Consider the following 230686-nt stretch of genomic DNA (forward strand, 5'->3'; position numbering starts at 1 on the left):
GAAATAGCTGGTGACCTCGGCGTTGGCGGCATATTTGACCGGCTCGCCCTTGAAGCCGCTCTCGCGCACGTGCAGGCAGACGAACCAGTCGCCCTGCTTCAGGCCGGCCCGCGCCAGCATCTCCCAGCCGCGGAGGTAGTCTCGGGGCTTGAGGGCGATGAGCGGCGGGCGCGCTTGCTCGTCCCAGGCCTTCTGCACCTCGGCCATCAGATGCTGGCACCACACCCGCCTGCCATTGGCTTCGACCATGGTCACGATCTTCGGATCGAGCACCTCGGCGTGCCCGGAGAGTTCCTGGATCTTCTGCGGATCTTCCACCAGCGTCAGATAGCGCCGCCAGTAGCTCAGGAACTCCCGGTTGAACGGACGGTCGCTCTCGGCCAGCACCAGGAGCTTGCGCTCGCGGCGCCAGCCCAATTTGTGCAGCTTGATGAAGTAGTCGAGAAAGCCGACATGCCCGATGCTGAAAAGCAGGCCGGTCAGCACGATCTCGAAGTCGGAATTGTCAGCGCCCATCGCCTGCCTACGCCGCTCCTGGGCATCCACCATGGCCGAATAGATCCGGTGCGCATCCTCGAAGCGGCCGACATCGCCCAAGGACACGCCGATCTGGAAAAGCAGGTCGACGTCGTGGCGGGCGATCGCGAGCGCCCGCAGGCCCACTTGCAGAAAACCGTGCAGGAACCCCAATGCGCCGTAGGCGCTCTCGAACTGGTAGTGCAGGCCGCGGAGCACGCGCGCGAGCTGTTCCAAGGCGCGGGCATCGGCCGGCGCGTCGATCAATGTGCGCACGAGGTAGGGAATGACGATGACCGCGCCGCCCTCGCTCTTGAGATGGGCTGCGACACGCGCAAGTGCTGCACCGATACGCGGTTCGATCGGTGAATCGAGGTCGCCGGTCCAGGCTTGGCCGTCGCCTTTGGCGTCGAACTTGATCGTCCCGTGTATGAATTCGCGCAGGCCCGAGGCGAGCAGCGGCGGCATCGCGCCGCGGGCCGCAGCTCTGAGAGCCGCCTGCACGCCCTCGATCCGCCCGATGGCACGATCTAAGGGGCTGTCCGCCTCGACCGACCGACCGAGTTCCCGAAGCGCCTCGCCATTCTCGAAAGGCGGCTCGCCGACCGCCATCATGCCACGGACGATCCCTGGCCAGGGCGGGGGCCCGAGGATGCCGTCGACCTCGGTCAGCAGCTCACTGGAATCCTGAGGTGTTTCCGTCATCGCAGAGAAGGTGAGGGGCTACCCGCCATGCACCGCGACATCGGGCAGCGGCACGATGAACTTGCCGCCGCCGGCGAGATAGCGCGAATGCTTGGCCATGATCGGGTCTGCATAGCGCCAGGCGAAGATCACGACCGCGCCCGTCTTCTCAAGATCGAGCTCGCTCGGCCGGCGGATCGGCAGCCGGTATCCCGGCCCGATGAGGTGATCCCCCCGCCGCGGATCGTCGTCCATAAGGAAATCGATCTTTGCCGCAAGATCGAACTGCGCGATGAGCGTCGTCGTGCCGACGGAGACGCCGTATCCGGCGATGCCGCGTCCACGTTGGCGCTCTGCCTCGACCAGCTCGCCCAGTCTCGCCCTGAGCGAGGCCACGTGCTCGACCAGCGGTCGGTAGAAGGCCGGCTGGTCCATGCCTAGGCGGATTTCATCGGCGACCAACCTCGCAACCGACGATGCCACGCGCCGAGGGCCGCCGGCATGCTGGACGCCGAGGCGGATCGAACCGCCCTTGGTCCAGATGTTTTGGACGTCGATGAGCTCGAGCCCTGACGCAGCGAAGAAACGCTGCAGCGGCCGCACCATGAAATAGGAGAGGTGCTCGTGATAGACGGTGTCCAGCAGCGTCTTCGTGATCACATCGGCGCCGTATTGGGTCTCCATCACAAAGACGCCGTCGGAAGCCAGCAGCTCCTTCAGGCCGCTGACGAGATCGCTGAGGTCATCGATGTTGGCGAATACGTTGTTGGCGATAATGATCTGGGCAGGACCGTATTTCGCCCGGACCTCGCGGCCGAGCGCGCCGTTAAAGAAGCGCGGCCAGGTCTCGACCCCGCTTGCCGTGGCGCTCCGGGCGATCTCCTCGGCCGGATCGATGCCAAGCACGAGGTGGCCCGCTTCGGCAAAGCAGCGCAGGAGCGTGCCGTCATTCGAACCGATCTCGACAACGAGCGCCCCAGTCGCCGGTTTGACCGATTCCCGCACCTCCCCGGCATAGCGGGCGAAGTGCTCGGCCAGGCCGAGCGAGCCGGATGTACGATAAACGTAGTTGCGATAGGTGAGCTCAGGGCTGACGATGACGCTGACCTGCAGCATGCCGCAGTCGCGGCAAAGATCGAGCCCGAGGGGTATCGCTTCGGTGAAGGCGGGGTGGTTCTGGTCGGCACCGGGCACAGCGAAGGTCGGCGTGGCGGCCGGGATGGCGCTGAGCGGCACCACGGTCTCCAAGCGCCTGGAACGGCACAAACGGCAATCCACTCGAGTCGCGAAGAGCGGCCGCATCCGTGAGCTAACCCCTTGATCCCGGAGCCTAGAACGCCGGCGAAGCTAGCATGGAGAGCCGTCGCGTGATAGGTTAGTTCAATCTGCCGAGTGTGGTTTCCTGGAACGACAAGTGGCTGATTCGACGGGCTTTATAACGCCGCTGCGCGACATCCCGTGGTGGCGAACAGAGGTCGGCGAGGAGGAGGTCGCGCGGCTGCTAGCGGCCGTGCGCGGCGAGCGGATCAGCGCGGGCGCGCTCACCCTTGAGTTCGAGTCGGCGCTGGCGCTGGAGCTGGGCGTCGCCCATGCGGTTTGCACCACCAGCGGCACCAGCGCGCTCCTGCTCTCCCTGATGGCGATCGGCGTCGGCCGCGGCGACGAAGTCATCGTGCCTGCCCGCACCTTCATCGCGACCGCGCATGCCGCCTACTGGCTCGGTGCGGAGGTGGTGCTGGCGGACTGCCTCCTGGACAGCCCCAATCTCGACACCGAAGCGCTGGACCGCCTGGTGACCCCTCGCACCAAGGTCATCATGCCGGTGCACCTGAACGGACGGGCGGTCGATATGGACCGATTGCTGGCCGTGGCCCGGCCGAGGGGCATCGCGGTCGTCGAGGACGCCGCGCAGGCGTTGTTCAGCCGCGATTCCATGGGACGGCATCTCGGCACCATCGGCGATGCCGGGTGCTACTCATTCGGCATGACCAAGCTCGTGTCGACCGGTCAGGGCGGTGCGGTGGTGACCAACCGCGCGGACCTCGCCAAACGCCTCAGACTCGCGCGCAACCATGGCGTGGAAGATCTGCAAACCCATGAATACCTGGTGCCCGGGCTCAATTTCAAATTCACTGACTTGCAAGCTGCGGTCGGCCTAGGGCAGCTGGCGAGCCGTACCCAGAAGGTGGAGCGATCGCTTGCGATCTACCGCGCCTACGAGTCGGTGCTGCAGCGCTACGGTTTCGTGCGCATGGTGCCGGTGGATGTCGAGCATGGCGAGGTGCCGCTTTGGGTCGAGGTGGCCTCGCCCGTACGCGAGCGGTTGATGACCTATCTTGCCGAGAAGGGTGTGCAGACCCGCCGATTCCTGCCGTGCCTCGACACCGCCCCGCATTTCCGCAGCGACCGGCGCTTCGCGAACTCGGCACGCTTCCACCGCGAGGGCTTCATCCTGCCCTGTGGACCGGCGCAGCCCATTGGGAACGTTGCCAGAGTGGCAGAGATATTGCAGAGCTTTCCGGCATGACCCGGCACACGCCATGACCGTCGTCGAGCGGGACGAGGCCTCGGCTGCACCGCCTGTCGGTGCGGCAGAGGGGCTCGAATCGATGCGTCGCAAGGGATATGCCGTTGTTTTGGCGGAAGATTTAGCGCCGCTGCGGCATATTCGCGACCTCGTCGTGGCGCAGGCCTCGGCACGCCTCGGCGTGACGGCCAAGGACGCCGAAGGCTTCCTCAATCGTTTCCACGAGCACGGCCTCCGGGACGTGGAGATGAACGAATTCCGCGTCAACCTCATCCAAAGCCTGTCCACCGGCACGAAGGTGGGCGAGGACATTTGGCAAGCCTTTCGCACCATGCTCATTGGATTGGTCGGACCGGACGTGCTGGTGCAGAAGGCGACCAATCTGGTCATCCAGCAACCCGGCAATAGCGACGGCACGCCGATTCACCGCGATGCCCCGCCGAATTCCGCCTTCGAGGTGGTTGTCTGGCTGCCGCTGGTCGACTGCTACGGGACGAAGGGAATGCGGGTTCTGGATATCGCCGAGACCCAGCGCGGGGTCGACCTGCAGTTGGCGGACGTCAAGTCGCAGAGAGCCCTCGAGGACTATGTGTGGTCCCACGGCGAGAACCCGGCCGTGCCGTTCGGCGCCGCGCTGTTCTTCTGGACCGGGCTGATCCACGCGGTGCCGGCCAACAGCGAAGCCGAGACGCGGTGGTCCCTCAATATTCGCTACAAGAACCTGTTCTCGCCGTTCGGCACCAAGGCGATGCCCGAGCATTTTCGTATCCTGGAGCTGTCGCCGCTGACCCGGATCGCCATGGATTGCAAGAAGCACCAGGTGCTCTCCAGCGCCTACGGCACGATCGGCCGGGGATGAAGAAGTTCTTCTCCGTGCTGGACACCGGCGTGATGAGCCTGGTGACGCAGCCGCTCCAGCACACGATCAATGTCGAGATGGCGCGCCGGGCGGGCGGCAAGATCATGTTCTATACGGGCGAGCGCTTCGAGACCTTGGCGACGCACGCGGTTCTGAAATCCAAGCTGGGCGAACGTCCTGAAATTGACGGCTTCGTCTTCTTCCGCCTGAAGCAATTCAATTACGGCCCCGACTTCAACTACGAATTCCTGCTCGACATTCTCGAGCATGGCTATGAGACCCACTTCTCGCGGGAGTCGTTTTCGCTGCGCTCGCCGGCCGAGCTCGATGCATTTCTGCCGACCTTGCTGACGCTCGAGCTCTTGGGTGATCCCGGACGCCAAGGGGCGCTGCGGCATTTTCTCGGCGCGGACTACGAGAACCTATGGACGATCATCGACTAGCGAGGCGTCTCGACTGTCGGATGAGCGGATCCGTATGCCGGAAGATCAGAGTAGGTCGCTGTGGCCTCGCAGGAAATCGCGGCCGATGCGGCTGTTGAGCCCGTAGCTCCCGTAGCGGCTGGCGTGGCTGACGGCGATGGCGTCGAACCGACGCTGAAGCTCCTGATCCTCGCCGGTTGCCTGGAACGACCCATCCAGGCGTTGCATCATCTCGGTGACGACGCCGAAGATCTCATCCTCGGTGTTGTCCACCAGCTCCACGCCCTGCGCGGCGAAGACGTTGGCGTTGTAGCACTGGCCGAGCGGCGGTTGCCAAGCCTCGGCGAAGCCGAGCAGGCGCTCATTGCGGCTCGAGCGATAAAGCTTGGGAATGAACAGGTCGCGGCCGCCATAGGGTCTGGCGGAAATCGGCGTCCAATTGGTTGCGATTGAGGGGATGTGAAAGGCGAATGGGACGTGGATGAGGCCGGAGGAGGTGCCGAGGTAGAAGCGGCATTGGGCGCAGCAGAATATGTCCATCCACTCGCTGCGCAGCTCCGAGTTGGCGTAGTCGATGACCCCATCCATCTTCGGGAGCATGCTCATGGACGGATCGCCCATGCGCAGCACCCAGCCGCCGCGTTCGACAATGTGCCGCATTGCCGGCAGAAATGTCCCGATATCGGCATTGGCGGAGTAGCGGAGCTTCTCGTCTTTGAAGCCGCCCTCGCGCACATGCACGCAGACGAACCAGTCGCCGCGCTTTAGACCCACGCGCTCCAGCGCATCCCAGCCGCGGATGTAGTCGCTCGGCTTGAGGGCGATGAGCGGCGGCCGTCCTTCCTCCTCCCAGGCCTTCTGCGCATCCGCCATGATGTGATGGCACCACGCCCGTTTGCCCTTGGCTTCGATGACGGCGTTGATCTTCACATCGAGAATGTTCGCGTAGGGCTGCAGCGCGGCGATCTGCTGCGGTTCCTCCACCAGCGTCACGTAGCGACGCCAATAGTCGAGGAATTCCCGATTGAATGGGCGATCGCTGTAGACGAGCACGACCAGCTTGCGCTCGGGGCGCCACCCCAGCTTCTGCAGCTTGATGTAATAGTCGAGATAGGCGATATGCCCGACGCCCAAGAGGAGGCCGTTGAGGAGGATCTCGATATTCTGATAGGTGTCTGGCGCAGTCGGGCGGCGCTTTTCCTGAGCATCCAGCGCGGCTGAATAGGCAAGGAACGCCTCGTCGAAGCGACCCATGTCGTTAAGCGCGACGCCCAGCTCGTAGTGAATGTCGACCTCCCCGGGATCGAGGACACTCGCCCGCCGCCCGATCGACACGAAGGCGCGGAACAGCACCAGCGCGCCGGGCAGCGAGGCGACCTCCTGATAAAGGCCGCGAACCGCGAGGGCGAGCTTTCTGAGCTCGCTCGCGTCATCGGGCGTGTGCAGGAGCGATCGGACGAGATAGAGAACGAGGACGAGCACCGAGCCGTTTTCTTGCAGATGCGAGGCAATACGTCGAAGGGCCGGTGCCACGGGTGCAAAGGCTGTCGGCGCGGGATCGTCGCCCAGCGACTCCAAATACCTGCCGACGTGGACGGCGAAGCGCACGAACTCGCGGGCGTTGTTGGGGAAGCCGGGAGGGGCCTCGGCGCCAAAAGCCCCCGCCAGCGCCAGCCGCACCTCTTCGATCGACTTGACGGCCCGGTCCAAAGGCGTGCCCATCACGGCGGCCCGGCCAAGTTGGCGAATGATGCTGCCGTCATCGAAGGGCGGGCTTGCGCGGCCCAGAAGCCCGCGGGCGATGCCTTCCCATGGCGACGGGCCGAGGATGCAATCGATCTTCGCGGTGAGTGCGTCTGCAGGCGCGCGCGCGTCAGCCATCGCCTTAGGGCGCCCGGTTCGGCGCGCCGTTGCGCTCAGTGGCGGGCCGCGATCGCATCGCGGATCCGGCGCGCGATCTCCTGCGGGTGGAGTCCGGCGCGCTCGAGCAAATGCTCCTGGCTGCCATAGTCGTCCGGGAACTCATCGGGAAGTGCCAGGCGCAAGGTCGGGACCGAGACGGCCTCGTCGGCGAAGAGTTCGACCACGGCGGCGCCGAGCCCGCCGATGCGGCTGTGCTCCTCGATGGTGACTACGAGACCGGCTTGGCGCGCGGCGTCGAGCACCGCAGCCTCGTCGAGCGGCTTGACGGTCGGCAGATGCAGGACCCCGAGATCGATGCCATCAGGCGCCAGCAGCTCCGCGGCCGCGAGCGCACGGTCGGCCATAACACCCGTGCACAAGGCCGCGGCTTGGCCTGCGCGCTTCAGCTCGATCGCGCGGCCGATGGCAAAGCCGTGCTCCGGCTTGGTCACCACCTTGTCGCCGCCCTTGGCGAGGCGAATGTAGATCGGGCCCGGCCAATCGAGGGTGGTCACCATGAAGCGGCGCATCTCTTCCGCATCGGCCGGCGCCACCACCGTCATGTTCGGCAGCGCCCGCATGATCGCAATGTCCTCGATCGCCATGTGCGTCGGCCCCAGCGGCGCATATACGAGGCCGCCGCCATTGGCGATCAGGCGCACCGGCAGATTGTGGAGGCAGAGATCGACGGCCACCTGCTCATAGCAGCGCCGCGTGAGGAAGGTGGCGATGGTGCACACATAGGGGATGTAGCCGTCCATGGCGAGGCCGGCGGCCATGCCGATGATCGCCGCCTCGGAGACGCCTTCCATGAAGAAGCGGTCGGGCATCTCCTTGCGCATGGCGTCCAGAGTGCCGACACCGAGATCGGAGCCGATGAACACCACGCGCGGGTCACGCTTGGCCAGCTCGTGCACCATGCGCATGCTGGTCTCGCGCATTATGCCGGCCCGCTCTCGAGCGCTTGGCGCAAGGCTTCGGCCTGCTCCGGCGACAGCCTCGACTTGTGATGCCAAGCGGCATTGTGCTCGCATTCGGGGATGCCTCGACCCTTGACCGTATGGCAAATGACGGCGCTGGGGCGATCGTTGGCGAGCGGCAGCCTAGCGAAGGTCTTCCGGAGCTGGGCGACATCGTGGCCATCGGCCTCGGCCACTGCGAAGCCGAAGGCGCGCCATTTGTCGGCGATCGGCTCGAGCCCCAACACGTCGGCGACCCGGCCGTAGGACTGCATTTTGTTGTAGTCGATCACGGCGGTGAGATGCGTCAGCTTGTGCTTGGCGGCAGCCAACGCCGCTTCCCACACCGAGCCTTCATCGGTCTCGCCGTCGCCCATGACCACGATTACCCGGCTCGGCCGGCGCTGCATGCGGGCGGCAAGAGCCAATCCGACGCCGATGCCGAGGCCATGTCCCAATGCCCCCGTCGAGGCTTCGACGCCCGGAGTCTTCACCTCGGGATGGCCGCCCAGCAAGGCTCCAGCCTTGCATTGCTTCGACAGCTCCGCGATCGGAAAGAATCCTTTGTCGGCGAGCAGCGCATAGAGAGCGAGGCAGCCATGGCCCTTGCTCAAGAGGCAGCGGTCGCGATCCGGCCAGCGCGGCTCGTGCGGGCGCACGCGAAGGACATCGTCGTAAAGAACACGAAGGATCTCGACGAGCGATAGCGCCGCGCCGACATGGCCGCGGCCCCCGCCGTAGAGCGCGTCGATGATGAGCCGGCGCAGCTGCCGCGATCTCTCGTCGAGGGGACTCTGTCGCGGAGCACCGGCAATCGAGGACGCTGAACTCATTGGCTTGGGTGATAGCCCGCTACGATCGCCGTGTAAAGAACGCGGGCCTTGGCCAGCTGACGGGCCTTGGCCGCCTCCCAGTCGCCGTCACCGCCGGCATGACGGCGACGGATCCAGCGCTCCGGCAGGAACTCGTTCAACACGATGAGGCACCAGCGTATGCCGATGAGAGGCAGGAACTGCGCCAGGCGTCGAGGAAACTCGCTGTCCTCGGCGAGCAGCGCCGCCATACGGTCGTTGAATCGCCTGCTTTCCTCGGGCGGTAAACACATCGCCGGATGCCAGGTGACGTCGGCAGCGAGCTTCGCTGGATCATCCCAACCGAAATACTCGAAATCGAGGAATACCCGGCTGCCATCGGGCCGGAGCAGCATGTTGTGGAAGCCGAAATCCGAGGGAGAGAGAACGCGCCGCTCGGGTGCCAGCTCGGCATCGGGATCGATCCCGGCAGCTGCATAGGAGCGGAGGGCGCGCGCGGCGAAGGCTTCCAGCAGGGGCTCGAGCTCGCCCGCGAGGAACTGCCGGAGGCTGGGATCCGGAGATTCGCGAAGCCGGGCGAGACGTCGATGGTTCTGCCGGATCAGCTCGGCGAGCGACAGACAAGCCTCGGAAGCCGACGGCAGTTCCTGCGCCAGGGGATCCGAGCGTAGGGGCAGGAGGCGGGCGACAAAGTCCAGCATGGCGTCGAGGTCTGCGGGCGAACCCGTCAAGAGCCGCCAGCCCTCGATCCATTCATAGGCCGCCCAGCCCGAGTCAGGGTCGGCCGCGACCGGCTGGGGCACGCTGCCGGGAAGCTTCGGGGCGACCAGCCTGAGGGCGTTGAACTCGTTGCCCAGGCGGTCCCGGGCATCACCGTCCCGGGTCGCGTAGTGCTTCAGGGCAAAGCGGGTGGAGCCTGCGGACACCAGATAGAGGCGGTTATTGCCGCCGCCGGCAATCCGTTCGACGGCGTCGACGGGCCCCCCGAGCAGTCGCTGGGCGATCCGCGCAATGTCTCCGGCGGCGGGCTCGCCATCATCGGTCATGGCAACAGTTTACCACGCCTCGTCTTCGTTGCGCTTCAAGGGGGTATCGATTAAACGTCTGACTATGGGACAAGCAGCGGCCGGCGGCCGCGGGACCGACCTTGTTACCGGCGGGGCCGGATTTATCGGCAGCCATGTGGTCGACGCCCTGTTGCGTCGCGGCCGGCGCGTACGGGTCGTCGATAACTTCGCCACCGGCCGGCCAGCGAATCTGGGTCAGCACCAAGGCAATCCGGCGCTCACGGTCATCGAGGCGGATGTGGCCGATATGGAGGCCATGCGCAAGGCCGCAGCCGGAACCGAGCGGGTATTTCACCTCGCGGCCCTGGCCGATATCGTGCCCTCGATCCAACGCCCGGAGGCGTATTTCCGGGCCAATGTCGATGGCACCTTCGCTGCCCTGGAGGCCTCCCGGGCCGCCGGTGTGAGGCGCTTCGTCTATACCGCCTCGTCCTCCTGCTATGGCCTTGCCGAGGTATTTCCCACGCCCGAAACGGCTCAGATCGATACGCGCTATCCCTATGCCTTGACCAAGTACCTGGGCGAACGGCTGGTCCTGCACTGGGCTTCGGTCTACGGGTTGCCGGCGCTGTCGTTGCGGCTCTTCAACGTCTATGGGCCCAGGGCCCGCACCTCGGGCACCTATGGCGCCGTCTTCGGCGTCTTTCTCGCCCAGAAGCTGGCCGGCAAACCCATGACCGTGGTCGGCGACGGCGAGCAGACGCGGGATTTCACCTTCGTCACCGACGTCGCCCGCGCTTTTCTCATGGCGGGCGAATCGGATCGCTCCGGAGAGGTGTATAATGTGGGTACGGGCCGGCCGCAGAGCGTCAACCGGCTGGTCGAGCTGTTGGGGGCGAGCGGGGTGGAGCATCTTCCCAAACGACCGGGCGAGCCGGATTGCACCCATGCGGACACGCGGCGCATCGAGCGCGATTTGGGCTGGCGCGTGGAGGTCTCCTTCGAGGAGGGGGTCCAGCGCATGCTGGAGGTGATCGAGCATTGGCGCGAGGCGCCGGTGTGGTCGAAGGACAAGATCGCCGAGGCGACCACGGATTGGTTCAAATATCTGGGCGCCCCCGGGGCAGGCACCGGGCATGGCCGCTAACTCCCAAGCCAATGAGCGGCGCACCCCGCCGCCGGGGAGGCGGCGAGTGGACCAGGCCGAGCGCACCCGGCCGGCGCGCTCGAAGATCCGCACCGTCGACGATCTGGCTCGGATCACCCAGGACGCAAGAGCCGCCGGCCAGAAGGTCGTCCTTGCCCACGGCGTCTTCGATCTCGTGCATTTGGGCCATGTGCGCCATCTCGAGGCCGCCCGCCGGCACGGCGACCTCCTGATCGTCTCGGTCACCGCCGACGCCTTCGTCAACAAGGGGCCCGGACGACCGGCGTTCGCCGATTATCTCCGGGCCGAGGTGCTGGCCGCCCTCGAATATGTGGACTGGGTCTGCGTCAGCAACTCGACCGATGCGATCGAGGTGATCACCCGCATCAAGCCCGACTTCTATGCCAAAGGCTCGGACTATGCCGAACCCGCCGCCGACTTGACCGGCAAGATCACCGAGGAGCGGCAGGCGGTGGAGGCCCATGGCGGCCGGCTGGTGCTGACCGACGAGGTGACCTCAAGCTCGACCAAGCTCATCAACCGCTACCTCAATATCCTCGATCCGGCGTTGAGGGAATATCTCGAGCGGCTGCGCAGCGAGGTCAGCTTCGAGCAGATCCAGGAGCTTGTCGACGGCGTGCGCGACTATCGCGTGCTCATGGTCGGCGACGCCATCGTTGATGAGTATCAATACGTGGCGCCGATGGGCAAGGCGGCCAAGGAAAACATGATCGCGACCCTGTTCAAGGATCGCGAGCTCTTTGCCGGCGGCGTCATCGCTGCCGCCAACCACGTTTCCAACTTCTGCGCAGAGGTTGACGTCATCACCTGTGTCGGCAGCGAGGATAGCCAGGAGGAGCTGCTGTTCCGGGCCCGCAACGAGAACGTCAACCTGCGCCTCATCGAGCGGCCTGGAGCGCCCACCACGCGCAAGTGCCGGTTCGTGGATCCGGCCTATATGCGCAAGCTGTTCGAGGTCTACACGATGGAGGACACGCCGCTCGACCGCGAGCGGGAGCAAGAGCTGCAGAGCATGCTCAAGGAAAGTATCGCCGGCTATGACCTGGTGATCGTCACCGATTTCGGCCACGGCTTTATCGGTCCGTCCACGGTCAAGCTCCTCACCGAGACGGCGCCCTTCCTTGCCATCAACGCGCAATCGAACAGCGCCAATATGGGCTTCAACCTCATCACCAAATATCCGCGCGCCGACTATCTCTGCATCGACGCGCCGGAGGCGCGATTGGCGACCGGCGACAAGTTCGCCGAAATCGAGGAGATTGCCACCAAGCGGCTGCCGGCCCTGATCGATTGCCAGCGCCTGATCCTGACCCATGGCGGGCTTGGCTGCTACACCTATGCGCGCAAGGAAGGGATGAACCGCATTCCGGCGATGACGCGCACGGTGGTCGACACCGTCGGCGCCGGCGATGCCTTCCTCGCCATCACTTCGCCTTTGGTCAAGGCCGGCGGCAACATGAAGGTCATCGGCTTCATCGGCAACGTGGTGGGCGCGCTCAAGGTCGGCATCGTCGGCCACCGCTCCTCGGTCGACAAGGCCTCGGTCTTGAAGTCGGTGAAGGCGCTCCTGCAATGAAGCCGGCCAAGAAGCCGCCGGCCCCGGGCGACCCCGGCACCGCCGATCGGTTGCGCCGTTACCTGGCGGTCTTGACCGGGGTCTTGGCCGAGGCGGAAGCGACCGCCGCTGACGGCAGTCCCATTTCCATGGGGGCGGCAACGGACTGGACCATCGCCACCGCGCGCGCCGCCCATGCCGCCGGCAACAAACTCATGTTCATCGGCAATGGCGGCTCGGCGGCGATCGCCAGCCACATGGCGAACGACTTCTCCAAGAATGGCGGCATGCGCTCTCTTGCCTTCAATGACGGAGCGTTCCTCACCTGCCTCGGCAACGACTACGGCTATGAGCACGTCTTTGCCAAGCAGGTGGAGTTCCATGCCCGCGCCGGCGATCTCCTGGTGGCGATCAGCGCCTCGGGGCGCTCGCCCAACATCTTGAACGGCGTTCGGGCGGCCGCTGCGGCGGGCTGCAAAGTGCTCACCTTGAGCGGATTCGGTGCGGACAACCCATTGCGCCGCATGGGCGAGGTCAACGTCTATCTGCCCTCGAAGGAATATGGCTTCGTCGAATCGGGGCATCTGACCCTGCTCGGCGGGATCCTCGATCTCGCCATGGGCTGGGGTGCTTCGAGGCAATGAAGAGGCGGATCGGGCGCTCTACGAGCGGCGGCCCCGTCCGATGCGCTGGATCCGACCGCTCCAGGAATCCGGCTGCTGAATAAATCGGAAGATGGCGACCATACATGTCGGGTCGGCCGACATGGGAGGAATCCAGTAAGCCGACGTGCCGGATGATTCCGTCGGGAGCGGACCGCTATCGTCCGTTTCTTGAGGCTGGTTGTTGCATAGTCGCGCCTCGCCCATCATTCTCATTCTTTGTAGATCCAATCTCCCGTGTCATGGAGACAATCGCGCGGGTATGAAACGTCAACATCGAATCATCGCGCTCGCGCTGCCGAGGGAACCCGAGCCGTCGAGCGCCGTCGTGCGGCAGCTTGCCGAATTCGTTCAGGCCTATGCGCGGACACAGTTGGTGTGTCTCTTGGACCTTGGCGGCGCCAGCGGCGTCTACCGAACGGCGCTCGGCGCCGAGCGCTGCATCTACGTCGATTGCAACTCCAGCTACCTGCAGCAGCATTGTCGCTGGGAGATTGTCGATCCCGGCCTGCTTTCCGGCGCCATTCGTTTCGTCGTGGTCCTGGCACCGCCGGCGACTTATCTGGCGGCGCTGCGCACGGTCTATGACCGCTTCCCGGGACGGCCCATCGTCATACTTCCCTTTGCCGGTCCCGGGCATGCGCCCGGCATGCTCCCTCCAGTCGCCACCGCACCGCTTGGAGATGATTCTCCCATCGTCTTTAGCCTCTATCCCGGTTGTGGCAGCAACCGGCTGCGCCCGGTCGTTCGCGGGCTGATGTTCTGGCTTGAGAAGCGTTTTGTTGCGGCGGTCGCACCCAATACGAATCGGCGGTTCCTCGCTTCGATCGAAGCCCCCGCCCTGGGCTTCGGCGACTATCCAAAGCTCAGATGCGCGTTGGACGACGCCTGTCGCCGCTCCTTCGATCTATTGGACCTGGATTGCTGGAGCGAAGTCCACGACCATGTGTCGACCGACATGCTGGCCCAACTGGCGGGCTGCAAGGTGGTGGCGCTCTACCGCGATCCCAGGGACTACATCGTCTCGCTCTACCACTGGCTCTGCGACCGCATCCATCGCGATCGCTTCGAGACGTTGGCCAAGCTTGCGAAGGAAGACGGGCTGCTGACGCTGATCGACGGTTTGGCCAGCCGAACTGCGGCGGGGGATTCAGTATACCAGGTGCCGCCGTTGGCGAGTGTCGCTCGCGATTTTGCCGCGCTGCGGCGGCACCCGCATATTTTGGCCGTGAGCTACGAGGAGGCACGGCTCGATCCCCGCCCTCTGTATCGCCGCATGATCGCCTGGCTTGGGCTCGACGACGTGGCGTTCCATGACATTCCCGACGAGGGACTCGACCACATGATCTCGCTCGGGGGGTTTGCCGCACAGTCCGGCGGCGTCTACACCGAAGGAACGGGGGACACCTATCACCGGTCCGCAACCTTGGGCGTAACTGGCCTGCGCAAGGGCATCGTCGGCGACTGGAAAAACCACTTCTCGCCGAAGCTCAAGGATCATGCCAAGGAGCTGATCGGAGAGTCGCTGATAGAGCTCGGCTACGAGAAGGATCTCAACTGGTAGTGCCTGGGGCGCGGTATCCAGCTCAATATGAAAAGAGTTCAAGGAAGCCGCGACCGGACCTGCTGGCAGGCGCGACGCGATCGCAATCCCGGCGGCGTCATCGGCCGGATGATCCGCATCGAAAGCTGTCGACCTCCCGCCGTCGTTACCGCCCGCGCCGATTTTCAGCCCGTTCCGTTCCTTGCTGCCCACGCGCGGGTGAGATACGGCGTAGCGATTTCCGGCACGTTCGCAAGTCGTTCGTCGAGCCAAGCAAGAAATCGAGCAAATCGTTCCGGACCAAGCTGCACGCGGATATCGTTCACCGAACGCCAAACGCCGATATAGGCCTCGCGGGAGCGGATCTCGACATGCCGCCCTTCGAGATAGACCACCGTGCTGAATCCGCCCTCCGTTCTGAGCCGATCGCCGAGCTGTTCGGTAACTCCAGAGCGGCCGGAGGAGATCCGCTCTATCTCCGGCCCAAGCCGGCCCAACTCCGCCTCGATTTCCGTCAGCAGCGGCGACTCCTCGATTTGCCGAGGGTTCCACAACGCGCAGCACCAACCGCCGGTCCTCAATACACGACGGAATTCGGCGGTCCCGCGGGCAAAATCCACCCAATGGAACGACGAGGCCATGGTCAGGAGATCGGCGCTGGCGTCTGCCAGGCCCGTGGCTTCACCGCTGCCCTCGCGCCATGCAATCGACCGTGCCGCCGCCGTTCCAGCCGAACTGGCAGTGCCGGCGGCACGCATGGCGGCATTGGGTTCCACCGCAATGATCGATCGAAAACCGGCCGCGGCCAGCATCCGCGTCCAAATGCCGGTGCCGGCACCGACGTCGACCGCATCGAGGCCGGTTGGCGGTGCCCCCAGGAGACCGATCAGCGCCGCGCGCACGTTCGCGTCATAGCCCGGACGATAGAGAGCATAGTCCGTCGCGAGTTCGGTGAAGTCGCCGTGCGTAACCGGTGGTTCCTTAACCGTCATGGGCAAGCGGCCTTGCTGTGGCAGGGACCCTCGGGGAGACCGGGTTGCTCGGCTCGGACCGGCAAGCTCCCATGGAACACCGATACTTCCGCATGCGACCCGGAAGGTGATGCCTCGACAATTCTAACACTCCGGTTGGGGTCGATACACTGTAGACTATGACGTCGATTGCCTTCGTTGCGCACCGTCTCTGTGTTAAAATTCAGCAGTCGATCCGAATCATCCGTTGGCGGTGGCGGCTTCGGATCGGCGTCCATTCGCGGCGGTTGCATTGAGGCGGGACAAATCCGAGTGGGGCGGCATGGCAATGCGTCGTTGGAACGTGATGGTGACCGGCGGTGCCGGCTATGTCGGCAGCGTGCTCGTGCCGAAGCTCCTGGCAGAGGGGCACGGCGTCACCGTGCTGGACCTCTACATCTACGGCCGCGATATCTTCGCCGATCTACGGCGCAATCCCGGGTTTCGGGAGGTGCGAGGCGATCTTCGCGACGCTAAGGCGGTCGAGGATGCGCTGCACGGCTGCGATGCGGTCATCCACCTCGCCTGTATCTCGAACGATCCGTCATTCGATCTCGATCCCGAGCTCGGCAAGTCGATCAACTACGATTGCTTCCGTCCGCTGGTGCAGGCGGCGAAACGGGCGGGCGTGGAGCGCTTCGTCTATGCGTCCTCGTCCAGCGTCTATGGCGTCAAGGATGTGCCGAACGTGACCGAGGATGAGCCTCTGGTGCCGATCACCGACTATGCCAAATACAAGGCCATGTGCGAGGACGTCCTCAAGGAAGAATACGCACCGGGCTTCACCGCCCTGACCGTCAGGCCCGCGACCGTGTGCGGCTACGCTCCGCGCCTTCGGCTCGATCTCACCGTCAACATTTTGACCAGCCACGCCTACAACAAGCACCTGATCACCGTATTCGGTGGCGAGCAGAAACGCCCCAACCTCCACATCGAGGACATGGCCGAGCTTTATCTCGAGTCGCTACGCCAGCCCGCCGAGAAGATCGATCGCAACGTGTTCAATGTCGGCTTTGAAAATCACAAGGTAATCGAAATCGCCGACATGGTGCGCCGGGTGGTCGGCCCCGACGTCGAGGTGCGGGTGACGCCGTCCGACGACCACCGCTCCTATCATATCTCCTCGGAGAAGATCCGCCGCGAGCTGGGCTTCGTGCCCAAGCATTCCATCGGCCACGCGGCGGAGGGTCTGGCTCGGGCATTCCGCGACGGCAAGATTCCCGGATGGGATACCGATCCGCGCTACGTCAACATCAAGATGATGAAGCAGATCGATCTCAGATGACCCCGCGACGGATCGCCGCTGCACGGAGGGCGCCTTGACCCAGCACCTTGACCCTGAGCGCCTCTACGTCCACCACGTCGGAGGGCGGCTGTCCAACATCGACGGCCAAGGCTTTCCCTTGCCCCTCGCCAAGCCGTTCTTGCCCGACGTCGACGTCTATCTTTACGAGGCCGATGCCAATTGCATCGAGCAGATCTACAACGTCAATCAACATCTGCCGGTAAAGCTCGAAGTCATCAACGGCGCGGTTGCCGCCGCCAGCGGCCGAACGAAGTTTCACCTTTGCCACGATCGCTACGGCAGCTCCTTGATACCGCTGAATCCGCGCTATCGCACCTTATATTCCCTTGCCAACGCCTATGGCGACTTTACCTGCTGGGACTCCGGACGAACGGTGGAGGAGATCGAAATCGATGCCGTCAGCATCGATGATCTCCGCCGTCGCCGCGGCTTTCTCGTAGACTTTCTCTCGACCGACGCCGAAGGCGCCGATTTCGATCTGCTTCAGGGAGCGCGCGAGACGCTGAAGGAGCACAGCATCGGCTTCTACTGCGAGGCACAGCTCATCGAGTACCGCAAGCCATCGCGGCATTTCGGGCACATCATCGATTTTGCCGACTCGATCGGCTATCGGCTGGTCCGTTACGACAACCACGGTGATCTTTTCTACTATCGCGGCCCGATCGGCGCGCGGGGCCAGGGTTCGAACATCTTCGGCGACGCGCTCTTTCTCAAGGAGATCGATGACGTCCTCGGCCGTCCGGAGCCCGGACGCCAGCTGAGGAAGCTCGCCTTCGTCGCCTTCTGCTTCGGGCAAGTGGAATATGCGATGGAAAGCCTGAAAGCGCTCGCGGGTCTTCCGGGCGAAGCGACCGTCCCTTCCGATCTGGTCTACAGAACGTTTCTCGACCGTGCGGCCGAAACCCACCGGTCGATGCCGGCGCTCTACCCGCCTCGCTATGTCGATTGCTACTCGGTCGCCGATGCGAAGGCCTTCAACGCCCCTGATGTCACCGCGCCATTGCCGCCGCATTCCGTTCATGCGGTGCGGGAGCGGTATTTCAGCTACACCGACAGAGCAGGCTTCCTTGCGGCGGTGCAGGCCCTTTCCGGCGCCGTCCATACGAGCTTCGAGCAGCTGCTTCTGGACCATGAAATGGCGCCGCTCGCGCGGCTAGTCCGCGAACGGCGGATAGCCGCACTCGGCAGGACCTTGCGTACTCTCGGCTACGCGAAAGACGTCGGCGGGCAGCTGCACCTCGATGTCGATGCGCTGCAGGCGAGCCTCGGGGAGTTCATAGGCAAAGCCACCTAGGGCGCCGATCGGAGCTTTTTATCGCGATGAAAAGCACGCGCCATTGATCTCGATATCGGACAATGCCGTCGCATCGAGTTCGGCCGACCGGTCCACGGCCGTTGCCGACGATCTGTTGCGCCGGGGAGAGCGACAAAAGGCGTTCCTCGCCTACCGTGACGTTCTGGCGGTGCATCCGGACCATCCCCAGGCGCTGCTGGGAACGGCGCTGATCCTCAGCCTCTCCGGAAATCATCGGCAATCCTACAGGTTTACCCGCGCGGCCTTGGCCTCGGCGCCCGACATGCCAGGTGCCTGGCATCTGCTTTCGACGCTCGGGGTGGCGATGATTGACCCGCGTGCCGTTGCGCAGGCGGCTTGGCGCGCGGTAGCGATCGATTCAAATTTCGCCGCTGGCCATATCAACCTGGGAAAGGCGCTGATCGCGCTCTACGAGACCAACCCCGACCTGCCGGGCGTCTTTGCTTTGCACGAGAAGGGCTTGGCCGCCTTGGACCGCGCGCTTCGGCTCGACCCGGATTGTCTCGGCTATTCCTATATGGCCGCGTTGCACGCGGCGGCAGGGAATCCCGAGACCACACGGACGCTCTATGATGAGCACTTTCGGCGGACCGGTCTCCTCACCGAAACCGTGGTGCCCGGTGGTTTTCGCATCATCCCCCGGGAAGTAACCCGCGCCATCGGCAACCTCGCACTCATCGATTTCTACATCAAGATGCTTCTGCTCGGCTGGCGGCCGCCGCACACCGTAAAGGCGATCGCACCGCCGGGGAAGGTCGCCAACATGCATTACCTTCGTTGCTGGCGACGCTACCTGATCGTGATCGACGACCCCAAGGAAATCGCCGAAGTCGAGCCGCATTATCGCCGTGGCGATTGTGGCATAGGCGGTTTGGTCGTGCAGGGGAGGACGCGGCTGTTTCCCGAGGCTGCGGCAGCGGCGCAGGTCCAATGGGAGGCGGAGCGGCGTCCGCCGCTGCTCGATCTCGATGAGGAGGACGCGGTTCGTGGCGAGGCGGTGCTGCGGGAGATGGGTCTTGGCGCGAACGACTGGTTTGTCGGCCTGCATGTGCGCGAATCGGGCTTTCATCGCGATATCGGGCGCAATAGCCCGATGGTGTATCGCAATGCTTCCATCGATCGGTTCGGCCCCGCCATCGAGGCGATCGCAAAGCGCGGCGGCTGGGTGATCCGGATGGGCGATCCCAGCATGACGCCGCTCGGATCGCACGAGCGAGTGATCGACTACGCGGTCGGTCCCCGCAAGAGCGAATGGATGGATGTGTTCCTATGCGCCCGCGGCCGCTTCTTCCTTGGGAGTGCCTCTGGCATGCACATGGTCCCGGCCACCTTCGGCGTGCCATGCGCCATCGCCAATGCGGCTCCCATGGGCTCGAGACCCGTTTTCGCGGCCGACATTTTCATTCCAAAACTGTATTGGTCAAAGCTCGAAGGTCGCTATCTCGGCTTCGTGGAGAGCACGGCGCCGCCGCTCGGGCATGCGGCTCATGCCGGATTGTTCGAAACGCGCGGGGTGGAGCTCGTGGAGAACACGCCGGAAGAAATCGAGGGTTTGGTTGCCGAGATGCTGGATCGCTTGGACGGGAGCGCCGGCTACAGTGCAGAGGATGAAATGCTGCAGGCGCGGTTCCGCGCGGAAACCGCCCCCTTTAGCGCCTGGGGCACCAACAGCCGGATCGGCCGGGATTTTCTGCGGTTTCATGCCGCGCTGCTGGAATCCCGACAATAGCTCGATGCACGGCTTCGTCGCCGCGTCTGCCGGCTTGCGGGCATGGGGGAGTTCTGAAATGTCATAACCAGGAAATTTCCACTGATAGCATAATAATTCAGTAGAAACGTTTTGAATTCGTGACCATTATATTGAAGTAATTAGAGTCGATAACGAGAATAGTCCTGAATCAGGCGTTGCAAGGATTGCATCGCAGGCCCGGTGCTTGTTGCAATTTCTAAATGGAGATCGCCTTGGATGTTATAGGCGTAGAGCATTTCCGGTCATGGACCGACGATCGTCGCTCCTGTCACATCTCAACCGAAGAGATCCGTCGCAAGCCGGTTGTCGCGCCGGCGCGCACCGCCGCTGCGACCGGGGATTTGGCAGATCCATGGCGGCGCCCAGCTCCTGACTTGTGACACCATCCCCGCGGCGTCGCCATCAAGATGATGAAGTGGTTCCTTCTCCGGTGATTCGCATCGAGCGCGGGCTTCGCGTCGCCGTCGAACCGAAATGGTGTTACACCTGAGCAACGCGTTGATCGAACGACCCCGATGTGAATTGCGTCATGGAAGAGAGTCGCAATGCGGCTGGGATGGTCTTCTGGATTACCGGCCTTTCCGGCGTCGGCAAGACCACCGTGGCGGCACGCCTCGTCGCTCGGTTGACGCCCATGGGGGTAAAGCCATTGCTGCTCGATGGCGACGTGCTGCGGGAGATCTTCGGCGGCGGCATCGGTCACGGCGCCGAAGAGCGCCGTCGACTCGCCTTCTGCTATGGACGCCTCTGCCGGGAGCTGGCGCGCCAAGGCGCCACGGTGGTCTGCGCCACGATCTCCATGTTCGAGGCCGTGCGCGCATGGAACCGCACGAATATTCCCCGCTATACGGAAATCTACCTGCGCGCGAGCCTGGCCGAGCTGGCGGCTCAGGATGAAAAGGGTTTGTACCGACGCGCGCTTGCCGGCGAGCTTCGCGACGTGGTCGGCGTCGACATCGAGGCAGAAGAGCCTCGGGCCGCTGATTTCGTGTTCGACCGATCCGAAGGGCTGGCGCCCGATGAGATCGCCCGCCGCATTTTGGAGCAGACGGATATCCCGGTGACGGCATGAAGACCGACTGGGACGACACGGAGCTCACCCGGCACTATGCCAGCCGGCCTGACTATGCGCCGGGAGCGGTCGACACGCTCCTTGGCCGTTCCGGGATCGAGGCGTGGCGATCCCACGCAATTCTGGCGCGCCAGGCAACTGTCACACGAGGACGGATTGCGCCGCGTCGCCGCTAGGCACAATCCGCAAGTTCGTCTCGGCACCAAGGCTGAGACCTTGGAGCGGCTTGCGCCGGTGGTCCGCTCCGCCCGAGTCTTGCCGCTCCGCCGGTTCACCGTCGCCGAATGGCAGGAGGATGCCGCCGTCGTGCTGGCGGCGCTCGCCTCCGAACCCTGGGGCAAGGGGCGGCGCATCGTGCGCAGCAGCGCCCGAGCGGAGGACACGACCCTGTCCTCGGAAGCCGGTCGCTATCTTTCGGTTGACGACGTCGCCGACGAGGCCGGGCTCGCCGATGCGATCCGACGCGTGATCGCCTCCTATGGCGAGGCGCAGCCGGAAGACCAGGTCCTGGTGCAGCCCATGCTCGCCGGCGTCGGCGTGAGCGGCGTCGCCTTCAGCCGCGATCCCAACACCGGCAGCCCATATTTCGTCATCAATTATGACGATCGCGGCGACACCACGGCGGTAACCGGCGGTCGGGCGGACCGGCTGCAAACCTTCGTCTACTGGAAGCATGGCGGGGGTCGATGCCCGCCGGCCTTGGACGCGATCGTGGCCTTGCTGAGGGAGCTCGAAGGTCTGCTCGGCTCGGACTCCCTCGATGTCGAGTTCGCCTTCGACGAAGCCGGTCTCGTGCTGCTGCAGGCGCGTCCGCTGGTGGCGGGTCAACGGCCGGCGATCAAGCTCGAGACCCAGAAGCGCGCCGTTCGCGCCATCGCCGAGCGTGTGGAGATGGGCATCCGCCCGCACCCCTATCTCTCCGGCGAGCGCAGCCTTTACGGCGTGATGCCGGATTGGAATCCGGCGGAGATCATCGGCTTGCGGCCGCGGCCGCTGGCGCTCTCGCTCTACCGCGACCTGGTGACCGACTCGATCTGGGCCTATCAGCGCGACAACTATGGCTATCGCAACCTCCGCAGCTTCCCCTTGATGGTGCATTTCGAGGGGCTTCCCTACATCGATGTCCGTGTCAGCATGAACTCCTTCGTGCCGCGGGATCTCGACGAGGAGATCGCCGGCCGGCTGGTGAACTACTATTTGGACCGCCTTGCCAACGCGCCGGCGCTGCACGACAAGGTCGAGTTCGAGATCGTCTTCTCCTGCTACACCTTCGATCTTCCGAGCCGTCTCGAGCAGCTTCGAGACCATGGCTTTTCCGCCGACGACCGCACGGCCATTGCCGACAGCCTCAAGCGTCTGACCGAGCGGATCATCCATCGCGACAAGGGGCTGTGGGTGCAGGACAGCCGTAAGGTGCGCGTGCTCGAGGAGCGCCGACGGCGCATCCTGGAGGCCGATCTCGACACGGTCTCGCGCATTTATTGGCTGCTCGAGGACTGCAAGCGCTACGGCACCTTGCCCTTCGCCGGGTTGGCGCGGGCGGGCTTCATCGCGGTCCAGCTCCTGAATTCCCTGGTTGCCGTGGGCCAGCTGAGCCAGGCTGATCATGGCCGCTTCATGCTAGGCCTCAAGACCGTCGGCAGCCGCATGGCTGCGGATTTCCGTCGCCTGGATCGGGCGGTCTTTCTCGCTGAATACGGCCATCTCCGTCCGGGAACCTACGACATCCTTTCGCCTCGCTACGATGAAGCGCCCGAAATCTATTTCGACTGGTCTGCGCCGCGTCCGGCCACGCCTGAGGGCAGGGAACGCTTTGCCCTTTCCTTGCAGCAGATGCGGGGTATCGAGCGCTTCATCGCCGAGCTCGGCATCGATGCCAGCGTCATCGGCCTCTTCGATTTCCTGGAGACCGCGATCGAGGAGCGCGAATATGCCAAGTTTGTCTTTTCGCGCAGCCTCAGCGACGCGCTCGTCCTGATGCGCCGGCTTGGCGAGGCTCATGGCTATTCGGCCGACGAGATGTCCTATGCGAACATCGGCGTTCTGCACGAGCTGATGGCCTCCAGCGCCGACACGGCCGAGCTGCTCGGCGCATCGATCGAGCGCGGGCGTGAGCGCTATGCGATGACACGGAGCCTGTGGCTGCCGCCGCTGATCGCCGGGCCCGACGACGTCTATGCCTTCCATCTGCCGGCGACGCAACCGAACTTCATCGGCCAGAAAACGGTGCAAGCACCGGTCAAGGGTTGTGGCGACCCGGAGGCGATGCGCGGCGCCATCGTCGCCATCCCGAGTGCCGATCCAGGCTATGACTGGATCTTCACCCGAGGCATCGCCGGTTTCGTCACCGCTTATGGCGGCGTCAACTCGCACATGGCGATCCGCGCCAACGAGCTGGGCTTGCCGGCGGTCATCGGCGCCGGCGAGGCCTTGTTCCAGCGCTGGTCGGCGGCGCGGGTGCTTCTGATCGACTGCGCCAATCAGCGGGTCGAGGTGCTGGGCTGAGCGGCCTATGCGCCCGGTCGCGATAAGCCAACGGGTCGACATCGTTCCGCGCCGAGGCGAGCGCCGCGACGCGTTGGATCAGCGGTGGGTCCGCCTGCTCGCGGCCTGCGGCTTGCTGGCCGTGCCGATGCCCAACGAGCCCGATCTGGCGGCAGAGCTGTTCCAAGACATGGAGGCGGCGGGGCTCGTGCTGACGGGTGGCAATGATCTCGTGCGCTATGGCGGCGACGCCCCCGAGCGCGACCGGACCGAGCAGCTGTTGCTCCGACTTGCCCGCAAACGAGCGCTGCCGATACTGGGCGTCTGTCGCGGCATGCAGGTGATCCAAGATTGTTTCGGCGTGACGCTCAAACCTGTCTCTGGGCATGTCGCGACGCGGCATGCAGTCGACGGGGCTGGGCTCAGTGGCGTCGTCAACAGCTACCACGGCTACGGAGCCAGCGAGACCTCAGCGGAGCTCGGAATCTTGGCCCGTGCCGCCGATGGGGTGGTCGAAGCGATCGGCCACCGGGCCGAGCCGATTCTGGCTCAGATGTGGCACCCAGAACGGGAGACACCGTTCGATCCCGCAGATCTCGCGCGCATCCGCGGGCATTTTGGCATTGCGCCGTGAGGGCGGTCATCCTCGCCGCAGGGCGCGGCAGCCGAATGGGAAACTTGACCGCCGATCGGCCGAAATGCCTGGTCGAGCTCGGTGGGCGGCCACTCATCGAGTGGCAGCTGGACGCGCTGAGGAAGGCGGGCGTCGACGAGGTGGCGATCGTGCGCGGTTATCGGGGGGAGCGATTGGCGCCCTATGGCATGCATCATTTCGACAACCCACGCTGGGCCGAGACGAACATGGTCGTCTCGCTGACGGCTGCCGAGGCGTGGCTGTCGAAAAGCGCATGCATTGTGAGCTATGCCGACATCGTTTACGGCGCCAGTACGGTGAGGGCGATCTCTGACATGTCCACGGCGCCAATCGCCATCAGCTATGATCCGGATTGGCTCTGGCTGTGGCGCCAGCGCTTCCCCGATCCCTTGAGCGACGCTGAGAGCTTCCGCATAGCGGAAGGCTGGGTGACGGATATTGGCAGACGGGTTCAGCGGCTGGATGAGATCGAAGGCCAATATATGGGGCTGCTGCGCTTCGAGCCCGCGGGTTGGCGCGCCGTGCGTGAGCATCTCGCACGACAATCGGCCGAGGCAGTCAATCGCCTTGATATGACCTCTCTGCTTCGAGCGCTCATCGAGGCGGGCGTGACCATCCGCGCCATTGCGACACCAAGCCGATGGGGCGAGGTGGACAGCGTTGGGGACCTCGAGCTCTACGAGAGATTGCTCGCGACCGGTGCCTGGAGGCCGGAGTAGCGTCGGACAAGGTAGTCAGGTGGCCTGCGTCGCCAGGTGGCGACGCCAGATCTCCTCGATCAAGCGCAAATCCTCGATGCCGTCCCGCCCGTTGCCCAGCGGCAGGCGTTCGCCGCGAACGTCATCGAGAAACGCCTCCGCTTGTCGCTTGAACGCCCAGCTCCATTCGATGTGCGGTTCCACCATCTCGTGCTGGCCGCCCGCACGATCGAGCCTCACCCGTGCCGGCACGTTGCGCAGGAGCGGCGGTGGGAGCTCGACCACGAGCCGGCCGCGCTCGAAAATGAACTCGAGCCCCTCGTGCCAGCCCGGGAAATTGGTCTCGCCCAGCTCCATGACGCCGAGGCAAATGCCGAAGTCGAGCGTGATCAGGTGGCCATTCGGCCCACGGAGGCGGACGTCGAGCAGACGCGGCGTGCGACCCATGACATGCCGAAAGATATTTACGTCATGGACGTAGACGTTCACGAATTGCGCATACGGGCTGGTGAAGGCATCGGGCATCCAAGCCGGAGCGACGGGCCACACCTTGATGCCGTCGGGGCGCGGCTCCTTGGTCATCACGAAGCCATCGCAATTGCCGGAGAAATCGCCGGCAAAGCAGTAGCAACGCGCGAGCATGAGCCGGCCGAGCGCACCATTCTCGAGGAGCGTGTCCAACTGCTGTTTCGCATAGACCAAGCCGGCGTCATGGCGCTTCATGAAGCCGACGGCATAGCGCAGGCCGCGCGCCTCGGCCGCCTCGACCAGTCGCGTTGCCTGGTCGACGGTATGCGCCATGGGTTTTTCCGACAGCACGTGCTTGCCGGCCTCAAACGCATCGAGGACGACGGGTCCGGTGGCCGGACGGTTGGTTGCCACGACGACCGCTTGCACGTCAGGATCGGACAAGAGCTCGATATGTGTCGCATAGAGACGCGAGATGCCGAACCGCTCGCCGACAAGGCGGCGCAGCTCCGGGCGAAGGTCGGCGAGCGCTACGATCCGGCAGTTCTGAAACTGCCGAAAATTAGCGACATGCGCCACCTGCCCCACCATTCCCGTGCCGATGATCCCGATGCCAAGCATGTGCCCCCGCATGGGTGGTTGGCGGTTTGCCGATGGCTAGCTCCGAAACAGCGACATTCGGTCCGCAGCTCCACACTCAGGCTGCAATATCCATGCTAACCTGATAGAATGACAATAGATTTGTAGAAGTTTTGCTGCGATGACCGTGCATTGCGCGGTCGCAATCGCTAACCGCAATCCCCTAGCCGGCGACTGGAGCGAGGCAAGGCGAGCAAGACTATTCGTGCATTCAGAGGGTGGTGCGGATGGCCCAAGGGCATCACGAAATCTTTGACCGATTCGCACGTACGGCGCAACAGTCCCACGCCGATTGCGTCGAGAATTTCGTCGGCGCCAAGACGCGTCACGAATACGAAGCCGAGCTGCCGCCGACGTCGGCCGGACAGAAGATGCCTTTTAGCGTCAGCGGTCGCTCGCTTACGACCGACGAAGATCCGTCTTTGCCGGAAAGGCTGAGCGAGGACTATTTCGAGTGGATCGATATGCTCGAAGCCATCGACCAGGCCAAGGGGCAGTTCGTCATGGTGGAGCTCGGTGCGGGCTACGGTCGCTGGCTGGTCAACGCCGCCGCTGCGGTTCGGCGTCACAAGGTTCGACCGAACATCCCGGCGCGCTTCATCGGCGTCGAGGCGAGCCCCTTGCGCTTCCGCTGGCTCGTCCAGAACTTCAAGGACAACCAGATCGACGTCGCGACCAACAGGCTCGTTTGGGGCGCCGTCTCCGACGACGAGGAGCCGGGCTTCTTTCCGATCTATCACGCGCATTGGATCGGAAACCAAGGCCATACCTATGGCGCCCCCTTCGAGAAATCGGACGGGTCGCGCTTTCAGCGCGTCGATCTCAAGACGGACCTCAACAAGCTCTATCCTGACGTTGAATACTATGTGTGCAATGCCGCTCCGGGGCAGCTCTTCATAAAGGTCCCCAGCTTCTCGCTGGCGAGGCTCATCGCCGTTTGTCCGCGTGTCGATCTCATCGATATGGACGTCCAGGGCGCAGAGCTTGCGATCGTGCGCTCGGGCATGGCCGAGCTCAGCCGCAAGGTAAAACGCGTGCACATCGCCACCCATGGCGAGGACATCGAGCGTGAGATCGCCCAGACCTTTGCCGCGAGCGGTTGGCAGAACGTATGGTGCATGCCCTACAACAGAGTGCACGCAACGATCTATGGCGAGATGTATTTCTGCGATGGAATCCAGGGCTGGAAGAACCCGGCATTTTCCTAAGCACGGTGTGCGACGACATCGTCGGCGCGTAGGCGCTGCTGACTGGAGGGCCGCGTGAGCGCTGCTGCGGATCCAGATCGTCTTGGCGCCGCGTTCGCACTGCATCGCGATGGTCGCTTGCAGGAGGCCGCCGAGCAGTATCGGGCGATCCTGGAGGCGGATCCAAATCGCGTCGACGCGCTACATCTCTACGGTGTTCTGTGCTTGCAAGGCGACAACGCCACGGAGGCAAAGAGGCTGGTCGAATTGGCAATATCCCGGCAGCCGCTGATGGCGGAGCTGCACAAGACGATGAGTGCCGTCGCCGAGGCGCTCGGCGACCGCGAGACGATGGTCGCCAGTCTCCACCGCTGCCTCACTCTCAATCCGGCAGCTGCGGAGGCATTTGTCACGCTGGCCAGGAACCATGAGCGACTGAGTCGGATGGGTGACGATTCAGAGTGGAACGCCGTTGCGCTCGCTCACGGTCTTGTTTGCTATGATCGGGCCTTCGCCATCAGGCCGGACTCGATCAACCTGTGCGAGGTCGCAGGGTTCCACATCGAGTACGGGAATCGACGGCGCAGCCACAGACACTACGATCTGTGGCATCAGCGGCGACGGCCCTCGCGAGACGTTGTTGAAGCATGCGGCTTCCAAGTGGTTCCCGAGGAGGTCGTGCGCGCCATTGGGCATATGGTCTGGCTCGACGGCTACCTGAAGATGATTCATCTCGGCTTTCGTCAGCGCCACGATCTCGTCGTCCTCGCTCCAGCTGCGAAGATCGCCAACGAGCATTATCTCGACTACTGGCGCAACCATGTCGTCGTCGTGACGGATTCAGGCGACATCAAACGGCTCAAGCGCTTCAGAGACCACTCGGAGTACGGGTTTGGCAGCATCTTCTCTGAAGGGCGTACCCAAGGGCTTACCGAGGCGGTGGCTCGTGCCCAACGCGCCTGGGAGGAGCAAGGTCGCGCGCCGCTCTTAAGCGTGCGCGAAGAAGATCGGCGGCGCGGCTGGGAAGCGCTGACGCGGCTCGGTATGCCGCCTGAGGCGTGGTTTGCCACAGTGCATATGCGCGAACCTGGCTTTGACCGGAATCGGCAGGCGATCGATCCTACGGTCGAGCGCATCTACGTCGACCAGCAGCATCGCAACGTCCACGTCGAAGCCTTCCTGCCGGCGATCCGGCTCATCGTCAGCCGCGGCGGATGGGTCGTTCGTCTGGGTGACGCGAGCATGACACCCTTGCCGCCGATGACCAACGTCATCGACTACGCGCTGAGCCCCGAGAAGAGCCCCTGGATGGACGTGTTTCTGCTCGGCAGCGCCCATTTCTATCTCGGGACCTCCTCGGGTCTTTGGTGCGTGCCGATTACCTTCGGCGTCCCGGCGGCGATCACGAACGTCGCGCCGCTCGCGACCAGGCCCTTGTCGACGAAGGATCTGTTCATGCCGAAGCTCGCCCGCGGCAAGCGCGAAGGGCGTCTGCTGAGCTTCGCGGAGTGCATGAACGAGCCGGTGGGCTATGCCTCGCACGCGGGCGTTCTGCTGCGCCACGGCCTCACCCTTATCGACAACACGGCCGAGGAAATCGAGGAGCTGACGGCGGAGATGCTCGACCGCTTGGACGGCACCGCCCGCTCCTCGGAAGAAGACGAGGCATTGCAGGCGCGGCACCTCGATTTGTCGCTGACGCGAAGCAATTGGGGCACCAACAGCCGCATCGGTCGAGACTTCCTTAGGCGGCATGCCAATCTGCTGGAAGCGTCGCCCTAGAGCGTATTCCGTTCAGATGGAACCAACCCCCACCCTATCCCTCCCCCGCAAGGGGGTGGGAACTATGAAGCGCGCCCACGTTCTCCTTCTCCCTCCCCCCTTGACGGGGGAGGGAAGGGGAGGGGGGGCTTCGAGCTGCACCGGACGCGCTCCAGCCGCTACCAGCTCAGATCCTTTTCATAGCCGAGCTCGATCAGCGCCTCGCCGACGAGCTCCTTGGCCCGGTCCTTCACCTTCGGGGTAAAATGGTTCTTCCAATCGCCGACGACGCCCTTGCGCAGCCCGGTCACGCCTAAGGTTGTGGAGCGATGGTAGGTGTCGCCCTTACCTTCAAGGTAGGTGCCGCCGGATTGCGCCGAAAATCCCCCGAAAGAAATTAAATGGTCGAGCACCTCATCGGAGATGCCCTTGAACACCACGTCGTCGAGTCCGAGCCAGGCGATCATGCGGCGATAGAGGGGGCGAGGATCGAGACGAGCCTCCTCGTAGCTGACTCCGAGGATATGCGGGTGCTTGCGCAGCCCGGCGAAGTCGCGCGCCGTGGTCGCCAGCGGCGGCACTTGATAGACGCTGTCGCCCGCAGCGGTTCGACTGGCCAGGCCCTCGAACAGCGTCAGCAGACCCTCCTCCTTCGGGAGCGTGGCGAGCGCGGTGAAACGATCGCCATGGATCCCATCGCAGAGCCAATGGTAGAGCGACACGATGTAGTCCCTGGGATCTCGGTACAGCGCAACGACCTTGCAATGCGTCAGCTGCGCCAGCATGTCGGTCGAGACGTGGTCGTGGACGTCGCAATAGCGATCGAAGTCCAATAGATCGAAGGAGCGGCGATAGGCGTCGTCCAGCGCGCTTCTGAGTTTTGGATAGTCGCCAAAACCCAAGCTGGGTGCCTCGATCGAGCTTAGGAATCGCCGGTGCGAATTTGGCGCTACCGCCTGGACGAACGGCTTCTCCAGCCATCCCAATAGCGCCCGCACCACCGGGCGCAGCCGGTTGGAGCCGCAACTGGGAGGGAGGCTGAAGACTATGGGAGAATCGTCCCCGAGAGGCACGGTCCCCATTGGCGGTGGCGCGCCGGGCGGCTGATCGCTCTCGGCGTAAGGCAGAACCACGGGAGGCCTTCCGGGGAACCGCTCATACACGGTGCGCAGAGCTCCCAGATAGCAATCCGGCGTCGCTACTACCACCACAAGGCGGATGGCGCCGGAAAGCCGACCATGGTCGATGATTTCCAAACGGCAGTGCTGCTGCAGATAGCTTGGGCTGCAGTCGTAGTAGATGCAACGTTCGACGCCGAGGGCGGCCTCGATCGCCTGCCGGAGCGCCGCACCGCTGCCCGCGAGATCCAAGAGACAGACAATCCCCTGGCCGGCATGGATCCGCAGGAACTTGACCAGCTGTTCAGCAACGACGCTCGTCTGGTCCGGCGCCAGCGCCAGCGAGAGGGGGATGATCCGGTGTTGTCGCTTCACTGCGCGGCGATCTTGCGGATGGAGTCTGGGGCTGTCAAACGCCGGGAGCGTCGGTATGGCTCGTCGGCGGCAGGGTGCAGCGTTGTCGTCTTCGGCTAGGTTTATGCGTTGGACAACGTCGAATCGACGCCCCGACCGAATCGGCCATGGGCGTGTTGCCGATGGGGTGCATCTGCTATAACTCCGACGCCGATAGGGCGCCGGCAGAAGAGCGCCTCGGCAAGATTGGTCGTACGAGATGCTCGATCGGCTCGAAAGGCAGTCTATGACGAGCACGACTGACCCTAAGCCGCCATCCCAGGCACCGGAGATGGATCCGGCCGGCCGCCTTGCAACGCTGCTGCGCGCCGCGGACGAGCTCGCGCATCGAAACGAGCTGCAGGCAGCGCTTCAACGCTATGGCAGCGTTCTTGCGGCCGTGCCGGCCCATCCGCACGCCTTGCTAGGGGCGGCGTTCGTCCTCTACAGCAGCGAAAACCTCACGCTCGCATCGAAATATCTGCGCCGCGCCTTGGCGGCGGCACCGGCAGTCGCTGGGGCATGGACGCTGATGGCGAGCCTTCGCCGCAAGTGGGCCGAGACCGCGGGAGCGGCGATTGCGGCTTGGCGTGCCGTCGCTCTCGATCCCGGCTCGGTCCCGCGCCTGGCTGCGCTCGGCGAGGCGCTCATCGGCGCCTATGAGGCCGACCCCAAGGCGGCCGGCGGCTTCGCGCTCTATGAGAAGGCCCTGGCCTTCCTCGACCGTGCGAACGCCCTCGATCCCAATGCGGTGAACCAAGTGCTCATGGCTGGATACCATGTCGCCATCGGCGATCTCGATGGCGCCTTGTCCTATTACGACGCGTATTGCCGCAAGAGCGGCTTGCTCGATGACCGCGGCGGACCCGAAGCCTATCGCCTGGTACCGCGTGCCACCGCCCAGGCGATCGGCCATACGGCGGCCCTCGATGTCTATGTGAAGATGCGAACCCTGGGCTGGCGCCCGCCCCATGAGATGAAGCTCGTGGCTGCCCAGGGATACGTCGCCAACCGGCATTATGTCGACTATTGGCGACCGTATGTCACCATCGTCGACGATCCCGCGGAGATCGCTCTGTTGGAAGCCTCGCGGCAACCCAGCGATTGCGCGATCGGCGGCTTGGTGGTGCGCGGAAAGACCGGCCTGCTATCGAAGATGGCCGCCGCCGCTCATGCGCAGTGGGAGCGCGAAGGACGGCCGCCCTTGCTCCAGGTGAGCGAGGAGGACCGCAAGCGCGGCCGCTCGGTTCTTCGCGCCTGGGGCATGGGCGATGAGGATTGGTTCGTCGGGTTGCACGTGCGCGAATCCGGTTTCCATGAAAGCGGCGGTCGTGCCGATCCCCACATCCACCGCAATGCCTCGATCGCCTCGTTCGACGCGGCGATCGACAACATCCTCGCGCGCGGCGGCTGGATCATCCGCCTGGGCGATCCCAGCATGACGCCGATAAGGCCGCGCGACCGGGTGATCGACTATGCCTTGGGCTCCAAGAAGAGCGAATGGATGGACGTGTTTCTGTGCGGGAGCTGCCGCTTTTTCCTCGGCGGTGCCTCCGGCTTGCAGCTCGTGCCCTATACCTTCGGCGTGCCCTGCGCGGTGGCGAACGCCTCGCCCATGGGCCAGCGGCCAGTCGCCAGCGCCGACATCTTCGTTCCGAAGCTCTATTGGTCCAAGCGCGAGACGCGCCAGCTGACCTTTGCCGAGAGCACCGCCCCACCCCTCGGCCATACCTCCCAAGTCGGCGTGTTCGAGGCGCGGGGCATCGAGCTCATCGAGAATACGCCGGAGGACATCGCCGCGCTTGTCGAGGAGATGCTGGACCGCCTCGAGGGCACGTTGGCCTACACGGAGGAGGACGAGCGTCTACAAGCGCAATTCCGCACCGAAACCGGCCCCCACAGCGCCTGGGGCACGAATAGCCGCATTGGCCGGAGTTTCCTGCGTCGGCACGCGAACCTACTGAAAGTTCACACCTAGAGCGCGTTCCGTGCAGCTTGAATCACGCCCTCACTACACTTTCCGGTCGAGGGCGAGGGGGATGACCCGACGCCGGCGTTTCACGCGGGTTTCATAGTCCGGAAACCGCCTGGACGCCCGACGCGATGATCCAAAGCAGCAGCAGCCACGGGGCGAAGAAGGCGACCCAGAGCTGATCGGCGAGGCTATGCCGAATCGTGTAAGCCCAGATCTGCGGGGCTGGAGCCGCGAGCATGATCCAGAGGATAGCGGCCGCTACCGGTCCGCTCGCATAGCTCGTGTAGGCGATCCCCGTCGCAATCGAGGCGACGGTCGCCATCAGAACGGACTCGAAGGGTTGATCACGCCGCAGGCCGCGAAAAACGGCAGACAAGGCCTCGGCCAATGCCGTCAGCAGCGCATGCGGCTTGCAGATCGCATAGAGCCTGGGAAGCGATTGCCAATTCTTCCGCACATAGTCGAAAAACGCGAGACGGATGATCTGCTCATAGGTACGCCACCTGAAGTCCCATAGGTTCGAGTGGTAGGCGCTCAGCTCCGGTTTCAGCTGGGGAAACGCCACGCCAGCCCCAGGAGTCGACAGCAGCCAGTACTTGGCGGCGAAGATCCCGTTCAAATCCTGCGGGTGGTCGAACTGCCCGTCCTGCATGTTGCCTTTCCAGGTATCGGCATCCATCGTCAAGCCGAGATAGGCGCCGTGGTAGCGGGGATAGTGGTCGATCACCTCGTCCGTTCCATAGACCGGGCTGAGGCGTCGCTTGTATCCCCACGACAGGCCGACGAAGCAGAGGACCAGCGCGCCGACGAGCCAGACACCGCTCAAGCCAGCGGCCAACTCCGACAGGAGCTGACCCCCGGATAGGTCGTGAACAGGCATCGACCCGCTCAGCAGAGCGGCGAGCACCTGAGTGAGCCGACCGATCCGATCGGAGTGGAGCACGAGCACCGATAGGGTGGCGGCCGCAGTTGCGAATAGCACCCATGATGCGCCGTAGCGGATTCGCAGCGAGCGATACGCAACATAGATCTGGATCGCGCCTGTCGCGATCGCTGCCCATCCCAAATCCTGTAGAGACAGCACGCTTAAGATCACGTGAAAGCCGGGGACGACAGTCAGGGTGGAAAGAAAGTGATACGAATAGACGTAGTTCATTTTAGACTCATCGAATATCGTCAGATGCCGCTTGAGCCATCGCAGTGTCAGCAGCATCATGGCCAGGCTGCAGATTGCCGCCGGGTTCTCGTAGAAGGCGATGCAGAACGCGGCGGAGCTGATGCCCAAGATGGCGAAATAGAGATAGTAAAGCGCCTCGATCCGGAGACCGAACAGCCGGAATGCCGTGGCGGCGTAGTCGACATAGCCCAGGTCGAAGACGGGAATGTAGGAACCGGAAGCGAGGACGAGCGACCAAGGCAAGTTCGCCGCCGTTTTCAGCAAGAGATTGATCTGATCCGGTTGCTTGTCCACACCTGTCTCGGGTGGCCAGGGTTGCAGACCGTGTTGCACGAGAAATTGCCGTATCACGGTCAGTCCCAGATAGTCGCTACCCCTGCGATAAGCGACGCGGGAAATTGCGACCATGATCGCGTCGAGATGTATGGCGAAGCGGCCGGTGAGCACGCCGCACTGTCCGAGACGGATGCCGTCCGCGTACATTCGGCAGAGCGCATAGAGGCATAAGAGGACGGCGAGCGCGGAAAGAAATGGATCTCTATTCTGATCGTTCAGCCAGCTTAGGGCTGCTATGCTTGGCATAATTCGAGCCAACGCCCCACGTGCGCAATATCTCTAATCGCTGATCGCTGCTGGCAATGATACGCTCAGCCCGATCATTCGAGCAACGGAGTCTGGCTGAGGCATGAAGCGAGGCGCCACCATCCTAGCCGGCGCCAGCGGGATGCTCGGATCGGCGGTCCTCGAATCTCTCTTAGGAGAAGACGCCGAGGTCGTGGCCCTTTACCGGGCGAATCGCCCGCAGCGGCGCCGGCCGGACGCGCGGCCGAATCTCCGCGCGATCGAGGTGCCTTCCTTCGAGCTGGACATCTTGCGGCGCGCGCTCGCGGGCATCCGCGCCGAAGTCATCGTGAATTGCGCCGGATCCGGCGTCGACCCCAACGAGCGGGACCCCGGGAGCCTGTGGCAAGGCAATGTGCGGCTCGTTGCGATGCTCCTCGATTTTGCCGCCGCGGCCAAGGTTCCGCGCGTCATTCACACTGGCTCAGAGGCGGAGTACGGGCGCGCTGCGCCGGGGGATCTCGTGACCGAAGGTCATCCGATTCTGCCATTCACGGAATATGGAGCGGCGAAGGCCGCCTCGGTCGCCTATGCCGCCGCCTCGGCGCAATCCCTCGGCATCGCGCTTCTGGTCTTGCGGCCATTCTACGTCTTTGGTTCTGGCGAACGGTCGCATAGATTGCTACCTTCGATCGCTGCTGCAGGACGGAATGGCCGACCGCTGCCGATGAGTAGAGGCGACCAACAGCGGGACTTTCTATGTGCGGAGGATGCGGCACGGGCGTATGTCGCTGCGATCGCCGCGCCATGGCCCGATCGCGTGACGGTCTGCAATCTCTGCTCCGGCCAGGCGCGAACGATCCGCGAGGTTGGCGAGTTGGCTGCCCGAATGCTCGGTCTTTCGTCTGAGCTCTTGCAATGGGGGGCGGCGGCGTATCGGGAGACCGACACCCCTTGGCTCGTGGGCAATCCGTCGCGCATCGAGGCGGTCACGGGCTGGAGACCGGCGCTAACGCTGGAGCAGGGGATCGAGCGGTGGATGAGCGGACAAGAGCCGCCTCAGTGAAGCGGCGAAAGATCTCGGTGGTGATCCCGGTGCTCGATGAAGCGGAGAACATCGAGCCGGCTTATGGGCGTACGCGGTCGGTCCTCGCCACGATCGAGGATCGATATGACTGGGAGATCGTCTTCACCGACAACTGCAGTTCCGATGGCACTTTCCAAAGGCTGACGAGCTTGGCCGAGCGCGATCCGCGCGTTCGGGTGTTCCGGTTCTCTCGAAACTTCGGCTTTCAAAATTCCGTTCTCGCCGGCTTCCTGCAAAGCCAGGGGGACGCGGCGATCCAGCTCGACTGCGATCTGCAGGATCCTCCGGAGATGATCGTCGATTTCCTGCGGTTGTGGGAGGGTGGCTACAAGGTCGTCTACGGTATCCGTCGCCGCCGCATGGAATCTCCCTTGCTGAATGGGATGCGGCGAGCATTCTATCGCCTCATAGATTACCTGTCGGAAGACCGGCTGCCGCATGACGCAGGCGATTTCCGATTGATCGACCGCACCATCATCGACCTTCTGGGCCAATTCGCCGGGCGGCAGCCCTATCTGCGCGGCACGATCGCTCAGCTCGGGTTCCGGCAGATCGGGATCGAGTATGATCGTGCCGCCCGCGAACGCGGCGAAACCAAATTTTCCCTCGGACGCTATCTCCTGCTCGCCATCGACGGCATCACCAGCCATTCGATGGTGCCGCTCAGGGCCGCGAGCGCGTTCGGGCTCATCGCCTTCGCAATGAGCATGATCGCTAGCGTAGTCTACCTCCTCATCTATTTCTTCACCGATCGATCGAGGTGGCCGACCGGCTTCATCAGCTTGGCGCTGTTGATGTTCATCTCGCTTGGCTTGAATTCCATCTTCCTCGGCATCCTCGGCGAGTATGTGGCGCGAATCTTCGTACATGTGAAGCCGCGGCCAATCGCGATCATCGAGACCGCGCTCAATGATCCGACGCCCTCAGGTGCTGTTGTGAGCGCCGGGGTGCGTCCGGTCGATGCGACCTCGAGCGGTCGGACATCGGCGTCATAGAATGACGCCGACCGAAGCAGGATATCGACCATTCGCGCCGTAATCCTAGCGGGAGGTCTTGGCTCGCGCTTGAGCGAGGAGACGTCCCGCATCCCAAAGCCGATGGTCGAGATCGGCGGCAAGCCGATCATCTGGCACATCATGAAGATCTTCGCCCACCACGGCATCAACGACTTCATCGTTTGCCTTGGGTACAAAGGGCACTTGATCAAGCAGTATTTTGCCGAATATCGGCTCCATAGCGGCGACGTGACGATCGATCTCGCACGCGGCGAAGTCGAGCATCATCGGCATTCCTCCGAGCCTTGGCGCGTCACGCTGGTCGATACCGGCATCGAAACCGGCACCGGCGGCCGCCTCAAGCAGATCGGCGAGCATCTAGGTTCGGACCGGTTCTGCATGACCTATGGCGACGGCTTGAGCGACGTCGACATCTCCAAGCTCATCGAATTCCACGATCGGCACGGCAAACTGGCGACGATCACCGCGGTGTCGCCACCCGCTCGGTTCGGCTCACTCGAGATCGAGGACGAATTCGTTGCCAAGTTTCAGGAGAAGCCCGCCGGCGCGAACGCCTGGATCAATGGCGGCTTCTTCGTGCTGGAGCGGGCGGCGCTCGACTACGTCGCCGGACCCGCCATGATGTGGGAACAGGAGCCGCTGCGGAGACTATCCGAAGACCGTCAGTTGATGGCTTATCGTCATCGGGGATTCTGGCATCCGATGGACACGCTTCGTGAGAAGCAGATCCTCGATGCGTTGTGGCGGGACGGCGGAGCGCCATGGAAGGTATGGCGGTGAGGCGGCGAGCGGCGGCGATGCGATGCGGCCGCCGGAGCGACAGCTAGGTGGAGAACGGGTTTTTCCCCACGCGCGCCTTCTGGGAAAAGCGCAGGGTATTCGTCACCGGGCATACCGGATTCAAAGGGGCGTGGCTGTGCATGTGGCTGAGAGAGCTCGGTGCCGTCGTCACCGGTTACGCGCTCGCGCCGTCGTCCCGTCCGAACATGTATGACGCGGTTCGCCTGGACACAGGAGTAACGAGCCTGATCGGGGACATCCGCGCCCGCGGCACGCTCGAGCAGGCGTTGGAATCCGCCCGTCCGGAGATAGTCTTCCATCTGGCGGCGCAGCCTCTGGTGCGAGAAGCCTATGCGAGCCCGCTCGAGACGATCGAGGTCAACGTGCAGGGCACGGCCAACGTGCTCCATGCCTGTCGGACCCTTCCCGATCTTCGATCGGTGGTCGTCGTGACCAGCGACAAGTGCTACCGGGAAGGGTCGGATCCGCACCCATTCGCCGAAGACGATCCCCTCGGCGGACGCGATCCGTACAGCGCCAGCAAGGCATGCGCTGAGATCGTGACGGCTGCGTTTCGAGCCTCGTTCTTCACACGGCGAAGCGGAAGCCGCAAAGCGGCTGCCGTGGCTTCTGCGCGGGCAGGGAATGTCATCGGTGGCGGCGATTGGGCCAAGGATCGTATCGTGCCTGACCTCGTTCGTGCAGCGATGCGGGATGGTGTTGCCGTCATTCGCAATCCCCAGGCGATCCGGCCCTGGCAGCATGTTCTCGATCCCCTTGCAGGGTATCTGATGCTGGCGAGAGCAGCCTCGAGCGACGGTGCCGTCTATTCGGAGAGCTTCAATTTTGGGCCGGGTTCCGCAGACGTTGCCACGGTCGATCGCCTCGTCGAGGAATTTTCGCGCCGGTGGAGCAGCCCGCTGCGCCGGGAACACAGAGCCGAGCCTTCCGCACCCGAAGAGGCGCCGGTGCTCATTCTCGATGCCGGGAAAGCCCGCAAGCGCCTAGGATGGCACCCGCGGCTTGACCTCGCTCAGGCGATTGAGCTGACGGTGGCGTGGTACGAGGCCAGCCTCGCACGGCAGGACATGGCCGAGCATACGAGGCGCCAGATCGCGGGGTATACTGCGAGCGCGTCGTAGAGACAGGAGGGAGGAGAAGCGCAGAAATGTCCAGTGCGGAGCAAGGTGGCTCGCGCGGAATGGCTGAAGGCTCCGCGCCGCTTCCTTACGGCGCCGACTTCTATCGCTACCTCGATGCCGGGTCGCTTTCCTCGGCACGGCCGATCGTGCCGCTGCTTAAGCGGCATTTGAATCCTCAAAGCGTCCTGGATGTGGGCTGCGGACGCGGCGCCTGGCTGTCCGTCTGGCGCCGAACGGGGGTGTCAGATGTCTTCGGCGTCGACGGTGCGCACGTGGATTTGGACGCATTGCTCGTCCCGCGCCAAACCTTCGCGAGTCATGACCAACACGTTTCTTTTTGCAAGGGACGATGCCGCCGCCGTCCTGCCGCCCGCGGTCGCCGAGACCCTGATCCCCCGCGGCGCCAAGGCGCGGGACTATGCCGATTGGCGTTGGCGGCTGCGTTGCCGTTTGCTGGCTCCGCTGCCGCCACGCCTGGTTACGCTGCTCTCGCGGGCGCATTTTTGGCTAATAATGGGCTTGCCGCTGCGACGGGCGAGTCGCGTGTCTCACCGTATCGGACCGTGAAGCGAGCGGAAGGAGCGTCCGCCGGGTTTTCCGCGGCGCAGTATGCCGAGGCCTACTCGGAGGGCGTCGAGCGGCACTTCTGGAATGCCGCGCGCAACCGGATCATCGCATCCGAGCTCGGCAAGGTTGCGCGCGGTTCGGGCCCATTGGGCAAGATTCTGGAAATCGGCTGCGGTGCCGGAGTGGTGGTGCGTCATCTGCGGCAACGCGGCTTCGACTGCCATGGCGCCGAATTGGCGGCCGCACCCATCGCCGCCGATCTGAAGCCGTTCATCGCAACGAACGTCGATGCAACGACCCTCGATCCATCATTTAGAGAATCGATCGGCACGATCTTGCTCCTGGACGTCATCGAGCATGTCGAGGTCCCCGTTCAGTTCCTCCGCGGCATCCTCGCGGCATTCCCCATGGCGCGGCGCGTGCTCTTGACCGTGCCGGCGCGCCGGGAGCTCTGGTCCAACTATGACGAGCACTACGGCCACTATCGCCGCTACGATATGCGCTCGCTCCGGGCCTTCATTCGCGATGCTGATCTTCGCCTCGAGCGCGCTGCCTATCTATTCCACGCGCTCTACCCGGCGATGTTGCTGAACCGTCTCACCCGGCGCGCCCGTACCGTCGTGATCGAGCCGCCGCGCCATGAGCGCGTTCATCGATTGCTGGCTGTCTTGTTTGCGTGGGAGGCGAGACTGCTTCCGGCAGCGCTTCCGGGAACCTCGATCCTTGCCGTCGCATGCCGCGGCGCCAGTGCGTTAGACAACGTCGAATCGACACCTCGTCCGAATCGGCCATGGGCGTGTTGCCGTATGGCCGCATCTGATATGGTGGTTAGATGGATCTCTCCGTCGTCATCCCGATTTTCAACGAAGTTGAAAGCCTTCCCCCGCTCGCTGAAAAGTTGAGCAGCGCGCTCCGCGATCTGCGGAAGAGCTACGAGGTCATCTTCGTCGACGACGGCAGCACGGATGGAAGCGACAAGGCTCTGCGCCGGATCTGCGGTGCCGATCCAAATTTGAGGTTTATCAGCCTGTCGCGCAACTTCGGACAGACTGCGGCGATATCTGCGGGCATCGATAGTGCGAAGGGCGACATTCTCGTGCTCATGGACGGCGATCTGCAGAACGATCCCGCCGACATCGGTCTGCTGCTCAATGGAGTGGCAGAGGGGTTCGATGTCGTGTCTGGGTGGCGCAAGGATCGCAAGGATCCATTCTTGACGCGGCGATTGCCCAGTATCGTCGCCAATGCGTTGCTGTCCCGCCTCACCGGCCTGCGCCTGCATGACTTCGGCTGCACGCTCAAGGCCTATCGCCGGGAGGTTCTGGAGGGGGTGCGTCTCTACGGCGAGATGCACCGATTCATTCCCGTCTATGCGCATTGGCAGGGTGGACGCGTTACCGAAGTGGTCGTGACCCATCATCGGCGCCAGCAGGGCCGCTCGAAATACGGTCTCGAGCGGATCGGCAAGGTCGTGCTCGACGTCATCGTCATGACCTTTCTCGGGCATCACCTGGTGAAGCCGATTTACACCTTTGGTTTCGCTGGGTTCCTGTTCTTGGCGTTGTCCGCCCTGATCGTGACGGCGATGATCGTGCTCAAGCTGTTCTTCGGCGTCTACATGATCCAGACGCCGCTGCCCGTTCTGGCGGCGATGATGTTCATCACCGGCATCATCAACCTGCTTTTGGGCATCATCGCCGAGATCAATATCCGCACATACTTCGAGTCTCAGGGGAAGAAGACCTATTCCCTGCGCACGCGCGTCAACTCCGAAGACCGTGCTTGATGTGCGGTATCGCGGGCTTCGTGGGCGAGGGCGAGGAGAGCGATCTCGCCCGGATGCTCCGGGCGCAAGCATACCGCGGTCCGGACGAGGAAGGATCCCGCGTCGATGGCGAGAGCCGTGTCTTCTTCGGCCATCTGCGTTTGGCGATCGTCGATCTCGCTGGCGGGCGGCAGCCGATGACCACACAGGATGGCCGGCTGTGGGTGACCTTCGGCGGCGAGATCTACAACCACATGGCCCTTCGTCGCGAGCTGGAAGCGGCGGGCCATCGCTTCCAGACCGATCACTCCGACACCGAAGTATTGCTCCACGGTTACCGTGAATGGGGCGAGGAGCTGCCGCGGCGCCTCAATGGCATGTTCGCCTTTGCCATTTATGATCGGGATCAAAAGCGGCTGTTTCTCGCTCGCGACCGATTTGGCGAGAAGCCGCTGTTCTATTTCGTCGGGCAGCACCTCTTCGCCTTCGCCTCCGAGATCAAGGCCCTAAGACGGCACCGGAGCATCGACACCGCGATCGACGGAGAGGCCGTTCGCAAGTTTCTCGCTTACGGCTTCATGCCGGCCCCTTACGGCCTCTATAAGAACATCTTCAAGCTGCCGCAGGGAAGCTGGCTCAGTCATGGCTTGGGCGACCGCGAGCCGCGTGTGGTCCGCTATTGGCGGTATCGAGTCGAGCCCGATCCCACCCTCGCACGCCGGAGCGTCGACGATCTCGCGGCCGAGCTCTCCGGCCTCCTGCGCGAGGCCGTGCGGAGCCGGCTCATGGCCGACGTGCCCTTGGGCATATTCCTCTCGGGCGGCTTGGATTCCACCGCCGTGCTGGCATTGGCCGCGGCGGCGCGGCCGGACAATGCAGTCAAATCCTTCAGCATCGGCTTCGCGGAGCCATCCTACGATGAAACGTCCTGGGCACGGCTCGCCAGCAGGGCGATCGGCAGCGAGCATTCCGAAGAGATGCTGTCGCTGGATGCGGCAAGAGGATTGATACCGCGCCTGCTGCCGAGCGTGAACGAACCGCTCGGCGATCCCTCGATCCTGCCGACGTATCTGGTCAGTGCCTTCGCCCGGCGATCGGTCAAGGTGGCGCTCAGCGGGGATGGCGGCGATGAGCTTTTCGCCGGATACGATCCCTTCCTGGCGTTGGCGCCGGCATCGCTCTACCGCGCCCTCGTCCCCCGGTCGCTGCATCGGGCGGTGCGCCTATGCGTGGAGCGATTACCGGTCGCGACCACGCGCATGAGCCTCTCGTTCCGTGTCCGCCAGACGCTCGCCGGGCTCACCTATCCGCCGAAGCTTTGGAATCCGGTTTGGCTGGCGCCAGGCGATCCGAACGGCCTTGCGGAGCTGCTGGCGGAACCAGTCGATATCGAAACCGTCTACAGCGAGGCGATCGAGTGCTGGGAGAGCGCGTCGAGCCCAGACCCTGTGGATCGATCGTTGGAGTTCTATGGAAATTTTTATTTGCCGGAAGCGGTGCTCACCAAGACGGATCGGGCCTCGATGCAGGCCTCGCTCGAGGTGCGGGCGCCGTTCCTTGAGAACGATCTCGTCGATTTCGTGCGCCGCCTCCCAAGTCGTTTCAAGCTTCGAGGCGGGCAGCGCAAATATCTCTTTAGGAAGGCGATTGCCGGTTTGGTTCCAGAGCCGATCCTGAAGCGCGGCAAGCAGGGTTTCGGCATTCCCTTGGTCGCTTGGATGCGAAGCGAATTGAATGAGCCGCCGAGGCCGTGCGCTGGAGCGCTCGATGCGGCGGTCGTGAAGCGGATTTGGGGCCAGCACCGGACCGGCAAGCGCGACCATGCGCGGATGCTTTGGGCTCTGTTGGCGCTCGAACGGGCGACGGCTTAGCCGGCGCCGTTGGCGTGACACCGTCGCCGACGGCCGTTCGACTAGCGGCCTTGGGCCTCGCCAGGACCCGCATGTGCGTGGCCGAGGGCGATGAATAGGCTCGATGCGGAGGAGGTATGCCCCTCGATGATTGCCAAGGGGTAGCACAGCATTAGGCCGAAGATCGCAGGCCATCCGAAATTCGAGCGAGGCTTGGCGCCGCGACGCCACGCATGCCACAAGCTCTGCACCGATATTGCCCACCCGCCGGGATCGGACACGCCGCGTAGCTGCAGGACCCGCAAGCCGGCAACGCGCGCGAGCTCATGCACCGCCGGCCCGGTGAAAACCGTGACATGGCGCGGGGCATGCAAACCCGACCAATACCGCCCGAACAGCGTGTGGCCCATGGACCGAGCGTTGGGCGTCAGCAGCAATATGCATCCATCCGCCGATAGGAACTCTCTGTAGCGCGTCAAGAGGGCTTTCGGCTCCAGCACGTGCTCGAGGACGTTGTTCACGACGAGCGCATCGATCCCATGGGTCGGCACGTAACGGGTCATATCGGCCTCAACGAGGTTTATGGCCTGGGATGCCTCGCGCATCGCCGGAGGGATCACCCAGTCGACCCCCGTTAGATTGCGATAGCCCATGCGGGCGAGGCCCCGCAGCAGATGTCCGCCGCCGCAGCCGAGTTCGAGGATTCGTTTGTCCAGGCCATGAATGTGTTTCTTCAGCATGCGTGCCAGCAGCGTGGCCTGTATGGACTTCAGCGCCCCGACGAGACCCGTCTGCTGCAGCGGTCGATAGTCGAGCGAATAGAGCGTGGGGAGCGTCTCGGCGGAGGGCGGAGGAGCTTGAAACAACAGGCCGCACGCGGCGCACTCGCAATAGTTGGCCGTCAGTTGACTTCCATGCTCAAAATCGGCGACGTCTGCGTAGACTTCTCGGACCGGCCCCCTATTGCAGATCGGGCAGGCCATAGCCCACTTCCTCGCTCTTGGCGAAGGGGCGGCGAATGCCCGTGGTCTTGATCTCCGTCAGCTTCGGGACCGGTAGCTGGATCGGATAGGGCCGCTCCGTATTGGGGCGCGCCGGAGCAGGCGTCTTCTTGTTCACGTAGTCGAGGCCAATGAAATCTTGGAAGCCCAACTGCCAGAGCTTCAGCCGGCGCAGCCGCATATCGACGTCCTCGACCCAGGTCGTCTGAAACCACTTTGCGGTCAATCGCGAGAAGAGGGGCTGCAGAAACTTCAGAACGGCCGGGACCTCGAGCTTGTTGACGACGGTGACGCGGCACGCATTCGGGCCCAAATCCTCGAAGTGGAATTCCTGCTGAAGCAGAAGCCCCGCGATCCCGGTGTGATACGACCGCATCAGGTTCTCGGACTCCAGGACCGAGAAGTGCTGCGCCTTCAATGCCAAGGGGATGAATGGCACCTTGGCGCTTCGTTCGGAGAAGCACCAGTTCGCCGCCTCGGCGTGAACTTTGACGTACTGGTAATGCTTGAAGTGCGTTCCGACGACGTGCTCATGGTCGAAGTAATTCCATATGATGATGCCTTTTGGGCAGTTCATCACCTGCTCGACTCTGGACGTCAGCTCGACCATTTTCAATTCTCATCCAGTAGCACGTGAATTTCGGCGCCCTCTATCTTGATCTTATATTCTCTTAGCTTGAATTTCTGCACGCTTAAGCACTGGCCGTTCTCGGCGGAAAACTGCAAATTATGCCATAAGCACGTAAAGGTCCCATCTCGCATCCGATGATATCCGACCGGCCCGCCAAAATGCGGGCAAATATTGCTCAGCGCATGAATAGTCCCATTGTGGCGGAAAACAAGAATGTCATGGCCGCCGACCCAGCGGGAAAATTGTCCATGTTTCTCCAAGTCGGTCAACGTCCCGATTATTGTATATTCCTTCATGATCGTCCTTTTAACTATTCTGCCGATTCTATCTCCATAGCGTGGTCGCGGTTCGGTTTTCGACACACGGCCAGGATCGAGACGCCGAAGGGCGGGCGGATGAGCATGGCCGTGCGCACGTCGAAAAGGAACAGCCAGGTCAGCACGCGATTGAGCCAGGCCGTGTTGAGATCGCCCTCGCTCTGCGGACGGATGTTGAAAGCCCGCATCAAAACCCGGAGCAGCCAGATCGGCACGAAGAGGATGTAGTTGAAGTAACGGGCAAGGGAAACCGATAGGCCCGCTCCCTCAATGATCCTGACCAGCGGTCGTAGCCGATAGCGGCGATAGTGGCGACCAACTTCGTCCGAGATGCCCCACAGCGATGGAAAGGCCGGCACCATGATCACCGCCGTGCCGCCCGGACGGAGCACCCGCGCAATCTCGCTGAGCGCCTGGTCGTCATCGTCAACATGCTCGATGACATCGGTCGCTAGAACGCAGTCGAAGCCTCCGTCGGCAAATGGGAGCGCCTTCGCATCGGCCACTTGCACCCGGCCCGCTATGTGGGCTTGGCAATAGGCGGCGGCGATCGGACTGCGATCGACGGCCCAAACCTGCTCGAATCCAATGCGGCTGAGCAGGCGAAGGTTGCTCCCGGTGCCGGCGCCGACGTCGAGTATGCGTGCCGAGGCCGCCACGCCGCCGCGCCTGATCGTCGCCTCGATGAGGCTGCGCCGGCCGATGAACCACCAATGCGTCTCCTCGACCTCGGACTCGGGCGGCATAGGCGCTGGGCTGCATTTGTCCTTCCATGGCCCCCGTATCGAGAGCCCGTATTCAGATGGCCAGCAATGCTGCGACTCCAACCACGGCGGCGAGGGCCAGCGCCCAAGGGCCGAAAAACGCCACCCAAGCCTGATCACCGATGCCGTGCATGGTCGTGTAGGCCCATATCTGTGGGGCCGGAGCTGCGAGCGTGAGCCATGCGAGCGCGCCGACGACGGCTAGACTGCCGTCGTCGTAGCGGAATGAGAGCATGGCGAATATGGACACGATGAGGCCCAGCAACACCGACTCGAAGGGATGATCATCCTTCAATCCTCGCAAGACCGGCAGCAGTGCGGTGGTCACCGCCCGCAGCAAGGCGCGCGGTTTGCGAATGAGGTATAGCCGCGGCATTGCCGCCAGATTTTTCCGGAAATAGTCGAGAAACGTTTCACGAATGATATGGTCGTAGATGCGCCATTTCATGTCGAACTTGTGCAGATGGAAATCAGCGAGCTCGGGGCGAAGGGCCCCGAACCGGGCGCCTGCGCCCGGGGTCGATAGCAGCCAATATTTGGCTCCGTAGACGCTGTTGAGATCTTCCAGGTAGTCGGATTGCCCGCGGCGCTTGTTGCGCTGCCAAGATTGCGGGTCCATCGCCAAGCCCAAATAGGCAGCATGCCAGCGGGGATAACTGTCCATGATCTCGTCGGTCTTGAAGACCGGGCTTAGCCGATGCCGGTAGCGCCAGGAGCAAATTGCAAATGTGAGGAGGAGCGTGAGGCCCGGCCACAGTCCCGCAAAATATGCCGGGAGATCTATCAGCGCCGAGATCGCGGCAGTGGCGCCATCCGTAGTTTCGCCCTCGCGAACGAAATTGATGAGCGCGTCCAACAGCCGTGGCGCTTGTTGAAGATTGAGGATCAGCGACGTTGCGGTCGCGGCGATGATCGCCAGAAGCACCCAGGACGCTGCGTAGCGTATTCTCCATGAGACGTGGATGAGATAGCTCTGCACGAGACAAGCGAGGAGCGCCAGCAAGCCCGGCGGTTGCGAGGTGAGCGTCGCCAGCATCAAGTAAAATGCCGGAATGATTGCCAAGGTCGAGAGGAAATGGTGAGCGTAGACGTAGTTCAGCTCCCAGGTGTCGAATATGGTCAGATATAGCTTCGACCAACGCAGCGTCAGCAACATGATGCAAAGCGTCCAAAGTGCCGCGGGATGCGCGAAGAACGTTGCGCACAAGATCGCGCCGCTGAGGCTGAGAGCGACGAAATACAGATAGTACAGAGCCTGGATCCTGAGGCCGAAGACCCGAAAAGCAAGGGTCGCATAGTCCGCATAGCCGATGTCGAAAACCGGCGTGAAAGACTTTGAGCTGAGAACGATCGGCCATGGCAATGTAGCGGCATGCTGGAGCGCGTAGTTGACGAGCTCCGGTTGGCGACTGGCATAACTCGAGGTAGGCGAGTGCGTCACACCTCCACCCGTGAGCCACAGTCCCGCTGCGATCAGGACATCTCGAACGTGGGTCAGCCCGACATAGTTCTGGCCCAAGCGGTAGCGAATGCGGGAGATGGCGACGGCGATGCAATCGACGTGACAGGCGAGGTTTCCGGTCAGGACCCCGGATTGGCCGAGCTTGATCCCGTCGAAGAACATCCGGACGATCGCGTAGATGGAGATCAGCACCGCCGCAGCGGAAAGCCACGTGTCTCTATGGGCTGCGACGAAATCGTATGGGTTCTCAGCGAAGAGCATCCTGGGAGCGTCCAGAAATTTCTGTGAAGTCTCTATCGATTGCTGCCGACGCCAGTCCCACGTTTACTCGTTGCTGGCGTCGGCCGCTACAACGATGACGAAGAGCATCCGCTGGCTCACCCGAAAGCATTGCGCCGCGTGACGCAACCACGCCGGCTCCATGCGGTATCCGCGGCGGTGCGGCTCGAAGCCGTGGGGCTCACGCCGGTCGCGCCGCAACGCCGATCACCTGCAGGCCGAGCCGCGCGAGGGCGGGTTGCCGCACGACCCAATCGTCGAACCGTGCAAACCCTTCGACCACGGCTCGGATCCCCGGAACGAATCGGAACAGCCGGTTGACGATGAGCACATCGCTATTCATGAAGAGGCAGAAGCCAATGAAGCCGGCCGGCCGCCAGCGCAGGTGGACGAGGCCCGCCTGCTCCAGCACCGGCACGGTCTCTCGCCACCTGAGCGGCTGCTCGGTCACGCTGTCGAGCGCGGGTGCAAGGCGGTAGACGAGGCTGCGCAGCCAGCGCCAAACCACGAAATCGCTCAATGGTTCGCGGTAGTAGAGGCGTCCGCCCGGCTTCAAGATCCGCGCAAACTCGGCGAAGAGCGCGGCTCGATCCGGCACATGGTGGATCCCGCCAAGGCAGAGAACGGTATCGGCGCAGGCATCGGCGAGGGGCGTCTTCGTCGCATCCGCCTGCAAATAGGTGAAGCCGCGCGACGCTTCGTTCTTTCTTGCCGATCGCAGCATCGCCAAGGAGACATCGATGCCGATGCAGCGCTTGATGCGGGCGCCCAACGCCCGGCGCGATTCGCCGCCCCCGCAACACGCTTCGACCACGACGCCCAAGTCTCTATCGCCAATCTCGGCGAGCAGGACATCGTCCAGATAGCGCGTATAGGCGATCGTTTGTGGATAATTGAGATGCGCGACATAGGCGCTGCCTATGCCATCGAAAAGCTCTTGCTGCACGGCGGCGTCGGATGACCGGAACGCTCGGACGAATTGCGGAATACCGTGCTCGTCGATAGGGTAGCTCTGCTCGCCGTCCTTGGTCACGAGCCTGTCGCCGCGCTGCTCGAGGGGCTGACCAGATAGCGGGCAGCGCAGAATGGCAAGGTCGAGGATGTTTTCGCCCATCGCTCACACTTCACTGCAACATTGTAGCATCGGTGAGCATCTGATTGGGATCCGTTTGAGCTAAGCGATCAATGCGAACCGGGACGACAACGCCAAGGATGACACTTCGAATGGCGGCGCATCATAGAGATTTTTCTAGCCTCTCGGAAGTATGGGTCCCCATCCGACGGTGCGACGCGTGGGGCGACGATGATCGGAGGAGATTTCGACCTCCTCGTTGTCCGCAGGCATCGCGCGGCGACCAACGACCGCACTCGCGGGGTGCTCGGAACGGGGCCATCGCAGCGGCTATTGCTTGACTGAAGGCCCTTGGCTCCGCGCGCAAACGACCGTGCGGATTGTCGGAAATCTCAAGACGCGACGTTGATTTCCCGAAGCGGCAGACACGGCGAAATGCTCGTGTCTTTGCGCAACCTTACCAAGGCCAGTGCCGTTGACAACGCAGCGAGACCAATCAGCGTTGCCAGCCAGAAGCCACCGACCCGGAAGACGATGACGCTGGCGACCACCGGTGCGGCCGGTAGTCCGTACGCGGCGAGAGTTGCGATGATGGCAAGCTCAGCGGCGCCGAGTCCGGCGGGGAGGAAAGAGGCGGCGCCTGCCAGCGACCCTGCGGAATATGCCGTCAATGCCAGAGCAAGCGAGACGTCTTGTTCAGCGCTCGCCAGCACGAGGCTCAATCCAATGCACTGCACAACACGGGAGGCGATCGCGAGCAGGAGGGCGGGCATGAAGGCCGGACGACGATAGAGCCGTGCCGTCCGGGCCAGTGTCAACGCCGCCACGCGGAGCAAGCCGGCACCCATCCGAAATCTTCCGCTTAACCGCACCCTCAATCCTCGTATCAGCGCTAACCATGGGCGCGGGAAACCCAGGACGCAGAGCGCGATCGTTGAGAAGATTCCGAATGGCAGCAGAACCTCGAAGCTCTGATTGATGATGGCGAACCCCACGACACCGCAGACGACAACCGACGTGGTATCGGCCACCCGATCGAGAACAAACACCGGGAGCGAGCGGAGATATGAAACGCCGAAATGGCGACGATTGAACCACAGTCGGATCAGCTCGCCGGCTCTACCGGGCGTGGCGCTCATCGCATAGCCCGATACGTAGAACAGAGCTTGCACCGCGATCGGCCCGCGGCCGAGCTCGGTCCGCCACAAAACCAGCCACCGAGCAACGTTCAAGCTCATGGCAATGATGGTCGCTGTCGCCGCCGCCGCGATGCCGGAGGAGTGGAGTGCGGTATCCAAGGACTTCCAAGTCGGCGCATCGAGCAACGCTGCCGCAGCCACTGCGATCGCAAGGAGGAGCACAAGGTTCGCGAGGACCCAGCGCGCCGCCCGGCGAAATTGCGCACGGCCCAGGCCGAGGTCGCTTGCTTCACGAGCGCGATGACCGGCATCTTCTAGCGTCGAATGGCGCGGCGCCGCACCCTGCGCCATGGGAGACGCGCTGGCAATTGGACGATCGATCAATTGCCTGAGATGCACCGCGACAACCTCCTGCCGGCGAGGCTCTCGCCCATCGATAGGCCGGGGCAAGAGGCAAAACGCGGTCATCGATCGGTCGGGGCGGTCAGGAGGCCATCAAGACCGGCGCTTGGTTCGCCGGCGCATGCTCGTGCACGAACTTCCGATGCAGCACCTGCGCCGTGGTGCGGTGAATGAGATGGGCGAGGCCGTCGAAGGAGGCGCCGTATTGGGTGAAATACTCCCTGATGGTGCGGCGTTGCACCTCGTCATGGGCGATGGTGACCGGCCGCGGCTCTTTCGTCCAGAGGGCGCGAGGGTCGACCAAGAAGTGTTGGTGCGACAAGGCGACGAAATCGAAGTGCAGGTCCATGGTGAAGACCCGATCGACCTCCAGCGGCGCCGATCGCAAGGCCGAGATCACTCGGCAGAGCTCAACGATGTATTGGCTGATTCGATGATCCTTGGCGATGACGCGGCCGAGCGCGTCCTCGACCGCCGATGAAGCGATCTCCAAGACCTCATCCAGCATGGTTGCTACGGCGAGGGTCCGATACTTGAAGATCTGGTTCGCGCCATAGACGCCCGAGGCATAAGCCTCGCGACCTTCCGCGCTCAAGAGGAACTTGGTGAGGCTCTCCAGATCCGGCCACAGGTTGCGGATGTCGTCGGCGCGGAAATCCTCGTACAGTTGGAAGAGCGTGCTGCCGGGCTTCGTGGCCGTCACGTGCATGCGCAGGAGCAGATCGGATCGCTTCACGCCGAGGAGCGCGCAGAGCCGGTAGAGCTCATCCAGCGTGCTGCCGTTGTTGAAGATGGACAGCGTCAGATCCCACCAGCGGCAGTCCTTGTAGTCCTCATAGGACATCGTGCTGTTGCCAACGCAAGTTTCCTGCACCTCGAAGACCGGGACGGCCTCGCCGTAGATGCGGTACTCGCCGAAACAGCGCGGCATCACGCGGAAGCGCCGCTCGTAGCGGAACTTGGCGCGCGTCGCCTGGTCGGCCGCCTCGGTCCCTGGCAGCAGGACGAACTGGTAGTTGTTCACGTCCTGGATGCCGGCATCCATCATGTCGCAGGCGGATTTGATGTGCTTCTCCTTGGTGTCTCCGGGAAGGCCAAGGATGATCTCAGTGAAGCTGGTCGAGTTGGTCAATTTCGACTGCTTCGCCATGGCGACGATGGCGTCGATGCCGATGTTAGTGCGCTTGATGTTCGCCAGCACCTCGGCGTCGGTCGACTGGATCGATGCACCGATGATGACGCTGTCGCCCAGCTTCGCCGCCATCTCCAGCACGCGCTGCTTCTGGTTCTTCGCCGTGGCCGTGCCGACCAGGCGAGGCCATTGCTTTTCTTGCTTCATGCGCGCGAGCGTGGCCGCGGTTTCCAGGTCCTCCGGGAACATGCCCCAGTTGAGATCGGCAAGGGTGATGTTCGGCACGTTGACGCGCTCGAAGACGTATTCGAGCTCGGCATCGACCCGGGCCTGGCTGAAGCGCCGGGTCTTGCTCATATAGGCGATGCCATCGTGGCAGAAGGTGCAGGAATAAGGGCAGCCCCGCGAGGTCTGCATCATCGGCGTCAACTTGCCGTCGAAGAACTGGTCCATCAGTCCCATGAGGTAGGGCGAGGGCAGGACCTCATCCAGCGCCAAGGTGCGCGGCTTCATCTCCAGGCGCACGAAACGTCCGGTGTCGAGAAAGCGCAGATTGGGGAGGTCGCGGCGCTGGGCCTTGATCTGCTCGGCGTCGAAGTCGGCGTCGATCAGAGCCTGCAACAGCGCGATGAAAGCCTCTTCGCCCTCGCCGTCGACGTAGAAGTCGACTTCGGGGTGCAGGCGGAGCCAGTCTTCCTGCTCCTTCGGGTCGATCGGGAAATTGGGCCCGCCGAACACGGTCACCGTCTCTGGGTGGCGGCGCTTGATGGCGCAGGCGTAAGCGAGCTGCAGCTCGGCGTTCCACATGTAGTAGGAGAACGCGGCCACCGTCGGAGTGCTCTTGTCCAGATAGTCGGACAAAATGTCGGGGTACTTGAAGATCTGACACTCGACTTGGCTGCCCAAGGCCTTCGAGGTGGCGGCCGCAATGTAGGCGATCCCCAGCGGAAAGTTGTTGGCCGCGATGCCTTGTTCCGTATGGGTCAGGTCGACGAAGGCGATTGCTACCATGGCGCGCGCTCCCGATACGGACCGATGAACCGTGCCGGCATCAGACTCACCGAAGAAGATCGGAAACGCGCAATTCCACTACGCTGCCGAGAGGGCACGCGAGGGAAACGCAGCGGTGACCCCGCTAGGGTCTGGGTCATGTAGACACGGTCCATTCTGTCCAGGTCCACATCACGGGCGAGACCGGAACGGCTCACCCTCGGTGTCGTCCTTTTGACGACCGGTGCAATCCTAGCACTCTTCAGCGGGAGGTGATAGCGGATTGCCATACCCGACCAAGGGACGTTTTGGAGGGTGGGTTGAGGGTCTGGAACCTGCGGCATGGCGGCGGCTTTCGGCACACATTGATGCCGTGCCGGCATGCAGGATGTGTACCAAATTAGGTAAATGGCTGTTGAACGGGGCTTATTCGGAGCGGCGCGGACCAACAGAGCCGTCCGGGTCGCGAGGATCGGCCCGGCCCGTCCGGCGCGATCAGTGGTCAAGGGTAAGGGTCTGTGCTGCCTATGCTTTTTGCCCTTCCCTGGCGGGCATGGCAGAGCGATCGGGCGGCTCAGCTCGAGGCCCCTTGCGGCCGGATCGGCAAGGGCCGATTCGACCACAGGCTGGCCGGCGCCATGCCGCGATGAGGCGGGTCGGTCTCAGGCAGCGGGCCGCCTTCAGGGAAGATATTGCCGAGGATCGTCTTCACGTCCCGATCGGTGGTTCTCGACGTGCCGTTCTGTTCGTAGAGGAGCCCCTCATCTCCGATGACCGCGCGGGCGAGCTCGGCGTAATGCGCGATCTGCGCATCGGACATCTCCTGCATGGAGCGGAAGTTGAGCATGGCGTCGACGGGTTTAAGCTCGTCCAGCACGCGTTCGGCCAGAAAGTTGGCGACGAAGACGGCGCCAAAATCCTCGGGCAGGCGCGGGCCGAGCTCACCCGTGCTGACCGACAGATACCCCCCCGGCACGGCGAGGTAGTTCGGTCGGTCGTCCCATAGCGCCGCGAGATAGATTGCAGCGAAGATCAGGGAATCCGGCAGGTCGACCGCGACGAAGCGCAGCCCTTTCGCCGGCAGCGCGCGGCCGAGCTGGTATCCAAAGCCGCCGAAGCCGGAGCCGATATCGGCGATGGTCACCGCCCCCTTGGCCGCAGCGCGCTCGCGCAAATACCGCAGCGCGCCCGAACCGAAGAGGCCGTTCATCTGGGTTTGCAGGCTCCAGGCATCATAGCCGGCGAGCACGCCGTCGATCACCAGTCCGACCTCGCCGAACACCGGCGGCAGGCGCACCCGAGCGTATTCCGGCAGACGACGCCGATCGGAGATCAGCGTGGTGGAATGGATAGTGAGGTTCTGGTTCTTGGCGTGAAGCTGCCCTTCGAGGTCGGCCGGCAGCGACTCCGGGCTGACGCCGTGGATGTCGCCCCGGATCGGGTCGAATCCGGTGAAGGGCTGGCAATAAAGACGCAAATGCTCGATGTCGCGTCGGCTCTTGCCGTAGAGCGGATGCCAGGTCGCGGCAAGACTCGCCCAATTGTTTGCCGGATTGGCGACGGCGGCATCGAGTGCCAGGCGCTCGATCGTCTCTGGCGCCGCCGCCTTGAGCTCGGCCACGCGGTCGGCGAGCCAGCACGCCGTCTCGTACTCGCTGTCCGCCAGACGTCGGTTGCGCGCGGGCGTCATCAGCCCATCGAGGCGCATGCTCAGCTTCTGGCCCGCAAAGTCGACGGTGATCATCGGCATCGGGGTGTGTAGTACCGGGATTCGCAAATCCGCGAAACTCCCCGCCCTGACGCCGTCGTCGCATTGCCGGGCGGCTCACACGGGTCCTTGCGACGGTTCGACCCCGGATCGTCGTCGGCGGCCGCATAGAAGGAGATAATTGTTTATTAACAATGCTTTATTTCTGAGATGCAGGAACGTCCCGGTGTCCCAGTCCCGGGCTCACCCACCCTGGGACACCCATGCACCCGGGGAGGGTTGGGGAGGGGGTGGTTCCACCCCCTCCCCAACCCTCCCCGGGTGTGAGGCACGGGATTAGGGAGACAGACCGCGGTCCCATGCGGACCCTGCTCTAGCCGCGCTGGCCGAGCCAGCCTCGCAAATGCTCCCGCATCGTCCGCGCATAGGCCGGCCGGCCGTAAGCTTCGATCGCGTGGGCCTGCAGCCGCGCGATCTGTTTCGAGAGCTCCGCCTCGGGCATGGCATGGGCCCTCGCCATCGCGGCGCCGATCGCATCTTCGGTGCAGGTTTCGAGATAGAGGCCGCAGCCCTCGGGCAGGTCGACCCCGGTCTCGCGGCTGATGATCGGGTAGAGACCGAGCGAAAGACAGGTGGCGACCGCGTTCGACATGCCTTCGGACGCGCTGGGTGCGACGAAGCAAAACGAGCGTCGGCAAACGATGGCGAGATCGGGCGAGTTGCCGATGAGATGGCCGTGGAGGCGGATCCGGGGGTGTCGATGGAGCTCTTGGTCGTAAGCGCGCTCGAAGTCCGGCTCGTGGCCCACCATGCCGACGACATTGAGCCGCCAAACGTCCTGCCGGGCGACGACGTCGAGCAGCAGATCCAGCCCCTTGAGCACCGCGCCCAGGCCGAAATACCACAGGAACTCGCGCTCCTTCGGCACGTAGTCGCCGGGCGCCTTGACCGATCCGAGGCGCGAGGCCGAGACCCGCATCGGCGTCACCTTCCGCCGGTGCTCTGGGGCATAGGTCGCCCGCGTGACCTCGTTGCCGATGAGGATGCAATGGTCGGCAAGCTCGATCGAGGCCAGCACCTCGGCCGGATCGGCCGCCACGCGCTTCGGCTGGTAGGGACTGCCCCGCCGCCGCTCGAAGGCCTGGGCCCGCTCCGCCTCGCGGCGGTTCTGGAACTCGGGCGCGCTGCCGGTCCGATGCAGGATGCGCAGCGCCGCTGGGGGGAGGCGGGTGAGCCCGCCATCGGCCGCAAACACCACGCCGTAGGCCGGCGCATCCTTCGGCGCGGCACCGCCCATGTCGATGACATCGACCCGATAGCCCAATTCCAGAAAGATGCGCGCGATCTCGCGGGACTCCCAGATGACGCTGCTGGCGTAGAGGTCGTCCGCTTCGTCGTCGAGCAAGAGCGCGCGGCGAAAGAAGCTCACCAGCACGTCTCCTTTGACCGTGGTCCCGAGCGGACAAAGGCGGGTCACGTCCGCGCGCGCCTCAAAGGCGACCGGGCCGACGCCGGGAACGACGAGACGGCCGACGGCAGCGCCGGCAACCGCCTGACGGGCCCGCCACAGGCGCTGGCGCGGCTCGTCGGCATGCGGGCTCGCCTGAATCGCCGCCCGGTAGAGCGCGACGGCCTCCTCTAGGCGCCCGGCGCCGGCCAAGCCGTCGGCGCGCGCGATCGCTGCCTGCGTCTCCTCAGCGGCGGCTGCGATGAGACGGCGTACGGCTTGGCGCGCAGAGGCGTGACCCGGCGCAAGCGCCAAGGCCCGGCGATGGAGCGCAAGCGCTGCCGGCCGGTTGCCACCGGCGCTCAAGCGCTCGGCTTCTTGGTTCATGGCTTGGGTCACGCCGTCCAGCGCGAGGCGAGGATCGCTTGGCCCGGGATCCCGCTTCAATTGCCATTGCCGGAGCGCGGAGGCACGCTCGAAGCGCTTCTTCTCCAGGCTCAGGGCGACGGCGTGGTCCATGAGCTGCGCTGCCGCCCGGCGGAGGCCGTCGACGAGCGCCGGCGGATCCAGGCCAAGGGCGACGAGCCGCTGCAGGGACGCGCTCGCGGCGTCCGCGTCATCGGCTTGCAGGCGCTGGGCCGCTTCCATCTCGGACTGGATGACCCAAGCGCGGAGCTCGCCGAAATGCTCGGCGCGCGGCGCCTCGGCTGCCCCATCGCCGAGCCTTCGCCGCGCCATATGAAGGATCGCGCCGGCGCAATCCGGGACGATGCGGCTGAGCGCGCCCAGGATGTGGGCGGCCTCGCCCAGCTTGCCCTCGGCTTCAAGCGCGCTCGCCCGCACCCGCGCCCGGTCGACGAGATGGTGGCGATAGACCAGGGCCCGGTCGGAATCGAGTTCGCCCGCCTTGCCGTAGCTGTCATAGGCATCGAGGAAACATCCGGCGGCCTCGGCAAGGATGCCGTGGAGGAGCCAGGTCTCACCGTGATCGGGCCACACCGCCAGCACCAGGCGCAACAGTCCGGCGGCCGCCTCGTAGCGCCCCGCTTTGGCGTGGATGAGGGCGCCCTGATAGACTTCGTAGACGGCGAGCATGGGGCGGAGCGTGATGGAATCGTTGTGGGGCGAGCGACTTGAGACCCGTCCGATACTATCAGGCCGGTTCCAGGGCCCGCTATGCGCCCGGCCTCGTGTCGCGGTTTTCTTCCTTTGAGCCGGATGCAGCCCGAAGCGGGGAGGGCGGCTTCGCCGAAGCCCCGCCTTGTCGGCATCGACTTCGACAATACTCTCGTCGACTATGCCGAGGCCTTCCGCGTCGTCGGCATCGCCATGGGGCTCCTGCCGGACGGTTTCGTCGGCGACCGGGTGAGCCTGCGCGCGTTGGTGCGCGCGAGCGCCGCCGGCGAGCAGGGTTGGCAGCGCCTGCAGGCCCGGGTCTACGGGCCCGATATCGACCTTGCGCGGCCCATGGCGGGTATCGGGGGCTTTCTCGCGCATGCCCGGCGGGCCGGGACGACAGTGGCGGTGATCAGCCATAAGACGCGCTATGCCGAGCAGGATCCGGAGGGTGTCGATCTGAGGATGGCGGCCGCGGCCTGGCTCGCCCGCAGCGGTCTCGGCTTGGCGCCGGATCGCGTCTTCTTTGAGAACACCCGCAAGGCGAAGCTCGCCCGCATTGCGATGCTCGCCTGCAGCCATTTCATCGACGATCTGCCGGAAGTGCTGGCCGACCCGGAATTCCCAGCCGGAGTCGAACGAATCCTGTTCATGGCCGACGGCGCCTCCCAGCACGGCGCCTATGCCGTGCATCGGAGCTGGGAGGACATCACCCACGCCCTATTTGGCGCCTAGCGCCGGCTGTCCGACCGCCTCGGCGGCCTAGTCCTTTCAAATGTGCGGGAAAAGATTTATCTTAGAGAACAGTTGCGGAACCATGGATGCTGCCCCAGCGAGGCTTCGCGTGGGCCGCTCCTAGGTCCGCCTCATCCCGGAGCAACGCATGGCGGCCGAGGCAACTGAAGACCTAGGCGAAGGCGCAGCAGGCGCACCGGAAACGAAGCGGTTTGCCGGTAAAAAACTTATTCTTTTCATTGTATTGCCTCTGCTTTTGCTGATCGGCGGGGCGGCCGGGGTGTTCTTCTCCGGCATTCTCGGCGGCGGGGCGAAGAAGGCCGAGCATGAGGCGACCCACGAGGAAGCGGCGCCGAAGCCGGCGGCAAAGCAGACGGTGTTCTTCGATCTGCCCGACATCGTGGTGAATCTCAACGCCACCAACCGGCGGACCAACTTCCTCAAGATCAGCGTCAGCCTGGAGCTGGAGCAGTCCGGCGACATCGAAGTCATCACCCAGAACATGCCGCGCATCATCGACAACTTCCAAGTCTACCTGCGCGAGCTCAGAATCGACGATCTGCAGGGTTCGGCCGGGCTGTACCGCTTGCGCGAAGAGCTGTTGCGCCGGGTCAACCTCGCCGCGAGACCGGTTCGGGTCCGCGATGTCTTGTTCAAAGAGATGCTGGTGCAATAGGAACAGCGAGCCATGGCGGACAAGGACAAAGGCGGGGACGATCTCGCCGCCCAGTGGGAAGCCGAAATGGGCGCTGGCGCGGCAGCTGGCGGCGGTGGCGGCGGCGACTCCCAGGCGCGGGTGCTGAACCAGGACGAGATCGACAGCCTGTTGGGCTTCGATGCCGAGACCGACCGCGCCACCGACAATTCCGGCATCCAGGCGATCGTCAATTCCTCGCTCGTCTCCTACGAGCGCCTGCCCATGCTGGAGGTGGTGTTCGACCGCCTGGTGCGCATGATGTCGACCTCGCTGCGCAACTTTACCTCGGACAACGTCGAGGTCAGCCTCGACAACATCACCTCGATCCGCTTCGGCGACTATCTGAACTCGATCCCGTTGCCGGCCATGCCCTCGGTGTTCAAGGCGGAGGAATGGGATAATTACGGCCTCCTGGTCGTCGACTCGGCGCTCATCTATTCGGTCGTCGACGTGCTCTTGGGCGGCCGCCGCGGCACCGCGGCGATGCGCATCGAAGGCCGGCCCTACACCACCATCGAGCGCAACCTGGTCGAGCGCATGGTCTCGGTGGTCTTGAGCGATCTTTCGGCCGCCTTCGATCCCTTGAGCCCGGTCACCTTCCGCTTCGATCGCCTGGAGACCAATCCGCGCTTTGCCACCATCGCTAGGCCGGCCAACGCCGCCATTCTGGCCCGCCTCAGGATCGACATGGAGGATCGCGGCGGGCGGCTGGAGCTGATGCTGCCCTACGCCACCCTCGAGCCGGTGCGCGAGCTCTTGCTGCAGATGTTCATGGGCGAGAAGTTCGGCCGCGACTCAATTTGGGAAGGCCACCTTGCAGGCGAGCTCTGGCACACCGATGTTGACCTGACCGCGGTGCTGGACGAGCTGGTGGTGTCGTTGAACGATGTCATCAACTGGAAGGTCGGCAGCCGCATCGTGCTCAACTCGACGCCGCGCTCGACCATTGAGATGCGCTGCGGCGATGTGCCTCTGTTCAAGGGCACCATGGGCCGCAAGGGCGGCTCGATCGCAGTCAAGATCGACAAGCGCGTGCGCCGGCCGCCGGTCGCCGGCTGAACGCTGGGAGCCTTGGGGGTCATGCCGATCGCGCTCATCCTTGATGGTCTGGTCGCGGTGCTGCTGGTGGCGACGATCGTGTACGCCTGGCTGCTCAACCGGCGCTTGGGCGGCTTGCGGGCGCATCGCGACGAGCTGCAAACCACCATCAACCAGTTCACCGAGGCGACCAAGCGCGCCGAGGTCTCGATCCAAACCCTGCGCGCCATCGCCGAACAGAGCGCCAAGGCCTTGCAGGGGCCGGTCGACCGCGCCCAGGCGTTGCGCGACGAGCTCAGCTTCATGATCGGACGGGCCGACGATCTTGCCGGGCGGATCGGGGTGAGCCCGTCGGCGCCGCCGCTCCGCGCCGAGGCGCCGAGGCCGAAAGCCGCCGATCCCCGCGCCGCCGAGCCGGCGTCCCGTCCAGCCGCTGCTCCCGCTGGCCAGGGAGCGCAAACGCCGCGGCCCTCGACCGGCATCCCGTCCTCGGCCAAGGCGGCCGCCACGGCGGCCAATATCGCCCCGGCCCCGGCCCCGGCACAATCGGCTGCTCCCGCGGTCGAGGAGGAGGCTGCCGGCGGGCGCTCCAAGGCCGAGCGGGAACTCCTCAAGGCGCTCCGCGAGCTAAGATGATAGGCCCTCAATGACCAGCCAGATTCGCATTCTGCCCGTCACCATTTTCTTCGCGGCGCTGTTGCTTTCGGTCAAGGTGAGCGATGTTTGGCGCGGCCTCGCCAGCGTCAATACGACGGTGGCGGTGAGCGAGAGCCGGGCCCAAACCGCGCCCCCGGCGCAGCCGACCCAGCCGGTCCAAGCGCAACAGACCGCGCAGCCGCAACCCATCGGCCAGGTGGCGCCGGGGCAGGCGGGTGCCGCCGCCCAGGCGCAGCCGGCCGCACCGGCGGGGGCAGTGGGCCAGGCAAGACCGGCAGCACCGGCCACGGCGGCTCAGCCGGGCGCTCCCGCCATGGCGCCGGGCCAGAAGACGGCCGCCGTCGGCAGCGACAAGCCGCTCGATCCGATCCTGTTCAGCCAGTCGGAGATCGAGCTGCTGCAGAACCTCTCCGCCCGGCGCAAGGAGATCGACCAGCGCGAGCAGGAGGTGAAGGCCCGCGAGGTATTGCTGGCCGCGACCGAGAAGCGGTTGGAGGGCAAGATCGGCGAGCTCAAGGAGGTCAAGGGGCAGATCGAGGAGCTGATCCGCAAGTACAACACTCAGCAGGAAGCCGAGATCAAGCGCCTGGTCACCATCTATGAGGCGATGAAGCCGAAGGAGGCCGCGCGGGTCTTCGATACCCTCGACATCAAGGTCCTGCTTGGCATCATCGAGCGCATGCGCGAGGCAAAATCCTCGCCGATCATCGCCCAGATGGCGCCCGAGCGCGCCAAAGAGATCACCACGCTCATTGCTCGGCGTCGCGAGATGCCGTCGCTCAATCAGTAGCGCGCCGCCGCTTCGCGCGCGCCACCGGCGGAAACGCGTCTCTCACGAGTGATTCTGGGGGTCTTTGGCCCGATTCTCGCATGCGGCTCTATGAAATGTGCCGCAAATGCCTGATAATGCAAGGAGGCTGCGAGGACCGAAGGCGGTTCCCGGCTGGTTTGACGAGCTCCTCGCAATGATCCAGCGCCCAGGTCCGATCCGGCCGCAGATTGACGCGCATGACGACCATGCCGCAGCCGATGCGTATTTGCCGGTACGGGCGTTTCTCAGCCTGTATTTGGTGCTCATTGCCTTTTTCATCCTGTTGACGGCGGTGTCGTCGTTCAACGGCAGCAAGGCCGAGCAGGCGATGGCGAGCGTGCGAGCGGCCTTCCCCTCCAAGCTTGGCTTCGGGGTGCCGGAAGACCACACGACCAGCCTGTTCGTCGAGGCGCAGCGCTCCTACGCCGAGCAGGTCGGCCGTCTCTTAGCGGCGGCGCTGCCGACCGCCAGCCTCGAGCGCCCGCAACGGGGCAATCAGATCGAGGCTTCGGTCCCGCTGGAGGTGCTCTTCCAGCCCGGCTCCGCCGAAATCACCGGTGCCGCCGACGGCCTGCTGCAACAGCTCGTACCCATTCTTGCGGCCAAGAGCGAAGCCGGAACCCTCAGTCTCGAGTGGCTGCTGCCGGACCCGGGGGCCGGCACCGAGCCCGCCAGTCGGCTGATGCTCGGCCGCGCCTCCACCCTTGCCCGTCGCTTGGTGGCGCTGGGCGCGCCGCAGCCGGCGATTGCCGTCGGGCTCGACCCGAAGGCGGGCGACCGGGCGCGGCTATTGTTCTACGCGCGTCCTGCCGACGCGCCGCGGCTCGACTTCAAGGGCCTGTCATGATCGCCAGGCGAGATCGGGGGCTCGAGGCCCTGCTGGCGCCGCCAAAGAGTCGCCCGATTTGGATGGTGAGCTTCATCGACACGCTGTCCTTGGTGCTGTCGTTTTTCATCTTGCTGTTTTCGATGGCGACCCCCGACGTCGAACGCTTTCGCCAGCTGACGGCGACGCTGACCCATAGCCTCGGCACCGCCGGTCTCAGGCTGGAGTCGGCGCCGAGCCCGGGCGTGATCGCGCCCACCGCCGAACGCACGCAGGCGCTCAATCTCGACTACCTCGCGAGCCTGCTGCAGGCACAGGTGGCGCGGGAGCCGAGCTTGTCCCGCGTGGTCCTGCAGCGTCTTGCCGACCGTTTAGTGCTGACGCTACCGAGCGACGTGGTCTTCGCTTCCAATCAGGCGACGCTGACGCCGACCGCGGAGCGCGCGCTCTTCGAGCTGTGCGCGCTGCTCGCCCGGCTCGACAATCGTATCGATGTCCAGGGACATACCGACCCGGCGCCGATCGCCGGTGGGCCTTACGGCGACAATTGGGAGTTGTCGATTGCCCGCGCGGTCGCCGTCCGCGACGTGCTCCGCCGTTCCGGCTATCAGCGTGCGCTCGTCGCGCAAGGACTCGCCGACACGCGCTTTGCGGAGATCAGCGGCGACATTCCCGCCGTGCTGCGTCGCCAACTCGCTCGCCGGGTCGATGTCGTCATCTATCCCGCGGCGGGCGCCCGATCATGACCCGGCGCTCCTGCCTGGCGATTGCCCTTGTGCTCGCCTTAGCCGGACCGGCGCGGGCCGATCCGGTCAAGGTCACCGGCTCCCTCGATGCCACTGGCGCGCATCTTTCCTTCGAATGGCCTTCCCCCGTGCGCTACACCGGCGAGATCATTGACGATCGGCTAATCTTGCGGTTCACCCGGCCCGTGGAGGCCTCATTCGAGGCGGCCTTGGCCGCGACCCAGCGTTACGTGCGCAGCGCCCGGATCGCGGGCGACGGGCGCACCGTCGTCATCGAGCTGGCGCAACCTTCGAGCATGCGGACCGATGCGAGCGATCGGCGCATCACCGTCGACCTCCTCGACAAGGCGACGGCCGCCGCCGCGCCCGCGGCAGCGGCGCGCGCGCCGCAGGCGCAGGCCAATGCCGGCCAAACGACACAACCGACGCCGGCGGCACCGGCGGGCGCAGCGTCCCACGGCCCAACGCCTGGGCCGGTGCAGCCAGCCACCCCTGCCAAGCCAGGGCCGGCCCAGGCCCAAGCCGGGGCGGCGGCGGCAACGCCGCCGAAACCGGCGGACGCAGCGCACGCCCTGGCTCAGCCGCCTCCCGCTCCGGCCACCCGAGCCGCCACGGCTCAGCCACGCTCGCCGGAGCCGGCGCGGCCTGGTCAAGCGACCGCTTCGGCTCCGACTCTGGCGCCTCCCGCGCCTGCGCATGCCGCACGCTCGCCGCCGCCCAAGGCCGGGGAGGGCGGGGCTCCTGCCGTACCGCCGCGGCCGCCCGCAGGCGGCGAGGCGCCAGTGGCGGCGCCGACCGTCGCCGTCACCGCGGCGACCTCGGCCGACACGCCATTGCCGGTTCGCGCCGAAGCGCGTAGCGATGGCATGGCGGTCCGCATCGATTGGCCGGCGCAGGTCTCCGGTGCGGTCTTTCGGCGCGCGGGCTTTCTCTGGGCGGTATTCGATCAAGCGGCAAAGGCCGACATCAAGCCGATTGCCGATGTTCCCCAGCAGCTGATCGCCGGCTTGGAGCAGGTGCCGAGCGCCAGCGGCACGGCAATCCGCATGTCGATCCTGCCGGGGGTCAATCCGCGCATAGTCCGCGACGGCAATGCCTGGGTTCTGGAGCTGCGCGCCGGCGAGATCCGTCCGGATCTGGCGCTGACGGCGCAAATCCAGGCGACTGGCCCGCAGACCGCCCGCGTCTTCATTCCCGCGCAAGAGCCCTCCGACGCGATCTCCATCAAGGATCCGGAGGTCGGCGACGACATCGTCGTCGTGCCGATCGCCCAGCTCGGTCGGGGCATGGACGGGGATCGGGCCTACCCACAGTTCGCGCTTCTCGCCACCGCCCAAGGCCTGGCGGTGGTGCCCCGCTCTGATCGAATCGCGGTCAAATCCTTGCCCGATGGCGTGACGATCAGCGATGCCGAAGGCTTGTACATGACCCCGCCGGAGTCGCTCGCAGGTGCAGGCGAGGAAGGGGCTCCCGGCACCGCTCCATTGCCTGCGGGCCGCGTCTTCGACATGATCGGCTGGCGGCGCGGCGGCCCCACCGACTTCCTGCCGCGCAAGCAGGCTCTGCAGAACCGCATCGCCGAAGCGACCCGCATCACCCGCGGCCAGCCGCGCCTCGAACTGGCTCAGTTCTATTTTGGCAACGGACTTGCCGCCGAAGCGATCGGCTTGTTACGGACCATCGAGGTGGAGGATCCAGACCTCTCCGCCCGCCCGAGCGTGAAGGCGCTCTACGGCGCGTGCAAGTTCGCTCTCGGGCGCCATGTGGACGCGATGAAGGATCTCTCGGATCCGGCGTTGAACGGCCGCAGCGAGATCGAGCTTTGGCGCGCGGCAACCAGCGCCGCCCTGAGCGACTGGGAAACCGCCACCCAGCAATTCACCCGCGCCGGCACCATCCCGCCGGGCTATCCCCGCAATTTCGTGACCGAGATTGCGCTGCTCGGCGCCGACTCGGCGATCCGCAACAAGGATCTCAGGGCGGCCGGCGCCTTTCTGGACGCGGTCAATGACGCCGGTCCCGGTCCGGGCGAGCAGGCGCGGGTCGACTATTTCCGGGCCCGTGTGGTCTCTGCTGCGGGCGATTATGAGACCGCGCTCGAGACCTGGACGCGCCTGGCCGAGGGGCCGGATCGCTGGGCGCGCGTGCGTTCGGCCATGACGCTCATCGATGAAGGTCTCGCCCGCGGCAAGGTCACGCGAGCGGACGCGATCCAGAAGCTCGACAGTCTGCGCTTCGGCTGGCGCGGCGACAATGTCGAGCTCGAGCTCCTCCGCCGGCTGGGAACGCTCTATCTCGAGGAAGGCGACTATCGCAATGGGCTGACCGTGCTCAAGCAGGCCGCCTCCAGCTTCCCCGAGGGGCCGACGACGAGGCAAATCACCGAGACCATGACCGGGGCTTTCAAGAAGCTGTTCCTGGACGGCGCCGCCACCGCCTTGCCGCCGCTGGTGGCGCTGGCGCTTTATGACGACTTCCGCGAGCTGACGCCGCCGGGCAACGATGGCAACGAGATGATCCGCAAGCTCGCCGACCGTCTGGTTTCGGTCGAGCTCCTCGATCGGGCCGGCGGATTGCTGGACCGCCAGGTTCGTGTCCGGCTGCAAGGCGTCGACAAGGCCCGGGTCGGCGCGCAGCTGGCGGTGATCCGGCTCTTGGACCGCAAGCCCGACGCGGCGCTGAAGGCGATCGATGACAGCGGCGCCGACGGCGTGCCGGCGGAGCTGGCGCGCGAGCGCGCGCAGCTGAAGGCGCGCGCGCTGCTCGAGCTCGAGCGGCCGGACGAGGCGCTGCGCTTGCTCGCCGCCGATGACAGCCGCGAGGCGGATTTGCTCCGCGCCGACATCACCTTCCGCTCGCAGAAGTGGAAGGAAGCGGCGCAGGTCTACGCCAGGCTGGTGGGGTCGGTCGATCCGAGTACCGCGCGCTTGGACGGGCCCATGGGCAATCTGGTGCTGAACTGGGCGATCGCGCTCTCGATGGCGAACGACCAAGCGACGCTGGCGACGGTGCGCCAGCGCTTCGCCAGCGCCATGGAGCGGGGACCCTTGCGCGAGGCCTTCGGGCTGATCACCAATCCCTCGGAAGGGGCGCTCAACGACTTCACCACGATCACGCGCCGCTTCCAGGAGCTCGATCGCTACCAGTCCTTCCTCAGCAGCTACCGCGAGCGGCTGAAGAACGAGCAGCTGAGCGCCATCAACTAGACCGTGCCGAAGCTGCGGACAAGCGAGCCCGCGATCAGGTACCAGCCGTCGATCAGAACGAAGAAGATGAGCTTGAACGGCAGCGAGATCAGCGCCGGCGGCAGCATCATCATGCCCATCGCCATCAGCACCGAGGCGATCACCATGTCGATGATCAGGAACGGCAGGTAGATCAGAAAGCCGATCTCGAAGGCGCGCCGGAGCTCGCTGATCATGAAGGCGGGGACCAGGGACTGCAGCGGCGTGTTCACGCCGACCTGGTCGGGCCCGGCCTTCGCCATCTGCTGGAACAGGCTCAGGTCCTGTTCGCGCACATGGGTCATCATGAAGCTGTGGAACGGCTTCACCGTCGCCTCGAAGGCCTGCACCTCGGTGATCTGCTCGTCGATCAAGGGCGCGATGCCGTTGTTGTAGGCCTCGGTGAAGGTCGGCGTCATGATGAAGCCGGTGAGGAACAAGGCCAGGCTCACCAGCACCACGTTGGGCGGGGATTGCTGCGTGCCCAAAGCGAAGCGCAGGAACGACAGCACGATGACGATGCGGGTGAACGAGGTGACCATGATGATGATGCTGGGTGCCAGGCTCAGCACCGTCAGCACGGCCAACACTTGGATGATGCGGCCGGTGCTGGAGCCTCCCGGACCGCCCAGATCGAGATTGAGACTTTGCGCCCAGGCGGCGCCGGCGGCGAGCGCGGCCAAGAGACCGAGCCCGAGCCCGAGGGCGGTGAGGATGCGGGTGCGCCGGCTCACGAGGATGGCTCCTTGCCCTGGCTGGCGATGGCCTGCCCGCCGGCTTGGCTCAAGCTTGCGCCGAAATCCTCGCTCGGCCGGCTGATGCCGCTCTCGACCACGATCTCGCTGGTCCCACCCAGCAGCAGCAGGTGCTCGGTCGAGTCGCGGCGGACGAGCACGAGCCGCCGGCGCGCATCGAGAGCGGCGACCTCGACGACCGCCAGCCGTCCGCTCGAGCGCGGCGCCCCCAGGCGGCCGGCAAGGCCGAAGCGGCGGACGAGCCAGGCGAGCGCGCCAATGAGGCTCAGCACGAACACTAAGGCCGAGAAGAAGCGCAGAAAGTCGAGCGCCGACATCGCTAGCTGCCTGAGCCCGCGCCATAGGCCCGGGCGACGCGGCGCGGGTCGGGCGCCGAGCCGGCAAGCTCAGCCTTGCGCGCCTTGAGCTCGATGCTCAGACGGTCCACCTCCTCGATCATCGCCGCCAGCTCTTGGGCGAGGGCCTTCGCCTCAGGTGCGGGCAGTCGCATGATCGCGCCGCAAAGCGCCTCGGCCGTCGCTTCGAAGTCGGCGAGGTCGACTGGGCGACCGCTGGCGAGCGCGGCGCGGGCCTGCTCGATGCGGGCCTTGGCGTCTCTCAGCTGGCGTTCCACCTCGGCGGCGGTCATTCCAGCCGATCTTCCGGGGCGGGCTCGGCGGGGCGCAGCCGGCTATTGGCCTGGTAGACGTAGGACAGGATCTCGGCGACCGCGGTGAAGGCTTCGATCGGGATCTCGCAATCGATCTCGACCGCGGCCAGGATCTGGGCAAGGTCAGGATCCTCCCGGACCTTCACATTGTGGGCAAAGGCGATCTCGAGGATCTGCTCGGCAACCTTGCCGTAGCCGCGGGCGACCACCTTGGGGGCCGTCTCCGATCCCCAGTCGTAACCGAGCGCTATGGCGAGCTGACGCGGCTGGCGCTTGGGTGGCGGGGGCTCGGGATCAGACACGCAAAAGATCCGGATGCTGGGGTTCTTGAAGCACTATACCGCAAACTCTTGTGATTGGTCATGGGCGCCGTTGCCCTGCCGGCTGGCTTGGCACGACCTTTGCTTCATGGGAGGGCGCGGGGGATGGTCCTCCAGGGGTCTTGGGATACGGCTTTACTGTAGATCGCAATCCCGGTAAATTTAAAATGCTTTTTAGGCAAACTTTGCCGGGTTGGTCGGGAAGGGTATCGTGGATCTGAATAAGATTACGTTGTTTCAGCTGGCCAACAAGCGGATGGGGTATCTGAGCGAACGCCAGCGTGTGCTCTCCGAGAACGTCGCCAATGCCAACACGCCTGGCTTTGTGCCCCGGGACCTGAAGCCGATGGATTTCCGCAACATCATGCGCTCCGAGATGACCCGCCTACAGCCGGCGGTCACCAATACGGCGCATATGACCCGCGCCGCGCAGTCCGGCAGCGTCAGCGAGAAGCGCGACCGCGGCTCCGAAATCTTCGAGACTTCGCCGGACGGCAATTCGGTTTCCCTAGAGCAGCAGATGATGAAGGTGGCGGACACCCAAGCCCAGTACGGACTGACCGCCAATCTCTATCAAAAGCACCTGTCGATGCTGCGCACCGCGATCGGCCACTCGTAGAAGGCGCCGGACCATGGAACTTCTCAATGCGATAAATGTGGCGGCCTCGGGCATGAAGGCTCAGAGCACGCGCCTCAGGGTGGTTTCGGAAAACCTGGCCAATGCCGATACCATGATCGGCGCGGACGGCGTCAATCCCTACCGGCGGCGCCTGGTGAACTTCAAGAACGAGCTCGATCGCGCGTCGGGCGCCAGGCTCGTCAGGGTGGGCGAGGTCGCCCTCGACCGCTCCGACTACAAGATGGAGTACAACCCCACCCATCCCAGCGCCGATCCCGATGGCTATGTGCGCATGCCGAACGTCAACTCGCTGGTCGAGATCATGGACATGCGCGAAGCCCAGCGCAGCTACGATGCGAACGTCACCATGATCGAGAACAGCCGCTCGATGCTGCAGCGCACCGTGGATCTGCTGCGCGCTTGAGAGTAGACTGTAGGCGAGTGGCGGTTCGCGCGATCTCGGGGAGACTCCCATGGTAGTCGACGTCAAGGCGCTGAGTGCGGCGATCCCGATGAAGGCCACCGGCGGCGTCGGTGCGGCCCTGGGCCACACGGCCGGAGGCAAGGATTTCGCCACCTTCGTGCGCGAGGCCGCCGAGTCCGCGATCGGCACCGGCAAGCAGGCGGAGAAGATTAGTATCGCCGGTATCGCCGGCAAGGCGGATCTCCTGGACGTGGTGCAGGCGGTCAGCAATGCCGAGACCACGCTCAGCACCGTCGTGGCAGTGCGCGACAAGCTAGTTGCCGCCTATCAGGAACTGATGCGGATGCCGGTTTAGGCTCGCTTCCCAGCTTCCCTGCGGCCCTCCGATCCCGGCCGCTCTTCGTTCACCGGACCTTAACCCAAGCCGAGCCATCCTAGGTTCGCGGTCGATGCCGCCAGAACCGGCGTCTCGGTCCCACCAGTCTCTGGACGGGAGTGAATAGGATCGCTCCCGATCGGGCGACGACTCACCGGGGGCGGCTCGAGCCGCCTCCGGACCAATTTCCGTCAATCCCGCCTCAGCGCTTCTCGACGTTCCACAGCACGATCCGGCTGCCGAGAAGCACGCCCGAGAGGTTGCTGCGATAGGCCACGGGCTGCACATACTGGCCGAGAGGCACCAGCGGCACGGATTCATAGAAGCGGGCCTGGAACCTCTCGGCGATGGCGCGGCGCGCCTCATTGGTCTCGGCATCGACGAAGGAGCGGCGGATGCGGTCGAGCTCGTCGTCGCAGGGCCAGCCGAACCAGTTCTTGCCGTCGCAGGGCGTCGCCACGAAGGAGTTGCCGACTGGGTTGGAGAGCGACATGGCAAAGCCCGTGGTGTGGAAGATGTTCCAGCCACCGCGGTTCGTCGCCGGCGAGTCCTTGATCGGGCGCCGCGAGATGAGCGTGCTCCAGTCCATGCTCTGGGCCTCGACATTGAAGCCCACCTCCTTCAGCGTCTGCACGGTCATCTGCGAGATGGCGCCGATCACGGTTTGGTCGGTCGGGACCATCACCACCACCGGCTCGTTGGCGTAGCCGGCCTCCTTCAAGAGCTGGCGGGCCTTGTCGCGCTTGGCGCCGGCGGCGGTCCAGTCGCCGAGCCCGATCTTGGTCTCCAAGGGCGAGCCGCAAATGAAGATCGCCCAGCAAGGCTTGCGCAGGCTGGCATCGCCCACGGCCGCCGTCAGATAGGCATCCTGATCCACGGCATACAGCAGCGCCTGGCGCACTTTCGGATTGTTGAAGGGCTGGATCAGGTGATTGGGCCGCATGATCATCTGGTAGCCCAGGGGATTGACCACCTGGATGACCACGTTCGGATTGCCGCGCAAAGTCGCCAAGAGGTCGATGTTGGGATTCTCGAGGTAATCCACCTCGCCCGAGCCCAGCGCCTGGGCGGCGGTATTGGCATCGGGCAGGATGCGCCACTCGACCCGGTCGACCTTGACCACCTTGCCGCCGGCGAGATGCTCGGCCGGCTCCGAGCGGGGTACGTAGGCGGCGTTCTTGCGGTAGACGACCTTGCTGCCCGGAACCCACTCCTCCTTGACGAAGGCGAACGGCCCGGAGCCCACCGCCTCGGTAAAGGCCGTGTTGGGGTCGGTCAGCGCATCCTTCTCGCGCATGATGAAGGGCGGATTGATCGGTTCGGTGACGGAGGCGATCAGGGGCGCGAAGCGATCCTTCATGCGGATCTCGAATGCGAGTGGTCCGGTGGCGACGACGTCGCTCACATGCTGGAACGGGTCTTGTCCCGCTGGCACCTTGATGCCCCACCGCTTCAGCGAGGCAACGGCGTCCTTGGCTTCGACCGGCGTTCCGTCATGCCACTTCATGCCGGGCCGGAGCTTGAAGCGGTAGACGAGCCCATCCGGGCTTGCCTCATAGCTCTCCAGCATCTGCGGGCGCGGATCCATCTTGGCATCGGGCGCCAACAGGAAGTCGTAGATCATGTAGCCGTGGTTGAGCGTGGTGCCGGCGGTGGTGAAGATCGGATCCAGCACCCGGAGATCCGCATCGGGCACGTAGCGGATGACCGAGTCCGCAAAAGCCGCCGGTGCCGCTGCCAGCGACAACGCCAAGCTCAGCACCGCCAAACTCGGAGATCGATTGCCCCGATCCTTCGTTCCACGCATGACCGCCTCCCTTATATTTTCCCGGGAAGAGTGGTCCCGTCGGTCATGGGAGGCAAGGCGGATCCTTCGCGCCAGGCGCTCCCGGCACGCTTCAAGCCAGTGCCGAGGGACGGGGGCTGGTCTCGGCGATCTGGATCAGTTCGCGAATGAGCCGATCCTGCATGGTTCTCAAGGGAGCCTGCGCCGACGGCTCGCCCCACAGATTGCTGAGCTCATGGGGATCCGCAACCAGATCATAGAGCTCTCCCCATGCGACTCCGTCATAGACGGTGAGGCGATAGCGCTCCGTCAGCAAGGTCCGCGCGCGCACGCGTTTGGGAAAGCCCATATAGACCCGCTGGCCTTCCTCCTCGATGACCATCGCGTCCCGGAAGCGCTCGTCTTCGCCGCGGATCACGCGAGTGAGCGAAGCGCCGTGCATACCGTTGAATGGCGCGAGCCCGGTCCGCTCCAGGATCGTGGGCGCGATATCGATGGTACCCGCCATAGCACCCCGGCGCCTGGTCCCTCCTGGCTCGGCCGGCTCTGCCCAGATGAACGGCACGCGGATGATCGACTGATAGTGGAGCGGCCCCTTGAGCAGGAGTTGATGATCGCCCATGAAGTCGCCGTGATCGGAGGTGAATATCACCACCGTGTCCGCTGCGAGCCCAAGCGCGGTCAGGCGCGCGAGAATGCGGCCGATCGCATCGTCGATCATGGTGATCATGCCGTAGGTCAACGCGATCGCCTCGCGCGCTTCGCGTTCGCTGCAGGCAAACAAGGCCGGCGTGGTGGCCAATCGAGTGCCGGCATCGCGCTCGTCCAGGAGCCATGCCAGATGCGGCGGTGCCTGCCCTCGATCGAAATGCCAGCTCGGCGGCAGCGCCACGTCGGCGGCCCGGTACATGTCCCAGTAGCGCCCGGGTGGGGTGAATGGATGGTGCGGATCGGGAAACGAGCATTTGAGGAGGAACGGGCGGTCGGGCGTACGGGCGAATTCCTCCAGGCGCTCGATCGTCTTCAGGGCGACATAGCTCGTCGGATAGAGCGCCTCGGGAATGCGTGTGCGCCAAGCCTGCGGCACGACGATGTCGGGCGCGGGCAAGGCGTTTTCGGCTCCGCGCAATTCCTCGGGATGGGGGTGGCGCTCGGCGAGCCATTGGGTGTAGTGCCCATCGACCTGATCGCCATGCTCGATCGCCAGATCGACCGCCTCGAAGCCGTAATAAGGCAGATCCATGTGCCGACGCGGGTCCTTGCGCCAGCGCTGGGCGAATTCCTGGTCGTAGCGGCCGGGCTCCGGCGCGCTCGCCTCATCGAGGCGCGGCGGCGGCCTCTTCAAGGCGCTGTCGCGCGCATCGGGCACCAGGGGCGGTCTCTCCCACATGTTCTGCAGATGCGACTTGCCGACCATCGCCGTGCGATACCCATCCGCGCGCAAGAGCTCGGCAAAGGTCGTGGCGCGCAAGGAGAGCGGGATGCCGTTGTGACGAACGCCGTGGGATGACGGCATCCGTCCGGTCATCAAGCTGGCGCGATTGGGCATGCAGATGGGAGTGGCGACGTAGAAGCGGTCGAAGGTGAGGCCGCGGCGCGCCAGAGCATCGATATGCGGCGTCTTGACCATTGGATTGCCATAGCAGCCGAGATGATCCGCCCGCTGCTGGTCGGTCATGATCAAGAGGAAGTTCGGTCGCCCCATCGCTCCCGGCTCGTCTGGTTACCGACGGCGCGGCCGCTCACGCCGCCTTGCGCACCGTGCTGGCCAAGGCATGGTCGAGGTCGCGGATAAGATCGTCGGCGGTCTCGAGGCCGATCGACAGGCGAATGACGTCGGGACCGGCGCCTGCCGCCTGCTTCTGCTCGTCCGAGAGCTGCCGGTGGGTGGTGGAGGCGGGATGGATGATGAGCGAGCGCGTGTCGCCGATATTGGCGAGATGCGAGAACAGCTCGACGGATTCGACCACCTTGATGCCCGCCTCATAGCCGCCCTTGACCCCGAAGGTGAAGACCGAGCCGGCTCCTTTGGGCAGATATTTCTTGGCCAGCTGCTGATAGGGGCTGGATGCGAGCCCGGCATAGGAGACCCAGGCCACCTGCTGGTGTCCCTCGAGGAAGGCCGCGATCTTCTGCGCATTGGCGATGTGCCGTTCCATGCGCAAGGCCAGCGTTTCGATGCCGGTGATGGTGAGGAAGGCGTTCATCGGCGCCATGGTCGGTCCGAGATCGCGGAGCGCCATGGCGTGGCCGTAGATCGTGTAGGCGAGGTCGCCGAAGGTCTCGTAGAAGTTGAGGCCGTGATAGGCCGGCTCCGGTGTCGTCAGCGAAGGGAACTTGCCGTCCTTCCCCCAGTCGAACCGGCCGGAATCGACCACCATGCCGCCCATGGCGTTGCCATGTCCGGAGAGGAACTTGGTGGTGGAATGCACGATGAGGTCCGCACCCCATTCGAATGGCCGGCAGAGATAGGGTGTCGCCATGGTGTTGTCGACGATCAGGGGAATGCCCGCTTCCTTGGCGATCTTGCCGAGGGCCTCCAGATCGGAGATGACGCCGCCGGGGTTCGCCAGGCTTTCGCAGAAGATCGCCTTCGACTTTGGCGTGAGCGCCTTCTTGAAGCTCGCCGGGTCCTCGCTCTCCGCGAACCGGACGGTCCAGCCGAACTTGCGGAAGGTGCGGCTGAACTGGGTGACGGAGCCCCCGTAGAGGCGCCGGGAGGAGACGAACTCGTCGCCGGGTTCCATCAGCGGATAGAAGGCGAGAACCTGCGCCGAATGCCCCGATGCGGTGGCGGTGCCGCCGCGGCCCCCCTCGAGGCTGGCGATCCGCTCCTCCAAGACCGCGGTCGTCGGATTGGTCAGCCGCGAATAGATGTAGCCGAAGGTCTGCAGGTTGAAGAGCGAAGCCGCGTGGTCGACGTCGTCGAACACATAGGCGGTGGTCTGGTAGATCGGCGTCGAACGCGCCCCGGTCGTCTTGTCGGGGGCGGCACCCGCATGCACCGCCAGGGTCTCGAAGCCGTATTTCTCGCTCATCGTGCTAGTCCCTCCTGCGCTTGGCGGTGATCACGCCGGAATTGATGCCGTGCCAGCCGAGCTCGCCCGACAATCGGCCATATTCGATCTTCGGACACCGGTTCATGATGACGGTCAGCCCGGCCGCCTCCGCCTTGGCCGCGGCCTCGTCGTTGCGGACCCCGAGCTGCATCCACAGCACCTTCGCCCCGATCTTGATCGCGTCATCGGCGATCGGCGGCACTGCCGCGGACGCCCGGAACACATCGACCATGTCGACCGGCACGGCGATGTCGGTGAGCTTGGCGACCGCCTTCTCGCCCAGGATCTCCTGGCCGGCGACCCCTGGATTGACCGGGATCACCCGGTATCCCTTGTCCTGCAGGTATTTCATCGCGAAGTAGCTCGGCCGGTTCCAGTTGCTGGAGGCGCCGACCATGGCGATGGTCTTCACCCGCCGGAGGATGCCGCGAATATGCGCGTCTGCGTAGCTGTCGTGATCCATCGGCATTGTCGTGCTGTCTGAGGCTGGTAGGATGCGGCCCGCGCCGCACCTCGTATATATGCCGACTTGGAGAGTGGAGCCAGCGATGACCGAGCGGGTCCAACCGCCGATCGCCGAGCCGCGCGGGCCCGGCCTGGCGCCCCCGCCGGGCGCCGTCGACTGCCATGCGCATGTCTTTGCCCCCGAGGGGGTGTTGCCCTATGCCGAGCGGCGCCCCTATACGCCTGCCGCCGGGGTGGACCTCGCGGCCTATACCAATATGCACGAGGCGATTGGCATCGACCGCGGCGTGCTGGTGCATTCCAACATCTACGGTCCCGACAACCGCGTCAGCGTGGACGCCTTGGTGCGCGCGTGGCCGCGCCTGCGCGGCATCTGCCTCTTGCATCCGGATGCCTCGCGGGGCGAGCTCGCGCGGCTGGCGGGCTGCGGCATGTGCGGGCTCCGGATCAATCTCGAATTCCCGGGAGAGATGACCCAGGCCGATGTCGAGGCGATGGCGGCGCGGCTCGCGGCCGTCGGCTGGCATCTGCAGATTCTGGCAGCGGCGCCGAAGCTGGCGGAGATGGCCGATCGGCTGGCGCGCCTGCCGATCGACGTGGTCGTCGATCACATGGCGCTCATGCGTCCGGAATATGGCCTGAACGAGCCGGGCTTCGTCTCGCTCCTGCATCTGCTGGCGACCGGCAAGGTTTGGGTCAAGCTCTCCGCACCTTACTTTGCCGACAGCGGTCCGCCGTGGAAATGGGCCCACAAGGTGGCACGGGCCCTCATCAAGGCCCGGCCCGACCGCATGCTCTGGGGCACCAACTGGCCTCACCCCCTGGCCGATCCCATTCCCGACGACGGCGCCCTCGTCGACTGGATCAATCTCGCCGCTGGCGAGGATGCCATCCGGCGGGCGATCTTCGTCGACAATCCGGTCAAGCTCTACGGGTTCTGAGCTCAGCCTAGTTCCGGATACCCTTGCTTGATGGCAGCCTGCTCGATTCTACCGATCTCCTCATAGGCGCCCTCGGGGATGAGCTCGGCGCCGGCCAGGAGCAGGGCATCGCGGCAGTCTCGGAGCCGGTCGTCGGCGCAGGCGTTCATCAGCCCGGCGCGATAGCGCGCGAGTTGTTCGGGGTCGGCGCCGCCAGCCGTGACATAGGGCAGGCTCGGCGTCGGCGGGCCTTCGGCGACGACGCGCAGGCCAGCAACCAATTGCGGCCGGTGGCGTTTGCCGAGCGCATAGGTGACGCAGTCGATGGCGGCGAGATCGGCCCTGCGTTGCTGCACCGCCAGCAGGCTGGCGACGTGGCTGCCGCTCTCGAAGCTCCGCGCGAGGAACCGGCCACCCCGTGCGTGCGGCGCCAGCATCGCCCGCAGCACATTGTAGCCGGAATTGCTGTCGCGGCTGTTGTAGGCGGCGACCGCGCCCCTGAGATCGGCGAGCGTGCGGGCGGGATGATCCTCGCCGACGACGACCAGGCTCCGGTGGCTGGACCCCTCGCAACCGGGAGCTGTATAACAGGGCGTGGCAATGACCGTGAGCAGACCGCGGAAGTCGTGGGTGAGCGGATAGCCGCAGGTCTGGGCCAAGCACAAATCAGGTCGGCGCCATGGTGCGCGATGGTCCGCATCTTGGCTCAATCGATCGGGAACCGGTGTCACGCCCTGCCGCCGCAAATGCCGAGCCAGGCCGCTCCACCACGCCTCGAGCGCGCCGCGAAACTCCGCTAAATCATACATGCGCAGGCTGGCGACGGACATGGAGCGGCCTTGAGCGGAGGCGCAGCATTGCGCGGTTGCGGCAGTCACGATAATTATCACGGGAATGGGCGAGACGCGGTTGCCTGATGCGGCTTTGCCGCTATGGCGTCGGATCGAGCTGCCGACCTGGATGGTCGCGGCAACGATCTATGGCGTCTGGGGCTTGGCCACCTGGAATCACGCGGCGTTGCCCTGGTGGCTGTTGGCCCCGGTCGGCGGCTACCTCGTTGCCTGGCACGGCTCGCTCCAGCACGAAGCCATTCACGGACATCCCACACACCGTCGCTGGCTTAACACGCTCGTCGCCTTCCCGCCGCTCGGTTTGTGGTTCCCGTTTGCGATCTATCGCGAGACGCACCTCGTCCACCACCGTGATCGCTATCTCACATGCCCGATCAATGACCCCGAGAGCTACTACGTGGACGCCGATCGCTGGGCCGGCATGGGCGGGGTGGGGCGCGGCCTGCTCAGGCTCTTGAACACCCTAGCCGGCAGGCTCGTGCTCGGACCGCCGGTGGTGGCGGTCCGCTTCTGGTGGGCCGAGCTCAAGACGATCCTCGCCGGCGACCGCCAGCGGCTGGGAACCTGGCTCCTTCATATTCTTGCCGTCGCTGCGGTGCTGGCATGGGTGACCCTCATCGCCCGGATGTCGCTCGCGCGTTATCTCATCTTGTTCGCCTATCCCGGCCTCATGCTGACGCTGCTTAGATCCTTTCACGAGCATCGAGCCGTAGCTGCTGTCGCAGAGCGCACCGGGCTCGTCGAAGCGGGGCCGGTCTTTGCGCTCCTCTACCTCAACAACAATCTGCACGCGCTGCATCATGAGGATCCGTCGCGCCCCTGGTACGAGCTGCCGGGAGTCTATCGGCTCCGCCGCCAGGCGCTCATCGCCGGCAATGACGGCTTCGTCTTTCGGGGCTATGGCGAGGTCGCCAAGAACTACCTGTTCTGGGCCCGCGACACGCCGGTGCATCCGCCGGCGGTCATCTCCTAAGCCTTTGCCGCCTTGCGGCGCGCCATGTAATCCTTGAGCGCCTCGCCGATGGCGGGATCCAGGCTCGGCTGGCGATATTCGGCCAGGAGCCGCTTCCACAGCGCGTTCGCCCGCTCGAGGGCGGTGCGGCTGCCGGCCTCGCGCCAGGACTCGTAGTTGCTCCAGTCGGCGAGGATCGGGGCGTAGAACGCGGTCTCATAGCGCGCCAGCGTGTGCGCCGCACCGAAGAAATGCCCGCCGGGTCCGACCTCGCGCATGGCATCGACGGCAAGCGTCGCCTCGCTCACCTCGATCGGCTCGGCGAACGACGCCATCATCTGCAAGAGCTCCGCATCCATCATCATCTTCTCGAAGGACGCGCAAAGACCGCCTTGCAGCCAGCCCGCTCCATGCAGCATCAGATTGGCATGACCCATGAAGGCCGCCCAAACCGACATCATGGATTCCCAAGCGGCTTGCGCGTCGGGCGTGTTGGCGGCGTTGGCGTTGCTCGACCGGTAGGGAATGCGATAGCGCCGCGCGAGCTGGCCCCCAGCGAGCGCCGCCTTGGCGTATTCCGGCGTGCCGAAGGCCGGAGCGCCGGATTTCATGTCGACGTTCGAGGTGAACCCGCCATAGAGGATGGGCGTGCCGGGGCGCACGATCTGGCTGAAGGCGATGACGGCGAGCGCCTCGGCGTTCTGCTGGGTGAGCGCGCCGGCCAAGGTCAGGGGCGCCATGGCACCGGCGAGCGTGAAGGGTGTCACGGCGATTGCCTGGCCCGCGAGCGCCATCTCGGTCAGCCCGTCCAGCATCGGTCCGTCGACGCGGAGCGGCGAGGAGGTGTTGACCACGGTGAAGAGGCCGGGCTCCCGCTGCAGCGCATCCTTGCTTACGCCGCGACCGATCGCCAGCATCTCAATCGCATCTAGAATGCGCTGGCGTCCCAGCGCATAGGGATGCCACACCCGATCGCTCAAGGTGATGTTGGCATAGTAGCAATCGAGGTGACGCGTATCCGGCGGCAGGTCGATCGGCTCGACCGGATAGCCGCCGATGAGATGCACGATGTTGAGGCTTTGCGCCAACCGGATGAAGTTGCAGTAGTCCGGATAGTTGCCGTTGCGCCGTCCCTGATCCAAGTCCATCGCATAGGGCGCGCTCGCCACGGTGGCGAAGTTGATGTGATTGTCGCCAAAGACGAGGCTTCGCCCGGGATCGCGCGCATGGAGCGTGAACGATGGGGGCACCGTCTTCAGCTTCTCCAGGATGAGGCCGCGATCGAAGCGCACCCGCTTCGAGCCCTGGGTCACCTCGGCGCCGGCTGCTTTCAAGAGGGCAAGCGCTTCATCGGAGAGGAAGTCCATGCCGAGCTCCTCCAGCACCTGGAGCGAGGCGTCGTGGATGCTCTCGATGGCATCGGCGCTCAGCACTTCGATCGGTCGATAAGGATTAACGACGGCCCGCCAGGCCGGCTGCTGAAAGCCCGAGGATCGCTCCGCGGTGCGGTCCGGCCGTCGCCGCGGCCGGTCGCGCCGTCCCGGGCCGGCCGGGGTCTCGCTGGACGGCTGATCCGCTGACATGCTACCTCACGGGTTCCGTTCAGGAGAGAAAACAGGCGGCCGCCGGCAAGCTAGTCCGGTGCGCTTGCCGTGTAAACGTTGTGAGGACAGGAGGGGAGTTTGAGCGTGGCCAAGGGGAGCGAGACGATGACGAACGCGGTGCCGAAGTCGGTCGACTATGTCGTGGTTGGCGCCGGCATCCACGGCCTCTCCACGGCGTGGCACTTGGCCATGGAGCTCGAGGCCAAAGGCAAGGGCTCCGGAGCCGATGTCGTGGTCTTGGACAAGACCGGGGTCGGCGCGGGCGCTTCAGGCATTGCCTGCGGCTGCGTGCGCAACCTCTACATGACCGAGCCCTTGCACGCGATCCTGAGGCACTCCGTCGACGTCTGGAGCTACGATCCCGTCGCCTTCGGCTTCCAGCAGGTGGGCTATGTGTCCGCCGGCGAGGCGAACCAGGCGGAGGACTACGAGCGGCTCGCTGCAAGCCAGAAGCGCGTCGGCTATCACTCCGAGGTGCACCATGGCAAGGATGCGAAGAAGTTCCTGCGCAACATCTGGCCCGACTTCAAGACCGACGGGATCGACGTCGTGCTGCACGAGAAGATCAGCGGCTATGCCGGCACCCGCCAGGCGGTGAGCGGGCTGGCGCAGAAGTGCAAGGACCATGGCGTGCGCATCCTTGCCGGGATCGAGGTTGAGGGCTACGACACGACCAACGGCAGGGTCTCCGCCGTGCGCACCAACAAGGGCGACATCCGCTGCGACGCGGTCATCTGGGGCCTCGGCGCCTGGACCCCGAAGCATTGGGCCATGCTCGGCAAGGCCGACACCATCGAGGCCCGCTATGCCGACGGCGAGGCGCAGAAGAAAGACATGTGGACCTATTGGCGCCTGCTCGAGGGCGAGGTCTACACCCCCGACTTCACCTACCGCACCGCGGAGGACCGCGACCCGCCGGTGCTGCACGTGGAGCTCATGAACACGCCGCTCATCGACCAGATGACCGGCAAGGAGCTCTCCGACAACGTCTACATCTACTGGAAGAACGGCGCCGAGCGCATGGACCGGCCCGGCATCCAAGGCGGCACCATGCCGATCAAGATCGGACCGAAGGCGGCAACCGATCCCTATGGCCACGCCAACGATGAGTACCAGGCGGATGCATGGTTCGCGGACTACATGACCTCGGCCATGGGACAGCTCATGGGGCGTTTCCAGAAGTGCCGGCCGCACTTCCGGGAACGCCGCAATGGCGGCGTCGGCGCATTCACGCCGGACAACGTTCCGATCTTCGACTGGGTGGCGCCGAACGTCTACATGATCGCCGATTCAAACCACGGCTTTAAGATGACCGGCGTCGGCAAGCTGGTTGCGCGGATGATGGTGGGCGGCAACCGCGTATCGGAGCTCTTGCCGTTCGCCCTTGACCGGTTCCAGAAAGGTAAAACTTTCGGCAAATCCAATAGTCATTGTCCCTGGGTGTAGTTCGAGAAGCCCTGGGGAGAAGATTTCAGCTGCTAAGGCGACAACCTACCTTTCGCTTTTCAATGCGGGCGACTAGAGTACCGCCAGACTAGAACGGTGGGAGGCGGGCCATGAGCGTCGGCGGAGTTTCCACGGCGAACGCATTTCAGCCCCGTGTGACCCAGGTGCCGGCAGGCCTTGGGCCGGGCGTTCCCCCGCAAGCGCAGGGACAGAACGGGGGCCAGGGCGCCAATCAAACCCAGGGTACGAACCGTACACAAGGCGCCGGTCAGAACCAGGGCACCAACCAAACCCAGGGGACCAATCGCGCGCAAGGCGCTGGCCAAACCCAGGGCACCAACCAAACCCAGGGGACCAATCGCACGCAAGGCGCTGGCCAAACCCAGGGCACCAACCAAACCCAGGGCACCAACCAAACCCAGGGCACCAACCAAACCCAGGGCACCAACCAAGCCCAGGGCACCAACCAAGCCCAGGGCACCAACCAAGCCCAGGGCACCAACCAAATCCAGGGCACCAACCAAACCCAGGGCACCAACCGCACCCAAGGCACCGGCCAGACCCAAGGTAATAATCAGACCCAAGGTGGCAACCAGGGCCAAGGGCAGACGGGCGGGCAAGGGACTCCTGGGGGCGCGCAGCAGGCGGGCCAAGGAACGCCGCCGCCCAATGGCGGGCGGGGCCAGCTCCTCAACCTACACGCCTAGACCACGCGCCGATGGTTGGCGCCGCCGAAGCGGCGCCCCAGACGCTCGCGTTTTGCCCTAGCATGACGGCGCCCTTTAGCTGCGGCGTCTCAGCAGCCATCAGGCCGCGATAGACGTCGAGGCAATCCCTCCTCGCCGGGCGACGGCGAGGGAGCGATCGCGCGTCTTCCGGTCAGTCGTCGGAAACCGGGGACGGAACCGCGCCCGCCGGCGCACCGAACACCGGCGCCATGCGGCCGAGTTCGGCCATCGGGATGTGGCAGGCGATGCGGTGGCCGGAGGGAGAGCGCTGCTCGGCCGGGCGCTCCTCCTCGCAGATCGCCCCGATCTTGCGGTGGCAGCGGGTATGGAAGGGACAGCCCTTGGGTGGGTTGAGCGCGCTCGGCAGCTCGCCCTCGAGCACGATGCGGTTCTGCCGGACGGTCGGATCGGCCACCGGCACCGCCGACAGCAAGGCCTCGGTGTAGGGATGATAGGGCGGGGAGAACACCTCCGCGGTCGTCCCGACCTCCATGATCTGGCCGAGATACATCACCACGACGCGATCGGCGAGATAGCGGACCAGCGACAGGTCGTGACTGATGAAGAGCAGCGTGGTGCCGTGGCGCTTCTGAATGTCCATGAGCAGCTCGGTCACCGCCGCCTGCACCGAGACATCGAGCGCCGAGACCGGCTCGTCCGCCACCACCAGGAGCGGGTCGCCGGCGAAGGCGCGGGCGATGCCGACGCGCTGTTTTTGCCCGCCGGAGAGCTGCCGTGGCCGGCGCGAGGCGAAGGCGTGAGGCAGCTTCACCTGCTCGAATAGGCGGGCGACACGCGCCTCCACCTCTTTCGTATCGCGCACGCCGGCGATCTTGCGGATGACGCGGGCGATCTGGCTGCCGACCGAGAAGCTCGGATTGAGCGTCTCGTCGGGATTCTGGAACACCATCTGCAGCGAGCCGAGCTGGCCCGCCGAGCGCTTGCCGACCGGCAGCTGCGCCAGATCGATGCCGGCGAAGTCGATGGTGCCTTCGCTCGCGGTCTCAAGACCCATCAGCACCTTGGCGAAGGTCGACTTGCCGCAGCCGGACTCGCCGACGATCGCCAGAGTCTGGCCTTGGTGCGCGCGGAAGCTGAGGGCTTCGTTGGCTTTGACCGTGCGCGAGCCGTGGCCGGAGATGAGCGCGCCGATCGAGCGGTCGCGGACGTCGTAGTGCTTGCTGAGATTGCGGATCGCCAGCACGATTTCCGCTTCCGAGGCTGGCAGCCTGCCGCCCGCGAGATTGGCGGGGCTCTCGGCTTCGAGCTCGCGCCAGCGCAGGCAGCGCACCTCGTGGCCGCTTTGGATGGGCTCGAGAGCGATCGGTTCGGCGTCGCAGCGGCCGGCGACGAACGAGTCGCAGCGAGGCCCGAAATAGCAACCCTGCGGCCGCTCCGAGGGCAAGGTCACTTGTCCGCGAATGGGAACCAGCGGCCGGGCGGTCTTGTCCGCGGTCGGCAATGGGATGCAGCCGAACAGGCCGCTCGTGTAGGGATGCCGCGGCCGCGCGAACACTTCTTCGATGGTGCCGGACTCGACGATCTGCCCGGAATACATGACCGCCACCCGGTCGCAGACTTGCGCGATCAGCCCGAGATTGTGCGAGATGTAGAGGAGGCTGGTGCCGAAACGCTGCCGCAAGCCGGCAATGAGCTCGACCACGCCCGCCTCGACCGTCACGTCGAGCCCGGTGGTCGGCTCGTCCAGGAGCAAGAGGGCGGGGTTCGCGAGCAGCGCCATGGCGATCACCACCCGCTGCTGTTGTCCGCCGGAGAGCTGGTGCGGGTAGGCGGCCATGATGCGGTCGGGATCGGGCAGGTTGACGTCGGCCAAGAGCTGCCTCGCCCGGGCGCGGCCCTCCGCCGGACTGGCGCCGGCGTGATAGATCGGCACCTCGGCGAGCTGCTCGCCGATCGTCATGGAGGGATTGAGAGCCGACATCGGCTCCTGATAGACCATGGCGATGCGGGCGCCGCGGATCCGGCGCAGCTCCTCCGGCGAGAGGCTCGCCATGTCGCGGCCGTTGAACAGGATGCGTCCGCCGACGATACGCCCGGCGCGGCCGAGGTAGCTCATCACCGCATAGGCGATCGTCGATTTGCCGCAGCCCGACTCGCCGACGAGGCCCAGGCTCTCTCCCGGCCACAGCTTCAGGGACACATTGGTTACCGCCGGCATCTCGCCGGCGCGCACGAAGTAGGAGAGCGACAGAGCGTCGAGCTCGAGCAGCGGTATTGCGGATTCGGTATCGACCATCAGTCTCTCAGCGAGACCTCGCGCAACCCGTCGGCCAGCAGATTGAAGCCGAGAATCAGCGAGGATATGCCGATGCAGGGAAAGATCACCATGTGCGGGAAGGCCATCGCCATCTGACGGGTCTCGTTGATCATGCCGCCCCAATCCGGAGTCGGCGGCGGCAGGCCGAGGCCGAGGAAGCCCAAAGTTCCGATGGTGATGACGACGTAGCCGAGGCGGAGGCAGGCATCGACGATGAGCGGTCCGCGGGCATTCGGCAGGATCTCCACCAAGAGGATGTACCACAGCGCCTCGCCGCGGAGCTGCGCGGCGGATACATAGGCGCGGTTGCGCAGGTCGAGGACCAGGCCGCGCACGATCCGCATGCAGCCAGGGGCGCTGGCAAAGGTGATGGCGATGACGATGTTGACGCCGGACGCGCCGACGGTGGCGATGATGATGATGTAGAGGACGAGCACCGGGAACGACAGGATGATGTCGCCGAGGCGCGACAACAGCTCGTCGATCCAGCCGCCGCGGTAGCCGGCGACCAGACCCATGACGATGCCGACGACATAGGCGCAGAAGGTGGCGAGCGGCGCGTAGGTCAAGACCGTGCGCGTGCCGAAGATCATGCGCGAGAGGAGGTCGCGACCGATGTGATCGGTCCCCAGCCAGAACACCCCGCCCCCCGGGGCCGGATCGCCGGGCATGGCGAAGGGGACGAGCGTGGCGGTCGGGCTGAACGGCGCCAGCCACGGCGCCAAGACGGCGACCAGCACCCAGAAGGTGATGATGCCGGCGCCGATCATGCCGACCGGACTCTCGCTCAGCAGCGACAGCACCCGCAAGATGCGCACCGGCAGCGAACGACGTAGGGGCCGGGCCAGGGTCGCGGTCACTGGAAGCGAATCCTCGGATTGAGGAAGGTATAGCCGACATCGGCGATGGTCTGCGTCGTCACCGCGACGAAGACCGAGACCATGGCGCAGGCCTCGATGAGGTAGATGTCCTGGTTCAGCGACGCCTCCAGCAGCGTCGCGCCGAAGCCCTTATAGGCAAAGAAGAATTCGACGACGATCACGCCCGACAAGAGCCAATTGATCTGCAGCATGATGACCGTGAACGGCGCAATCAGCGCATTGCGCAGCGCATGCCTGAGAATGACCCGCCAGTAAGGCAGGCCCTTGAGGATTGCGGTGCGGATATAGGGCGTGGTCATGACCTCGGCCATGGAGGCCCGGGTCATGCGCGCGACATAGCCGAAATCGTAGAGCACCAGGGCCGCGACTGGCAGCACCATCTGGTTCAGCCGCCAACCCTCGGACATGGTGGACGTGCCCGGGAGCCATCCAAGCCAGAAGACGAAGGTCGCGGTCAGGAACACCGCCGAGGCGAATTCAGGAACCGAGGTGGTGACCACGCCGGCAACCGTAATCGATCTGTCGAGCTTCGAGCCCTCGCGCATGCCGGCGAGCACGCCGAGGCTCAAGGACAAGGGCACCATGACGGCGAGGACGGACCCGGCGAGGATGCCCGTATTCGCCAACCGCGGCCACAGGACTTCCGCGACCGGCACCTTGAAGCGGATGCTCGGCCCGAAATCGCCGGTCATGAAGTGGCCGAGCCAACTCAGATACCGTACGTAGAAGGGACGAAAATAGCCGTTCTGCTCCAGCCAGAGCTGGCGCTGCTCGTCATTGGTGTAGGGGCCGAGCACCTTCTGCGCGACCGTGCCGGGCGAGATTTCCATCAGGAGGAAGACGAGCACCGACACGGTGATCATGGTCAGCGCCATGAGGCCGAGGCGTCGGGTGATGAAGATCAACATGGCGAGAAAGCTTCTGCGCCGACGAGGCGGCAGCCGCCGGGTCGCCGGCGGCCTGTGAGGCCGGCGCGCATTGGCGCCGGCCTCATGGCAAGACGCGTTTTCAGGCCAACCACACCTTGTTCATCTGGTGGTAGTTGGTCGGATGCAGCTTGTAGTCCTTCACCCGCTCATGGGTGGAGGAGAATATCGAGCGCCACAGAGGCTGCGCGATGATCGCGTCGTTCTGCAGCGTCTTCTCGAGACCCTCCATGAGCTTGCGCCGCTCGTTGGCGTCGAGCGTGGAGCCGGCGGCGTCGAGCGCTTTGTTGAAGGCCGGGTTATCGTAGTGGGTCTCGTTCCAGGGCACGCCGGAGCGATAGGCGAGATTGAGCACCATGACCCCCAAGGGTCGGTGCGTCCAGCCGGTGAATCCGAAGTCGGTCTTGTCCCAGATCTCCCAGTACTGGGTGCTGGGGAGCACGTTGAGCTGGATGCGAATGCCGGCCGGCTTGCAGATCTCGGCAATCGCCTGGCAGGCGGCGAGCTCCCAGGGCGGTTCGCGCTTGAGGTCGATCTTGACATCGATCCCGTTGGCATAGCCGGCGTCGGCGAGCAGCTTCTTCGCCAGCGCATAATCCTGCTTCACCACCGGCAGCTTGAAATACTCCGGATGAATCGGAGCGACGTGGTGATCCTCCGCGAGAGCGCCGCGGCCGCGATAGGCGACCTCCAGCAGCTTCGGGTGATCGAGGCACGCCAAGAGCGCCTGGCGCACCCGCTTGTCGGTGAACGGCTTCTTGTCGACCTGCATGCGGGCGACCGCCGTCTGCGCGGTGATCGCCTCGTGCAGCACGACGTTGGGGATCTTCTTCACCACGTCGAGCTGCTCGACGAAGGTTTCATGGACCATGTCGACCTGGCCCGAGGCCAACGCCGAGAGTCCCGCGGCGGGGTCGTCGCCATGATCGACGTAAGTGATGCTGTCCAGCAACGGCTCATCGCCCCAATAGCCCTGCCGCCTGGCCAGCACGATCTTTTGGCCGACCGTGTATTCCTTCAGCGAGAATGGGCCGGTGCCGATCGGGTTCTTCGACAGGTTGGCGCCCATCTCGTCGAACTTCCGATGCACGATCGCAGTCGGGTAGTTGTAGAGGTTCTCCGGGACCGCGAGCTCGGCGCGGTTCAGGTGCAGCTTGACCGTGTGCGCGTCGACCTTTTCGATCGCGCCCGGGGTCATGCTCTTCGAGATCATCTTCGCCCCTTTGGCGTCGAGCTTACCGGTGTCGGTCGCCGTGACCATGGAGTCGAACAGGCCGAGATTGGACGAGCCCACCTTCGGATCGAGCCAGCGGGTGAAGTTATGAACGACGTCGTCGGCGTTGAACTCATCGCCGTTCGACCATTTCACGCCCTGGCGCAGCTTGAAGGTCCAGGTCTTGAGGTCGGTGGATGCTTCCCACCTCTCGGCGAGGAAGGGGCGGGTGATGTTGTCCGACCCGGTGATGGCCATGTATTCCAGCATGCCGCGCGCGACATTCGACTTCTCCGTCCAGTCGAACTTCGCCGGATCGGTCATCTCCTGGCAGCGCATCGAGCATCGCAGGTTGCCGCCCTTCTTCGGCGTCGCGGTTTGCGCGCGGGCTTCGGGAACGATGGATTGGCCCATGATCTTGCCGGCCATGGCGTAGGCGGCGGGCGCCGAGACGCCCAACAACGTCGCCGTGCGCAAGAACTCGCGCCGGTCTATCTGTTGCTTGCGGAGCTGCTCGGCGAGCTCCGGGATATACGGATGCTGCTTCTCCCTGTCAGACTTCGACATCGTGATCCTCCTGTTTCGTGGCGTCGGCAACCGAGCCTGCGGTCGTCAGGCCGCTCCCGTCAAAATTCCGGGTCCCCATGGCGCACCGATTTGGCGGAGCTGCCCGAGAGTTTCATCACCTCACCCTGTCGATCCGCCCGTATTCGGGCCTTATACGATTATTCATTTGTTTACTTGCGGGTAGCGAGCTTGGCAGCCAGCGCAAGTGCGCGAAAGGGAATGATCGACCCGTTGCCCGGCGACTGTCAAACGCTTTCGGCCCGCGCTTTAAGCCCGCGTCGCCTCGGCCAAGAAGACCATGTCCGTCGCCTGTCCGGCGTCGGTTGCGGCGACGCGTTGCCTCAAGTTTGGGCGATTGGTGGGCCGAGTGGGCGGGGGTCTGCCCACTCGCGACATCGAGCGCGTCCACGGCCATGACCGCGCGCCGCCTGTTCGAGCCGAGCGTGATCCCGTTTCCCGACCCCTGCATCGCGCGGAAGGCGTGGGACAAGGTGCTGGATCCCACGGACGGTCGGCATGTGAAGACGTGGCGCCCGACGGCGAGCACGTCTTAGAGTGGGCTCGTTCGCAGGAGGGATTGATGGAGCCGATCTATATCACTTACCTCAGCGGCCCGGATGTTGCGGCCTTGGCGCTGACCGACGATGAAATTCTGGACGCGATCGAGGGACAGCTCATCGCCCAGGGACGCGGCCAGACGGTGATCGAGCCGCGCATGCATCTGGTTCCCGACGAGTCCGTCCATGGCCATTTCAACGTATTGCGGGGAGTGGTGAAGCCCCTGGGCTACGCCGGGGTGAAGATCGTCGGGGACTACGTCGACAACTACAAGCATGGGCTGCCTTCGGAGATGGCGCTCTTGAACCTATTCGACCCGATGACGGGCATGCCGAAGGCGGTCGTCGACGCCACATGGATCACCGACATGCGCACCGGCGCCGTCACCGCACTCGGTGCCAATCACCTCGCGCGCAAGAGCGCGCGCGTGTTGGGACATATCGGCGCGCGCGGCACCGCCTATTGGAATGTGCGTCTGATGGACAAGTTGTTCGACTTCGCCGAAATCCGCGTCCATTCGCGCCGTCCGGAGAGCCGGACCGCCTTTGCCGAGCGATTGTCGCGGGATCTCGGCAAGACGGTGATCGCCACCGAGGACTGGCGGAGCTGCGTCGAAGGCGCCGACATCGTGGTCGAGGCCTCGCGTCTGAACGAGCCCGCGCCCTTGCTCAAGACCGCGTGGATCAAGAAGGGGGCCTGCGTGATGCCCTACGGCACGATGAGCGCCGTCGAGCTCAGCTTGACCGACATCATGGACAAGCTGGTGGTCGACGATTGGGGGCAGGTCGGCTCCGGGCCGTTCGGCGCCTTGCGCGCCCATGTCGATGCCGGGAAGCTCAGCCGCGAGACGCTCCACGCCGAACTCTGCCAAATCGTCTGCGGCGACAAGCCCGGGCGGGAGCGCGACGACGAGACGATTCTTTTCTGGCATCGCGGCCTGAGCCTGAGCGACATCGCGCTCGGCGCGGCGATGCTGGAGAAGGCGAAAAGGCTCGGCATCGGCCAGACGCTGCGCTACGCCTGAGCCGCGCCCGCGGCTTGAGCGGTTGCGCGCTTCGCGCATGGCTCGCATGCGGCCCTTGGCCGTGATCACGTTGCCGTGAACCCTTGCGACGTCACCCAAGCGACCCAGATAAGCCTCACGAACAACGGCTCGGCTGACACCGCTCCTGGTGCGGCTGGTCCGCCGAGACGGCGGATGGGTCGATCCCACGCAGGATCGGCGGCTACGCAACGTGACATGAGGAAGGATTGCCGTGCTTCATCTAACGACGCTGCTGGAAGTGCCTGCGCTCCGAAGAACCGGGGTGCATTCGAGTTTGTGGGCCCTGGTCTTGTTCGGTGCCGCCCTGCTCATGGCCGGTGGTGCTGGAGCCGGCGAGATCGACCGCAATCTCGGTTCGATCGCTCCTTTCGAGGATCGGGCCGGCCTGGCCAAGGCGCTGGCCTCGGCGGTGAGCGACGAGGCGATCTGCCTCGGTGTCGCCAAGCAGGGGAACAACGTCGAGCTTTCGCGCAACAGGCGCACCGCCGAGCCGCAGACCGGAATCATTTTCCCCACACTGGTCGATAGTACGACGCCTGGACGCCTGCGCATCGAGCTCGAGTCACTGACCCATGCCGGCTTAATCGAGCTGGCGACGGTCGAAGGGTTCGAGACCTATCGGTTGACCGAGCGGGGCCATCAGGCCTACGACCTCGGACGGCGGGACTTCTGTCTGCGCGGCGTCGAGCTGGCCGGCATCGTCGAGGTGTCCGACCGCCGGCCAGAGGCCGATGGCGGCGTCCGCGGCGCTGCCCTCCAGTTGGCGGAGCTTGCAGGAGATGGCGGCAATGAGGCGCAGCATGAGTCGCAACGCCAAGCCTATGTCGTCTATCGCTATCGTGTCGTCGCGCCGACCGGCTGGGCCCGGAACGCCGGCTTGAAGCGCATCTATCCGGTGCTGAAGAACCTGGACGGCGGCACGGCCGTGGCGCTCATCCGGGAATCGAAGGACGGGTGGAGTCTCGTTGAGACGGTTCCTGTCGCCGGGTGAGCTAGCCCGCATACCAAGTGTCGTCGCTGTAGAACGGGCCGGGGTTTTCCCGGAGCTTCTCGTACTTGCAGAGCTGGGGCTCGGTTCCGAGCGGGGTGGAGACGCCGTTGCGGAATGCCCACTCGCCGCGATCGCTGTTCTCGGCCTTGACGTAGCTGGAAAGAGCGAAGGCGCGGTCAAGGTCCGAGCGGTTCGGCTCCGAGCCATGCACGGTGAGCAGGCTCCAAAGCGCGAGATCGCCCGGCTCCAGCTCGAGATCGACGATGCTTGCCGGGGCGAGCCCGGCCTGGCGCAGCTCCTGGACCTGGGTCTCGCCCTTCATCAGCGGGCCGTCATCCGAAAGGCCCAAATAGCCACTGAGATGGCTCCGCGGGATGACGCGGAGGCAGCCATTCTCCCGCGTGGCCGGGTCGATCGCGAGTCCCGTCGTCACATAGGAGCTCATGAGGTCGCGAAATGCGTCCTTGCGCTCTCGGAACCGCATGTCCTGGTGGAAGCGAAACCCGGTGAGCCCGGCGCCCGGCGGCTTCCAGTGAAACTGCTGGGCGACCTGCTTGATGTCGCGGCCGAGCAGCGGCGAGAGGATTTCATAGTAGCGTGGGTCGCGGCGGAGCGCCTCGAAATACGGGCTGATCCAGGAGAACCAATGGGCCTGCAGGACATAGCGCTTGCCGGCGAAGGACTCCGGCAGGATCTCGAACAGCAGGTTGCGGTCGCGGTAGGTGGTGTGGTGCTTCAGGCCTTCGCGGTAGATCCGCCTGGTTTCGGCTTGCACGTCACGCATTCGCGCCGTGGTGAAGAAACCGCGCACCACGGCGTAGCCCGTCTCCCAATAGTGGTCGACGTAATCGCGGCTCTCATGCGCGACCGCGAGAGCCATGGCTCACGCTTCCGCAGCCAAACGACTATTCGCGCCACACATTGTCGTAGCTCTCGTAGGGTCCGAGGCCGGTGGAAATGACATTGTGAAAGCGCTTGTTGACGAAGTTCGGCCATTGCATTTCGAGCATCCAGCCGACCGGAGCATCATCGACCAGGATGCGCTGCACCTCTGAATAGAGCTTCTGCTGCTCGCTTTCCGATAGCGCCACGGCGGCCTTGGCGAAAAGCTCGTCGACCCGCGGATTGGCGTAGCCGCCGATATTGGTCGAGGGAATGCCCTTGCGGATATTGGTCGAGATATAGGCCCGTGCCACTCCCAAGGCCGGGTCGGCAAACTGGCTGAGATAGTTCCAGGTGAGCTCGTATTCGTAGTTGGTGGTGCGCTGGACCCAGGTCGGCGTATCCACGGGCTCGATATCGAGCTGGATGCCGACGCGGCCCAGCGTTTGCCGGCTGTACTCCGCCAGCCGGTTCCAGACCTCGCCATAGGGGAGCGGCATGGCCTTGACGTGGACGCGCACGCCGTCGGCCCCCGGCTTCAGGCCCATCTCGTCGAGAAGGGCGGCCGCCTTCTTCGGGTCGTAGGCGTATTTGGGCAGCGATGGATCGAAGAACCGCGTGGTGCTGGCGATCGGTCCGCTGGCGATCTTGCCCATGCCGAAGAACAGCTTGTCGCGGATGAAGTCGCGATCGAGCCCGTACAGGAGCGCCTGACGGAAGCGCTTGTCGTTGAGCGGCGGGTTGCGGACGTTGAGGTCGAGCCACATGATCGGCGACAGGAACTCATAGCCCTTGGTGGTCATCGAGAGATGCGGCAATTGCGCCAGCCGCGCCACGTCATAGGGCTCGACCGCATCGAATTGCGATTGGTCGACCTGGCCGGACTCCAAGGCCAAGGCACGGCTGGCGGCGTCCGGCAGGAAGCGGAAATAGATCTCATCGAGATAGGGCAGCCCCGGCTTCCAGTAGAGCTCATTGCGCACGAAATGGATGTAGGAGCCGCGCACCCATTCCTTGAGCTTGAACGGCCCGGTACCGACGGGGTTGGCATTGGCGGGGTTCTGCCGGTAGTCGGTGCCTTCGTAGAGGTGCTTCGGCACCATCGGCGCGCTCGACACCTCGAAGGCGTGCAGGAAGGGCGCGAAGGGCTCCTTCAGGTGATAGACGACGGTGTTGGCATCAGGCGTCTCGACCGAGGCCACGCGCTGGAAATTGCCGCGCGCGCGGGCATGCACCTCCATCAGGAACACCTGGGTCGAAAAGACGACATCGGCCGAGGTGAAGGGCTTGCCGTCGTTCCACTTGACGTTTTCTTCGAGCTTGAAGGTGTACGTGAGGCCATCGGGCGAGATCGACCAGGATTTCGCCAGCGACGGCATCGGCTTCAAATCGAAGTCGAAGGTGAGCAGACCCTGAAAGATCTTGCCCCCGGTGACCAGTACCGGCACGAACTGGCTCAAGGGCAGCATCAACATCGGCGGCTCGGGCTGCAGGAGAATGGTCATGGCGCCACCGCGCTTCGGCTGCTGCGCCTGGGTTTCCACGGCCGGCAACGAGAACAGGCACGCCAGGGCCACGACGGCACCGGTCAGGAACCGGCCTCGAGCACGCAACATGGTTTCCTCCCTCGGTCGATGGCAACGGGCCGATGAACCCGACGCTAGGGCTGATCGGCAGCGAGCGACATCTTCACGATCTTGTCGGGACTGGCGACGGTTCCGTTGCGGTTTCGGTCGCCCTTCTTGATCTTGTCGACGAACTCCATCCCCTCGATCACCCGGCCCCAGGCGGTGTACTGGCCGTCGAGAAACTTCGCGTCGGCAAAGCAGATGAAGAATTGGCTGTCGGCGCTGTCGGGCGATTGCGCGCGTGCCATCGACACCGTGCCGCGCACATGCGGGGTCTTGTTGAACTCCGCGGGAATCTTCGTTCCGGAGCCGCCGGTGCCGTCGCCACGGGGATCGCCGGTCTGCGCCATGAAACCCTCGATCACCCGGTGAAACACCAGGCCGTCGTAGAACCCGGACTTCACCAGGGCCTTGATCCGCGCCACATGCTGCGGGGCGTTTTCGGGTAGGGTCTCGATCACCACGCGACCATCCTTGAGGTCGAGATAGATGAGATTGGCCTTATCGGCGGCCTCGACCGAGGCGGTGGAGGCGAGCATGGCGGCCAGCAACAGCGCGAGCGTAGTCCCTTTGAGGCGCATGACGAGGCATTCCATCCTTAAGATGCGGGCGATTGTGGTAGCAGATCGCCGCCTCGGAGGGAACGACCTCAGCTCGCTTCGGCCCGGCGGGCCTCGCGCTTGCGGTCATTGGGATCCATGATGCGTTTCCTCAGCCGGATCGATTTGGGCGTCACCTCGACCAGCTCGTCGTCCTGGATATAGGCGATCGCCTCCTCCAGCGGCAGCTTGCGCGCCGGCGTCAGCAGCACGTTGTCGTCCTTGCCGGCGGCGCGGATATTGGTCAGCTTCTTGGCTCTGAGCGCGTTCACGTCCAGATCCTGGCTCTTGGCGTGCTCGCCGATGATCATTCCCTGGTAGACGCGGGCACCCGGCTCGATGAACATGAAGCCGCGATCCTCCAGGTTCCACAGGGCGTAGGCGACCGCCTCGCCTTCGGCATGGGCGATCAGCACCCCCTGCCGGCGCCCCGCGATCGGGCCGCGATAGGCGGCATAGCCGTGAAACAGCCGGTTCATGACCCCGGTGCCGCGGGTATCGGTCAGGAATTGGCCGTGATAGCCGATGAGCCCGCGCGACGGGCAGTGGAACACCATGCGGGTCTTGCCGGTGCCGGCCGGCCGCATGTCCCGAAGCTCGCCCCGGCGCTCGGAGAGCTTCTCGACCACGATCCCGGTGTAGGGGTCGTCGACGTCGATCACCACCTCCTCGATCGGCTCCAGCCGCTCGCCGGTGCCGGGGTCGGTCTTGAACAGGACGCGGGGGCGGCTGATCGACACCTCGAAGCCTTCGCGCCGCATGGTCTCGATCAGCACGCCCAGCTGCAGCTCGCCGCGGCCCGCCACCTCGAATGCGTCCTTGTCCTCGGTCTCGCTGACCCGGATCGCCACATTGCCTTCGGACTCGCGCATGAGACGCTCGCGAATGACCCGGCTCGTGACCTTGTCGCCCTCTTGGCCGGCGATCGGGGAGTCGTTCACCGAAAAGGTCATGGCCAGGGTCGGTGGATCGACCGGGTTGGCCTGGATCGGCTGGCTCACCTCCGGATCGCAGAGCGTGTCGGCGACCGTCGTCCGGCTCAAGCCAGCGACCGCAATGATGTCGCCGGCCTCCGCCTGATCCAAGGGAATGCGCTCCAGCCCGCGGAAGGCCAAGAGCTTCGAGACGCGGGCTTGCTCCACCAGCTTGCCTTCGCGGTCGATCGCCTTGATCGACATGTTCGGCTTCGCCACGCCGCTGAAGATGCGTCCGGTGAGCACGCGGCCGAGATAGGGGTCGTATTCGAGGGTGGTGGCCAGCATGGTGAATGCCCCCGAGACGTCGCCCGACGGTGGCGGCACGTGGCTCACGACCAGATTGAAAAGCGGGGTCAAGCTCTCGCGCGGGCCCTCGGGAAGCTCGGCCGCCCAGCCGTCGCGCCCGGAGGCGAAGAGGGTGGGGAAGTCGAGCTGGTCGTCGTTGGCGCCGAGCGCGGTGAAGAGGTCGAAGATTTCGTCATGCACTTCATGCGCGCGCGCATCGGAGCGATCGACCTTGTTGACCACGACAATGGGCCGCAAGCCCAGCTGGAGCGCCTTGCCGGTCACGAATTTGGTCTGCGGCAGCACGCCTTCGGCGGCATCGACCAATATCAGCACACCGTCCACCATGCTGAGGATGCGCTCGACCTCGCCGCCAAAATCTACGTGGCCGGGGGTATCCACGATATTGATGCGCGTGCCCTGCCAGAGCACCGAGGTGCATTTGGCGAGGATGGTGATGCCGCGCTCGCGCTCGAGTTCGTTGCGGTCCATCGCCCGCTCGGCCACCTGTTGGTTGGCGCGGAAGGTGCCGCTTTGGCGCAGCAGCGCGTCGACGAGCGTCGTCTTGCCGTGGTCGACATGGGCGATGATCGCGATATTGCGGAGCTGCATGCAATTCCTAGGATCTAAGACGAGGCTGAGAGGAGCCGCGGCCGGCGGCCTTCACGGCTGCGGTCGTCGCCTTGAGCTTGCCACGAAGGGAAACCCCGGGCGGTCCCTTACCAGCCCCGTCTCGGCTGGGCAAGAGATGCGCACGAACGGCTCGATAGTCAATAACTAGCTGATAATCAGCTGGCGGCCTCGTCGTCCAGGCTGAAGGCCGCGCCGTCCTTGATCACCTTGTCCATCTTGGTATCGGTGAGGTTGGTATCGAGCAGGTTGGCCTTGGTCAGATTCGCTCCCGACAGGTCGGCGTGGCTCAGATTGGCGAAGCGGAGATTGGCACCGGTGAGATTGGCCTTGGCCAGCTTGACCCCGGTCAGGTTGGCGGGCCAGCGCCGCCCCGTGGGCTTGCCGTGGCCGTCCTTGAGGTCGACCGCACCGACGATGGCTCCTACGAGGTTGCACCCGGTCATGTCGGCATCGGCGAGATTGACCCCATCCAGCGTGGCCCCGCTGAAGTCCGTTTCCTTGAGCGAGGTGCCCGAAAGGTCGGACATGACCAGGAGTGACTTCGACAGCTTGGCGCCGTCGAGGATCGAGCCATGCAAATCGGCGCCCGAAAGGTTGACCTCCGACAGGTCGATATAGCTCAAATCCGCCTTGACCAGGGTGGCGCGGGAGCCGCGCCTGCCGTCGGTGCGGATCCAGTCGTAGTGATTGGCCAGCACCTCGCGGATGTCGGGGGGCAGCGAATCCTCGCTGCGGACGATGTTGGCGCCGGTCATGTCGGCCTGGGAGAGGTCGACGCCTTCGAGCTTGGCACCGTTGAGGTCCGCATGCTTGAGAACCGCATTGGCGATGACTGCGCCGGCGAGATTGGCCCCCTTGAGCGAGGCCCCGGTCAAATCGGCATCGACCAGGACCACCCCTTTCAGATTGGCTCCCGCCAGGTTGGCACCCCTGAGATTGCAGCCGGTGAGGTTGGCGCCGGAGAGATTGGCGCCCGACAGGTTGCAGTCGCTCAGCTCGGAATGTGCCATGTCGGCGCCATCGGGGTTCGCGATGCGGAACTTCGCCGCCTCGTCGGCGCTGTCCGGTCCGGCGGAGAAGAGCGTCCCGCCGCGGAAATCAGCGCCTTTGAGCGAGGAGCCGGTGAAATTGACCTCCCGCAGCCGCGAGCCGCGCATATCGGCATTGTCGAGCTTGGCCTTGCGGATCGCCGCGCCCTCGAGATTGACGCAGAAGAGGTCGGCGTTCTCGAGGTTGGCGCTATCCAGTACGGCGCGATGCAGATTGGCCCCGGACAGCTTCGCCTGGCGCAGGTTCATGCCGGCAAAGGTCACGCCCGCCAGATTCCGTAGGGAGAGATCCGCCCTCACGCCGCCTTGTTTGCGCTTCAGCCAGAGGTCGTGGCGATTGATTGCCTCGAGTATTTCACGCGGCGTCATGGCTTGACTTGTCGATGTTGCCCGATAAGCGGCGGCTACGGACGCCTACGCTCCCCAGTACCGCAAGTATACCTGCGGTTGCCTGCCAAACGCGCATGTTTTTTGGGCGAGTTAATGACCTGTCCTTCCGCCGTCTCAACCCGTGAGGGACCCTAACGGCAGGCGGTTACCTCGGGCTTGACCGGCATCCGAGGGCTGATCCGGGCCGGCCCTCGGCCTTGTCTCTAGCGCTGCCGGCCTCTACCTATGGCTCCACCGCTCGCTTTCTCTCGACCTCTTGCATCAATCGGGCTCCGCCATGACGACGCGCCTTTACACGCATCCGGCCTGCATCGAGCACAATCCCGGCCGCATGCACCCCGAACGGCCGGCCCGGCTGCAAGCGATCCTGGCGGCCTTGGACGCGCCGCCTTTCGCCCGGCTGGCGCGCCGGGAGGCGCCGCTTGGCACGGTCGAGCAGATCGCCCGCAATCATCCCGAACCGTTCGTGCGCGCGGCGCTGGCGGCCGTGCCGAAAAGCGGGCTCGTCGATCTCGGCGACGAGGTTCTGTTGTCGCCCGGCTCCGGCGAGGCGGCGCTGCGGGCGGTGGGTGCCGTTTGCGCGGCGATCGACGCCGTCATCGCGGGCGAGGCGAGCAACGCCTTTTGTGCGGTGCGGCCGCCGGGCCACCACGCCGAGCCGCTGGGGCCGATGGGATTCTGCCTCTTCAACAACGTCGCCATCGGCGCCCAGCATGCCCGCGCCGTGCACGGGCTCGAACGCGTGGCCGTGGTCGACTTCGATGTCCACCACGGCAATGGCACCCAAGCCGCCTTCGAGCGCGACCCGAACCTCTTCTATGCCTCGACCCATGAATGGCCGCTCTATCCGGGCACGGGTGCCGCCAGCGAGCGCGGTGTCGGCAATATCTGGAACGCGCCCTTGGCGCCGGGCTCGGGATCTCAGGAGTTTCGCGCTGCCTTCAGCGAGCGCATTCTGCCGGCTCTTCAAGCCTTTGGTCCCGAGCTGATTCTGATTTCGGCCGGCTTCGATGCCCATGCCGACGATCCCCTGGCCTCGCTCCGGCTGCGGGAGGAGGACTACGCCTGGGTCACCCATGAGCTTTGCCGCCTCGCCGCGGCGACCGCCTCCGGCCGCGTCGTCTCGGCCCTGGAGGGCGGCTACGACCTCGAGGCCTTGGCGGCCTCCACGGCCGCCCATGTCGAGGCCTTGATGGCGCATTGACCGGCAATCACCCCGGGCCGCCCTTGTAACCTTGTTTCGCGCTCCGCGCCTGCCTATAACAGCGCCCATGGCCGCCCCCGCGATCCCCGCCGACATCCAGAAGCTGAGCTTCGAGGACGCGCTCGCCGAGCTGGAGCAGATCGTCAAGCGGCTGGAGGAGGGCAAGGCCAAGCTGGACGAAGCCATCGTCTCCTACGAGCGCGGCGCCCTCTTGAAGCTCCATTGCGAGAAGAAGCTCAGGGAAGCGCAGATGAAGGTCGAGCAGATCACCCTGGGCGCGGATGGCAGTGTGGGCGTGAAACCGCTGGATCAGGGCTGAACCGCCGACCCATGGCTTCTCTGCAGACAGCGATGGCCGAAGCCAAGGAAGCGGTCGAAGCGGCGATGGACCGGCTGTTGCCGCCGGTCATCGGTCCCGAGGCGATCCTGCATGAAGCCACGCGCTACGCCACCTTGGGCGGCGGCAAGCGCTTGCGGCCGCTCTTGGTCATGCATTCGGCCGGGCTGTTCGGCGTGGCCGAGAGCTGCAAGCACCGGACGGCGGCGGCGGTGGAGTTCCTGCACTGCTACTCGCTCATCCATGACGACCTGCCGGCCATGGACAACAGCGATCTCCGCCACGGCCGGGCGACGGTCCACAAGAAATTCGATGAGGCGACCGCGATCCTCGCCGGCGACGGGCTGCTGACCATGGCCTTTGAGGTGCTGAGCCATCCCGATACCCATTCCGACCCGTTGGTGCGCTCCGAGCTGGTGCGCGAGCTGGCCGAGGCGGCGGGTCCCAGAGGCATGGTCGGCGGGCAGATGCTCGACCTCTTGGCCGAGCACCAGACCTTCGACATCCCGGCGATCACCAGGCTGCAGCGCATGAAGACCGGTGCCATCTTCCAATTCGCCTGTATCGCCGGGGCAATCCTGGGCAAGGCCGCGGGGCCGCTGCGCCAGGCGCTCGCCGCCTATGCCCAGAGCCTGGGCTTGGCGTTTCAGATTGCCGACGACCTCTTGGACGCCGAGGGCAGCGCCGCCGAGCTCGGCAAGCCCACCGGCCAGGATGCCACCGCCGGCAAGGCGACCTTCGTGTCGATCCTCGGTGTGGAGCGGGCGCGCGCCCAAGCCCGTCTCTTGGCCGACCAGGCGATCGAGCATCTGCAGCCCTTTGCCGAGAAGGCGGACACGCTCCGCGCGGTTGCCCGCTTCGTCGTCGAGCGCCGCGCCTGATTGCCCAAGCTCCGCCTGGACGAGCTCCTGGTCGAGCGCGGCCTGGCTGAGAACCGCACCCGCGCCCAAGCGCTGATCCTGGCGGGACTCGTCTTCGACCGCGCCGGACACCGCCTGGACAAGCCCGGCCGCGCCCTTGCCGAAGATGCCGAGATCGAGGTCCGCGGCAAGGATCACCCCTGGGTCTCGCGCGGCGGCGTCAAGCTTGCCCACGGCCTCGAGCATTTCTGCATCGAGCCCATGGGCCTGGTCGCCCTCGACATTGGCGCATCGACCGGCGGCTTCACCGACGTGCTGCTGACCCATGGAGCCGCCAAGGTCTATGCGATCGATGTCGGGCGCGGCCAGCTCGCCTGGAAGCTGCGCGGAGACAAGCGGGTCGTCGTGCGCGAGCGCATCAATGCCCGCAACTTGACGCGCGAGCACGTGCCGGAGCCCGTGGACCTTGTCGTCTGCGATGCGAGCTTCATCTCGCTCGAAATCGTGCTGCCCGCAGCACTGGCGCTGACGCGGCCCCAAGCGAAGCTGGTGGCGCTGATCAAGCCGCAATTCGAGGTGGGACCGGAGAATGTCGGCAAGGGCGGGGTGGTGCGCGACCCGGCGCTGCATGAGGCGGTCTGTCGCCGCATCGCCGACTGGCTCGGCCGGCAGCCGGGTTGGCGGGTTCTGGGCGTGAGCGAGAGCCCGATCCTCGGGCCCGAGGGCAACCGGGAATTTCTGATCGCGGCCGAGCGGGCCGCTTAGGGCAAGGCGAGCGGTGGCATGGCGAGGCCGGCGCCGCCGGCCTTCGTCAGCAGGTGCCGGAGCCAGCCGAGCAAGGCTCGATCGGCGGCAAGCGGGAGGCGCAAGGATTCCTGCAGATCGGCGTCGAGCAGCGCATCGACGATGTCCCACAGCCGCCGCGGCCGCGGGAACTCCTCGACAGTGATCGGCGCATCGGCAGCGAGCCCGGCCGCCTCGCGCGCGAGGCTGAGCGCGGCCCGGTAGCCGCCATAGCCGTCGATCAGCCCGAGCGCCTTCGCATCCTCTCCGGTCCATACCCGACCACGGGCGGAGGCGTCGATCTGCTCCGCCGAGAGCCCGCGCGCAGCCGCGACCTTGCCGGTGAAATCCTTGTAGATGCGATCGAGCTGGGCTTCCAGGCGAGCCCGCTCCGCCTCGGTGAAGGCGCGGGTGGCGCTCCACATGCCGACATGGGCGCCGGCCTCCACGGAGTCGACGGCCACGCCCAGATCGCGCATGAAGTCGCTCGCCACGAACTTGCCGCCGAACACGCCGATGGAGCCGGTGAGCGTGCCGGGCTCAGCCAGAATGCGGGTGGCGCCCATGGCGACGAAATAGCCGCCGGACGCGGCGACGTCGCCGAGGCTGGCGATCACCGGCTTCTTCTGCCGCGCCGCCTCGACTTCGTGCCAGACCGTGTCGGAGCCGACATAGGAGCCGCCGGGGCTGTCGATGCGGAGCACGATGGCGCGCACGTCGGAGTCCGCGGCAGCTGCCGCAATGGCGCGCGCCACCGCGTCGGCGCGCATCTGACGCCCGAACACCGCCGTCTCGCCGCTGCCGGGCGCGCGCACGATCGTGCCGCGGCCGTGGATGACGGCGATCGTCGGTCCGCGTTCGTGTGGTCGCCCGGCGCGCTTCAGGTAGCGCTCCAGCGTCATCAGCTCCGCCCCCGGGCCGGCGCGCTTGCGGGCTTCCGCCGTCGCTTCGCCGCGATAGCCCAAATGGTCAACGAGCTTCGCCCCCAGCGCCTCGTCGGCTCCCAAGGGGGCGCGATCGATCAGCCCGCGCACCGCCGGCTCGCCGAGGCCCCGCGCGCCGGCGATGTCGCGGCTGAGTTGCTTGAACCAGCCATCGACCAACGTCTGCAAGTTCTGCCGGACGGGCGCGCTCATGGCCTCCGCCGTGAAGGTCTCGACCGCGCCCTTGTACTCATAGCGGCCGCCGAACTCCGCGTGCACGCCCAGCCGGTCGAGCGCGCCCTTGAGGAAGAATGACTGGAGCGCCACGCCGGTGAGGCCGAGATCGCCCGAGGGCTGCAGCCAGATGTCGTGGGCGGCACTGGCGATGTAGTAGGGCGCGCTCGGCTCTTCATAGGTGTCGGCATAGGCCAGCACGAACTTGCCGGCATTCTGGAACCGGCCGACCGCATCCCTCAGCTCCTGCGCTTCGCCCATGCCGGCGCTGGCTCCGCTCACATCGAGAAAGAGGCCTGCCACCCGGTCGTCCTGCTCGGCTCGCTCGAGGGCTTCCACTATGTCTTCGAGGCTGAGCTGGCGGAGCGGCAGGAAGCGCGACAAGCTGCCCACATCCTCCGATCCCAGTGCTGCATCGGGGCGCATCGAGAGGACCATGCGGCTCGGCAGGCGATTGTCGCCGACGGTGGAGACCCAGAGATAAAGCAGGCCGGCGGCGGCACCGAGGCAGACGACGACGGCGCCGACAAAGGCGAACAACAGCACCATGAGTCGCCTGAGGAAACGGCCGAGCAATCTCAACATCCCTGATTGCTCCTGGGGGGAGTTGCGGTGGTACCCGGAGCACCGACAGCGCTATTCATGGGCAAGAGCCGCCGGGCTCCGATCCCCGAACCATTGCACGACATGACGAAACACCTCGCTCATCCCCTCCGGCGGGCGCTGGCCCGGCAGGTCGAGGGAGTGGTTCGAGCCGTAGCGCCGCTCGACGGTCGGATTGCGTCCGGCGGCCAGGAGGCCGGCGTGCAGCACCTCTGAAGACTCGAGCGGCACTGCCGTATCCTCGGTCCCGTAGGCGAGATATATGCCGGCTCGGCTCGCCTGCAACTCCTCCAAGCTCGAGACCGCGAGAAAGGACGACCAGCGTCGATAAGGATGTCCCCAAGCCCAGCGATCGACCGCATCGGGATCCCCGGAGATCTTATTAGCCTCGGCAAGAACCTCTGCCGCTCCTGCCTCGCCGCGCCGCCGGCGCGCCTCGAGGAGGAGGTCGAAGAGCTGGCTCGGCCCGGACCCGGCGAGGAGGGCGATGCCGGTGATCGCCGGATCGAGCCGTGACAAATGCGCGGCGGCCACGGCCCCCTCCGAATGGCCGATGACCAGCGTCTGCGTCGAATCCACGCCCGGCATCGCACGGGCCGCGGCGAGCGCCGCTGCCAGCGCCGCCGTCCATCGCTCCAGCGTGTGCTCGCGCAGGAATTCTGGTCCGCAGCCGACGGCGGTGCCGCCCCGCGGCGTCGGATCGAAGGCCACGGCACCCGGCTTCTCGACCACGAGAACGCGCAGACGATCGGCGACCACAGCGAGCAGCGGACCTTGGTAGCCTGCCGTCACGCGACCCTCGGGAGTGCGACGGAAGGAGGGCGCGCAACCGGAGCCCGGCACGAAGAGGACAAGGGGCCGCGCCGGACCGCTCGCTTCCGACAGGTAGAAGACGATGGCGCGGCCGAGCGCGTCCGTCGTTTCGAATTGTCGGAAGCGTGTGCCGGCAACGAGATCGCCGGCGGAAGCCGGCGCCGGCAGCAGCCACAAGCCGGCGGCAAGAAGGAGAGGGACGGCCGGCCTCAGCCGCATTGCGCCCGCTGGCGCATGAGATGGTCGGCCAAGACGATCGCCAGCATCGCCTCGCCGACCGGGACGGCGCGAATGCCCACGCAGGGATCGTGCCTGCCCTTGGTGCTGATCTCGGTGTCGCACCCTTGGATGTCGACGGTGCGCCTGGGCGTCAGGATCGAGCTCGTCGGCTTGACGGCAAAGCGCACGACGATGTCCTGGCCGGAGGAGATGCCGCCCAAGATGCCGCCGGCATTGTTGGAGAGAAACGCCACATGGCGACCGCGCATCCGCATCTCATCGGCGTTCTCCTCGCCGGTGAGCTCGGCCGCTGCCATGCCGGCACCGATCTCCACGCCCTTGACCGCGTTGATGCTCATCATCGCTTTGGCGAGATCGGCATCGAGCTTGTCGTAGATCGGATCGCCGAGGCCGGCCGGCACGCCCGAGGCGATGACCTCGACCACCGCGCCCACCGACGATCCGGCCTTGCGCACCTCCTCGAGATAGCCCTGCCAGCGCTGTGCGGCGACCATGTCGGGGCACCAGAAGGGATTGCGCTGGGTCTCCTCCCAGTCCCAGCGCCCGCGATCCACCGGATCCTTGCCGATTTGGATGAGCGCGCCGCGGATCGAGACCCCGTCGCCCAGGACCTTGCGGGCGATGGCGCCGGCCGCCACCCGCATCGCCGTCTCCCTGGCCGAGGCCCGCCCGCCGCCGCGATAGTCTCTGACGCCGTATTTCTTCCAATAGGTGTAGTCGGCGTGGCCGGGGCGGAACTTGTCCTTGATGTCGCCGTAGTCCTTCGAGCGCTGGTCCTCGTTCTCGATGAGGAGGCTGATCGGCGTGCCCGAGGTCAGCCCTTCGAACACGCCTGAGAGGATCCGCACCCGGTCGAGCTCGCGGCGCTGGCTGGTAAAGCGCGACTGACCCGGCCGCCGCCTGTCGAGATAAACCTGGATATCCGCCTCGGCGAGCGGGAGTCGGGGCGGCACGCCGTCGACCACGCAGCCGAGGGACGGGCCGTGGCTTTCGCCCCAGGTGGTGAAGCGGAAGGCTTGGCCGAAGCTGTTGCCTGCCATGTCACACGACGGCGATGTCGGGCGCGTCCACCGCCTTCATGCCGACCACGTGATAGCCGCAGTCGACGTGGTGGATCTCGCCGGTGACGCCCGAGGAGAGGTCGCTCAGGAAATAGAGGCCAGCGCCGCCCACATCCTCGATGGTGACGTTGCGCTTCAAGGGTGCGTTGTATTGGTTCCATTTGAGGATATAGGGAAAATCGCCGATCCCCGAGGACGCAAGGGTCCTGATCGGGCCGGCGGAAATCGCATTGACGCGAATGTTCTGGCCGCCGAGATCGACGGCAAGGTATCGCACGCTCGCTTCCAGCGCCGCCTTGGCGACGCCCATCAGATTGTAGTGCGGCATCACCCGCTCGGCGCCGAAATAGGAGAGCGTCAACAGGCTACCGCCCGCAGTCATCAAGGGCGCGGCGCGGCGGCACATCTCGGTGAAGGAATAGCAGGAGATATCGAGGCTCCGCGCAAAGTTTTCCCGCTTGGTATCGACATAGCGGCCCTTGAGCTCGCTCGGATCGGCAAAGCCGATGGCGTGGACGGCGAAGTCGAGCCGTCCCCAGCGCTTGGCGATTTCAGCGTACAGCGCATCGAGGCTCGCTTCGTTGGTGACGTCGCAATCTTTGACGAAGTCGCTATTGAGCCTCTCCGCGAGCGGCTTGACGCGCTTGCCGTACGCATCGCCCTGATGGGTGAAGGCGAGCTCCGCACCTTGACCGTGCACGGCCTTGGCGATGCCCCAGGCGAGCGAACGGTCATTGGCCACACCCATGATCAGGCCGCGCTTGCCCGTCATCAATCCATTCGGAGATGCCATTCCATCCTCATTCGGTGCCGGGCGACGGTGAGTGGCCAAGACCTGCGCGCAAGGTTGCAGAGGGAGCAGGGGGCAGCATCCTACACGACCGGCCCTTGAGCCGGCAAAACCTTGCCACTACTGGGCTGCTACTGATCCAATCCCGCCCGCTTGCGCGGCTCGTAGGCTCGCGGCTTCCAGCGCTCGAGGAATTTCTCCAGCTCCGGATCGGAGGGCTCGGGGACCATCAGCTTGAGGTGGACATACTGGTCGCCGACGAGGCTGCCCTTGGCATCGCTGAAACCCTTGCCCTTGAGGCGGAGCATGGTTCCGCCATTCGAGCCCTTGGGGATGCGCAGGGTGACCTTGCCCGAGAGCGTGGGCACGGTGACGGCGGCTCCCAGCACCGCTTCCGCCAAGCTCACCGGCAGGTGCAAGTGGAGGTCCTTGCCCTTGCGCTCGAACAGCGGGTGCGGCTCGACCGCAATGTCGATGAAGGCGTCGCCCGGCTCGCCGCCGGCGATGCCGGCGCGGCCCTGGCCCTTGAGACGCATTTGCTGGCCGTCTTCGGTGCCGGCCGGGACCACCAGCTCGACGGTCTTGCCGTCGGGCAGCGCCACCCGTTTCTTCACTCCGCGCGCGGCCTCCAGGAAGGCGATGGTGAGCGGCACCTTGACATCGGCGCCCCGCTGCGGCTGGGCGCTGTCGGTCCCACCCCGGCCAAACGGGCCGCCCTTGCGTTCGCCGCGGCGGCCGCGGGTGGCCGTGCGGATGAATTCCTCGAACAGATCCTCGGTCTCGACCCCGCCGGCGGCGGATTCGAACGGGGCGCGGCCGCGGCCGGCGCGCGAGCGCCAGAAGCCGCCGCGCTGCTCGGCTCCTGAGGCATCGATCTCGCCACGGTCGAACCGGCCGCGCTTTCCTGGATCCGAAAGCAGATCATAAGCGGCCGTTATATCTTTGAATTGCCGTTCGATTTCCGGTTTTCCCGGATTCAGGTCAGGGTGCATCTTCTTGGCCAGTCGCCGATAGGCGGATTTGATCTCGTCCTGGCTAGAGCTGCGCGTCAGTCCAAGTACCTGATAGGGGTCGCGCATGCTCACGCCCCGGCCTCCCATTGCCGCTCAACCGTCATTTTTTGCATGCAATTCATGTGCCTCGGCAGATTTCGGCGCCTTTCATCATAGCCTGATTGACCTGCGCCCGGGTGTGCTTTTGGCAACGAGGGGCGGGGACAACAGCGCCGGGGGCGCCGCCACATGCAACGAGGCCCGCGGGGATCGCCCCCGCGGGCCCGCGCCGAAGGGCACTCTGAAGAGGTTATTGCTCGACGATTTTCCAGGTGCCGTCAGGCTGCCGGCATGCCGTGCCGAAGCCCTGCTCGGTCTTGCCGCCGACGGTGATGGTTTGCTGGAACTCACGACAATAGGCGCCGGCGGTGGAGGTGCCTTCGCGGGTCGCGACATAAGACCCGGAATGCCCGTTCGTCGGATTCGACCAGACGATCTTCTCGCCGATTGGCGAGGATTGGGCGCGCAAACGCGCCTGCTCGGCGCGCTGCCGATCCGCCTCGTCCATGCTCTTGCCGACTTCGCTGCCGATCAAGGCGCCGACCAGCACGCCAAGCCCGGTCATCGCCAGCTTGCCGGAGCCATGGCCGAACTGCGAGCCGAGAAGCCCACCGGCGGCCGCGCCGCCAAGGCCGCCGACTGTCTGCTTGGTGCCTGCATCCTGGCAGGCAGCTAGCGCCAGCGCGACCGCCGCAACAGCGACAATTCTCGTCTTCATGGCATTCTTCCCCTGTGTCCCGTCCTGTGGCCACGGTGCTGGCCGCATGGCCTGCATCCTGGCGCCGCTAAGCCTTATATATTGCTCTCGATCATGGCAATAAAGGGGCACCTGAGGGGCACGAGCAGGTAACTCTATCGGCTGGTTGGAAGGCGATGACGACGATTAAGATCGACAGCGAAATTATTGATCCCATTCAACAGTTCCAAGACTGGCTGAAGCAGGCGGAGGCATCGGAGCCGAACGACCCGACGGCGCTCGCCCTGGCGACGGCCGATGCCGAGGGGCGCCCCTCGGTGCGCATGGTCCTGCTCAAGGGAGTCGATGAGCGCGGATTCGTGTTCTTCACCAACTATGAGAGCCGGAAGGGACGCGAGCTGTTGGCCAACCCCAACGCCGCCATGCTCTTCCACTGGAAGTCGCTCCGCCGCCAGGTCCGCATCGAGGGAAATGTGGCGCCGGTGGATGCGGCCGAGGCAGACGCCTATTTCGCCACGAGAGCCAAAGCGAGCCAGATCGGCGCCTGGGCGTCCTTGCAATCGCGGCCGCTGGAGAGCCGATTTCATCTGGAAAAGCGCGTCGCCGAGTACACGGCAAAATACGCCATCAGCAGGGTCCCGCGGCCGCCTTACTGGTCGGGCTTCCGCCTGACCCCGGTACGGATCGAGTTCTGGCAGGATGGTGCCTTCCGGCTGCACGACCGGCTCGTCTTCTCCCGGGCGGGCGAGGACTGGACAACGGAGAAGTTGTTCCCGTGATCACCGGCTCGCAGCCGAGAATGGCCGAGGCCTTGGCAACGGTGCCCGGCAGCGCCGCGGCCGGGCGGCTGGTGCGCCTGGCGAGCTATGCCTCGCTCTTCGCGGCGCTCACCTTCATCGCCGTCAAATTCGCCGCCTGGCTCGCCACCGGCTCGGTCGCCGTGCTGTCGAGCCTGGTCGATTCCCTGCTCGACGTGCTGGGCTCGCTCATCACCTATTTCGCCGTGCGCCACGCGCTGGTGCCGGCCGATCCCGAGCACCGGTTCGGGCACGGCAAGGCCGAGCCGCTCGCCGCCTTGGCGCTGGGCGCCTTCATCGCCGGCTCGGCGGTGCTGATCGTGCTCGAATCGGTCCTGCGTTTCCTCGATCCGCGGCCGGTGCAGAACGAGCTCGTCGGCATTGCCGTCATGGTCTTCACCATCCTCGGCACCTTGGCCCTGGTCGGCTTTCAAGGCTACGTCGTGCGGCGCACCCGGTCGATGGCGATCCGTGCCGACTCGCTGCACTACAGCGGCGATCTCATGCTGAATGGCGGCGTGTTGGTGTCCCTGGCGCTATCCAGATGGCTCGGCTGGAACAGCATCGATCCGGTCTTCGCCGTCACCATCGCCCTCTACATGCTGTGGAACGCGCGGGCGGTCGGCATCGATGCCTTCCACATGCTGATGGACCGGGAGCTGCCGGATGCCGACCGCGAGCGCATCAAGGCGATCGTGCTCGGTCATCCGGACGTGAGCGCCCTCCACGAGCTGCGAAGCCGCTCCTCGGGTCCGAATTCATTCATCCAGCTGCATGTCGAGATGGACGGCGCCATCACGCTGGAGCGGGCCCATGTGATCGCCGACGAGGTCGAAGCGGCGATCCTGGCCGCTTTCCCCTTGGCGGAAGTGATCATCCATCAGGATCCGGCCGGCAGCAACGAGCCGCATCGCCGCGTCCTCTGAGAGCGGCACGCCCGATCCGATGAGCGAAGGCGAGCAAGGGCGGATCGTCGATCGGCTCGTCCGCAGCCTGGAGGCAGACGGCGAGGCGGTCGAGCGCATCGCCACCCATGGCGCCATGGTGCTCCTGGTCGGCGATCGCGCCTACAAGATCAAGCGCGCGGTCAAGTACCCCTATATGGACTTTTCCACCCTGGCACTCCGCGAAGGGGCGTGCCGGGCCGAGCTCCTGGTCAACCGGCGGACGGCCCCTCTGCTCTACCTCGATGTGGTGGCCATCGTCCAAGACAAGGACGGCAGGGTCCGAATAGGAACCTCGGAAGCGGGGGAGGTCGTCGAATGGGCGGTGCTCATGCGCCGCTTCGACCAACAATGCCTGTTCGATCGTCTCGCCGCCTCCGGCGGCCTCGATGACGCCCGGATCGGCGACCTTGCCGCCGGCATCGCCATATTTCACCGCGAGGCGACGCCGATGCGCGCGGCCGGCGGCGCGGACGAGATGGGCCGAGTCATCCTCGGCAACCGCGACCGGCTTTGGGAGCACGAGGGCGTCTTTCTTCGATCGCGCGTGCAGGCGATGACCACGCGGGCGCTGGCGCTCCTGGAGCATCGCCGCTCTCTCATCGAGACCCGTCGGGCCGCCGGCTTCGTCCGCCACTGCCATGGGGATCTGCATCTGGGCAATGTGGCGCTCATCGAAGCCAAGCCCGTGCTCTTCGATGCCATCGAGTTCAACCCGTCGCTCGCCGAGATCGACGTCTTCTACGACCTCGGCTTCATGCTCATGGACCTCGAGCATCGCGGACACCGCGACTTCGCCAACCAGCTGCTCTGCCGCTACCTGGAGATGACCGAGGACTATGACGGGTTGGCGCTGCTGCCCGTCTTCCTCTCTGTCCGCGCGGCGGTGCGTGCCCATGTCGGCGCCGCGGCAGCCACCTTCGACAAGGACGCGGCCGGAGCCCAGCGGCGGCGCCAGGAGGCCCAACGCTATCTTGGCCTGGCGGAGACCTACCTCGATCCGGCACCGGCCCGCCTCGTTGCCGTCGCCGGTGTCTCCGGTACCGGCAAGTCGAGCGTGGCCCGCGCGCTGGCCCCCGGTTTGGGTCCGTCTCCCGGCGCGGTGGTGCTGCGCTCCGATGTCGTCCGCAAGCGCATGTTCGGCGTCGATCCGACCCAACGCCTGCCCCAGTCGGGCTATGCGCGGGGTGTGAGCGACCGGGTCTTCGGCTCGATCGCAGAGGCCGCCGAACGCATTCTCGCCGCCGGACATGCCGCCATCGCCGATGCGGTCTATGGCGAGGACCGCCATCGCCGGGCGATCGCTGCGGCGGCGAGCAAGACGGGAGCGCCGTTCGCCGGACTCTGGTTCGCGGCACCGCAAGCACTTCTCGAGCACCGCATTCGGGTGCGCCAGGGCGATGTCTCCGATGCTGACGTCCAGGTGCTGCGCTCGCAGCTTGCCCATGTCGCTCCACCCAAGGATTGGAGCCACATCGACGCCTCGGGCTCGCTGGCCGAGGTCGTGGCGAGAGCCGCCGGGGCAGTTGCATGACGGACATCGCCGATGCCGTCGCCATCGCCTTCCAGCTCATCCTCGGCCTCGATGGCGCGCTATTTCGGATCGTTTCGCTGTCGCTTTCGATCAGTCTCTCGGCCGTCGCCATCGCCGGCGCCATCGGACTTCCGGTGGGTGCGGCGCTTTCCGTGTTCGACTTTCCGGGGCGGCGTGCGGCGATCGTCGTCGTCAATGGCTTCCTCGGCCTGCCGCCCGTCGTCGTCGGCCTGTTCGTCTACCTCATGCTCTCGCGCTCGGGGCCTCTTGGTGTTCTGGGGCTCCTGTTCCCGCCGGCCGCGATGATCGTGGCGCAGACGATCCTGGTGGCGCCGATCGTGATCGCCCTCGTGCACCGCGCGGTGGCGGAAGCATGGGCAACCTATGGCGACACCTTGCTGGTTGATGGCGCATCGAAGCTGAGGGCGCTTTCAGAGCTGCTCGCCATCGCCCGGTCCGGGGTGGTCACGGCAGTCCTCGCGGGCTTCGGGCGCGCCATCGCCGAGGTTGGCGCCATCATCATCGTCGGCGGCAATATCGCAGGTGCGACGCGCACCATGACCACGGCAATCGCGCTGGAGACGAGCAAAGGCAACTTGCCACTGGCGCTCGGACTGGGGATCATCCTCATCACGCTCTCGGTCGCGGTCAGCGCCGTTGCCTTCGTCATCTCTCGCAGAGGAATCAATCGATGAGCACCCTTCGCCGTCTCGCTCTCCTCATCATCGCCGTTTGCGGCGGATGGCTTGCCGCCGGCATCGCCCAGGCCGCCGATGGCACCTTCATCACCGTCGCCTCGACCACGTCGACCGAGCAATCCGGGCTGTTCGAGCATCTGCTCCCGGCCTACACGGCGAAGTCGGGGGTGGCGGTGCGGGTCGTCGCCGTCGGCACCGGACAGGCGCTCAAGATCGGCGAGCGCGGCGATTGCGACGTGGTCTTCGTGCATGACAAGCCATCGGAGCTGGAGTTCGTCGCCAACGGGTTCGGCATCGACCGCCGGGAGGTCATGTACAACGACTTCGTGCTCATCGGCCCGAAGAGCGATCCGGCGAAGGTGGTCGGTGGTCGCGACATCGTCGCCGCCTTCCGCAAGATCGCCGCGGCAAAGGCGGTCTTCGTATCGCGTGGCGACGACAGCGGCACCGATAAGGCCGAGAAGCGGCTTTGGCAGGACGCGGGGATCGACATCAAGCCGGCCTCCGGCGCCTGGTACAAGGACACCGGCTCGGGCATGGGGCCGACCCTCAACACGGCGGCCGCCATGGACGGCTATACCTTGTCCGACCGCGGCACCTGGCTCAGCTTTCAGAACCGCCGCGATCTCACGATCGTCGTCGAGGGCGACGCGCGGCTCTTCAACCAATATGGCGTCATGCTGGTGAATCCCGCCCGGCATCCGAGCGTGAAGCGGGATCTCGGCCTGCAGTTCATGGATTGGCTGGTGTCCGCCGAGGGGCAATCGACGATCGCCGCCTACAAGATCAACGACGAGCAGCTGTTCTTTCCGAACTATCGGCGCCTGGGATCGTGAGCCCCTAGGGGATCCGCGCCATGACCGGGCCGAAGACGGTGATCATCACCGGTGCCAGCCGCGGCATCGGGCACGCAACGGTGAGGCTCTTCGCCGAGCGCGGCTGGCGCCTGATCACCTGCAGCCGCGAGGAGGTGCCGCCCGAATGCTTGCGCGATCCCAAGCACGCGCATCACGTCCCGACCGACCTCGCCGATGCCGACAGCGTCAATGCCTTCATCCTCGAAGCCATGGGCGTGCTGGATGGCGGGCCCTTGCATGCGCTGGTCAACAATGCCGGCTGGTCGCCGAAGACGCCGTTTAAGGAACGCCTGGGCTGCCTCAACGGCGATCTCGACGCCTGGCGCCAGGTTTTCGAGCTCAATTTCTTCGCGCCGTTGAAGCTCGCCCGCGGCTTCGCCCCTTCCTTGCACAAGGGGAAGGGGGCGATCGTCAACATCACCTCGATCGCCGGCCACGCCGTGCATCCCTTCGCCGGCTCCGCCTATTCCACCTCGAAGGCGGCGCTGTCGGCATTGACCCGGGAGATGGCCGCCGAGTTCGCAGCCCTCGGTGTCCGCGTGAACGCGGTGGCGCCGGGGGAGATCGAGACGGCGATGCTGTCGCCCGATACCGACGTCCTCATCCCGCGCATTCCGCTCAACCGGCTGGGCCAGCCGGAAGACGTGGCCCGGGCCATCCACTATCTGGCGGGCGAGGACTCGACCTATGTCACCGGCACGGAGATCTACGTGACCGGTGGCCAGCATCTATTCTGAGCGGCGCTAGACCGCCGCGGTTGCCCCGGCTTCTTGCTGCAGACGCCGGACCAGCGTCCGGCACCAGGCGAGGCGTTCATCCGCATGGCGGATCTCGAGATCGAGCCAATCGGCGAGCGCGCCGGGCTCGGCGGCCTGGCTCATGCGGAGATCGATGAGCCGCGCCTGCTCACGCTCATGCACCTCGACCAGGCGGTCGGCTTCGACGAGCTGCTGGGCCGGCTCGAGCAGATAGAGGAAGCGCAGCTTCAAGGCGACGATGAGCTTGCTGAGCTCGTTCGCCTGGGCGCGGATGCCGGCGGTCAAGAGCTTCATCAGGCTGGCGCGGCCGGCATCGGTCAGGCGCAGGAGGGGATTGTCGGCGATCCCGGTGCCGTCGACCGGCTCGATCAGACCTTCGACCCTGAGCAGCTCCAAGGATGGGCCCAAAAGCTCGAGGGAAGGGCCGACGATGCGCTGCACGAAGTGACGGACCGAGGCGGCGAGATCGGCATAGTGCCGCGGCTCTTGGGCGAGCTCGCCCAGAGCGCAGAGGCGGATCGCCTCGGTCGGCACCAGAGAATTGTCGCGATAGACCACCCGAGTGCACCCTCGCCCATATTAAGAACCGCTCGCAACTCGACCCTACCGCAGGCGGCCGCCGCTGTCACGCTCCGTACCACGCCTGCCGAACGCCTTCGCGCTCAGGGCGTGACCACCCGCACCCCGAACTCGCGACCGGCATCCAGGAGCCAGGCCCAGAGATAGGGCGCGAAGCTGCGGCCGACATGCACCTCATAGGCCTGGCCCGTCGGTCCGACGGGGCGGAGGATCACCGTGGCGCGGCCGAGGCTGGTCTGGGCGCAGCGTCCGGGTCCCAGCACGGAGGCTCCGAGATCGAGTGGCGTGCCCTTGGCGAGCACCCGGCGCGCCGCCGACCCTTCCAGGCGAATGACGGCGCGCGCATCGCTCACATCGATGGCGCCGGCATGGAGGCCGGCACAGGCGGCATTGAGGCGCTCGACCAATCCGGCTTCTTGGCCGGGCGGCGTCACCAGCATCCATTCCTCCGGGCCGAGCCAAAGCACATCGATGCCGGCAGCGCCCGCGACCGTGTTGGGGAGGATCGGCGGCGCCACGCCGAGCACGCTTTGGGCGGCGGCGAGGAAGCCCTGATCGGCGCCATCGCCGCGGAGGATGACCTGCCCCGGGAACCGGCGCTCGGCCAGGATCAGGCCTGCCGGATCGGCGCCGCCGGGTTTCGCCAGATTCTGGAGCGGGGTTTCCGGCTCAACCATCCCGGCGCTTTCCTTCGACATCGTAGAAGACCGGGCTGGTGATCTCGGCGGCCACCACGCGCCCATCCATCAGCGGCACGAACACGGTCGAACCCAGCCTCGCCCGCCCACCCTTGATGAGGGCCATGGCGATCGAGCGGCCGAGCGTGGCGCTCCGGTAGCTCGAGCTCACATGGCCGATCATCGGCACGGGTCGTTCCGTGCCGGGCGGCCGATCGACGATCTGAGCCCCTTCCGGCAGATATTCCTTGGCATCGGCGGTGGTGAGACCGACGAGCTGCTTGCGGCCGGGATCGCGCATGAGCGGGCGGGCGAGCGAGCGCTTGCCGATGAAGTCCTTCTTCTTGCTCAGCATGGCTTCGAGGCCGAGGTCGATGGGTGTGACCGAACCGTCGGTCTCGTGCCCGACGACGATGAAGCCCTTCTCGGCTCGGAGCACGTGCAAGGCCTCGGTGCCATAGGGCGTGATGCCGTCAGCGGCGCCGGCGGCGAGCAAGGCTTCCCACAGGGCGCGGCCGTGACGGGCGGGGACGTTGATCTCGAAGGAGAGATCGCCGGTGAAGCTGACCCGGAACACGCGCGCCGGAATGCCGGCCACCCTGCCGGATCGCCACTGCATGAAGGCGAAGGCGCCGGCGGAAATATCGAAGTCGACAAGGCCGGCCAGCACGTCGCGCGCCTTCGGGCCGACCAGTGCTGCTACCGCCCATTGCTCGGTGACCGAGGTCAGGTGCACGCGCAGTGTTGGCCACTCGCATTGGCGCCACTCTTCGAGCCAATGCAGGATCGGCGCAGCGCCGCCGGTGGTAGTGGTCATGTGGAACTGGTCGGGGCCGATGCGCGCGGTGACACCGTCGTCGCGCACCATGCCGTCCTCGCCCAGCATCAAGCCGTAGCGGCAGCGCCCGACGGCGAGGCTCTTGAAGTCGTTGCAGTAGACCCGGTCCAGGAACTCCGCCGCATCGGGCCCGCGCGCGTCGATCTTGCCGAGGGTCGAGGCATCAAAGAGGCCGACGCCATTTCGCGCCGCCAGGACCTCGCGGTCGACCGCCCTTTGCATGTCCTCGCCTGGCTTCGGATAGAAGCGCGCGCGGCGCCACTGGCCGACCGGCTCGAAGACCGCGCCGGTCGCCGCCTGCCAGGAATCCATCGGCGTCACCCGGAGCGGATCGGCGAGCGCGCCGACGTTGCGCCCGGCCATTGTGCCGAAGCTGACCGGCATGTAAGGCGGGCGGAAGGTGGTGGTGCCGATCGCCGGGATGGCGGCGCCCAAGGCTTCCGACAACACCGAGAGCGCCAGCACATTGCTAGTCTTGCCCTGGTCCGGCCCCATGCCGAGGGTGGTGTAGCGCTTCACATGCTCGACCGATCGGTAGCCCTCGCTCGTCGCCAGCTTGAGATCGGCGTCGGTCACATCGTTGTGCAGATCGATGAAGCGCTTGCCGCCCTTGCCCGCTTGCCGGGGCATGACCCAGAGATGGCGCGCCGGCGACGATGCAGGCTCATCTGACCTGGGCAAGGGCGGGATGCCGCCTTCGGCGTAGCCGGCAGCGCGCGCCGCCTCGGCCCCGGCCTTGGCGCCTTGGGCCAGGCAGTCGCCGAGCGACAAGGTGCCGGCGGCGGCACCGGCGGAGCGTTCCGCTTGGGCAGAGCGGTCCGGCACGAAGGCCGCCAGCGCCGGATCGAAGCGGGTCTTGCCGCCGGACTGCGAGTAGAGATGCACCGTCGGATTCCAGCCGCCGGAGACGGCCAAGAGGTCGCAGTCCAATTGTCTGCGATCGGTGGTGACACCATCGCCGGCCTCGGTGAGGCGCGCCACTTCCAGCGAGCGGAGGCGCCGCCCGCCCTCGGTCTGGATGACGGCATAGCCGGCCAGCAGCGGGATGCTTTGCTTCAGCACCGCGACGGCAGAGGCACCTTGCGGCTCGGGCCGTGTGTCGACCACGGCTGCGACCTCCACACCGGCGCCGGCGAGATCCAAGGCGGTCAGGTAGGCATCGTCATTGTTGGTGAAGATCACCGCCCGGTTCCCGGGCCTGACGGCGAAGCGGTTGACATAGGTGCGCGCCGCCGATGCCAGGAGGATGCCGGGGCGGTCGTTGTCGGCGAAGGCCAGCGGCCGCTCGATGGCGCCGGTAGCGAGCACTACCTGCTTCGCCCTGACCCGCCACAGGCGCTCGCGCGGGTGGCCATTCTCCTGGCCTTCCTCGAGACGCTCGGCGATGGTGAGGAAGTTGTGATCGTAGTAACCGACCACGGTCGCCCGCGCGAGGCGGGTGACGTTGGCGTGGCGGTCGAGCGCGTCGGTTGCCGCCGTGACCCAGTCCTGGGCCGGCTTGCCGTCGAGGCTGGCCTGCGTGCCCAAGAGCTGGCCGCCCGGCTCGGTGTGCTCGTCGGCAATCAGCACGCGAGCGCCGCTGGCTGCGGCGGCGAGTGCCGCCGCCAGACCCGCCGGCCCGGCACCGGCCACCAGCACGTCGCAATGCTCGTTCACCTTCTCGTAGCGGTCGGGGTCCGGGCCATCGGGCGCGCGGCCGAGACCGGCGGCGCGGCGGATGAACCACTCGTATTTCTTCCAGCGGCTGGGCGGGCCAAGGAAGGTCTTGTAGTAGAAGCCGGCTGGGAATAGCGGCGACAGGTGATCGCTGACGCGGCCCAGATCGATGCGAACCGACGGCCAGCAATTCTGGCTCGCCGCCACCAGCCCGTCGGTGAGCTCGACGAGGGTCGCGCGCTGATTGGGCGTGCTGCGTCGGCCGAGGCCGAGCTGGAGGAGCGCATTCGGCTCCTCGGCGCCGGCGCTGAAGATGCCCCGCGGCCGGTGATACTTGAAGCTGCGGCCGACGAGATGGATGCCGTTGGCAAGCAGCGCCGAGGCCAAGCTGTCGCCGGGGTGGCCCTCATAGGCAGTGCCGTCGAAGATGAAGCGGCAGCCGCGGCTGCGGTCGATGCGACCCCCGGTGGCGAGGCGATAGGGCTGCCTCATGGCGCTTTGGTCGCTAGCTCAGGCGGCGCCGGCTCGCCCATGCGATAGACCCGGAGAATGCGGTGGGTGACCGTATCGCGGGCGACGTTGAACCAGCGCCGGCACCCTTGCACATGGCACCAGCGCTCGAGCTGCAAACCCTTCGGGTTCTTGCGCATGAAGAGGTAGTCGGCCCATTCCGCGTCGGCGACGCTGGGATCGGGCCGGTGGATATGCGCCTCGCCGCCGCAGCGGAACTCCGACTCCGCCCGCTCGCCGCACCAGGGGCAGGAGATCAGCAGCATCGTGCCGGATCCATCAATGCGCCACCGCTGCGGCGCCATGCTCGTCGATGAGCTGGCCCGACGTGAAGCGTGAGAGAGCAAAGGGTTCGTTGAGCTTGTGCGGGCGATCCTGGGCGATGGTGTGGGCGAGCACCCAGCCGGAGCCCGGCGTCGCCTTGAAGCCCCCGGTGCCCCAGCCGCAATTGAGGTAGAGGCCGTCGATCGGCGTCTTCGAGATGATTGGGCTCGCATCGGGGCAAATGTCGACGATGCCGCCCCAGCTCCGCATCAGCTTCAGGCGCGAGAAGATCGGAAACAGCTCGATCGCGGCGGCGACCGAGTCTTCGATGATGGGAATGCTGCCGCGCTGGGCGTAGCTGTTGAAGCTGTCGATGCCGGCGCCCAGCACCAGCTCGCCCTTGTCGGATTGGCTCACATAGACGTGCACCGTCCCCGACATGACGACCGTATCGAGGATCGGCTTGATCGGCTCGGAGACGAAGGCCTGCAGGGGATGGCTCTCGATCGGCAGCCGGAGTCCCGCCATTGCGGCCAGCACGCTCGAATGCCCGGCCGTAACCAGGGCGATCTTGGGAGCCTTGATGAGCCCCCGCGAGGTCTCGACGCCGACGACCTTGGCGCCGTCGCGCAGGATGCCGGTCACTTCGCAGTTCTGGATGATGTCGACGCCGCGCGCGTCGGCACCGCGGGCATAGCCCCAGGCAACCGCGTCGTGGCGGGCGACACCGCCCCTGGGCTGCAGCCCCGCGCCCAGCACCGGATAGCGCACGTCTTGCGCGCAGTTGAGGATGGGGCAGAACTCCTTGAGTTGGCGCAGGTTCAGGAGCTCGGCATCGATGCCGTTCAGCTTGTTGGCATGGGCGCGGCGCGACAGCTCGTGCAGGTCGTGCTGGCTGTGCGCCAGCGCCAGCAAGCCGCGTTGGCTGAACATCACGTTGAAGTTCAGATCGTCGGTAAGCCGCTCCCAGAGCTTGAGCGAATGCTCGTAGAGAAAGGCGCTCTCGTCCCAGAGATAGTTCGAGCGCACCACGGTGGTGTTGCGTCCGGTGTTGCCGCCGCCGATCCAGCCCTTCTCCAGCACCGCCACGTCGGTGATGCCGTGCTCCTTGGCGAGGTAGTAGGCCGTGGCCAGGCCATGGCCGCCGCCGCCGACGATGATCGCCTTGTATTCGGGCTTCGGCTCCGGGCTGCGCCAGGCCTCCTGCCAGCCCTCGCCGAAGCCCAAGGCATTCCGAGCGAGGCTGAGGATCGAATAGCGGGATTTGAGGGACACGAGCGACGTTCTGAGTAGTCTCTACTTGGGCGGGTGCTTCCCCTCACTCCGGCCCTCTCCCCATGGGAGAGGGGGCATGAAGCGCAGGCGATCGTAACCTCTCCCGTGGGGAGAGGTCGCGAGCGGCAGCGAGCGGGTGAGGGGAAGCCTATCCATCAGTACGGTGTCTTAGCTACGCTACCGACCTGAGCTTCTCGGCGTCCACCATCGCCGCGGTGTCGTCGAGGGCACGGCCGAAGCGGGCCAGCATCTCGTCGATCTCCGCCTCGGTGATGACCAAGGGTGGGGTGAAGGCGATGTTGTCGACCATCGCTCTGACGATGAGCCCATGGGCTTCGCAGCGCTTGGCGAGATAGCTGCCCACACCCTTCTTCGGATCGAAGCCATCCTTCGTCCGCTTGTCCTTGACCAGCTCGATGGCGGCGACGAGGCCGACGCCGCGCACCTCGCCCACCAGCGGGTGGTCGGCGAACTTGCGCAGTCCCTGCTGCATCTTGGGCGCGATCCGGCGCACGTGATCGATGATGTTTCGCTCCTCATAGATCTTCAGCGTCTCCAGGCCGACCGCGGCGGCGACGGGATGGCCGGAATAGGTGTAGCCATGGGCGAAGACGCCGATCTTGTCGGAGTTCCGCTTGAGCGCATCGTAGACCCGCTCGTCGATCATGACCGCCGACATCGGCAGGTAGGAGGCGGTCAGCGCCTTCGCCAAGGTGATCATGTTCGGCTTCAGCGCGTAGGTCTGGCTGCCGAACATGTTGCCGGTGCGCCCGAAGCCGCAGATGACCTCATCCGCGATGAACAGAAGATCGTACTTCTCGATCACCTTCTGGATCTTCTCGAAATAAGTCGCAGGCGGCGTGATCACCCCGCCGGCACCCATCACCGGCTCGGCGATGAAGGCGGCGCAGGTGTCCGGGCCCTCGGCCAGGATCAGCTTCTCCAGATTCTCCGCCATGCGGGTGGCGAAGGCCTCCTCGCTTTCGCCCGGCTGGCCGTAGCGATAGTGGTGCGGGCAATCCGTGTGAATGATGTTGGCGATCGGCAGGTCGAAGTCGCGGTGGTTGTTGGGCAGTCCCGTCAGGCTCGCCGAGGCGACGGTGACACCGTGATAACCGCGGAGCCGGCTGATGATCTTCTTCTTCTTATGCCGGCCGAGCGCGTTGTTGAAGTACCAGACCATCTTGACGACGGTGTCGTTGGCTTCCGAGCCGGAATTGGCGAAGAACACCTTCGACATCGGCACCGGCGCCATCGACAAGAGCTTCTCGGCGAGATCGATCGAGACGTCGTGCTGCTTGTGCGCGAAGGAGTGGTAGTAGGGGAGCTTCTGCAGCTGCTTGTAGGCGGCGTCGGCCAGGCGCTTCTCGCTGAAGCCGAGCGAGGCGCACCACAGCCCGGCCATCGCCTCGATATACTCCTTGCCGGCGTCGTCATAGACCTTGACGCCATTGCCCCGGGTGATGATCAGCGGTCCTTCCTGCTCATGCTTGAGGAGGTTGGTGTAGGGATGCAGATATGTCGCGATATCGCGCGCGGCGGGCGAGTTTGGACGCACGGTCATGGGGAACTCCGGGGAATGGATCTGGGCGCCAGCATAAGGGGCCCGGCTGCCGGTTGAAAGGGGTCGAACACCGGCGTTCAGGCGTATCGCCGCTTGGCTTCGAGGGCAAGGCCGAGGCCGATCGCCCCGAAGCGGTCGCCCTCCACCACCTCGGCCCCCGGCACCCGCGCCTCGATCGCCTGGCGTACCGTCGGAACCAAGGTCGATCCGCCGGTGAGGAAGAGACGCTCGACCCGCCCGGCCGGGACGCCCGCCTGGGCGAGGCAGTCGTCGATCGCCCGGGCGATCTGGCGGGTCGGCTCGGCGATCGCGTACTCCAGTATCCCGCGATCGACCGGGACGCCGAGAGCGGGCTCGAGGAGGTCCATGTCGATCCGGGTCTCTGGATCATGCGACAGCTCGATCTTCGCTTCTTCCGCCGCAAAAGCGAGGGCGTGGCCCAGGCGTTCGCGCAGCACGCGCAGCAGGCGTTCGAACAGGTGGGGCTCCGTCGCCTGCGCCCGCAAATCGCGGACTGCCGCCAGTATGTCGGCCCGGTAGAGGAAATTGATCTTGGCCCAGGTGGCGAGGTCGTGGAACAGGAAGACCGGTGCGGGCAATCCCGTTCGCGCCATCGGCGAGCCGTAGCCGAGCGCCGGCATGATCGCCTCCAGGCTCAAGAGCCGGTCGAAATCCGTGCCGCCGACGCGCACGCCGTGATTGGCGAGCACGTCATCGGCCCGCTCGGCCCGGCGGCTCCGATCCGGCCCGAGCCGCACCAAGGAGAAGTCCGAGGTGCCGCCGCCGATATCGGCGATGAGCGCCAATACCTCGCGCTCGAGGTTCTGCTCGTAGTGCAGTGCGGCGCCGATCGGCTCGAGCTGGAACGACACGTGGCGGAAGCCCGACGCATGGGCGATCTCCGCCAGGGTCGCCTCGGCCCGCCGGTCGGCGGCGGCATCGCCATCGACGAAGTGGACCGGCCGCCCATGCACGACCGCCTCCAGCGGCCGGCCCGCGGCCGCTTCGGCTTGCGCCTTGAGATGGGATACGACCAGGCCGATGACCTCGGTGAACTTGACCCGACGGCGGCGGAGCTGGGTTTCCTCTTTGATGAGCTCGGTGCCGAGCACGGATTTGAGCGATCGCAGCAGCCTGCCTTCGAGGCCGTCGGCATAGGACGCGATCGCCTTTCGGCCATAGTCGGGCGCACGCCCCTCGAAATGGAAGAAGATGGCGGTCGGCAGCGTCGTCTCCGTGCCTTCGAGCGGCGCCAGCCGGACGCCGTTTCCGTGGCCAAGACCGATGGTGGAATTGGAGGTGCCGAAATCGAGGCCGCAATAGCTCATGGGTGCGTGATCTCATTCGTGGGCGGGCCGTGGAAGCTGCAGCGACACGGATGCATTTGCTAGCTGTCAAATAAATCTGCTAGCATCGCCTCGTCGGCAGGATGACTGCCGTTCGAGCCTCCCATCACCGATGATCTCTGGTTCCGCCGCTCAAGCGCGCGTGATCGTTTGGGCGACTGCCGTCCACGGCGAGCCAATTGACTGATGGCCGGGGGCGGTCTATCAACCGAACACCGAAGACGGGCGGGTTAACCGCCTTGGTGCCGCAGGGAAACCATAGGTCCCGCACGGCCGAGACCGGCTTGGCCAGAGCGGGAAGGGGAGACGGTTGATGAAATCCTACGCGCTCGCCGCGAGCCTCGCTTTGTCCGTGGTTGCGACTTCCGCCGACGCCAAGACTCTCCGCTATTCCACCAATGCGGATCTCCTGGGCCTAGACCCGGCGATCAACAATGAGGGCCCGTCCAATGCGATGAAGGGCAACCTCTATTCGAGCCTGGTTCATCGCAATTTCGATCTGAGCCTGTCGCCGGACCTGGCGACCGAATGGTCACAGCTCAATCCAGAGACCCTGCGGTTGAAGCTCAGGCCCAATGTCAAATTTCACGACGGCTCGCCCGTAACGGCCGATGACGTGATCTTCTCCCTCGCCCGCTTCAAGGCCGAGCAGTCGGAGATGAAGAGCTACGTCGCCACGGTCAAGGAGATCCGCAAGATCGACGATCTCGCCATTGAGTTGGTGACTGAAGGTCCCGATCCGGTGCTCCTCCAGCAGCTGCCATCGTTCTACATCATGCCGAAGGCGTGGTCGGAGAAAAACAATACCACCCAAGTGGTGCGCGGCACCTCAGCCCCGACCTTCATCAACTTCAATGAGAACGGCAGCGGCCCCTACAAGCTGGTCGAGCGCGTCGCCGACAACCGCACCGTCCTGGTCGTCAACGAGAACTGGTGGGGCGGCGCCGCCAAGCGCGGCAATGTCGACCGCGCCGAGTTCCGCCCCATTGCCAACGCCGCCACCCGGGTCGCCGCGCTGCTCTCGGGCGAGATCGATCTGATGTATCCCGTCCCCTCTCAGGATATCCAGCGCATCAACCAGACGCCCGGCGCCAAGGTGCTGGAAGGCCCGGAGCTGAGGACCGTTTTCTTCGGCTTCGACCAGTTCCGCGACGAGCTCCTGGACATGAAGGGAACGGGCAAGAACCCGTTCAAGGACAAGCGGGTGCGCGAGGCCTTCTACAAGGCGATCGACATCCAGGCGATCTATCGGGTGGTCATGCGCAACGGCTCCCGGCCGACGGGCTCGATGGTGGCGCCTGGGGTTCAGGGATTTTCCGCCGAGGTCGACAAGCGTCCGCCCTTCGATCTCGAGGCCTCGAAGAAGCTCCTGGCCGAAGCCGGCTACCCCAGCGGTTTCCCGGTGCAGCTCGATTGCCCCAATGACCGCTATACCAATGACGAGGCGATCTGCCAGGCGGCCGTGCCGATGCTGGCACGGGCCGGCATCACCGTGAAGCTGAACGCCCAGACCCGCAGCCTGCATTTCGACAAGATCGGCGAGAAGGACGGATTCAACACCAGCTTCTACATGCTGGGTTGGACACCGGGCACCTTCGATGTGCACAACGCCCTCGTCAATCTCATGACCCGGAGCAAGTATCCGGCGTGGGGCATCAACAACGATGGGCGGTATTCGAATCCTCGGGTCGAGGAGCTGACGCTCAAGGCAGAGACCGAGATGGATCCGAAGAAGCGCCTCGCCGAGCTCGAAGAGGCGCAGATGATCCACAAGAACGACTACGGCCATATTCCCCTCCACCAGCAGACTCTGGCCTGGGGCGTGCGGGACACCATTGCCGACAACGTCAAGCCGCGGCCACAGAACGACGTCGACCTGACTCAGATCTCCATGAAGTAGGTGCTGGCTGCGGTTGAGCCTCGCCTCATGCGCGGTCACGGCCCGGACCCTGCTGTTTCGGGCCGTGACTATTTTGTCCGGGTGAGGGTTTACTGATGCTCGCCTTCATCATCCGCCGGCTGCTGCAGTCGACCTTGGTGATGCTGGCGGTGGCGTTCGTCGCCTTCGCGCTCTTTACCTACATGGGCGATCCGGTGAACAGCATGGTCGCCCCGGATGCGACCCTCGAGGAGCGTCAGCGGCTGCGTCATCTGCTCGGGCTCGACCAGCCCTTCTACGTGCAGTTCCTGGTCTTCCTCGGCAACGAGCTCACCGGCAATTTCGGCAATTCCTTCCGCATCGGCGCTCCCGTCGCCTCGATCATCGCCGAGCGCCTGCCGGCGACCCTCGAGCTGGTGTTCGTGGCGGCCATGTTCGCGCTCTTCGTCGGCGTGCCATGCGGCGTCTACACCGGCTTGCATCGCCATGGCGCGGTGAGCCGGGTCATGCTGACCCTGTCGCTGGTCGGCGTCTCGCTGCCGACCTTCCTCATCGGGATCTTGCTCATCCTCTTCTTCTCCGTGTTCCTGGGCTGGTTGCCCTCCTTCGGACGGGGACAGGTGGTGTCTCTCGGCTGGTGGAGCACGGGCTTCCTCACCAAGAGCGGGCTCAGATCGCTGATCCTGCCCAGCATCACCCTCGGTCTGTTCCAGACGACCTTGTTCATGCGGCTGGTGCGCGCCGAGATGCTGGAGGTGCTGCGAACGGACTACATCAAGTTCGCGCGCGCCCGCGGCCTCTCCGACCGGGCGGTGAATTTCGGCCACGCGCTCAAGAACACGCTGGTGCCGGTCATCACCATCGCCGGCCTGCAGATCGGCGGCCTCATCGCCTTCGCCATCATCACCGAGACGGTGTTCCAGTGGCCGGGCATGGGCCTCTTGTTCATTAGCGCGATCCAGTTCGTCGACGTGCCGGTGATGAGCAGCTACCTGGTGCTGGTCGCGCTGTTCTTCGTCATCATCAATCTCGTCGTCGATCTCCTATATTACGTCGTCGATCCGCGCCTGCGCATCGACCGCCCGGCGACGGCGCATTGATGGCTGCGAAGCACCACCGTCGATCTCTCCTTCGTCATGCCCGGACTCGTTCCGGGCATCCACGTCTTCCTCTCTGTAGCGAAGCCGCGTGGATGGCCGGGTCAAGCCCGGCCATGACGATTGAAGAGACGCTAAAGTAGCCGACGCGATGACCGGTCTCGCAGCGCACCGAATTCGCGACGGGCTGGGTCGGTTCCTCGACTCGGACTTCATCTACAGCTTCCGGCGCTCGCCCGCGGTCGTCGTGGCCTTCGCCGTCACCGTCGTCTTCATGCTGAGCGCGTTGTTCGCGCCCTGGATCGTGCCGCACAATACCTACGAGGTGATGACCCTCAATCTCTCCGATGCGTTTTTGCCGCCGTCATGGATCGAGGGCGGCAAGTTTGCCTATCTCTTCGGCACCGACGATCAGGGCCGGGACGTATTCTCCACGATCATCCTCGGCATGCGCGTCTCCTTGCTCGTGGGTTTCCTCGCGGTGCTGTTCGCCATGACGCTCGGCATCAGCCTCGGCCTCATCGCCGGTTATGTCGGCGGCACCTTGGATGCCGTCATCATGCGCGTGGCCGACGTGCAGCTGAGCTTCCCGGCGATCCTGATCGTGCTCCTGATCGACGGCGTGGCGCGGGGCTTGTTGCCGCGCGACATGCACGACCGGGTCGTCGTCTATGTGATCGTGCTGGCCATCGGCTTGACCGGCTGGGTGCAGTTCGCCCGCACCGTGCGCGGCTCGACGCTGGTGGAAAAGAACAAGGAATATGTCCAGTCCGCGCGTCTCATCGGCCTGCATCCCGGGCTCATCCTGTTCCGCCACGTGCTGCCCAACGTCATGGGACCGGTGCTGGTGATCGCCACCCTCAATCTGGCGCTGGCCATCCTCCAGGAATCGACGTTGAGCTTCCTCGGCGTCGGCGTGCCGCCGACCGAGCCCTCCCTCGGCACGCTGATCAGCGTCGGCAACAACTTCCTGTTCTCGGGCGAGTGGTGGATGGCGATCTTCCCCGGGGTGTTCCTGGTGGTGCTCGTGCTCTCGGTCAACTTTTTGGGCGATTGGCTGCGTGACGCCCTCAACCCGAAGCTCCGCTGATGGCGGACGCGCTGCTCACGGTGGAGAATCTCAGGGTTGAGTTCCCGACCCGTCGCGGCACCTTGGTCGCCGTCGACGACGTCTCCTTCTCCATCGGCACCGGCGAGGTGCTGGGCGTGGTCGGCGAATCCGGAGCCGGCAAGTCGCTGACCGGCAACGCCATCATCGGGCTCTTGGAGCCGCCCGGGCGGATCGCCGGCGGCCGCATCCTGCTCGATGGCGAACGCATCGACAATCTGCCCCAGGAGAAGCTCCGTCGCATCCGCGGACGCAAGATCGGCGCGGTATTCCAGGACCCGCTCACCAGCCTGAACCCGCTCTATTCCATCGGCCGGCAGCTGGTGGAGACGATCCAGACCCACTCCGAGCTGTCGCCGCAAGCCGCAAGGGGCCGCGCGATCGAGCTCCTGGCGGAGGTCGGTATCCCCGCACCGGAGCGGCGGATCGACCAATATCCCCACCAATTCTCCGGCGGCATGCGCCAACGCGTCGTGATCGCGCTGGCGCTCTCGGCCAATCCACGTCTGGTCATCGCGGACGAGCCGACGACGGCGCTCGATGTGTCGATCCAGGCGCAGATCATCCAGCTCCTGAAGCGCCTCGGCCGTGAGCACGGCACCGCGATCATGCTGATCACCCACGACATGGGCGTGATCGCCGAGACCGCCGACCGGGTGGCGGTCATGTATGCCGGCCGCATCGCCGAGATCGGACCGGTGCGCTCCGTGATCAAGGAGGCGCAGCACCCCTACACGGTCGGCCTCATGGGCTCGATTCCGATGGTGGGCGCCGATCGCGACAAACTGGCGCAGATCGACGGTTCGATGCCGCGCTTGACCCAGATCCCGCCGGGCTGCGCCTTCAACCCGCGCTGCCCGCATGCCTTCGAGCGCTGCCGACGGGAGCGCCCGGAGCTGCTGCCGGCCGGCCGCTCCGATGCGGCGTGCTGGCTGCACGCCGAAGGTTCTCGGGCCGGCCAGCAGAAGGCGAGCGTCCATGGCTGAGGGCATGGCCGTCGCCGGGGGCGAGCATCCCTTGGTGCGGGTGTCCAACCTCGCGCGCTATTTCGACGTCTCGCCGCCCTTCCTCAACAGGCTGCTCGAGGGCCAAAGGCGCGCCTCGCTGAGAGCCGTGGACGGCATCGATTTCGAGATTCGCAAAGGCGAGACCTTCGCCTTGGTCGGCGAATCCGGCTGCGGCAAGTCGACCGTGGCAAGGCTGGTGGTCGGCCTCTACCGGCCGAGCCGCGGCATCATCGAGTTCGAGGGCGTGGATTTCGCCGGGCTCACCACGCGGGCGCAGCAGGCAAAGCTCAGGCGCCGGCTGCAGATGGTGTTCCAGGACCCCTTTGCCTCGCTCAATCCGCGCTGGCGCGTGGCCGAGATCATCGCCGAGCCGATCCGCGCCTTCCGCCTGATCGAGGGCAACGAGAGGATCATGGCGCGGGTGGCGGAGCTCTTGCGGCAAGTGGGATTGACGCCGGCGGATGGCGAGAAGTATCCCCACGAGTTCTCCGGCGGCCAGCGCCAGCGCATCTCCATCGCCCGCGCGCTCGCCTCCAATCCCGAGTTCCTCGTCTGCGACGAACCGACCTCGGCGCTCGACGTCTCGGTGCAGGCGCAGATCCTGAATCTTATGAAGCAGCTGCAACGGCAGCTGAAGCTGACTTATCTGTTCATCAGCCACAATCTGGCGGTCGTCTACCACATGGCCGATCGGGTCGGTGTCATGTATCTCGGCCGGCTGGTCGAGGTGGCGCCGGCGCGCACGCTGTTCTCGACCCCGCGGCATCCCTATACGCGCATGCTCCTGGACACCATTCCCGACCTCGCCATGACTGGCCGGCAACGCACCCCGGTCGGCGGCGAGGTGCCGAACCCGATCGCGCCTCCCTCGGGCTGCGCCTTCCATCCGCGCTGTCCCTTCGCCAATGACCGTTGCCGCCACGAGCGTCCGGAGCCGCATGCGAGCGCCGAAGGTTCGCTGGTGGCGTGCCACGGCGTGGAGGAGGGGAGGGTGACGTTCGGTGCCCCGATCGCGCCGCCTTCCGGGGGGGCTTGAGCCTGGAGGACGCGCAATGACCGTTCTCGTCTTTGGCTCGGTCAACATGGATCTGTTCGTCGACCTCGAGCGGTTGCCGCGCCCGGGCGAGACGGTGGTGACGGCGAGCTACCGCACCCAGCCGGGCGGCAAGGGCGCCAACCAGGCGGTTGCGGCCTGCCGATCGGGGGCGCGGGTGCGCCTCTACGGCATGGTCGGCGAGGACGGCTTCGGCCAGACCCTGCTTGCGGGTCTCGGCAAGGAAGGCGTCGATGTCTCCGGCGTCGGGCGCGCGCCGCAGCCGACCGGTGTCGCCTTCATCGCCGTCGACGGCAAGGGCGAGAACATGATCTTCGGGGCGATCGGCGCCAATCTCGAAGCCAAGGCCGATCAGGTGCCGGACTATCTGCTCGGGCGCGACCTGATCGTGGTCTTGCAGATGGAGGTCTCGCCGGCGGAGAACGTCATCCTCGCGCGCCGCGCTCGCGCCCGCGGCGCTCGGGTGCTGCACAACCATGCCCCCGCGCTGCCGTTGCCGGAGGGGCTGCTGGATGCCACCGACATCCTCGTCGTCAATGAGCATGAGGCGGCAGCGCTGGCGCAGTTCCAGGGCTGGGCCGAACGCGAGCCCCGGCTGGTGGCGGCGCGGCTCACGCGCGAGCGCGGGCTGACTGCGATCGTCACCCTCGGCGAGACGGGAGCGATTGCGACGACCGCGCGCGGCATTGCGGCGGTGCCATCGCTTGCCGTTGAGGTCGTCGACACGGTGGGTGCCGGGGATGCGTTCGTCGGAGTGCTTGCCGCCTCGCTCGACGCCGGCGCCGATTTGCACGAGGCCCTGCGCTCCGCCTCGGTCGCGGGCGCGCTCGCCTGCGAGAAGCACGGCGCGCAGACCGGCCTGCCGAGGCGCGCGGAGATCGAGCGGCGGCTGCCGGAGCTGGGGCCTATCGAGGCGCTGGCCTAGCCTATGCCGGCCCTGACGGATCTCACCATTGCCGAGGCAGGGCGCCGGATCGCCCGCGGCGTGCTCTCGCCGGTCGATCTCGTCTCCGCCCAGCTCGAGCGGATCGAAGCCGTGGATGGCAGGCTGCACAGCTTCATTCGGCTCCTGGCGAAGGATGCGTTGCGGGAAGCGCGGCGCGCGGAGCGAACGATTCGTGCCGGCGGATATCTCGGGCCGCTGCACGGCATACCCGTCGGCCTCAAGGACGTGATCGAGACGAAGGGTGTGGCGACGACGGCGCAATCGAAGATCCACGAGCAGCATGTTCCCGCCGCCGACGCGACGGTCGTCAGGCGCCTGCGTGCCGCCGGCGCGATCATTCTCGGAAAATTGACCACCCATGAGTTCGCCATCGGCGGGCCGTCCTTCGATCTGCCCTGGCCGCCGGCGCGCAATCCGTGGAACCTCGACCGCTTCACCGGCGGCTCCTCCTCCGGCTCCGGTGCAGCCGTTGCTGCCGGGCTGGTGAGCGGAGCGCTCGGCACCGATACCGGCGGCTCGATCCGCACGCCCGCGGCATTTTGCGGCATTGCTGGGCTGAAGCCGAGCTACGGCCTGGTGAGCCGCGCCGGCGTCATCCCCTTGGCATTCTCGCTTGATCATTGCGGTCCCATGGCATGGACGGCCGAAGATTGCGCCCTCATGCTGGATGCCATGGCCGGGTTCGATCCAGCGGATCCGGCCAGCGTATCGGTCCGGCCGCAGCGTTATGCCCGGCACGCCAAGACCGACATTGCCGGCATGCGGATCGGTGTCGTCCGGCACTTCTACGAGCGCGACCTCGAGGCGTCAGCCGAGGTGCATCGCGGGATCGAAGCCGCGCTCAAGGTTCTCCGCGGTCTAGGCGCCAAGCTGGTGACGGTCGAGCTGCCGAGGCTCGCCGAGTGGGATACGTGCGCCCTGGTTCTCACCCACGCCGAGGGTTACGCGGTGCACGAGAGCAATTTCAAGAGCCGCCCCGGCAGCTACGGCAAGGTGGCGCGGGAACGCTTGCTTGCCGGTGCCATGCTGCGCGCCTCCGACTATATTCAGGCGCAGCGGCAGCGCCGCCGCCTGTCGGTACGCTATGCCGAGGCGATGGCGAATCTCGACGGGTTGATAACCGCGTCCGTGCTCGACGAACCCAGCCGGATCGACGAGATGGTCCCCTGGTCGTCGCTGAAGCCACGCCAGCGCATGGCCTCGACTCCCTTCAACGTCACCGGCGCGCCGGCGCTGGTCGTGTGCGTCGGCCTGTCGTCCAACGGCTTGCCGCTGGCCATGCAGATCGCCGCGAAGCCCTTCGACGATGGGATCGCGCTCGCCATCGGGCGGGCCTATGAGCGGGCGACGAATTGGCGCAGCCTTCGCCCCCCGCTATGAGCGGTGTGGTGATCAAATATTTTTTGAAACTGCCCTCTAGGAAAATCAGGCCGATAGCAGGGACCAAGATCGTGGACTCGGAAATAGATTTTGAAACTATGATTGAGGGCAGCGAGCGGGTTTCGGTAGGCGCTCAAATAGTTTTGAAACTCGCCTCTCGCCTCACCCCTAGGGGCATGAGCGTAATTGGCGACCCTGATCGGTGCCGCAGCTTGACCCTGGTAACGGAAGTAGCTCCCAGCGACCGAGAGCGCAGTTTCGATCATAAGCTGGCAATCGGTCCTGAAAACAGTGGCGATACAAATCACCGGAGGGATTTGAACTCCCAAGCAATCATTAGGATTCTCGAGGGCCGACGTTTCCACTCAGGGCCTGCAGCCGTGTGGGGGCCAGATGGGGGGAATCTTCTCAATCGCTCGACGCTCCGATTGCCGGGCAATGCATGCCACCGGCGCGCCCTTTCAGCACTCCTGACTCATGGACGATTTCCGGGACAAACTGCGTCTGGCGGTAAGCCATCACATGGACGCCGGCTACTCCAGGAATCTCCCGCACCTCTTGAATGATCTCGATGCACAATTGTCTTCCTTCGGCCCGCTGATCTCGTGCGCCTTCCAGCCGGGCGATGACGCTGTCCGGGATATGAACGCCTGGCACATGGCGCCGCATCCAGCGTGCGGTTCGCACCGATGAGAGCGGACCGGTTCCGACGAGAATGTAGCAACTTTGGTCTATGCCGAGGTCGCGTATCCGTTCCATGAAGGCTCGCAGCATCGGCACGTCGAAGCAGAATTGCGTCTGGACGAACTGCGCGCCGGCAGCAACCTTCTTGGCCAGCCGCAGCGGACGAAATTCGAAGGGCGGCGCAAAAGGGTTTTCGGCGGCGCCTAAGAAGAGCCGTGGCGGTGATGTGATTTTTCGCCCCGACAAGAACATCCGCTCGTCCCGCATGCGCTTGATGGCGCCAAGTAAAGAGACGGAGTCGAGATCGAACACGGGCTTCGCTTCCGGATGGTCTCCGGCCTGGACGCCGTCGCCCGTCAGGCACAGTACATTGGAGACACCCATCGCCGCAGCGCCAAGCACGTTTCCCTGAATTGCGATCCGGTTGTAGTCGCGACACGAAATCTGAAGGATCGGCTCGTAACCGGCTCGGATGAGCAACGCGCACATTGCCACGCTCGACATGTGGCAATTGGCGCCCGACCCATCGGTCGCATTGATCGCGTCGACCGCGCTGCCGAAGAGCGTCGCTCTGTCGAAAACGTCCTTCGGATCGGCGGAATCGGGCGGATCGAGCTCCGCGGTGACAGCGAACTCGCCCCGGCGGAGCACATGTTCGAGCCGCCCGGCCGAAACCTGCCCCGCTTCGAATTGTGCGGCATCGAGATGGCGCGCGACGTCCGCTTGGGGTTGGTTCAAGATCCGGACTCACCACCGTCGAGCGCGTGCTCACCCCGGCTGACGGCGAGCCAGGATGACCTCTCTTTGAGGCGATGATCGATCGGTATTTGCGGTTGCCGGATCCGATCGCCGCATCGCATTCGAAGCGATCCTTCCCATGCCATCACCCAAACGCACGGCATCTCGGCATCGATTTCACAACGGCCGTCAGGCCGCACCCCGCCGCAAGGTCCATTCCGGAGACCTTTCGGACAGTTCATCGGGCATGACATTCCTGTCGACGACAGGATGCATTGACCGCACATGCGACAGTCGAACAGAGCGCCCTTGACCGCGCGCTCGATCGAGGCAACCGGCGCCTCCAAGCGGTCGAACCCGATCCATCTCAGGACGAGCCCGCTGGCGATCAGGACGCGTTCGAAACGGCAGTAGAGGAACTCCAGCAATCGCGCATGCCGTACGCTCCAAGACCGGCGGGCTGCGCCTACTCTATTGCCGGCGCGCCTTCCGGTCGGTTCGAAGGCATATAGAGCAGAGGGCATGACGCCAGACCCGATTGCGCTCAGCGTGCCCGGTCGAGCGTGAAGTCGTATTGGAGATGGAAATAGGGCCGATCGACCTTGCTGCCGTCGGGCGCTTCGCCTACTGAGCAGCTGCGATAGGAGCGAATGAGCGAGTCCTTCACTCCAAACACAGCATCTGAGTCGAGATACTGATCGCCAGCGGCAAACACGTGGGTCACCAAGGGGTGATACCCCGGGGCCTCGATCATGAAATGCACATGCGCGGGTCGCCATGGATGCCGACCTTGAGCTCCCAGCATTCGTCCGACGGGACCATCATGGGGGATCGGATAGGGAGCAGGCCTTATTGTCCAAAAACAAACATCACCGTGCTCGTCCGCTCGAAATCGCGCCCGCATGGCATGCCCCCGGTTCGGTTCCGAATGCTGCACGTCGTAGTAGCCGTCCTGATCCGAGTGCCATACGTCGACGACCGCCCCTGCGATCGGCTTGCTATCCAGACCGCGAACGGTCGCAGATACGTAAAGCGGGGCGCCCTTCATGCCGCTCGAAATATCGGAGCCCAGCGGATACTCGGGAGGATTTTGGACGTAGAAGGGACCGAGCACGGTCGTCTGGGTGGCGTCAGAGGACAGCGCATTGTTGATGGCATCGACCAGCATCGAGACGCCGAGGGTGTCGGACAGGAGAATGAACTCCTGACGTTTCTCGTCGCACATCTGACCTGTGCGCGTCAGGAACTCGATGCCGGCAGTCCATTCACGCTGCGTCGGCCTCACCTCGCGCACGAATGCGTGAAGATGGCGGACCAGCGCCTCGCTGATCTGCCGAATGCGGGGATCCGCGGCGCCTTGGATACGTTGGAGGACGGCATCGGTAATCGTCGACTCATCGAAGTTCCGCATCGCTGTCTCCATCCCTCGGCCGAGTCTCGGCGGCTCAGCGCCTCGCCTCAACGGATACGCTCCCCCGGGCCAGTCCGCTGGCCTCCGGGCGTGATCCGGACCACGCCCGGAGGAGCAGCTGAAGTATGGCTTCGCGTTCGACTGGCCGCGGGTTCCAGTAAGGTTGAGTAACGGCGAGATTCGCCACGCGTTCGATCCCAGCTCTAGGCATGCCAATGTCGCGAAGGGCGAGCTTCGCATCGAGGCGCTTGGCCAAGTCGTAGATCCCCTGCGCCGCGTCCGTTGCGCCGAGCGCGCGTGCGATCCGATCCATAGCCTCAGGGGCGCACGACGCATTGTATGCGAGCGCGTGCGGCAGTATGATCGTGTGCGCTTCTGCGTGCGGCAGGTCAAAGGAGCCGCCCAGCGTGTGACAGAGCTTATGGTGTAGAGCCATACCGACCGCTCCGAGGCACGTTCCGCAGAGCCAAGCGCCGTAAAGAGCTTCCGAGCGCGCCGCCAGATCGCGCCCATTCTCCACGACCAGAGGCAATGCCCTGGCAAGCGCTGCGATCCCCTGCTCGGCCATGAGCGAGATCACGGGATTGCAGTCCTGTGCATACAGCGCTTCGGCACCATGGGCGATCGCGTTCATTCCGGATGCGGCCGACAGAGCGGTCGGCAAGGTGCAGGTAAGGTTCACGTCATAGATGACGGCTTCGGGCAGAACCTTCGGGCTTCTCTGCGTCGTTTTCACACCCTCCCGGGTCTCGCCTAGAATCGGCGTCATCTCCGATCCGGCGTAGGTGGTGGGTATGGCGAGCTGCGGCAGATCGGTCCTGAGTGCGATGGCCTTGGCGAGACCGATTGCCGATCCGCCACCGATCGCCACCAACCCGTCGACTTTCAGATCGCGCGCGAGCGCCAGCGCCGCTTCCGTTACCCTGACCGGCGTGTGCATGGCCGCGCCGGAAAAGAGAAGTACGGCCCGATCCCCCAGCCGGAGCATGATGTCTCGTGCCGGCGTCTCATGATGCGGGCCGCACAGGACGAGCGCCCGGCTCAGCCCCAAGCGCTCACTCTCCTCACGCACCCGGCCGACGGTTCCCGCGCCAAAGACGACGCGGCTCGACAGCGCCTGGTAGACGAAGTCCTTCATGACCAGTCGCCGCCCATCCGGCAGTGGCAGCCTCCACATATGGCGATTTCCTTCTGCATGAGGCGCGCCTCAGTGGGCAACCGAACGGGCGCGCCGCTCAGGCCAGGGGACATGCCTGCCGAGCAGCGTTTCCACCACGGCATCGGCATTCACATCGCTCTCGCCGCGCCAGGCGACCACCTGATCGGGCCTGATCAACGCCAGCGGCGCCTCATACAGCTCGCGCAGTCTGGAGGACTCGACGTGGACGATTTCAAGCTGCATGCCCGCCGCGAGGGCCGCCGTTTTCAAGCGCTCTCCTGATGGCGGATCAGCGCCGATCCGCAGCAGCGTCCAGTCGAACCCGAAGGCATCGAACAGCGAGCGCCCGTCATCCAGCCATAAATGCGGCGCACGGCCACCCGGGGACGCCGTCGGCTGGTAGACATGGGCATTGTCGGGAGGGATCGGTGCACCGTCCGGCACGATAATGGTCGACGTATCGTAACGCGCCCCAAACGTCACTCCCGGGATATTGAACTCGGATTTTCCGTGGCGCTCGAGATAGGCGCCAGCCTCGCGCCGCAGCTCACGGCCCAGATCATCATCTCCTTCGAGCCCCGGCTTGGCGACGAAGCAGCCGAGCGACTCTGCGAAGGCGCGTGCATATCCCGTATTGCGTACGGCCACCGGGCGCCGCTCGATCTCATAGGTGTCGAGCAGTCTCTCGTCCGCAACGCCCTTCACCACCGATGCGAGCTTCCAACCCAGATTGACTGCATCCTCTACGGCTGTGTTGTAGCCAAGGCCTCCAGCAGGAGTGAACAGATGGACGGCGTCGCCGCCGAGCATGACGCGTCCGCTCTGGAAGCGATCGGCGACGAGCGCGTGACCGGCTGTCCAGGATCCACGCGACAGAAGCTCCGTGCGGACCGGTGCGCCGACCGCCGCCAGGAACATGCTCAGCGCGTCAGCATCGCTTATGCGGTTCTCGTCTTCGCCGTCCCGCAGCTGCGTGTGGAATGCGAACTCGCCCTTACCGTCGACGGCGCACATGAAGGCGCGACGATCCTGATTGAAGGCCACGTTCATCCAGGCGGGCTGATGCGGCACCACCTGATAGAATTCCGGGGCGCGCAAATACAGCGCCAGCATCCGACCCCCGAAGAAGTCGCGGACCGCTCCGGTCTCGCCGACATAATGAAAGCCGAGCTGACGCCGGACGAAACTGCGCGCGCCGTCGCCGGCGGCGAGATAGCGTCCGCTTACCGTCCTGCGCCTGCCATTCGTTGCATCTTCGACTTCGGCAATGACGCTGTCGCCGACGTCGGAGAAGCCGGTGAGCCTCCATCCGAAGTTGATAGTCACCGTCTCGAGAGCTTTGGCGTGGCGGAGGAGCACGTGCTCGACAAATTTTTGCGACACCCGGTGCGGGAGCTCCGCCGCGCTCCACGAGCCCGAGAGGCCTCTGACCCGGTCGCGTGCTTCCCGTGCGGACGGAAGCCCGAAGCGCGCAAGCTCGTGTTTGGCATAGCGCGTGAAGTACGCGATGTCGGTCGGGAAATCCGCGGTGAGACCCAACTCCCTGATCTCATCCGCAATGCCCAGCCTGCGATAGTATTCCATCGTCCGGGCCTGGGTGGCGTTGGCCTGCGGATTGAATGCAGTCGATTGCTTTTCGTCGAAGAGTTCGGTGCGAATGCCTCTGCGTCCGAGCTCAATGGCAAGCATCAGCCCAAACGGCCCGCCCCCCACGATCACCACGTCGACGTTCGTGGAAGGCATGCCGGCAAGATCTCTCTGAGTTGTACCTTGCGATTATTGGTAAGGAAACCGGACTATTTTGTCAATGCGGTCCGGCGCCCTCCATTGCCGGGCGCTCGGGCCCTGTCATGGGCTTCGACATACGTCGCGAGCTGCTCGATCAACAGGGTCACCATCGTATCTCCGAGCGTCTGCCTCATTTCCGACTCGGCGATGTTCAGGCTTTTATGAAAGGCCTCCAGCCAGGCAAATCCCTTCAGCGTAAAACAAACCAGCTTTGCCCGGCCATCCGATGGATCCGGCTTCTTCTCGATGAGACCCGTCCGCTCGACCTGATCGACCAGCTCGCTCATCGACTGCTTCGTCATCGCTGCCCGTCTCGCCAATTCGACCAGACGCGTTCCGTCTTCATCGAGGTTCCGCGTCAGATTGATATGGGCGACGGTCAGTTCACCGTGCCCCACGTCACGCAACAGCTCGATGATTCGCCCTTCGAATATTCGCACAGCCTCGTTCATGCGTCGCCCGATGTTATTGAGGCGCCAAGCGTTCTTCATGTTCGACGTCCGCTGTTGACGGGCTGGCGTAATCGCAATCTGGAGTCCGAGATAAATTTGGCGAACCATATCGAGTGCACCTTGACCGGGGAATAGGCGAGCGATAATAGTCAGGTAACCGATCTAATATGCTCGGCGCATCTTGAGGAAGGAAATCGCCGAATGGCCGCTCTGCTGAAGTCACTTGAGGATCTGATCGGTGCGACTCCGGATCTCGTCGATTATTTCTACAACGACACGGTGGCTCCTCACTTCAAGGCCCGAACCAGCCTGACCGCGGCGTTCATCCCGCCTGAGTTCACCAATTGGCGCGACGAACAGCGGGCCTGGCGCCACACGGCAATTCTGTTCGACCAGTCCCATCATATGCCCGAGCTCTTTCTCAAAGGGCCCGATGCTCTGCGGCTCCTCACTCGGTTGGGAATCAACACGTTCAAGAATTTCGCACCCGATCGAGCAAAGCAGTTCATCGCGTGCACGCCCCGGGGGCACGTGGTCGGCGACTGTGTCGCTTACTGTCTCGGAGCCGACAGCTTTGAGCTGGTCAGCGGCATGCCGGTGCTCAATTGGATCAATTATCACGCCGAGACCGGTGGCTATGATGTCGCGATCGAGCGGGACGATCCAACCCCGTACAACCCGAAAGGCAGGCGGATCAAATACCGCTTCCAGCTTGAGGGGCCGAATGCGGGAGCGATCTTCCATGAGGCGGTCGAAGGAAGCGTCCCGGAGATTCCGTTCTTCCGCACCGCGCGTGTGAAGATCGCCGGCCACGAACTCCTCGTGCTCAGGCATGGCATGGCCGGACACCTCGGCGCCGAACTCTCCGGACCCTATGAGGAGATGGAGCTGGTGCGCTCCCACCTGCTCGAGGTGGGCCGGAAGCATGGATTGAAGGCGAGTGGGACCAAAACCTACTTCAGCACCATTTTCGAGTTCGGGTGGATGCCATACCCTCTGCCCGGCATCTATACCGGAGACGAACTCGGCGATTACCGAAGATGGCTGCCAAGCGCCGGCTGGGAGGCCAATGCGCAGTTGGGTGGCAGTTTCTATTCGCCGAACATCGAGGACTATTACGTCACACCCTGGGATCTGGGCTACGGTCACATTTTGAAATTCGATCACGACTTCATCGGGCGCACGGCGTTGGAGACCATGGCAAATGGTGCGCGCCGCGCCAAGGTCACGCTGGTCTGGAACCGGAAGGACGTGCTGAAGATTTTCGCGTCCCAATTCGGTGGCGGCCCGCGCTACAAGGCCCTCGATTTCCCCGTCGCCTATTATGGGTGGCCGCATTTCGACGAGGTGACGACTCCCGGCGGCGAACTGGTTGGCCTCTCCTGCCACTGCGGCTACTCGAACAACGAGGGCGAGATGCTTTCGCTCGCCATGATCAACGAGACCCATGCACAGCCGGGCACGCCCATCGTACTGACATGGGGCGAGCCGAATGGCGGGTCGCGCAAGCCCCATGTGGAGCGGCACGAACAGGTGAAGATCCGGGCAACAGTGGCCTCGGTGCCGTATGCAAGGTCCGTCCAGGAGATGAAGAAGGCGGCAATTCGCTAGTCTCGCCGCTTCGTCTCCGGTCGATATATTGTCCTTATTCCTGACTATCTCGTCGCAAAGCTTTTTGGCGTGCGGCACCATCGATCAGCCCTCCCGCGCATATTCTGTGCGGAACGATGGCGCCTTCTGCGACGACCCTAAGGATGTTGCATCCCCGTCCCGTATTGACAGTTAGTCTGGTTACCGTACTATTTCGATTAAGAACGGGTCGCACCGGAAAGCCGCGTTTACCAGGGAGGAATCGGATGAAGCCACTTCAGATGGCGAGTGTGATCGCAGGGCTCCTCGCCGCGCTGGTTACGTGCCCGTCCTCCGCCGAAACGATCAGGGTCGGCATCATCGCGACCTTCTCCGGGCCGAACGCGATCTGGGGCAAGCAGTTCAAGGAGGCGACGGAGGTCTACGTCGCAGAGCACGGCGACTCGATCAACGGCGACAAGATCGAGTTCATCTACAAGGATGTCGCCGGGCCGAATGCGGACGCGAGCAAGGCCGCCGCACAGGACCTTCTGGTGCGCGATCAAGTCAAATACCTCGGCGGCTTCGACTTCACCCCCAATGCGCTTGCCGTCGCTCCGCTGATCACCCAAGCAAAGGTTCCGGCCGTCATCTTCAACGCGGCGACGTCGTCGATCAATAAGCAGTCCAATTTCTTCCTGCGTACAAGCTTCACGCTCTGGCAGGTGTCGGTCCCGATGGCCAACTGGGCTGCGGCAAACGGTGCCAAGACCGTCATAACGGCTGTCACCGACTACAATCCCGGCGTCGATGCCGAGACCGCATTCGCCAGCGCTTTCGAAAAGAAAGGCGGCAAGATCGTCAGCAAGATCCGCATGCCGCTCCAGACCACCGATTTCGCGCCGTTCATGCAGCGCATCAAGGACTCCGGGTCCGACGGCGTGTTTGCCTTCCTGCCGGCGGGTCCTGCGACCTTCGCCTTCACCAAGGCCTACAACGAAGGCGGCCTGAAGCAGGCGGGAATCCGCTTCTATGGTACCGGCGAGACCGACGAGACGACCATCGATGCGCTCGGTGACCAGGCCACCGGTCTCGTCACGGCCTATCACTACTCGGACGCGCACGAGTCCGACTTGAACACGGCCTTCACGGCAAAGTTGAAGCAGATGTTTCCGAGCTCAAGAGCCAATCTCGCGTCGGTCGGGGCCTACGATGGCGTCCATCTGATTTACCAGATGATCAAGGCCGCCAAGGGCGACGGCGTGAAGGCGATCGAAGCGGCGAAGGGCCTGGCGTGGGAGAGCCCCCGCGGACCGGTCAAGCTCGATCCGGAGACCCGCCACGTCGTCCAGAACGTGTACATCCGGCGTGTCGAGAAGGACCCGCAGGGTCGGCTCATAAACAAGGAATTCGACACGGTCCAACAGGTACCGGACCTCGGGTTCAATCCCTAGCGATGGCCACTCGGCTTCGGGGTGGCAGCCCTTTGCCCGAGAGCCGGGAGCGTGACCTGCACCGCGCGTCTGGTCCCTCGGATTGATCGATGTTGGTTGCGCTCAGCATCATCATCGATGGTGTCGCCTATGGGATGATCCTGTTCATGATCTCCGTCGGACTCTCCGTCACGATGGGGCTCATGCGGATCATGAATCTAGCGCATGGTGGCTTTGCGCTCATCGGCGGTGCCATCGCGCACGCGCTGACGGTCCGCCTCGGCATCGATTTCGTTCCTGCCGCGATCTTATCGATCATGACCGCGGTGCTGATTTCGTTTGCTCTCGAACGGATTGTCTATCGCCCGATCTACCGCCTCGGAGAGCTCGGGCAGGTGCTCGCAACCATCGGCGTCACGTTCATCATCATTGCCATTGTCAATTTTTTCCTTGGCTCGACGCTGCTGCCCATTCGGCCACCGTCCTTCATGACCGGCTCCGTTACATTGGGGTTCAAGACACTGCCAATGCATAGGCTGATCGTCATCGGCGCGGGCGCGATGGTCCTGGTGTTTCTCTATTGGCTCATCGAAAGGACCCGCTTCGGGATCTATCTGCGCGCATCGGTGGATAATCACGCCACAGCGGCCGCTCTCGGGATCAACACCTCGAAGATCTATGCTGTGACCTTCGCTCTTGGGGCCGGTCTTGCCGCCCTGGGCGGCATGCTCGGAGCCGAGCTGCTTCCGCTCGAGGCCTATTATCCGCTCCGCTACATGGTTCTGTTCCTCACCGTGGTTGCGGTTGGTGGGCTTGGCACCATCACCGGCTCGTTCGCGGCGGCGATGGGATTGGGTATCCTTGATACGGGCTCGCGATATTTGCTCTCGGAGTTCGGAACGATCGTCTTCTTCCTGGCGGTCATGCTGCTTCTGTCCGCTCGTCCAAGAGGGCTCCTTGGAAGAGCGTGACATGCTCCAGGCTCCTGTGATCAGCGCGAGGGCTTGGAAGCGATCGACCTATCGCTTCACGCCGGAGCTGGTGATCCTCCTCGGCGCCGCGCTTGCATTCATTTGCTTTCCCTACGACCTCGGCTTTCTCACGCGGACCCTGATCATGATGATCCTGGTCCTCTCTTTGGACCTGATCTTGGGCTACGCGGGCATAGCGTCGTTGGGGCACGCCGCCATGTACGGCACGGGCGCCTATGCGGCAGGCCTGTTTGCCATTCATGTGACGCAAGAGCCGGTCCTCGGGCTCTTCGCGGGCGGAGCCGCGGGAGCTCTCGCGGCTTGGGCCTCGGGATTGCTCCTGCTGAGGACGCACGGGCTTGCGTTCCTCATGCTGTCCATTGCGGTAGCGGCGGTGCTTCAGGACCTTGCCTCGAAGGTCCGCTCCGTCACCGGAGGTGCGGATGGGCTGACCGGGATCACGATGGGCCCGGTGCTCGGCATGTTCGAGTTCGACCTGCCGGGCCGAACCGGCTTCTGGTACGCGTGCGCGGTACTCCTCATCGTCACCCTCAGCCTTCAGACGACCGTCAACTCCGCATTCGGCCTGGCGCTGCGCGGGATCAAGAATAGCCCTACGCGAATGCGCGCGATCGGGACACCCGTCTACCGGCGCCTCGTCAGCGCCTATGTGATCGCGGGCGCAGTTGCGGGGATTGCCGGTGCTTTGTCGGCGCAGATTACCGCGCTCGTCAGCATCGAATCCTACAGCTTCTCTCTCTCCGCCGAGATCATGGTGATGCTGATCCTCGGCGGCTCGGGGCGTCTCTATGGCGCCATTCTGGGCACACTCATCTTCGCGGTGATCCAGCACGTCGCTGCCGCGATCGATCCGTTCAACTGGCTGTTCGTGATCGGCGTGCTGCTTCTCACCGTTGTGTTCTTCGCCCCCGAAGGGCTCCTGTCGGTGCCGATCCGCCTGATCAGGTTGGCCAGGGGATCGTCATGACGGGGCTCCGGGTTGAATCGCTGTCGAAAAGCTTCGGCGGCATCGCGGTCGCGCGTTCGCTTACGCTCGAGCTGCCGCCCGGCTCGCGGACGGCGTTGATCGGGCCCAACGGAGCCGGCAAGACCACCTTCGCCAATCTGATCACCGGAACGCTCAAGCCATCCAGTGGACGCATCACGCTCGATGGAGCGGACATTGGGGCGCTCTCACAGGCTGAGCGCGCCAAAGCCGGCATCGCCAAGACCTTCCAGATCACGAACCTGTTCAAGGACCTGACGGTCCGCGAGAATCTGCGGATCTCGCTTCTCGAGCGCGAGGGCCGCACCGGAAACTTCGTGACGCACAGTTGCGCCGTTCCGGCGATCGAGGAAGAGATCGAGGAGAATCTTGCACAATTCAATCTCCTGCCGATGGCGGACAGACGCGTTGCGGACCTGGCCTATGGTCAGCAGCGCTTGATCGACATGGCGCTCGCGCTGGCGCTGCGCCCGCGGGTTCTGATTCTGGATGAGCCGGCGGCCGGCGTTCCCTCAGGGGAAAGCCACCTCATCGTGAGCGTGATCAAGCGCCTGCCCGCCTCCTTGTCAGTGCTCATCATCGAACATGACATGAAGCTCGTGTTCGAGGTGTCGCATCGGATTATCGTTCTCGTGGCTGGCGCCATTCTGGTCGAAGGTACGCCAGAAGAGATCAGCCGCAACGCGAGCGTCCGCGAGCTCTATCTCGGAGCTCGGCATGGCTGAACCCATCTTGCGACTGAAGAACGTAGTCGCAGGTTATGGCGAGACGCATGTGTTGCAAGGGATCAGCTTCGATGTCAACAGAGGGGAGCGGCTGGCGATCCTCGGCCGCAACGGCGTCGGGAAGACGACAACCCTGTCGACGGTCATGGGCTTGACGCGGCTCCATCGGGGTACGATCGAATTCAAAGGTCGCGAGATCGGGAGACTACCGCCCTACCAACGCGCGCGCGCCGGGCTCGGTCTGGTGCCGCAGACGCGGGATATATTTACCTCCCTCACGGTCGAGGAAAACCTCCTGGCGGGTGCGCGCAATGGAGCCTTGATTGACCAGGCTTATGAGCTGTTTCCGCCTCTCAAGGCGAGGCGGGCAATCGGTGGCACGTTGCTCTCCGGCGGAGAGCAGCAAATGCTGTCGATTGCTCGAACCCTCATAGGTGCGCCGGACGTCCTGCTGCTGGACGAGCCTCTGGAGGGCTTGGCGCCGGTCATCCGCGACATGCTGATGGATACCTTCGAGACGCTCGCCGCGAGCCGCGGCCACACGATCGTCCTGGTCGAGCAGCATACGGCGCTCGCCCTCGAATTTGCCGATCGCGTGCTCGTGCTCGACCAGGGTGCCATCGTGCTCGAAGGGCATGCGGCAGACCTGAAAGGGCGCCCCGATCTTCTCGACAAGCACATCGGTCTTGCGCTCGACAATTCATAGGAGGTCCAAGCGATGACCACCAGCTTTGCGCACGGCGTCACTCCTCCAGAAGGCATTCCGATCTCCGACGTCGACCCGTTTTCCATCGATTTCTTCGAGAATCCACATAAATTCCACGCCGATCTCAGGGAGCTTGGACCGGTCGCATATCTCAGCCGCTATGGCGTGTACGGCCTGGCCCGCTACAAAGAAGTGCACGAGACTCTCAACAACTGGCGGATGTTCTCTTCCAGCCGTGGAGTCGGAATCAGCAACTTCGCAAAGGAGATGCCTTGGCGGCCACCGAGCCTGGTGCTCGAGACGGATCCGCCGACCCACGACAAGTATCGGGCGGCTCTCAATCGGGTCCTATCGCCCACCGCGATGCGGGGTCTTCGCGAAGGCTTCGCGGCGGCCGCGGAGCGCAAAGTGGACGCACTGCTCGCCCGTGGTCGGTTCGACGGCATCGAGGATCTGGCTGAGGCCTTCCCTCTTTCGGTATTTCCAGACGCGGTCGGGCTGCCCACGGAGGGTCGCGACCATCTGCTTCCGTATGCAAGGGTTGCGTTCAACGCCTTCGGTCCACAGAACAACCTTCTCCAGCTCGCGATGGAACGCGCGGCCGCGCACATCGCGTGGGTGACCGAGCACTGCAAACGAGAGAATCTGGCTCCCGGCGGCCTTGGAGCTCAAGTGCATGCCGCCGTCGATTCGGGCGAGATCACCTCGGAGGAGGCGGCGCTGCTTGTGCGCTCCCTCCTCTCCGCTGGTCTCGACACGACCGTCAGCGCAATCGGCGGCGCCATCTACTGTCTCGCCCGCTTCCCGAGCGAGTGGCTGAAGCTTCGAGCAAATCCGGGGCTGGCACGAGCCGCCTTCGAGGAGGCAATCCGGTTCGAGAGTCCGGTTCAGACGTTCTTCCGCACAACCACCCGCGCTGTTCGAGTGGGGAGCGCGGAGATCGGCGAAGGCCAGAAAGTGCTGATGTTCCTCGGTGCGGCGAACAGAGACCCGCGCCGCTGGGAGAATCCGGATGTCTACGACATCGAGCGCAAGGTGAGCGGCCATGTCGGCTTCGGGTCGGGCGTACATATGTGCGTGGGCCAACTGTTTGCCCGGCTGGAGGGCGAGTTTCTCCTTTCGGCGATGGCTCGCAAAGTGAGTTCGATCGAGATCACCGGCGAGCCTCGGCGCGCTTACAACAACACGCTCCGCGGCCTTGCCAGCCTCCCTCTCGAATTAAAACCCGTCCACTGAGGCGGCCATGCCCAAGATCACAGCTGGCTCATTATGACCCAGCGCGAGGACAATGTGCGGCTGTAGCAGTGTGATCACTCGAGACGCTCTCAGCTTCAGATGACTTCTTCATCGGCGCCGCTGCTTTGCATGAGCAAAGGACGCACTTCAATTCCTTGCGCTTCCCATCCGTCTTCCACTGATCGCCTTTTCCAACCAGCCGATTTCCATTTCCGTTAGAGAGGAAAGCAGAAGGTCGGTGTACGCATCGAAAGGCGGAGTAAGAACCTGGCTGTGGATCGGCGTGGGGACTTGGCGCCGATTGGCACGGCAAGATCTTAATTGGCAATGATACGCGGGGGTCAATTTGGCTTGCCGACTAACAGCTACGAGGTCGAAGTGCAGATTTTGACCGAGCCTGTACCGGGAGCAGGGGCACCCCTACCCGGGCGAGCGCAGCGCCCCTATGCCACTGTTTTTCGTTGATGGCAGTTTAAAATTTTATTTCAGTCCCTCAATTGCGGTGCCCTGGCTCAGATGATCCAGAGCTGTTTCAAAAACTATTTGTTTGTTTCATAAACTATTTGTCAGTTTCAAAATATATTTGATTGCCACAAGCGGGGCGCCGCGCCGAGACAAACCACGCCGTTAGTTCTTGGTCACGTTCCAGAACACGGGCGTGCTCGCCTTGACCAGGCCGGTCACGTTGCGGCGCCAGACCGCCGGCTGCTCGAACTGCCCGGCCAGCACCAGCGGTATGGTCTCCCAGAGCCGCCGCTGGAATGCTTCGAGCGCCGCCTTGCGCGCCTCCGGTTCGCTCGCGCGCACCAGCCGGTCGCGCAGGCGCTCCGCCTCCTCGTCGCAAGGCCAGCCGGCCCAGTTGCTGCCGTCGCAGGCCATGTTGGTGGCGATATTGGTGAGGGGGTGGTGGTTGACCACGCCGTTGAAGTAGGTGACCAGCACGTTCCATCCGGGCGAGCCCGGACCAGGCGCATCCTTTTTCGTCTGGCGGACGAGGATGGTCGCGAAGTCGTTGAGCTGTAGATCGACGTTCATGCCGATGGCCTGCATGCGCTGCTGGGCCACCTGTCCCATCGCGCTGATGACGGAGATCTCCGGCGTCGACATCAGCACGACCTTCTCGCCTTTGTAGCCGGACTCGGCGAGGAGCTGGCGCGCCTTGTCGAGGTCGGGCTTGCGATAAGCCTCCGATCCCACCTCGGTCCCGAATGGACCGCCGCAGAGATAGAAGGCGTAGCAAGGCTTCCACCATTTCTCGTCGCCGATCGCCGCCCGCATGAAGTCGGCCTGGTCGAAGGCGAGCGCGAGCGCCTGGCGGGCCTTCGGATTGTTGAACGGCGGAAACAGCGCATTGGGTCTGACACCGGCGAAATTGCCCCAAGGCTGCAGGCGTTCGATCGCAACGTCCTTGCTCTTGGCCAGGACCGGCAGGAGGTCGATCGGCGCACCGTCCCAGAAATCGATCTCGCCGGCAGCGACCGCGGCGGCCGCGGTATTGGCGTCGGGAATGACCACGAGCTCGAGGCGATCGATCTTCACCACCTTGCCGCCGGTGTGGCCATCGGGTGGCTCGTTGCGCGGCACATAAGCGGGGTTGCGCGTATAGACGATCTTGGCCCCGGGCGACCACTCGGAGCGCTGGAAGACGAACGGACCGGAGCCGATGGCTTCGGTCAGGCCGACGGCGGGGTCGATCTTGGTGTCCTGCTCGCGCATGACCACCGGAATCATGCCGGCCGCCGATCCCAGCGCGAACTCCACATAGGCGAAGGGCTCGTTCAGCACGATCTTGAATGTGCGCTCGCCGGTCGCCTCGATGGCGGCGACGAATTTCGACATCTTGGTGCCGAAGGTATCGCGTGCGAGCCAGCGGCGCATCGAGGGCACGATGTCCCTGCTGGTGACGGTCTGGCCGTCTTGGAATTTCAGGCCGGGCCTGAGAACGAAGGAATAAGTGATCTTGTCGGCCGACACCTCGTAGGTCTCGACCATCTGCGGCTTGATCTTGAGCTCGCTGTCCCAGGCCATCAGCGTGTCATAGACGGCCAGCGCATGCAGCCTGAGGACGGGATTGGCGTTGATGTGGGGATCGATGACGCGGAGGTCGTTGAGCGGCACGATCTTCAGGGTCTTTTGCGGGCTCTGCGCCCATGCGCCGAGCGGAGCGGCGAGAGCGAGCAGCAGGACGCCGAGCAAGCGGACAGAACCTCCAACGGCCGCAGCGTGGCTTTCACTCATCGGTCGCTCCCCTGGTGGTGGGTGTCGAAGCGGTTCATGGCGGGTAGGTCCGTCGCGCCGGCCGCGCCGTATCCGGGCGCAGCCGCACCTGGAAATCGTCGTTGTAGTTGGAGGCGCTGGGATTAACCGGACTGGGGCGAAAATAACGGTCATGCGACGGCGCGCGCCCGGCGTAGTCCCACGTCGTGACCGTCCCGACCGCATTGGCCCGGTCGACGATCCGTCGTCGGCGTTGGCTATCGACCACAGCCTGCGTCAGTGCCGCCACGTTCCATGTCCGTTCGAGCCGGTCATGGAGCTGACGGAGGCTCTCCGCATGGGCCGGGTGCCCGGCCAGATTCTCTCGCTCGAACGGGTCGGCGTCGAGGTCATAGAGGAGCGGCGGGTCGGTTTCGCAATGAATGTATTTGAGTGAGCCCTCGACCACCATCAGGCAGGGCGCCGAGGTGCCCTCGCAGGTCATCTCGGCGAAGGCAAGGTTGGGCCAGGCGTGCGTCTGGCCGAGGAGCAGCGCTCGCAGGCTGTGTCCATCGGTGCCCGTTGCGATGGCGCCGTTATTGGATTGCGGATCGGCCAGATCGATGAGCGTGGGGAACAGATCGACGAGCGATACCGTTCGGTTGCACCGGCGCGCGGCGAACCGCTGCGGCGCGTTGAAGATGAGAGGAATGCGCATCGCCGGCTCGAAGAAGGATCGCTTGAACCACAGACCGCGCTCCCCCAGAGCCTCGCCGTGGTCCGACAGGAAGACGACGACGGTTTCTTGAGATAGACCGGCCGTGTCGAGCGCCGTCAGCAAGTCGCCGATCCGGTCGTCGATATAGCTGATGGCGCCGTAATAAGCGTGACGCGCCAGCTTCACCTGCGCCTCGGTCAGGCCGGCAGCGGCCACGGCGATATGGTCGTAGAGCCGTTGCGAATGCGGGTCGAGCCGGTCGCGCGCCAAGGCCGGCACTTTCGGCAGGTCGATATCCTCATGGCGATAGCGGTCCCAATAACGCCGCGGGATGGCGAAGGGATCGTGGGGGTGGGTGAACGACACGAACAGACAGAAAGGCCTCTGATCGTCGCCGCGGGCGTGATCGTGGATCTTGCGGACGGCCCGGAATGCCACCTCGTCATCGAAGTCGAGCTGCACCGTGCGCTCGTAGATTCCGGCGGCGCGCACGCCTTGAGCCTCACCCGCCGCCGCCAGCAGCCGGCCGCCGGTGCTATCCGACGACGCGTCGTCCCAATTTGCCGTCCAGTTGAAGTCGGACGGGTAGATGTCGGTCGTCAGTCGTTCCTCGAACCCATGCAGCTGATCCGGCCCGATGAAGTGCATCTTGCCGGCAAGGCAGGTCTGATAGCCGAGGATGCGCAAATAGTGGGCGAAGGTCGGCACCGAGGCCGGGAACTCGGCGCCATTGTCATAGGCGCCGATGCGCGAGGCGAGCCGTCCTGCGAGCATCGAAAATCGCGAGGGCGCGCACAGCGGATAGTTGCAATAGGCCCGCTCGAACACCACGCCGTTCCGAGCCAAGCGGTCGATGTTGGGCGCCTTGACGATGCGGTTGCCATAGGCGGCGAGCGCCCGCGCGGTCAATTGGTCGGCTTGGATGATCAGGAAGTTCGGCCGTCGCTCCATTCCCTGCCCCCGTGCCGCAGCGGCATGGAGATGCTGGGCCGATGGCGATGGCCGGACAAACCATTTATCCTGCGGCTGAGGCATAGATATTCGGGGCCTCGCCATGGCTGCACCGTCAATGAGACCGGGCGTTCCACCGCTCAATGCGCTTCGCGCCTTCGACGCCGCCGCCCGCCATGAGAGTTTCGTGCGGGCGGCATCGGAGCTGGGAGTGACCCCCGGCGCGGTGGCCCAGCAGGTGAAGGCGCTGGAAGTTTGGGCGGGCTGCGTCCTGTTCGACCGCAAGCCCCATGGCGTGCAGTTGACCGCAGAGGCTCGCACGGTCATGCCCAAGGTCGAGGCGGCGTTCGATGCCATTGGCCTTGCCGCCACCGCATTGCGGCGATCGGCGGCTCCGGCCCGCATACGGATCGCAGCGCTGCCGAGCGTGGCCCAGCTCTGGCTTTCGCCGCGTCTGCCGGCGCTTCACGCGGCATTCCCCGAGTTGACGATCTCGGTGTCGCACCGCCCGAACGCGCCGAACCTCAGCCGCGAGCCTTACGACGTCGCGTTGTTCTTCGTTGCGTCCGCGGGTGAGGGCGATACGGCGACGGTGCTGGCCACCGATGCCTTGTTCCCGGTCTGCTCGCCAAAGATCGCCGATCGCCTGCAAACGATCGCAGACCTCCGGGGCGAGACGCTGCTCCACGACGAGCGTTGGTGCGAGGATTGGCGGCGCTGGCTTGCCGCGGTGGGCGAACGCCGGGTCGATGCCCGCTCCGGTCCCACCTTCTCGCTCTATAGCCTGGCCTTGCAGGAAGCGATGGAAGGGGCGGGGGTTCTGATCGGACATGCGCCGTTGGTCGAGCGCTCGCTCGCTCGAGGCGATCTCGTGGTGCCTTTTGGCCAGCGTGTGCGCTCCGAAGCGCGCCTGTGCGCTCTCATGTCGAGGGAGCGGCTGCGGGTGGATCCGGCCAAGCGTCTGGTCGAATGGCTCGTCCGCTCGGCTGCTTCTGGTGCTGCCACGCACCAGGACCTGGCGTCGACGGCGCGGCTCTAGCGTGATTGCGCCGCCGCGATAACCGCAATGACCGATTTCAAGCTCAATCTGGGATGCGGCGTCAAGCACCTGTCGGGGTGGGTCAATGTGGATCGCGATGCAAGGTTCAATCCGGACCAGGTCCATAACCTCGAAGAGCTGCCCTGGCCCTGGGCCACATCATCGGTCAGAGAGGTGCTGTTGTCCCATGTGCTGGAACATCTCGGTCAGAGCTCCGACACGTTTCTTGCGATCATCCAGGAGCTCTGGCGCGTGTGCTGCCACAATGCCCTGATCACGATCATGGTGCCGCATGTCCGCAGCGATGCCTTTCTCGCCGACCCGACCCATGTGCGTCCGATCCTTGCCGAGGGCCTGGCGCTTTTCGATCAGCGAGCCAACCGTCACTGGCTCGAGCGGCAGCAGTCGAACACGCCGCTCGGGCTGATGCTGGGCGTGGACTTCCGCATCGAAGCCGTCAACCTGCTGCTGACCGAGCCTTGGATCGCCAAGCTGAAGAAGGGCGAGATCACCGAGGCCGGGATCGATGAGGCGGCGCGCACCTTCGGCAATGTGGTCGAGGAGGTGACGATCCGCTGGCGCGTGGTGAAGGCCGATGACGCCAGCGTTCAGCGGCAATCGGCCGAATAGTCCCAGCCTTCCTGCTTGCGGCGGGCATAGAGCTGGATCGGCTGGTCGATCGTCGTGTAGCACTCGAACAAGGGCACTGTGACCAGGCTCACGATCACCAGCTGCACCCTGTCGCCCTTGAACAGAACGCCGGCAAGACAGCCCCGCGTGCTCTCACCCTTGCCCAAGCGGAAGGTGTAGCGCTCACGGCTCTGCGTCACCACGCGCCCGAACAGCATGACCTGGGAGACGTTGCGGACGAGGAAGCAGGATTGCTGCCTGCCCGGGCCGATCTGCGCGGCGGCCGAGATCGCCGCCGAGAGCGAAGCGACCAGCACGACCAGCGTCAATCGGAGTCGAGCCATCGCAGTCCATCGCAAGGGTGCCGGCGCTAGCGTCCCCCGGTGCGCGGGTCGAAGGCGTCCTGCAGGCCGTCACCGAGGAAGTTCAAGGATATCACGGTGACGAAGATGGCGAGTCCGGGATAAATCGCCTGGGTCGGCTGCGACCAGATCAGCTCTTGCGCATTGGTCAGCATGTTGCCCCAGGAGGGAATCGGCGGCTGGATCCCTAATCCGAGAAAGCTCAACACCGATTCGAGCAGGATGACGTTGCCGCTGGCGAGCGTGGCCGCAACCAGGATGGGCGAGAGCGCGTTCGGCAGGATGTGGACGATGAGGATGCGGGGCGTGCTGGCGCCCTGGGCGATCGCGGCCTGCACGAAATCGCGCTCACGCAGGCTCAAAGTCGCTCCGCGCACCAGCCGGGCGACCGTGGTCCAGGTGAAGAGCGAGATGATGAAGACGATGCGATAAAGGCTGATATTGCCGGAGGCAACAAAATCCTTGGAGAAGCCGAGCTTGGTCAGATCGACCGCGGCCAGCACGATCAACAGCGGCAAGAGCGGCAAGGCGAGCCAGGCGTCCGCCAGCCGCATCAGCACCGCGTCAACCCGGCCGCCATACCAGCCTGCGGTCAAGCCGACGGCGGAGCCGATCGAGGCGGCGCAAAATGCCGTCACCATGCCGACGAACAAGGAGACCCGGCCGCCATAGATGAGCCTGAGCAGGAGGTCGCGGCCGAGATCGTCGGTGCCGAGGGGATGCTCGGAGGAGGTGGGCAGAAACCGGCTCAACAGATCGGCCGTGGTGTGGTCGAAGCCCATGCGCTCGGAGATGAGCGGGGCGGTGAGCGCCAAGCCGGTCAGCACGAAGAGCACGGCGGCGCTGGTCAGCGCCAAGTGGTGGCGGCGAAATCGGCGCCAAAAGAGCTGTGCCGGGGAGAGCGCGGGCGGGATGTAGGCTTCGGCGACGGTCATCGGTAGGAGATCCTGGGATCGAGCGCCGCATAGGCGAGATCGGCCGCGAAGTTGGCAACCATCACCATGAGGCAGGCGAAGAGCAGCCCGATGAGGGCGACGTTGAAGTCGTTGCCGAGGATCGAATCGTAGATGAGCTTGCCCATGCCGAGATAGGCGAACATCGTCTCCGTCACCAAGGCGCCGGAGAACAAGGTGCCGAACTCGAGCGCCATCACGGTCACCACCGGTATGAACGCGTTCTTGAGCGCGTGGCGCCAGACCACGCGATGCTCGGCGGCACCCTTGGCGCGCGCCGTGCGGATGTAGTCCTCGCGCATGACCTCGATCATCGAAGATCGGGTATAGCGGGTGACGGCGGCGATGTTGAGGAGGCCCAAGGTAGCCACCGGCAGCACGAGATGGCGCAGCTTGTCGATGATGCCGCCGGCGCCGGTGGGATCGCCCATGCCGCTCGCTGGCAGGATGCCGAGGATCACGGCGAAGATGATGATCAGCACCAGGGCCAGCCAGAAGGACGGCAGCGAAATTCCCGCGAAGCAGGCCAGGTTGATCGCCTGGTCGACGAACGAGCGCGGCCGCCTGGCGGCAAATACGCCGGCCGGGACGGCGATGCAGATGGAGATCGAGAGCGCGAGCAAGACCAGCCGCGCGGTGTTGGCGAGCCGGGGCAGCAGGATGTCGAGCACCGGCTTCTGGTGCAGCCTGGAATAGCCGAAATCGCCCTGCACCGCATCGGCGAGCCAGGTCAGATAGCGCTCCACCAGCGGTCGGTCGAGGCCGTAGAGCTTGCGCAAGCGCGCAGCGTCGGCGGCGGTCATGTTCGGATCGCCCGACAGCATGATGTCGATCGGATCGCCGGGCATGAGCCCGATCAGCATGTAGATCACGAACGACATCGCCAGCAGGACGATCAGCCCCTGGATCACTCGCTCGGCGAGGAAGCGGGTCACCGGCCTAGGTCCGATGCCGGCGCGCAGTGCGAAGACCCTCACCCGCCTCGCATGCGCTCGGCACCGTCGGGGACGGCCACGCCGGATCCTCCCGGTGCGGCGTTGGGGACGGGAGGACCCGTCCCCAACCGTCCCGACCCCGCGGTGCGGGAGAGGGGCTCCAAACATGCCGCCCTATGCCCCTCTCCCGCATTGCGGGAGAGGGAGGGACCCGCGCATTGCGCGGGAGGGTGAGAGTTCGTGCCCGGGTCACGTTCCGGCCCCCCCCCATTCATTCCGGGGGGGAACCAGTACCGCTCAGCTCGCGCCCCAGACCTGGGCCCAGTAGCTGGTGCCGTATTGATGGCCGGTCGGCACCACGCCGGTCAGCCATTTCGGGATGATGAAGGGATCGGCGCGGAAGTAGAGCGGCAGCACCGGCAGCTCCTCGGCATAGATCGTCTGGTACTCCGCCCACAGCTTGCCGCGCTTCTCGCGGTCGAGCTCGACCTCGAGCTTGTCGATGAGCTCATCCATCTTCGGGTTCTTGTAGCCCGGGTAGTTCTGCCCGGCCCAGCCATTCGCCTCGGTCGGGATATGGGAGGAATGGAACTGGGTGCGGGGCGAGTTTTCCGGTGAGGAAATCCAGGCATACATCGCCATGCCGGTGTATTTGCGCATGCGCGTGGTCTCGCCGAAATAGACGCGCGCCGGCTCGTTCTTGATGAGGATCTCGACGCCGACCGCCTTCCACTGGCTCTGCAGCACCTGCTCCACCAGCTCGCGGGTGCGATTGCCCGCTGTCGTCATCAGCTCGAAACGGAGCCGGTCGCCCGCGGCGCTGTGCCGAAAGCCCTCCTTCATCACATTGAAGCCCGCGGCATCGAGCAGCTCCGCCGCCTTCTTGGTGTCATAGGGATAGGCCTTGACCTGCTTGTCGTAGATCCAATCCAGAGGATGGATCGCCGTATCGGCGACCGGCTGCTTGCCCTCGAACAGCTGCTGGGTCAGCTTGCCGCGGTCGAGCGCGTACAGAAGCGCCTGGCGCACCCGCTTGTCCTTGAGCAGCGGGTTGTCGAGGTTGAGGTCGATGTGCTCGTAGAGCAGCCCCGGCTTGAAGTTGTAGCCGTACTGGCTGGCGAAGCGTTTCTGGAAGGTGATCGCCTGGTCGATGGTGACGCCGAGCTCGCCCGAGACGTAGTCGACCGAGCCCGACAACAGGTTCGCCTCCATCGCCGCCGTGTTCTCGATCAGCTTCAGCACGATCCGCTTGTATTGCGGCTTCTCGCCATACCAGGTCGGATTCGGTTCGAGCACGATGGTGGCGCCGATCTCGAAATTGGTGACGCGGTAAGGGCCGAAATAGAGCCCGGGATTGGTTGGGCTGGTGTCGAAGGCGGTCTTCTTCTTGTAATCCGCCGGAACGGCGAAGTTCGCCCGATCCAGGTGCTCGGGAATGAGCCGGAAATCGGTGTCGACGTTGTAGGAATATTTCAGCTTCTTCTTGTGGAAGGTGAAGGTCTTGGCGTCCTTGACATCGATCGAGGCGATGTTCTGGAACTGCTCGAGATTGGCGACGCCGGTATCGGGATGCTTGCCGACCTCCCAGGTGAAGACCACGTCCTTGGTAGTGACCGGCGTGCCGTCGCCCCAGGTCGCCTTGGGATTGAGCGTGTAGGTGATGGCGACCCCATCGGTGCCGTCGGCTTGCTTTTCGACCTTGGCAAGGCCGTTCTCGATCGTCGGTAGCTCGGTGCAGAGCATGCACACGAGCTTCCACTGATCGTCATAGGCCGACAGCGGCCGGCCGGCGAAGGCGAGGATGTAGGTCTTCGCCAGCATCGAGTCGATGTGCGGATTGAGTGTGGGCGGGAACTGGGTCATGCCGACTACCAGCTCGCCGGGTTTGGCCGGGGCGGTCTGCTGCGCTTGGGCGGCGGGGATGCCGAGGGCGAGCCCGGCCGCAATCAACAGAGAGAGGGCATGGTTGCGCATAGTCGGAGCCTCACTGTTCTGTTCATTGGTGAGGACTATAGCGCAACCGAAGAGCGAGGCGGAAGGCGAGGAGGCTCAAGCCTTCCGCGACTGCTTCTCCGCCCAGGCATCGGGGTCGGCGAGGAAGCTCCGGACCTGGCCGATCTTATCAGCGCTGTAGCCGCGGCTGGGTGCGACCTCCAGCACGTCGGCCCAGGTGGCAAGGCCGTGCAGGCTGACACCCCTGTCGTTCAGGCTCTCGATCGCCTTGGGAAAGGTCCCGTAGTGGAAGATCACGAAGAGATGCGCGCATTTGGCGCCGGCGGCATCGAGGGCGTCGAGGAAGACATGCTTCGAGCCGGCATCGGTCGCCAGGTCCTCGACCAGGAGCACCCGGGCGCCGTCGCCGAAGTCACCTTCGATCTGAGAATTCCGTCCGAAGCCTTTGGATTTCTTACGAACATAGAGCATGGACAGCCCCATGCGCTCGGCCATCCAGGCGGCAAAAGGAATGCCCGCGGTCTCGCCCCCGGCCACCGCATCGAAGGCCTCGTAGCCTGCCGCCTCGGTCACCAAAGCGACGGCCATGTCCATGAGCTTCGCCCGCGCCCGCGGAAAGGAGATGATCTTGCGGCAATCCACATAGACCGGCGACAGCCGCCCCGAGGTGAAGGTGAAGGGCTCGTCGGGACGGATATGGATGGCGCCGATGTCAAGAAGGATGCCGGCGGTGGTGCGGGCGGTGGCCGTGGTCATGGGCGGTCTCGGAACTCCCCAAGGAAGGCTCCGCCTCCCCATGGGCGAAGCCGGGCGATGCTCTAGCAGGTTCCCCGGGCCCGGGGTAGGGCGGGGCTAGCCGAGGACCGGACTGTCCCGGCCCATTGCGTGGCGCGGAATCCCGCTGCCAAGCCCGAGCCAGCGATGCCGCGAGCGCTCCCAGACGGAGCGCGCCGGTTGCGGATAATCCGGGTCGGTGAAGGCGCCGATGGCCACACCGAACCCATCGGGATACATCTCTGCCTCCCAATACACCGTGCTGCCGCAGCCCGGGCAGAAATGATTGGTGACGGCACCGCCGGATTCAGCCCGGCGCCTGTAGGCGGTGCTGGCTCCGGCGACGCTGACCTGGTTCTTTTTGTAGTAGGCCCCAACGCCGAACGGCGACCCGGTGCGACGCTGGCACTCGGTGCAATGACAGGCGACGACGACCATGGGCTCGCCGGTAACCTCGGCCCTGAGACTGCCGCAGCCACAGCGCGCAATCCTGCTCATTATGTCCTCCCCCAGCGGTTGCGTGGGCTGAATGGTGCCGCGGCGTCGTGCCCGGCGCAATTGGCCGAGATTGCCGGCGCGGTTCTGCGATAGACTGCCCGGCGCTTCAACCAGCGGGGCTTCCTTTCCATGGATGCCGCCTCCGTCGTAAGCCGCTCCGGCGGTGACAATCTTGGCCGGGATGTGCGTGTGGTCGCCGTCGTCAGCGCCGCACATTTCTTCAGCCATTTCTTCCAATTCATCGTGCCGTCCTTGTTCCTGGCGATCCAGGCGAGCTATGGCGTCAGCTTCGCCGAGCTCGGGTTGGTGATGACGATCTTCTACCTCTGCTCCGGCACCGGGCAGACCGCCGCCGGCTTCCTGGTTGACCGGATCGGGCCGCCGCTTGTGCTGGCTGCTGGTCTCGGGCTCCTGGTCGTGAGCGTGGCCGCGATGGCGCTGGTGCCGGAATTCTGGCTCATGTTCCCGATGGCGGCCCTGGCCGGCTTCGGCAATAGCGTCTTCCATCCGGCCGACTATTCGATCATGAGCCAGCGGGTCACCTCTTCCCGGATCGGGCGCGCCTTCGCCATTCACGCGTTGTTCGGCACCCTCGGCTACGCCGCCGTGCCGGTCGTCATGGTCGCCCTCATCCAATTCATGTCTTGGCAGCGCGCCATGCTGGTGGGCGTGCTTGCCGGCGCCTTGGTCTGGCTCCTGGTCCTGAGTCAGGTCCGATTTCTCGCCGGGGCAGAGACGCGGCCGAAGGCGAAGGCCGCAGCCGCCGCGGATGCTTCGCCCTTTGCCGTGTTCCGCTCCGCTGCGGTGTTCGTTTGCTTCAGCTACTTCCTCTTAATGGCCGCACCGCAAGTCGGCATGACCAGCTTTCTCTCGGCCACGCTCAATCGCCTGTTCCAGACCCCGATCGAGGCAGTGGCGGCGGCGCTCACGCTCTATCTCGCCGGCAGCGGCTTCGGTACCCTCATGGGCGGGTTCCTCGCCGATTGGACCCGCCACCACGAGCGCGTGGTGATTCTCGGCGTTGCCTGCGGCACGGTGATCTTTTTCGCCGTCGGCATGATCGCTTTCGATGCTCCCGCGCTGGCGGTGGTCCTGGCGCTCGCCGGGCTCAGCACCGGAGCGACCAACGCCGCCCGCGACATGCTGGTGCGCTCGGTCGCCACCTCGACGACGACCGGCAAGGTCTTCGGCTTCGTCTATTCCGGCTATGACCTCGGTGCCGCCCTGGCGCCGCCTATTCTGGGGTTCCTGCTCGACCGCGGGCTCGACGCCTGGGTGATGCCGGCGGTCGCGTTCAGCACCATCCTCGCCATCCTCTCCGCGCTGGCGCTCGCCTGGCAATGCCAGTCTCCGGCGCCCGCCGCCGCACCAGCAGCTTCCATCCCGCGCTAAACGTTTTGCAGTCGATGGCCCCCACCCCAACCCTCCCCCAACAAGTTGGGGGAGGGAGTTGAAGGATCGCGTCTCGCTCCCTCCCTCGCGCGCAAGTGCGGGGGAGGGCCGGGGTGGGGCATCGCGGTGCTTTGGCATGCGGGGCGGCGGCCTGCTAGGCTCGGCGTCCAATTCGCCGATAATGGAAACCCCCATGTCCGACGTCGTGCTGGTCGCCAAGGATGGTCCGATCGCGACCGTGACCTTGAACCGCCCGGAGAAGCTGAACGCGCTCAACAAGCCGATGTGGGAAGAGCTCGGCCGGATCATGGGCGCGCTGTCTGAGGAGGACGGGCTCCGCTGCGTCGTCATCACCGGCGCCGGCGAGAAGGCCTTCGGTCCCGGCGCCGACATCGCCGAGTTCGAGGCCGAGCGGGCGAATGCCGCCCAGGCCCGCGCCTATGGCAAGCTCATGCACCGGACCATGGCGTCCGTCGCCGATTGCCGCCATCCGACCGTGGCCATGATCAAGGGCATCTGCGTGGGCGGCGGGCTCGAGATCGCGCTCATGTGCGATCTGCGCATCTGCGGGGAGTCCTCGCGCTTCGGCGTGCCGATCAACCGGCTGGGCCTGGTCATGGCCTATCCCGAGATCGAGGCGCTGATCCAGCTCGTCGGCCGCTCGACCGCGCTCGAGATCCTGTTCGAGGCCCGCGTGTTCGGCGCCGCCGAAGCCCTGCAGAAGCGGTTGGTGAACCGCGTGGTCGCCGACGACAAGGTCGAAGAGGAGGGCTATGCCACCGCCAGGCGCATCGCCGAAGGGGCTCCCCTGGTCAATCGCTGGCACAAGAAATTCGCCAAGCGCCTGGCGCGCCCCGAGAGCCTCAGCGAGGCGGAATTCGCCGAGGGCTATGCCTGCTTCGACACCGAGGACTACCAGACAGGCTTTCGTTCCTTCCTCGCCAAGACCAAACCCGCCTTCAAGGGGCGCTGAGTGGCCGCCAAGAAACCCCGGAAGAAACGCACGAAGGCGCCGAAGCCGGCCAGGAAGGCGAAAGCCGCAAAGCGCCCGGTTGCGGCGAAGCGACCGCTCAAAGCCAAGCCCAAGCCCAAATCAAAGCCGCGAGGCAAAGCGCCGGCCGCGAAGCCGGTGCCGAAGCCCAAGAGCACCCGCCAAGAGCCTGCGGCGGAGCCGAGCCGGGGCGGCGACGGGGCACTGGCGGGCCTACGCGTGGTGGAGCTGGCGCATATCATGGCGGGACCCACCTGCGGGCTGATGCTGGCCGATCTCGGCGCCGATGTGATCAAAGTCGAGCGGCTGCCCGCGGGCGACGACACCAGGCGGCTGGTGCCGCCGAAGCAGGGACCGGAGCCGATCGCCGAAGCGGCCGCCTACCTCATGATGAACCGCAACAAGCGCGGCATCGCCGTCGACCTGAAGCAGCCCACGGGCCGTGCCGTGCTGAAGCGGCTGATCAAGGGTGCCGATGTCTTCATCGAGAATTTTCGCAAAGGGGCGATGGAGCATTACGGCCTCGGCTATGAGGTGCTGCGCTGGGACAATCCCGGGCTCATCTATTGCGCCTTGTCCGGGTTCGGGCGCACTGGCCCCTATGCCGATCGCGGCGGCTTCGATCTCATCGCCCAGGGCATGAGCGGCCTCATGAGCATCACCGGGGAGGGCCCGGGGCGGCCGCCGGTAAAGGTCGGCTCGCCGGTGACCGACATCACCGCCGGCATCCTGGCGGCCATGGGCATCCTTGCGGCCTTGCATCGACGCCGGGAGACCGGCCGCGGCCAGATCGTCGATACCTCGCTGTTCGAGGCCGGCATCGTTCTCACCTATTGGCAGTCGGCGATCGCATTCGCGACCGGTGCCGCACCGGGAGCGCTCGGATCGGCCCATCCCTTGAGCGCGCCTTACCAGGCCTTCGAAACCGAGGACGGCTGGATCAATGTCGGCGGCGCCAACCAGGCGAACTGGCTGAAGCTGGTGGACGCCATCGGCCAGCCCTCGCTCGCCAACGATCCCAGGTTCAAGGACAATGCCGCGCGCAAGGGCAACCTCGCCGCGCTCGTCCAAGAGCTCACTTTCATCCTCCGCCGGCGCAAGACCGAGGAATGGCTGTCGATCCTGGAGATGGCCGGGGTGCCGGCCGGTCCGGTGCTCGACGTCAAGCAGATGCAGGCCGATCCGCAAGCGCTCGCCCGCGGCATGGTGACCGATGCGCCCCACAGCCGCCTCGGGCCAGTCAAGACCATCGGCCCGCCAGTCAAGCTGTCGGAGACGCCGGCCCGGATCCGCCGCGGTGCCCCGGTCATGGGCGAGCACACGGTGGAAATCCTGGGCGAGCTCGGCTACAGCCGGAAGGAGATCAAGGATCTCGCCGCCGTGGGCGCGGTGCTCATCGCCGAGCGCGCCTTACGGGTCTGATCGGGTCCAGAAGGCGGGTGTGCAGAGAACGCTGAGGCCCGCCCGCAGCATATTGCGGTGGCTCGACGACAGATAGGCAGCGCGAGACCAGATGATATCCGCGCCGGCTTCGGCGGCGAGATTGAAGCAGTTTTGCAGCAAGGCCGTCTGCACGCCCTGTCGACGCGAGGCCGGACGCGTGGCGGTAAGGGCGATATAGGCGATGCCATCGGCGACATGGAGCACCGCCGTGCCCGCCGGCCCGCCAGCGAGCCGCGCCAGCAACATGGTCCAGCCCGGCAAGCCCAACCATCCCTGCATATTGCGCTTGGCGCCATCGCGATCCTGCGTCGGCATCGACCACGCTTCGAGATGGGCGTCGAGGAACGTCTCCATGCCGGTCTCGGAGTCGATCGTCTCGATCGGAACGCTGGGCGAGGCTCGTCGTGGTGCCGCCCAGCTCACGCTATCGAAGCGGGATTGCATGAACCCGGCCTGACCGAATGCTTGGGCCAACGCCGGACCATGCCGATCCGGCATGACGTCGAAGCAACCGCGCACGCCCCGCTCGCGGAACCAGGCGGCAGCACCCGCAACCTTGTCCGCATCGGCCTCGCCGAAGCCGACGGCCCGATTGAGCCAAGGCGAGGGGACGCCGCGAACGGCGAAGGCGTGCGTGCCGCCCTCGCTCCGCGTCTCGGCGCCATAGGGATTGCCCGGCCAGCGGCCGATGACGGCAACGCGGGCGCTGGTGTAGGCGGTATCGGAGGCGATGATGCGATCGATCAACCCGTCCGGAGGAACGGTCGGGGTCACGGCGCAAAATGGCAGGCGACGCGGTGATCGGCGCCGATCGGGCGCAAGGAAGGCGGGTCGCTCGCGCAAACCTCGCGTGCGATCGGGCAGCGCGTGCGGAACGGGCAGCCCGAGGGGGGATCCGCCGGGCTCGGCAGATCGCCCTGAAGCACGATCGGCTGGCGGGCGCGTTGCGCCTCGGGGTCGGGCACCGGGATCGCGCTCAACAGCGCCTTGGTATAGGGGTGCGCCGGCGTGGCGAAGAGTGTTTCGACCGGCGCCTCCTCGACGATATGGCCCAAATACATGACGGCGACGCGGTCGCTCACATGGCGCACGACTGAGAGATCGTGGGAGATGAAGAGATAGGCAACCCCGAGTTCCCGTTTGAGCTCCATCAGCAGGTTCAGGATCTGCGAGCGCACCGAGACATCGAGCGCGGAGACCGGCTCGTCGCAGATGATGAGCCGCGGCTTGAGGGCGAGCGCGCGGGCAATCCCGATGCGCTGGCGTTGGCCGCCGGAGAACTCGTGGGGATAGCGCTTGGCATGTTCGGGCCGGAGCCCTACCAGCGACAACAGTTCGGCAACGCGCCCTCCGAGCGCGGCACCGCTCAGCATCTTGCGCACCAGCAAGGGCTCGCCGACGCTCTCGCCCACCGTCATTTTCGGGTCGAGCGAGGAATAGGGATCCTGGAAGACGATCTGCATCTCGCCCTGGGCCTGACGCAGAGCTTCGCCTTCCAGCAGGGTCAGATCCTGGCCGCGGAAGAGAACGCGTCCTCCCGTCGGCTGCAGCATGCGCAGCACGGCATAGCCCGTGGTCGATTTGCCGCAGCCGCTCTCGCCGACAAGGGCGAAGGTCTCGCCGGGTTGGATCTCGAAACTGATGCCGTCGACGGCTCGCACCATGCCGACGGGCCGTCGCAACAGCCCGCTCAGGATCGGAAAATGCACGCGGAGCTGGCTCACTTCCAAGAGCGGCGCCCCGGTCATCAGACGCTCACGCGGTCGAGGTCGCCGACCCGCTCGGAGTGCCAGCAGGCGGCGCGATGCTGGCTCGCGCCGCTGGCCGCCAAGGGCGGAACCGCGCGGCGGCACTCGGCATCGGCCAGCGGGCAGCGCGGGTGAAAGCGGCATCCGGGCGGCCATGACCTGAGATCGGGCACCGTTCCCTCGATGGTGCTGAGCTTGCCGCGGCGCTCGCCGTCGAGGGCCGGCAGGCTCTTCAAGAGGAGCTTGGTATAGGGGTGGCGCTGCTCGCGAAAGAGCGTGAACACGTCGCCTTCCTCGACGATGCGCCCGGCATACATGACGGCAATGCGGTCCGCCATGTCGGCGACCACGCCCATATCATGGGTGATCAGCAGCATGGCGGTGCCGGTCTCGCGCCTGAGCTGCTTCATCAGGGCTAGGATCTGCGCCTGGATGGTCACATCGAGCGCCGTCGTCGGCTCATCGGCGATCAAGAGCCGCGGCCGGCAGATGAGCGCGATCGCGATCATGACCCGCTGGCACATGCCGCCGGAGAGCTCGAAGGGATATTGCTGAAGCCGGCGTTCAGCATCGGCGATGCCGACCTCTGCCAGCATGGCGAGCACGGCGGCAGTGGCCTCGCCGCGGGAGACCCGGCGATGGGCAAAGAGCGCCTCGACGATCTGCGCCCCCACCGTCATCAGCGGATTGAGCGAGGCGACCGGCTCCTGGAAGATCATGGAGAGCGCGCTGCCGCGCAGACTCGCCATCGCCTCCTCATCGCAGCGCCCGAGGTCCTGCCCGGCGAGCTTGACCGTGCCGGCGACCTGGCGGGCCGCCGGCGGCAGGAGACGCATCAGCGCCCGCGCGGTCAGGCTTTTGCCGCAGCCGCTCTCGCCCACCAGCGCCATAGTCTCCCCGGCGGCGATGGCGAAGCTGAGCCCGTCGACCACCGGTGCCTCGCCGATGGTGACCTTGAGGTTCTCGACCTCAAGGAGCGGAGCGGCGCTCATGTAAGCGCGTCCTCGGCGATCGCGGTAGGCCACGGCGTCGTCACATGCGCCATGCCGCAGTTGCATTGCTCGCTCCCGTCATGGCGCACCGCATTCGGCACCCCGAACTGCACGGGATAGACCGTGTCCTCGACGCGCGCCACTTCGAAGCTGCGGGCGAGAGCGGCGACGGCGCCGGCTTGCATGCGCGTATCGCAGAGCACCTTGCGCGTGCTGGCATCCAGGCGCGGAACGTGGAACGCTTCCTGGAGGGACATGCCGAAGTCGAAGAGGAACGAGGTCAGCTGCACCAGTGCCGGAACGATCTGCCTGCCGCCTGCGGCACCCATGGCGAGGCCCGGCCCGCGCCGGCCGGTGGCGATGATGGGACACATATTGGCGAGCGGTCGCTCGCCCGCGGCGATCGCGTTCGGCCGGCCCGGCCGCGGGTCGAACCACATCATGCCGTTGTTCATCACGATGCCGGTCGCCGGCAGCGTCACCTTAGAGCCGAAACGCGACAACAGGCTGTTGGTGAGCGCCACCATCATGCCGTCGGCATCGATGACGCTCACATGGGAGGTGCAGCCGGGATCGTTGGTGATGCCGGCATGGCCGAAGCTGGAAAGCCTGCGTGCATAGGCCTCGGTGATGGCCTTGGCGTAGGTGACGAACGCCTCGGGCCCGAGACGGCCATCGGCGAGGTCGGCCTCGGCCAGCATCGCCATCGCCGCGAGGTAGGTGGGCCCGCCGGTGAGCCCGGGCATGGCATGGAGGTGAACGCCGCGGTAGTCCAGGCGCGCTGGCGCGACGATGCGCGCCTGGTAGCTAGCGAGGTCGTCGGCAGCGATGGCCGAGCCGCCGGCGGCGAGGTCGGCCCTGAGGAGTCGGGCGATCTCGCCTTCGTAAAAATCCCGCGGGCCCGCTTCGGCAAGACGCCGGAGCGTGCGGGCAAGCGCGCCGTTGGCCAGTCTCTGCTCGCTCACGCGCTCGCGCGCCACCGGAGGTCGTCCGCCCGGCAGGAAGATGGCGCGCGTCGCCGGAAATTCCTCGAGTCCGCTCGCCTCGACGGCGATGGTGAGCGAGGCGAACCAATCGACTTGCATCCCGGCCTCGGCCATCGCCAAGGCCGGTGCCACCAGCGCGGGCCAGGGAATTCGCCCGAAGCGCTCGGCGGCAAGCCCGAGACCCGCGACCGCGCCGGGAACGCAAATCGACTCATAGCCCTTGATGTTGCGGTCGCCCGCGACCTTCGGCCATTGGAACCAGTCGAGATCCTCGCCCTCGACGATGGCATAGCGCGCCCGATCGAGCCGCTGCGGCGAGACCATGCCGAAGTCGATGCCGTGGACAGCGCCATCATCGGCCTTGCGCACCAGCATGAAGCCGCCGCCGCCAAGCCCGCTGAGCCAGGGTTCGGCCACGCCCACCGCCAGCGCGGCGGCGACTGCCGCATCGACCGCATTGCCGCCTCGTGCCAGCATGCGGGCGCCGGCTTCCGCGGCGAGCGGATGCTGTGCTGCGACGACGCCTCGTTTTGACGTGGCGGCGCGCTTGGAGACGACCCAGCCTGGCGTGTCCATGCGCTTACAGGACGGCTTTCATAGGGGCTTTTTCTTCTCCTGATAGACGGCGAGGCTGCCGATGGAGTTGCCGCCGTCGACGCCCAAGGTGGCGCCGGTGATGTAGGTCGCCTTGCTGGACGCCAGGAACATGATGGCGTCCGCCGCATCGGTGGGCGAAGAGCCGCGGCCGAGGGGGATCTGGGATTGGGTCGCGGCGACATGCGCTTGGGTCAGCGGGCTTGCGGTCGATCCGGGTGCGAAGCCGGGCTCGACCGCATTCACGCGGATGCCGAACTCGGCCAGCTCGATGGCGAAGCCTTTGGTCAGGCGGTCGAGCGCGGTCTTCGACAGGCAATAGGGCACCACCGTGCGCCGCATCTTGCGGGCCGCACCCGAGGAGATGTTGATGATGCTGCCTTTGACCTTGGACCCGATCATGAGCTTCGCCATGCCGCGGGAGATGAGGAAGGGTGCTCTCAGATTGATATCGAGGATGCGGTCCCATTCGTCGGCATCGATGTCGAGGAGAAAGCCCGAGGGATAGACGCCGGCATTGTTGATGACGACATCGGGCGCCCCCCAGCTTTTGGCGACGGTGGCGACGAGAGCGTCGATGGAGGCGCTATCGGTGAGCTCGGTTACGTGGGTGAGCCCGCCGGCCTTGGCCAAGCCGAGCTCGGCGGCTTGCGCGGCCAAGGAGTCATTCTCCCGATCCGACAGGCACAGGCGCGCGCCCACCTTGGCGAAGGCATCGGCGATGCCGCGTCCGACCACGCCGCAGGAGCCGGTCAGCACGACCTTGCGGCCGCTGAACTCGCTTCCCCAGTCAAAATCCGCCATCCGCCAGCGTCCTCCCTTAAGCTCAACGTTGCGAGCGCGGATCCAACCGATCCCGCAAATGATCGCCGATGAGGTTGATCGACAGCACCAGGAGGAAGAGGCAGAGGCCGGGGAGCGTGGCGACCCACCATGCCGTCCCCATGTAGTTGCGCCCGACGCTGAGGATCGAACCCCAGCTCGGTGTCGGCGGCTGTACGCCGAGACCGAGGAAGGAGAGCCCTGCCTCGAACAGCACCATGAGACCGAACTCCAGCGTGGCGACGACGATGATGGCACCGGCGATGTTGGGCAGCACGTGACGCATCAAGAGCCGCGGCGCCCGGGCGCCGACGAAGCGCGAGGCGCGCATGAACGGCATGCCGGACACGCTCAAGGTCTGCCCGTAGGCGACCCGCGCATAACGCGGCCATCGGGTGAAGCCCAGCACCAAGATGAGATTCTGCAGGCCGGGACCGAGGACGGCCACGGTCACGATCGCGAGCAGGATCGCCGGGATCGACAGCACGATGTCGACGAGGCGCATGACCACGATCTCGACGGGCCCTCGATAGAAGCCGGCGACCATGCCGAGCGTGGTGCCGATCACGGTCGAGACCATGACCGACAACAGCGCCACCATGAGCGAGATGCGCGCCCCATAGATGAGCCGGCTGGTGAGATCGCGGCCGACATCGTCGGTGCCGAGGGCATAGAAGACGCCGCGCGCGGTGGTGCCGGGCGGCTTCAGGCGGGCCAACAGGTTCTGGCTGTTGGGATCGTTCGGCGCCACCAGGGGAGCCGCCAGCGCCAGAAACGCGAACGCGCCGAAGATCACCAGGAACGGCCAGATCCGGCGGAGCTCGCCGCCGAGCCCGGCCAGGCGCGACGGCGCCCGCTCGCTCGCCGATGCCGAGGTGTCGGTCATGCGCTGCCTTCGAGGCGAATGCGCGGGTCGACCACGCTGTAGAGCAGGTCGGCCACGAGGTTGAGCCCGATCGAGACGAAGGAGCCCAGGAGCACGATCCCTTGCTCGATCGGGAAGTCTCTGGCGGCGATCGACTGCACGGCGAGCTGCCCCAGGCCGGGCCAGGCGAAGACCGTCTCGACGATGACCGCACCGGCCAGGAGATTGGCGATCTCCAAGGCCGAGACGGTGATGATCGGCGTCGCCGCGTTGCGCAGCACGTGGCGTCTGACGGCGCGGCTGAAGGTCAGTCCTTTCGACTGCGCGGTGGCTACATAATCGCGGCCGAGCTCCTCAAGCACGGCGGTGCGGGCGATGCGCGCAAACGTCGCCATGGTGATGGCGCCGAGCGCCACCGACGGCAAGACAATCGAGCGAATGCCGTCGACACCCGAGGACGGCATCACGCCCAAGGTCACGGCGAAGAACAAGATCAACAGGATACCGCTCCAGAACGTCGGCATGCTCTGGCCCACCAGCACGAAGGCCATCAGCATCCGCTCCAACTTGGTGCCGCGCTTGACCGCCATCACGATACCGACGGGCAGGCCGATGCCAAGCGCCACCAGGAGCGCGCCGCTGGCGAGCGCCAGCGTGTAGGGCAGACGCGAGAGGATGATCTCGGATACCGGCACGCGCTGGATCAAGGAGCGGCCGAAGTCGAGCCCTGCCAGTTGCCCCAGATAGTCCAAATATTGCTCGATCAGCGGCCGGTCGAAGCCGAGCTGGTGACGCAGCGTCTCGATGTCCTCGCGGCTCGCCCCCTCCGGCACCATGAGCAAGGTGGGATCGCCGGAGAGCCGCTGGATGAAGAAGACGAGCGTGATCACGCCCAGGATCGCCACCACGGACTGCGCCAGCCGCCGCAACAGGAACCCGGTCATGGGGCGTGCACGAGAAGACCCTCACCCTCCCACGCTGCGCGCGGGCCCCTCCCTCTCCCGCGGTGCGGGAGAGGGGCAGCGAAATCGGGCTCGGAGCCCCTCTCCCGCCCAGGGAGGGTCGGGGAGGGGGTGCGCCGCACCCCCTCCCAAATCCCACCCCAGGCGGGAGAGGGTGCCGAGCACAGCGAGGCGGGTGAGGGTCTTCGCGTGACCGACGCCTGACAATCCCTCACTCGTCCCAGCCCATGCGGTTGAGGAAGAGGCTCTCGTTCGGCGTCGGCCGCCAGCGCAGCTCCTTGCGCGCGGCGTAGAGGATGGCGGCCTGATAGAGCGGCACTAGCGGCACCGTTTCCTCGGCAAGCTGGTACACGCGCTTGTAGTGCGGCAACCGGGCAGACTCATCCACGGTCGAACGTGCCGCCTCCAGCTCCTTGTCGATCTCGGGATTGCTCGATTTCGACCATTGGCTCTTGCTGTAGAGAAGCGGGAACAGCACGCCGTCGGCGTCCTGACAGCCGCAGGACCAGCGGCTGAAGGTCATGGCCCCGAACTCCGCCGGACCGCTCTGCGCGCGTTTCAGCCAGGCGGTGAAGTCGCTGGTCTCGATGTTCACCTTGAGCCCGACCTCGGTCAGCATCTGCTGGATCGCCTGCACGATGCGCTGATCGAAGATGGGCGCGGTGAAGAGCGTCAGCGGCGCCTTCGCCGGCTCGCCCGCCTCCTTGATCAAGGCCTGGGCCTTGGCCTTGTCATAGGCGTAGCCCTTGAAGCCATCGACATATCCCACATGCACCGGCGAGAGCATCACGGTGACCGGCTTGTCGAAGCCGCCCATGATGCCGTTGATGATCCCCTCGCGGTCGATCGCATGGGCGATCGCTTGGCGAATGCGCAGATCCGCGGTCGGTCCCACCAGCGAGTTCAGCTGGAAATAGGCGACCCGCTCGCTCAAGACGCTCAGCACCTTCACCTTCGGATCGCTTTTCAGCTCCTTGGCGAGGTCGGAGTTGATGGTGACGATGAAGTCCGCCTTGCCCGAACGCAGATCGGCGATGCGGGTAGCAACCTCCGGGACCGGATGGAACTCCACCTGTGCGAACGGACCCTTCGCACCCCAATAGGCGTCGTTGCGGGCGAGCGCCACGCGCACGCCCCGCTGCAGGGAAGCAAACTTGTAGGGACCGCTCCCCATCGGGTTGACGTTGAACTGCTCGCCGCCGACCTTCTCCACATAGGCCTTGGGAATGATGCTGAGCTTGGTCAGCTGCGCCAAGAGCACGGGGTAGGGGCCATCGGTCTTGAGCCGCACCGTCTTCGCATCGACCGCCTCGGCGCCGACGATCTTGTTGAACTGATCGAGCTGTGGGCTCTTGAAGGCGGGATCGGTGATGCGCTTGACCGTGTAGACGACGTCGTCGGCAGTGAGCGCCGTCCCGTCGTGGAACTTGATCCCCGGCTGCAGCTGGAACTCGATCGTGCTCGCATCGATCTGCTTCCACGACGAGGCCACCTGCGGGGCGATCTTGCCGTCGTCATCGCGCGTCAGCAGGTTGTCGAAGACGTTGCGATAGACGAAATAGGTGTCCGGGCTCCATTGCAGCTGCGGATCGAGGGTGGCCGGCTCGCTCGCCAAGTCGACGACGAACAGGTCCTTCGCCGCCAGCGCGTCTCCAGCGCCGACCACCGTCGCTGCGAGAATAGCGAACGCCAGCCATTTCGAGTTGCCTGACCGTTTTCTCATTGTCCTACTCCCCCTGTTGATCTCTGATTATTGGCTTCGGCCGAGTGGGCACTGGAGCCGAGGCGCTACCAGCGGAGCGCCTCGCCCTTGTCCGTTGCCGCGGCGCTTGGCGTGAGCGGGCTCGCCGTCTTCAGCGCCACCTCGACGAGGCTGCGATAGAGCTGCTCGACCTCTTCCAGCACCGCGGCTGCGGCTTCCTCTCCGTCGCCCCTGGCGATCGCGGCAATGAGCGACCTGTGGTCATGACGCAGCTCGGCGCCGCGTGCGCGCAGCAGGCCGGCATGATGGATGACGCGCTCGGTCTCGTCCCAGAGCTGCTCGAAGGACCGGGCCAGGCGGCGATTGCCGGTGCCGAGAGCGATGGCGAGGTGCAGCTGGCGATGGGCGCGCATGAAGGTGGCCTCGCTCGACGCATCGCCCGGCAGGAAACCGGCGCCGCAGACCGCATCCAGCGGCTCGATGCGGTCGGTGGCGCAGCGGCCGGCAGCGAGCCGTGCCGCCGAGGGCCCGAGCACGCGGTGGAGATCGAATATCTCGGCGATGTCGCGCAAGGTCACCGGTTTCACCTGGTAGCCGCGGCGCGCGATCGCAGTCAGCCAATCGCCGGCACCAAGCCGCATCAGCGCTGCCCGGATCGCGGCTTTGCCGAGTTGATAGCGCGATGCCAGCTCGGTTTCCGAAATGCTGGCACCGGGCGGGATCCGGCAGGCGATGATGTCGGCCTTCAGCATTTCGAAGGCGATGTCGCTTTGGCGTCCGGCCCCGACGCTCGCAGACGTCTCGGAAAGATCCAGCATGCTTCTCGCTTCCCCGAAAAGATCAGTCCAACCACAGCATGGCCGTTGATAAAATGTCAATTGGGCCAATCTGACATGTCAGTAGCGACAAAGACCCGAATCCGGCGAAGGTTTGACAGGCCTGGCCTTCTGGCGTAACCGTGCAACCGTGCAACAGATCCTCAGCAACCGCGCGCGACGTGGCCGCCCCATCGGCGGAGCGTGAGATTTGTGCATGCGCTGATCCGTTCTTGGATCGCCTTAGAGGTCCCCAGCCCCGCCGAAGCCGGCGGGGTTTTTTGTTGCCCCGGTCCCGGCATTCCCACGTGGCGCGGGCGGCCTTCCGAACCCCGCCAAACCCAAAGAGGAGTAGCAGCCGTGACCCAACTGGACTCTGCCGTGATGCCGACCTACGGGCGGGCCGACCTCGCCTTCGAGCGGGGCGAGGGGCCCTATCTCGTCGCGACCGACGGCCGCCGCTTTCTCGACTTCGCCGCCGGCATCGCCGTCAATGTGCTGGGCCATGGGCACCCGCATCTGGTCCGTGCCTTGACCCAGCAGGCCCAGGGCCTCTGGCACATCTCCAATCTCTACCGCATCCCCGAGCAGGAGCGCCTGGCCCGCCGGCTGGCAGAGGCGAGCTTTGCCGACCGGGTGTTCTTCTGCAATTCCGGCGCCGAGGCGAATGAATGCGCGATCAAGATCGCGCGCAAATACCATGATGCCACCGGCCATCCCGAGCGCTACCGCATCATCACCGCAACTGGCGCATTCCACGGCCGCACGCTGGCGACCTTGGCCGCCGGCGGCAATCCCGAGAAGCTCGCCGGCTTCGGGCCCGTCGTCGACGGCTTCGATCAGGTGCCCTTGGGCAATTTCAACATGCTGCGGGCGGCGATCACGTCGGAAACCGCCGCCATTCTGGTTGAGCCCATCCAAGGCGATGGCGGCATAAACCCGGCCGGCGCGGACTATTTAAGGCAGCTTCGCCAGACCGCCGATGAGTTCGGCCTGCTGCTCATCTTCGACGAGGTGCAGTCGGGCATGGGCCGCATCGGCACGCTCTTCGCCCATGAACGGGCCGGCATCGCACCCGACATCGCCACCCTCGCCAAGGGACTCGGCAATGGCTTCCCGGTCGGCGCGTGCCTGGCGACCGAAGCGGCCTCGATCGGCATGACCGCCGGGTCCCACGCCTCCACCTTCGGCGGCAATCCCTTGGCGATGGCGGTCGCCAATGCCGTCCTCGACGTGCTGCTCGCCGACGGATTTCTGGATCATGTCGATGCCGTCGCCGCCGAGCTCTATGACGGGCTGCAGTATCTGGTGCTGCGGCACCCGAAGGTGCTGGCGGAGGCGCGCGGGCAGGGGCTGATGCTCGGGCTCAAATGCCGTCTGCCGAATGCCGCGGTCGTCGATGCCGCGCGCGCGCAGCGCCTGCTGACGGTTCCGGCCGCCGACAATGTCGTGCGCCTGCTGCCGCCCTTGGTGATCGAGACCGAGCACGTGGCCGAGGCGGTGGAAGCGCTCGATCGCGCCTGCACGGCATTGGCGGCCTAGAGAGAGGGGGGGGTCGAGGCCTGGGGAGCCAGCGCGCTCCTCGGCTGCGCTCCCCCCTTCCTTGCTCTGGACCAGATAATGGACCATATTGAGCAAAACGGACCATGTCCTGGTCCAGAGGGAGTGTTGTTGGATGGACGTTAAAGTGACGGATGCCAAAGGGAGGCTGACCCAGCTCGTGCGTAGCGCCGAGGCGGGGGAAGACGTCGTGTTGACGCGGTTCGGACGTGCCGTGGTGCGCCTGGTGCCGGTGGCGGCTAGGCCGAATGCGGCCGCACGGCGGCAAATCCTCGAGGCGGTGCGGTCTTCCGGCATGGTGAAAGTCACCTCAGGCGCCGGCGCGGCACGCAGCCAGGACTTCCTCTATGACGAGACCGGCCTGCCGCGGTGATCGTCGCCGACACCTCGGCATTGATGGCCGTGATCCTGGGTGAGCCAACGGCTTCTGCCTGCATGACCGTGCTCGAAGCGGAGACGGAGGTGCTGCTCTCAGCGGGAACCATGGCGGAGGCCCTCATCGTCGCCGGCAGCCGCGGCGTCGGCTCGGAGATGGATCGGCTCATCGACGGCCTCGGCATTTCTGTGGTCCCGACGACGGCAAGCGCCGCGCGTCGCGTCGCAGACGCCTATGCCAGATGGGGCAGGGGCAATCATCGTGCCGCGTTGAATTTCGGGGACTGCTTCGCCTACGCGCTCGCGATGGAACGAGCTTGCCCATTGCTCTTCGTCGGAGCGGATTTCGCCAAGACCGATGTCGAGCCATGTGTGCCCAAACGGATCGTCCGCCGGCGCGGAAGGTCGCCCGCTCGCAGACGGTGATCGGTGTCGGCTCAGCCTCGACGGCGACGTCGCTTGGCCGTCGGCGCCCGCTTGGAAGCCGGAGCCAGCAGCCTGCGGAAATCTGCATGGAGCTGCTTCAAGGACGGCTCATGCACATACATCATGTGCCCGGCCTCGTAATAGGCCATGGCGACGCGCTCGCGGTCGATGCCGCTGCCGGCTATGGTGTTCTCGACGGCGAAGAACGGTGTCGCGAGATCGTAGAGGCCGTTCGCCATCAGCACCCGAAGCGCCGGGATTTCCCGCTGCAGGCGTCCCAGCTCCGGCGCCAGGTTGACGTAGCCAGGCCAGCGCGGCGCCTTGTCATCCTTGGTGCCGTACCAATCCCACTTCTTCAGCGCCTCCATGTTGAAGGAGACATAGGGCTTGTCGATGGCGATCTCGAGCCCACGGGTTAGATAGTCGTTGACCGCGCTGGTATAGGCGCCGTCGATGGCGTAGCCCGATGGATCGGCGTCGGGCAGCTCGCCGACATTGTCATAGTCGCGGCCGCGATAGCGCGCATCCAGCCGACCGACGGTGACACCGTCCTCGCGCAAAAGCTCCTTGCGGAAGCGGCTGGCATCGATGCGCAGATTGGTGCCCTCGAGCCAGCGCTCGGAGAGGCCGGTTATCTCCGCCAGGCGCCGCGCCAGGCGTCGGCGGCGCGTCGGATCGAGGCGGCTGCCTTGGAGGAGCGCCGGTGCGTAATCCTCGATGGCGAATTGCCGCACCCCGTCCAGGAACTCCTTACGGCTCTTGCCGTCGAGCTTGATGCGACGGTGGTAGAGCGCGGTCGCCGCATATGTGGGAAGGAAGCTCACATCGGGCAGGAGATTGCCCTTCTCGAAGCGCGCAGTGTGGAAATCGATGATGACGGAGATGAGCGCCAGCCCGTTCATCGGCACGCCGGAGAGGCCGGACTGCAGCTTGCCGGCGACCGCAATCGCGCGGGTGGTGCCGTAGCTCTCGCCCGCGAGATAGCGGGGCGAGGCCCAGCGCTTGTGTTGCGTGAGCCAGAGCTTGATGAACTCCGCGATCGCGATTGCGTCGGACTCGAGGCCCCAGAACTCCTCGACCTTGGCCTCGCCCAGGGCCTGGCTGTAGCCGGTGCCGACCGGGTCGATGAAGACGAGGTCGGTGGCATCGAGGGCTGAGAGCGTGTTGTCGACCACCGGATAAGGTGCGGTGCCGGCGGCGGTGGCGTCGTCGGGGACCACGATCCGCTTCGGCCCGAAGCAGCCCATATGCAGCCAGAGCGAGGCCGAGCCGGGACCGCCGTTGAAGACGAAGGTGACGGGGCGCCGCGCCGGATCGCGCTCGCCCTCCTTCACATAGGAGAAGGAGAAGATGGCGGCACGCGGCTTGCTCGCCGCATCTTTCAAATAGATGTCGCCGGCGGTGACCGTGTAGGCGATCCGGCGGCCGCCGAAATTCCCTTCATGCTTGCTCATGAAGCGCCGCGGCTCGGGAATCGGCGCCGGGGTCTGGGCGGGCTTCGGCGCCTCCGCACCTGGTTGCGGGTCGGCGCCGAGCGTGCCCAGGCCGAGAGCGAGTGTTTCAGGCGGAACGAGCATGGGGAGGTTCCTTGGGGAAGGGCGGGCGTTTGAGGTGAATGCGGTTCTGAGGTTCGGCGAGCGACTGCGTGGAAGCTCGCAGCGGGTCGCGAGCACATCAGAAGTTCATGATGCGCGCAATCTCGTCGACCAGCGGTGACCGTCCGAAGATCGCGGCATAGCTGCCGGGTTTGACCTCGGACTTGCGGGTAAGGCATTTGCCTCCGGCTTCCTCGATGAGGACTTCGGTTGCCGCGATATCCCAGCGATTGAGGTAGGGTTCGATGGCCGCGTCCAAGGCTCCGCGGGTAACCATCGCATGTGTCCAGCAGTCGGCGTAGCCTCGGAGATGATCGATCCTCGGCCGCAGGCGCAGATAGGCCTCTTCGAGACCGGCAATGCGAAACCCCGCCGCGTCTGGCGCCGATACGATGCTGTCGCGCAACTCCCGGTCCTCGGCGATGCGGAGAGGCGTTCCGTTGCAGGTGGCGCCTAATCCCCGCGCCGCGGCGTAGGTCTCGGCGAATGCTGGGAGATGGATGACACCGACGAGTGTCCTTTCATCCTTGGTGTCCTCGAAGGCGATGAGCGTTCCGAACATCGGAATTCCGCGAACATAGCTCAAGGTTCCGTCGATAGGGTCGATCAGCCAACGGTATCGCGACCCGCTCGTGGATCCGCCGAGCTCTTCGCCAAGGATCGGCCAGTCCTCTGGTTGCTCGGCGCGCAAGAATCGGCGGATCCGCTCTTCGGCCTGGCGATCAATCTCCGTCACCGGCGAGCCGTCTGCCTTGCGATCGGAGGTGAGCCAGCTCTTTCGGAACGCGCTGAGGATGAGATCGGAAGTCGACTGGGCGGCCGCGGTCGCAATCTCGAGGAGGCGAGGGAGATGGTCGGGAGGCAATGGGACTCCTGTAATCTCGGCAAACGCTAGCATAGGAGAACGAGCGTCGTTAGCCTGCCAACGGAACCGGCTTGTGGAGAGATCACGTCAACCGGGAATTTGGGAAGAGGAGCAAACAATGGGTTTGGAAGCGCTCGTCGCATTCGGTGCGGTCTTGGCGGTCGCTTGCGCGGCGCCGGGGCCGACCATCGCCGCCCTCGTCGCGCGGGTGTTGGGGCGCGGCACCGCCGGTGCCGCTTCCTTCTGCGCCGGGCTGTTGTTCAGCGACATCGTCTGGCTCACCGGTGCGGTGCTGGGATTGGCGGTGCTGATGGAGACCGTCCATCCGCTGTTCGTGGCGATCAAATACGCGGGTGCTGCCTATCTTCTCTATCTGGCGTGGAAGCTGTGGAGCGCGCCGGCGGCGCCGCTCGCCGCGGCACCGGCGGCGGGCGAGGGCATTCGGCTGTTTTTCGGCGCGATCGCGGTCGGCTCCGGCAACCCGAAGACGATGCTGTTCTACCTGGCGCTCCTGCCCACCCTGCTGCCTCTCGAGCGGCTCACGGTCGCGGATTATTTCATGCTGGTGGCAACCCAATGCGTCGTTTATGGCGCCATCCTCGTCGGCTACGTGATGCTGGCCGTGCGCGCGCGCCGGGCCTTCGCCAGCGCGCGGGCCATGCGCACTGTCAACCGGGTGACCGGCACGGTGATGGCGGGTGCTGCCATTGCCGTCGCGACGCGCTCCTGAGGCATCGAACCGGTTCAGCTTGCGGCTGGCATCCAGACATTATATAATTAATGATATAATGATTAGCGGCGTCTCTCCATGCCTTCCGTCGTTACCATCAATCGTCCTGATGTCGTCTCCCTGATCGAGGAGGCGGCGGACAAGCTGACCGGAGGCAACAAGACCGAAGCGGTGGCACTCGGCATGCGCCGTCTGTTGGATGCGGAGGCGCGTAGCGGCTCCTTGTTCGGCGCCCATCGGGGATCGGTGCGAGTTCGCGCCGGCGTTGATCTCACGGCACCAGTCTTCGAGGGCACGCTCGATGCCGAATCCGGCGCAGAAATCGATCGGTGACCACGCCCATCTTGCTCGATACCCACATCGCGCTCTGGCTCGATAGCGGCGATGCGCATTTGCGCGGCTCGACGCGCGCGCTCATCGATCGGCATTGGCGTGAGGGCGGGAGCGTTCTATTGAGCGCGATTTCGGCTTGGGAAATCGCTTTGCTGGTCGACACGGGCCGTGTCGAACTGGATCTCCCGGTCGATGCGTGGGTGAGGCGCTTCATCGAGCGCCCCGGGGTCGAGGCCGTTCCGCTCGTCCATGAAGCGGCTTCGGCGAGTTACCAGTTGCACCATTTCGATCACCGCGATCCCGCCGATCGATTGCTGATCGCAACCGCGATCAGGCTCGGCTGTCCTCTCGTCACCTATGACGAGCGCATCACGCGCTTCGGCAAGCGCCATGGCCAGCAGCACCGGTTTGCGGTGGCGGCTTGAGCGGCTGAGCCGAGTAGGATGGGATTTGATATACGATTAGAGATATTGTATATACATCGTATGCCTAAGCGCCGCATTCTCGTGCCGTTCGATCCGGAGCAGCTCGAGCGCATCGAGGCGTTCCGTCGGCGCCATCGCTTGCCGACGCGGGTCGCCGCCATCCGCGCGCTCATCGATGCGGGGGCTGCCAATCAGGATCCTCTAGCGCGGGCGCTCAGAGCCTTGCAGGCAAGCAAGGCCGAGCTCGAGCGCCGCGGCGTGGCGCGCATTGGCGTGTTCGGTTCGCTCGCGCGGGGCGAGGCCGACGTTGCGAGCGACGTCGATGTGCTGGTCCTCTTCGCGCCCTCGCGTGTGCCCGACCTCTTCGGCTTCCTGCGCTTGCGTGACGACATCGGCGGCATCATCCGCAAGGCAACAGGACGGGAGGCGGAGATCGTCGAGGCCGAGAGCCTGCGTCCGCGTATAAGGAGAGCGGCGGAAGCAGACGCCGTCTATGCCTTCTAGATCGGCTGGTGAAGGTCGGGCGGCGGCTTGGATCGAAGACATCCTCGACAACATCGGCCTGATCGAGGATTTCCTTGCCGGTATCACCCATGCTGCGTATCTGTCAGACAAGGAGAAGCAATACGCCGTGCAATTCGCGCTGCTCGCCATCTCCGAGGCGGCCCGCCGGCTCCCAGCGGGGATGAAGCAGTGTCACCCCGGGATCCCCTGGCGGCAGGTCGAGGATCTGCGAAACGCCTATACCCACGCCTATCACCGGCTTAACCCGGAGATGGTCTGGCGCACGGCGCGGGAGAGTCTGGGGCCGCTCAAGAAGGCGATGCGGGCGGAGCTGAAGAGGTCGACCTAGCTGTGGCACCAGTGTCGATGATCTTGCCCGGCTTGACAGCTGTCCCGGCTCGTTCTAGAACAAAAGCAGAACAGAACAAATGCTGAACAGCCATGGCTTTCGCATCACCCTGCCGGGTGCCCAATGAGCAGCAGCCCGGCTCGCTTGCCACGCTCAAAGCCCGGATGCGGGCCTTGGAGCAGGGCCGAAGCGAAGGGCCCGGCCGGATCCTGAGGCTGGGCGTGGCGGCGATCGACCGCCTGCTGCCGGGCGGTGGGCTCGCGGCCACGCGGGTGCATGAGGTGGTGGGTGTATCCGCGCGCGACGGAGCTGCCGCCGCGTTCACCCTGGCGCTCATCGCCCGGCTCCTCAGCCAGACTCCGGGTCCGGTCCTCTGGTGCGGCCGGTATCTCGATCTCCATGGCCCGGGCCTGGCGGCGTTCGGCATCGATACCGCAAGGCTGATCCTGGCGCGCACGCGCGATACGACCGAAACCCTCTGGGCGATGGAGGAGGGGCTGCGCAGCGCCAGGCTCGCGGCCGTGGTCGGCGAGCTCACGCGGTCCATCGATCTGACGGCGAGCCGCCGGTTGCAGCTTGCCGCCGAGAACGGTGAGACGACCGGGCTCTTGCTGCGGCCGGTCGATGCCGGCGATGGCACGCCGAGCGCGGTCGAGACCCGCTGGCGGGTGGTTTCGATGTTGGGAGCGCCCGCGACGGAAAACCTCGGCGTCGGCAGAACCGCCTGGCGGCTCGGCCTGGAGCGCTGCCGCGGCGGCGCTCAGGGGGAATGGATGGTGGAGTTGGACGATGCGACGGGTGATCTCGCTCTGGCTGCCGCGGTTTGCGACCGATCGGCTCGGCCGGCGCCATTCCGCCTGGCGGTCTAAGGCGCTTGCCACATCCCGGCCGGTGCATGGCCGGCTGACCATCGCCGCCTGCAACCGGCTGGCGGCGGAGGCCGGTATTGCGCCCGGCCAGAGCGTGGCCGATGCGAGGGCGCTTCTGCCCGAACTCACCCTGGCCGATGCCGATCCGGTAGGCGATACCCGGGCCTTGGATCAGCTCGCCCTCTGGTGCGGCCGCTATACGCCCTGGACCCAGATCGACCGCCACTCGGCGGCGGGCGGCGAGGGCTGGGGCGGGGATGGCGGGATCTGGCTCGACGTCACCGGCGCAACGCATCTGTTTGGCGGCGAGGAAGAGCTCATCGCCGATCTGGTGGAGCGGCTGGAGCGGTCCGGTCTGGCCGCGCGCGCCGCCATGGCCGATACCCCCGGTGCTGCCTGGGCCATGGTGCGCTTCGCCCCGTCTGCGCAAAATCTGATGGCGACACAAAGCCCGGTGGTGCCTGCAGGCGGCGTCGCCGCGGCGCTGGCCGAGCTGCCGGTCATGGCTTTGCGGCTGCCGGGGGTGATCGTGGATGGGCTCTCCCGCCTCGGCTTGCGCCGGATCGGCGAGGTGGAGACGGTGCCGCGGGCTCCCTTGGTCGCCCGCTTCGGCGAGATCCTCGCCCGGCGCTTGGATCAGGCCCTCGGCCGCATGGACGAGCCGATCTCGCCCAAGCAGCCGGTGCCGCCCTTCCGGGCCCGGATGGGCTTCCCCGAGCCGATCGGGCTTGCCGAGGACATCGCCCGCGGCACGGGACGGCTGTTGAGCCAGCTTGCCGCCCAGCTCGACCGCGCCCATCAAGGCGGGCGCGCCTTCGAGCTCCTTTGCTACCGCGTCGACGGCGAGGTGCGCCGGCTCACGGTGCGCACGGGACGGCCGGCGCGCGAGCCCGAGCGCCTGCAGCGGCTCTTCGCTCAGCATTTCGACACGCTCGATCCCGGTCCCGGCATCGAGGTCATGGTGCTGGCGGTCTCTGTGAGCGAGGCGCTGGAGCCTTCCCAGATCCCACTGCCCACGCTCGCATCCAGCGAGCATCGTCCCCACGAGCCTCGCCCCCACCCCATCCCTCCCCCACGCAAGCGCGGGGGAGGGCGTAATGATGCGCCTCGGACTCCCTCCCTCGCGAAAGCGGGGGAGGGATGGGGTGGGGGCACGGTAGCCGTCGACGATCTCGTCGATCGGCTCGCCGGCCGGCTGGGACTGGACGCGGTCATGCGCCTGGAGCCGCGGGAGAGCCATCTGCCGGAACGGGAATCCTCGCTCCGTCTCTTTGAAGAGACGCCAGCTCGCGTCGCCTGGCGCCGCGATCGGCCGCGCCCGGTGCGCCTACTGGCTCGCCCCGAGCCGGTGGAGGCGGTGGCCCTGGTGCCCGACCATCCGCCGGTGCTGTTCCGCTGGCGCGGCATCACCCACCGCATCGCCCGTGCCGATGGGCCGGAGCGCATCGCCGCCGAATGGTGGCGGGAGGATCGGCCGACCCGCGATTATTTCCGGGTCGAGGACGAAGCCGGACGCCGCTTCTGGCTCTACCGCGACGGCCTGTTCGGCGAGCCCGCCACCCCGCGCTGGTTCCTGCACGGGCTGTTTGCCTGAGCCGCCCTGTCATGTCCGGCTATATCGAGCTGCAGGTCACCAGCAATTACAGCTTTCTCGAAGGCGCCTCGCATCCGGGCGAGCTCGTGCGCCAAGCCGCCGCCATCGGCCATGCCGGTGCTGCCCTTGCCGACCGCAACACGCTGGCCGGCGTGGTCCGCGCCCATGTAGCGGCCAAGGAGACCGGCAGCCGATTTCTCGTCGGCGCGCGGCTGGTGCCCATGGACGGCCCGAGCCTCGTTTGCTTTCCCACCGATCGCGCCGCCTATGGCCGCTTGTGCCGCCTCATCACGCTGGGGCGGCGGCGGGCGCCGAAGGGTGAGTGCCATTTCACGCTTTCCGAGGTGATGGGCCATGGCGAGGGTCAGGTGTTCCTGGCGCTCCCGCCGGATCGTCCCGAGGAGGATTTCGCCGCCTGGCTCCAGGATTTCGCCCGGCGCTTTTCCGGCTCCTGCTATCTGGCCGCGCCCTACCGCTATGACGGCACCGATGCGAGGCGGCTCAGGCGTCTCTCCGATCTCGCCGCCGCTGCCGGTGCGCCGCTGGTCGCCACCAACGACGTGCATTATCACCTGCCGGAACGCCGCCCTTTGCAAGACGTGCTGACCTGCATCCGCGCCGGCACCACCATCGCGGCGGCCGGCCGGAGGCTGGCCGCGAATGCCGAGCGGCATTTGAAGCCGGCCGAGGAAATGGCGCGGCTCTTTCACGGCCATGGCGAGGCCGTGCTGCGGACGCTCGAGATCGCTCAGCGCTGCCGTTTCTCCTTGGACGAGCTCCGCTACGAATATCCCGAGGAGATCACCGGCGAGGGGCGGAGCCCGCAAGCCGAGCTCCAGCACCAGACCTGGACCGGTGCCGCCAGGCGCTATCCCGAGGGCGTGCCGGAAGCGGTGCGGCGCACGCTCATCCGCGAGCTGGCGCTCATCGAGGATCTCAGCTACGCGCCCTATTTCCTCACCGTGTTCGATATCGTCCGCTACGCCCGCTCGAAAGATATCCTCTGCCAGGGTCGCGGCTCGGCCGCCAATTCGGCCGTGTGCTATGTGCTCGGCATCACCGCGGTCGATCCCTCCGCCCATTCGCTCCTGTTCGAGCGCTTCGTCTCCGCGGCGCGCAACGAGCCGCCCGATATCGACGTGGATTTCGAGCATGAGCGGCGCGAGGAAGTGATCCAGTACGTCTACGGGAAATACGGCCGCGAGCGCGCCGGCATCGCCGCCACGGTCATCGCCTACCGCTCGCGCAGCGCCGTGCGCGATGTCGGCAAGGCGCTCGGCCTGTCGGAGGATACGGTGGGGGCGCTCGCCGGCTCGCTCTGGGGCTGGGGCGCCGAGGGCGTCGATGAGGCGCGGGTGCGCGAGATCGGCCTCGATCCGGCCGATCGGACCTTGCGCCTGGCGCTCGATCTCGCCCGCGAGCTCATCGGCTTTCCGCGCCATCTCTCCCAGCATGTCGGCGGCTTCGTCATCTCCCGCGGCCCGCTTTCGGAGCTGGTTCCGATCGCCAATGCCGCCATGGCGGAGCGCACCAATGTCGAATGGGACAAGGACGATCTGGACGCGCTCGGCATCCTCAAGATCGACGTGCTGGCCCTCGGCATGCTCACTTGCATCCGCAAGGCCTTCCAGCTCATCGAGCAGCACAAAGGCCAGCGGTTTGACATGGCCGGCGTGCCGGAGGGGGATCCGGCGGTCTACGACATGCTGTGCCGGGGGGACTCGCTCGGCGTGTTCCAGGTCGAGAGCCGGGCGCAGATGAGCATGCTGCCGCGCCTCAAGCCGAGAACCCTCTACGACCTCGTGATCGAGGTGGCGATCGTGCGCCCGGGCCCGATCCAGGGCGACATGGTGCATCCCTATCTCCGCCGGCGAAACGGCGAGGAAACGGTCTCCTACCCCTCGCGCGAGCTCGCCCGCGTCTTGGGCAAGACCTTGGGCGTTCCCTTGTTCCAGGAGCAGGCGATGCAGATCGCCATCGTCGCCGCCGGCTTCACGCCTACTGCGGCGGATGAGCTCCGCCGCGCCATGGCGACCTTCCGGCGCAATGGCGATATCCATCGCTTCCGCACCAAGCTGATCGAAGGCATGGTCGCCAAGGGTTACGAGCGCGACTTCGCCGCCAGATGCTTCCGGCAGATCGAAGGCTTCGGCACCTATGGCTTCCCCGAGAGCCACGCCATCAGCTTCGCGCTCCTCGTCTATGTCTCCTCCTGGCTCAAATGTCATCACCCGGAGGTCTTCGCCTGCGCGCTTCTCAATGCGCAGCCGATGGGCTTCTATGCCCCGGCGCAGATCGTGCGGGATGCCGCCGAGCACGGCGTCGAGGTGCGTCCCGTCGACGTCAATGCCAGCCATTGGGATTGCACGCTGGAGCCGGCGGCGGAGGGGGAAGAGGGGCAACCCCGCCTGGCGCTCCGCCTCGGCTTTCGTCAGGTGCAGGGTGCGCGCGCGGAAGACATCAAGCGGCTGGTTGAGTTTCGGGGGACCGGCTATGGCAGTCCGCGCGCGCTCTGGCTCAGGGCCGGGCTGTCGCCGGCGGCGCTGGAGAGCTTGGCCCGCGCCGATGCCTTCCGCTCCCAGGGCCTCGGCCGGCGCGAGGCCTTGTGGGCGGTGAAGGACTTGGGCGCCGAGCCCTTGCCGCTCTTCGCCGAGGCGGAAACCGCAGGGCCGGTGCAGAACGAGCCCCTGGTCAGGCTGCCCTCAATGCCGATCGGCGAAGAGGTGGTCGAGGACTATGCCTCGCTCAGGCTCTCCTTGAAGCGTCACCCGGTGGCCCTCCTGCGCGACGGGCTCGGCCGCGATGGGCTGTTGCCCGCCCAGGGCTTGGCCGAGCTCGCCTCCGGCCGCTGGATCAAGGTGGCCGGCCTGGTGCTGGTGCGCCAGCGGCCGGGCAGCGCCAACGGCATCGTCTTCATCACCCTCGAGGACGAGACCGGCGTGGCCAATCTCGTGGTCTATCCCGATATCTTCGAGCGCTACCGGCGGGCGATCCTGGGGGCGAGGCTGCTGGCCGCCTGGGGCAGCATCGACCGCCAGGGCATGGTGATCCATGTGAAGGCCCGGCGCTTCGTCGACCTCTCCCAGCGTCTGGACCAGCTGGGTCAAAGCGAACCGGCCCCGGAGGGCTCCATCGACGCCCTCGCCCGGGCCGAGGCGGTGAAGCGACGGCCGCCCGCGCTGAAAGCCGTCAGCCGCGATTTCCACTGAGGGTGAGGGTCCTTTCCAGTCCCGCGCCAACGCAGGAATACGCCTGTACGCTCGTATATGAGTCAGCGTCATTCGTGTATCGATCGGTTGTTGTAGTGTTCCCGGAACATGGAAGAGCTCACCGACGAGGCGCTGATGGCGCACGTGGCACGGGGGGACCGGCGTGCCTTTACCGTGCTGGTCGGCCGTCATCTCGATCGGTCGGTCGGCACCGTGCAGCGCATGCTGGGCGACGCGGCGGAGGCCGAGGACGTGGCGCAGGAAGCGTTCACCAAGCTGTGGGTCTACGCCCCGCGTTGGCGTCCCGACGGCGCCAAGTTCACCACCTGGTTCTATCGGGTGCTGGTGAACAGCGCCATCGACCGGCAGCGCAAGGCCCGCAGCGTGCCGCTCGACTCCGTCCCGGAGCCGTTCGACCCCAGGCCGGATGCCTTTCGGCAGGTCAACGACGCCGAGGTGAGCCGCCATGTCGCAGCCGCGGTGGCGGCCTTGCCCGATCGGCAGCGCGCCGCGGTCACGCTTTGCTATTATCAGGGCCTCGGAAACATCGAAGCGGCCGAGGTCTTGGAGATTTCCGTAGGCGCGCTCGAATCCCTCCTGGTTCGGGCTCGCCGCGCACTCAAGGAACGACTGACCCTGCTGCTGGGGCCGGTTCTGGAGGAGGAACATGACGTCTGACCGTTCCCGGCCGACGCCCTCAGGCCCGGATCCGCTCGCCCGTGTGCTCGCGGCCTGGCGATTGGCGCCGGCCGACCCGGGGCTGGGCGAGCGCATCCTCGCCCGGGTGATGGACTGGCCGCAGGTCGATGCCGATCCATCGTCCCGCCGCCTGTTGCCCCGCTGGAGCTTCGGCTGGCTGGTGCCGCGGATCGTCAGCCTTGCGGCCGGAATCGCCATCGGCATCGTGGTCGGCCTTTCCGAGCCGATGGCCGATGAGGTGGCGAGCGGCCTCTATTCCAGCCTCTTCGACCAGTCGAGCCAGACCTTGCTGGCCTTCGATGCAACCGACGGGTTGACCCCGTGAGCGAGCCTGCCGCAGCGCCGTCGCGCCGCCGCCGTTGGCTGGGCTGGGGGCTTGTCGCCTCGCTCGCCTTCAATCTGTTCTTCGTCGGCCTCATCGGCGCCACCGCCTGGCGCTGGCACAATCGCCAGGCCATGGGCTTCGGCCCCGGGGCCGCCTGGATGGCCCCGCTCCTGCCCGAGGAGATCCGCAGCCAGCTCCGCGAGCGCATGCAGCAGCGTCGGCTCGACATGCGCGAGCGTGGTCTCGAAATGCGCCAAGCGCAGCTCGTCGTGCTGCGCGCGCTGGCGACCGAGCCGTACGACAAGGCCGCGGTGGAGCGCGCGTTCGCCGAGCTGAGACAGCGGCTCGCCAAGGGCCAGGAGCTGATGCACGCCACCATCGCCGCCGCCGCCGCCGACCTTACGCCCGAGCAGCGCAAAGCGATGATCGATCGCCTGCCGAACTAAGGCTAGGCCTTCGCGGCCCGCCGGTAGCGGGTCTCCCGGTAGAGAATATAGAGGCCGCTCGCCACCACCACGGCGGAACCGGTGAGCACGCCGAGACCGGGGGTCTCATCGAAGGCGAGCTGGCCGATGACGAGCGCCCAGAGCATGGCCGTGTACTCGAAGGGTGCGACCAGCGCCGCCGGGGCGAGGCGATAGGCGCGGGTGACGAAGAACCCGGAGATGCCGCCCAGCAGGCCGACGCAAGAGAGCAGGGCCAAGTCCCAGGCCGATGGCGGGCTCCACACGAAGGGCAGCGTAATGGTGGCGGCCAGGGTCACGGCTGAGTTGTAGTAGAACACCATGGCGCTATCGCTCTCGCTGACCGACAGCCGGCGAATGGCGATGGTGCTCAAGGCGTAGCAAACCGTCGCGGCGAGTGCGACCGCCGCCATCGGCTCGATGACGTTGGTGCCTGGCCGCAAGATCAGGATGACGCCGAGAAAGCCGACGATGACGGCGCCCCAGCGGTGACGACCGACGGCTTCGCCCAAGAGCGGTTGCGACAGCGCGGTGACGAACAGCGGACCGGCGAAGCTGATGGCGATCGCATCGGCGAGCGGCATGCCGGCGAGCGCGATGAAGAACAGCAGGGTCGAGCCGAGGCCGATCACGCAGCGGAGCGCGTGGCTCCCGGGCTTGCGCGTGCGGATCGTGGCGAACCCGCCCCGCGCCATGATCACGGCCACGATCGGCACGAACGCCACCCAGCCGCGAAAGAAGACGACCTCGAGCGGGTGATAGATGCCGCCGAGATACTTGACGAGCGAATCCATAATCGAGAACAAGCCGACACCGATCACCATGACGGCGATGCCGCGGACGGCGTGCGGGCTCTCGGCTGCCGCCTTCTGTTGCAGCGCTGCAACGGGGGCCGTCGGCATTGATCTCATCGGCCGAGTATAGCGATTTGCCGCACCAGGGCGGCTTCCGCTCGGCTACCATGGCAAAGTCGCTCGCCACCTCCCATATTTCCCGAAGCGCCAATTTCCCAAGCCCGCATGACCACGATCGTCGATCCTGCCCAAGCCGTGCCGAAAGTTGCCGAAGCACCGGTCGAGCGCGAGCGCGTCGGCCGCGCCGAATTGAAGGCGCTGAGCACGCTCGTTCCCTACCTTTGGCCGAGTGCCGCCATCAGCCTGCGTGGGCGCGTGGCGCTCGCCATCAGCCTCTTGATCGCCGCCAAGGTCGCCAACGTCAACGTGCCCCTCCTCTACAAGGGCGCGATCGACACTCTCACCAGCGCTACCGGAGAGGGAGCGCTCGCGCACGCGATCGAGGTTCCGATCGCGCTGCTTATCGGCTACGGCCTGCTTCGGGTGACGGCGTCGGCCTTCGCCGAGCTGCGCGATGCGGTCTTCTCCAAGGTGGGGCAGCGCGCCATCCGCAATCTGGGTCTCGCCACCTTCCGCCATCTGCACGGCTTGTCGCTGCGCTTCCACCTCGAGCGGCAGACCGGCGGCTTGAGCCGCGCCATCGAGCGGGGCACTAAGGGCATCGACTCGCTCTTGTCCTACTTGCTCTTCAGCATCCTGCCGACCCTGGTGGAGATTCTGCTGGTCTGCGGCATCCTTTGGGGCCTCTACGACATTTGGTTCGCGCTGCTGACCTTCGTCACCATCAGCTGCTACATCGCCTGGACGCTGACGGTGACCGAGTGGCGGATCAAGTTTCGCCGCCAGATGATCGAAACCGACGAGGAGGCGCATACCCGCGCCATCGACAGCCTGCTCAACTACGAGACGGTGAAGTACTTCAGCAATGAAGCGCACGAGTCGCAACGCTTCGACTCAGCCCTCCAGCGCTACGAGCGCGCCGCGGTCACGAGCCAGCAATCCCTATCGCTGCTCAACATCGGTCAGGGCGCCATCATCGCCACCGGCGTCACTCTCGTCATGATCATGGCCGGCAACGGCATCGTCGCCGGACGCATGTCGATCGGCGACTTCGTGCTGGTCAACTCCTACCTGATCCAGCTCTACATGCCGCTCAATTTTCTGGGCTATGTCTACCGCGAGATCAAGCAGTCGCTCCTCGACATGGAGAAGATGTTCCGGATCCTGGACGTGCCACGCGAGGTCGAGGATCGTCCGGGCGCACCGGCCATCGCCGTCAGCCAAGGCCGCATCGAGTTCCGCCACGTCGATTTCAGCTATGAGCAGAATCGGCAGATCCTGTTCGATGTGTCCTTCGAGGTGCCGCCGGGCAAGACGGTGGCGATCGTCGGACCGAGCGGCGCCGGCAAGTCGACGATCAGCCGGATCCTGTTCCGCTTCTACGACGTGGCAAGCGGAGAGGTGCAGATCGACGGGCAGGACATTCGCCTGGTCAGCCAGTCGAGCCTCCGCAAGGCGATCGGCATCGTTCCCCAGGACACGGTGCTGTTCAACGACACCATCTACTACAACATCGCCTATGGCCGTCCGGAGGCGACCCGGGCCGAAGTGGAGGAGGCGGCGAAGCTCGCGCAAATCCACGATTTCGTCGTGAGCCTGCCGGCGGGCTACGCGACCATGGTCGGCGAGCGCGGCCTCAAGCTCTCCGGCGGCGAGAAGCAACGGGTGGCGATCGCGCGCACGCTCCTGAAGCGCCCCAGCGTCTTCCTCTTCGACGAGGCGACCTCGGCTTTGGACTCCCATACCGAGAAGGAGATCCAGGCGAGCCTCCGCGCCGTCTCAGCCAACCGCACGACCCTCATCATTGCGCACCGGCTGTCGACCGTCATCGATGCCGACGAGATCATCGTGCTGCAAGCCGGCCGCGTCGTCGAGCGTGGCCGTCATCAGCAGCTTCTGGCCGAGGGAGGCCATTACGCGGCGATGTGGCGCAAACAGCAGGAGCGGGTAACCGAGCGCGAGGATGCCAGGCCGGCGGCGTGAGGCGGGCTAACCCTTAAACTTCTGGGTCGCCTGGCTCAATCCCTCGAGCACCTGCCATTCGATCTCGCCGCCGGTGCCGGTGATGCTCTGGGCGAGCAGCACGTAGAGCGCATCGATGTGGAGCGCGATCACTTCCAGCTGCGGCCGACCGACCTTGCTGAGGCTGACGGCATAGTCGTTGAGCGACTTCGCGATGCGGGTGACGAGCGGGTAGTCGAAGGTGCCGCCGAGACCTTTCAGGTCCAGGGCTTCGCGCGCCACCCGCTTCAGGATGTCCGTGGCCGGAGTCTTCCCGGCGCGTGCGTCGGCGACGAGCTCGCGCAAAGCCTTGAGGCTGGACGACGCCGCGGTGTTGAACTTGTCGGTCGCCGCATGCACAACCTTCTCGAGCTGCAGCATCTCGGTCGACGTGAGATCGACGCTGAAGCCCTTCTTGTAGTTGACCGCCTTGCGCCGAAGCTCGTTGGAGGGCGGAATGATCTGAGCTTTTTGTCGCCCTGCCACGATCGATTACGCCTCGGATCCGCCCCGACGATTGGGGCCGCCATGGGGCACCTGCCGACGCCGGCGGTCGGGGCCGAAATAGCTCTGCGCGTTGACGAAGGAGCGCGGCCGCGCGATCACCGATGAGAGGCGCCGATACAGCCCATCCACGGTGAAGGGCTTCGCCAGGAACTCGGTGACACCCTTGTCGCGGGCGGCGACGACATATTCCTGCTCGGAATGGGCGGTGAGCATGATCACCGGCAGCAGCCGATTGGGTGAATCGGGAGAGAAGCGGAGATAGTCGATGAGCTCGAGCCCGCTCATCGGCTCCAGCTCCCATTCCGTGATCATGACATCGATATTGTCTTCTCTGAGCGCCTTGATCGCCTTGGTCGAATCCTGCACGCGGCGCACGCCGGTTGCACCCAGCATCTTCAGGATGTCCTGGATCATGTCGAGTGCCAGCGGGTTCGCGTCCACGAGGAGGAACGAGACTTTGCTGAAATCGATCTTTTCCGGCATCGACGTCCTTCCCCGGGGGGCGGTCGTTTCGCAGATCCATTAACCTCGGACGGCGCGCCCTCGGACGCGGGCGACACTCGCACGCGCATTGGTAAATTACAATATTTCTGCGCGGCGAGGAGCCGGAGAATCGTGTGCCGCGGCGCCTCGGAAGCGGTCCGCCGGGGCCCACGAGCGCGCTGGATGGGCTAGTGCCGGCGCCGAGCGAAGCCCTATACTTGGGCCCAGCTTGAGAAGGAGGAGCCGCATCATGGCTGAGGCCAAGGGCCGCGCCGTGGCCGAGGTCGCTCGACCCGGAGATGCCGAACGGCGCGCCGTGCTGAGGGCCTTGGAGCGAAAGGTGCTCTGGCTCTCGACCTGGATGATTCACAACGCCAATCATCTCCGGCCCGCCCGCGACGGGCTCAAGGTCGGCGGGCACCAAGCCTCCTCGGCCTCGGTCGCTACCTTGCTGACGGCGCTGTATTTTGACGTGCTGAGGCCGGAGGACCGGGTGGCGGTCAAGCCCCATGCGAGCCCCGCCTACCACGCCATCCAATATCTCTTCGGCAAGCAGTCCAGGGACGCGCTCGAGCGATTCCGCGGGCTGGGCGGCGCCCAATCCTATCCTTCGCGGACCAAGGATGGGGATGAGGTGGATTTCTCCACCGGGTCGGTCGGTCTCGGCGTGGCGGTGACGTTGTTCGCCTCCCTGGTGCAGGATTATGTCCGCTTGAAGGGCCTGGCGCCGCGCGATCAGCCCTCCGGCCGCATGATCGCGGTCATGGGCGATGCCGAGCTGGATGAGGGCAATGTGTTCGAAGCCCTGCTCGAAGGCTGGAAGCACGATGTCAGGAACCTCTGGTGGGTCATCGACTACAACCGCCAGAGCCTCGACGGCATCGTCTCCGATCAGCTGTTTCAGAAGATCAAAGGCTTCTTCAGCGCCGTCGGCTGGACCGTGGTCATCATGAAGTACGGCCGCCGGCTGCAGGCGGCGTTCCAGCGCCCGGGCGGCGAGGCGTTGCGGCGCTGGATCGACGAGTGCCCGAACGATCTTTACTCGGCGCTCACCTTCAAAGGCGTGTCGGGCCAGCCGCTGGCCTGGCGGGAGCATCTCCTGGTCGATCTCGCCGACGTTCCCGGCATCCCCGAGCTGCTGGCGAGCTACGACGACATGGCCCTCCACCAGCTCATGACCAATCTCGCCGGGACCGACATGGACGCGGTCCTCGATGCGTTCCACGCGGTCGAGGGCGACGCGCCGCACTGCTTTATCGCCTATACGATCAAAGGGCACGGCACGCCGCTCGCCGGCCACAAGTACAATCACGCCGGTCTCATGACGATGGAGCAGATGGCGGGCTTCAAGCGCGCCCAGGGGATCGCCGACGGCGCCGAGTGGGATCGTTTCGCTGGGCTCGAGATTCCGGCCGAGCGCTTGGAAGCATTCCTCCGCGAGGCGCCCTTCAACAGCGAGCGCTCGCGGATCCGAGACGGCGCCAAGGTGCCGGTGCCGCCACGGCTCGATCTCCGTCTCGGCGGCAAGGTGTCGACCCAGATCGCCTTCGGCAACATCCTGAACGAGCTCGGGCGCGGCGACAGCGAGCTGGCGCGGCGCATCGTCACCACCTCGCCCGACGTCACCGTCTCGACCAATCTCGGCCCCTGGGTCAATCAGCGCGGCATCTTCGCGCGCACGGTGCGTGAGGACGTGTACCGCGAGGAGAAGGTGGTCTCCGCGCAGAAATGGGCGAAGCACCGCCAGGGGCAGCACATCGAGCTCGGCATCGCGGAGAACAATCTATTTCTGCTCCTGGGCGCGCTCGGGCTGTCGGCGCCGCTCTTCGGCGCGCGGCTGCTGCCGATCGGCACCCTCTACGATCCGTTCATCGCCCGCGGCCTCGATGCCCTGACCTACGCCTGCTACCAGGATGCCCGCTTCATGGTCGTGGCGACGCCCTCGGGCGTGGCCTTGGCGCCGGAGGGAGGTGCCCACCAATCGATCACCACGCCGCTCATCGGCTTGGGCCAGCCTGGCCTCACCTACTTCGAGCCGGCCTATGCGGACGAGCTGGTGGCGATGATGCATTGGGGCTTCGAGCACATGCAGGAAGAGGATGGCGGCTCGATCTATCTGCGCCTGACGACGAGGCCGGTGCCGCAGCCGGATCGCACCATGAGTGCGGCGCTCGAAGCCGACATTCTCGCCGGCGGCTATTGGCTGCTGCCGCCGGGCGAGGCGGAATTGGCGCTGGTCTATTGCGGCGCCGTCGTGCCGGAGGTGCTGGCCGCTAAGGAGCAGATGGCCGAGGATCTGCCCGGCCTGGGGATTCTCGCCATAACCTCGCCGAGCCGGCTCTATGCCGGCTGGCGCCATACGGTCGCCGAGCGCAGCCTTGCCAACGCGGTCGCACCCTCCCATCTCGAGCGCTTGCTGTCGGCGCTGCCGACCGCTTCTGCCTTGGTGACGGTCCATGACGGACATCCGGCGACGCTCTCTTGGCTGGGTGCGGCCGGCGGACGGCGCGTCTATCCGCTCGGCGTCGACACGTTCGGCCAATCGGCCGACATCCCCGATCTCTTTCGCGTGCAGCACATCGACGCCGAGGCAATCGTCGACATGGCGGCGCTCGCCTGCATGGAGCAGGCCCGATCCTAGAGAAGGATCGGCGAAACCCTCGGATTGACGTGGCATAGGAAGCAAGCATGCGCATCGGCGTCCCCAAGGAAATCAAGGTTCAGGAATACCGGGTCGGTCTGGTGCCGGCGAGCGTGCGCGAGCTCGTTCACCGCGGCCAAGAGGTGTACGTCGAGAAGGGGGCCGGACTCGGCATCGGCTTCGACGACCAGGCTTACCGGGCGGCCGGCGCCACGGTCTTGGGTAGTGCGACCGAAGTCTTCGCCAAAGGCGAGATGATCGTCAAGGTGAAGGAGCCGCAGCCGCAAGAATGCCGCTTGCTGAAGCCGCATCACCTGCTGTTCACCTATTTGCACCTGGCCGCCGACGCCGAGCAGGCCTCGGGCCTGATGGGCTCGGGCGCCACCGCGATCGCCTATGAAACGGTGACCAATGCCCAGGGCGGCTTGCCGCTCTTGGCGCCGATGAGCGAGGTCGCCGGCCGCATGGCGATTCAGGTCGGCGCCCACTGCCTGGAGAAGGAGGCGGGCGGCGGCGGTATCCTTCTGGGCGGCGTTCCGGGCGTACCGGCGGCAAAGGTGGTGATCCTCGGCGGCGGCGTAGCCGGCACCAATGCCGCGCGCATGGCGATGGGGCTCGAGGCGCATGTGGTGGTCATCGACAGGTCGCTGGAGCGGCTCTATGCGCTCGATCTGCAGTTCGGCCGGCAACTGCACACGGCCTTTGCCACCCTGGATGCGATCGAGGGCCATGTGCTGACCGCCGATCTGGTGATCGGCGCGGTGCTCGTCGCCGGGGCCGCGGCGCCGAAGCTGGTCACCCGCGACATGGTTCGCCGGATGCGTCCGGGCTCGGTCCTGGTCGACATCTCGATCGACCAAGGCGGTTGCTTCGAAACCAGCCATCCCACGACCCATGCCGATCCGACCTTCCTCGTCGACGGCGTGGTGCATTACTGTGTCGCCAACATGCCGGGCGCGGTTGCGCGCACCTCCGCCGTGGCGCTCAACAACGCCACGCTTCCCTTCGTGCTCGAGCTTGCCCAGAAGGGCTATCGGCGCGCGCTCGCAGGCAACATCCATCTGCGCCGCGGCCTCAATGTGCATGGCGGGCGCATCACCTATGCCGCCGTCGCCGAGGCGCTGGGGCTGCCCTCGGTTCCGGTCGAGGAGGCGCTTGGTCTTTAGGGCCGGCTCGTCCTATGCATATCGGGAGTGGGGTGAGTTCATGAATCTAGGCCGGCGATGGATGATCGCGGCGCTGGCGCTCGCCGCGGCGTCGCTGCCGGCATTCGCCGAGGAAAACGCCCTCAACGTTTTCAACTGGTCGGACTACATCGCCGATGACACGGTCGAGCGCTTCGAGGCGGAGACCGGCATCAAGGTCACCTACGAGGAATTCGATTCCAAGGACACCTTGGAGGCCCGGCTCGCCGCTGGCCGTACCGGTCTCGACGTCGTCGTGCCGACCGCTTCCTTCCTGCAGCACCACACGGCCGACGGCATGTTCCGCAAGCTGGACAAGAGCCTGCTGGCGAATTACGGCAATCTCGACCGCGATCTGAACCGCATCGCCTCCGCCTATGATCCCGGCAATCAATACGCCGTTCCCTATCTGTGGGGGACGACGGGAATCGGCTACAACGTCGCCCGCATCAAGGAGCGGATGGCGAATGCGCCTTTGGACAGCTGGCGCCTTCTCTTCGAGCCATCGGTGGTCTCGCGCTTCAAGGATTGCGGGGTTGCCATGCCGGATGCTCCGGTCGACGTGATCAAGGCCGTGCTCCGATTTCTCGGCCGCGATCCGTCGAGCCCGCGAGCGGAAGATATCCGGGCGGCCGAGGCGCATCTGGCGAGGCTCAGGCCCTACATCGCCTATTTCGATACCGGCCGCTACATCGACGACCTGGCGAGCGGAGCGGCCTGTCTGGTCCTCGGCTGGTCCGGGGATGTGGTGCAGGCGCGCGGCCGGGCGCGGGATGCCGGCGCCGAGATCGAGATCGGCTATTCCGTGCCGAAGGAGGGCGCCATGGTATGGATGGACGTGCTGGCGATCCCCGCCGACGCACCGCACCCAGAGGCTGCGCATCGGTTCATCGACTTCATCCTGCGCCCGGAAATTGCCGCCGATATCGCCAACACCGTCGGCTTCGCCAACGCCAATGCCGCCTCCTTGGGCGATCTCGATCCGGAGCTGAAGGCGGATCAGGCTCTCTATCCTCACCAGGCGGTCAAGCAGCGGCTCTTCGCCGACAAGGCGCTGACACCCGAGCTCGATCGGCTGATCACCGCCGCCTTCAACCGCGCCAAGACCGGCCGGTGACCGTCGAGCATTCGGGCGAGCCCGGCGGGCCCGCGAACGATCTTCAGGACATCGAGGTGGCAGGCGGCCGGATCGGGTGGCTCGCCGCCGCGGACGGCAGCCGGCTGCGTCATGCCTACTGGCCTGCCCTCACAGGGGATTCCAGGCCGTTGGTGCTGCTCCTGGGCTTCACCGAGTTCATCGAGAAATACCTCGATGTGGTGGAGCGGCTGCGCCGGCGCGGCTTCGCCGTTTGGATGATGGATTGGCGCGGGCAGGGCTTGTCCCAGCGGCCGCTCGCCGATCGGCAGAAGCCGCACATCAACGACTTCGCCATCCACGAGGCCGATCTGGCACTCTTCATGCGCGCGATCGTGGCGCCGGCTTGCCGGTATCCGCCGGTCATCCTCGCGCATTCGATGGGTGCGCATATCGCCTTGCGCTGGCTCCACGAGCATCCGAGCGAAGCCGAGCGCGCGGTGCTGATCGCGCCGATGATCGATCTGGCGCTGGGACCGACGCTGCGCATCCTCGCGCGCTGGCTCGCATGGAGCGCCACGTGCCTGGGATTGGGCCGGCTCTATGCCCCGGGTGCCAGCCATTACGGGCCGGACCGCGCGGTTTTCGCCGGCAATCGGCTGACCTCCGATCCCGAACGCTTTCAGATCGCCCATCGCCTGATTGCCCGCAACCCCTTGTTGTCGACCGGCGGCCCGACCTTGGGTTGGCTCGACGCCGCCTTCCGGTCGATGGCCTCGTTGCGCCGCCCGGGCTTTCCCGAAGGCATCCGAACGCCGATCCTGCTGGTGCAGGCCGGGCGCGATAGCCTGGTCTCCTCACGGGCGCAGGCGCGGCTTGGCGCCCGTCTGCCGCAGGTGCAGGTGGTCAGCATCGGCGACTCCAAGCACGAAGTGCTGAAGGAGCGGGACGAGCTGCAAAGGGTCTTTTGGTCCGCGTTCGATCGGTTCGTCGGTAAGGAAAGCGGGGAGGGGTGAGATGGCCGGACGGCTTGAAGGCAAGGTGGCGATGGTAGTAGGTGCCGGCTCGATCGGCCCGGGATGGGGCAACGGCAAGGCCGCCGCCGTGCTCTATGCGCGCGAGGGGGCGAAGGTGCTGGCGCTCGATCTCAACGAAGCCGCCGCCGAAGAGACCGCGCGCCTCATCGAGGCGGAGGGCGGCACGGCGATTGCGCGCAAGGCGAACGCGACGAAGGCCGGTGAGGTGGAGGCAGCGGTCAAGGCCTGCACCGATGCCTTCGGGCGCATCGACGTCCTCCACAATAATGTCGGCATCGCCTCCCTCGGCGGCCCGGTCGAGGTCAGCGAAGCCGAATGGGACCGGGTGATGTCGGTCAACCTCAAGAGCGTGTTCCTCTCCTGCAAGTACACGCTGCCGGTCATGGTGGCGCAGGGCAAGGGGGCGATCGTCAACATCTCTTCGATCGCCGGCATCCGCTACACCGGCGTCTCCTACATCTCCTACAGCACCAGCAAGGGTGCGATCGTGCCCTTCACCCGGGCGATCGCGCTCGAATATGCCAAGCAAGGCATCCGCGCGAATTCGATCCTGCCCGGCCTCATGAACACGCCGATGATCTATGCCGGGCTGCAGGCGGCCTATTCTGCAAAGGCGAACGAGGCCGAGATGGTGCGCGCCCGCGAGGCCCAGTGCCCGATGGGCCGCATGGGCGACGCCTGGGACGTGGCTTACGCTGCACTGTTTCTGGCGTCCGACGAGGCCAAATACGTCACCGGCACCGAGCTCATCGTCGATGGCGGCATCACCGCGAAATATGTGTGAGCGGCAGTCATTGCTTCGGTGGAGGATGGTTGCGGGGACGCGCATTGGCCGAGACCGACACGCGCTGACTGCGCCAATCTGACGACGCCGCTAGCGCTGCGCCTCGCGCCGTCGGGCGACCAGCTGGCGTCGGCTTCACATCATGACGACGACTCCCGACGCCGCGCTATCGCCTTCTTCAATGCGCCTCTTGCAGGTCCGTCACTGCTGCTGCCATGGTTGCTCTCCGGCAACCTGGCTCCAGGTTGGATATCGACAACGCTGATCATGGCAGCGATCGTCAGTAACGTGGTTCCTCCAGCATTCGCGATACCCGCCTACTTCCATTGGAGAACCCGCGGTTACGCCGTTGCTTGGGTTGCTATAGCGGTTGGGCTCATAATCGATGAGCCTGATGTGTTTGATATTTTCGATATTTTTTCTGTATTTTCTGCGCTCTCCTTGAGCCCGGGAACGTTCAGCGTTCAACGCGCCCGCTCGGACCCGCACACGCTAAAGCGGGTCCCATGGCCTGGCGGAGCGCCCGGCACGATCGTTGGCGCAGTCTTCAGGCGGCGCTCGGTTTGACCGAGACGTTCCACAGCTCCGCTCCCGGCCAAACGTCAAGCTGGCGCAACGCTCCGAAATTTCGTACTTTTTCCTGGGCTGAAAGCCTGAATTCCTGGGCATCCTTTCGACTCGGCACCAGGGTGGGAGATGACCATGAAGGGTCGCCTTCTCCACGCGTCGGGATCGCGGTGAGCGTCCCCCATTCCGGACGCTCGTGATCGTCGTCACAGCCCGCCGCGGCAGATAGCCGGCAAATTGACCGCGCAAACACGTAAATCGACTGTGCGGGAGACACCAATGCGACAAGGCAAGCTGATCTTTCGGTCCGGACTCGCGGCGTCGTCGCTGGTCGCGCTCGGCCTCGTCCTGTCGAGCTGCGCCCAGCAGGGCGGCGTCGCGGCCGCGTCGACCGCAGCCGATGACGTCTGCCGGCCGCAGCGTCTCGCACTGGACGACTCCCAGCAGTTCTTCGCCGGCGACATCGTCAAGGGCGCGCTGATCGGCGCCGTAGGCGGCGCGCTGTCCGGTTTCATATTCGGCGGCGGCGGCAGTCAGTCGGTGGCAACTGGCGTCATCGCCGGCACTGCGGCCGGGGCCTTCGCCGGCTATTGGACGTCGCTGCAGAACCAAGGCGGCTCGCACAGCGATTTGATCTCGCGCATGGTCGGCGACATGGACCGCGAGCAGACCGCGCTCGACAAGGCACAGACCTCCTTCAACCAGCTGGTCGACTGCCGCAAGGCGAGCGCGCGCCAAGTCAATGCCGACCTGAAGGCCGACAAGCTGACGCGCGAGCAGGCCGAGGTCCAGATGACGCAGGTGCGCCAGCTGGCCGATCAGGACATCGCACTCGCTAAACGGATCAACGCGCGCATCGACGAACGCACCAGCAACTATGTCTACGCGACCGAGCAGGCAACCGGCGCACCGCTGGCGGCCGCGGCCGCGCCCGCGGCGACGGCGTCGCCCAGCCCACCCTCTGCTGCCCCGCCGCGCCCTGCGGCGACGCAGCAGGCTTCAGCCACCACGGGCGACAATGCGGCAGTTCGGCAGAGCGCCTCGACCTTGGTACAGAAGAAGCAGACCTTCGCGCAGTCGACCGACACCGCTCAGCAGTCGCTGTCGTCCGAGCTTCAGATCGCCGCCTGAGGCCATCTTGAACACCGCGCGGGCGCATGCAGGGACGCGCATCGCGCTCGCGTTGTGTCTGCTTTTCCTGGGCGCCGCCGGCGTGCCGGCGGCCGGTTCCCGGGCGGCGCCGGCCGCTGCGCCCGCGACGCCGCTCGCCAGCGGATCTAAGGAGCCGCCAGCTGCGGCGTTCCTGCGCATCGAAAGCGGCCGCCACAGCGCCTCGATCAACCGACTAGCAGGCGCCCGGGGTGGAAGCCTGCTCGCCAGCGTGTCGGACGACAAGACGGCGCGCCTGTGGGATGCTGCGACCGGCGAGCTCCTCTCGGTGCTGCGCGTGCCGCTGGCCGAGGGGCTCGAGGGCGCGCTCTATTCGGTCGCACTCTCGCCCGACGGCACGCGGCTCCTGGCCGCAGGCTATACCGGCATCGCCTGGGACGGGCGGCCCTCGGTCTACGTGTTCGACGTGGAGGCCGAGCGCATGATCGGCCGACTCGGCCCCCTGCCCGCAATCGTCAACCACATGGCGTATTCGCCCGACGGCAAGCGGTTCGCGCTGTCGCTCGGCAAGGCCGGAGTCAGCCTCCACGAGGCGACCGGCAAGCCGGTCAGCCAGGATCGCGACTTCAAGGACCAGGCGACTTGGGTCGCGTTCGCGCCCGACGGACGCTGGGTCGCCACCGGCCTCGACGGCCTGGTACGGCTCTACGATCCGGACGGTAAGCTGATCGTGCGCCACAAATTCGCGGGCGCCGGGCAGCCATTCTCGGTCGAGTTCGCGCCCAGCGGCGAAATTGTCGCCGTCGGCTTTCTCGACCGGCCGCGTGTCGAGATCTTGTCGCTCCCCGATCTGGAGCCGCGGCTGGCACCGTCGGTTGGCGAGTTCAAGCAGGGCGGATTCAGCACCGTCGCCTTCGTGCCGGCGGGGGCCAGCACCCACCTCGTGGCATCCGGCAGCGTCCGTGGCGCCGACGGTCGTATCGTGATGCGACGCTGGGCCGATGCCGGTCTCGGCCGTCCGGTGGACGAGGCGATTGCCGACGATACGGTGACGCAGATCCTGCCGCTCGAAAGTGGCCGCCTGGCGCTTGCCACCGCCGAGCCGGCGCTGCGCATCGGTCCGCTGCTGGGAGAGCGTCGCGTGCTCGCGGGCAACAATCTCGATCTGCGCAATGTCGTCCGTGGGCGCCTGGCGACCGATCGCCAAGGCACGCGTGTGCTGATCCAGCTCGACAAGGATCAACCGCCAATCCTCCTCGACCTCGCGAACCGCCGGGTCGGTGCTGCCGACGCGAAAGCCGCGGCGGGCGAGTGGATCGGCTGGCGATCCGCCGCCGGAGGCACCGCGGTGACGGAGTGGCGCCTGTCGCGCCAAACCAAGATCGCCGGCAAGCCGATCGGCTTCGATCCCGACGAGCGCGCGCTCAGCGTCGCGGTCGCGAGCGACGGCCAGGTCGTGCTCGGCACCGATTTTCGGCTGCAGCTGTTCGACAAGGCGGGTGTCCAGCGTCACGCGATCGACGTGCCGGGCGCGGCCTGGGGCGTGGTCGTGTCGGGTGACGGCAAGCGCGCCATCGCCGCGCTCGGCGATGGCTCGGTGCGGTTCTACGACATCGCCGGCGGCAAGCTGGTCGAGCGGCTGAGCTTCTTTCTGCACCGCGACCTCGCGCGCTGGGTCTCCTGGCTGCCCGAGGGATTCTTCGACCATTCCGACGAAGGCGGCCGCGAGCTAGTCGGCTACGTGCTCAACCGCAAACGCGCCGAGACGCCCGAATGGGTCAGCTTCGCACAGGTCTATCGCCTGTTCTACGCCCCCGACCTGGTGAAGGACCGGCTATCTGGACGCTCCGGCGCCGACGCGGCGATTGCTGCGCGGCTGAGCGAGATCGGCGACGTGCGCAAGCGCTTCGATGCGGTGACCCCGCCGAGCGCCGAGCTCGAAGCGGTGTGCTTCGAGCGGCTGGGCTCGGATGCCTGTACGCCCGTGGACGCGGGCCAACGCCTGACCCGCGCGGCTGGGTCCGCGGATACACCGGTGTCCGCGGCAACACCCGCACCGGCCGCCGACACAGCCCGCGCCCCCGCAGTGCCGGCCGCCGCCGATTTCCAGTTCAAAGCGACGCCGCAGCTGCGCTTCGACTACGCCCTGCCGGCCGGCATCGAGCAGGTGCTCCTGCGCTACCGCGTCACCGATCGTGGCGGCGGCACCGGTGCGGTCGACTTCTTCCTCAACGATCGCAATGCCGGCCGCCAGCGTGGACGCGGCGCCGCCACTCCCATCGCCAAAGGCGAGGCTGCGCAAATGGAACGCCGCCTGGCGCTCGGGCCCGGCATCAACCGCATCCAGGTGCGCGCCTACGACCAAGCAAACGGCGTCTACGGCGAGAGCCGGCCATTCCTGATCAAGACGGCGTTGCCGACCGACGCTGACAAGCCCTCGCTGTACGTGGTCGCGGCCGGGGTCAACGCATACAAGGGCAACGGCCTGCCGCCGCTCCAACTGGCGCGCGCCGACGCCGAGGGCTTCATTGAGACGGTTCGTGCCGGTGCCGCTCCATTATTCAAGACCGTCCAAGTCGCCGCGCTCTACGACGAGGCGGTGACGCCGCAAGCTCTGTCGGACGCGTTGGCCAAGGTCGCGCGCGACGCGCATGAGCGCGACACGGTTCTGATCTATCTTGCGGGCCACGGCGCGATGGACCAGGGCAGCTATTTCTACGTCACCCAGAACGTTGATCTGCTATCGGACGGCAAGCGCACCGGCCTCGCCAAGGCCAACTCGGTCGAGGAGATCTACGCACGCGCCATGCCGCAATCCTTCACCGGCGCAGTGCTTGTCGAGGCGCTGGGAGCGATCCGCGCGCGCAACGGTTTCATCTTCCTGGATACCTGCCATTCCGGCGGCGTCAATCTGGATGCCGGCGCCAGCAATATCGGCCACGAGACCGGCCGCTACATCCTGACCGCTGCGGCAAACGTCGAGGAAGCGCTCGATCGCTACGACGACACGCATGGCGTGTTCGCCGCCGCCGTCCTCAAGGCGCTGCAAGGCGTCGGCGGCACCGCGGGGACCGACGGCGTCGTCGACAATTTCCGCTTGGGCCATTTCGTTCGCGCCAATGTCGAGATCCTGGCCAAGGAGGTCGCACCGCAGCACCAGCAGAGCGCGCGCTTCAAGATCTCGAGCCAGGACGCGACGCCGTTTCCCATCGTGCGCGCCAAGGTGCCGTGAGGAGGTAGCATACCGATGCAGCATTGCCGCTGTCTTCTGCTTGCCGCTGCCGTGCTGGTCGGCAGCGTGCTCGCAGCGCTGGTGCCTGAGCCGGCGCGTGCTGACTCGCTGGTGGTCGCCGAGGCGCGCGGCGGGGGGCTGAAGCCGGGCCAGACCATCGATGCGGCACAGCCGATCAAGCTCGGGTCGGGGGAGCGCGTCACCTTGATCGCGTCCAATGGTGCCATCATCAAGCTGACCGGCCCGTTCGAGGGCGTGCCCGACATTTCGGGGCGGCGCCTCGCCAGCGTCGCCGAATCACTGGTCCGGCTGGGCAGCCAGAGCACCCAGAGCAGCACCACGCTCGGCACGGTCCGGGCGCCCAACGGCACGCTCCCGCCCGAGCCCTGGCTGATTGATGTCGGCAGCAGCGGTCACCGCTGCGTGCAGCAGGACGCCAGCGTCGTGTTTTGGCGTCCGCCGGCGACCACCGACCAGACTATGCAGCTAAGCCCAAGCGATCGCGCTTGGCAGGGCCAGGCCAAATGGCCAGCCGGCGCCGATCAGCTCCGGATGCCGTCGAGTTTCCAGGCGCAGGACGGTCAGGCCTATATCGTCGCGATCGATAGCGGAGCCAGCACCGTCACTCTTCACGTCATCCCGCTGGCGATGGACAACGATATGATGCGGGCCGCCTGGATGCTCGACCAGGGCTGCATGGGCCAGGCGCAGCTGCTCATCAGCCGCCTGAAATAGGACGGGCAGCGCTGCGGATGATCTGGAGCAAACTCTCGCGGTTCGGCGCCTTCGTAGTGATCGTCGGCTTGGCCACACTCGCCTCGGTGCTGGTGTTCAACGGCCTGCCGCTCTTCGGCTCGTTCGAGCGCTGGGTCGAGAACTACCGCATCGCCACCCTGACGCCGCCGGAGCCGCAGCACCCCGACATCGTCATCATCGGCATTACGGACGATACCCTCGGCCAATTCCTCTACAGTTCGCCCATCGATCGCGGGTTTCTGGCCGACCTGCTGGAGCTCGTCCAGGCGCGCGGCGCCCACGGCGTGCTGCTCGACGTTTTGTTCGACCGGCCGACCGAGCTGGCGAAGGATGCCCGGCTGAAGGCGCTGCTCGAAGCCTATAGGCTGCCGCTCGCGATCAGCTACGGTCGCGAGCCGGAGCGTCTGACTCCGGACGAGGTGGCGTTTCTCGACGATTTCGTGCCCGCAAAGCTGCGTGGCTTCGGCAATCTGGTGACCGACGATCTCTATGATGGCACCGTTCGGGGCATCTATCCGGGCCGCGCGCTCAGCGACGGTATGTTCGTTCCGGGCGTCGCCACGGTGCTGGTGGAAAGGCTCGGCCATCCGGTCGCGCATCGAGCGCGCGCGCTCGCCTATCGCGGCCAGCCATCCTCGACGGTCGAGCCGTTCCTCGAGCTCCCGGCCCATACCGTGCGGTTTCTGCCGCCGGCGTTGCTCGCCGGCAAGATCGTGCTGATCGGCGGCGACTTCAGCCTGATCGATCGCCACCGCTCGCCTTTTGCCACCGCACGCGAGGCCGGTGCCGGCAACTTGCCGGGGATCGTGCTCCACGCCCATGCCGTGGCGCAGCTGCTCGGGAATCGCCAGGCGCCCGAAATCGGCTTCTGGAGCACGGTGCCGATCATCGCCACGGCGGCGGCGATCGGCGTGCTGCTGGGGGCCCTCGACATGGCGGTGGCGCTGCGCATCGCCGCCGCGGTGCTGCTCGTGATCGCGCTGTGGATCGCCGGTTTCACGCTGTTCCGCTACTCCGACGTGCTCGTGCCGGTGGTCGCGCCGAGCGCCGCGCTCGGCCTGGCACTGTGGATGACCGGCACCTATATCGCGCGCCGGGACCTAGCGCAGAAACGCTTCATCCAGCGGGCCTTCTCGCGCTATCTGTCGCCGGCCCTGCTCGACGAGCTGATGAATGATCCCAGAAAGCTGTCGCTCGACGCGGAGCGGCACGAGCTGTCGTTCATCTTCACAGACGTCGCCGGCTTCACCGGGTTCTCCGAGCAGCTCGATCCGAACCAGCTGTCGGCTTTGCTCAACCGCTATCTCGAGGGCGTGTGCGAAATCGTGTTCCGACACGGCGGCATGGTCGACAAGTTTATCGGCGACGCCGTATTCGCGATCTTCAATGCGCCCAAACGGCAGGACGACCACGCCCAGCGTGCGGTTGCCTGCGCGATCGAGATCGATCGGTTCGCCAGCGGTTTCCTGGAGGCCGAGCTCGGGCGCGGCGGACGGTTTGGCCTGACGCGCATCGGCGTCCATACTGGCGTCGCGAGCATCGGTAATTTCGGTTCGGCCGAACGCTTCGAGTACACCGCGCTCGGCGACGCGGTGAACACCGCCTCGCGTCTCGAGGGCCTGAACAAATATTTCGGAACGCGCGTGTGTGTCAGCGGCTCCGCGGCCAGTCGCTGCCTGAATCAACCGTTCCGGCCGCTCGGCAATGTCGTGCTCAAGGGCAAGACTGAGGCGATCGAGGTGTTCGAGCCGCTCGACGCGACCCAGGAGGCTTCACCCTATGTTGCCGAATATCTGCGCGCCTACGCCCTGATGGCGCGCAAGAGCCCCGAGGCCTATCGTGTGCTCGCCGAGCTCGGCCGCACCAATCCCGACGATCGGTGCGTCGCGTTGCATCTCGAACGCATTGCCTCGGGCAGGGGCGGCACCGAGATCGTGATGGACGAGAAGTAACGCGTCTGCCCGACCGGCTCCGGCCGAGGCGTTGTAGCACCCGGGGGGAACGCAAGGAGGCCGCCGAGGCCATCGCGTGCCCTTATCCGAGCGCAGCACGCTCGCGGCCGACCCTAAGCGCGGCGAGATCGCCAGCGTGGTGCAAGTACCCCGGAACGGTACCGCCACGAGCAAAAACGCCGCCTGATCGGTGGCGGCGGTTCACCGCGTGTTCGGGCGTTCGGTGAAAGTGGTTGCGGGGACACGCCTTGGCCGAGAACGACACACGCTAATGGTGGCGATTTAATAACCTCACCAAGGGAGAGGTTTTGGCCGAACTGACACTGGCTGATCTGGCACAATGCGGGCGCGTCTGGGCGTGAAGCCTGTTTCATCGCGATTTGGGCCTGAGCGTGATCGGCGTTGGGGTTGGGAGGATTGGGTGAGTTCGGGGCGATCGCCCCGCGTGTCATGGTCCGGCGGGCTGGAGGCTGCGGGCGAGGCCGCGGAACAATTCGGCTTCGGGGCAGGCCGCGCCGAGGGCGATGCGCACCCGCGTGGCGGTTTCGGTGATGCGTGCGACGATCTTGAGCAGGCGCATTCTCAGTGTGGTGAACTCGGCGGTCGCGAGGGCCTGAGGTTTGGGGATGGCGTCACGCACCGTCAGCATCAGCCATATGCGGCGGTGTGCAGCACCAGGCGCACCTGGTTGGCGAGCGGCGAGCGGCAGCTGGTGCGATCGGAGGCGAGTTGGCTCTTGTGCTGCTTGATCAGGTTCTCGGCCTGGCCGCGCGCGCGGCCACCTATTCCGATTTTGAATCCGGCCTGGAGAGAACCTTCGCCTGGCTGGGCCGCTGCCGACGCCTCGCCAGGGACTTCGAGGCAAACATCGCCAGCGCCTCCGCATGGCTCCTCCTTGCCCATATCCGCCTGCTAACCCGAAAAATCGCCCGACAACGATAGAAATGCTACCATTCAGAGTCAGGTTCTAAGGGTGCCGTCAGGTTGACGACTGGATGGGGTGCCGCGCAGGCTTGGACATTGCGCTGCCCGGCGCGGCGATCATGATGGCCTGCAGCTCACCAACGCCGCGCATCCTGGCGCCGGTTGAGGGTCCAAGAAAGGGGGCCTATGTCCGCGCGAAGCCGTGCAGGAAGGCGTCGATCGCCATGTCGATCCGGTGACGGATCTCGTCGTCGCTCGGTTTATCGCCGAGCATGGCGCGGTGGAGCAGATCGAAGGTGATCATGTCGTGGAAGAGGGTGGCCGATTGATGCGGATCGCTCCGTCGCAAACGCCCCGCTCGCTGCTGTTTCTTGATGAACTGGGCAATGATGCTCCGAGATCTCTCCGGGCCGCTCTCGAACCAGGCGCGCCCGAGCGCAGGAAAGCGCGCCGTTTCGGCGATGATAAGCCGCTGAAACGCCAAGTGCCGGTCCTGAAGCAGGATGCCGAGGAGCGCCACAGCGAGCGTTCTCAGGCCTTCCTGCACGCCGAGGGCGGAGACGTCAGTCGTGACGAAGGACGCAAGGAAATCCTCGCACAGCCCTTTCACGATGGCGACGAAAAGCCCCTCTTTGTTGCGGAAGTGATTGTAGATATTGGTCTTCGAGCCACCGACGGCGCGGACGATCTCGTCCACGCTGACGCGGTCATAGCCGCGCGTGAGGAACAGCTCGGTAGCCGTTGATCGAATCTGTTCGGACTTCTCGTCGCCCCGCCGAGTGCGGCGGATTGCTCGTCGCGGCGCGTCGGGCAGCGGCGTGGCGGTCGTGGCGCTCATGCCGCCGCTCGAAGAAACCGCGCTGCCCTGATCTCATCGGAGGAGATCATCGACACCCGCAAGCGCGAAGCGCAGCGCGGCTTCGTCGACGAGGCGCCTGTCTCGTTCATTTGCTGCTGCGCGCGCACACCGCCAGTGAAGGCGGGTGACGTCGTCATGGTCAGTACCGGCTTGCCCCTAAGCGCTGACCGTCCATAGGGCCGAGAGGCCCAGTCGAGCCCGTTCTTCAGGACGCCGGACATACCATGATTGTACTCGGGCGAGATCACGATCACGCCATCGCTCGTCTCGATGGCCGAACGCAAGGCGCGCACCGGTTCCAGTGCATGTTCACAATCATCGTCCTCATTGTACAGCGGCATCCGATGCAGCGGGAAGATGTTGAGCGCGACTCTTGGCGCAAGCGCGTCCTGAAGCCCGCGAAGCACCGCGGTGTTGTTGGAGGCGCGGCGCAGGCTGCCGGAGAGGCCGAGAAAGCGGAAAGCTTGGGTCATCGGGGGGCTCTTGAAAGGTTGGGATGCAAGCTCATATAATACCATACCGTATGGCATTCAAGCGGGTGGCGTTGACGACAACACCCGGGCCAATGGGTGATGCCTATCCCGGCACGAACAAAGAAAGGACCAGAGAAATGAACAGATTGACGAAAGCATTGGCTGCCGAGTTCATCGGCACCTTTGCCTTGATCTTCATCGGCGCCGGCGCCGTGACGGCGCTCGGCAGTGCGCAGATGACGGCGATCGCGCTCGCGCACGGGCTCACTATCATGGTGTTCGCCAGTGCATTCGGCGACATCCATTCGGCGACATCAGCGGCGGCCACATTAATCCGGCGGTTACCGTCGGCCTCGCCACCGCCGGGAAGTTCCCACGACGGCACGTCGCGCCTTACATTGTCGTGCAAATCGCGGGAGCCACTACGGCGGGCTACTGCCTGCTCGCCATATTCGGTGGGCCGGTGAACCATCTTGGTGCGACGCTGGTGGACACGCACCGCATCACCTATGGCGGCGCCTTCGCGCTCGAGGCGATCGGCACGTTCTTCCTCGTCAACACGGTTCTCCACGCCGCGGTGCGCGGAGCTGCAGGTTGGCTCGCCCCGTTCGCGATCGGCATGACCGTGACGGTGTGCATCCTGATGTTCGGCGCGCTCACCGGCGGCAGCGTCAATCCCGCGCGCACCATTGGCCCGGCGGTCGCGACAGGCATGTACGACGGCATCGCGATCTACCTGGTCGCGCAGCTCGTGGGTGCCGTGATAGCGGGCGGGCTCTATCGCCTCTTCTGGGCGCCGGCATCCGCTTCCGCACAGCTCGAGACCAGCCTGGTGCCGGCCGAGTAGGACCCGCGGACCTGCCAGCATCGTCTTCTGCGGCATTTGCCATGATTGCGCCCCCTCAACCCAACAAAGGAACGAAAAGCCGTGACAACTGAAGCCAAATGCCCGTTTTCGGGTAATTCCTCCAAACCGCTCGCAGGCGGGGGGACCCTAAACCGCGATCGGTGGCCTAACCAGCTGCGCGTCGACCTGCTGAACCAGCACTCGTCCAAATCCGATCCGCTGGACCGGACGTTCAACTACCGTGAGGAATTCAAGAAGCTCGACTACGAGGCGCTGAAGAATGACCTGCGCAAGCTGATGACCGACTCGCAGGACTGGTGGCCCGCCGACTTCGGCCATTACGGTCCGCAATTCATCCGCATGTCCTGGCACGCCGCGGGCACCTATCGCCTCAGCGATGGCCGGGGCGGTGGCGGCCGCGGCCAGCAGCGTTTCGCTCCGCTCAACAGCTGGCCGGACAACGTGAACATCGACAAGTCGCGCCGCCTGCTATGGCCGATCAAACAGAAATACGGGCAGAAGATTTCCTGGGCGGACCTGCTGATCCTCACCGGCACCGTGGCGCTGGAGACGATGGGCTTCCGCACGTTCGGCTTTGCCGCCGGCCGCGAAGACACCTGGGAGCCGGATCAGGACGTCAACTGGGGGTCTGAGACCACCTGGCTGGCGCATCGGACGCTTGAGAACCTCCCCAACCCGCTCGGTGCCACCGAGATGGGCCTGATCTACGTCAATCCGGAAGGTCCGGGCGCCAACGGCGATCCGCTTTCCGCCGCCGCCTTCATCCGCGAAACCTTCGCCCGCATGGCGATGAACGACGAAGAGACCGTCGCGCTCATCGCGGGCGGCCATACCTTCGGCAAGACCCACGGTGCGGCACCCGAATCACACAAGGGGGCGGAGCCTGAAGGCGCAGGGCTAGAGGCGCAGGGCCTTGGCTGGATCAGCAACTACGGCACCGGCAGCGGCAAGGACGCCATCGGCAGCGGCATCGAAGTCACCTGGACGCAGACGCCAACGCAGTGGAGCAACTTCTTCTTCGAGAACCTGTTCAAGTACGAATGGGTGCAGACCCGTAGCCCCGCCGGCGCCATCCAGTGGGTAGCCAAGGACGCAGAGACCGTCATCCCCGACGCGCACGATCCGTCCAAGAAGCACAAGCCGACCATGCTGACGACCGACCTGTCGCTGCGTGTCGACCCGGCCTACGAGAAGATCTCGCGCCGCTTCCTGGAGAACCCGCAGGCTTTCGCCGAGGCGTTCGCCCGCGCCTGGTTCAAGCTGACCCATCGCGATCTCGGCCCGCGCTCGCGCTACATGGGCCCGGAAGTGCCGAAGGAAGAGCTGATCTGGCAGGACGTGCTGCCCGCCGTCGATCATCCGTTGATTGATGCCGCAGACGCCGCCGCACTCAAGGCCAAGGTTCTGGCCTCGGGTCTTAGCCTGTCCGAACTGGTCGGCACCGCCTGGGCCTCGGCCTCCACCTTCCGTGGCGGGGACAAGCGCGGCGGCGCCAACGGTGCCCGCATCCGTCTTGCCCCGCAGAAGGACTGGGAAGCGAACCAGCCGGCGGAGCTGGCCAAGGTGCTCAAGGCTCTGGAAGAGATCCAGACCGCCTTCAACAGCACCGCGACCGGCGGCAAGAAGGTCTCTCTGGCCGACCTGATCGTTCTCGCCGGCAACGCAGGCGTCGAGCAGGCGGCGAAGGCAGCCGGCCACGCGGTGACGGTGCCGTTCACGCCTGGCCGCACGGACGCCTCGCAAGAGCAGACGGACGTTGCGTCCTTCGCGGGACTTGAACCGGCCGCAGACGGCTTCCGCAATTACGAGAAGGCCGGGCTTGCGGCGCCCGCAGAGGCGGTTCTGATCGACAAGGCGCAGCAGCTGACGCTGACCGCGCCTGAGATGACCGTGCTCATCGGTGGCCTGCGCGCGATCAACATCAACGTTGACGGGTCCACCCATGGCGTATTTACGGATCGGCCGAGCGTGCTGACGAATAACTTCTTCGTCAACCTCCTGGATATGAGCATGCAGTGGAAGGCGACCTCTGACGCCAAGACCGTGTTCGAAGGGACCGACCGCAAGACCGGCGCGGTCAAGTGGACCGGGACGCGCGTCGACCTCGTGTTCGGCTCGAACTCGGTACTGCGCGCTTTGGCCGAGGTTTACGCCAGCACGGATGCGAAGGAGAAGTTCGTCAAGGACTTCGTTGACGCCTGGACCAAGGTGACCAACCTGGATCGTTTTGACCTGCAAGGTTAAAATGAAATCAGTTGTGAGATAGCAGAGTTCGTCAAGATACTGCTTGGGAGAAAAGCCCCGTACGGGGCTTTTCTTGTTGAAAATGCCAAATCCCCACTGGCTGGCCGTGGCGATTTGAGACGTGCTGTCTCGCAGTTACATTGGGAAACCGTGGCTAGAGCCTTATTGCCCTAAGTTGGCGCATATCCTGAGTTGACGAAGTAGTTGGCGCATTCCTGGGCGGAAAACTCGTCGAGAAGACTGCCGATGGCGATGGTGACGTCCTCGATCGAGCGGGCGGCCGCCTTGCGCAGGAGGGCCTTGAGCTTGGCGAAGACCTGTTCGATGGGGTTCATGTCTGGGCTGTAGGGCGGCAGGAAGAACAAGTAGGCGCCGGCGGCGCGGATGGCGCGGCGCACCGCAGCGCCCTTGTGGCTGCCGAGATTGTCGATGACCACAATGTCGCCTGGTCGCAGCGTCGGCACCAGAAAGCGGGTGACGTAGGCCAGAAAGCTGCGAGCGTTGATTGGGCCGTCGAACACGCAGGGCGCGGTCACGCCGTCGCACCGCAGGGCAGCCACGAAGGTCAGCGTCTTCCAGTGCCCGTGCGGCACTTTGGCGACCAGGCGCTGCCCCACCGCGCAGCGCCCGTGCGTGCGGGTCATGTTGGTCTTGACCCAGGTCTCGTCGATGAAGATCAGACGGCGGGGATCAAGCTGTCCCTGGTGCTTGCGCCAGCGCACCCGTCGACGGGCCACGTCCGGACGATCCTGTTCGCTGGCGTGCAGGCTTTTTTTTAAAGCTCAGCCCGGCCCGGGTCACGAAATGCCAGACCCCATAGTAGCTTACCTTCACGCCACGCGCGTGCAACTCGCCCAGCAGGGCATTGAGGGTGATGTCCGGCTTCTCGCGCAGCCGAGCCAGCACCCAATCGGCCTCGGCAGCCAAAACGAACGGTCGCTTGCCGCCCATCGGCAGGGCAGCCGGGCTGCCCGTCTCCGCCTTGCGACGCGTCCAGCGGATTGCTGAGGACTCACTGACCTGAAACTGCGCGGCCGCTGCCCGCCGGCTCAGCCCGGACGCAACCGCGGCAACCACCCGTTCGCGAAGGTCCATTGAATACGGAGCTGCCATCCATGCTGGCCTCCCGATCCCAGCCAGCAGCTTGAATCAGACCGCGCCCGCGTCGCGGTCTCACTTCTGAGTCAGCCTCAGGCTACGGTGCTCTAGTAGCGTTACCAGGTTCATCAGGCGCGGCGGACCACGCGAGAACCGTTGATCTGGGTAAGCGTCTTGTAGTCAGCACATGGCGGCGCGGGGCCATTCTGTGATGCAACGCCTAGATGGACGACATCACGGCGACGAGCGATCTCGAAGAGAGCGCTCATATGCCTGCTCGTAGGAGCGCTCGCAATCGGCCGATTGAGGTGATCACGCGGGGCGAACGGCGTCGGTCGGGATACCGGCGGCTCCGGCGAGGTCGACTACAGCGGACGCATCTCCCGTTGTGGCGATGAGGAGGTGCGGACGTCGAGCGCGCTGCTTGTTCGGTGCCAGAAGTGCTCGGCGCTGCGGGCGTGGGGCATGAGCATCGACCAAGCGTCGAGGTCACCGTCGAGCCGTTGTGGAGGTCGCCCACAAGCTTACGACGCTGCTGCACGCGATGTGGCGGGACTGCACTGCGCGACGACGATTACGGTGGCCGCTTGACGACAACTACGATGGCCGGTTGGGTTCGCTGATGCTGTGGTGATCAATCTTCCCCCGCGATCGCGGGGGAAGATTGAATGTCCGGCAAGCGGGTCACTGACCGCCAGGTCAGGCGGTATATGGACTCACGCAAAGACGGGCACGCCCAGGCGGCCGCGGCGGCGCGCGCCGGTTTCAGCGAGCGCACCGGGCGGCGGATTGACGGCACTCCGGTGCTGCCGAGCCAGCTCGACCGGACGCGGCGCTATCGCACCCGCCAGGATCCCTTCGCCGAGGTCTGGCGCGCGGAGCTGGTGCCGATGCTCACCGCGATGCCGAGCCTGCGGGCAACGACGCTGCTCGAAGAGCTACAGCGGCGCCATCCTACACGCTATCCCGACCGCATGCTGCGCTCCTTGCAGCGTCGAGTGGCTCATTGGCGGGCGACCGAGGGCCCGGAACGGGAGCTGATCTTTCGTCAGGAGCATCCACCGGGCCTGCAAGCGCTATCGGATTTCACCGACGGCGGCCGGCTTGGCGTCACTCTCGGCGGGGCGCCGTTTCCCCATTTGCTCTATCATTTCTGGCTCACCTTCAGCGGCTGGCAATACGTCAAGGCGATCTGCGGCGGGGAGAGCTTCACCGCGCTCACCGAAGGCGTTCAGGAGGCGCTCTGGCAGCTCGGCGGGGTGCCGCGCACGCATCGCACCGACCGGCTCTCGGCTGCCTACCGCAACCTCTCCAGCCGCGACGACGAGGCGGCGCGCTATGCCGAGTTCTGTCGCCATTACGGCATGGAGCCGACCCGCAACAACGCCGGCGTCAGCCACGAGAATGGTGCGGTCGAGGCCGCGCACGGCCATCTGAAGACCGGTCTCGACGAAGCACTCGAACTGCGCGGCGCGCGGGATTTTCCCGACCTGGCTGCCTATCAGGCTTTCCTCCAGGAGTTCATCGCCCGCAAGAACGCTCGGCGGCGCGAAGAGGTTGTCGTCGAGCTGGCCGCGCTCCTCCCGCTGCCGCCGCACCGCACCACGGATTTCTCGAGCGCCACCGTCACCGTGACGCGCTCGGGCACGATCGCGGTGCGCAATGTTCTCTACACCGTGCCCTCGCGCCTGGTCGGCTGCCGGGTCAAGGTGCACATTTATGACGATCGCCTGGTCTGCTACCTCGGCACCACGCCGGTGCTGACCGTGGCCCGACGCTACTTCAAGCGCAACGGACCGCGCCAGCGCGTCGTCGATTATCGCCACCTGATCGGTGCGCTGATCAGAAAGCCCCAGGCCTTCCGGCGCTCGGTGTTCCGCGACGAGCTGTTCCCGAGCTCGATCTTTCGCCGCGCCTGGGAGACGCTCGATCAACGGCTCGATCCGCGCAAGGCGTGCCGGGTGTATGTCGGGCTGCTTCACCTCGCCGCCATGCAGGGCTGCGAGGCGGTGCTCGCCGCTCACCTCGCCGCCGTGCTCGACGCCGGCGGGACACCCGATCTCGAAGTGGCGCGCGCCGCCGTGGTCCCGCCGGTCCGCGCCGCCGCACCCACGGTGATGGTCCCGCCGCCCGATCTCGCCGTCTACGACGAGCTGCTGCGGCTGCCGGTCCTGGGAGATGCCGCATGAGCGACGTCGACGCCGCCAAACTGCCGGTGATGCTGAACGCGCTGCGCCTGCCGACGATCGGCCGCATCTGGCAGGAGTTCGGCGCCCGTGCCGATCGCGAAGGCTGGGGCAGCGCCCGCTTCCTCGCCGCGATGTGCAAGTACCCCGGAACGGTACCGCCACGAGCAAAAACGCCGCCTGATCGGTGGCGGCGGTTCACCGCGTGTTCGGGCGTTCGGTGAAAGTGGTTGCGGGGACACGCAACTGCATTGCCTTGTTCCTGTCCGCTGCTAGCGGAACCCTGGCATAGCGGCATCTATGAGCACGCTGGCCTTCAGGGCTGGAGCCAATCTTGATCGGGGCGAGCGAGTTACCGTGTGTTGGTGTGCCGTATCGAGTGTGAGGCATGTTGATGCGCGATAGAAGCTTCCATGGTCCTCAACGACTAACGCAAGTTCCGCGGATTCGGCACGACTCAGGCATTGTAGGGATTGTCTCATCGATAAGCACCCTCATCAGCCGTCCTCCGAAGGGCGCTCCAAATAGGAGGCGGAATTTGAGGAAGCTGTGCGCCAACTCCTCAAGACGCGAACAATGCATAGACCTGGAACAAACTGCAGAAACGCAAGGACAACTCGACTCGCAAGCCGAGTAGTATATGAAAACTCTAGAACTCAGAGGAGCCTGACGGGGAGAAAGTGGTGTCTCGGTATGAAAGCCACGCATAGATTGGCCGTGCCCGCCGATGCGAAGCAGCTATTCGAGCTGCGACGAAAATCCATCGCAGCCCTCACGCCAAAAGGGATGTCCGTTTCGCAAGCCGAAATCTGGGCAGCGACTCTCACTCTCTTCGGGATGGAGCAAAAGCTTCGTGAAATGGAAATATGGGTCGTCGAGCTAAATGATACGGTCGTGGGATGGGGTGCAATTCGTGGCGACCGGTTGGAGGGACTGTATACCGACCCGGAATTCGCTGGCCGAGGCGTCGCGACAGAACTGCTGGGCAGGCTCGAAGCGCTGATGCGAGAGCGGGGCGTTCCGACAATACGCGCTGACGCAAGTTCGAACGCCGAGGAATTCTATCTTCGACGTGGCTATGAACCGGTCGGCCTTCGCCAACCCGAAGAGACGCGAGCGATCATAAAACGGCTGACCTAGAACGGTCTTTCTGATCTGTAAGTCAGGGGGATTTGAACCGCCGATCACGCTCTGCGGCCGCGTAGCCTCATTGGAGCCAGGCGCTTCGGACGCTGCTTGCCCGAGCGCGAAGCCGCCGGGGAGATTTGAACGCCGGCAGCCATCAACAACATCCGCGCCGCCTCCCGCGCGGCGCTCGCGACCTTCGGATCGCCGCGTACCAGTGCCGCGGCGATGGCGCCTTCGACCAGGAGGTGCAGCTGCATGGCCAGCCCGTCGGGGTCGGCGACTCCGAGCTTCGTCAGGAGTTCGCGAAACCACAAGCGTCGCTCCTCCTTGAACGCGATGGCGACTTTGTTGGTCTCGTGCCCGGGTTCGCCGAGTTCGGCGACCGAGTTCACGAAGGGACAGCCGCGAAACTCCTTGCTCTGGAACAGCCGTTCAAGCCGGTCGAAGTCGCCCAGGATCTGCTCGGCTGCTGGCGCATCGGATGGCGGCTTCCGCCAGAACCGGCGCCGGAGATAGGCCAGCACCAGGGCGTCCTTGGAGGGGAAGTGATTGTAAAGCGTGCGCTTGCTGATGCCGATCGCGGCGGCGATGGTGTCGACGCCGACCGCGCGGATCCCCTGACGGTAGAACAGCCGGTCGGCCGTCGCCAGAATTCGCTCTTGCATTGCGAGCTTGCGCGGAGATGCCTGGGTCATTGCACAGGTCGGTGTAATTTCCCTTGACCGGCGGTAGACGCTATCCCAGATTAATTACACAGATCGGTGTAATCAAGCGCCGTCGAGAGAGCCCCGAACGCGAATGCGGCGGGCGACGGCTCGGCCTGGAGTGATCGCATGTCGCAGACGATTTTGTCCTCGCCCGCCCGCTCCCTGTCCCGCGCCACCATGCTACTCGTCGTCACCGGTGCGATCCTGTCGATCAGCACCGGCTTGCGCCAGAGCTTCGGCTTGTTTCTGCCGCCGCTCCTGAGCCTGGGCGTCTCGGCTTCGGCCTTCAGTTTCGCCATCGCGCTGCAGAGCATCGTCTGGGGCCTAAGCCAGCCGCTCATCGGCATGCTCGCCGATCGATACGGCACGAGGCCGGTGCTGATGGGCTCGGCTCTCATTTATGGCGTGGGATTGCTGGTCATGTCGCTCAGCGCCAACCCGCTCACCCTCGATCTGGGCGGCGGCCTCCTCGCTGGGCTCGGTGTCGCCGGCACCGGGCTCGGCGTGGTCATGGGGGCGGTCTCGCGCTCGGTCGAGCCCAGCCGCCGCAGCCAGGCGGTCGGCGCTGTCGCCGCCGTCGGCTCGCTCGGCACCTTTCTCCTGGCGCCCTTGGGACAATGGCTGATCGCCGATTTCGGCTGGCAGGCTGCGCTTGTCGTATCAGCAGGCATCGCTGGCGCGATGGCGGTGTTGGGCCTCGCCATCGGACCGGACCAGCGGCCGGAGACGACCGCCGCCTCGCGGGTCGAGGACGAGCAGGATCTCGGCACCGTGCTCCGCGCCGCGGCACGGCATCCCGGTTATTTGGCCATGACGGCGGCGTTTTTCGCCTGCGGCTTCCAGCTCATGTTCATCACCGTGCATCTGCCGTCCTACTTGGCGCTCTGTGGCATATCGCCGGGAGTGGGTGCCAGCGCGCTCGGCGTGATCGGGCTCTGCAACGCCGTCGGCTCCTACGTGGTCGGCCAGCTCGGCGCCCGCTACAGCCAGAAGCGGCTGCTGGCCCTCATCTATCTCTTCCGCACGCTGGCGATCATCGTCTTCCTGGCTCTGCCCATTAGTCCGGCTTCGACGCTGATCTTCGCCGGCGTCATGGGGTTCCTCTGGCTCAGCGTCTCGCCCCTGGTCAGCGGGCTGGTCGACAAGGTATTCGGCTTGAAGCATTTCGGCACGCTCTATGGCTTCGTCTTCCTCAGCCATCAGGTCGGCTCGTTCTGCGGCGTGCTCTTGGGCGGGATCACCTTCGATTTGAGCGGCTCCTATGGCTGGGCCTGGGTGTGGCTGATCGCCATCGGGATTCTTGCCTTTCTCCTGCAATGGCCGATGGACGATCGTCCGCCTTCCGAGCGGGCGCGCGATGATCGGATGCGCCTTCGCCCCGCAGTGGAGTCGGTCCGCTAGTGTGATGATTCCGAAGTTCGTTGTCGAACTTCGGAATCTGAATCACACTAGATTCAATAGATTAGTGGCCCGCTTATCCCTGAAATTCGCCGACGAATTTCAGGGGCGGGACACTAGGGATCGGCACGCCGTCGTCGCGGCGATCACGGGATTTTCACGACCGGGGCGGTTTTCGACTCAGATAAGGTCCCCGGCATGGGGATTTCGCGGCGTGAGCTGCTGGTGGCAGGTTTGTCTGTCCTATCCGGGCGGAGCCCGGCGCGGGCGGACAGCGGCACGCCAATTCCCGGCCGCTCGGCCATGGACGTTCTCATCGACCCGGCGACCGGCCAGATTATGCCAACCCCACCGGGCGCCCCGGGAAGCGTCCCGGTCGAGCATCTAAAGCAGCTCTTGCTGAACGCCACCACCGAAGGGCTCCCGGTCGAGCGTCGGGCCGACGGCACCGAGATCATGAATCTGCAAGGCCGCTTCCAGCATGCCGCGGTCATCCAGATGAATGGCGACGGAACCGTGACCGTCACCTGCGACCTCCATGGCGAGCACCGCTTGTCGCTGGCCGCGGTCAACTCTCTGCGCGCCTGGGCTCTGCCATCCCAACAATAAGACCGACCTTGGTCCGATCGCTGGCTCTCCTGCTTGCCGTCTCGGCGCTTGCGTCCTGGTGGGTGGCGCCGCTGGACGCCGCCCAGATCACCATCGCCAACAACGATCCGGCCGGCATCGGCTTCAACGACCCGACGCCGGTGGCGCCGGTCGGCGGCAATTCCGGCACGACCAAGGGCCAGCAGCGCCTCAACGTCTTCCAGCAGGCCGCCAATAGCTGGGGGGCCGTCGTCGCCAGCACAGTTCCGATCATCGTTCAGGCGCAGTTTGCGGCGCTCACCTGCAGTGTCACCAGCGCCCGCCTCGGCCAGGCAGGGCCGACCTTCATCGTGCGCAATTTCGCCAATGCGCCGTTGCCGAGCACCTGGTATCCAATTGCTCTCGCCAACGCGCTCGCCGGCACCGACCTCGCCAACAGCCAGCCGGCGATCAGCGCCACCTTCAGCCTATCCATCGACCAGGGCTGTCTCTCCGGCGTCTCCGGCTTCTACTACGGGCTCGACGACGCGCCTGCATCGGGCACGCTCGATCTCCTGCCGGTGGTTCAGCACGAGCTCGCCCACGGCCTCGGATTTACCACCTTCACCAATGGCGCAACCGGGGCCTTCGCCCAGGGGACGCCCAGCGTTTACGACTATTTCGTCTACGACAACGCCGCCGGCAAGACCTGGGCCGAGATGGGCAGCGATGGCGAACGGGCGGCGTCCGCGCTCCGCGATGGCCAGCTCGCCTGGTCGGGCCCGCAAGCGACCGCCGCGGCCGCAACCCGGCAGCGGGCCGGGCTCGATGGCGGCGGACGCATTCTCCTTTATGCGCCCAGCGCCTTGGCGCCGGGATCCTCGATCGTGCACTGGGACAGGCGCGCCAATCCGGCCTTGCTCATGGGCCCGTTCCTCTCGGCCGGGCTCAGCGGGCTCGACCTGACGGCGAACCAGCTCGCCGATATCGGTTGGTCGATCGCGGCGCCGCTGGCGACGATCCTTCCGCAAAGCGGCTGGTGGTGGAATCCGGCCGAGGGCGGCCGCGGTTTCAGCCTGGAGCTGAGCGGCAGCAACGTGTTCATGTCGACCTATCTCTATGCGGCCGATGGCAGCCCGCTCTGGTATGTGGCGCTGGCGCCGCGGCAAGCCGCCGTCAGCTTCCAAGGCTCGCTCCAGCAATATGCCAATGGCCAGACCCTGACCGGGGCCTATCAGGCGCCGGCGCTCCTCGGCACCATCGGCTCCGCCACGCTCAGCCTCGACAGCGCCGGCAGCGGCCGGCTGGTTTGGCCGGGCGGCACCACGCCGATCCAGCGTTTCGATTTCGTGACCGGCGGCGCTGCCAGCGGGCCGGCCGCCGGCATGCCGCAGACGGGATGGTGGTGGAACCCGGCGGAGGGCGGCAGGGGGTTCTTCATCGAGGTGCAGAACACCACGATGCTGATCTCGGGATACATGTATGACAGTCGCGGCCAGGCGGTGTGGTACACGAGCCAAGGCCCGATGACCTCGCCGACGCTCTATCAAGGGCCCCTGCAGCAATACCAAGGCGGGCAGACGCTGACCGGTGCCTACGCCGCGCCCAATCTCGCCGAGAGCCTGGGGACGGTCTCCCTTCAGTTCTCGAGCCAGTCTCAGGCGACCCTGACGCTGCCCAACGGCACGCAGATTCCGCTGACGCGTTACGTGTTTTAGCTTCGCTACCGCCCGCACCAGACCGGCGCGCGCTTGCCGATAAAGGCATCGATGCCTTCGCTGGCATCGGCGGCCAGCATGTTGCGGGTCATGACCTCGCTCGCATAGGCGTAGGCGTCTTCCAAGCCCATCTCTCGCTGGCGATAGAACGCCTCCTTGCCGATCTTGAGCACGAGCGGCGATTTGGCCGCGATCTGGCGGGCGAGCGTCGCGGTCGCGCTCTCGAGCTCCGCCGGCGGGACCACACGGTTGACGAGGCCGAGGGCCTTGGCCGCGTCCGCATCGATGAGCTCGCCCGTGAGCAGCATCTCCATCGCCGCTTTGCGGCCGACGGCGCGGCTCAAGGCCACCATCGGCGTCGAGCAGAACAACCCGATATTGACCCCCGGTGTGGCGAAGCGCGCGCCTTGCGAAGCGACCGCGAGGTCCGCCGTGGCGACGAGCTGGCAGCCGGCGGCGGTGGCCACCCCATGCACGCGGGCGATCACCGGCTTCGGCAGCAGGGTGATGGTCAGCATCAGCCGCGAGCATTGCTGGAAGACCGATCTGTAGAACGGCTCTTCCGGTCTGGCCTTGAGCTCGCGCAGATCGTGACCGGCGGAGAAGGCAGGGCCGGCGCCCGCCAGCACCACCACGCGGATCGAAGCATCGCCCGCCGCCCGGTCGAGCTCGGCCTGGAGGCTCGCCATCATCGCCGTCGACAAGGGATTACGCTGCGCCGGGCGGTTGAGGGTGAGGGTCAAGATCCCGGCATCGATCTCCCGGAGCACCAGGGGCTCGTCCGCCTGCGGCTGCTTCTGTGCGGTCATCGGCTCCACTCTCGGGCGCGGGGGAATCCCCTTTCTTATGGGTTGGGGGGCCCCTATCGTCAAGCCGCCGGAGCGGGGCGCGGCCCAAGCGGAACGGGTGATACCGATGGCGTGGATCTATCTGACGATCGCCGGGCTGTTCGAGATCGCCTGGGCCATCGGCCTCAAATTCACCGATGGCTGGACCAAGGTGTGGCCGAGCGTGGCCACCATCCTCGCCATGCTGGGCAGCGTCGCTTTTCTGGGGCCGGCGGCGAAGGTGCTGCCGATCGGCACGGCCTATGCGGTGTGGACCGGCATCGGCGCCACCGGCGTGGCCATCCTTGGCATGCTCTGGTTCGGGGAGTCGCGGGCGCCGCTGCGCCTCCTCTGCATCGCCGCCATCGTTGCCGGCATCGTCGGCCTCAAGCTGGCCGAGTCCGGCACATGAACCGGGCCAAGTTGAAGAGCGCCATCAGCATTGCTGCATTCGACGAGCTCATACGCCGCGAGCTGCCCTTTGCGGCGGAGTCCGGAATCAAGGTCGAGAAGCTCGAGGCTGGGGCGGCCAGGGTGAGGCTGCCGGTGCATGGAAGGCTGCTCAGGCCCGGAGGCACCATCAGCGGGCCGGCGATGATGGGGCTGGCGGACTTCACCATGTATGCGGTGGTGATGAGCCGGCTCGGACCGGCCAAGCACGTGGTCACCACCAATCTCAATGCGAATTTCCTGCGCCGGCCGGCGCCGGTGGATCTCATTGCCGAAGGCCGGCTCATCAAGCTCGGCAAGCGCTTGGCCTATGGCGAGGTGACGCTCTACTCCGAGGGCGACGACGAGCCGGTCTGCCACGTCACCTCGACCTATTCGATCCCGCCGCAGGACGGCTCGACGGGCGCAAGTTAATCCCCAGCCCTTGGTCGTCGCTCGGGAATGCACATACCCCCGCAGCGGGAATTATTTCCAATACTGCAAATTCAAGTTGCTCCAATTCCCGCATTTGGCTTAGATACCCGAGAATATCTATCTAAGCGTGCTGGGGGGCACCATGGGGAAACGGATTGTCGCAACGCGCGGCGCTTGGCGTCGGGCGCTGCTTTGCTCCTGTTTCGGCGCCGCGATCGCGCTCGTGGGCTGCAGGATGCCGGAGCAATTCGAAGTCACCAAAGGCTTGGATCCTTGGAACGAGGACAAGGATGTCCGCTTCCGCACGACCTATTACTTCCGCGTGTTCGATGTCTGCGAGCTCGTCGATCGAAATTCCTCGATCGACCCGGGACAGAACGCGATCTTTCCGGTCAAGACCAACCAGCAGCTGCAGCTGCTTAAGGACTCGATCTATCGCTTCCGAATGACCGGGCAAGCCTCCTCGCTGTTCAACCGCGTGCATTTCGAGTCGGGCACGCTGAAGGCAGCGGAAATCGATCCGTTTGGGGCAACGATCGCCCAAGACGACAGGAACGGGCAGCTCTATTTCAAGTCCCGCGACCAGGTCGAAGAAGAGGCGCGAGAGACGGCTCAACTCAAGCGGCTGAAGGAGCTTCGCACGCTGTTGGGAGAGGTTAAGGACGGAGACAAAGATCCAATCTATCCGGATCTTCTCGGACTCGTGCGGGGTCAAATTCGGGAAATCGGCGGCGGACCGCAACCTCCCGCCGCCGTTGGGACCAGCAACGAGATCGCTACGCTCGCTGCAGATGCGTTTCAGGCCGGGCTAGGAGCAGTCACAGACTACGAGACCCTCAGGGCGCCAACTCTCGCGGATTTCACCCCGGATCCGAAGGAACCGACGCCAAGAGCTTCGAGTGCCATACGGGGAGATCGGGGCAATCTGCCGACAAAGGCTGACGGAACGACGCTTGGCTTGCGCAACGCGCTAGACACCGTTGGTCCAGCGGTAAGCGATGCTGCCATGGCGCTTCGCCTAGCCGGTTTTGCAGCCGACAAGGCCCAAAGCCAGCTCACCGAAGCAAAGACCAAGCTCGCCAAAGCCAAAGAAGAGGCGGCAAAGGGGCAGGCCGCATTGGCCAACGTGCAGCAGAATACGGCAACTCTTTCAGCCACCGAGAAGACGGTTCAAGACTCGCTCACCTCCTTCAACGCCGATAAGGCGAAGGCGGATCAGGATGCGGCCACCACGGCGGCGGATGTCGCGACGGCCACGGCGGCCCTCGCCAGCGCCCAAATGGAGCGTGATATCGCCAATGGCGCACTGGTGGCCGCGCTTGCGGCCGCGCCACAAGTTGCCAACGATATCTCGATCGCCCGGCAACGCCTCGCGACCGCCGAGGAGAAGCTGAAAGCGGCAAAGAGCGCCCTCGATGCGACGACGGCGAAACAGAAGGGCGCACTGGCGAAGCAGCAATCTGCCATGGACAATAAAGCCACCGCCACCAAAACGCTCGCGGCCGCGAACGCCAATTCGGGCAAGGCGGCGGCCTCGGTCGCGGCCCTGGTGGCGGTGCAAACTCCGTTGGACAACGCAGTTCTCGCGGCTGATGCGGACGTCAAGAATTGGCAAGGCCGCATCGACGGCACAGTGGCGGCACCAGGCATCGTACGTCTGCAAGGGCAGATCACCGTTGCGGAACGCGAGGCACGGGCAATGCGAGATAAAATCGTTCAGATGACCAAGGCCACACTGGATCGTGGCGCCGTCAGCGCCCTCGTCGACACGGCGACCGCGTCCTCCGAGGACTGCCCGCGAGGCAGCACCAAGAAGCGTGGATTCCAGGTTCTCGGTCCGGAAGGTGTGCGGACCTTCAACCAAGACGAACGTCTGGTGATGGCGATGTCGAGCGATGCCAAGCCGCTGATCAGCGTGCTCAAGGATCTATCGAGCCGAGTCTTGGATCAGAAGGCGAACGCCTCCGACCAGCTCCTGCCGATCGCGACCGAGCGATTGCATATCTCGGAGGCGCAGCGTGCGTTGGACGCGGCGAAGCCGAAGTTCCCGGATGACGTAGCCCCGGCGGTGCAGAAGGTGATCGAGGCATTCCTCGGTCAAACGGGAGTCAAGAAATGAGGAATTCGCTCGATCGGTTAGTAGCGGTCGCGTCGGCTTGCGTGCTTCTCGGCGTATCCAGCTGCGCCTCGATCGATGGTATCTCCGGCTCAGCAGCGATGCGGGTCGAGGTCGAGGTCTATAAAGGGCCGCTGTCGAAAGATCCTGAGGTTCAGTGGGGTGAGCTTGTGGGCACGCTGAACGAAGCCAACAGCTCGATCGAGACCCTTCGCAAGTACCTTTCGCTCTCGCTCGGCAAAGGGCGCCGATACGACGCCAGTTATGCATTCCACCTGCAAGAGATCATTAAAGATTTGACTGCGGTGGAGGATCTACTCGATGGCGTGCGCATAGCCGCCAACGCTTGGCATCTGCGCTATTATGGTACGACACCGGGGTCGTTTGGACTCAGCAAGGACTTTGTGAAGGAGATAACTACATCAGGGGAGAGCCAGCTTCGCGATAAGATTTCAAACAAAATTCATGGGCTATTAGAATATGTGGATGGGTACGGTCTTTGCAGTGCGCGTCCACAAGATCCGGTCAATTCAAGCGACCTCGTTGGATGGCTGCGCATGCGGTACGCACTCGACCGATGCGTCGAAGATGAACTGCTGCAATTAGCTGCGGCTAAGAGGGAAAATTCGCCGCAATCGACGGCTGCCCAACAAGGAACTCCGGTGCTGTCGCCAGAGAACAAATTGGCGCTCCTTTATCAACTAAGGGACGAGTATGTGTCGTTGGTTGAAAAGCTGCGCTATTTGGAATCATACTCCAATTTGCCGGCCGTGGAACCGAGAGACACGGCGAACTTACCGAAGATTCAGACAGCATTGACTGCAATCTTGGCCGAGGCGGCGACCGCGGCCCAGCAGTTCCGCAACAAGGCTCTCGTATGGGCGCAATCCCACGTGCCGTTCCCATTGGATACGCAAGAAGGCCGCTCGGTGCCGATTACCGCGTCAACGATGTTGAGCACCTACGCGGACAAGATCGGTCCCCGGGCAGATACGCTGCTAAGGCAAGTTAAAGGCGTTGATCGCCGAGAGTTGCCACTGACCGTGGCTCTTCGCGAGACCACGCCTCCCGCATTCCTGAAGCAGTACATCTGGAATGATGCGGCGCCCGACATACGGCAATACTTTGGCAGCAGTGGAGGCGACGGTATTGGCTCCGTTCGTGATCGCGTGCGCGTCATCGAAAAGCTTTTTACCGATGAGAATTGGAACAACATCAACACGGTCCACGCGAGCGGGCAGGGGACAGTGCGGATGGCGCTCATCAAGGACGACATCGGCAACTGGAATCTGAAGTCGTTCGATCAAGACCCCTCGGATCTGTTGGACGCCTATAAGAATGTCGGGCTCGCGGCGCTCAAGGCGGCCGCCGACGTCGCCAAGAACATCGCGTCCAGCGGCGGCGCGGGAGCTCTGCAATCGGCCGCCGGGCTTGCCAATCAGCTCACCTTCGGAAGCGCCCAGGTCACCAGTCCGACATTGGGGAGCCGCAATATCGATCAGCTTCACGCCGATACAGCCGCTCGCCTGACGCAGCTCAAGGACCAGACCGCGACGAAAGTCGACGACCTAAACAAAAAGATCGCCGACCTAGAGCCGAAGGTCAGGGACGCCAAAGCAGCCACGGATGCGGCGAAGACCGACCTCGATACGGCACAGAAGGCCCAAGACGACGCCGATACTTTGTCCACTCAGGCGCAGGACAAGACCCGCGCCCATGATGCCCTGGAGGCGAAAACGACGCCCCCGGCTGGGCAAACTCGCTCTGATGACGTGCAAAAAACCTGGATTCGCTGACGAAGGACGCGACGACCGCAAATGAAGATGCTGGGAAGCGGCGTGAGGCGGCCAAACCCCTTGCGGCGAACAAAGCCAAGTACGATCAGGCGCAGAACAATTACAAAGATCTAAATGAGCAGCTTACAGCGCTGAAGAAGCAACGCGAGACCCTGGCGGATGACACAATGAAACAGGCCTCCGCAATCATCGAAACTCATCGTGTGATCATGGATGCGTTGGAAGGGGCGGTGGTCAAGGACAAGACCAAGGCCGGTCCAACGGCGGGCGGGATCACCAACGCTGTCGGCGCGAGCGGGGTGAAGCCGCCGGGATATTGACGCGGCGCGGGCGTGGGGGAGGTCGAAGCGCGGACCGGTCGCCGATCTCCGGTATCATAATACCGTACTAGAAAACCCCGGAATTACCGGCCTTTCTGGTTGACATCCGCCGTTCATCTGCCATTATCCCGGCCCTTCGAAGAGGGGCGGCCGCGCCGGCTTTTCCCCTCGAGCGTATTCCCCATGAGGACCACAATGAAGACCTACTCCGCCAAGCCGGCCGAGGTCCAAAAGAAGTGGGTGTTGGTCGACGCCGAGGGCGTCGTGCTGGGCCGTCTGGCTTCCGTGCTCGCCAGCCGGCTGCGCGGCAAGCATCTGCCCACCTTCACCCCGCATGTCGATTGCGGCGACAACATCATCGTCATCAATGCCGAGAAGGTGAAGCTCACCGGCAAGAAGCTCGCCGACAAGGTATTCCATTGGCACACCGGCCATCCCGGCGGCGTCAAGGAGCGCACCATGGCGCAGCGGCTGGGCGGACGGTTCCCCGAGCGCGTCGTCATCAAGGCGGTGGAGCGGATGATCACCCGGGGACCTTTGGGTCGCAAGCAGATGGGCAATCTCAAGGTCTATGCCGGGCCGGAGCATCCGCACGAGGCGCAGAAGCCGGAGGTGCTCGACGTGGCGGGCATGAATCCGAAGAACAAGAGGAGCATCTGAGATGGCGGAGCTGAAGGAAGCGCTCAGGAGCCTCAAGGCCGAGGAGGCGGTCGTTGCCGCTCAGGAGACGCAGCCGAAGATCGACGCCCAGGGCCGTGCCTACTCCACCGGCCGGCGCAAGAACGCCGTGGCGCGGGTCTGGATCAAGCCCGGCATCGGCCGTTTCACCGTCAATGGCCGCGAGAGCGAGGTGTATTTCGCCCGGCCGGTTCTGCGCATGCTGCTGAGCCAGCCCTTCGAGTCGGCCAACCGCAAGAACCAGTTCGACGTTTGGTGCACCGTCGTCGGCGGCGGTCTCTCGGGCCAAGCCGGCGCCGTCCGCCACGGCATCAGCCGGGCACTCAGCCTGTACGAACCGTCGCTCCGGGCGGTTTTGAAGCGCGGCGGCTTTCTCACCCGCGACAGCCGCGTGGTCGAGCGCAAGAAATACGGCAAGGCCAAAGCCCGCCGCAGCTTCCAGTTCTCCAAGCGCTAACCATACATCTTCATATTTGTCCGTATTACCAAGGGGTTGGTCAATTGGCCAACCCCTTTTCGATTTTCGGATCATTTTCACAAAATTGTTGCGGCCGCAGCCGCCAGTTGCCGCGTCTTACGAATGTCTTCGTAAGCGGGAGCGGCGCGTGGACATTTGCATGAACGTTCTTTTATTCTGCGAGGGGTCACCTAAGAACTAAAAGACGTTTCGTGGGAGGGAGTTCATGACGGTCGCGCCTCAGGCACAGGTTCGCGCGCTTGCGTCCGATACGACGCGGTGGGGTCAGCTGATTATCGGCATCACCTGCATGGTGATGATCGCGAATCTGCAATATGGCTGGACACTCTTCGTCACTCCGATCGATCAGAAGTACCACTGGGGTCGGGCCGCGATCCAAGTCGCCTTCACCATCTTCGTCGTCACAGAAACCTGGCTGGTGCCGCTCGAGGGCTACCTCATCGATCGGTTCGGTCCGAAGGTGATGGTCTCCGGTTCCGGTGTCCTGGTCGCGATCGCGTGGATGATCAACGCCTATGCCGACTCGCTGACTCTGCTCTATCTCGGCGCGGCCATCGGTGGCGTCGGTGCGGGCGTCGTCTACGGCGCTTCGGTGGGCAACGCGCTGAAATGGTTCCCGGACCGCCGCGGTCTCGCCGCTGGTCTAACCGCGGCCGGCTTCGGTGCGGGTTCGGCGCTGACGGTCGTGCCGATTGCGAACATGATCGGATCGAGCGGCTACGAAGCGGCATTCTGGTGGTTCGGTATCGGCCAGGGCCTCATCGTCGTTGTCGTGGCGCTGCTCATGCGCGCGCCCGAGCGGGGCGAAGTCCCAGCGCCGACGGCGCCGGCGGTGCAGCAGACAAGGCGGGATTACGGACCGGCAGAGGTGCTGAAGACGGTGCCGTTCTGGGTCATGTATGTGATGTTCGTCATGGTCGGAACCGGCGGACTGATGGCGATCGCTCAGCTCGCGCCGATGGCCAGGGATTTCAAGGTCGACGCCATTCCCGTGGCGATCCTCGGCCTGACGCTGCCGGCCTTGCAGTTTGCTCTTTCGATCGATCGCATATTGAACGGCATCTGCCGGCCGTTCTTCGGCTGGGTGTCCGACCATATTGGGCGTGAGAACACGATGTTCATCGCCTTCCTGATCGAAGGCATCGGCATCTACGCGCTCATACAGTTCGCAGCCGATCCGTTGGCTTTCGTGCTTCTGTCGGGGCTGGTGTTCTTTGCTTGGGGCGAGATCTATTCCTTGTTCCCGGCGACCTGCACCGACCTCTATGGCCGCACCTATGCCACCACCAATTACGGGATGCTCTATACAGCGAAGGGGACGGCGGCGCTCCTGGTGCCGCTGGGGAATGTGCTGACCACGGCGACCGGAAGCTGGACGGCGGTGTTCATCATCGCCGCGATCCTCAATATCGTCGCCGCGATCATGGCTCTGGTCGTGCTGAAGCCGATGCGGCAACGGGCGATGGCGAAAGGATGACCGGCCACGGTGGCGGGGCCCTCTGCACGCGATGATCCCGCCTCTTGCATCGGCGGTTCGCCGAGCTGCGGTCAAGAGATGCCGCCGCCCCGAATATAGATCGTCGTCTTAGGCCAGTTGCGAATTTAGGGGCCGCCGCGCTCGTCGCCGATCACGCCGGTGGGGCACCCGGCGCCGCGGCATGACCGCGAACAAGCAGGGTGACCGTCATGGGCGGCACTGCGCCACCACTCGTTTGTCCCGCCGTCTGGCCGAGCTTGTGTGGCCACTCGTATCTGGTATACAAAATACCTACTGCGGGCCCTAATAACAAACCTGGTCGCGCGTGGCCCGCCCGGAGGAAGGCATAACCACCATGGCTGCGGTGAGATTGGCCATCGATCCGATCGAGGCCGAACCCAGCTTTGGCGACCGCGCTTATGCGGCGCTCAAGCGCGCGATCACGAGCGTGGATATCTATGCGACCCGCGACGAGATCCGGTTGGACGAGCGCCAACTCTCGCACAGCCTCGGGATCAGCCGCACGCCGATCCGCGAAGCGCTGAATCGGCTGGAGCAGGAAGGTTTCATCCGCTCAGTGCCGCGCCGCGGCATGTTCATCGTCCGTAAGACCAAGCCCGAGATCCTCGATATCATCCACGTGTGGGCCGCGCTCGAGAGCATGGCGGCGCGTTTGATCACCCTGCACGCGACGGACGAGGAGATCGCAAGTCTGCGCCGGCTGTTCACCAATTTCGAGGACCAAGAGCCGCGCCTCCACATCGACGAGTACTCCGAGGCCAATATCCGCTTCCATCAGGCCATCGTTAACCTCAGCAAGAACAAGGTTCTGATCGACACGATGGAGAACCTGTTCGTGCACATGCGCTCGATCCGACGGCGGACGATTTCGGAAGACGACCGAGTGACGCGCTCGATCATCGATCATATGAACATCATCGAAGCACTGGAGAAGCGCCAGACGGAGCGCGCGGAGCAACTGGTGCGCCGGCATAGCCTCGACCTTGCCACGCACGTGGAAAAGCACGTCGATTACCTGGATTGAGCCAATCAATCCACCGCGGCCGCATGAACCGCCGCGGAATCAGACTTTGAGGAGAAACGACCATGGCCGTAGGAACCGCAAAGGAAAAAGAAAAAGGAGGCGCCGCGACGGCAGAGGCCACGCAGGACCTGACGGATGGCTTTCACCTCCTCATCGACGCGCTCAAGCTGAACGGCCTCAACACCATCTACGGCGTGCCGGGCATCCCGATCACGGATTTCGGCCGCATGGCGCAGGCGTCGGGCATTCGCGTGCTCTCGTTCCGCCACGAACAGAACGCCGGCTACGCGGCTGCGATCGCCGGCTTCCTGACCAAGAAGCCCGGCGTCTGCCTCACCGTGTCGGCACCCGGCTTCCTCAACGGCCTGACAGCGCTCGCCCACGCCACGACCAACTGCTTCCCGATGATCCTCATATCGGGCTCGTCCGAGCGCGAGGTCGTCGATCTGCAGCAGGGCGACTACGAGGAGATGGATCAGCTCGCCATCGCCAAGCCGCTGTGCAAGGCGGCGTTCCGCGTGCTGCATGCCGCCGACATCGGCATTGGCCTCGCGCGCGCGATTCGCGCCGCCGTGTCGGGTCGTCCGGGCGGCGTCTACCTCGACCTGCCGGCCAAGCTGTTCGGACAGGTCATGAATGCCGAGGCCGGCAAGAAATCGCTCGTCAAGGTCATCGACGCGGCACCGGCCCAGATTCCCGCACCCGCCGCGGTCAAGCGCGCCCTCGACGTGCTGAAGAGCGCCAAGCGTCCCCTGATCATCCTCGGCAAGGGTGCTGCCTACGCGCAGGCCGACGCTGCCATCCGCACGTTCGTCGAGAAGATGGGCGTTCCGTTCCTCCCCATGAGCATGGCCAAGGGCCTGCTGCCCGACACGCATCCGCAATGCGCGGGGGCCGCGCGGTCGACGGTGCTGAAAGGCGCCGACGTCGTGATGCTGATCGGTGCTCGCCTCAACTGGCTGTTGTCGCACGGCAAGGGCAAGACCTGGGGTGATGCGCCGAAGAAGTTCATCCAGATCGACATCGAGCCCAAGGAGATGGACAGCAACGTCGAGATCGCCGCCCCTGTGGTCGGCGATATCGGCTCCTGCGTCGCGGCGCTCCTCGAGGGGATCGGCGGCATTTGGCCGGCCGCACCGGCCGACTGGATCAGCGCCGTCAAGGCGAAGCGCGAAGAGAACGTCGCCAAGATGGCGCCGCGCCTGATGAACAATAACTCGCCGATGGACTATCACGGCGCGCTCGGCGTGCTGCGGACCATCATCAAGGAGCGGCCGGACGCCATCCTGGTCAACGAAGGCGCGAACACGCTCGATCTCGCGCGCGGCGTCATCGATATGTACAAGCCGCGCAAGCGTCTGGACGTCGGCACCTGGGGCGTCATGGGCATCGGCATGGGCTCCGCCATCGCCGCGGCCGTCGAGACCGGCAAGCCGGTGCTGGCGGTCGAAGGCGACAGCGCCTTTGGCTTCTCGGGCATGGAGGTGGAAACGATCTGCCGCTACGACCTCCCGGTCTGCGTCGTCATCTTCAACAACAGCGGCATCTATCGCGGCACCGACGTCAATTCGACCGGCTCCGATCCCGCGACGACCGTGTTCGTCAAGGGTGCCCGCTACGACAAGATGATCGAGGCGTTCGGCGGCGTCGGCGTCAATGCGACGACGCCGGACGAGCTGAAGCGCGCCGTCAACGAGGCGATGGACTCCGGCAGGCCGACCCTCATCAACGCGGTGATCGATCCGGCCGCCGGCAGCGAGAGCGGCCGCATCGGCAACCTCAATCCGCAAAGTGCGCTCAAGAAGAAATAACCCTTATCCGGGCGTGGCGCGGCCCGACACGGTGCGCTGAACCGGAATCCAAATTGATCGAGTTCGGAGGATTAAGAGATGGCCAAGAAGAAGTCCGCCCGCGGCAAGACCAAGGCAGCCACGCGTAAAGCCGTGAAGCACTCCCGCAAGCCGGCCGTGAAAGCCAAGGCAAGAGCCGCGGCCAAACCGAAGACCAACGGCAACGCCCCGCCGAAGCCGACGACGAAGGCCTTCGGCCAGGCCGGCAAGGCGCTCGACGGCGTGCGGATACTCGACTTCACCCACGTCCAGTCCGGCCCGACCTGCACCCAGCTCCTCGCCTGGCTCGGCGCGGACTGCATCAAGATCGAGCGTCCGGGTGTGGGCGACATCACGCGCGGGCAGCTTCGCGACGTGAAGGGCGCCGACTCTCTCTACTTCACCATGCTCAACTCCAACAAGCGGTCGATCACGATCGACAGCAAGCATCCCAAGGGCAGGGAGATCCTCGACCGCTTGATCAGGGAATGCGACGTGCTGGTGGAGAATTTCGCCCCCGGCGCGCTCGATCGCATGGGCTTGACCTGGGAGCACATCCACAAGCTCAACCCGCGCATGATCGTCGCATCGGTGAAGGGCTTCGGTCCCGGCCCCTACGAGGAATGCAAGGTCTACGAGAACGTGGCCCAGTGCGCCGGCGGCTCGGCGTCCACCACCGGCTTCCGCGACGGTCCGCCGCTTGTGACCGGCTCGCAGATCGGCGACTCGGGCACGGGTCTGCATCTGGCGCTCGGTATCGTTGCCGCACTCTATCAGCGCAACCGCACCGGCCGCGGCCAGCGCGTGCTCTGCGCCATGCAGGACGGCGTGCTCAACCTCTGCCGCGTGAAGCTGCGCGACCAGCAACGCCTCAAGCATGGCCCGCTCGACGAGTACAGCCAATACGGCGAGGGCGTGGCATTCGGCGAGTCGGTACCGCGCGCCGGCAACGACTCCGGCGGGGGCCAGCCCGGCTGGATCCTGAAGTGCAAGGGCTGGGAGAGCGATCCCGACGCCTACATCTACTTCATCACCCAGGCGCCGGTGTGGGGGGAGATCTGCGATCTCATTGGCAAGCCGGAGTGGAATGCCGATCCTAATTTCGCCACCCCGCCGGCGCGGCTGCCGCGGCTAAGGTACATTTTCAATACCATCGAAGAATGGACCATGACCAAGACCAAGTTCGAGGTCATGGAGCTGTGCAACGCCGTGGATATCCCGGTCGGGCCCATTCTCTCGATGAAAGAGATCGCCGAGGAAGAGTCGCTGCGCAAGACCGGCACGGTGGTTGAGGTCGATCACCCCACGCGCGGCAAGTATCTGACGGTCGGCAATCCGATCAAGCTGTCGGACTCGATCTCGGAGGTGAAGCGTTCGCCGCTGCTGGGCGAGCACACCGAGGAAATCTTGACCAAGGTGCTTGGCTATTCCGCCAAGGAGCTGGCTGAGATCAAGACTTCGGGCGCGATCACCGCTCCGGAGAAGCCGAAGGCCGCAGCGGCGTAGTTTTCCTCCCCTGCCGGCTGCGAGAGGGGGCGGCGTCCCCGCTCGGCAAGCGGGACGAGGCGAAGAGACCATTCGGGTGGGAGGAGCATCGATGCGTATCGTGGTTCACGGCCAGCAGGCCTTCGGCAAGGCCGTGCTGGAGGCGCTCATCAAGCGCGGCGAGACCGTCATTGCCGCCTACGTCGCCCCGGAGAAAGAGGGCGCGAAGGCCGATCCGCTCAAGGAAGCGGCCATTGCGGCGAAGCTCCCGGTCTATCAGCCCGCCTCATACCGCAAGCCGGAGGTGTGGGAAGAGTTCAAGGCGCTCAAGCCCGACCTGCAGGTGATGGCCTTCGTCACGCTGTTCGTGCCGGAGGAGTTCCTCAACATCCCGACCCACGGCTCGATCCAGTATCACCCCTCGCTGCTGCCGGCCTATCGCGGGGCTTCCGCGATCAATTGGCCGATCATCAAGGGCGAGAAGGAAACCGGCCTGTCGATCTTCTGGCCCGACAACGGGCTCGATACCGGCGACGTGCTCCTCCAGAAGAAAACACCGATCGGTCCGACCGACACGCTGGGCACCGTCTATTTCGATCGGCTGTTCCCGATGGGCGTCGAGGCGCTGATGGAGTCGATCGATCTGGTGAAGGCCGGCAAGGCGCCGCGCGTCAAGCAAGACGAGTCGAAAGCCACATATGAGGGCCGTTGCGGGGCGGACAACGCCCACATCGACTGGGGCAAACCCTGGGAGCAGATCGACCGCCTCATTCGAGGGTGCAGTCCGGCACCCGGCGCGTGGTCGACGCTCGACGGCAAGGTGGTGCGGATCTTCGAGGCGAAGCCGCTGCCGGCGAAGGACCCGAAGGGCATCGCGGGCAAGATGGGCGAGATCGTCGCGGTCGAGGCAGACGGGGTCACCGTGGTCTGCGCCGACGGCCGCTTCAAGGTCATGCGCGTGCAGCCCGCCGACGGCAAGAAGATCGGCGCCGGCGAATGGGCGGCATCGGCCAAGCTCGTGACCGGAGCGAGGCTCACCTAGCCTCTCCGCCATCTAGTACCGGCTTTCGTAGAAAGTCGGTACAAATCGCTTTAGGCAAGTACCTGATTCACGCGCAATTTCGTGAGTCGTGGTCGACTCACGAAATCGCGCGATCAGGTACTAGATCGAGATCTCTGTCGCCCTCAGCGCCTTCCTCCTGCGCCGCGTTGGCATGGATGGGGATGGCCACATTGTAGGATCGGGTCCATGAGCGGTCTCATTCTGCCCTTCATGGGCATCTCGCCCAGGATCGCGGCGGATGCCTATATCGCCGAAACCGCCGCCGTGATCGGCGACGTCGAGGTGGGATCCGAGGCGAGCCTGTGGTTCGGCGTGGTCGCCCGCGGCGACTACGCCAAGATCCGCATCGGCGCCCGCACCAATGTGCAGGACGGCACCATCATCCACATCGACCGTGCCCCGATCGATACCGTTATCGGCGCCGACATCCTGATCGGGCACGCGGCCGTGATTCATGCCTGCACCCTCGAAGACCGTTGCTTCGTCGGCATGAAGGCCTGCGTCATGGACGGAGCGGTGGTCGAAACCGGCGCCATGGTCGCCGCGGGGGCGCTCGTCACGCCGGGCAAGCACGTGCGGAAGGGCGAGCTCTGGGCGGGGAACCCGGCGAAGTTGCTGCGGCCGCTCAGAGCCGATGAAAGCGAGAAGCTGACAGAGGCTGCGGCGCACTACGTCGAATTTGCACGTCAGTTCCGCAAGGAGCAGGAGGCGCGGCTGAGGGCGCAGGCGGCGCAGTAGCGCGCCTCAAATCAAGTCGCTCAAGATCCCCACCAGGAAGTCCTTGATCCCCGGTGCCGCCGCCATGATCGGGTTGCCCCGCGTCAGACCTTCGCCGGCGAGGAAATCGTTGGTCCAGCCGCCGGCCTCGCGCACCATCAAGATGCCCGCCAGCACGTCCCAGGAATTGATGTGCAATTCGGCGGCACCATCGAGCCTGCCGTCGGCGACATGGGCGAGGCTGAGCGCGCCGGCGCCGGACCGGCCCATCATGGCGCCGCCGGCGACGATGCGCTCCAGCGCCTTGAGGTAGCCCGCCATCGGCAGGCGCGGGGACCAGCCCATCTCGATCATGGCGCGGCCGGGCAGGCTCGTCTGGCTCACCCGCATAGGGCGGCCGTTGCAGGTAGCACCGTTGCCGCGCTCGGCCTGGAACAGCTCGTCCGTCGCCGGATTGTAGATGACGCCCACCTCGATCTCGCCCTCGGCCACCAGCGCGATCGAGACCGAGAAGGGTACCAGCCGACGGGCGTAGTTGGCGGTGCCGTCGATGGGATCGATGACCCAGGTGTTGCGTCCGACCGTGCCGCCGCCCTCCTCGCCGAGAAAGGCATCGCCCGGGAAGCTTCCGCCCAGGCGTTCGACGATCAGCCGCTCGACCGCGCCGTCGGCCTCGGTCAGATAGTCCTGGAGACCCTTCAGGCGAACGCCGAGCTTGGCAAGATCGCCCTGCAGGCTGAGCGCCAAGAGCCCGGCCTCGCGCGCAAGGCCGCTGGCGGCGTGGAAGCGGCGGGCGCGTTCGGTCGGTGTCATCGGCGGAACAACCGCAAGAGACGGTTCAGACCGTGGCCTTCACCCGCACATAGGAGCCGGGCGCCGGCTCGATCGCCTTCAGCTTGCCGTCGCCGGGCGCCCGCGCCTTCACCGTGCCGCCGGAATGCTCGGAGAGCCACTTCGCCCATTCCGGCCACCAGGAGCCCGGATGCTGGGTCGCCCCTTCGAGCCAGGCATCGGGCGTCGGCGGGTTCTTGTCGTTGGTCCAGTAGCCGTATTTCTCCGGCACCGGCGGATTGACCACGCCGGCGATATGGCCGGAGCCGCTCAGCACGAACTTGACCGGACCCTTGTAGATCTGCGTGCCGGCGTAGGTGGATTTCCAGGGCGCGATGTGGTCTTCGCGGGTGGAGATGATCATGGTCGGCGTCTTGACCTTGCCGAGATCGATGGGCACGCCGCTGAGGGTGATGCCGCCCGGCACCACCAGCTGGTTCTCCTGGTACATCTTGCGCAGATAGAAGGAGTGCATGGCCGCGGGCATGCGGGTCGAATCGGAGTTCCAGTAGAGCAGGTCGAAGGGGAAGGGGTCCTTGCCGAGGAGGTAGTTGTTGACCACGAAGGACCAAATGAGATCGTTCGCCCTGAGCATGTTGAAGGTGGTCGCCATCGACGAGCCTTCGAGATAGCCCGTCTTGCTCATCTTCTCTTCGAGCGCGGTCAGCTGCTCCTCGTCGATGAATACCGAGAGCTCGCCCGCTTCGGCGAAATCCACCATGGTGGTGAAATAGGTGGCACTCTTGAAGCGGGTGTCCTTCTTCGACACCATGTAGGAGAGCGTGCTGGCCAGGAGCGTGCCGCCGAGGCAGTAGCCGATGACATTGACCTCGCGCTCGCCGGTGGCCGCCTCGATCGCATCCAGCGCCGCCAGCGGCCCTTCCAGCATGTAGTCCTCGAAGCTCTTGTCGGCGAGCTTGGAGTCCGGATTGACCCAGGAGACGACGAAAATGGTGATCCCCTGGCTGACCGCCCAGCGGATGAAGGAGTTCTTCTCCCGCAGATCGAGGATGTAGAACTTGTTGATCCAGGGCGGGATGATGAGCAGCGGCCGCTTCATCACCTTTTCGGTGGTGGGGGTGTACTGGATTAGCTGGAGCAGGTCGTTCTGGTAGACCACCTGGCCAGGCGTGGTGGCGATGTTCTCGCCCACCTTGAACGCCTCCATGTCGGTCATCTTGATGGCGAGCTTGCCCTTGCCCCGCTCCAGATCCTTCAGCACGTTGTCGAGACCCTTCACCAGATTCTCGCCGCCCGACTCGATCGTGGTGCGCAGCACTTCGGGATTGGTCACCAGGAAGTTCGAGGGCGCCATGGCGTCGACGAACTGCCTTGTATAGAAGTCGACCTTCTTCGCCGTCTTCGCGTCCATGCCCTCGGTTTCCTGCACCGTCGACTGCAACCAACGGGCGCTCAAGAGGTAGGACTGCTTGATGAAATCGAAGACGAAGCTTTCCTGCCAGGCGGCGTCCTTGAACCGGCGGTCTCCCTGCGGCGGGGTGATCACCGGCTCGGTCGGCTCGCCGAAAAAGCGCATGGTGGCGTTCTGCCAGAGCGACATGTAGTCGTGCCAAAGGGTCAGCTGGGCTTGCACCATGCGCGCCGGGTCGGTCATCATCCGGGCCGTCAGCTCGAAGAAGGCGGCGCCGATGTTGAGGGGGTCGGCATTGGCGCTGGCGCCGCCGGTCGATGCCTGGCGGGCCAAGAATTCCGTGACGATGCGCTGGCTCTTCTCGGCGATCTGCGCCATCGTCTTGGCGAACTCGACGGGATCCGGGAGCTTCATGGACGGACCTTGAGTGTCGGCCATTGGAGCGAGCTTTCCATCGTGGCGCGGGCTGAGAACCAAGAGCCGCACCCCGACGATAGGAAGAAGCGCCGGGTGGACCCGAACTCGCCAACCGGTTAAAACGGCTGGCAGTTGCGAGCAAATTTCATACACGAAGCAGGGTTAATTTGCACATAACAAACGGGGGCAGGCTCCTTGTGCGGCGCGGGAGGATCGACGCCGCCATTGCGCAGCTGCGAAGAACGGCGGTCGGATTGCGGGCGCTCGGTCTCGTTGGCGTGGCCTTATTGGCCGCGTGTTCGACGGTTTCCGACGTCGTTCACCCCGGGCGGTGGTTCGAAAGCGGCCCGAAGACCACCGAGAAGCCGAGCGACACGCCGCTCGCCGACGCCGAAAAAGGACCCTATCCGAATCTGGGCTCCGTGCCCGAGCGCCCGACCCGGCAGAGCACGGCGGCTGAACGCCAGAGTATGCAGAAGGGGTTGATCTCCGACCGGGACAATGCCCGCTACACCGACGAGCCGTTGCAGCCGCGCCCCGCCCAGGCGGGCCCGGCGCCGTCCCCCCAGTCTTCGACCCGACCGGCCGCGGCATACCGTCCTTTACAGGCGACGGCCTCGACCCCTGCGACCACGGCCCCAGCGACCACCGACAGCCCTGCGGCGCCGCCGCCTTCCGCCGATAGCGCCCCCCAGGCGATGCCGGCGACGAGCACGGCGAAGGCGCCGCCTCCGCCTCCGCCTGTGACGGAACCGGCTCCGGTGACCGCCTCGCCCCCGGCGCCCCCGCCCCCGGCGCAGGGGAGCGTGGCTTCGAGCCCACCCGCGCGCGCCCCAGCCCCCCCACCGGCGGCACTGCCGCCGCCGCCTTCGGGACCCGTCGCTCAGCCGGTCGCCCCGCCGCCGCCGGCGTCCGTGCCGGGACGAACCTTCACGGTGCCGGCCGCAACCCAGACCTCGGCGCCGCCCGCCCTGGGCGCGGGAGCGCCCTCGACCCTGGATCAGGTTTATCGCAACCAGCTCGCCAGATCGGCCGGCGCCGCCCCGCCGCCGGCGCAGGCTGAACCGCCGGTGCCGCCGACGCTGACGCCACCCAGGGGGGCGCTCACCCATGTCGCCCGCGGATTGCCTCCCGGGGCTGCGCCGCTGCCCCGTTTCACCTCCCCGCCGCCCGCGCTGGCAGCCGCCGTCGCCGCCGGCAGCCTCACGGCAGGAAGCGGCGATCCCGTGGCGATCGTTCAATTCGCATCCGGCTCGACCCGGCTCTCGGCCGCGGACCGGCAGGAGATCCAACGGGTTGTTGCCTGGAGCCGCCTCGGCAACGGCCTGATCCGCCTCATCGGCCATGCCGGCCGGGAGAATGTCGAGGCCGGGCGGGAGCAGGAGCTCAGGCTGTCCCTCGACCGGGCGGGAGCGGTGGCCAGCGAGCTGCTGCGCCAGGGGGTGGCGCCGGAGCGGATCACCGCGACCGGCGTCGGTGCGGCCGAGCCGCTGGTGGTCGCCGGATCGCCCCAGGCGGAGGCTCAGAACCGGCGCGTCGAGATCTTCATCATCGAGTGAGGTTTTGGCACTTTAGCCGTTCTTTACGCTCAATTTTTTGGCTGTCGCGCAGTTAAGAGTCGCGTTCAGCC

Annotated in this window: 201 protein-coding genes and 3 pseudogenes; 116 read left to right on the forward strand and 88 right to left on the reverse strand. The window is 65.3% G+C overall.

Annotated features, from left to right (window positions below; translation table 11 throughout):
• Positions 1 to 1131, reverse strand: a 1131-nt coding sequence (locus tag HY058_07680) for a hypothetical protein (protein MBI3497168.1), incomplete at its 3' end; no start/stop codon positions are given.
• 108 nt (positions 1132 to 1239) lie between these two features.
• Positions 1240 to 2502, reverse strand: coding sequence for a methyltransferase domain-containing protein (locus HY058_07685; GenBank protein MBI3497169.1), 1263 nt, complete (start codon positions 2500 to 2502; stop codon positions 1240 to 1242).
• Between the two features lie 112 nt (positions 2503 to 2614).
• On the opposite strand from HY058_07685, the gene HY058_07690 reads away from it, so the two are divergent.
• Genes HY058_07690 through HY058_07700 form a run of 3 tightly spaced genes read left to right on the forward strand, consistent with a single transcriptional unit; the run spans position 2615 to position 5029 of the window.
• On the forward strand, positions 2615 to 3727 hold the full coding sequence (locus HY058_07690) for a DegT/DnrJ/EryC1/StrS family aminotransferase (protein ID MBI3497170.1): 1113 nt from the start codon (positions 2615 to 2617) through the stop codon (positions 3725 to 3727).
• Between the two features lie 13 nt (positions 3728 to 3740).
• Positions 3741 to 4586, forward strand: coding sequence for a hypothetical protein (locus HY058_07695; GenBank protein MBI3497171.1), 846 nt, complete (start codon positions 3741 to 3743; stop codon positions 4584 to 4586).
• Positions 4583 to 5029: a hypothetical protein gene (locus HY058_07700; protein ID MBI3497172.1), complete on the forward strand. Its 447-nt coding sequence runs from the start codon at positions 4583 to 4585 to the stop codon at positions 5027 to 5029. Before HY058_07695 ends, HY058_07700 begins: the two co-directional genes overlap by 4 nt.
• A 45-nt stretch (positions 5030 to 5074) precedes the next feature.
• Here the strand turns inward: HY058_07700 and HY058_07705 are convergent, their stop codons facing one another.
• Genes HY058_07705 through HY058_07720 form a run of 4 tightly spaced genes read right to left on the reverse strand, consistent with a single transcriptional unit; the run spans position 5075 to position 9727 of the window.
• On the reverse strand, positions 5075 to 6889 hold the full coding sequence (locus tag HY058_07705; GenBank protein MBI3497173.1) for a TIGR04372 family glycosyltransferase: 1815 nt from the start codon (positions 6887 to 6889) through the stop codon (positions 5075 to 5077).
• Positions 6890 to 6924: 35 nt separating this feature from the next.
• Positions 6925 to 7851: a transketolase gene (locus HY058_07710; GenBank protein MBI3497174.1), complete on the reverse strand. Its 927-nt coding sequence runs from the start codon at positions 7849 to 7851 to the stop codon at positions 6925 to 6927.
• A complete protein-coding gene (locus HY058_07715) occupies positions 7851 to 8702 on the reverse strand; it encodes a transketolase (GenBank protein ID MBI3497175.1) in 852 nt (283 codons plus the stop codon). Before HY058_07715 ends, HY058_07710 begins: the two co-directional genes overlap by 1 nt.
• Positions 8699 to 9727: a phosphotransferase gene (locus HY058_07720; protein ID MBI3497176.1), complete on the reverse strand. Its 1029-nt coding sequence runs from the start codon at positions 9725 to 9727 to the stop codon at positions 8699 to 8701. The genes HY058_07715 and HY058_07720 overlap by 4 nt, the downstream gene beginning before the upstream one ends.
• A 64-nt stretch (positions 9728 to 9791) precedes the next feature.
• On the opposite strand from HY058_07720, the gene HY058_07725 reads away from it, so the two are divergent.
• The 4 genes from HY058_07725 to HY058_07740 all read left to right on the forward strand — a co-directional run bounded on the left by HY058_07725 (position 9792) and on the right by HY058_07740 (position 14637).
• The gene (locus HY058_07725) at positions 9792 to 10835 is read left to right on the forward strand and encodes an SDR family oxidoreductase (protein MBI3497177.1); all 1044 of its coding nucleotides are present in this window, start codon (positions 9792 to 9794) and stop codon (positions 10833 to 10835) included.
• Positions 10825 to 12432, forward strand: coding sequence for an adenylyltransferase/cytidyltransferase family protein (locus HY058_07730; GenBank protein ID MBI3497178.1), 1608 nt, complete (start codon positions 10825 to 10827; stop codon positions 12430 to 12432). Before HY058_07725 ends, HY058_07730 begins: the two co-directional genes overlap by 11 nt.
• On the forward strand, positions 12429 to 13055 hold the full coding sequence (locus tag HY058_07735) for an SIS domain-containing protein (GenBank protein ID MBI3497179.1): 627 nt from the start codon (positions 12429 to 12431) through the stop codon (positions 13053 to 13055). Before HY058_07730 ends, HY058_07735 begins: the two co-directional genes overlap by 4 nt.
• Positions 13056 to 13257: 202 nt before the next feature.
• Positions 13258 to 14637 carry a sulfotransferase domain-containing protein gene (locus HY058_07740; protein MBI3497180.1) on the forward strand — a complete coding sequence of 460 codons (1380 nt, stop codon included), beginning with the start codon at positions 13258 to 13260 and terminating at the stop codon, positions 14635 to 14637.
• A 164-nt stretch (positions 14638 to 14801) separates the two neighbouring features.
• Here the strand turns inward: HY058_07740 and HY058_07745 are convergent, their stop codons facing one another.
• On the reverse strand, positions 14802 to 15608 hold the full coding sequence (locus HY058_07745; GenBank protein ID MBI3497181.1) for a class I SAM-dependent methyltransferase: 807 nt from the start codon (positions 15606 to 15608) through the stop codon (positions 14802 to 14804).
• A gap of 301 nt (positions 15609 to 15909) precedes the next feature.
• Here HY058_07745 and HY058_07750 point away from each other — a divergent pair, with 301 nt between their 5' ends.
• The 7 genes from HY058_07750 (at position 15910) to HY058_07780 (ending at position 24927) form a co-directional block, all read left to right on the forward strand.
• Positions 15910 to 16911 carry an SDR family oxidoreductase gene (locus HY058_07750; GenBank protein MBI3497182.1) on the forward strand — a complete coding sequence of 334 codons (1002 nt, stop codon included), beginning with the start codon at positions 15910 to 15912 and terminating at the stop codon, positions 16909 to 16911.
• 34 nt (positions 16912 to 16945) lie between these two features.
• A complete protein-coding gene (locus HY058_07755; GenBank protein MBI3497183.1) occupies positions 16946 to 18226 on the forward strand; it encodes an FkbM family methyltransferase in 1281 nt (426 codons plus the stop codon).
• Between the two features lie 265 nt (positions 18227 to 18491).
• Positions 18492 to 19976 carry a TIGR04372 family glycosyltransferase gene (locus HY058_07760; protein MBI3497184.1) on the forward strand — a complete coding sequence of 495 codons (1485 nt, stop codon included), beginning with the start codon at positions 18492 to 18494 and terminating at the stop codon, positions 19974 to 19976.
• 550 nt (positions 19977 to 20526) lie between these two features.
• Positions 20527 to 21069, forward strand: coding sequence for an adenylyl-sulfate kinase (locus HY058_07765; GenBank protein ID MBI3497185.1), 543 nt, complete (start codon positions 20527 to 20529; stop codon positions 21067 to 21069).
• 54 nt (positions 21070 to 21123) lie between these two features.
• Positions 21124 to 23574: a phosphoenolpyruvate synthase gene (locus tag HY058_07770; GenBank protein MBI3497186.1), complete on the forward strand. Its 2451-nt coding sequence runs from the start codon at positions 21124 to 21126 to the stop codon at positions 23572 to 23574.
• A gap of 7 nt (positions 23575 to 23581) precedes the next feature.
• Entirely contained in the window at positions 23582 to 24187 is a 606-nt protein-coding gene (locus HY058_07775) for a gamma-glutamyl-gamma-aminobutyrate hydrolase family protein (GenBank protein MBI3497187.1), read from the forward strand.
• Positions 24184 to 24927 carry a phosphocholine cytidylyltransferase family protein gene (locus HY058_07780; protein ID MBI3497188.1) on the forward strand — a complete coding sequence of 248 codons (744 nt, stop codon included), beginning with the start codon at positions 24184 to 24186 and terminating at the stop codon, positions 24925 to 24927. Before HY058_07775 ends, HY058_07780 begins: the two co-directional genes overlap by 4 nt.
• A gap of 15 nt (positions 24928 to 24942) precedes the next feature.
• Here HY058_07780 and HY058_07785 read toward each other — a convergent pair whose 3' ends face one another.
• Positions 24943 to 25995 carry a Gfo/Idh/MocA family oxidoreductase gene (locus HY058_07785; protein ID MBI3497189.1) on the reverse strand — a complete coding sequence of 351 codons (1053 nt, stop codon included), beginning with the start codon at positions 25993 to 25995 and terminating at the stop codon, positions 24943 to 24945.
• A 245-nt stretch (positions 25996 to 26240) separates the two neighbouring features.
• Between HY058_07785 and HY058_07790 the strand changes: the two genes are divergently transcribed.
• On the forward strand, positions 26241 to 27221 hold the full coding sequence (locus HY058_07790) for a hypothetical protein (GenBank protein MBI3497190.1): 981 nt from the start codon (positions 26241 to 26243) through the stop codon (positions 27219 to 27221).
• Between the two features lie 54 nt (positions 27222 to 27275).
• Positions 27276 to 28982, forward strand: a complete 1707-nt coding sequence (locus HY058_07795; GenBank protein MBI3497191.1) for a TIGR04372 family glycosyltransferase — start codon at positions 27276 to 27278, stop codon at positions 28980 to 28982.
• Positions 28983 to 29140: 158 nt separating this feature from the next.
• On the opposite strand, the gene HY058_07800 is transcribed toward HY058_07795, so the two are convergent.
• Positions 29141 to 30454: a sulfotransferase domain-containing protein gene (locus tag HY058_07800; protein MBI3497192.1), complete on the reverse strand. Its 1314-nt coding sequence runs from the start codon at positions 30452 to 30454 to the stop codon at positions 29141 to 29143.
• Positions 30455 to 30719: 265 nt separating this feature from the next.
• On the opposite strand from HY058_07800, the gene HY058_07805 reads away from it, so the two are divergent.
• Entirely contained in the window at positions 30720 to 32450 is a 1731-nt protein-coding gene (locus tag HY058_07805; GenBank protein MBI3497193.1) for a TIGR04372 family glycosyltransferase, read from the forward strand.
• A gap of 91 nt (positions 32451 to 32541) precedes the next feature.
• On the opposite strand, the gene HY058_07810 is transcribed toward HY058_07805, so the two are convergent.
• Complete coding sequence (locus tag HY058_07810; protein MBI3497194.1) at positions 32542 to 34107, reverse strand: hypothetical protein; 1566 nt, start codon at positions 34105 to 34107, stop codon at positions 32542 to 32544.
• A 996-nt stretch (positions 34108 to 35103) separates the two neighbouring features.
• Between HY058_07810 and HY058_07815 the strand changes: the two genes are divergently transcribed.
• The 6 genes from HY058_07815 to asnB are packed head-to-tail and all read left to right on the forward strand — an operon-like array spanning position 35104 to position 42413.
• Positions 35104 to 36267, forward strand: a complete 1164-nt coding sequence (locus HY058_07815) for a glycosyltransferase family 2 protein (GenBank protein MBI3497195.1) — start codon at positions 35104 to 35106, stop codon at positions 36265 to 36267.
• A gap of 30 nt (positions 36268 to 36297) precedes the next feature.
• Entirely contained in the window at positions 36298 to 37068 is a 771-nt protein-coding gene (gene rfbF / locus HY058_07820; protein ID MBI3497196.1) for a glucose-1-phosphate cytidylyltransferase, read from the forward strand.
• Positions 37069 to 37115: 47 nt separating this feature from the next.
• Positions 37116 to 38210, forward strand: coding sequence for a CDP-glucose 4,6-dehydratase (gene rfbG / locus HY058_07825; GenBank protein ID MBI3497197.1), 1095 nt, complete (start codon positions 37116 to 37118; stop codon positions 38208 to 38210).
• 26 nt (positions 38211 to 38236) lie between these two features.
• Entirely contained in the window at positions 38237 to 39679 is a 1443-nt protein-coding gene (locus HY058_07830; GenBank protein MBI3497198.1) for a class I SAM-dependent methyltransferase, read from the forward strand.
• On the forward strand, positions 39610 to 40563 hold the full coding sequence (locus tag HY058_07835; protein ID MBI3497199.1) for a glycosyltransferase family 2 protein: 954 nt from the start codon (positions 39610 to 39612) through the stop codon (positions 40561 to 40563). The genes HY058_07830 and HY058_07835 overlap by 70 nt, the downstream gene beginning before the upstream one ends.
• Positions 40563 to 42413, forward strand: a complete 1851-nt coding sequence (asnB, locus tag HY058_07840) for an asparagine synthase (glutamine-hydrolyzing) (GenBank protein ID MBI3497200.1) — start codon at positions 40563 to 40565, stop codon at positions 42411 to 42413. The genes HY058_07835 and asnB overlap by 1 nt, the downstream gene beginning before the upstream one ends.
• A 41-nt stretch (positions 42414 to 42454) precedes the next feature.
• On the opposite strand, the gene HY058_07845 is transcribed toward asnB, so the two are convergent.
• The 10 genes from HY058_07845 to HY058_07890 all read right to left on the reverse strand — a co-directional run bounded on the left by HY058_07845 (position 42455) and on the right by HY058_07890 (position 55831).
• Positions 42455 to 43375: a class I SAM-dependent methyltransferase gene (locus HY058_07845; GenBank protein ID MBI3497201.1), complete on the reverse strand. Its 921-nt coding sequence runs from the start codon at positions 43373 to 43375 to the stop codon at positions 42455 to 42457.
• On the reverse strand, positions 43353 to 44003 hold the full coding sequence (locus tag HY058_07850; protein MBI3497202.1) for a hypothetical protein: 651 nt from the start codon (positions 44001 to 44003) through the stop codon (positions 43353 to 43355). The genes HY058_07845 and HY058_07850 overlap by 23 nt, the downstream gene beginning before the upstream one ends.
• Before the next feature lie 2 nt (positions 44004 to 44005).
• Positions 44006 to 44320, reverse strand: a complete 315-nt coding sequence (locus tag HY058_07855; protein MBI3497203.1) for a Rieske (2Fe-2S) protein — start codon at positions 44318 to 44320, stop codon at positions 44006 to 44008.
• Between the two features lie 14 nt (positions 44321 to 44334).
• Entirely contained in the window at positions 44335 to 45087 is a 753-nt protein-coding gene (locus HY058_07860) for a class I SAM-dependent methyltransferase (protein MBI3497204.1), read from the reverse strand.
• A 52-nt stretch (positions 45088 to 45139) separates the two neighbouring features.
• Positions 45140 to 46828 carry a hypothetical protein gene (locus HY058_07865; protein MBI3497205.1) on the reverse strand — a complete coding sequence of 563 codons (1689 nt, stop codon included), beginning with the start codon at positions 46826 to 46828 and terminating at the stop codon, positions 45140 to 45142.
• Positions 46829 to 47027: 199 nt separating this feature from the next.
• Complete coding sequence (locus HY058_07870) at positions 47028 to 47960, reverse strand: methyltransferase domain-containing protein (protein MBI3497206.1); 933 nt, start codon at positions 47958 to 47960, stop codon at positions 47028 to 47030.
• A 350-nt stretch (positions 47961 to 48310) separates the two neighbouring features.
• A complete protein-coding gene (locus HY058_07875; protein MBI3497207.1) occupies positions 48311 to 49456 on the reverse strand; it encodes a flippase-like domain-containing protein in 1146 nt (381 codons plus the stop codon).
• Between the two features lie 85 nt (positions 49457 to 49541).
• Positions 49542 to 51602: a cobalamin B12-binding domain-containing protein gene (locus tag HY058_07880; GenBank protein MBI3497208.1), complete on the reverse strand. Its 2061-nt coding sequence runs from the start codon at positions 51600 to 51602 to the stop codon at positions 49542 to 49544.
• Positions 51603 to 52155: 553 nt separating this feature from the next.
• A complete protein-coding gene (locus HY058_07885) occupies positions 52156 to 53325 on the reverse strand; it encodes a hypothetical protein (GenBank protein MBI3497209.1) in 1170 nt (389 codons plus the stop codon).
• Positions 53326 to 53662: 337 nt separating this feature from the next.
• The gene (locus HY058_07890; GenBank protein ID MBI3497210.1) at positions 53663 to 55831 is read right to left on the reverse strand and encodes a glycosyltransferase family 4 protein; all 2169 of its coding nucleotides are present in this window, start codon (positions 55829 to 55831) and stop codon (positions 53663 to 53665) included.
• Between the two features lie 123 nt (positions 55832 to 55954).
• Between HY058_07890 and HY058_07895 the strand changes: the two genes are divergently transcribed.
• The 8 genes from HY058_07895 (at position 55955) to HY058_07930 (ending at position 64568) form a co-directional block, all read left to right on the forward strand.
• Positions 55955 to 56587 (forward strand): hypothetical protein, encoded by a 633-nt coding sequence (locus tag HY058_07895; GenBank protein MBI3497211.1) that lies wholly within the window; start codon positions 55955 to 55957, stop codon positions 56585 to 56587.
• Positions 56588 to 56735: 148 nt separating this feature from the next.
• Positions 56736 to 57263: a flagellar basal body-associated FliL family protein gene (locus HY058_07900; GenBank protein ID MBI3497212.1), complete on the forward strand. Its 528-nt coding sequence runs from the start codon at positions 56736 to 56738 to the stop codon at positions 57261 to 57263.
• A gap of 12 nt (positions 57264 to 57275) precedes the next feature.
• Positions 57276 to 58343, forward strand: coding sequence for a flagellar motor switch protein FliM (gene fliM, locus HY058_07905; protein ID MBI3497213.1), 1068 nt, complete (start codon positions 57276 to 57278; stop codon positions 58341 to 58343).
• A gap of 21 nt (positions 58344 to 58364) precedes the next feature.
• Entirely contained in the window at positions 58365 to 58958 is a 594-nt protein-coding gene (locus HY058_07910; GenBank protein MBI3497214.1) for a hypothetical protein, read from the forward strand.
• A gap of 10 nt (positions 58959 to 58968) precedes the next feature.
• Positions 58969 to 59769: a hypothetical protein gene (locus HY058_07915; protein MBI3497215.1), complete on the forward strand. Its 801-nt coding sequence runs from the start codon at positions 58969 to 58971 to the stop codon at positions 59767 to 59769.
• 175 nt (positions 59770 to 59944) lie between these two features.
• Positions 59945 to 60637 carry a hypothetical protein gene (locus HY058_07920; GenBank protein MBI3497216.1) on the forward strand — a complete coding sequence of 231 codons (693 nt, stop codon included), beginning with the start codon at positions 59945 to 59947 and terminating at the stop codon, positions 60635 to 60637.
• Positions 60634 to 61362 (forward strand): flagellar motor protein MotB, encoded by a 729-nt coding sequence (locus tag HY058_07925; protein ID MBI3497217.1) that lies wholly within the window; start codon positions 60634 to 60636, stop codon positions 61360 to 61362. The genes HY058_07920 and HY058_07925 overlap by 4 nt, the downstream gene beginning before the upstream one ends.
• Complete coding sequence (locus HY058_07930) at positions 61359 to 64568, forward strand: tetratricopeptide repeat protein (GenBank protein MBI3497218.1); 3210 nt, start codon at positions 61359 to 61361, stop codon at positions 64566 to 64568. Before HY058_07925 ends, HY058_07930 begins: the two co-directional genes overlap by 4 nt.
• Here the strand turns inward: HY058_07930 and fliP are convergent.
• The 4 genes from fliP to HY058_07950 are packed head-to-tail and all read right to left on the reverse strand — an operon-like array spanning position 64565 to position 66292.
• Positions 64565 to 65320, reverse strand: coding sequence for a flagellar type III secretion system pore protein FliP (gene fliP / locus HY058_07935; GenBank protein MBI3497219.1), 756 nt, complete (start codon positions 65318 to 65320; stop codon positions 64565 to 64567). The two genes, HY058_07930 and fliP, sit on opposite strands and share 4 nt — an antisense overlap.
• A complete protein-coding gene (locus HY058_07940) occupies positions 65317 to 65658 on the reverse strand; it encodes a flagellar biosynthetic protein FliO (GenBank protein MBI3497220.1) in 342 nt (113 codons plus the stop codon). Before HY058_07940 ends, fliP begins: the two co-directional genes overlap by 4 nt.
• 2 nt (positions 65659 to 65660) lie before the next feature.
• The gene (locus HY058_07945) at positions 65661 to 65969 is read right to left on the reverse strand and encodes a hypothetical protein (protein ID MBI3497221.1); all 309 of its coding nucleotides are present in this window, start codon (positions 65967 to 65969) and stop codon (positions 65661 to 65663) included.
• Positions 65966 to 66292, reverse strand: coding sequence for an EscU/YscU/HrcU family type III secretion system export apparatus switch protein (locus HY058_07950; protein MBI3497222.1), 327 nt, complete (start codon positions 66290 to 66292; stop codon positions 65966 to 65968). The genes HY058_07945 and HY058_07950 overlap by 4 nt, the downstream gene beginning before the upstream one ends.
• Positions 66293 to 66521: 229 nt before the next feature.
• Between HY058_07950 and flgB the strand changes: the two genes are divergently transcribed.
• Genes flgB through HY058_07965 form a run of 3 tightly spaced genes read left to right on the forward strand, consistent with a single transcriptional unit; the run spans position 66522 to position 67708 of the window.
• Positions 66522 to 66929 carry a flagellar basal body rod protein FlgB gene (gene flgB / locus HY058_07955; protein ID MBI3497223.1) on the forward strand — a complete coding sequence of 136 codons (408 nt, stop codon included), beginning with the start codon at positions 66522 to 66524 and terminating at the stop codon, positions 66927 to 66929.
• A 13-nt stretch (positions 66930 to 66942) separates the two neighbouring features.
• Complete coding sequence (gene flgC, locus HY058_07960) at positions 66943 to 67353, forward strand: flagellar basal body rod protein FlgC (GenBank protein ID MBI3497224.1); 411 nt, start codon at positions 66943 to 66945, stop codon at positions 67351 to 67353.
• A 49-nt stretch (positions 67354 to 67402) separates the two neighbouring features.
• Positions 67403 to 67708, forward strand: a complete 306-nt coding sequence (locus HY058_07965) for a flagellar hook-basal body complex protein FliE (GenBank protein ID MBI3497225.1) — start codon at positions 67403 to 67405, stop codon at positions 67706 to 67708.
• Between the two features lie 223 nt (positions 67709 to 67931).
• Here HY058_07965 and HY058_07970 read toward each other — a convergent pair whose 3' ends face one another.
• From HY058_07970 to HY058_07985, 4 genes are all read right to left on the reverse strand, one after another.
• Positions 67932 to 69536 (reverse strand): ABC transporter substrate-binding protein, encoded by a 1605-nt coding sequence (locus tag HY058_07970; GenBank protein ID MBI3497226.1) that lies wholly within the window; start codon positions 69534 to 69536, stop codon positions 67932 to 67934.
• Positions 69537 to 69627: 91 nt separating this feature from the next.
• Positions 69628 to 71220, reverse strand: coding sequence for a sulfatase-like hydrolase/transferase (locus HY058_07975; protein ID MBI3497227.1), 1593 nt, complete (start codon positions 71218 to 71220; stop codon positions 69628 to 69630).
• Between the two features lie 37 nt (positions 71221 to 71257).
• Positions 71258 to 72553 (reverse strand): O-acetylhomoserine aminocarboxypropyltransferase, encoded by a 1296-nt coding sequence (locus HY058_07980; protein MBI3497228.1) that lies wholly within the window; start codon positions 72551 to 72553, stop codon positions 71258 to 71260.
• Between the two features lie 4 nt (positions 72554 to 72557).
• Positions 72558 to 73037 carry a CoA-binding protein gene (locus HY058_07985; GenBank protein MBI3497229.1) on the reverse strand — a complete coding sequence of 160 codons (480 nt, stop codon included), beginning with the start codon at positions 73035 to 73037 and terminating at the stop codon, positions 72558 to 72560.
• Between the two features lie 85 nt (positions 73038 to 73122).
• On the opposite strand from HY058_07985, the gene HY058_07990 reads away from it, so the two are divergent.
• Positions 73123 to 73980, forward strand: a complete 858-nt coding sequence (locus tag HY058_07990; protein ID MBI3497230.1) for an amidohydrolase family protein — start codon at positions 73123 to 73125, stop codon at positions 73978 to 73980.
• A gap of 2 nt (positions 73981 to 73982) precedes the next feature.
• Here HY058_07990 and HY058_07995 read toward each other — a convergent pair whose 3' ends face one another.
• The gene (locus HY058_07995; GenBank protein MBI3497231.1) at positions 73983 to 74789 is read right to left on the reverse strand and encodes a PhnD/SsuA/transferrin family substrate-binding protein; all 807 of its coding nucleotides are present in this window, start codon (positions 74787 to 74789) and stop codon (positions 73983 to 73985) included.
• Positions 74790 to 74853: 64 nt separating this feature from the next.
• Between HY058_07995 and HY058_08000 the strand changes: the two genes are divergently transcribed.
• Positions 74854 to 75783, forward strand: a complete 930-nt coding sequence (locus HY058_08000; GenBank protein MBI3497232.1) for a fatty acid desaturase — start codon at positions 74854 to 74856, stop codon at positions 75781 to 75783.
• Here the strand turns inward: HY058_08000 and HY058_08005 are convergent.
• Entirely contained in the window at positions 75780 to 77345 is a 1566-nt protein-coding gene (locus HY058_08005) for a trimethylamine methyltransferase family protein (GenBank protein ID MBI3497233.1), read from the reverse strand. The genes HY058_08000 and HY058_08005 overlap by 4 nt on opposite strands.
• Before the next feature lie 99 nt (positions 77346 to 77444).
• On the opposite strand from HY058_08005, the gene HY058_08010 reads away from it, so the two are divergent.
• Both HY058_08010 and HY058_08015 read left to right on the forward strand, forming a co-directional pair.
• Positions 77445 to 78812, forward strand: coding sequence for an FAD-binding oxidoreductase (locus HY058_08010; GenBank protein ID MBI3497234.1), 1368 nt, complete (start codon positions 77445 to 77447; stop codon positions 78810 to 78812).
• A 110-nt stretch (positions 78813 to 78922) separates the two neighbouring features.
• A complete protein-coding gene (locus HY058_08015; GenBank protein ID MBI3497235.1) occupies positions 78923 to 79519 on the forward strand; it encodes a hypothetical protein in 597 nt (198 codons plus the stop codon).
• Between the two features lie 172 nt (positions 79520 to 79691).
• Here the strand turns inward: HY058_08015 and HY058_08020 are convergent, their stop codons facing one another.
• The 4 genes from HY058_08020 to HY058_08035 all read right to left on the reverse strand — a co-directional run bounded on the left by HY058_08020 (position 79692) and on the right by HY058_08035 (position 85405).
• The gene (locus tag HY058_08020; GenBank protein MBI3497236.1) at positions 79692 to 81797 is read right to left on the reverse strand and encodes an ABC transporter ATP-binding protein; all 2106 of its coding nucleotides are present in this window, start codon (positions 81795 to 81797) and stop codon (positions 79692 to 79694) included.
• Positions 81797 to 82588 carry an ABC transporter permease gene (locus HY058_08025; protein MBI3497237.1) on the reverse strand — a complete coding sequence of 264 codons (792 nt, stop codon included), beginning with the start codon at positions 82586 to 82588 and terminating at the stop codon, positions 81797 to 81799. The genes HY058_08020 and HY058_08025 overlap by 1 nt, the downstream gene beginning before the upstream one ends.
• 86 nt (positions 82589 to 82674) lie before the next feature.
• Complete coding sequence (locus HY058_08030; GenBank protein MBI3497238.1) at positions 82675 to 83607, reverse strand: ABC transporter permease; 933 nt, start codon at positions 83605 to 83607, stop codon at positions 82675 to 82677.
• A 100-nt stretch (positions 83608 to 83707) separates the two neighbouring features.
• A complete protein-coding gene (locus tag HY058_08035; GenBank protein MBI3497239.1) occupies positions 83708 to 85405 on the reverse strand; it encodes an ABC transporter substrate-binding protein in 1698 nt (565 codons plus the stop codon).
• A 580-nt stretch (positions 85406 to 85985) separates the two neighbouring features.
• Between HY058_08035 and HY058_08040 the strand changes: the two genes are divergently transcribed.
• The gene (locus tag HY058_08040; protein ID MBI3497240.1) at positions 85986 to 86987 is read left to right on the forward strand and encodes an ornithine cyclodeaminase family protein; all 1002 of its coding nucleotides are present in this window, start codon (positions 85986 to 85988) and stop codon (positions 86985 to 86987) included.
• A 283-nt stretch (positions 86988 to 87270) separates the two neighbouring features.
• Entirely contained in the window at positions 87271 to 87999 is a 729-nt protein-coding gene (locus tag HY058_08045; protein ID MBI3497241.1) for a hypothetical protein, read from the forward strand.
• Between the two features lies 1 nt (position 88000).
• Here the strand turns inward: HY058_08045 and HY058_08050 are convergent, their stop codons facing one another.
• From HY058_08050 to HY058_08070, 5 genes are all read right to left on the reverse strand, one after another.
• Entirely contained in the window at positions 88001 to 88879 is an 879-nt protein-coding gene (locus HY058_08050) for a phytanoyl-CoA dioxygenase family protein (GenBank protein ID MBI3497242.1), read from the reverse strand.
• Between the two features lie 25 nt (positions 88880 to 88904).
• The gene (locus HY058_08055) at positions 88905 to 90497 is read right to left on the reverse strand and encodes an ABC transporter substrate-binding protein (protein MBI3497243.1); all 1593 of its coding nucleotides are present in this window, start codon (positions 90495 to 90497) and stop codon (positions 88905 to 88907) included.
• Positions 90498 to 90541: 44 nt separating this feature from the next.
• The gene (locus HY058_08060; GenBank protein ID MBI3497244.1) at positions 90542 to 91090 is read right to left on the reverse strand and encodes a peptidylprolyl isomerase; all 549 of its coding nucleotides are present in this window, start codon (positions 91088 to 91090) and stop codon (positions 90542 to 90544) included.
• Positions 91091 to 91158: 68 nt separating this feature from the next.
• The gene (gene typA, locus HY058_08065) at positions 91159 to 92982 is read right to left on the reverse strand and encodes a translational GTPase TypA (GenBank protein MBI3497245.1); all 1824 of its coding nucleotides are present in this window, start codon (positions 92980 to 92982) and stop codon (positions 91159 to 91161) included.
• A 176-nt stretch (positions 92983 to 93158) separates the two neighbouring features.
• Positions 93159 to 94421: a pentapeptide repeat-containing protein gene (locus HY058_08070; GenBank protein MBI3497246.1), complete on the reverse strand. Its 1263-nt coding sequence runs from the start codon at positions 94419 to 94421 to the stop codon at positions 93159 to 93161.
• Positions 94422 to 94719: 298 nt separating this feature from the next.
• On the opposite strand from HY058_08070, the gene HY058_08075 reads away from it, so the two are divergent.
• The 4 genes from HY058_08075 to HY058_08090 all read left to right on the forward strand — a co-directional run bounded on the left by HY058_08075 (position 94720) and on the right by HY058_08090 (position 97608).
• Positions 94720 to 95646, forward strand: a complete 927-nt coding sequence (locus tag HY058_08075) for a histone deacetylase family protein (GenBank protein MBI3497247.1) — start codon at positions 94720 to 94722, stop codon at positions 95644 to 95646.
• A gap of 67 nt (positions 95647 to 95713) precedes the next feature.
• Positions 95714 to 95965 (forward strand): exodeoxyribonuclease VII small subunit, encoded by a 252-nt coding sequence (locus tag HY058_08080; GenBank protein ID MBI3497248.1) that lies wholly within the window; start codon positions 95714 to 95716, stop codon positions 95963 to 95965.
• 11 nt (positions 95966 to 95976) lie between these two features.
• Positions 95977 to 96864, forward strand: a complete 888-nt coding sequence (locus HY058_08085) for a polyprenyl synthetase family protein (protein ID MBI3497249.1) — start codon at positions 95977 to 95979, stop codon at positions 96862 to 96864.
• Positions 96865 to 97608, forward strand: a complete 744-nt coding sequence (locus HY058_08090; protein MBI3497250.1) for a TlyA family RNA methyltransferase — start codon at positions 96865 to 96867, stop codon at positions 97606 to 97608. It abuts the gene before it with no gap.
• Here the strand turns inward: HY058_08090 and sppA are convergent.
• The 6 genes from sppA to HY058_08120 all read right to left on the reverse strand — a co-directional run bounded on the left by sppA (position 97605) and on the right by HY058_08120 (position 104060).
• The gene (gene sppA / locus HY058_08095; GenBank protein ID MBI3497251.1) at positions 97605 to 99368 is read right to left on the reverse strand and encodes a signal peptide peptidase SppA; all 1764 of its coding nucleotides are present in this window, start codon (positions 99366 to 99368) and stop codon (positions 97605 to 97607) included. The genes HY058_08090 and sppA overlap by 4 nt on opposite strands.
• Before the next feature lie 51 nt (positions 99369 to 99419).
• On the reverse strand, positions 99420 to 100418 hold the full coding sequence (locus HY058_08100) for a hypothetical protein (protein MBI3497252.1): 999 nt from the start codon (positions 100416 to 100418) through the stop codon (positions 99420 to 99422).
• A complete protein-coding gene (gene aroC / locus HY058_08105) occupies positions 100409 to 101479 on the reverse strand; it encodes a chorismate synthase (GenBank protein MBI3497253.1) in 1071 nt (356 codons plus the stop codon). The genes HY058_08100 and aroC overlap by 10 nt, the downstream gene beginning before the upstream one ends.
• 1 nt (position 101480) lies before the next feature.
• The gene (gene fabI / locus HY058_08110) at positions 101481 to 102293 is read right to left on the reverse strand and encodes an enoyl-ACP reductase FabI (protein ID MBI3497254.1); all 813 of its coding nucleotides are present in this window, start codon (positions 102291 to 102293) and stop codon (positions 101481 to 101483) included.
• Positions 102294 to 102421: 128 nt separating this feature from the next.
• Complete coding sequence (locus tag HY058_08115; GenBank protein MBI3497255.1) at positions 102422 to 103369, reverse strand: J domain-containing protein; 948 nt, start codon at positions 103367 to 103369, stop codon at positions 102422 to 102424.
• Positions 103370 to 103592: 223 nt separating this feature from the next.
• Positions 103593 to 104060 carry a glycine zipper 2TM domain-containing protein gene (locus tag HY058_08120; protein MBI3497256.1) on the reverse strand — a complete coding sequence of 156 codons (468 nt, stop codon included), beginning with the start codon at positions 104058 to 104060 and terminating at the stop codon, positions 103593 to 103595.
• 155 nt (positions 104061 to 104215) lie between these two features.
• Between HY058_08120 and pdxH the strand changes: the two genes are divergently transcribed.
• From pdxH to HY058_08150, 6 genes are read left to right on the forward strand one after another with little or no spacing between them, the layout of a single operon-like run.
• Positions 104216 to 104818: a pyridoxamine 5'-phosphate oxidase gene (pdxH, locus tag HY058_08125; GenBank protein MBI3497257.1), complete on the forward strand. Its 603-nt coding sequence runs from the start codon at positions 104216 to 104218 to the stop codon at positions 104816 to 104818.
• 20 nt (positions 104819 to 104838) lie between these two features.
• A complete protein-coding gene (locus HY058_08130; protein MBI3497258.1) occupies positions 104839 to 105762 on the forward strand; it encodes a cation diffusion facilitator family transporter in 924 nt (307 codons plus the stop codon).
• A 19-nt stretch (positions 105763 to 105781) separates the two neighbouring features.
• Entirely contained in the window at positions 105782 to 107314 is a 1533-nt protein-coding gene (locus tag HY058_08135; protein MBI3497259.1) for an AAA family ATPase, read from the forward strand.
• A complete protein-coding gene (locus tag HY058_08140; protein ID MBI3497260.1) occupies positions 107311 to 108009 on the forward strand; it encodes an ABC transporter permease in 699 nt (232 codons plus the stop codon). Before HY058_08135 ends, HY058_08140 begins: the two co-directional genes overlap by 4 nt.
• A complete protein-coding gene (locus HY058_08145; GenBank protein ID MBI3497261.1) occupies positions 108006 to 108848 on the forward strand; it encodes a substrate-binding domain-containing protein in 843 nt (280 codons plus the stop codon). Before HY058_08140 ends, HY058_08145 begins: the two co-directional genes overlap by 4 nt.
• A 20-nt stretch (positions 108849 to 108868) precedes the next feature.
• Positions 108869 to 109606, forward strand: coding sequence for an SDR family oxidoreductase (locus HY058_08150; GenBank protein ID MBI3497262.1), 738 nt, complete (start codon positions 108869 to 108871; stop codon positions 109604 to 109606).
• A gap of 6 nt (positions 109607 to 109612) precedes the next feature.
• Here the strand turns inward: HY058_08150 and HY058_08155 are convergent, their stop codons facing one another.
• The 7 genes from HY058_08155 to HY058_08185 form a co-directional block, all read right to left on the reverse strand.
• Positions 109613 to 110185 (reverse strand): hypothetical protein, encoded by a 573-nt coding sequence (locus HY058_08155; protein MBI3497263.1) that lies wholly within the window; start codon positions 110183 to 110185, stop codon positions 109613 to 109615.
• 104 nt (positions 110186 to 110289) lie between these two features.
• Positions 110290 to 110883, reverse strand: a complete 594-nt coding sequence (locus tag HY058_08160) for a sarcosine oxidase subunit gamma (GenBank protein ID MBI3497264.1) — start codon at positions 110881 to 110883, stop codon at positions 110290 to 110292.
• Positions 110876 to 113869: a sarcosine oxidase subunit alpha family protein gene (locus HY058_08165; GenBank protein ID MBI3497265.1), complete on the reverse strand. Its 2994-nt coding sequence runs from the start codon at positions 113867 to 113869 to the stop codon at positions 110876 to 110878. The genes HY058_08160 and HY058_08165 overlap by 8 nt, the downstream gene beginning before the upstream one ends.
• Entirely contained in the window at positions 113866 to 114153 is a 288-nt protein-coding gene (locus HY058_08170; protein MBI3497266.1) for a sarcosine oxidase subunit delta, read from the reverse strand. Before HY058_08170 ends, HY058_08165 begins: the two co-directional genes overlap by 4 nt.
• Positions 114154 to 114166: 13 nt before the next feature.
• Complete coding sequence (locus HY058_08175) at positions 114167 to 115426, reverse strand: sarcosine oxidase subunit beta family protein (protein ID MBI3497267.1); 1260 nt, start codon at positions 115424 to 115426, stop codon at positions 114167 to 114169.
• A 172-nt stretch (positions 115427 to 115598) separates the two neighbouring features.
• Positions 115599 to 116990 carry an aspartate aminotransferase family protein gene (locus HY058_08180; protein MBI3497268.1) on the reverse strand — a complete coding sequence of 464 codons (1392 nt, stop codon included), beginning with the start codon at positions 116988 to 116990 and terminating at the stop codon, positions 115599 to 115601.
• 77 nt (positions 116991 to 117067) lie between these two features.
• A complete protein-coding gene (locus tag HY058_08185; protein MBI3497269.1) occupies positions 117068 to 118318 on the reverse strand; it encodes an Hsp70 family protein in 1251 nt (416 codons plus the stop codon).
• 331 nt (positions 118319 to 118649) lie between these two features.
• Here HY058_08185 and HY058_08190 point away from each other — a divergent pair, with 331 nt between their 5' ends.
• The 7 genes from HY058_08190 (at position 118650) to HY058_08220 (ending at position 126807) form a co-directional block, all read left to right on the forward strand.
• Positions 118650 to 120236 (forward strand): ABC transporter substrate-binding protein, encoded by a 1587-nt coding sequence (locus tag HY058_08190; protein MBI3497270.1) that lies wholly within the window; start codon positions 118650 to 118652, stop codon positions 120234 to 120236.
• 95 nt (positions 120237 to 120331) lie between these two features.
• Positions 120332 to 121315: an ABC transporter permease gene (locus HY058_08195; GenBank protein MBI3497271.1), complete on the forward strand. Its 984-nt coding sequence runs from the start codon at positions 120332 to 120334 to the stop codon at positions 121313 to 121315.
• A gap of 148 nt (positions 121316 to 121463) precedes the next feature.
• Positions 121464 to 122402 carry an ABC transporter permease gene (locus HY058_08200; protein MBI3497272.1) on the forward strand — a complete coding sequence of 313 codons (939 nt, stop codon included), beginning with the start codon at positions 121464 to 121466 and terminating at the stop codon, positions 122400 to 122402.
• Entirely contained in the window at positions 122402 to 123406 is a 1005-nt protein-coding gene (locus tag HY058_08205; GenBank protein MBI3497273.1) for an ABC transporter ATP-binding protein, read from the forward strand. Before HY058_08200 ends, HY058_08205 begins: the two co-directional genes overlap by 1 nt.
• Positions 123399 to 124463 carry an ATP-binding cassette domain-containing protein gene (locus tag HY058_08210; protein MBI3497274.1) on the forward strand — a complete coding sequence of 355 codons (1065 nt, stop codon included), beginning with the start codon at positions 123399 to 123401 and terminating at the stop codon, positions 124461 to 124463. Before HY058_08205 ends, HY058_08210 begins: the two co-directional genes overlap by 8 nt.
• A 16-nt stretch (positions 124464 to 124479) precedes the next feature.
• Complete coding sequence (locus HY058_08215) at positions 124480 to 125406, forward strand: ribokinase (protein ID MBI3497275.1); 927 nt, start codon at positions 124480 to 124482, stop codon at positions 125404 to 125406.
• 3 nt (positions 125407 to 125409) lie between these two features.
• Complete coding sequence (locus HY058_08220; protein MBI3497276.1) at positions 125410 to 126807, forward strand: amidase; 1398 nt, start codon at positions 125410 to 125412, stop codon at positions 126805 to 126807.
• Between the two features lie 408 nt (positions 126808 to 127215).
• Here the strand turns inward: HY058_08220 and HY058_08225 are convergent, their stop codons facing one another.
• From HY058_08225 to HY058_08250, 6 genes are all read right to left on the reverse strand, one after another.
• A complete protein-coding gene (locus HY058_08225) occupies positions 127216 to 128229 on the reverse strand; it encodes a methylenetetrahydrofolate reductase (protein ID MBI3497277.1) in 1014 nt (337 codons plus the stop codon).
• The gene (locus HY058_08230) at positions 128226 to 128753 is read right to left on the reverse strand and encodes a methylenetetrahydrofolate reductase C-terminal domain-containing protein (protein ID MBI3497278.1); all 528 of its coding nucleotides are present in this window, start codon (positions 128751 to 128753) and stop codon (positions 128226 to 128228) included. Before HY058_08230 ends, HY058_08225 begins: the two co-directional genes overlap by 4 nt.
• A 20-nt stretch (positions 128754 to 128773) precedes the next feature.
• Entirely contained in the window at positions 128774 to 129640 is an 867-nt protein-coding gene (locus tag HY058_08235) for an intradiol ring-cleavage dioxygenase (protein MBI3497279.1), read from the reverse strand.
• Between the two features lie 34 nt (positions 129641 to 129674).
• Positions 129675 to 130778 carry a maleylacetate reductase gene (locus tag HY058_08240; protein ID MBI3497280.1) on the reverse strand — a complete coding sequence of 368 codons (1104 nt, stop codon included), beginning with the start codon at positions 130776 to 130778 and terminating at the stop codon, positions 129675 to 129677.
• Between the two features lie 69 nt (positions 130779 to 130847).
• Positions 130848 to 132542, reverse strand: a complete 1695-nt coding sequence (locus HY058_08245; GenBank protein ID MBI3497281.1) for an FAD-dependent oxidoreductase — start codon at positions 132540 to 132542, stop codon at positions 130848 to 130850.
• A 53-nt stretch (positions 132543 to 132595) separates the two neighbouring features.
• Positions 132596 to 133039 carry a MarR family transcriptional regulator gene (locus HY058_08250; GenBank protein ID MBI3497282.1) on the reverse strand — a complete coding sequence of 148 codons (444 nt, stop codon included), beginning with the start codon at positions 133037 to 133039 and terminating at the stop codon, positions 132596 to 132598.
• A 201-nt stretch (positions 133040 to 133240) separates the two neighbouring features.
• On the opposite strand from HY058_08250, the gene HY058_08255 reads away from it, so the two are divergent.
• The 7 genes from HY058_08255 (at position 133241) to HY058_08285 (ending at position 140685) form a co-directional block, all read left to right on the forward strand.
• Positions 133241 to 134650: an aminomethyl transferase family protein gene (locus HY058_08255; GenBank protein ID MBI3497283.1), complete on the forward strand. Its 1410-nt coding sequence runs from the start codon at positions 133241 to 133243 to the stop codon at positions 134648 to 134650.
• Between the two features lie 245 nt (positions 134651 to 134895).
• On the forward strand, positions 134896 to 136062 hold the full coding sequence (locus HY058_08260) for an ABC transporter substrate-binding protein (protein MBI3497284.1): 1167 nt from the start codon (positions 134896 to 134898) through the stop codon (positions 136060 to 136062).
• A gap of 89 nt (positions 136063 to 136151) precedes the next feature.
• Entirely contained in the window at positions 136152 to 137012 is an 861-nt protein-coding gene (locus HY058_08265) for a branched-chain amino acid ABC transporter permease (GenBank protein MBI3497285.1), read from the forward strand.
• A 1-nt stretch (position 137013) separates the two neighbouring features.
• Complete coding sequence (locus HY058_08270) at positions 137014 to 138000, forward strand: branched-chain amino acid ABC transporter permease (protein ID MBI3497286.1); 987 nt, start codon at positions 137014 to 137016, stop codon at positions 137998 to 138000.
• Positions 137997 to 138743 carry an ABC transporter ATP-binding protein gene (locus tag HY058_08275; GenBank protein ID MBI3497287.1) on the forward strand — a complete coding sequence of 249 codons (747 nt, stop codon included), beginning with the start codon at positions 137997 to 137999 and terminating at the stop codon, positions 138741 to 138743. The genes HY058_08270 and HY058_08275 overlap by 4 nt, the downstream gene beginning before the upstream one ends.
• Positions 138736 to 139449, forward strand: a complete 714-nt coding sequence (locus HY058_08280; GenBank protein ID MBI3497288.1) for an ABC transporter ATP-binding protein — start codon at positions 138736 to 138738, stop codon at positions 139447 to 139449. Before HY058_08275 ends, HY058_08280 begins: the two co-directional genes overlap by 8 nt.
• A gap of 12 nt (positions 139450 to 139461) precedes the next feature.
• Entirely contained in the window at positions 139462 to 140685 is a 1224-nt protein-coding gene (locus tag HY058_08285; GenBank protein MBI3497289.1) for a cytochrome P450, read from the forward strand.
• A gap of 627 nt (positions 140686 to 141312) precedes the next feature.
• Here HY058_08285 and HY058_08290 read toward each other — a convergent pair.
• Together HY058_08290 and betC are read right to left on the reverse strand one after the other, a co-directional pair.
• Positions 141313 to 142923, reverse strand: coding sequence for an ABC transporter substrate-binding protein (locus HY058_08290; protein MBI3497290.1), 1611 nt, complete (start codon positions 142921 to 142923; stop codon positions 141313 to 141315).
• A 34-nt stretch (positions 142924 to 142957) separates the two neighbouring features.
• Positions 142958 to 144550 carry a choline-sulfatase gene (betC, locus tag HY058_08295; protein MBI3497291.1) on the reverse strand — a complete coding sequence of 531 codons (1593 nt, stop codon included), beginning with the start codon at positions 144548 to 144550 and terminating at the stop codon, positions 142958 to 142960.
• A gap of 118 nt (positions 144551 to 144668) precedes the next feature.
• Here betC and HY058_08300 point away from each other — a divergent pair, with 118 nt between their 5' ends.
• Positions 144669 to 145589: a LysR family transcriptional regulator gene (locus HY058_08300; GenBank protein MBI3497292.1), complete on the forward strand. Its 921-nt coding sequence runs from the start codon at positions 144669 to 144671 to the stop codon at positions 145587 to 145589.
• A gap of 27 nt (positions 145590 to 145616) precedes the next feature.
• Positions 145617 to 146219 (forward strand): hypothetical protein, encoded by a 603-nt coding sequence (locus tag HY058_08305; protein MBI3497293.1) that lies wholly within the window; start codon positions 145617 to 145619, stop codon positions 146217 to 146219.
• Here HY058_08305 and HY058_08310 read toward each other — a convergent pair.
• The 6 genes from HY058_08310 to HY058_08335 form a co-directional block, all read right to left on the reverse strand.
• Positions 146198 to 146563: a hypothetical protein gene (locus HY058_08310; GenBank protein MBI3497294.1), complete on the reverse strand. Its 366-nt coding sequence runs from the start codon at positions 146561 to 146563 to the stop codon at positions 146198 to 146200. The two genes, HY058_08305 and HY058_08310, sit on opposite strands and share 22 nt — an antisense overlap.
• A gap of 26 nt (positions 146564 to 146589) precedes the next feature.
• A complete protein-coding gene (locus HY058_08315; GenBank protein ID MBI3497295.1) occupies positions 146590 to 147516 on the reverse strand; it encodes an ABC transporter permease in 927 nt (308 codons plus the stop codon).
• On the reverse strand, positions 147513 to 148469 hold the full coding sequence (locus HY058_08320) for an ABC transporter permease (GenBank protein MBI3497296.1): 957 nt from the start codon (positions 148467 to 148469) through the stop codon (positions 147513 to 147515). Before HY058_08320 ends, HY058_08315 begins: the two co-directional genes overlap by 4 nt.
• 297 nt (positions 148470 to 148766) lie before the next feature.
• Positions 148767 to 150443: a peptide ABC transporter substrate-binding protein gene (locus HY058_08325; GenBank protein ID MBI3497297.1), complete on the reverse strand. Its 1677-nt coding sequence runs from the start codon at positions 150441 to 150443 to the stop codon at positions 148767 to 148769.
• A gap of 75 nt (positions 150444 to 150518) precedes the next feature.
• Positions 150519 to 151178, reverse strand: a complete 660-nt coding sequence (locus HY058_08330) for an orotate phosphoribosyltransferase (protein ID MBI3497298.1) — start codon at positions 151176 to 151178, stop codon at positions 150519 to 150521.
• A gap of 96 nt (positions 151179 to 151274) precedes the next feature.
• Positions 151275 to 151694, reverse strand: coding sequence for a GFA family protein (locus HY058_08335; GenBank protein ID MBI3497299.1), 420 nt, complete (start codon positions 151692 to 151694; stop codon positions 151275 to 151277).
• Between the two features lie 129 nt (positions 151695 to 151823).
• Between HY058_08335 and HY058_08340 the strand changes: the two genes are divergently transcribed.
• The 3 genes from HY058_08340 (at position 151824) to HY058_08350 (ending at position 155499) form a co-directional block, all read left to right on the forward strand.
• Positions 151824 to 153086, forward strand: a complete 1263-nt coding sequence (locus tag HY058_08340; protein ID MBI3497300.1) for an MFS transporter — start codon at positions 151824 to 151826, stop codon at positions 153084 to 153086.
• 193 nt (positions 153087 to 153279) lie between these two features.
• Positions 153280 to 154059, forward strand: coding sequence for an enoyl-CoA hydratase/isomerase family protein (locus HY058_08345; GenBank protein MBI3497301.1), 780 nt, complete (start codon positions 153280 to 153282; stop codon positions 154057 to 154059).
• 258 nt (positions 154060 to 154317) lie between these two features.
• A complete protein-coding gene (locus HY058_08350; GenBank protein MBI3497302.1) occupies positions 154318 to 155499 on the forward strand; it encodes a CoA transferase in 1182 nt (393 codons plus the stop codon).
• On the opposite strand, the gene HY058_08355 is transcribed toward HY058_08350, so the two are convergent.
• From HY058_08355 to HY058_08395, 9 genes are all read right to left on the reverse strand, one after another.
• Entirely contained in the window at positions 155488 to 156294 is an 807-nt protein-coding gene (locus tag HY058_08355) for a GNAT family N-acetyltransferase (protein ID MBI3497303.1), read from the reverse strand. The two genes, HY058_08350 and HY058_08355, sit on opposite strands and share 12 nt — an antisense overlap.
• Complete coding sequence (locus tag HY058_08360) at positions 156291 to 157268, reverse strand: ATP-binding cassette domain-containing protein (protein ID MBI3497304.1); 978 nt, start codon at positions 157266 to 157268, stop codon at positions 156291 to 156293. Before HY058_08360 ends, HY058_08355 begins: the two co-directional genes overlap by 4 nt.
• Positions 157268 to 158260 (reverse strand): ABC transporter ATP-binding protein, encoded by a 993-nt coding sequence (locus HY058_08365; protein ID MBI3497305.1) that lies wholly within the window; start codon positions 158258 to 158260, stop codon positions 157268 to 157270. The genes HY058_08360 and HY058_08365 overlap by 1 nt, the downstream gene beginning before the upstream one ends.
• Positions 158257 to 159822, reverse strand: a complete 1566-nt coding sequence (locus tag HY058_08370) for a gamma-glutamyltransferase (GenBank protein MBI3497306.1) — start codon at positions 159820 to 159822, stop codon at positions 158257 to 158259. The genes HY058_08365 and HY058_08370 overlap by 4 nt, the downstream gene beginning before the upstream one ends.
• Positions 159823 to 159840: 18 nt before the next feature.
• Positions 159841 to 160644: an SDR family oxidoreductase gene (locus HY058_08375; protein ID MBI3497307.1), complete on the reverse strand. Its 804-nt coding sequence runs from the start codon at positions 160642 to 160644 to the stop codon at positions 159841 to 159843.
• A 22-nt stretch (positions 160645 to 160666) separates the two neighbouring features.
• Complete coding sequence (locus HY058_08380; GenBank protein ID MBI3497308.1) at positions 160667 to 161548, reverse strand: ABC transporter permease; 882 nt, start codon at positions 161546 to 161548, stop codon at positions 160667 to 160669.
• A complete protein-coding gene (locus HY058_08385) occupies positions 161545 to 162471 on the reverse strand; it encodes an ABC transporter permease (protein ID MBI3497309.1) in 927 nt (308 codons plus the stop codon). Before HY058_08385 ends, HY058_08380 begins: the two co-directional genes overlap by 4 nt.
• 229 nt (positions 162472 to 162700) lie before the next feature.
• Positions 162701 to 164212, reverse strand: a complete 1512-nt coding sequence (locus HY058_08390; GenBank protein ID MBI3497310.1) for a peptide ABC transporter — start codon at positions 164210 to 164212, stop codon at positions 162701 to 162703.
• A gap of 65 nt (positions 164213 to 164277) precedes the next feature.
• Complete coding sequence (locus tag HY058_08395) at positions 164278 to 165009, reverse strand: GntR family transcriptional regulator (protein ID MBI3497311.1); 732 nt, start codon at positions 165007 to 165009, stop codon at positions 164278 to 164280.
• Between the two features lie 366 nt (positions 165010 to 165375).
• Here HY058_08395 and HY058_08400 point away from each other — a divergent pair, with 366 nt between their 5' ends.
• The 3 genes from HY058_08400 to HY058_08410 all read left to right on the forward strand — a co-directional run bounded on the left by HY058_08400 (position 165376) and on the right by HY058_08410 (position 167367).
• Complete coding sequence (locus HY058_08400; protein MBI3497312.1) at positions 165376 to 166548, forward strand: aspartate aminotransferase family protein; 1173 nt, start codon at positions 165376 to 165378, stop codon at positions 166546 to 166548.
• Between the two features lie 133 nt (positions 166549 to 166681).
• A complete protein-coding gene (locus HY058_08405; protein MBI3497313.1) occupies positions 166682 to 166939 on the forward strand; it encodes a type II toxin-antitoxin system prevent-host-death family antitoxin in 258 nt (85 codons plus the stop codon).
• Positions 166936 to 167367 (forward strand): type II toxin-antitoxin system VapC family toxin, encoded by a 432-nt coding sequence (locus tag HY058_08410; protein ID MBI3497314.1) that lies wholly within the window; start codon positions 166936 to 166938, stop codon positions 167365 to 167367. Before HY058_08405 ends, HY058_08410 begins: the two co-directional genes overlap by 4 nt.
• 11 nt (positions 167368 to 167378) lie before the next feature.
• On the opposite strand, the gene HY058_08415 is transcribed toward HY058_08410, so the two are convergent.
• Entirely contained in the window at positions 167379 to 168944 is a 1566-nt protein-coding gene (locus HY058_08415; GenBank protein ID MBI3497315.1) for a peptidase S10, read from the reverse strand.
• A gap of 97 nt (positions 168945 to 169041) precedes the next feature.
• Positions 169042 to 169827 carry a hypothetical protein gene (locus HY058_08420; GenBank protein ID MBI3497316.1) on the reverse strand — a complete coding sequence of 262 codons (786 nt, stop codon included), beginning with the start codon at positions 169825 to 169827 and terminating at the stop codon, positions 169042 to 169044.
• 118 nt (positions 169828 to 169945) lie between these two features.
• On the opposite strand from HY058_08420, the gene HY058_08425 reads away from it, so the two are divergent.
• The 11 genes from HY058_08425 (at position 169946) to HY058_08475 (ending at position 179310) form a co-directional block, all read left to right on the forward strand.
• On the forward strand, positions 169946 to 170557 hold the full coding sequence (locus HY058_08425) for a LysE family translocator (GenBank protein MBI3497317.1): 612 nt from the start codon (positions 169946 to 169948) through the stop codon (positions 170555 to 170557).
• 78 nt (positions 170558 to 170635) lie between these two features.
• Positions 170636 to 170890, forward strand: a complete 255-nt coding sequence (locus HY058_08430; GenBank protein ID MBI3497318.1) for a hypothetical protein — start codon at positions 170636 to 170638, stop codon at positions 170888 to 170890.
• Positions 170887 to 171315, forward strand: a complete 429-nt coding sequence (locus HY058_08435; protein MBI3497319.1) for a type II toxin-antitoxin system VapC family toxin — start codon at positions 170887 to 170889, stop codon at positions 171313 to 171315. Before HY058_08430 ends, HY058_08435 begins: the two co-directional genes overlap by 4 nt.
• A gap of 60 nt (positions 171316 to 171375) precedes the next feature.
• The gene (locus HY058_08440; protein ID MBI3497320.1) at positions 171376 to 171819 is read left to right on the forward strand and encodes a nucleotidyltransferase domain-containing protein; all 444 of its coding nucleotides are present in this window, start codon (positions 171376 to 171378) and stop codon (positions 171817 to 171819) included.
• The gene (locus HY058_08445; GenBank protein MBI3497321.1) at positions 171809 to 172168 is read left to right on the forward strand and encodes a DUF86 domain-containing protein; all 360 of its coding nucleotides are present in this window, start codon (positions 171809 to 171811) and stop codon (positions 172166 to 172168) included. The genes HY058_08440 and HY058_08445 overlap by 11 nt, the downstream gene beginning before the upstream one ends.
• 92 nt (positions 172169 to 172260) lie before the next feature.
• The gene (locus HY058_08450; GenBank protein MBI3497322.1) at positions 172261 to 173037 is read left to right on the forward strand and encodes a damage-inducible mutagenesis protein; all 777 of its coding nucleotides are present in this window, start codon (positions 172261 to 172263) and stop codon (positions 173035 to 173037) included.
• Complete coding sequence (locus HY058_08455) at positions 172958 to 174631, forward strand: DNA polymerase Y family protein (protein ID MBI3497323.1); 1674 nt, start codon at positions 172958 to 172960, stop codon at positions 174629 to 174631. Before HY058_08450 ends, HY058_08455 begins: the two co-directional genes overlap by 80 nt.
• 11 nt (positions 174632 to 174642) lie before the next feature.
• Positions 174643 to 177840 carry an error-prone DNA polymerase gene (locus tag HY058_08460; GenBank protein ID MBI3497324.1) on the forward strand — a complete coding sequence of 1066 codons (3198 nt, stop codon included), beginning with the start codon at positions 174643 to 174645 and terminating at the stop codon, positions 177838 to 177840.
• Positions 177841 to 177948: 108 nt separating this feature from the next.
• A complete protein-coding gene (locus HY058_08465; GenBank protein ID MBI3497325.1) occupies positions 177949 to 178518 on the forward strand; it encodes an RNA polymerase sigma factor in 570 nt (189 codons plus the stop codon).
• Complete coding sequence (locus HY058_08470) at positions 178508 to 178864, forward strand: hypothetical protein (protein ID MBI3497326.1); 357 nt, start codon at positions 178508 to 178510, stop codon at positions 178862 to 178864. The genes HY058_08465 and HY058_08470 overlap by 11 nt, the downstream gene beginning before the upstream one ends.
• The gene (locus HY058_08475; protein MBI3497327.1) at positions 178861 to 179310 is read left to right on the forward strand and encodes a periplasmic heavy metal sensor; all 450 of its coding nucleotides are present in this window, start codon (positions 178861 to 178863) and stop codon (positions 179308 to 179310) included. The genes HY058_08470 and HY058_08475 overlap by 4 nt, the downstream gene beginning before the upstream one ends.
• Positions 179311 to 179312: 2 nt before the next feature.
• On the opposite strand, the gene HY058_08480 is transcribed toward HY058_08475, so the two are convergent.
• Complete coding sequence (locus HY058_08480) at positions 179313 to 180230, reverse strand: DMT family transporter (GenBank protein MBI3497328.1); 918 nt, start codon at positions 180228 to 180230, stop codon at positions 179313 to 179315.
• Positions 180231 to 180347: 117 nt separating this feature from the next.
• Between HY058_08480 and HY058_08485 the strand changes: the two genes are divergently transcribed.
• Positions 180348 to 182225, forward strand: coding sequence for an ABC transporter ATP-binding protein/permease (locus HY058_08485; GenBank protein MBI3497329.1), 1878 nt, complete (start codon positions 180348 to 180350; stop codon positions 182223 to 182225).
• A 6-nt stretch (positions 182226 to 182231) separates the two neighbouring features.
• Here HY058_08485 and HY058_08490 read toward each other — a convergent pair whose 3' ends face one another.
• Both HY058_08490 and HY058_08495 read right to left on the reverse strand, forming a co-directional pair.
• On the reverse strand, positions 182232 to 182729 hold the full coding sequence (locus HY058_08490; protein MBI3497330.1) for a hypothetical protein: 498 nt from the start codon (positions 182727 to 182729) through the stop codon (positions 182232 to 182234).
• A 6-nt stretch (positions 182730 to 182735) separates the two neighbouring features.
• Positions 182736 to 183233 carry a response regulator gene (locus HY058_08495; protein ID MBI3497331.1) on the reverse strand — a complete coding sequence of 166 codons (498 nt, stop codon included), beginning with the start codon at positions 183231 to 183233 and terminating at the stop codon, positions 182736 to 182738.
• Positions 183234 to 183483: 250 nt separating this feature from the next.
• Between HY058_08495 and HY058_08500 the strand changes: the two genes are divergently transcribed.
• The 9 genes from HY058_08500 to HY058_08540 all read left to right on the forward strand — a co-directional run bounded on the left by HY058_08500 (position 183484) and on the right by HY058_08540 (position 197571).
• Complete coding sequence (locus tag HY058_08500; protein ID MBI3497332.1) at positions 183484 to 185874, forward strand: transketolase; 2391 nt, start codon at positions 183484 to 183486, stop codon at positions 185872 to 185874.
• A gap of 47 nt (positions 185875 to 185921) precedes the next feature.
• Entirely contained in the window at positions 185922 to 187040 is a 1119-nt protein-coding gene (gene ald / locus HY058_08505; GenBank protein ID MBI3497333.1) for an alanine dehydrogenase, read from the forward strand.
• Positions 187041 to 187080: 40 nt separating this feature from the next.
• The gene (locus HY058_08510; protein MBI3497334.1) at positions 187081 to 188175 is read left to right on the forward strand and encodes a polyamine ABC transporter substrate-binding protein; all 1095 of its coding nucleotides are present in this window, start codon (positions 187081 to 187083) and stop codon (positions 188173 to 188175) included.
• Positions 188172 to 189149 (forward strand): alpha/beta hydrolase, encoded by a 978-nt coding sequence (locus HY058_08515; protein MBI3497335.1) that lies wholly within the window; start codon positions 188172 to 188174, stop codon positions 189147 to 189149. The genes HY058_08510 and HY058_08515 overlap by 4 nt, the downstream gene beginning before the upstream one ends.
• Before the next feature lies 1 nt (position 189150).
• Complete coding sequence (locus tag HY058_08520) at positions 189151 to 189954, forward strand: SDR family oxidoreductase (GenBank protein ID MBI3497336.1); 804 nt, start codon at positions 189151 to 189153, stop codon at positions 189952 to 189954.
• An 846-nt stretch (positions 189955 to 190800) separates the two neighbouring features.
• A complete protein-coding gene (locus tag HY058_08525; GenBank protein MBI3497337.1) occupies positions 190801 to 191652 on the forward strand; it encodes a hypothetical protein in 852 nt (283 codons plus the stop codon).
• A 7-nt stretch (positions 191653 to 191659) separates the two neighbouring features.
• Entirely contained in the window at positions 191660 to 194863 is a 3204-nt protein-coding gene (locus HY058_08530) for a caspase family protein (protein MBI3497338.1), read from the forward strand.
• 15 nt (positions 194864 to 194878) lie between these two features.
• The gene (locus HY058_08535) at positions 194879 to 195598 is read left to right on the forward strand and encodes a hypothetical protein (GenBank protein ID MBI3497339.1); all 720 of its coding nucleotides are present in this window, start codon (positions 194879 to 194881) and stop codon (positions 195596 to 195598) included.
• Positions 195599 to 195615: 17 nt separating this feature from the next.
• Positions 195616 to 197571 carry a CHASE2 domain-containing protein gene (locus tag HY058_08540; GenBank protein MBI3497340.1) on the forward strand — a complete coding sequence of 652 codons (1956 nt, stop codon included), beginning with the start codon at positions 195616 to 195618 and terminating at the stop codon, positions 197569 to 197571.
• Between the two features lie 448 nt (positions 197572 to 198019).
• On the opposite strand, the pseudogene HY058_08545 reads toward HY058_08540, so the two are convergent.
• Positions 198020 to 198345: pseudogene (locus tag HY058_08545) on the reverse strand (transposase).
• A gap of 30 nt (positions 198346 to 198375) precedes the next feature.
• On the opposite strand from HY058_08545, the pseudogene HY058_08550 reads away from it, so the two are divergent.
• Positions 198376 to 198513: pseudogene (locus HY058_08550) on the forward strand (IS5/IS1182 family transposase).
• Positions 198514 to 198679: 166 nt separating this feature from the next.
• On the opposite strand, the gene HY058_08555 reads toward HY058_08550, so the two are convergent.
• Both HY058_08555 and HY058_08560 read right to left on the reverse strand, forming a co-directional pair.
• Positions 198680 to 199333, reverse strand: a complete 654-nt coding sequence (locus HY058_08555; protein ID MBI3497341.1) for a TetR/AcrR family transcriptional regulator — start codon at positions 199331 to 199333, stop codon at positions 198680 to 198682.
• Entirely contained in the window at positions 199330 to 199827 is a 498-nt protein-coding gene (locus HY058_08560) for an NAD(P)H-dependent oxidoreductase (GenBank protein MBI3497342.1), read from the reverse strand. Before HY058_08560 ends, HY058_08555 begins: the two co-directional genes overlap by 4 nt.
• 137 nt (positions 199828 to 199964) lie before the next feature.
• Here HY058_08560 and HY058_08565 point away from each other — a divergent pair.
• Positions 199965 to 200674, forward strand: a pseudogene (locus HY058_08565) (aquaporin).
• Positions 200675 to 200755: 81 nt separating this feature from the next.
• Entirely contained in the window at positions 200756 to 202939 is a 2184-nt protein-coding gene (gene katG, locus HY058_08570) for a catalase/peroxidase HPI (protein MBI3497343.1), read from the forward strand.
• 170 nt (positions 202940 to 203109) lie between these two features.
• Here the strand turns inward: katG and HY058_08575 are convergent.
• Positions 203110 to 204052, reverse strand: a protein-coding gene (locus HY058_08575) for an IS630 family transposase (GenBank protein ID MBI3497344.1) whose coding sequence is annotated in 2 segments (ribosomal slippage) — positions 203110 to 203715 and positions 203717 to 204052 — 942 coding nt in all. Because the reading frame shifts where the segments join, the coding sequence is not laid out codon by codon here.
• 695 nt (positions 204053 to 204747) lie between these two features.
• Between HY058_08575 and HY058_08580 the strand changes: the two genes are divergently transcribed.
• The 3 genes from HY058_08580 (at position 204748) to HY058_08590 (ending at position 207363) form a co-directional block, all read left to right on the forward strand.
• Positions 204748 to 206226, forward strand: a complete 1479-nt coding sequence (locus HY058_08580) for an IS21 family transposase (protein MBI3497345.1) — start codon at positions 204748 to 204750, stop codon at positions 206224 to 206226.
• Positions 206223 to 206447: a hypothetical protein gene (locus HY058_08585; GenBank protein ID MBI3497346.1), complete on the forward strand. Its 225-nt coding sequence runs from the start codon at positions 206223 to 206225 to the stop codon at positions 206445 to 206447. Before HY058_08580 ends, HY058_08585 begins: the two co-directional genes overlap by 4 nt.
• Positions 206448 to 206934: 487 nt before the next feature.
• Positions 206935 to 207363, forward strand: a complete 429-nt coding sequence (locus HY058_08590) for a GNAT family N-acetyltransferase (GenBank protein ID MBI3497347.1) — start codon at positions 206935 to 206937, stop codon at positions 207361 to 207363.
• A 44-nt stretch (positions 207364 to 207407) separates the two neighbouring features.
• On the opposite strand, the gene HY058_08595 is transcribed toward HY058_08590, so the two are convergent.
• Positions 207408 to 208016, reverse strand: a complete 609-nt coding sequence (locus tag HY058_08595; protein ID MBI3497348.1) for a TetR/AcrR family transcriptional regulator — start codon at positions 208014 to 208016, stop codon at positions 207408 to 207410.
• A gap of 168 nt (positions 208017 to 208184) precedes the next feature.
• Here HY058_08595 and HY058_08600 point away from each other — a divergent pair, with 168 nt between their 5' ends.
• The 3 genes from HY058_08600 (at position 208185) to HY058_08610 (ending at position 211741) form a co-directional block, all read left to right on the forward strand.
• Positions 208185 to 209459 carry an MFS transporter gene (locus tag HY058_08600; protein ID MBI3497349.1) on the forward strand — a complete coding sequence of 425 codons (1275 nt, stop codon included), beginning with the start codon at positions 208185 to 208187 and terminating at the stop codon, positions 209457 to 209459.
• A 222-nt stretch (positions 209460 to 209681) separates the two neighbouring features.
• Positions 209682 to 210065: a hypothetical protein gene (locus tag HY058_08605; protein ID MBI3497350.1), complete on the forward strand. Its 384-nt coding sequence runs from the start codon at positions 209682 to 209684 to the stop codon at positions 210063 to 210065.
• 8 nt (positions 210066 to 210073) lie between these two features.
• Entirely contained in the window at positions 210074 to 211741 is a 1668-nt protein-coding gene (locus tag HY058_08610; protein ID MBI3497351.1) for a hypothetical protein, read from the forward strand.
• 5 nt (positions 211742 to 211746) lie between these two features.
• Here HY058_08610 and HY058_08615 read toward each other — a convergent pair whose 3' ends face one another.
• Positions 211747 to 212550 carry an enoyl-CoA hydratase gene (locus HY058_08615; protein ID MBI3497352.1) on the reverse strand — a complete coding sequence of 268 codons (804 nt, stop codon included), beginning with the start codon at positions 212548 to 212550 and terminating at the stop codon, positions 211747 to 211749.
• 106 nt (positions 212551 to 212656) lie between these two features.
• On the opposite strand from HY058_08615, the gene HY058_08620 reads away from it, so the two are divergent.
• The 13 genes from HY058_08620 to HY058_08680 all read left to right on the forward strand — a co-directional run bounded on the left by HY058_08620 (position 212657) and on the right by HY058_08680 (position 226457).
• A complete protein-coding gene (locus HY058_08620) occupies positions 212657 to 212980 on the forward strand; it encodes a multidrug efflux SMR transporter (GenBank protein ID MBI3497353.1) in 324 nt (107 codons plus the stop codon).
• Positions 212977 to 213432 (forward strand): PaaI family thioesterase, encoded by a 456-nt coding sequence (locus HY058_08625; protein ID MBI3497354.1) that lies wholly within the window; start codon positions 212977 to 212979, stop codon positions 213430 to 213432. The genes HY058_08620 and HY058_08625 overlap by 4 nt, the downstream gene beginning before the upstream one ends.
• 235 nt (positions 213433 to 213667) lie before the next feature.
• A complete protein-coding gene (locus HY058_08630) occupies positions 213668 to 215551 on the forward strand; it encodes a hypothetical protein (protein MBI3497355.1) in 1884 nt (627 codons plus the stop codon).
• Positions 215548 to 217344, forward strand: coding sequence for a hypothetical protein (locus HY058_08635; protein ID MBI3497356.1), 1797 nt, complete (start codon positions 215548 to 215550; stop codon positions 217342 to 217344). Before HY058_08630 ends, HY058_08635 begins: the two co-directional genes overlap by 4 nt.
• Positions 217345 to 217511: 167 nt before the next feature.
• Positions 217512 to 217664, forward strand: coding sequence for a hypothetical protein (locus HY058_08640; protein MBI3497357.1), 153 nt, complete (start codon positions 217512 to 217514; stop codon positions 217662 to 217664).
• A gap of 183 nt (positions 217665 to 217847) precedes the next feature.
• Positions 217848 to 218324, forward strand: a complete 477-nt coding sequence (gene rplM, locus HY058_08645; GenBank protein MBI3497358.1) for a 50S ribosomal protein L13 — start codon at positions 217848 to 217850, stop codon at positions 218322 to 218324.
• 1 nt (position 218325) lies between these two features.
• Positions 218326 to 218799, forward strand: coding sequence for a 30S ribosomal protein S9 (gene rpsI, locus HY058_08650; protein MBI3497359.1), 474 nt, complete (start codon positions 218326 to 218328; stop codon positions 218797 to 218799).
• A gap of 226 nt (positions 218800 to 219025) precedes the next feature.
• A complete protein-coding gene (oxlT, locus tag HY058_08655) occupies positions 219026 to 220297 on the forward strand; it encodes an oxalate/formate MFS antiporter (GenBank protein MBI3497360.1) in 1272 nt (423 codons plus the stop codon).
• Between the two features lie 355 nt (positions 220298 to 220652).
• On the forward strand, positions 220653 to 221342 hold the full coding sequence (locus HY058_08660; GenBank protein ID MBI3497361.1) for a GntR family transcriptional regulator: 690 nt from the start codon (positions 220653 to 220655) through the stop codon (positions 221340 to 221342).
• Between the two features lie 62 nt (positions 221343 to 221404).
• The gene (gene oxc / locus HY058_08665; GenBank protein ID MBI3497362.1) at positions 221405 to 223153 is read left to right on the forward strand and encodes an oxalyl-CoA decarboxylase; all 1749 of its coding nucleotides are present in this window, start codon (positions 221405 to 221407) and stop codon (positions 223151 to 223153) included.
• A gap of 78 nt (positions 223154 to 223231) precedes the next feature.
• Positions 223232 to 224677: a formyl-CoA transferase gene (gene frc, locus HY058_08670; protein MBI3497363.1), complete on the forward strand. Its 1446-nt coding sequence runs from the start codon at positions 223232 to 223234 to the stop codon at positions 224675 to 224677.
• 91 nt (positions 224678 to 224768) lie between these two features.
• Positions 224769 to 225698, forward strand: a complete 930-nt coding sequence (locus HY058_08675) for a methionyl-tRNA formyltransferase (protein ID MBI3497364.1) — start codon at positions 224769 to 224771, stop codon at positions 225696 to 225698.
• 207 nt (positions 225699 to 225905) lie between these two features.
• Positions 225906 to 226457: a gamma carbonic anhydrase family protein gene (locus tag HY058_08680; GenBank protein ID MBI3497365.1), complete on the forward strand. Its 552-nt coding sequence runs from the start codon at positions 225906 to 225908 to the stop codon at positions 226455 to 226457.
• Positions 226458 to 226463: 6 nt separating this feature from the next.
• Here HY058_08680 and HY058_08685 read toward each other — a convergent pair whose 3' ends face one another.
• Positions 226464 to 227249 carry an inositol monophosphatase gene (locus tag HY058_08685; protein ID MBI3497366.1) on the reverse strand — a complete coding sequence of 262 codons (786 nt, stop codon included), beginning with the start codon at positions 227247 to 227249 and terminating at the stop codon, positions 226464 to 226466.
• Between the two features lie 25 nt (positions 227250 to 227274).
• Entirely contained in the window at positions 227275 to 229077 is a 1803-nt protein-coding gene (phaC, locus tag HY058_08690) for a class I poly(R)-hydroxyalkanoic acid synthase (GenBank protein MBI3497367.1), read from the reverse strand.
• Between the two features lie 914 nt (positions 229078 to 229991).
• Here phaC and HY058_08695 point away from each other — a divergent pair.
• Positions 229992 to 230615 carry an OmpA family protein gene (locus HY058_08695; protein MBI3497368.1) on the forward strand — a complete coding sequence of 208 codons (624 nt, stop codon included), beginning with the start codon at positions 229992 to 229994 and terminating at the stop codon, positions 230613 to 230615.
• The last annotated feature ends 71 nt before the right edge of the window (positions 230616 to 230686 follow it).

Source organism: Pseudomonadota bacterium (assembly GCA_016195085.1).
Taxonomy (GTDB): Bacteria; Pseudomonadota; Alphaproteobacteria; order SHVZ01; family SHVZ01; genus JACQAG01.

Bases quoted from the DNA above. Each gene is read 5' to 3' on its own strand.
- HY058_08205 (MBI3497273.1), top strand. From the start codon at position 122,402: ATGGCGGACGCGCTGCTCACGGTGGAGAATCTCAGGGTTGAGTTCCCG.
- HY058_08585 (MBI3497346.1), top strand. From the start codon at position 206,223: ATGAGCGACGTCGACGCCGCCAAACTGCCGGTGATGCTGAACGCGCTG.
- fabI (MBI3497254.1), bottom strand. From the start codon at position 102,293: ATGGCATCTCCGAATGGATTGATGACGGGCAAGCGCGGCCTGATCATG.
- phaC (MBI3497367.1), bottom strand. From the start codon at position 229,077: ATGGCCGACACTCAAGGTCCGTCCATGAAGCTCCCGGATCCCGTCGAG.
- HY058_07705 (MBI3497173.1), bottom strand. From the start codon at position 6,889: ATGGCTGACGCGCGCGCGCCTGCAGACGCACTCACCGCGAAGATCGAT.
- HY058_08145 (MBI3497261.1), top strand. From the start codon at position 108,006: ATGAGCACCCTTCGCCGTCTCGCTCTCCTCATCATCGCCGTTTGCGGC.
- HY058_08055 (MBI3497243.1), bottom strand. From the start codon at position 90,497: ATGTTGCGTGCTCGAGGCCGGTTCCTGACCGGTGCCGTCGTGGCCCTG.
- HY058_08375 (MBI3497307.1), bottom strand. From the start codon at position 160,644: ATGGCGGATTTTGACTGGGGAAGCGAGTTCAGCGGCCGCAAGGTCGTG.
- HY058_08630 (MBI3497355.1), top strand. From the start codon at position 213,668: ATGCCGGAGCAATTCGAAGTCACCAAAGGCTTGGATCCTTGGAACGAG.
- HY058_07895 (MBI3497211.1), top strand. From the start codon at position 55,955: ATGCAGCCCGAAGCGGGGAGGGCGGCTTCGCCGAAGCCCCGCCTTGTC.
- HY058_08680 (MBI3497365.1), top strand. From the start codon at position 225,906: ATGAGCGGTCTCATTCTGCCCTTCATGGGCATCTCGCCCAGGATCGCG.
- HY058_08060 (MBI3497244.1), bottom strand. From the start codon at position 91,090: ATGCGCCTCAAAGGGACTACGCTCGCGCTGTTGCTGGCCGCCATGCTC.
- HY058_08170 (MBI3497266.1), bottom strand. From the start codon at position 114,153: ATGCTGCTGATCTCCTGCCCCTGGTGCGGCGAGCGGGCGGAGTCGGAG.
- HY058_08195 (MBI3497271.1), top strand. From the start codon at position 120,332: ATGCTCGCCTTCATCATCCGCCGGCTGCTGCAGTCGACCTTGGTGATG.
- HY058_08555 (MBI3497341.1), bottom strand. From the start codon at position 199,333: ATGAGCGCCACGACCGCCACGCCGCTGCCCGACGCGCCGCGACGAGCA.
- HY058_08625 (MBI3497354.1), top strand. From the start codon at position 212,977: ATGAACCGGGCCAAGTTGAAGAGCGCCATCAGCATTGCTGCATTCGAC.
- HY058_07850 (MBI3497202.1), bottom strand. From the start codon at position 44,003: ATGGTCGAGCTGACGTCCAGAGTCGAGCAGGTGATGAACTGCCCAAAA.
- oxlT (MBI3497360.1), top strand. From the start codon at position 219,026: ATGACGGTCGCGCCTCAGGCACAGGTTCGCGCGCTTGCGTCCGATACG.
- HY058_08485 (MBI3497329.1), top strand. From the start codon at position 180,348: ATGACCACGATCGTCGATCCTGCCCAAGCCGTGCCGAAAGTTGCCGAA.
- HY058_08250 (MBI3497282.1), bottom strand. From the start codon at position 133,039: ATGAACGAGGCTGTGCGAATATTCGAAGGGCGAATCATCGAGCTGTTG.
- HY058_08340 (MBI3497300.1), top strand. From the start codon at position 151,824: ATGGATGCCGCCTCCGTCGTAAGCCGCTCCGGCGGTGACAATCTTGGC.
- HY058_08015 (MBI3497235.1), top strand. From the start codon at position 78,923: ATGAGCGTCGGCGGAGTTTCCACGGCGAACGCATTTCAGCCCCGTGTG.
- HY058_07930 (MBI3497218.1), top strand. From the start codon at position 61,359: ATGACCCGGCGCTCCTGCCTGGCGATTGCCCTTGTGCTCGCCTTAGCC.
- HY058_07770 (MBI3497186.1), top strand. From the start codon at position 21,124: ATGCGCCGGGAGCGGTCGACACGCTCCTTGGCCGTTCCGGGATCGAGG.
- HY058_08365 (MBI3497305.1), bottom strand. From the start codon at position 158,260: ATGAGCGCCGCTCCGCTCCTTGAGGTCGAGAACCTCAAGGTCACCATC.
- HY058_08230 (MBI3497278.1), bottom strand. From the start codon at position 128,753: ATGCCCTCTGCTCTATATGCCTTCGAACCGACCGGAAGGCGCGCCGGC.
- HY058_08100 (MBI3497252.1), bottom strand. From the start codon at position 100,418: ATGCGGCTGAGGCCGGCCGTCCCTCTCCTTCTTGCCGCCGGCTTGTGG.
- HY058_08430 (MBI3497318.1), top strand. From the start codon at position 170,636: ATGCCTTCCGTCGTTACCATCAATCGTCCTGATGTCGTCTCCCTGATC.
- HY058_08290 (MBI3497290.1), bottom strand. From the start codon at position 142,923: ATGAGTGAAAGCCACGCTGCGGCCGTTGGAGGTTCTGTCCGCTTGCTC.
- HY058_07965 (MBI3497225.1), top strand. From the start codon at position 67,403: ATGGTAGTCGACGTCAAGGCGCTGAGTGCGGCGATCCCGATGAAGGCC.
- HY058_08600 (MBI3497349.1), top strand. From the start codon at position 208,185: ATGTCGCAGACGATTTTGTCCTCGCCCGCCCGCTCCCTGTCCCGCGCC.
- HY058_08260 (MBI3497284.1), top strand. From the start codon at position 134,896: ATGAAGCCACTTCAGATGGCGAGTGTGATCGCAGGGCTCCTCGCCGCG.
- HY058_08050 (MBI3497242.1), bottom strand. From the start codon at position 88,879: ATGGCTCTCGCGGTCGCGCATGAGAGCCGCGATTACGTCGACCACTAT.
- HY058_07880 (MBI3497208.1), bottom strand. From the start codon at position 51,602: ATGGTAGCAATCGCCTTCGTCGACCTGACCCATACGGAACAAGGCATC.
- HY058_07995 (MBI3497231.1), bottom strand. From the start codon at position 74,789: ATGTCCGTCGCCAGCCTGCGCATGTATGATTTAGCGGAGTTTCGCGGC.
- HY058_08215 (MBI3497275.1), top strand. From the start codon at position 124,480: ATGACCGTTCTCGTCTTTGGCTCGGTCAACATGGATCTGTTCGTCGAC.
- sppA (MBI3497251.1), bottom strand. From the start codon at position 99,368: ATGTTGAGATTGCTCGGCCGTTTCCTCAGGCGACTCATGGTGCTGTTG.
- HY058_08005 (MBI3497233.1), bottom strand. From the start codon at position 77,345: ATGTCAGCGGATCAGCCGTCCAGCGAGACCCCGGCCGGCCCGGGACGG.
- HY058_07975 (MBI3497227.1), bottom strand. From the start codon at position 71,220: ATGGGGCGACCGAACTTCCTCTTGATCATGACCGACCAGCAGCGGGCG.
- HY058_08200 (MBI3497272.1), top strand. From the start codon at position 121,464: ATGACCGGTCTCGCAGCGCACCGAATTCGCGACGGGCTGGGTCGGTTC.
- frc (MBI3497363.1), top strand. From the start codon at position 223,232: ATGGCCAAGAAGAAGTCCGCCCGCGGCAAGACCAAGGCAGCCACGCGT.
- HY058_08310 (MBI3497294.1), bottom strand. From the start codon at position 146,563: ATGGCTCGACTCCGATTGACGCTGGTCGTGCTGGTCGCTTCGCTCTCG.
- HY058_08560 (MBI3497342.1), bottom strand. From the start codon at position 199,827: ATGACCCAAGCTTTCCGCTTTCTCGGCCTCTCCGGCAGCCTGCGCCGC.
- HY058_08160 (MBI3497264.1), bottom strand. From the start codon at position 110,883: ATGGTTGAGCCGGAAACCCCGCTCCAGAATCTGGCGAAACCCGGCGGC.
- HY058_07735 (MBI3497179.1), top strand. From the start codon at position 12,429: ATGAAGCCGGCCAAGAAGCCGCCGGCCCCGGGCGACCCCGGCACCGCC.
- HY058_08075 (MBI3497247.1), top strand. From the start codon at position 94,720: ATGACGACGCGCCTTTACACGCATCCGGCCTGCATCGAGCACAATCCC.
- HY058_07985 (MBI3497229.1), bottom strand. From the start codon at position 73,037: ATGGATCACGACAGCTACGCAGACGCGCATATTCGCGGCATCCTCCGG.
- HY058_08455 (MBI3497323.1), top strand. From the start codon at position 172,958: ATGCGACGGGTGATCTCGCTCTGGCTGCCGCGGTTTGCGACCGATCGG.
- HY058_07805 (MBI3497193.1), top strand. From the start codon at position 30,720: ATGACGAGCACGACTGACCCTAAGCCGCCATCCCAGGCACCGGAGATG.
- HY058_08350 (MBI3497302.1), top strand. From the start codon at position 154,318: ATGGCGGGACCCACCTGCGGGCTGATGCTGGCCGATCTCGGCGCCGAT.
- HY058_08270 (MBI3497286.1), top strand. From the start codon at position 137,014: ATGCTCCAGGCTCCTGTGATCAGCGCGAGGGCTTGGAAGCGATCGACC.
- HY058_07720 (MBI3497176.1), bottom strand. From the start codon at position 9,727: ATGACCGATGATGGCGAGCCCGCCGCCGGAGACATTGCGCGGATCGCC.
- HY058_08265 (MBI3497285.1), top strand. From the start codon at position 136,152: ATGTTGGTTGCGCTCAGCATCATCATCGATGGTGTCGCCTATGGGATG.
- HY058_07910 (MBI3497214.1), top strand. From the start codon at position 58,365: ATGCCGATCGCGCTCATCCTTGATGGTCTGGTCGCGGTGCTGCTGGTG.
- HY058_07750 (MBI3497182.1), top strand. From the start codon at position 15,910: ATGGCAATGCGTCGTTGGAACGTGATGGTGACCGGCGGTGCCGGCTAT.
- typA (MBI3497245.1), bottom strand. From the start codon at position 92,982: ATGCAGCTCCGCAATATCGCGATCATCGCCCATGTCGACCACGGCAAG.
- asnB (MBI3497200.1), top strand. From the start codon at position 40,563: ATGTGCGGTATCGCGGGCTTCGTGGGCGAGGGCGAGGAGAGCGATCTC.
- HY058_07845 (MBI3497201.1), bottom strand. From the start codon at position 43,375: ATGGCCTGCCCGATCTGCAATAGGGGGCCGGTCCGAGAAGTCTACGCA.
- HY058_08520 (MBI3497336.1), top strand. From the start codon at position 189,151: ATGGCCGGACGGCTTGAAGGCAAGGTGGCGATGGTAGTAGGTGCCGGC.
- HY058_07715 (MBI3497175.1), bottom strand. From the start codon at position 8,702: ATGAGTTCAGCGTCCTCGATTGCCGGTGCTCCGCGACAGAGTCCCCTC.
- HY058_07745 (MBI3497181.1), bottom strand. From the start codon at position 15,608: ATGACGGTTAAGGAACCACCGGTTACGCACGGCGACTTCACCGAACTC.
- HY058_08000 (MBI3497232.1), top strand. From the start codon at position 74,854: ATGGGCGAGACGCGGTTGCCTGATGCGGCTTTGCCGCTATGGCGTCGG.
- pdxH (MBI3497257.1), top strand. From the start codon at position 104,216: ATGACGACGATTAAGATCGACAGCGAAATTATTGATCCCATTCAACAG.
- HY058_08345 (MBI3497301.1), top strand. From the start codon at position 153,280: ATGTCCGACGTCGTGCTGGTCGCCAAGGATGGTCCGATCGCGACCGTG.
- HY058_07765 (MBI3497185.1), top strand. From the start codon at position 20,527: ATGGAAGAGAGTCGCAATGCGGCTGGGATGGTCTTCTGGATTACCGGC.
- HY058_08580 (MBI3497345.1), top strand. From the start codon at position 204,748: ATGGACTCACGCAAAGACGGGCACGCCCAGGCGGCCGCGGCGGCGCGC.
- HY058_07685 (MBI3497169.1), bottom strand. From the start codon at position 2,502: ATGCGGCCGCTCTTCGCGACTCGAGTGGATTGCCGTTTGTGCCGTTCC.
- HY058_08220 (MBI3497276.1), top strand. From the start codon at position 125,410: ATGCCGGCCCTGACGGATCTCACCATTGCCGAGGCAGGGCGCCGGATC.
- HY058_07915 (MBI3497215.1), top strand. From the start codon at position 58,969: ATGACCAGCCAGATTCGCATTCTGCCCGTCACCATTTTCTTCGCGGCG.
- HY058_08115 (MBI3497255.1), bottom strand. From the start codon at position 103,369: ATGCGCGACCCCTATCAGGTACTTGGACTGACGCGCAGCTCTAGCCAG.
- HY058_07785 (MBI3497189.1), bottom strand. From the start codon at position 25,995: ATGCTTGGCATCGGGATCATCGGCACGGGAATGGTGGGGCAGGTGGCG.
- HY058_08080 (MBI3497248.1), top strand. From the start codon at position 95,714: ATGGCCGCCCCCGCGATCCCCGCCGACATCCAGAAGCTGAGCTTCGAG.
- HY058_07725 (MBI3497177.1), top strand. From the start codon at position 9,792: ATGGGACAAGCAGCGGCCGGCGGCCGCGGGACCGACCTTGTTACCGGC.
- HY058_07730 (MBI3497178.1), top strand. From the start codon at position 10,825: ATGGCCGCTAACTCCCAAGCCAATGAGCGGCGCACCCCGCCGCCGGGG.
- HY058_08500 (MBI3497332.1), top strand. From the start codon at position 183,484: ATGGCTGAGGCCAAGGGCCGCGCCGTGGCCGAGGTCGCTCGACCCGGA.
- HY058_08425 (MBI3497317.1), top strand. From the start codon at position 169,946: ATGGGTTTGGAAGCGCTCGTCGCATTCGGTGCGGTCTTGGCGGTCGCT.
- HY058_08240 (MBI3497280.1), bottom strand. From the start codon at position 130,778: ATGAAGGACTTCGTCTACCAGGCGCTGTCGAGCCGCGTCGTCTTTGGC.
- HY058_08445 (MBI3497321.1), top strand. From the start codon at position 171,809: ATGCCTTCTAGATCGGCTGGTGAAGGTCGGGCGGCGGCTTGGATCGAA.
- HY058_08525 (MBI3497337.1), top strand. From the start codon at position 190,801: ATGCGACAAGGCAAGCTGATCTTTCGGTCCGGACTCGCGGCGTCGTCG.
- HY058_07980 (MBI3497228.1), bottom strand. From the start codon at position 72,553: ATGAGCGAGAAATACGGCTTCGAGACCCTGGCGGTGCATGCGGGTGCC.
- oxc (MBI3497362.1), top strand. From the start codon at position 221,405: ATGGCCGTAGGAACCGCAAAGGAAAAAGAAAAAGGAGGCGCCGCGACG.
- rplM (MBI3497358.1), top strand. From the start codon at position 217,848: ATGAGGACCACAATGAAGACCTACTCCGCCAAGCCGGCCGAGGTCCAA.
- HY058_07970 (MBI3497226.1), bottom strand. From the start codon at position 69,536: ATGCGTGGAACGAAGGATCGGGGCAATCGATCTCCGAGTTTGGCGGTG.
- HY058_08460 (MBI3497324.1), top strand. From the start codon at position 174,643: ATGTCCGGCTATATCGAGCTGCAGGTCACCAGCAATTACAGCTTTCTC.
- HY058_08595 (MBI3497348.1), bottom strand. From the start codon at position 208,016: ATGCAAGAGCGAATTCTGGCGACGGCCGACCGGCTGTTCTACCGTCAG.
- HY058_07860 (MBI3497204.1), bottom strand. From the start codon at position 45,087: ATGCCGCCCGAGTCCGAGGTCGAGGAGACGCATTGGTGGTTCATCGGC.
- HY058_07710 (MBI3497174.1), bottom strand. From the start codon at position 7,851: ATGCGCGAGACCAGCATGCGCATGGTGCACGAGCTGGCCAAGCGTGAC.
- HY058_08495 (MBI3497331.1), bottom strand. From the start codon at position 183,233: ATGCCGGAAAAGATCGATTTCAGCAAAGTCTCGTTCCTCCTCGTGGAC.
- HY058_08335 (MBI3497299.1), bottom strand. From the start codon at position 151,694: ATGAGCAGGATTGCGCGCTGTGGCTGCGGCAGTCTCAGGGCCGAGGTT.
- HY058_07855 (MBI3497203.1), bottom strand. From the start codon at position 44,320: ATGAAGGAATATACAATAATCGGGACGTTGACCGACTTGGAGAAACAT.
- HY058_08450 (MBI3497322.1), top strand. From the start codon at position 172,261: ATGGCTTTCGCATCACCCTGCCGGGTGCCCAATGAGCAGCAGCCCGGC.
- HY058_08465 (MBI3497325.1), top strand. From the start codon at position 177,949: ATGGAAGAGCTCACCGACGAGGCGCTGATGGCGCACGTGGCACGGGGG.
- aroC (MBI3497253.1), bottom strand. From the start codon at position 101,479: ATGGCAGGCAACAGCTTCGGCCAAGCCTTCCGCTTCACCACCTGGGGC.
- fliM (MBI3497213.1), top strand. From the start codon at position 57,276: ATGGCGGACAAGGACAAAGGCGGGGACGATCTCGCCGCCCAGTGGGAA.
- HY058_08185 (MBI3497269.1), bottom strand. From the start codon at position 118,318: ATGAGCTATTGCGGCCTCGATTTCGGCACCTCCAATTCCACCATCGGT.
- HY058_08325 (MBI3497297.1), bottom strand. From the start codon at position 150,443: ATGCGCAACCATGCCCTCTCTCTGTTGATTGCGGCCGGGCTCGCCCTC.
- HY058_08120 (MBI3497256.1), bottom strand. From the start codon at position 104,060: ATGAAGACGAGAATTGTCGCTGTTGCGGCGGTCGCGCTGGCGCTAGCT.
- HY058_08615 (MBI3497352.1), bottom strand. From the start codon at position 212,550: ATGACCGCACAGAAGCAGCCGCAGGCGGACGAGCCCCTGGTGCTCCGG.
- HY058_07810 (MBI3497194.1), bottom strand. From the start codon at position 34,107: ATGTACGCGGACGGCATCCGTCTCGGACAGTGCGGCGTGCTCACCGGC.
- HY058_08030 (MBI3497238.1), bottom strand. From the start codon at position 83,607: ATGTTGATCTTCATCACCCGACGCCTCGGCCTCATGGCGCTGACCATG.
- HY058_08415 (MBI3497315.1), bottom strand. From the start codon at position 168,944: ATGCTCGTTCCGCCTGAAACACTCGCTCTCGGCCTGGGCACGCTCGGC.
- HY058_07815 (MBI3497195.1), top strand. From the start codon at position 35,104: ATGGGGGGCGGCGGCGTATCGGGAGACCGACACCCCTTGGCTCGTGGG.
- HY058_08395 (MBI3497311.1), bottom strand. From the start codon at position 165,009: ATGCTGGATCTTTCCGAGACGTCTGCGAGCGTCGGGGCCGGACGCCAA.
- HY058_07830 (MBI3497198.1), top strand. From the start codon at position 38,237: ATGTCCAGTGCGGAGCAAGGTGGCTCGCGCGGAATGGCTGAAGGCTCC.
- HY058_07925 (MBI3497217.1), top strand. From the start codon at position 60,634: ATGATCGCCAGGCGAGATCGGGGGCTCGAGGCCCTGCTGGCGCCGCCA.
- ald (MBI3497333.1), top strand. From the start codon at position 185,922: ATGCGCATCGGCGTCCCCAAGGAAATCAAGGTTCAGGAATACCGGGTC.
- HY058_08020 (MBI3497236.1), bottom strand. From the start codon at position 81,797: ATGGTCGATACCGAATCCGCAATACCGCTGCTCGAGCTCGACGCTCTG.
- HY058_08135 (MBI3497259.1), top strand. From the start codon at position 105,782: ATGAGCGAAGGCGAGCAAGGGCGGATCGTCGATCGGCTCGTCCGCAGC.
- HY058_08440 (MBI3497320.1), top strand. From the start codon at position 171,376: ATGCCTAAGCGCCGCATTCTCGTGCCGTTCGATCCGGAGCAGCTCGAG.
- HY058_08390 (MBI3497310.1), bottom strand. From the start codon at position 164,212: ATGAGAAAACGGTCAGGCAACTCGAAATGGCTGGCGTTCGCTATTCTC.
- HY058_08165 (MBI3497265.1), bottom strand. From the start codon at position 113,869: ATGAGGCAGCCCTATCGCCTCGCCACCGGGGGTCGCATCGACCGCAGC.
- HY058_08040 (MBI3497240.1), top strand. From the start codon at position 85,986: ATGGAGCCGATCTATATCACTTACCTCAGCGGCCCGGATGTTGCGGCC.
- betC (MBI3497291.1), bottom strand. From the start codon at position 144,550: ATGGAGCGACGGCCGAACTTCCTGATCATCCAAGCCGACCAATTGACC.
- HY058_07990 (MBI3497230.1), top strand. From the start codon at position 73,123: ATGACCGAGCGGGTCCAACCGCCGATCGCCGAGCCGCGCGGGCCCGGC.
- HY058_08480 (MBI3497328.1), bottom strand. From the start codon at position 180,230: ATGCCGACGGCCCCCGTTGCAGCGCTGCAACAGAAGGCGGCAGCCGAG.
- HY058_07940 (MBI3497220.1), bottom strand. From the start codon at position 65,658: ATGTCGGCGCTCGACTTTCTGCGCTTCTTCTCGGCCTTAGTGTTCGTG.
- HY058_08405 (MBI3497313.1), top strand. From the start codon at position 166,682: ATGGACGTTAAAGTGACGGATGCCAAAGGGAGGCTGACCCAGCTCGTG.
- HY058_08470 (MBI3497326.1), top strand. From the start codon at position 178,508: ATGACGTCTGACCGTTCCCGGCCGACGCCCTCAGGCCCGGATCCGCTC.
- HY058_08210 (MBI3497274.1), top strand. From the start codon at position 123,399: ATGGCTGAGGGCATGGCCGTCGCCGGGGGCGAGCATCCCTTGGTGCGG.
- HY058_08510 (MBI3497334.1), top strand. From the start codon at position 187,081: ATGAATCTAGGCCGGCGATGGATGATCGCGGCGCTGGCGCTCGCCGCG.
- HY058_08070 (MBI3497246.1), bottom strand. From the start codon at position 94,421: ATGACGCCGCGTGAAATACTCGAGGCAATCAATCGCCACGACCTCTGG.
- HY058_08660 (MBI3497361.1), top strand. From the start codon at position 220,653: ATGGCTGCGGTGAGATTGGCCATCGATCCGATCGAGGCCGAACCCAGC.
- HY058_08380 (MBI3497308.1), bottom strand. From the start codon at position 161,548: ATGACCGACACCTCGGCATCGGCGAGCGAGCGGGCGCCGTCGCGCCTG.
- HY058_08685 (MBI3497366.1), bottom strand. From the start codon at position 227,249: ATGACACCGACCGAACGCGCCCGCCGCTTCCACGCCGCCAGCGGCCTT.
- HY058_08300 (MBI3497292.1), top strand. From the start codon at position 144,669: ATGAGACCGGGCGTTCCACCGCTCAATGCGCTTCGCGCCTTCGACGCC.
- HY058_08675 (MBI3497364.1), top strand. From the start codon at position 224,769: ATGCGTATCGTGGTTCACGGCCAGCAGGCCTTCGGCAAGGCCGTGCTG.
- HY058_07945 (MBI3497221.1), bottom strand. From the start codon at position 65,969: ATGACCGCCGCCGAGGTGGAACGCCAGCTGAGAGACGCCAAGGCCCGC.
- flgC (MBI3497224.1), top strand. From the start codon at position 66,943: ATGGAACTTCTCAATGCGATAAATGTGGCGGCCTCGGGCATGAAGGCT.
- rpsI (MBI3497359.1), top strand. From the start codon at position 218,326: ATGGCGGAGCTGAAGGAAGCGCTCAGGAGCCTCAAGGCCGAGGAGGCG.
- HY058_07885 (MBI3497209.1), bottom strand. From the start codon at position 53,325: ATGATCACCGTCGACTTTGCGGGCCAGAAGCTGAGCATGCGCCTCGAT.
- HY058_08180 (MBI3497268.1), bottom strand. From the start codon at position 116,990: ATGACCGTGCGTCCAAACTCGCCCGCCGCGCGCGATATCGCGACATAT.
- HY058_07790 (MBI3497190.1), top strand. From the start codon at position 26,241: ATGGCCCAAGGGCATCACGAAATCTTTGACCGATTCGCACGTACGGCG.
- HY058_07775 (MBI3497187.1), top strand. From the start codon at position 23,582: ATGCGCCCGGTCGCGATAAGCCAACGGGTCGACATCGTTCCGCGCCGA.
- HY058_08635 (MBI3497356.1), top strand. From the start codon at position 215,548: ATGAGGAATTCGCTCGATCGGTTAGTAGCGGTCGCGTCGGCTTGCGTG.
- HY058_08245 (MBI3497281.1), bottom strand. From the start codon at position 132,542: ATGCCTTCCACGAACGTCGACGTGGTGATCGTGGGGGGCGGGCCGTTT.
- HY058_07835 (MBI3497199.1), top strand. From the start codon at position 39,610: ATGGATCTCTCCGTCGTCATCCCGATTTTCAACGAAGTTGAAAGCCTT.
- HY058_08305 (MBI3497293.1), top strand. From the start codon at position 145,617: ATGACCGATTTCAAGCTCAATCTGGGATGCGGCGTCAAGCACCTGTCG.
- HY058_08640 (MBI3497357.1), top strand. From the start codon at position 217,512: ATGAAACAGGCCTCCGCAATCATCGAAACTCATCGTGTGATCATGGAT.
- HY058_08385 (MBI3497309.1), bottom strand. From the start codon at position 162,471: ATGACCGGGTTCCTGTTGCGGCGGCTGGCGCAGTCCGTGGTGGCGATC.
- HY058_08190 (MBI3497270.1), top strand. From the start codon at position 118,650: ATGAAATCCTACGCGCTCGCCGCGAGCCTCGCTTTGTCCGTGGTTGCG.
- HY058_08315 (MBI3497295.1), bottom strand. From the start codon at position 147,516: ATGACCGTCGCCGAAGCCTACATCCCGCCCGCGCTCTCCCCGGCACAG.
- HY058_08370 (MBI3497306.1), bottom strand. From the start codon at position 159,822: ATGGACACGCCAGGCTGGGTCGTCTCCAAGCGCGCCGCCACGTCAAAA.
- HY058_07900 (MBI3497212.1), top strand. From the start codon at position 56,736: ATGGCGGCCGAGGCAACTGAAGACCTAGGCGAAGGCGCAGCAGGCGCA.
- HY058_08360 (MBI3497304.1), bottom strand. From the start codon at position 157,268: ATGACCGGGGCGCCGCTCTTGGAAGTGAGCCAGCTCCGCGTGCATTTT.
- HY058_08140 (MBI3497260.1), top strand. From the start codon at position 107,311: ATGACGGACATCGCCGATGCCGTCGCCATCGCCTTCCAGCTCATCCTC.
- HY058_07700 (MBI3497172.1), top strand. From the start codon at position 4,583: ATGAAGAAGTTCTTCTCCGTGCTGGACACCGGCGTGATGAGCCTGGTG.
- HY058_07920 (MBI3497216.1), top strand. From the start codon at position 59,945: ATGATCCAGCGCCCAGGTCCGATCCGGCCGCAGATTGACGCGCATGAC.
- HY058_08275 (MBI3497287.1), top strand. From the start codon at position 137,997: ATGACGGGGCTCCGGGTTGAATCGCTGTCGAAAAGCTTCGGCGGCATC.
- HY058_07865 (MBI3497205.1), bottom strand. From the start codon at position 46,828: ATGCTCTTCGCTGAGAACCCATACGATTTCGTCGCAGCCCATAGAGAC.
- HY058_08540 (MBI3497340.1), top strand. From the start codon at position 195,616: ATGATCTGGAGCAAACTCTCGCGGTTCGGCGCCTTCGTAGTGATCGTC.
- HY058_07870 (MBI3497206.1), bottom strand. From the start codon at position 47,960: ATGGGCGAAAACATCCTCGACCTTGCCATTCTGCGCTGCCCGCTATCT.
- HY058_08255 (MBI3497283.1), top strand. From the start codon at position 133,241: ATGGCCGCTCTGCTGAAGTCACTTGAGGATCTGATCGGTGCGACTCCG.
- HY058_08085 (MBI3497249.1), top strand. From the start codon at position 95,977: ATGGCTTCTCTGCAGACAGCGATGGCCGAAGCCAAGGAAGCGGTCGAA.
- HY058_07695 (MBI3497171.1), top strand. From the start codon at position 3,741: ATGACCGTCGTCGAGCGGGACGAGGCCTCGGCTGCACCGCCTGTCGGT.
- HY058_08130 (MBI3497258.1), top strand. From the start codon at position 104,839: ATGGCCGAGGCCTTGGCAACGGTGCCCGGCAGCGCCGCGGCCGGGCGG.
- HY058_07890 (MBI3497210.1), bottom strand. From the start codon at position 55,831: ATGCTCGCCGTCTACGAAGTCTATCAGGGCGCCCTCATCCACGCCAAA.
- HY058_08150 (MBI3497262.1), top strand. From the start codon at position 108,869: ATGACCGGGCCGAAGACGGTGATCATCACCGGTGCCAGCCGCGGCATC.
- HY058_08285 (MBI3497289.1), top strand. From the start codon at position 139,462: ATGACCACCAGCTTTGCGCACGGCGTCACTCCTCCAGAAGGCATTCCG.
- HY058_08035 (MBI3497239.1), bottom strand. From the start codon at position 85,405: ATGTCGAAGTCTGACAGGGAGAAGCAGCATCCGTATATCCCGGAGCTC.
- HY058_08235 (MBI3497279.1), bottom strand. From the start codon at position 129,640: ATGCGGAACTTCGATGAGTCGACGATTACCGATGCCGTCCTCCAACGT.
- HY058_08025 (MBI3497237.1), bottom strand. From the start codon at position 82,588: ATGATCGGCGCCGGCATCATCACCTTCTGGGTGCTGGTCGCCGTCTTG.
- HY058_08620 (MBI3497353.1), top strand. From the start codon at position 212,657: ATGGCGTGGATCTATCTGACGATCGCCGGGCTGTTCGAGATCGCCTGG.
- HY058_08330 (MBI3497298.1), bottom strand. From the start codon at position 151,178: ATGACCACGGCCACCGCCCGCACCACCGCCGGCATCCTTCTTGACATC.
- HY058_08535 (MBI3497339.1), top strand. From the start codon at position 194,879: ATGCAGCATTGCCGCTGTCTTCTGCTTGCCGCTGCCGTGCTGGTCGGC.
- HY058_08280 (MBI3497288.1), top strand. From the start codon at position 138,736: ATGGCTGAACCCATCTTGCGACTGAAGAACGTAGTCGCAGGTTATGGC.